Raw genomic sequence first — 228737 nt, 5'->3', positions numbered from 1 at the left:
CTGTCGGCGGGCCTTATGCGGGACTGGCCCGAGGCCCGGGGTCTTTTTCTCTCCCACGACGACGCCTTCAGCGTCTGGGTCAACGAAGAGGACCAGCTCAGGATCATCTCACTTCAAAAGGGAGGTGACGTCACGGAGGTGTTCAAGCGCCTGGCCGACGGTGTGGCCGCCCTCTCCTCCCATCTGGACTTCTTAACCCACCCGCGCCTGGGCTCCCTCACCAGCTGCCCCACCAACCTGGGCACGGCCATGCGTGCCAGCGTGCACATGAAGCTCAAGGGGCTGGCTGAAGACGAAGAAGCCCTTCACAAGGAAGCCAACGCCTTAGGGCTCCAGGTCCGGGGAATCCACGGGGAGCACTCCGAGGGCCGCGGGGGGATCTACGACATCAGCAACCGCATGCGCCTGGGCGTTACCGAGGCCGCGGCCCTGGGCCATCTCATCGACGGCATTGCCCGGCTTGCCCTGCTGGACGACGAGGCCTCCGCGTCATGAACCCCAAGGATCGAAAAATCTTCATCACCCTCTTCATGTCCATCTTCTCGGCAGTGACCGGGGTGGGTATCGTCATCCCGCTGCTCCCGGTCTATGCCCACGAGCTGGGGGCCAGCGGCCTGTACATCAGCATGATCTTCGGGGCGTTTTCCATCTCCCGCACCCTGGTCCTCCCCTGGTTCGGCAAGACCTCGGACCGCATCGGGAGAAAGCCCTTTATCCTTCCGGGCCTCCTCTTTTACGCCCTGGTCTCTTTGGGTTTCATGATCTCAAGCTCCGTGGGCACCCTCATCGGGCTCAGGTTTCTCCAGGGCATTGCCTCGGGCATGATCATGCCCGTATCCCAGGCCTATGTGGGGGACATCACCCCCAAGGGGAAAGAGGGTTTTTACATGGGGCTCTTCAGCATGGCCATGTTCCTGAGCCTGAGCATGGGCCCCCGACGGGGGCTTTATCAACCGACGACGGCCTGGACGTGGCCTTGGCATGGGGATCCTGGCCGTGGCCGCCTTTGTCATGGCCCTGGTCTTCCTTCCCCCGGTGGCCGAAGAGCGATGCACCGCCACCCGCAACGAATCCATCGCCGTCATGGGCCTTTTGAAAGACCGCCTCATCCTGGCCCTGGTCTCCTTCCGGCTGGTCTACACCACCTGCGTGGGGATGATCTGGTGCTTTCTTCCCCTGTACGTGGACGTCACCTTTGGCCTGGGAAGCGCCGAAACCGGGATCCTCGTCATGATGATGGTCCTTGCAGGAGGCCTGCTCCACATCCCCATGGGCCTGGTGGCGGACCGCATGAACCGAAAACTCCTGGTGGGGGTCGGCGGCCTGTTCATCGTGGGCTCCATGGTGCTCTGCCACCAGGCCACGGGATTCTACAGCCTCCTAGGGGCCGTGATTGTCTTCGGTATCGGCGGGGGCACCTCCCTTCCTGCCCTCTCGGCCCTGGCCGTGGAACGGGGCCGGGAGGTCAAAGGTATCGGGTCGGTCATGAGCCTTCTCACCATGGCCCACAGCCTGGGCATGCTCCTGGGCTCCCTCATCGCCGGGGTCACCATGGACCTGCTGGAACTTCGCCTTGCCTTTCCCATGGGCGCCCTCATCATGGCCGCGGGCCTCATTCACTTCACCTGGCTGAGCCTTTCCCGTGAATAAACGGTTCCTTGCCCTCAGCTGCCTCCGGCGGGTCGCTTTTTGAAAAAAGCTCCGCAAAAACGTTCCGGTAAAACATAAAAATAAAGCCTGTTTGTCAAACTTTTCGGAAGTTGCTCGGCAGGGCCGCCGGAGGCAAAACTTAAATGCGTTTGATCTGGTTCCCTGCCACTGTGGAGTTGCGAAGCAGACCCGACTCAGGTATAAATAGAAGTATATCAATCCTTTTTCCCACATCCTTTTGAGACATCGCCACACCGTCTCCCGTTTACGAATCCATACAGATGAGGCCATGCCATGCCCATGTCGTCGCCGTATTGTCACTGGATCATCCCGCGAGGCGTTCGATTCGCCGTGCTCTTCGCGACCCTGCTTGCCCTCCTGACCGCGTGCAGTTCCGAACCCAAGGGTCCTGCCCTTACCCTGGCACCCCTGCCCTGGCCTTCAGACGCCCTGGAGCCGCTCATCTCCCAGCGCACCATGGAGCTGCATCACGGCAAACACCACGCCGCCTACGTGGACAAGGCCAACAAGCTCATCGCCAACAGCCGGTACGAAGGAAAACCCGTTGAGGAGATCCTTGCGGCGACCCGGGGGAAAAAGAGATACACGGCCCTGTTCAACAACACGGCCCAGGCCTGGAACCACGCCTTTTTCTGGACATGCCTCACCCCGGAAGAAAGCGCAAAGCCCGAAGGCGCCCTGGCCGAAGCCATCAACACGGAGTTCGGGGGATGGAATGCCTTTCGGAGTGCATTTATTGAGGCGTCCCTCTCCCATTTCGGCAGCGGCTGGGTATGGCTGGTCAGGGACAAGGGCGCCCTTCGCATCCTCACCACGGCCAATGCAGACACCCCCGTTGCCCAAGGTCTCACCCCTCTTTTTACCATTGATCTGTGGGAACACGCCTACTACCTCGATGTGCAGAACAAACGAAAGGCATACGTGGAAGGTGTTTTTGACGGTTTGGCAAACTGGAAGGAAGCAGAAAAGCGATACAACGCCGGAAATCCCTATCTGATATGCTCAAAGACCATAAAATATGCATGTACCCCTCACCCGGGAGGCACCCCATGACAGACCCGTTGGTATGGACCGAAGCGATCTCGGTAAACATCCCGGATATCGACAGCCAGCACAAGGCCCTGTTCGACATCATCAACGACCTCATCGCCATCCATGAAAGGGGCGGGGACCCCAATGAAATCCTCACACAGATCGGGCGCCTCATGGACTACTCAGACCGCCACTTCCTCACCGAAGAGAACCTCATGGTCAAGCACAACTTTCCCGGGTTTGCGGAACACAACAAGGCACACATGGCCTACATGGAGCAGGTGGACCTGTTCATCAACGAGTACAGGGCCGACACACAGGGCCTGCTTTACGACATGCTCAACTGACTCGACTGGTGGTGCCCATGTCTCGCACACGGACACCCAGTACGCCCACCACATCCACCCCAGCTGAAGGGTCCGCATGACAACACGTCAACACAGGAGAACATCATGGTATCCATGTTGAACTGGACCGACGACATGCTGGTCCACATTGACGAAATCGATGATCAGCACAGGAACCTGTTCCTGCTCATCAACCGCCTCATCATCCACAAGCGCAACCAGGGGCGCCGCGAGGAGCTCCTGGACCTCATCCGGGTCCTCGTGGCCTTTGCCCAGACCCATTTCCGCACCGAAGACCACCACATGGCCGAGACCAGTTACCCCCTGGCCGTGGCCCACAGCAAAGAGCACTCGAAGTTTACAGAGCGGATCAAAGAGTTTGCCTCGGATTATGAAAAGGGCGTCGAAGACCTCTCGGACAAGATGCTCTCCTTTCTGAGGTTCTGGTGGACCACCCACGTGGCCGACTCCGACAAAAAATTCGCCGCCTACCTCAGAAACGAGGGGTACATCCCCTGACGCTTCACTCCCCTTGAAAAAACCGCGCCCGGTCGGCCCCCACCGCCAGGTGGCCTTTTTTGCCTGAGGTCCACCGGGTGTCGGCCGGTTCAAACACAACCACCCTGTGGGCCCCTGCGTCTCCATGAACCAGGGACCATCCCCCGCAATACTCCACCCGCGTCACCGCAAAGGGAAGTCTCCCCGGAGCGGGCTCCCCGTGAAGCGTCACATGATGGGGCCGGAAAAACAGCACCCCGTCCCCATCCTCTCCCTCTGCAGGTACGACTCTCTCACCCTTTCTCGGTGACAAACCACCCTGCCTGAAGTCGCCCTTCAAGGGTGTTGGAAAGTCCCAGGAACGTCCCGGTAAAAAGGTTCTCCGGGCTCTCATACAGGGACCTGGGGCTGCCGGTCTGGAGAATCCGTCCCTGCTTCATAACGGCGATACGGTCCGAAAGGGTCAGGGCCTCCTCCTGGTCGTGGGTCACGTAGAGGGTGGTGAGGGAGAGGCGGTCGTGGACCTCCCTGATCTCCCGGCGCAAATCGATGCGAAGCCTTGCGTCCAGAGCCGAAAGGGGCTCGTCCAGGAGCAGCACCGACGGGCTCGGGGCAATGGCCCGGGCCAGGGCCACCCGCTGCTGCTCCCCGCCGGAGAGGGTGGCGGGAAAGTCATCTGCCTTGTCCGTAAGGCGGACCAGGTCCAGGAGTTCCCTCACCCTGGCTTCCCGGCCTGCCTTGTCCATGTGCCGCAGCTTCAGCCCGTAGGCCACGTTATCGGCCACCCGCATATGGGGAAACAGGGCATAATCCTGGAACACCATGCCGATGCCCCGTTTTTCTGGGGCCAGGCCGGAGATCTCATCCCCGTTTAAGGCAATGCTCCCGCCGTCGGCGGGTTCCAGCCCCGCCACCATGCGCAGGAGGGTCGATTTCCCGCACCCGGACGGGCCGATCACCGACAGAAACTCCCCCCGGGCCACGGTGAGGTCCACCCGCAACTCAAAATCGCCGTAGGTCCGAAACAGGTCAGTCACGTTCAGGGTCAAGGCTCTCTCCTCCCATCCATTCAAGCAATAAAAAACAGCCCGCACACAGCCCCATGAGAAGGGCTCCCAGGGCACAGGCGGCAAAATAGCGATACGCCCCGATGAGTCGGTACAGGGCAAGGGGAATGGTGACGGTATCGGCCCGTGCCAAAATCAGGGTGGCGTTGATCTCTCCCATGGAGAGGGCAAAGGCAAAACAGGCCCCGCCCATCAGGCCGGACCGGATCAGGGGCAGCTCCACGGTTAAAAAGGTGCGAAAGGGCCCGGCACCCAGGGTGCGGGCCGCCTGGGGCAGGGAGGGGCTGATGCGCTTGAGGGAGGCGGACACAGACCGAAGCACAAAGGGGTAGGTCACCACCACGTGGGCAGCCACCACCGCGACCCGGCTTCCGCTGTAATCGGGAAAAAAAAGGGCCAGGCACTTGAAATAGCCCAGCCCGAGGACCACGGAGGAGACCCCCATGGGAAGCATCATGGCCGTCTCCGTGAGCCGCCCCAACGGCCCCTTGCTCCGGGTGGTAACCCAGGCCGCGGCAAGGCCCAGGGGCAAGGCGGCACAGACGGTAAGACCTGCAAAGGTGAGGCTGTTTTTCACCGCCGCAAGGGAGAGGGACGGCCCGGTGTCCGCAAAGAGCATCCCGTACCACTTCAGGGTCCACACCAGGGGACCGGAACGGGAGGTCTGGGCCAGGAAGGACCGGCCCACAAGGGCCAGAAGGGGCGAGGCCACCACCAGGACCACCATGAGGATGTAAAGGCCCCACACCAGGCGCACCGGTCCCGTCAGGCGCATGGTCCCGCGCCGGGCGGCCTGGCCCCTTACCACGTGGCTTGCCCTGTGCTGCATCTTCACGGTGAGAAAAAGAAGGGTCAGGGTGAGCACGGCCCCCACCACGGCAAGGGCCGGTGGGGTGGGGAAGGCCGTGCGGGCAGCCCGGTAGATCTCCACCTCGATGGTGGTGTACCGGGGCCCGCCCCCGGCGCCAAACTTCATGAAACAAAAAAGGTAAATGAGCCCGGCAGCGGAAAAGATGGCGGGCAGGAGCCCGGGCAGGGTCACGGTGAAAAAGGTGCGATAAGGCCCGGCACCCAAGGTGCGTGCCGCCTGGGCCGGGCCGTCGTTGTGCCGTTCCCAGAACGAGCCGATGAGCCGCGCGGCCAGGGGAAAATTGACAGGATGATGGCGGAAAAGGAGTAGAGAATGGGAAAGGGGGGCCGCTTCAGGTCCAGCATCCCCATGGCGAACCGATTGAGCACCCCGCTGTTGCCGTAGAAAATCACAAAGGCCAGCACCACGAGAATGGAGGGAAGCACAAAGGGAATGGCGGTGAGGGCTTTAAGCAGCCGCTTGCCGCGAAAGGAGGCCCGGCCCAGCAACCAGGCCCCGGGCAGCCCCAGGATCAGGGAGACCACCGTACTCACCAGGGCCTGCCACAGGGTAAACCCGATAACCCGGAAGGTGTAGGGGCTTGAGAAGAGACGCACAAAGGGCGAGGGTCCCGCCCCCCCGTCAAGGGCCTCCATCAGGATCACCGACAGGGGGAAGTAAAAAAGAATCAGGGTGGGAACGAGGGGCACGAGCCAGAGAAGCCGCGCCCTCCACTCCCTGTGCGATGACAGGATCATTTCGAGACGGTATCCACCCAGGTAGAGATCCAGGATTCGTTCTTGGTCATGATCTCAACAGGCGAAAGCTGGAGGTTTTTCCCGGGCTTCACCGCGTGGGAGAAGCTCTCGGGAAGGGGGGTGGCGCTGTTGGCCGGGAACATGATGTTGGTTAAGGGAATCTCCTTCTGGAAGGTCTCGGAGAGCATGAAGTCGATGAAGGCCTCGGCGGCCTTGCGATGGGGTGCCCCCTTGAGGATCCCGGCCCCTTCGATCTGCATGTAGTGACCCTCTTCAAAGGCCGCGGCCTTGTAGCGGTCGCTCTTTTCAAAGGCCACATGGTAGACGGGGCTGCTGCTGTAACTCAACACCACCGGGGCTTCCCCGTTGGTAAAGAGACCGTAGCCGGAGCTCCAGCTGTCGGTGATGGTGAGGATGCTGGGGGTCAGGCGCTTCCAGTAATCGGCAAAATTGTCGCCGTAGGCCGACACGGTCCAGAGCAGAAAACCCAGGCCAGGGCCGGAGGTGCGGGGGTCCATGAGGATAACGGACTTTTTGAAACGCTCGGAGGTCAGGTCTTCCAGGCTTTTGGGAGGATTCTTGACCACCTCGCTGTCGTAGATCAGGGCAAAGTAGCCGTAATCAAAGGGCGTCACCTGGAACTCGGGGTCGAACCGAAGGGCCTCGGGCACCTGATCGATCCCCTTGGAGCGGTAGGGGGAAAGCACATCGGCTTTCCTGGCCTTGGCCAGCAGGTTGTTGTCGATGCCGATGACCACGTCGGCCCTGGGGTGATCCTTCTCCAGCATGGCGCGCTGGAGCACCTGGCCGGAGCTGCCCACGGAGATCAGCTCCACCTTGATCCCGGTCATCTTCTCAAAGGAGGGAATCACCTTGGGGGCCAGGCCCCACTCCGAGGCAAAGGAGTCGTAGGTGTAAATCACCAGTGTGTCGTCATTTTTTTCATCCGCGGCATAGGCGGGCAGTGCGGAAAGGCACAGGCACAGGCACAGCACGGCCAGCATCACTCGTTTCATCATGGGTACCCCTCGTTTTCTCTTTGAATTCAAAAAGGTTTGCAAAAACGTCTCTAAAACACCCTGCGGGCCATGGACGCCACGGCACGCTTCACGTTTATATTCGAGGCCTTTGTCCTGTCGGCCGGGATCTATCGGTGGCTGGCTCTTAAGTAGTCGTTGACAGCGGCCCCTGTCAACGGCTTTCTGGTGAAATCCATACAGGTCCCGGCGGGAAAGGGGGCTGCCCCGGATTTCATTTTTCAGAGTCCCCTCCGCCATGGAAGTATGGTATACATAAAGGATCTGATTCCCCCCGTGACATCGCGTTTCCCCGCTCCATGGCACCCTTTTGCCGCACCTCCCTCCCGTTGTCCTGAAATGCCCTCGCCCCTTTGAAAGTCGTAACATCAAGGGACACAACCGTTATGACCCCTGCCCCCAGACATCGCCGGGGCCGCCCATGGCCCGGGACACGGCCTGCCGTTATGTGGGGCATGGTGCTCCTCCTGACCTGGCTGCCGTCGCCGGTGTTCTCTGTCCCCGGACCGGAGCCGCCCCCCGCGCCTGTCAGGGTGCTTCTCCTCTTCTCCTACCACCAGAGCCTGGTGTGGGAAGAAGAGATCTACAACGCCGTCAAGGAGGGGCTGAGGAACGCCCCCTACCCCGTGGACCTTCACGTGGAGCACATGGACACCAAAAGGACGCCCTACGACCCGTCCTACGAAGCCCAGCTCTCGGACCTGTTCCGGCACAAGTTCTCCCACCGCCCTCCGGACCTTGTCATCGCCTGCGACAACAACGCCTTTGAGTTCATGCGCACCCGCCACAAGGCCCTTTTTCCCAAAACGCCGGTGGTCTTCTGCGGCGTCAACTTTTTCCACGACGAACAGATCGAGGCCCTGCCCCTCTTCACCGGGGTGGCCGAAGCCTTTGATGCCCCCCGAACCCTGGACATCGCCCTGGCCATTCACCCGGATGCCACCCACGTTTACGTCCTCAACGACCACCTGCCCACGGGGGTGGCCTGGGCCCAAACCATCCGAGAACAGTTGCGGCCCTATGAAGAGCGCCTCGCCATCACCTACCTTCCGGACCTGACCATGGAAAACCTGGAAAAGCGTCTGGCCGCCTTGCCCGACACGGCCATCCTCCTTATGGGGGTCTCTCTCGGACGCACAACGGCTCCACGAGCAGGAGCTGGAGCCCTGCGTCGGCTGCCCTCTACCTGCGCCTCCTGGACCTTCTTGCCCTGGGCGGCGGGGCCGCCTCGGGCGACCTGCACATCGACCAGCAGCAGGAGACCGGCAACATTGGCCAAAAAGGTGTTGTCAGGGACGCCCCCCTTTGCCATCCCCGTGGTCAAGAGCGGAGCCAACCGCAACCTGTTCGACCACCGTCAGCTGGAGCGATTCGGAATCTCCGAGCATCTCCTTCCCCGTGAAAGCACCCTGGTTCACCGCCCCTTCTCCTTTTACGCCACCTACAAGACCCTGGTGTGGCTGGTGGGCGCCTACACCCTGCTCATCTCCACGGGCATCTGCCTGCTCCTCGTCCACCTGTCGGGCCGCAGGAAGGTGGCCCGCGCCCTGGAGCAGTCCCGGACCCTTCTGGAGCAGAAGGTCCATGAACGAACCGCCCAGTTCAAACGGGCCAAGGAGGAGGCCGAGGCGGCCAACCGGGCCAAAAGCACCTTCCTTGCCCACATGAGCCACGAGCTGCGGACCCCCCTTAATGCCATCATCGGGTTTTCCGGCCTCATCAAGCAGGAGAAGAATCTCCCGGGCCGTCACGTGGAGAGCCTGGAGATCATCCTGAAAAACGGCGAACACCTCCTGGACCTGATCAACGATGTGCTGGAATTCACAAAGATCGAGTCAGGGGATATCTCCGTGGTCAATGCCCCCTTCCACCTGCAAAACGGCCTGGCCTCCATCCTCCAGGTCGTTTCCCACCGGGCCAAAGAGAAAGAGATCGAATTTCACTGCACCTGGCAGGAGGGGCTCCCCGAGGTTATCGTGGGGGACCGGCTCCGTCTTCGCCAGGTGCTGATGAACCTTCTGGGCAACGCCCTGAAATTCACCAAGACAGGCTATATCCACCTGTATGTCAGCCACCGCCCGTGCCCGGGGGACAAAGACCTGACGGACCTCTTCTTTTACGTTGAGGACACAGGCCAGGGCATCCCGTCAGAAGATCTCGCCGACATCTTCGCCCCCTTTGCCCAGGGCAGGCGCATGCCCCACAACAAGCCGGGCAGCGGCCTCGGCCTCACCATCTGCCGCCAGCTGGCCCGCCTCATGTCTGGCGACATCCCTGGCCGGGCCCCCGGCACCCTGCGCTTGCCCTCGCACGCGAAAGGTGGCCCCCCCTTGTGCCCCGTCCAGGCAGCGGTCCGCCGACGGTAAGGAGATGCCAACGGAGCCCCGGCGCATTCTGGTGGTGGACGACAACGCCGCCAACCGCCTCTTCCTGAAACGCCTTCTCGCCTCCGCAGGCTTTGAGGTCATCTGCGCCGTGGACGGCCAGGAGGCCGTTGACCGGTTCCAGGACATCCGGCCCCACCTGGTCTTCATGGACCTGCGGATGCCGGTGATGGACGGCATCGAAGCCACCAAACTTATCAAGGCCACCCCCGAAGGGGCCGTCACCCCGGTCATCGCCCTGACGGCCTGCACCTTCGGCATGGACCGGCAAAAAGCCCTGGAGGCCGGATGCGATGACTTCCTGGGCAAGCCCTTTAAAAAGGCCGCCCTCTTTGCCCTCATGGGAACCTACCTCTCCCCGCCCAAGACCGACTGCCCGGACGAGCACTAAAAAACGCCCTGCTCGGTCCGGGAACCGGGGGCGTTTTTTGGGATAAAACGGAGGTCAACTGAAGGACGGTGCGGTCCATCCAGTAGGGAAAGCCCCAGAATTTCTGGGTATAGCGGGGCTCCCGGTTATTGAAATAGTGATTCACGGCCCGGGCCTGCCTGCGCGCGGAGGCACAGGTGGCTATGCATCCGGGTCCCGGGCATCGATAATGGTTATGTCGTCATAAACCGGAACGATGACCTGGCCGGGCTTAACCACAAGAAATCGCTCCCGGTCCCAGGGACCGTTCAGGAGGTCCGACAAAAGTCCTTTGTCTCCCGGGATCTCCTCATACTCCCAGCCCTGCCACTGGGCCGCCTCCTGTGTCTTTTGCCGGGCCTGTCCCCCATGCCCAGGTCCACAAAGGCGGCCCGCCTGTAATGGGCCACGGATTGACGGTCCAGATCAGCAAGGATCCTGGCCTTTTTCTCCCCGTATTTTTCGGTGTAGTCCCGAATGAGCCGGGCATGGCGCTCCGGCCCGCGCACCTCGCCTCCCTCCACACTCCCCGGCATGTACCAGTAGGTATCGGGGTGCCGTGAAAAATGGCGGCGGTACCGCTCCGCCGAGCCCAGGAAGAGGGTCACGCAGTCGTGGGCCCTGGCGACCACCAGGGGAAGCTCCCCGGCCCGGATCCCCTCCAACCCCTTGCTGCAGAGGCCGTAGCCCAGAAGGATCACATCCTGGGACGCGTCCACGTTGTCCACGGCCTCCTGAATGGATTCATGGAGCCGTTTCGGTGTGTCGTGGAGCCCCATGTCGATGAAGGACAGGGTGGTGAGGTGCCGGCTCAAGGAGGCAAGGCGGGTTGCCTCCTCCTTCATCACGCTGCATCCGATAAACACCTGTCTGCGGGGTTCTGACGTCTCCATGCCCGGCCTCCTCGGGTTGACATGTTGGTTGGAATGCTGCCTTCAGTCTGCCACCCCGCCCCCCCACCGGCAACAAAAAAGGCGTGCCCTCTCAAGGAAGGCACGCCTTTAAAAAATCACAACACTGTCTGCGTGGGTTTACTCGTCGGCAAGGGACGGGTGGTCGTCCAGAAACCGGTAGAGGGTTGCCCGGCCGACCCCCAGGATACGGGCCGCCTTGGCCTTGTTGCCGCCGGTTTTCACCAGGGCTTCCCGCACAGAGGCGTCCTCCAGCTTCCGGGTGGGGCCCCGTTTCACCGACTCTTCCTGCACCACGCCAAGCTCCATGGGCAGGTCCGAGGGCATGACGGTTTTTCCCTTGCACCGGACAATGGAGAACTGGACGGCGTTCTCAAGCTCACGGACGTTGCCGGGCCAGGTATACGCCACCATGCGGCTCATGGCGTCCTTGGAAAAATCGGGGGACTTTCGCCCGTGGCGCATGGTGCACTTGTCGAGGAAATGGTCCACGAGAAGGGGGATGTCGTTTCGCCGTTCGCGCAAGGGAGGCAGGATAATGGGAATGACGTTGAGGCGATAAAAAAGGTCTTCGCGGAACCTGCCTGCCTTCACCTCTTTTTTGAGGTCCTTGTTGGTGGCGCTGATGATGCGGACGTCGGAGGTCAGGGTCTTTTCGCCCCCCACCTTTTCAAAGGTCCCCTCCTGGAGAAAGCGCAGGAGCTTCACCTGCATCTCCAGGGAGAGTTCGGCCACTTCGTCCAAAAACACCGTGCCGCCCTCGGCCAGCTCAAAGCGCCCCTTCTTGTCCCGCACCGCCCCGGAAAACGCCCCTTTCACATGACCGAAGAGCTCACTTTCGATGAGGTTCTCCGGAAGGGCACCGCAGTTGATGGGCACAAAGGGGCCGCCGCCCCGCTGGCTTTCGTTGTGGATGGCCGCGGCCACCAGCTCCTTGCCGGTGCCCGTCTCCCCGAAGAGATGAACGGGGAAATCGTACTCGGCCACGTCCCGCACCTGCTGGAACACATCAAGCATCTTGACGTCGCGCCCGATGATGTTGGAGAAGCTCACCATCTCGCCTGCCTTTCGGCGCAGTTCGAGAAGGTCGGTGAGATCCCGGAAGACGGCCAGCACACCGAAGGGCTGCTCTTCGTCGTCCTTCATCATGGAGACGGTCATCTCCACGGTGCGGGTCTCCCCGCTTCGGGTGACGATGTTGGTCTGGTAGGAGGTGGTTTCGGCCAGGTCCACGGACTCGCCGCAAAAGGAGCACCGGGCACCGCACAGGGGCCCACCCAGGGCATCGTGGCAATCCCTGCCGATGACGTTTTCCCGGGAGAATCCGGTGATGCGCTCGGCTTCACTGTTGAAGTAAAAGATCCTGCGCTGGAAATCATGGGCAACGATGCCGTCCTTGAGGTTATCGAGGATGCGCTCAAGGTTCTTGACGTTGCCGACTATGTTGTTCAATGACAATCCACTCATAATGAGCTTAGTTAGAATATTATGATAGGAAAGTCAATTACCATCGCAAAGAGATCACGCCGTCACACGCAACGTATCCCGGCCACCCCGGGCCCCGGTTAGTCTCACGCCATGGTGACGGAATAACCCGCCGCGGTGATGGCCCGCCGGACCCTCTCCACGACCCCTTCGTCGTCCACCTCAAAGGTGACGCAGGCCCCTTCGAGGCTTACCATGACGTTGTCGGTCCCGGACACCGCCTCCACGGCCCGGGTCACCGCGCCGGCGCAATGCATGCAGTTCATGCCGGCCACTTTCAACTCACGCCTCTCAGCCATCTTCTCCTCCTCACCCGGCAGCCCGTGAGCTTCCGACGGCGGTCAGGGACCTGTCGCGGAAACGCAGCACCACCTCATGAAAGTCAGCCTCGGTAAAAAGGCGGGAAAACCGCTCTCCGCCGGTGCTTCGGGCCTTGTAAAAGGCCACGCAGTGCCGGACGATGTCAAAGGCGGCTTCTTCATCAAAGATCCCGGGCACCTCCATGGCAAGGCGCGGGTGGCGCCCCAGCCGCCCCCCCAGAAGGACGCGATACCCCCTGCGAAGCCCTACCAGGGTCCCGGGTTTGCAGACCGCAACGCACCTACCGCAGACCAGGCAGCGCTCCATGTCCAGCACAGGGCCCGTATCCGACAGAGTGACGGCCTCTTCGGCGCAGGCGGTGACGCAGGCACCGCACTGGGTGCACGGGGTCTCCGAGGTTTCCGGTACCATGGCCCCGATGATGCAGATGTCCCGGATCTGGGGCTGCGAGCAGGCGTTGGGGCAGTCGGCAAAGGCCACGCGCAGCTCATGGTGAAACTTGAGCTTGCCCTTGACCCGCTCCCGGAGAAACCCGAGGATGTCCTCGGCCTCTAAGTGCGCCTTCACCTTCTCCTGGAGCCCCCTGCTCCCGCAGGCCTGCAACCTCCCCGTCGCCGAAACAGGCTTCCACCTGAAAGCCTGCCACTTCGTCCTCCATTTTGTTTAAAAACCGCGCCCGGGTCCGGTTGACCTCCTTCAGGGTCACCACGTCCACCCCGGCCTCTGCGGCCTCTTCTTCCACACGGGTTTTCACCCGTTTGCGGACAAAAAACGGAACCTTTTTGATCGCCGCCTCTGCTTCTGGAGTCCACTTCATGCTCAATCCATTTCCTTGGAACGGCCGCATCACAACGTGCCGATGGTTTTTGGTTTTTTCACCACAGTCAGCAGCATCTTAAACGGGGTCAGGGCCTCAAGGGCGTGGGGCACGTCTTTGGGCATGACCACCGATTCTCCGGTCCCAGCCTCCAGGACAGCACCGTCGATGTTGATCTTGACGCGCCCGTCCAGCACCTGAACCAGGGCATCTCCGGGGGCGGTATGGGCGCTGATCTCCTCGCCCTCGTCAAAGGCAAACAGGGTGATGACCACCCCGGGGGTGGTGGCCAGGGTCCGGCTCACCACCTGATTTGGCGCATCAAGAGTGACTTCATTACCACGGCACAGGACATCTGAATGTTCTTACCGTCGGCTCCGTGGCTCCATGGGTTTCACTCCTTCGTATGTATAGATCAGGCAAACAGCCCGTTTGTCGTCCCCTTATGGGCCCCGATCAACTGGGCTTCGTCCTCATGGACGGGTCGCCAGTGGACCGTATAGAGTCTCTCCTTGCCCACCATGGCCCCTTCGTTGAGGGTGGCCACATCCATGGCGGTCCCTTCCGGGTAATACTCCACCCAGAGCACCTTGTTCAACGTAAGCCCGAACTCCTGACAGATGGACTGGGCAAAATACTGAAAATGATTCCGCACGTTGAACCCTTTGCCCGTATCGGCAAAAAGGCAGATTACGGGCTTGATATGAAACACCCCGTCCGGCGTGGTGTCGGACAGGTCGACAATTTTCACCCGGTAGGACCCGGGCCACCAGCTGACCGGCCGCTTTCCCGAGCTTGTCTTTCCCGACCAGGAGTAGATGCCGTCATATAAAATCATGGTTTTTTCCTGCATGGGTTGTGCCGCTGGGCCCTGTTGAGACCCAATCGGCGAATTCTAAACCTTGCGGCGGGATGCCCGATCGGGCATCCCGCTTTGAACAACACTGTCTTCCGGGCACAAGGCGCCCTCCAGCGCCCCTGTGCCCGAGTTTTATCAGGCCAGCTCCCGGCGTGAAGCCATGTCCGTCAAGACGCGTTCCCGTGCCTTGTCAATGCCGAGTTCTTTACGTTTTTTGTCGATATGGGCCACCATCATGGCGGCCATCTCATAGGGATCTTTGGTGACGCCCCACTTGCCCAGCCCCTGATTCTCCAAACCGCCAAAGAGGAGGTCGTGGAATTTGGTCTCCTTTACCGTGGGAAAGCCCACCCCGAAGACCGTGAACACGCCCGAGGCCACAAAGTACTGGCCGATGGCAACGGCCTTTTCGCTCATCCACTCGGGCGCGGCTCCGGCCACGGGCAGATCCGCGATGGAGTCCCCCAGGCCGCCCTGGTTCACCATGGCCGTGGCGGCGATGAGAATCCGGGTGTTGTCCACGCAGGAGCCCAGGCCCAATACCGGCGGCATGCCCACGGCCTCGCACACCTCACGGAGGCCCGGCCCGGCAAGGACCGCTGCCTCGGGCACGGTGAGCCCGGCCTTGGCCAGGGCGATCTGCGAGCACCCGGTCTGGATCACCAGGACGTCGTTTTTGATAAGTTCCTTGACCAGCTCCACGTGGACCCAGTCCTGTTTCACCCGCGGGTTCACGCAGCCCACGACCCCTGCCACCCCTCGGATGCGGCCGTTGATGATGTTGTCGTTCAAGGGGGCGTAGCTGCTGCGGAAGCTGCCGCCCAGCATGTAGTTGATGTACTCGTGGGAGAAGCCGTTGAACTGCTCGTTGACGATCTTGGGAATCTCCACGTCCACGCCCCGGTCTCCGAAACGGGCAATGGCCAGGGTGACGATCTCGTCGGTACACTCCCTGGGAACATGCTCGTCGAACTCGATGTGACGGGCCCCTTCGATGTGGCAGCGGGGGTTGGTGGTGATGAGGTGGGTCTTGTAGCACTCGGCGGTTTTCACCAGGCCCTGCTGGATGCACTGGATATCCACGGCCATGGCGTCCACGGCACCGGTCACCAGAACGGGCTCGGTGCTCATGAAGTTTCCGGCATGGGGCACGCCGTGGCGGGACATCATCTCCGCACCGGAGCAGCACATGCCAACCAGGTTGATGCCCTTGGCCCCCTTTTCCCGGGCGATCTTCACCAGGGAGGGATCACTTACGGACACCAGCATGGACTCAAAAAGGTTGGGTTCGTGGCCATGGACAATGACGTTGACGTGGTCCTCCTTAAGGACCCCGAAGTTCACGTCGGCCTGGACCGGAGAGGGGGTTCCGAACATGATGTCCCCAAGCTCCGTGGCCACCATGGAGCCGCCCCACCCGTCGGCCAGGGCCGCCTTGCTGATGGCCTTGGTGATGTTCTCGTAGTGCTGGTCGCACCCCATGTGGGTCCGGCTCATGATGCCCAGCACCTCGATCATGGCACCCCGGGGGACAATATCGAGCTTGCGCCAGGTCTCCAGGGTCTTTTCAGGAACGCGCTTGGCAAAGGGGATCTCCCCTTCGGTCTGGGTATAGGTCTTCTCCAGCTCGTCGGCCAGGGCCAGGGCCTTCTCCTGAACGGTCATGCCGTCCACGTCCAGGCCCAGCTCCGCGCACAGGGCATCGAGTTTGTAGGGGTCTTTGATGGTGTAATCGGTGATGGTGCCGTTGGCCACGCCCTTGAAGAGTTCCAGGACCGCCATGCCGTGGTCGTTATGGGCCGCAGAACCCGAGGCCACCATGCGGGCCAGGTTCCGGGACTGAATGGTATCGATGGTGGCGCCGCACACCCCCACCTTGCCGTAGGGGTCCCTGGCATTCAGGCGGCAGGGCCCCATATAGCACATCTTGCAACAGGCCGACTCCGCCCCGATGGGGCAGGGTTTCATCTCAGCGGCCCGGTCAAAAGCCACCACCACGCCGTCTCTTCTCGCCTTCTCAAGCATGCGGCCGGTGGCCTCGCACTGGGTCACCTCGTTGATGGGAACGGCCTTCTTGACCTTCTTGTCCAATTTTTCCATAACTCACTCCCCTGGGCAGCCGGCCGATATCGAAGACGGGGATGGAACCTGGACCGGAGTGGCGCGGCCACCGGATCTTGGTGTTGAGCCTGCTTCTGCAGACCGATTGATTGGGAGGGACATGGAAATCAACAAGGGGAGGACAGAAAGGCTGTTTCGGTCTCACGCAGCCAGGATCACCGACCGTCGGCGTCATCGCCAAACCGGCCGCAACCTCCGTATGTCCTCGTTCATCGTTTCCGAGTCCCTGACATCATGTCTCATTCGAAATACAAACCAGATCGAGCGGGAGAACAGGTGAGGCTCAAGGCCTCACCTGTGTCACCGATACGGAGATCTTACCGAAACAATTGCATGATTCGTGCCGATGGGGGTATATTTCACAATACCCCACCGGGATCATTTTCTCAACATGCGTTGCGGTATGGCAGCCCCTGCCTTTGGGACAAAAGGCTAAAAAAGGCCTATGCTTTGATGCGTCCGTCAAGGGCGACGACCACCACTTCCACGGGAACATCCACGCCTGCGAGCTCCATCCCCTTCTTGACGATGGTGGGGAGCCCCGAACAGCAGGGAACTTCCATGATAAGCACGGTGACGCTCTTGATGCCGGCAACGGAAAAAATGTCCCGGAACTTTTCGATGTAGCTCTGGGCGTCGTCGAACTTGGGGCAGCCCAGCATCACCTTGCGACCCTTGAGATAGGTGGTGTGAAGGTCAGGGTACGAGACGGGCACGCAGTCGGCGGTCACCAGGATGTCCGCCCCTTTGAGGAAGGGCGCCGTGGGGGGAATGAGACGAATCTGTACCGGCCAGTGAGACAATGCCGAGACACCGGACACCTGATCCTTGGGCACATTGGCCTTCTGGCAGGCCGAGGGGCCCGAAAAGTCCATGAGGGCCGCAGACGGGCAGCCGCCGGGTCGGGGCGCGGGCTGGGCAGCCCCTTTGTCCGCGGTCTCTTTTGCGGCCAGGTGGGCATGCACCGCCTCCTCGTCAAAGGCATCGGCCTCGCGGGTGACAATGTGCAGGGCGTCTTCGGGGCACTCCCCGATGCAGGCCCCCAGGCCGTCGCAGAGCAGGTCCTTGATCACCTTGGCCTTGCCGTCGATGATCTCAATGGCCCCTTCGGCACAGGCGGGAACACAGAGCCCGCATCCGGTGCATTTTTCTTCGTCGATTTCGATGATGTTTCGCATGATTTTCATGGTCATTCCCCTTTGTATCGTTACGCCGCTGCCGGCGATGTTATCTTAAGCGTGGTGGTTCTTACGGTCGCACAAGGACCCTGCGGGCCTCGTCCACGGCCCCGGCCGTCTTCAGACGGCGGGCCAGTCCCTCTTCAAAGGCAGCCTCGTCCAGGGGGGATCCCCCGCACCGGTCCTCTTCATCGGCGATGCGGCGGGCATCCTCAAGGATCATCCGGTTCGCATCCGCCTTGTGGTCAGGGGCATCCCCTTCCAAAAGGGCTGTCACCTCGGTGATAAGCCCCTCCGGTGCGGTGATGGCCCCGAGCACCTCCCGGGCCTCTTCCCGGGAGAGTGCTACCAGGTAAGCCCCGCAGAGCAAGACCGCAAGATCGGCCCCGGCCTCGCGGGTCGCGATCTGCTCGGCATGGGCGGCGAGTCGCGCGGCCCTGCCGATCCTGGCAAAATCCTTTCCACACCGTTTTTTCACTTCAACGGCCACCCGGTCTTTGATCAGGTTCCGTTTTTCCGCCAGCAGCTCCGGGGGTAACGAGCCCAGGCAGGCATCGGCGAACTGGCAATAGGAGGCGCAGCCAAAGTCGAGCTTCGGGTTGGCCAGCCGCTTGCCGCACCCCTTGCAGGTGCGCATGGTGTCGTCCTTGAAGAACTCCACCGTGGTCCCGCACTCGGGGCAGTCGGCCTCAAAGATGGCACCGTATCCCCAGTACTGGGTATCCTGACCCGGACATTTCATGGCACACCCCCTTTGATTCGGGCGGTTTCCCGCCCGGCGGTCATCTCAAACAAGGCGCCCCGCCCCCTCATCCGGTGCGGGGCGCCTTGGGTCCTGAAGGTGATCGCGTGGTGCGATCACCTGGTTTTGCCTATCCCAAAGCAGCCTTCAGGTCATCCTCAACGGTGCCCGTGGGGGCGATGTTGAAGTTCTCCACCAGTACGTTGAGCACATTGGGGGAGATAAAGGCCGGCAGGGAGGGCCCCAGTTTGATGTCCTTGATCCCCAGGTGAAGCAGGGAGAGCAGGATGACGCAGGCCTTCTGCTCGTACCAGGAGAGGATAAAGGAGAGGGGCAGATCGTTGACCCCGCAGTCAAAGGCCTCGGCCAGGGCCATGGCGATGCGCACGGCTGAGTAGGCGTCGTTGCACTGGCCCACGTCCAGGAGCCTGGGGATGCCGCCGATGTCACCGAGTTTCTTGTCAAAGAAGCGGAACTTGCCGCAGGCCAGGGTCAGCACCACACAGTCCTGGGGGATCTGCTCCACCATCTCGGTGTAGTAGTTTCGGCCCGGTTTGGCGCCGTCACAGCCGCCCACCAGGAAGAAGTGACGGATAGCCCCGCCCTTCACCGCGTCGATGATCTTGTCGGCCACGCCGAGGACGGCGTTTCTGGCAAACCCGACCATGACGGTGTCCTTGTCGGTGTCCGCCGGGAACCCTTCGCTGGCCAGGGCCTTTTCAATCACCGGGGTAAAGTCCTTGCTGTCGCCGATGTGGGACACGCCGGGCCATCCCACCAGTCCGGTGGTGAAGATGCGATCGTTGTAAGTCTCCTTGGGCTTCTGGATGCAGTTGGTGGTCATGAGGATGGCGCCGGGGAAGGCGTCGAACTCCTTGGCCTGGTTCTGCCATGCCGTGCCGTAGTGACCGTAGAAGTGATCGTATTTCTTGAGCTCCGGGTACCCGTGGCAGGGAAGCATCTCGCCGTGGGTGTAGATGTTGATGCCCTTGCCTTCGGTCTGCTTGAGCAGGATCTCCAGGTCCTTGAGGTCGTGGCCGGAGACGAGGATCGCCTTGCCCGCCTTGGCGCCCAGGGGCACCTCCGTGGGGACGGGATGGCCGTAGGTACCGGTGTTGCCCGCGTCCAGCAGCTCCATGGCGCGGATGTTCACCTCACCGCACTTGAGGCAGAGCCCCACCAGATCGTTGACCCCCAGGGTGCTGTCCAGGGTGGCTGCCAGGGCTTCGTAGACAAAGGCGAAGACCGCGGGATCCTTCTGGCCGAGGATGGCCGCGTGGTCTGCGTAAGCGGCAAGGCCCTTGATGCCGTACACGAGGAGCTCCCTCAAAGAGCGGATGTCTTCATCCAGGGTCGGGTCCGCATTGATCCCTACGCCTTCGCCCAGGGCCACCAGCTCGGCCTGGCTCTTGCCGGCACAGGTGCAGGAAGCGCCTTCGAGGCTGAGGCCGGTCTTCTCCTTCAGTACCTTGGTGTATGCCTCGCACTCGGCGATGAGCTCCACAAAGCGGGCCGGGTCAAAGTCCACGTTGGTGAGGGTGGAAAAGACGGCCTCACAGGTGAAAAGGTCCATCTTCTCATCCCGGTGGCCCATCTCGGCGGCCTTCACCGCGTATAGGGAGAGGCCTTTAAGGGCATGGATCAAAAGGTCTTGCAGGGCTGCAACCTCAGGCTGTTTTCCGCAGACGCCAATCTTGGTACACCCGGTTCCCTTAGCCGTTTGCTCACACTGAAAACAAAACATGGTGGTCTCCTCGCTCATTTTTTTATGGTTGTTGTCTCTATCGGACCCGAGTCATGCCCGCCGGCATTTTTTCCTTCACCAGGCGTCTGGGTCATTGTTGGTTCGTGTATGCCGAGAAAGCCGCTTTGTCGGCAAAGGGGCTTTCTCCGTCGTGATCCCAACCTACCCCACTGCCCGTCCCCGTACCTTGACTTAGGTCAAGGAGCGTGCAAAAACAGAAAAAATCGTGGTCACTGTTTAAATCAGGTCCGACAACACGTGGGCCCTTCACCGCACAAGAGATGTATGCCCATGTCCCGATCCATCCCAGCCATCCTCGCCTCGGTTCCCCTGTTCAGCGGACTGGAGCCCCACGACCTGGACCTCCTGGCCGGCCTGGCCATTCAGAAGCAGTACCGGAAAGGCGAACTCATCTTCTCCGACGGAGACCCCGGAGACGGGTTCTACATCGTGGCCGACGGCCAGGTGAAGGTGTTCAAGGCCTCGGCCGAGGGCAAGGAGCAGATCCTCCACGTCTTCGGTCCGGGGGAGCCCATCGGGGAAGTGGCCGTCTTTGCAGGCATCCCGTTTCCGGCCTCTGCGGCCACCCTGGCCAAGACCACCCTGCTCTTCTTCCCCAGGGAGGCCTTCATCCGCCTCATCGCCAAGGAACCGGCCCTGGCCATGAAGCTCCTGGCTGTCTTGTCCATGCGCCTCAAGCAGTTCACCGTCCAGGTGGAAAACCTCTCCCTCAAGGAGGTGCCGGGACGCATCGCCTCCCACCTGCTCTTCCTTGCCGGAGAACAGAACAACCGGGAGAAAGTGACCCTCACCATCTCCAAAGGCCAGCTGGCAAGCCTTCTGGGCACCATCCCCGAGACCCTCTCCCGAATCCAGGCCAAGATGGCCTCCGAGGGACTCATCCGGGTTTCCGGACGCGAGATCACTATCCTGGACGTGGAGCGCCTGGAGGACCTGGCGGAAAACGGCAAGCTGTAGCCAGGGGCCGCGGTCTCTTTCTTTCCAGGGCGATGCCCGGGCCGAACGTCTCCTCCCTTGACGTTTCTTACGCACGATCCGTGCCACACAGAAAGGGCGGCCCCGCATGCGGAACCGCCCTTATGTCTCCGACGTTCCCCACTATCAGAGGGGCCCGGTGCTCATCACAGGGCTCAACGGTTCGATCTTGTTGGCCTTCATACGAAAATCATACAGGTCCTCCATGTCCTTGTAGACCTGGAAGATCTGGAAAAACCCGTGCCAGTGAGCATAGTCCGGCCCGCCCATGGCCGCGCCGTGGCGCGCCCTTCTGCCTGTGTGGTGCCAGAGGTAGTACATCAGCTCCTGGAACCCGTCTTTCCAGGGATCGTCCTTCAGGAGTCCCTTGGCCTGGAGCCCCTCTTTCATGGCCACGGCCTTGTCCCAGTAGAAGTTGTACAGCTCCACCGTGCTGTCCAGGGTGTCCCGCTGGGCCTTGATATGGCTGGTCCCGTGGCAGTTGGCGCACACCTTCTTCATCATCTCCTCGCCTTTTTTGCCGTCCCCCCGGACCCCGCTCCTGAGCTCGCTGCGCGCATGAACCAGGTCCCACTTGAGCCGCTCGTTCACGTTGTGGGAGGTGGCCAACTCGCCGATACCGCTCATGTGGCAGGTGGCGCAGGTGGGGGCGGTATAGTCCCCGGGCTCCCAGGTATCCGGGGCGCTGTCCCACTCCCATTCATCCCCGTGGGCCAGGAACATCTGCCCGTGCTTGCTCTCGATATAGATCTCGATGTTGGGGTGGTCCGGGCCCAGGTGGCAACTGGCACACGCCTCGGGTTTCCGCGCCTCGGAAATGGAGAAACGGTGGCGGGTGTGGCAGACCGTGCAGTTGCCGATGCTGCCGTCCGGGTACCGGGTACCGACACCTCCGGGCCAGGTCTCCTTGATGGGCTTGTTGTCGGGTCCCACCTCCACCTGGGTGCCGTGGCACATCTGGCAGCCGCTGGACCGTGCGGCCCGGTTGGAAAAAGAGCCCAGGGGGTTGCCGATGAACTCGGCCCCTTCGTAATGGTACATGAGCTTCAGGAACTTCTCGTTTTCCACCACCGGTGCCGAGGCAAGCTCCGCGTGGCCGCTCTTAAGAAACTGCTCCACCTCCACGGGGTGGCAGCGGCTGCAGGTCCCGGAGGAGACCATGGGGGAAATAAAGGTGTCCGTCCCTTTGAGCCCCTCGCACTGGGAGGCCATGGGCGAGCGCTTGGTCACGGTGTGGCAGTCGTAACACGAGACCCCGGCATGGGCCATCTTGCTGAGCTTCCAGCCCTCCACCACCCCGGGGGTCTTGGCCGCATGGCATTCGATGCATGCCAGGGCCTCCTGGCTGTAGCCCCGGACAATCTTGAATTCCTTGGTCGCCAGGTCCGGATACCCGGTCTCCGCAGCCCCGTGGGCAACCATCCCCGTTAGAAAAGCAAAACCCCACAACAAAACCCGTCTGCCTGAATTCAACATGAACACCTCCTCACATTACTTTGGGTTTGCATCAACACGCGTGTCGTATGAACATTGCGGAGCCGTCCCCAGGGACAATGGCCTTGTGGAGACTGCCCTCTGATTGGCACAGAAAGCCCCCAACGGAGCCGAAAAGCCCATAAGGGAACCATAAAAAAAGGCAACCGTTTCCGGTTGCCTTACATGGCCTTGCCTTTGGAGAAATATCGTTCCACCATATCCAGCATGTCCCGATGGCCAACATGGGGGTGGCACTTGGAGCATGTCATATCCGTCTCGCCGCGCAGCTTGGCCCGATGGGCGATAAAGCCACCCCGCCTCATCCCCGGAGGTGTCAGGTCCATGTGGCAGGCCCTGCAGGCGCTGTCAAACGTAAATTCCTGGCGGTTGGCCTCAGCTTTTCCTGCCCAGTCGTAGGTGTAGGGATCAATGGACAGGTGGTTATAGATATGACCTGCACCGGTTTTGGCCTTGATCACAAGGTACTGGATGTAGTTGTCGTGGGGCAGGTGACAGTCCACGCACTGGGCCACCACACCCCGCGGGTTGCTACCGCCGTGGACAGAGGCACGCCAGGAATCCCGGAAGGGATGCATGTAATGACACCGGACACAGAAGGTGTCGGTGTTGGTGGACTCGATCATAAATCCTGAGGCAAGCACCAGAAGCACCGTCGCCATAATGCCGAAGCCTGCTCCCCACCCCAGGATTTTTAAAGGGGTCTTTCCCGTGAGCCACGCGGGTCGGGTCATACCGTGCCTCCTTCATGCATGTCACCGGAAACGCCGTCGCCCGTGATTCAGGCGACACGGCCGGTCTCGTCGTGGATTCAAAAAAACGGCGGACGCATCAAGAACACCGGGAGGCAACGCCGCATAAAATAACGTCACCACCGGCACAAGCAGAAAAACCGGCACCGATTGCAGGGAGTAACACGCCGGAGGGGAGTGGCAGACTATCTCAGGAGGAGGAAGAAGGGGCGTTGGCAGCCGGTTGAGGCATGATTGATAATCATTCTGGAAATTTATCCTTTTTACAGCTTTTTTTCAAGGAGAAGTTATCCTGTCACGATCCGGATTGCTGTCACCCCGGGCTGCCCTGCCGGGGGACAAAGCCCTTGAAACGTCCGACAAACAAATGTGGTGGCGGCGCAGCCCGAATCGATGGCCTTGCGCTCTTACCCGACGTGAACCATAGGAGGCACTCCTGAATCATTGCTTTATGGGTCTTCAACCGTGACAAACCGAAAAAAAAACACCTGCCCCCTTTCACGTGCAATGGAAAGGAAGCAGGTGCCTTGAAATCCGGATATCCGGGGAGTCACCCTCAACGGGCCGACAGCCCCCCGGGAGCCGTCACTTACTTGCCGTTGGCAAGAAGACGGCCGGAAAGAAGCTTGATGTGCTTCATCTCTTCTTTGATGATGTCGTCGATGCGGGCTTTGCCGCGGTTTCCGGCGACCATGTCCTTCATGCCGAGGTAAAAGACGATGGAGTCTTTTTCCGCGGTGATGGCGCCTTTGAGGATGCCCTCCATGGAGGAGAGGTCCATGGCCTTGTCATAGAACACGCGGGTGTCGGCAAGGGCCTTGAGGTACTGGGCCGCTTCCCCTTCGGGATCAAAGGTTACCTCGGCCTTGTCGTCGGCGCTCAGCTCTTTTCGCAGGCCGGCAAAGGTCACTTCGTGGTCGTCTTCCATGGCGGCCAGCTCAACGAGGAAATCCTTATCATCTGCGTTGGTTACCGCCTCGGCTGCATCGCGGTAGTATTTGGCTCCGTTGCGTTCAATCTGCTCTGCCATCTCGAAAATTTCGTCTGCATTAAAACCCAGGCCCATCTCTCTTCTCCTTAAAGAATGGTAAATGATCACGTGTCGAAAGCGAAGAAACGATTCGCTTCCAAACCGATTAGACGTCTGCTGCATCTCCGGCTTTGTCTGATGACATCGAGTTCCCCGCGACGCTGACAATCTCAGGCCGCCAGGCCCCGGAGCCGGATTTTCTTGTGCTTCACTTCAAGGGACAATTGTTTCAAGATTCGTGCCACCCAATGGGTACGGCGCAGCGGCACGAACCGTCCCGGAAAAAAACGGGGCATCCAAAGCCCCTAATATTCCGTCAGTTAGCCGCCTCTGTTTCAGACACATATATAATTCCTAACCCGAACAAGTCAAGTCAGTGCGCTATTTTTCGCTTTCCGGCGTTACCAAGCAGGGCACCAAAAGCGACGACCTGCCCTGTCCATGAACCATCGCCCCTGTTCCATCCATTAGAAAAATGAGACATTCCAACCGGCCGCCGGTCCCGAGAAGGACGCCTTCCCCCCTGCCCCGCCAAGGGCTCCCCGACAGCGTTCTTCTTTAACCCATCCGAAATGTTTAGAAAAAGGACGTATCGCATATGCGACCCGGCCTGTCTCAAAAACGATTCGAGACAGTAGCGTCTCCGGCCCAGCCGGGGTCGCATCACCCCATCCCTTCGAGATTGCAGCAAAAAAAAGCATTTTCCCTTTGCACCCCATGGTATTAAGCCGTATGATTCCCCTGTTGGACAGACGGACCGACCGCTATTCGTTTTTTATCCCAATCCGCGCACCCAACGGTGTGGTTGCTTTTGACCGACCCCAGTTACCGGCGACCGAGCCCCTGCCTGCGCTCATTTTTGGCACATGTTTTGCTTTTCTTTCTGGCACTCGGTTCGCCGACCCGTTTCGTCCCTGTTTGAATGCAGAGGCCCGCGCCTTTGACACCGCCGGGCCCACCCACAATGAACGATGGTTTAAGAGCCACTTTCACTTAAGGAGGCACCCATGAACACCACCCAACATTGTCCCGGGCACGAGCCCTTTAAAAGCATTCAACCCATTGAAGTAACCTGCAAAAAATGCGGGACCGTCAATGAGGTCTTCTCGGACGAGGTGGAGAAGACCCACACGTGCCGTTCCTGCAAAGAGGTCCTGGATGTGAAAAACACCACAGGTTAACGCGCACGAGGACTAACCGACCCGCGACGGCTTCGCATGGCCCCCTTTGGCAAGGCACGCGAAGCCGTCTGTGCGGAGGCGACGTATACACCACTAACTTTAATTATAAAGATTTACCTTGACCTGGACCCGGCTGTAAGGAGGAATTCATGGATGTCGTAATGCTCTCCCGTCTGCAGTTTGCCGCTGCGACCATGTTCCATTTTCTTTTTGTCCCATTGACCCTGGGGCTCTCCGTTCTGGTGGCCATCATGGAGACCCGCTACGCGAAAACAGGGGATGAGACCTGGCTTCGCATGACCAAATTTTTTGGAAAACTCTTTCTCATCAACGTGGCACTGGGGGTGGTCACCGGCATAACTCTGGAGTTCCAGTTCGGCACCAACTGGTCCCGCTACTCCGAATACGTAGGGGACGTCTTCGGCTCCCTCCTCGCCATTGAGGCCACCGCCGCCTTTTTCCTGGAGTCCACCTTCATCGGCATCTGGATCTTCGGCTGGAAAAAGCTTTCGGCCAAAGCCCACGCCACGGTGATGTGGCTGGTGGCCCTGGCCGGCTCCCTCTCCTCGGTGTGGATCCTCATCGCCAACGCCTGGATGCAGAACCCCGTGGGCTACACCATCCGCAACGGCCGCGCTGAACTCACCGACTTCATGGCGGTCATCACCCAGAAGTATGCCTTGCTGGAAATCTCTCACACCCTGTCGGCCGCTTACATGTACAGCGCCTTCGTTGTCATGGGCATCAGCGCCTGGCACCTTCTTAAAAAGCAGAACGTGGAGCTCTTCACACGAGCTTTCCGCCTCGGCCTGATCTTCGGGGTTGTCTCCGCTATCGTGGTGGCCGTCTCCGGCGACATGCACGGGGTCAACGTCACCAACACCCAGCCCGCCAAACTGGCTGCCATGGAATCCCACTGGGAAACCACCACCCGGGCTCCCTCCTTTATCCTGGCCATTCCCGATGAAAAGAACGAACGGAACCTCATTGAGTTCGGGCGCATCCCCGGCCTCCTGAGCTTCCTGGGCAAGCATGACTTCAACGCCGAAATCATCGGCCTCAAGGACATCCCCAAAGACGAACGGCCCCCGGTGCTCATCACCTCCCTGGCCTTCCGCACCATGGTGGGCAGCGCCACCCTGCTGATTTTTCTCACGGTGTGGGCCTTTGTCAAACGCAACAAACTCCTTGAGAGTCGCAGGCTCCTCACAGCCATGGTCCTTGCCATTCCCCTGCCGCTGCTCACCATCGAAGCCGGATGGGTCCTTACCGAGGTGGGGCGGCAGCCCTGGATCGTTTACGGCCTCATGAAGACCTCCCAGGCAGCATCGCCGGTGGCCTCGTCCCAGGTCCTGGCGAGCCTCATCGGGTTTATCGTGGTGTACGGCCTCCTGGGCTTCGTGGGCTTCTGGCTCATGATCAAGCACGCCAAAACCGGCCCGGCACCCGCACAGGAAACCGCCGCTTAAGCTGAAAACGCAGCACACATCTTCAGAATTGAATTAGGGAGGATATATTCATGGTTTTGCAGTCAACGTGGTTTTTTCTCTGGGGGCTCCTCTGGGCCATCTTTTTTATCACCGACGGGTTTGACTTCGGGGTTGGCACTCTCTACCCCTTCCTCGGCAAAAGCGAAACGGACAAGCGCACCATGGTGGCCGCCATCGGGCCCCTGTGGGACGGCAACGAGGTGTGGCTCCTCACCGCAGGGGGCGTTACCTTCGCCGCCTTCCCCACGGTGTACGCTGTTATGTTCTCGGCCCTGTACACGCCCCTGATGCTCATCCTGTTTGCCCTGATCATCCGCGGCGTCTCCTTTGAGTTCCGGGACCAGATCGTCAGCCCGGTCTGGACAAGGGTCTGGGACACCACCATCTTCATCGGCAGCTTTGTACCCGCCCTCCTCTTCGGAGTGGCCTTTGCCAACATTTTCCAAGGGATCCCCTTCAACGGAGAGGGTGTCTACGAAGGCAACCTCTTAACCCTGTTGAACCCCTACGGCCTGGCCGGTGGCGTTCTCTTCGTGCTCCTCTTCACCCTCCACGGGGCCCTGTGGCTCTGCATCCGCACCGAAGGGGACCTCCAGGCACGCACCATCCGCACGGCACGGATCCTCTGGCCCATCCTCCTGGTGGCCGCCGTCACCTTCCTGGGCGCCAGCTGGTTTGCAACGGACCTCTACGGCAACTACCTTGCCCAGCCCGCGCTCTTTGTCATCATCGCCATCACCGTGGCGGCCCTTGCGGCCATCCGGTTCTTCATCGCCAAAGAGGCCTGGTTCAAGGCGTGGTTTGCCTCCTGCACCACCATTTTCGGCGCCACCTTCTACGGCATCGTCGGCCTCTTTCCCAGCCTCTTTCCCTCCAGCCTGGACGAGGCCTTCAGCCTGACGGCCTTCAACGCCTCATCCAGCCCCCTGACCCTGAAGATCATGCTCACCGTGGTGCTCATCTTTATCCCCCTGGTCATTGCCTACCAGGTTTGGGCCTACAGCGTCTTCAGCCACAAGGTCACCGAGGAGGATTTTTACGCCCACTAAGGCCGAAACACATTCCGCTGACCCAAAGGCCATAATAAAAAAGCCCTGCACGCGTGCAGGGCTTTTTTTGCAGGGCTGCGCATTTAGATATTTGCCTCCGGCGGCCCTGCCGGGGGCCAAACGTTTAAAAAGTTGGACAAACAGGTCTTAAGTCATCAGGTCGAGTCTTCGCCGGAGTTATTCCGGTTGAAGTCAAGCGAATCCCAAAAGGTCTGCATTGTGTTTTTAGAAGAATGAAATGGGCCTCTTCTGCAAAGGCGGTTGCCAGATGTCACACATCACGCGAATGCCCCGGTAACGCAGGTAGAATGGCTGCCTTCATGCATTCGCCATAGGGTTTCAAGGTGCCCCCACCTTGCCGCCGGAGGCACGCTTTTTTTGGTTGCAGTTGCCCTTCTCTGTGCTATGAGCCGTAGGTGCCGTCAACTGCCCCGGCACCACAGGTGCTGCCAACCCCGAGCCAGCTGAACCAGGAGAGACCATGGACGCCTTGCAGAACCGATTCACCGCCATCCGCAACGCCCTTGAGGCCACCATCTGCACGGTACAGGGGGTGGAGGTCATCGAAAAAGCCCTCATGACCCTGGCCGGCAACCCCGAGGTCCTGCGCCTCGCCCCGGAAGCCGAAACCTGGCGCAACCACCTTGCCGAAGCCCGGGTCGACGGAGACACCGAAGAGCAGGAGTATGCCCTGCTGGAGCTCTACCGCACCCTCCACACCGCAGGAGCCGGATACACCGAAGAGGAAAAAAAGCAGCTGGATGAGCAAAAGGGCCTCCATGGCCTCTCCGGGGGTCTCCTGCCCCTGCTCATGACAAAGGAGCTTGTCTCCCCGGACACATGCATGGCCGACCTCGGCGCCGGAAACGGCCTCCAGGGTCTCCTCCTCCAGTGCCTTTGTCCACACCGCCACACCCTGCAGGTGGAACTCTCCAAAGGGCACCTGAGCGCCGGGCGCCTCTTCCAACGGATCCTGGGCATTGCCGACCACCGCGTCTCCTGGCGCCACGGGGACCTCTTTGCCACCGATCTTTCCGGCGTCACCCTCCTTTACCTCTACCGCCCGGTAAGGCCTTCGGAGACGACCCTTCCCCTCTACCGAAAACTGGCAGCCACAATAGGTGCCATGGACCGCCCCATCCACCTTGTGAGCGTGGCCGATTGCCTCACCCCTCACCTGGATCCCCCGGTGTCTCCCCTTTACGACGACGGCTTTGTTACCATCACGGCCGTTGAGCCGCGGGCATCCCTAACGAAATGAATCAATTGTTGATTTTTTCATTTGAACGGCGTTTAATAGACCAAATGCAATTCATCCCATTCCTCAGCCGCCAGGGCCACACACCGCCACCGGAGCCTCCCCCCCGCCCATGACATGCCGTGCACACGCGACATGAGAGAAACCGGCTCCCTGTGTCATCCCCGTGCAACAACCGGCGTCGGCCCTTTCAGGGCGATCTTCGGACCCTTCCCGCGTGGGCACCCCACCAACCCAAAATCAGGAGAATGTAGCCATGCGCAGATGGTCCGTTATCCCTTTTTTGGTCATCGTGCTTTTGCTCCCCTTCCTTTTCGGGGGCTGCGACGAGGACATCAAGTACTACCAGTGGAACCTTGTGCAGCTTGAACCCGAGGGAGACGTGGAGTATGTGTGCGGAAACGGGTCCCCTTACAAATTCTTCGTCAACCCGTCTTTGACCAGTGACAATGTGCTTATCTATTTTGAGGCCGGCGGGGCCTGCTGGGACTATCCCAGCTGCTCGGGACAAAGCGGGATCCGGGGTGCGGCCAACCCCAACGGCATCCCCGACGACTACATGGACGGGTTCTCCATCCCCGCCATCATGTCGCCCTTTATCTTTCGCGCCCACCCCTGGGAGCGTGTGGACACCCAGGGCTGGACCATCATCTTTGTTCCCTACTGCACCGGGGACATCTTCATCGGCAACAACACCGCCACCTACGAATCCGAGGATTCCGATGAGAGCCTGGAGTGGCACCACAACGGCTACACCAACACCCAGGGAATTATCAACTGGATGACCAATGGGCCCTTCAAGGACCACTTCGACTCCATTCCCAAGCTCATGGTCAGCGGATGCAGCGCCGGAGGCGCCGGCTCCATCCTCAACTACCACTTCATCCGCAAGGGCCTGGGCGATCGTGTGGGCGAGGCCATCCTCCTCAACGACTCCGGTCCCATCTACTCCACGGCCGAAGACTCTCCCCAGTTCTCGTTGCCCCTGCACACCAAGATCCGCAGTGCCTGGAACGTGGACAGCGTCATCGACATCCTGGGCCAGGACATCCCCGGTGATTTCAACGCCGATGACTACGGCAGCTTAAGCGTTGCCCTGTCTCGTCAGTATCCCGCCGACAAGCTGGCGCATACCCAGTTCACCATGGACGGCAACTACTCGGGCTACTCGTACGAGCGGTTCTACGACTACCCGCCCAAAGAAGAGATCCACGCCATGTGGGCCGCGGACCAGGGCTATCTCATGGCCATGTACGACGACCTCTTTGCTGAAAACGGCAACATCGGCTATTTCGTCCCCTACTACCGCCCCTTCAACGACAGCCACTGCTCCTGCATCCTCTCCTTTGACGACACCGACATCACCGGCACGGGCATGAACGTGGGAGACTACGCCGACCGCCTCATCAACGACGGGGCCGGCATGGCCGCCATGCAGTACTACGAAGAGCCCACCGAAGAAGAGCTCAACAGGCCCTACCCCCTCTGGAACCTCCTTGACCTGCTCATGGGCGCTCTGTAAGGCACGGAAGAGACAGACAACGTAACGATTCACCTCAGGCCCCCGGCAGCCCTGCCGGGGGCCTGCTTTTTCCCTGGGCCCTCTTGTCCCTGTGGTTCCTTCGGCCCTTACCCGTTGGCCTGCTTGGTTTCGATCCGATCCAGGGCCCGCGCTTCCCGCTCCGGAATGGCCTCCAGCCGTTTCTTGAACTGCTCCAGCAAAAATTGATGCTGGGCCAGGTCCCGCTGGCTCATCTCGCCCTTATGTTCCCTTAAAATCCACTCCAGCATGGCGATGCTGTCCCGTGTCAGAAGGGCCTGCTCGTCGTAGTAGCTGTGGACCTCGTCCTCGGAGGCGATGTTGGCGCTGATACGTCCGAAAAGCTCGTTGCGGGACTTTTTCTCCTCCTCCCGCTGCCACCGCTCCTCCTCGGTCTGGGGCGGAATGGCCAGGTTGTCGGGAAGGCTTGCCCGCATGCGGTCCATGTCCGGCATAAAGGGCTCCTGCTTTTCAGACTCCCGGACCACCGGTTTCACTCCGGTTTCACCGCTTTGGGCCTCGGCCGCACTGCCGTGCTGACCGGCCACCGTCTCTTCAAGGGCCGCTGTATCCGTCCCATGCTCCGGGACATCCCCTTTGCCCACGACCATCCGGGCCCCCAAGGTCAAAAGAACACCTGCCACCAAACCCACTGCCACCCAGCCGATACGCGCCATGTTGCCTCCTGTCGTTGTGGTCCGGTCCGTGCCCCTTTGTTTCATGGTCCGCGTACACGCCAAAACCAAAAGGTTGGCAGCCACGGCAGCGCCGATGCCCAGGGCCAGAGTCCAGAAGAAAAACAGCCTGGGCATCAGGTAATAGGAGACATCCAAAGGGGTGTTGAGCCAGAGTTGATTGGAAAAAAGAAGCGGGTGAAACAGGTCCCGCCAGAAGGTGGTAAAAAACGGAAAGATTCCCGAAAGCAATGGGAACAGAACAAGGTTGACCAGGGCACTGCCCCTGAGCAAAGACGGGGTCGCGGCAAAGGCAAGACTGAGAAGGGCTGCCGCCGCGACCACCGCAGCAAGATCCAGCCGGTCCCGGGCTTCTGCCAGGTGACGGCGCTCTTTGGCCGTCCATGCCCCATGGGCAAGGGCCCCGCCATGGGAGAGAAAAGAGGTCAGCTCCCGGACCAGAACCCTGGGCGGCCCGGCTTTCAGGCGCACGCAGCGGCCGTGGATCCCGCAGGCGGCATCGTACCAGAACGGCGTGTAAACAACCGCCGCCAGGGGGACCCAGAAGGTAAGGTAAAACAGAGAGACACCGGTAAGCAAAGCCCGAGCACGCGCCATACCCCTCCTTTCATCCGCTTAACGCACCGGTATCATAGCCCCTTACAACCTGTTTGTCGAGGCCGTATCACGGAGCCTTCTTCCAGAAACGCTTCACGAGAAAAGGAATCGTGCCCACGGCACACAAAAGGAGAAATCCCCCCACAAAGGGCGCGGTAATCCGCCCCTGGAGAAGGTCCAGCAGGGAGCTGGAAAAGAGAATAAAGGCAAGGGTGGCGGGAAACATGCAGACAACGGTGGCCCCCACGTAGTGGGAGAGTCGCACCCGGGTCAGCCCGAATGCGTAGTTAAGGAGAACAAAAGGAAACACAGGCACCAGGCGGGTAAAGGCCACCACCTTCCACCCCTCCTCGGCCACCTTGCGGTCCAGGCGCTCCAGGCCGGTGCCCGCCACCTTCCCGCGCACCCAGTCCCCTGCCAGGTAGCGGGAGACGAGAAAGGCCAGGGTGGCACCGCCCGTGGCCCCCACCATGGTGCAGGCCAGCCCCATGACCGGACCGAACAGAAGACCTGCGGCAAGGGTGAGGGGACTTGCCGGAAGAAGCAGGCAGGGCCCGATGCAGTAGAGGGCCACAAAAATAAGGGGCGCGGCAAGGCCGTAGCCTTCCACCCATTGCCTCACCGCCTCCGGGGCCAAAGAATCCGTGAAGCCTGAGATTTTCAAAGCGGCTGCCATGCCGATGAGGGCCATGAGGATCAACCCCTTGACCCACCATGCACCCTTTGGGCCACCGCCCATGGAGACGTGCCGCTCACGGGTCACTGCAGGCTCCGAGATCTTTTTCACCCGCCTTTTGAGCCCCAGGCGGTGAAGATAGGTCAGAGGGCTCCCGGTGGCTTTGGGAATCGTGTTGCCGTCATTAAAAAACAAATCCAGGAGATGCCGGGCGCCTCCCCGGCCGCCGAGACGCGAGGCGCACCCCGAGCAGTAGGTGAGGACCGCCTCTCCGGCCCGATCCCCTTGAATCCTCTGGCGCCAGGCCTCGGCATGGCCGGGACAGACCGCCCCCACTGCGCCCCCTTCCCCGCAGCAGAGGGTCCGCCTGCCGCTGCGGGCGGACTCCACCAGGGACACCCCGCTTCGCAGGACCAGCTCCCGGGTCGCCCCGTGGATCCCTTCTTCAAACCGCACCGCACAGGGATCGTGCATCCTCAACGCCCCGCTTACAGATGTTGGGACAAGGTCCGCGTCCCCTGCCATGAGCTCATAGACGCTCTGGGTCTCAAGGCCCGTGCCGTACTGATGAAACACCTTGAAGCAGTTGGGGCAAGCCACCACCACGCGGCGCACGCCCCCAATCCGGACGATGCGGCCTCCCCGAAGGCGTTCTCAAAGGCCCCCTGCCGCCCCAGGTCATGGGAGGGCTTGGTGCAGCAATCCAGAACCAGGCCCGCCTGGGGGACCTGTTCCCTGATGTACTGCCAGACGCGAAAGGTCTTGTGGGCCCGTGTTCCCGACAGGCCGCACCCCGGAAAAAAGATCGTATCGCACCCCTCGGGCAGATGGGCCCAGGTAAACCGTTTGGACACCCCCCGGGCCTCGTAGGCAAGGAGGCGGGAATAAGAGGAGAAATCCACCGTGCCGCTCTCCGCAGCTTCCCGCCGCAAGGCAAGAAAAAAGGCCGCGGGATCCGCCCCTTCGGGACAGACCGCCGTGCAGAGCCCGCACAGAGAGCAGAGGAATGCCAGGCGAAGGGCCTCCTCCGGCCGGGTCTCCAAAAGCTCCCGAATCTCCAGGGGGCTTCCGTGCTCTTTCAAAAAAGCGCACCCCACCCGGCACTTGCCGCAGCCGGTGCACCGAGGAAGAATGGATTGGGAAGGGTCGGAAAAGGATCGCAGGCTTCCTGTTTTCACGAGAATGGTCTCTCCTGTCATGGTAAGGGGAATTCAGGGGTAAACGGTAGAATGGTGTGGGCGCCCCCCGGATGTCAAAATGATAATATCAATGACATCAGCGCCAGCCATTGAGAAAAGCAGACGTCTATGGCAAAGCCAGCATTAAAAGCATGCCTCCGGCGGCGAGGTGAGCCACCTCGAAAGCATATTGCCCTTGCGCTTTGTCCCTCGTTCCTCGGGCCAAAGCGCAAGGGCCTTCGACTCGGGCTTCGCCCGGCATAAACCTTGATGATTTCTGCGGGCTGGATCACAAGCTTCGACGCAACAGGAACCGTTGTTGTTACTTGTCCATGTTTCTGCTTTTCCCCGTTGCTCCGGCGTGCTATCAAAATCAGTATGATGCGACTCTTTCTTCAGCAAGCCTATACCGACGCCGGGTGCGGTGGAAACGGTGCAGGGGTGGCGATTTTCGCCGACGACATGGACGAGGCCGCCATGCAGGCCCTGGCCCGCAACGTGGGGCTCTCGGAAACCGCCTTTGTTTCGGATCTCTTGAGCAGTTGCCCTGTAATCCGCTATTTTACCCCGGTGGCTGAGGTGGATCTCTGCGGCCACGCCACTGTGGCGGCCTGGACTGTCATGGCCCACCTGGGCCTTGTGCGGCCGGGACGACATCGTCAAGGGCTCAGGGAAGGAGAGATCAGCGTTACCCTGGATAACTCCGGGGCGGTGTGGATGGATCAAAAACCCCCTGTCTTCAATCCGATACTTGATCCGGCCCGGATGGCCCCCATCCTGGGGCTTGCGCCCGAGGACCTCACCGCAACGGGCCTGCCCATCCAGCCCGTGTCCACAGGCCTCACGGACATCCTTGTCCCCCTGCCCTCACGGGGACTCCTTGAAGCGGTCGCACCGGACCTCGGGGCCATGGCAGCCTTTAACACCGAAACCGACACCGTGGGGTTCCACCTCTTTTGCATGGAGCCCCGGAACCCCGCCCATACCGCATGCTGCCGGAACTTTGCCCCGGCATACGGCATTGATGAGGAGTCGGCCACCGGAAGCGCCAGCGGAGCCCTGGCCGCCTACCTGTGGATGAACGGTCACCAGCAGGAGCGCTACATCTTCGAGCAGGGACACGCCATGGGCAGCCCGTCCCGCATGGATGTCCTCCTTGCCTGTGATGAGAAAAGACCCACCGGGGTCACCGTGGGAGGATACGGCGGCACCCCTGTGGAAAAGACGGTTCCCCCGCCGACATCGGGTTGACCTTCCGTGGCCGGACAAGGGACGCCACATTTTTATTGGCGTGATCACATCCATTTGATATAGCTTCATCAGGACAATTGATATCTGATACACCAGACAGGAGATCGCAATGCACCCCCTTTTCGACCCCATGACCATCAACGGCATGACCCTTGCCAACCGCTTTGTCCGGTCCGCCACCTGGGAAGGGATGGCCGGGCCCGACGGCTGCGTTACCCAACGGCTCATCGACTGCATGGCCACCCTGGCCGACGGCGGTGTGGGCCTCATCATCACGGGCCACGCCTTTGTGGAACTCGAAGGCAAGGCAGGCCCGAAACAATTGGGTATCCACGACGACGCGTTTCTCCCCGGGCTCACCAAGATGGTGGAGGCGGTCCACGCCCGCAACGGGAAAATCGTGGCCCAGCTGGCCCATGCCGGAAGGCGCGCCAACACCGACGAGTCGGGCCGTCCCCCCCGCATCATCTCCGTCACCGGCGCCGAAGAGCCCCCGGTAAAAGAGATGGGCCCCTGCGATTTCAAGCTGGTGGTCACCGCCTTTGCCGAGGCAGCCGTCAGGGCCAAAAAAGCCGGTTTCGACGGGGTGCAGATCCACAGCGCCCACGGCTACCTTCTCAGCCAGTCCCTCTCGCCCCTGGAAAACCGTCGTAGCGACTGGTACGGCGGCCCCGTGGAGCACCGCATGCGCTTACTCCTGGAGGTCACCACCGCCATCCGTGACGCCGTGGGCCCCGACTACCCGGTGCTCATCAAGCTCAACAGCGCCGATCACGTCAAGGGCGGCTTTACCCTGGACGAGGCCTGCGCCGTGGCCGTCCGTCTGGCCCACGAGGGGATCGACGCCATCGAGGTAAGCGGCGGCACTCCGGAAAGCGGGGAACTTGCCCCCATCCGGCCCCGCATCGACGCCCCGGAAAAGGAAGCCTACTTCCGCGATGCAGGCAAAGCCGTCAAGGAGTCGGTGCAGGTCCCCGTGATGCTCGTGGGCGGCATCCGCTCCCTTGAGACCGCCCTTGCCATGCACGACGAAGGCCGGGCCGACCTCATCAGTCTCTCCCGCCCCCTCATCCGGGAGCCCAACCTCATCGCCCGATGGAAACAGGGAGACACCGCCCCCGCCCTGTGCAACTCCTGTTGTCGATGCTTTGTCCCGGCCCGAAGGGGGGACGGCATCCGCTGCATGGCACGGAAAAAAGGATAAAAAGACGCCCCCGGCGGCCCTGCCGGGGGCTAAACGTTTAAAAAGTTTAACAAACAGATCTTAACATTTCGTCTTGAATGGCTTCCGTTATAAACGTTGAATGTGACTTTTCCCGACGGACAAAGCGCATTTGCAACCTGCGTTCAGGGCATTTCATTTAAGTGGTTGCTCCACCCTTGTCACCGGCAATTATTCCGGTAAAACTCAAACGAGTCTGAGAACGCCCGCGTCATGTTTTTAGAAGAATGACATGGGCCTCCCCTGCCTTGACGGTTGCCGGACTTCACCCTTCACGCGAATGCCCTGACAGCGTTCGCATGGCAACGGCCTCCATGCCTTCGCCATAGGGTTTCAAGGTGCCCCCACCTTGCCGCCGGAGGCTGGTTTTGCCATGCACTTTCACAATAAAAGACATCGCTTTTGGCTTTTACTTTGTGCCCGCTGGGCATCGGATTTAACCGGATTTTGACGGTGTCCACGCCTCATCACCCGCGTCCAGCTCCTGCCGCACGGCTGTGAGCAGGGTGTGCATCTCCACGGGTTTCATCAAAAATGTCCGAACGCCGATGGTCTCGGCTGCCTGCCGGGCCCTGCGGTCGTTGTAGCCCGTGCAGAGGATCACCGGTATCCCAGGCGTCATAGCCTTGATCTCCCGTGTCAGGGCCATACCGGTCATGCCCGGCATGGTCATGTCGCTCACCACGATATCGTAGTTGCCCCGACTCGCCCGGTAATGGTCCAGCGCCTTTTTGCTCTCCGTAAACACCGACACCCGGTACCCGGCCCGCCTCAGCATCCGCTTGAGCAAAAAGGCGAGTTCTTCGTCGTCGTCCACCACCAGGACCGTCTCGCGGCCCCTGGGAGGGGCCTCGGCGGAAACGGGTTCCGGAAGCAAGGCCTCCCCTTCCACTTCGAGAAAGCAGAGGGTAAATGTGCTGCCCTTGCCCGGCTCGCTGTCCACGGTGATGGTGCCGCCGCACTCCCGGACGATGCCGTGGACAACGGAGAGCCCCAGGCCCGTGCCCTTGCCCTCCTCCTTGGTGGTAAAATACGGGTCGAAGATCCTGTCTCGGCTGGCCGCGTCCATGCCCACCCCCGAGTCCTTCACCACAAGCCTCAGGCAGGAGCCGGAGGGGTTTCCCGGAAACGGCGATTCATTCTCGTTCATAAATACAGTCTCCAGGGCCACCTCCAGGGTCCCGCCCCCCATGCCTTCCATGGCGTGGTAAGCGTTGGTCCCCAGGTTCATGATGACCTGGTGCACATGGGTGGGGTCCCCGAATATCAGGCGGCCTTCGGCGTGGAGCCTCTCCCGGATGGCGATGGTGCTGGGCAGGGTGGAGCGCAGGAGGGTCAGGGCCTCCTGGACCACGGCCTGGACATGGACCGGTTTGAGTTCGGACTGATGGCGCCTGGAGAGGGTCAGGATCCTTCGCACCAGGTCCCGCGCCCGCTGGGAGGCCTTGAGGATGCCCGTCATGTTCTCCGCCTCCCGACTGTCCGGGGGCAGCGAAAGCTGGGTCATCTCCGCGTACCCGATAATGGGGGAGAGAATATTGTTGAAGTCGTGGGCAATGCCCCCGGCCAGGGTGCCCAGGGCCTCCATCTTCTGGGAGTTCCGGAGTTGGGCACGCAGCAGCTCCTTTTCCTCTTCGGCCTGGAAAAGACGGGAGATATCGATAAAACTGTCCACAATGCCCAGAAGGCGACCGTCCCGGTCCGTGAGCGGGTTGGCGGCCACCATGCAGGGGATGCCCTCCCGACTCGCCGTGGAAAAAAGGCTCTCCCCCCGCACGGGGGTGACTCCTGAAAGCGCCTGGACCAGGGGGCAGGCGTCGGTGCGGCACATGTCGCTGCGAATCACCTCGTAGCAGTGCTTGCCCACGGCAAGGGAGGCATCCTCACCAAAAAGCTCGCTGAAGGTGCTGTTCATGCGAAGCAGGCGAAACCTTCGGTCAATGATCAGCATGGGGATGGAGGCGTTGAAAACCTGGGTCAGCTCCAGGTTGGCCCGGGCCACCCGCTGCCTGGCCCCCTCCAGCTCCGAGGCCTGGGCCCGAAGGGACTCTTCCGCCCTTCGGCTCAGCCGGGTGGCACGGTCCACGGCGTGACGCAGGCTCCGGTTCCAGACAAAAAACCCACCGAGGACCGCAACAACCAGGCACACCACCAGGCCGATGGCATAGGTACGAAAGGAAGGGTCCCTGTAGACGGGGTGGGTTTTCAGGTAGAGCCACTTTTTGAAAATATCCCGTTTCTCTTCCGGCGAAATCAAGGAGAGGCCCCGGTTCATGATATCCACCAGCATGGGCTGCTGACGGGAGATGCCCATGCAGATCTCGTAGCTGTAGTGGGTGTATCCCAGGGTCTGAAGCCGCACCAGGCCGTGCTTCTCTATCAGGTAAGAAGTGGAGGCCACATCGGACACCAGGCCCTCGGCCTCCCGGCGATCCACCTTGAGAAGCCCCTCAAGGGTATAATCCACGGGGTCCACCAGAATCCCCGGATACTTTCTGGACAGGATCTCATGGTCCACGCTCCCTTTCAGCACGCAGACCCGCTTGCCCACCAAGCCCTCCAGGTTGATGCCCCCCGTTGTTTCCGGCCCCGTTACAATGGTGGTGGGCATCTGGAAATAGGTCCGCGTGAACGCCAGGTGCGGCTCCCGGGAAGAAAGCCGGGCTATGGAGGGGATCACGTCCACCTCGCCCCGGTACCCGGCCCGGAGAATCTCGGCCCAGGTGGCGTAGCGCACCCGGGTAAACTCAAAGCCCAGTTTTTCTTCGATAAGGGAGATGTACTCAGGGGCGATGCCCTGCACCTGCCCCTCATCGCCAATAAAGGAGGCCGGGGGCCAGTTGGGTTCAAAGGCCAGGGTGAGTTGGCCCTTGCGGGCTTCGAGCCACTGGCGCTGCTCCGGGGTCAGGGGATCCGGAACCGGAGGAGCGGCTAAGGAGACCGAAAGATAAACCACCAGGCAAAACAGCACCGCCACAGGGCACAGGCAACAAAAGGCGCATGGGCGTAAACGTCCGGTTCGCCCCCCCGTCTGTCTGCGCATCGTTGATGATGAGAAATTGATCATTCACATGTCCCCTGCGTGTTTCGTAAAAGCACCGCACACCCCACACGGAATGAACGGGGCTCACGCACCGAGCTGCGGCGCAATCCCAAGCCCAAAACAGCCGGTCAATCTCAATGTATTTCAGGCTGATACAAAACACCGAGAGGCGGCCCACATGACGCAGCCGTGTGAATTGTTTCCCCCGAACCCTGACGTCCCCATCAAGCCTTTCCTTAATGTACTTTTCGTCACAGTTGACAAAACCTTTATTCCCAGTTGACGAAAAGACGCACTCCTTGTCCGTGCCCACCCGCGGCATCGGCACCGACCAGCCCCCTGTAATGCACCGAATGGCGGGGCATCACGCCCATCAATCCCACACCGTGAAGGCGACGTGTCTCTCATTTCGCCTCGTCGCCCTGCCGTCACGGCGATTCGCCGGGCGTGTCCTGAAGGAGGGTGCAACGGGCCCCCTCCACCAGTCCATGGGAGAACCGCTCCAAAAGCGCCGACTTCACATTCCAGACATGCCAGTACAGCGGAACCTTTATCTCCCTGCCCGGGGCCACATCCGTGAGCGCACCGGCGGCAAGCAGGGGCGAGGCCTGCTGCATGGGCACCATGCCGTACCCCATGCCCTGGACAATGGTGGTCACCACACTTGCAGACGAGGGGACGTAATGACGGGGAAAGGACGTGGGAGGATCTGACAACCAGGCCTTGAGAAACCGTCCATGGAGTTCATCCTTGCGATTAAAGAGCACCGCCGGGGCCCGAGCCGCAGCCCCCGAACCGAACCCGTCGCCAAACCAGCGCCCGGCAAAGGAAGGGGACGCCACCATGCGGTAAACCATGGCCCCCAGGTAGGCCATGCGGCACCCCTGGACCGGCTCCGCACTGGAGGTGATGCAGCCCACGGTCTCCCCGCTCTTTAGAAACCGCAGGGTCTCGTCCTGATCATCCACGCAGAAATCAAGGAGGACTCGCTCTTTCTCCAGAAACGCGGCAAGCCCGGGCAGGAGCCAGGTTTCCAGGCTGTCTGCGTTGACCCCCACGGTGAGGGTGTGAAAGCCTTCATCTGCCCCCGGGGCCAGGGTCTCGCCCAGGTCTGCCTCCAGATGGGACACCTTAAAGTAATGTGCCAGGAAGAGCTCACCGGCCCGGGTGGGAGACGGTGGGGCTGTCCGGCTCAACAACACCTGACCGGCCTGCTCTTCCAGGAGCTTGACCCGTTGTGAGACAGCAGACTGCGAGATGTTGAGAACCCTGGACGCCCTTTCAAAGCCCCCCTCCAGGACCACACGTGCCATGGCCTCTATCAGCTTGTAATCGTACATGGCGTGCTCCGAAAAGTTCTTAAAAAGCCGCTCTCAATAGGGCAGGCGAGGCCCCGTCACATTATTCATTTTTCTTATGATGTATATATATAATTAATTTTACTTTTACAATCGGATCCCCCTACAAAGGGGGCGTCATCATCGCAGGGGCAGGCTGACGCCCCCCGGCTTTCCACAGGAACGACCCCGGCAGCCTCAGGCGGCACCGGCATTGACATCACAAGGGACACACGACATCATGATTTCGCCATTTCTCAAAGGGTTCGGCACCAGCGCGGGCCTGATCATCGCCATCGGCGCCCAGAACGCCTTTGTCCTCAGCCAGGGGGTGAAGCGCAACCATCACCTGGTGATCCCCCTTATATGCAGCTTTTTCGACGCCCTGTTGATCACTGTGGGCATCCTCGGGGTGGGCACGGCCGTGGCCGCCCATCCCCTGCTCACCCGGACGGCAGCCTGGGGAGGTGCCGCCTTTCTCTTCTGGTACGGAGCCTGCGCCTTCCGGTCGGCACACCGGGGAGGCAGCCTGGAGGCGGAAGAGGCAGGACGCACCCCCCTTAAAACCGCGGTGCTGGCCACCCTGGCCGTCACCCTGCTGAACCCCCACGTTTACCTGGACACCCTGATCCTCATGGGGGGCATCAGCGGCCAGTTTCCTTTGGAGCAGCGCCCCTGGTTCGGGTTCGGTGCGGCCACGGCCTCCTTTGCCTGGTTCTTTCTCCTCAGCCTGGGGGGCAACCTGCTGGCCCCGGTCTTTCGAAGGCAAAGGGCCTGGCGCATTCTCGACACCCTGGTGGGCCTCGTCATGTGGGGCATCGCGTTTTCCCTTCTTATAAACATGGCCTAACACACCGGCAAGATTGACATCCACGAAGAGATCGTTCAAGGTACACCTATCAGGCACCGTTCACCCTCAAGGCATTGTCGCCCTCACCGGGGATGACAAGACCGGTCGACTGCCCTCGGCCGGCGCCCTGAGGCTGTGCCCCAGGCAACACCGTATCAACCCCAGTCATACGTGGAGTCTGTTCAATGGGTCAACACAGGAAGTCACGGTCCGAGTCGCTGTTCGATGTCACCCGCATCAACTTCTTGAGCGTGCTGGACCAGCTTGACGAAGGCATTATCATCACCGATCACCAGGGGATCATCGTCTACTACAACGACACCCAGGCCCAGATCGACGGGGCCGATCCCGAGGAGATCATCGGCAAGCATGTCACCGAGGTCTACGAGCTCTCCGACGAGACCAGCATGATTGCCAAATGCATGGACAAAAAACGCGCCATCCGAAACCGCACTTTTTTTTACCGCACCCGGAAAGGCAAGGTGGCCCACACCATCCATTCCATTTTTCCCCTCCTTGATGGCTCCCGCGTCACCGGTGCCATCTGCTTTGTCAAAGACTACAACATCCTCCAGAAGAGCACCCCCATGATCGCCGTCCCCAGTTTCAACAAAAACAAGGGAAACGGCACCCGCTACACCTTCGGGGACATCATCGGAGACAGCTACGACCTTCAGCGGGCCATGGTCACGGCCCGGGAGGCGGCCTCCTCGTCGTCGCCCATCATGCTCATCGGCGAGACCGGCACGGGCAAAGAGCTCTTTGCCCAGTCCATCCACAATCACAGCGCCCGGAAAAACAAGGCCTACACCGCCCTTAACTGCGCGGCCATCCCGGAAAACCTCCTGGAAGGAGTGCTCTTCGGCACCGTCAAAGGAGCCTTCACCGGTGCCCTGGACAAACCGGGCCTCCTGGAGATGGGCAACGGGGGCACCCTTTTCCTGGACGAGCTCCTAGCCATGCCCACCACCCTCCAGGCCAAGCTCTTACGGGTCCTGCAGGAGAAAAAATTCCGGCGCATCGGCTCCCACAAAGAGGTGGAGGTGGAGCTCAAGGTGATCAGCGCCATGAACGGCTCCCCACGGGAGGCCGTGAAAAACGGCCAGCTGAGAACCGACCTCTTCTATCGCCTGGTGTGGTCATCGTCCAGATCCCCCCCCTTCGAAACCGGCTCGATGATCTGGAGAACCTCATCAGCCATTTCATCCTCACCCTCAACCACACCTTCGGGACCCACGTAAAAGGGGTCTCTCCCAGGGTCCTCGACCTGTTTAAAGGGTACCGCTGGCCCGGCAACGTCCGGGAGCTGGAGCACCTCATCGAGGGGGCCATGAACAGCGCGGGCCAGAACAAGATCATCGGCCTCCGGCATTTTACCTCCGCCTTTGAGACCCTCAACGTCATGGGCGACAACCTTGAAGACACGGCCTGGGAATCCTCGGATACGGGTCCTTTTCACCAGCTCATGCCGGCCGCAGCCCCCCTATCCTCCACAAACAACCTGTCGGAATCCCAGAAGGCCACCGAGCGGCAGACCATCGCCCATGCCCTGACCCACTCCTTCGGCAACGTCTCCAGGGCCTCGAAGATCCTGGGCATCTCCCGGCAGCTCCTCCATTACAAAATGAAGAAACACAAGCTCAACCGAAAGACCTTCGCCGATCCGCCCGCCGGGTAAGGGGCGAGGTGCATCCGCAGCAAATCAAGTCAACACACAGAACTCAAAGGCAAAACAGCCATCCAACAAGTAATAATCATGTCGCCTTTCCCCCCGGACCTGTCCGTCCGGGGCAGGGTGAAAAATATTTTGCTAAATTAGAAAAGGTTTTTGACAAAACCGAAAAACCGAAAAAATCCTTTCACCCTGCCCGCCCCCCTTGACACAAAACAGCGTTCAGCACCATCCACCGCAATCACGCACGTTCTCACGTTTTAACCCACCGATGTTACCGCAAAGACAACCCCTTGGCATACCCCTTGCTCTTTATTGCGGTCATGAGGTTTCCAGTCCGTACCGGGCCGTCCGGCCTCCGCGTACGCATGCAACATCATGGCTAATAAAGGGGTTACACATGTCTCAGACCGATCATCAAAACGCAAGGCCCTTCGATCCGATCATCTTCTGGGTTTCGGCATCCGTCACCGTGCTGTTTATCCTGTGGTCGATCCTCTTTCCGGAGAACATGAACACAACCATCAACGCCGTCTTCGGATGGACCACCCAGAAGTGGGGGTGGCTCTATCTCCTGACGGCGTTTCTGCTGGTGGCCGGCTGCCTCGTCCTCATGGGGGGGACTTACGGCCGCCTGAAACTCGGACTCCCCGGGGACAAGCCCGAGTTCTCCAACTTCTCCTGGTTCGCCATGCTCTTCGGCTCGGCCATTGCCGCAGGCATCGTCTTCTGGGGACCGGCGGAACCGGCCTACCACTTCATGAGCCCGCCCCCTTACTTCGGCGGTGAAGCCCTCACCCCGGAGACCGGCGCCAACGCCATGACCTACTCCTTTTTCCACTGGGGCCTCTCAGCCTGGGCCATCTACGCCATCCTCACCATCGCCCTGGCCCACGCCTGCTACACCAAGAACCTCCCTCTGAATTTTTCCAGCGCCTTCTACTACGCCATCGGCGACCGTATTTACGGCATCTGGGGAAAAATCATCGACATCTTTGCCGTCTTCGCCACCTTAGGGGGCCTGGCCACCACCACGGGCCTGGTGGCCCTTCAGCTCTCCAGCGGCCTGAAGTACCAGTACGGCCTGGAGCTGGGCACAAACGCCATCTACATCATCATCGCCGTGCTCACCGTCATCTTCACCGTGGCCGTCTACACCGGGGTGGAGAAAGGGATCAAGATCGTCGGCGACGTCAACATGTGGGTCTTCATCGGGGTCTGGTTCTTTATCCTCGTCTTCGGGCCCACCATCTTTCTCATCAACCTCACCACCAACGCCCTGGGCCAGTACCTCGTTCACTTCCTGCCCATGAGCCTCTACACGGCACCGGGCATCGAAGGCAACTGGATCGGCGGCTGGACCGTCTTCTACTGGGCGTGGTGGATGAGCTGGGCGCCCTTTGTCTCGGTTTTCATCGCCCGCATCTCCAAGGGCCGCTCCATCCGGGAGACCATCGCCGCCGTCCTGATCCTCCCCACCCTGGGGAACTTCCTCTGGTACGGCGTGGTGGGCGGCTCGGGCATCAGCTTTGACGTGACCCCCATCCTCAAGGAGCACGGGGTGGAGAGCGCCATCTTCGCCATTGCCCAGCACCTGCCCTTAACCGGCATCCTGGCCATCTTCCTCATCTTTCTCATCACCACCTTTTTTGTCACCAGCGCCAACTCCGCGGCCCTCTCCCTGGCCTGCTTTGTCTCCGGCAAAGAGAACCCGGGACGCAACCTGCGGGCCTTCTGGGGCATCGCCCTGGGCGCCGTGGCCGCGGTCCTTGCCGGTACCGGCAAGCTCAAGGCCATCCAGACCGCCTCCATCGCCACGGCCTTTCCCATGATCTTTCTTCTGCTTATCTGCCTCTGGGGCACCTTCCGGGGGCTGAACAAACACATCAAGGAGACACCCGACGAATAGACCGCACGCGGGGCATGGACGCCGCCCCGCAAAATCGGGGCACCGGCTCCGCCGGTGCCTGTTTTTCACCATGTCCCGGACATGTTCCAACGAAGGAGACCATCGATGTACGACAGAATGCAGGAACTAACCCAAGAGGAGTTTACCCGGATCCATGACAGCGCCATGGATCTTCTCAAGAACACGGGGATTGTCTTCAACGATGAGGAAGCCATCGAAATCTTCCGGAAAAACGGCGTAAAAACCGAGGGCAAGACGGTGTTCCTCACCGAGTCGCAGGTGCGAAGCGCCGTGGAAAAAGCCCCGGCAAGCTTCACCGTCGCCGGACGGAACCCTGCGAAAAACGTGGCCATCGGAAAGGACGACTTCGTCTTTGTCCCCGGCTACGGCGCCCCGTACATCATCGATGCCGACGGGGTGCAGCGGGAAGCGGTCATGGAAGACTACGACACCTTCTGCAAGCTCATCCACACCTCCAAGTACATCGACATGAACGGGTGGATGATGGTGGAGCCCTCGAACATGCCGCCGGAGACCGTCCACATGGACATGATGCTCTCCAACTTCCTCCTCTGCGACAAGCCCTGCATGGGCTCCCCGGTCTCGCGCCAGGGCGCCATGGACGGCATCGAGATGGCCTCCATCGTCTTCGGCGGCAAGGACAAGATCATGGACACCCCGGTGTCGGTCTCCCTCATCAACTCCCTGTCCCCCCTGCAGTTCTCCGATGAGATGGTGGGCTCCCTCATCGAGCTGGCCCGCCACGGCCAGGCCTGCGTGGTGGCCTCCCTCATCATGGCCGGAGCCTCGGGCCCCGTGACCTTAGGGGGCGTCGCTGCCCTCCAGAACGCCGAAATCCTGGCCGGCATCACCCTGGCCCAAATGGTGCGGGAAGGGGCCCCGGTGATCTACGGGTCCACCTCCTCTGCCATGGACATGAAGACAGGGGCCCTGTCCATCGGCGCCCCGGCCCTGTCCAAGAACATCAACGTCACCGCCCAGATGGCCCGGTTCTACGACCTGCCCAGCCGAAGCGGCGGGGGCCTCACCGATGCCCTCTACCCCGACGGACAGGCTGGCCTGGAATCGGCCCTGGCCCTGTCCACCGCAGCCCGCTCCGGCATCAACTTCATCCTCCACTCCGCAGGCATCCTGGGCTCCTACATCGCCATGAGCTTTGAAAAATTCCTCATGGACGAAGAGCTTGCCGGTATGATCCGCCAGATGCTCAAGCCCATCGGCTTTGACGAAGAAAGCATCGACGTGGAGATGATCAAGCAGACCGGTATCGGCGGGCAGTACCTCACCAACCCCAAGACCTTTAAACTCTGCCGCACCGAGTTCTTCCTGCCCGATCTCATGACCCGCACCAACTACGACGCCTGGAGCGCCGGAGGCAAAAAGCGCATCCACGAGGTGGCCGGCGACAAGATGAGCCAGCGCCTGGCCAAGTACGAGAAACCCGACATCGACCCGACCGTGGAAAAGGAGCTCACCGAGTACGTGAACCGTCGCAAGAACGCTTAACCAAAGAGTTGAAAGGACACACCATGGAATCCGGAGGAATCACCCGCCGCATCGGACGTCACCTAGACACTGCAGTCTTTACAGGATCAGCCGTCCTGGTGGTTCCCTTTGTCCTGCTCGGGGCCGCAGCCCCCGCCCTGCTGAAAAGCATGAGCGGGGCGGCCCTGGGCTACCTCACACAAAGCTGGAGCTGGCTCTACCTCTCCAGCGTCAACCTCTTCGTCGTCGCGGCCCTGGCCCTGGCACTCTCTCCTTACGGCAGGATACGCCTGGGCCGCGACGACGAAAAACCGGAGTACAGTTGGATCAGCTGGTTTGCCATGCTCTTCTCCGCGGGCATGGGCATCGGCCTGGTCTTCTGGTCCATTGCCGAGCCCCTTTACCACTACGCCTCCCCCCCGAAAGGGACGGGGGCAACAGCGGAGTCGGCCCGCCTGGCCTTCCAGATCTTCTGCCACCACTGGGGCATCCATGCCTGGGGAACTTACGTGGCCGTGGGGCTGCCCCTGGCCTACTTCCAGTTCCGCAAGGGCCTGCCCGGAACCGTCTCCCACTGCCTCTTTCCCCGGGCAGCCGGGAACGGCGGGGCCTCGCGGGGCACGGGCAAACTGGTGGACATGCTGGCGGTCTGGGCCACGGTCATGGGGGTGGTGACCTCCCTGGGGCTCGGGGCCCTGCAGATCACCAGCGGGCTTCACCTCTCCTGGGGACTTCCCGGAGGCACGGGCACCACGGCGGCAGTCATCGGGGTCATCACGGCCCTGTACATCGCCTCGCGCCAGCGGGTCAAGCGCGGCATCAACGTCCTCCTGCTCAACGTGGCCTTCATGGTCCTGCTGCTGCTCTTTTTCATGGTCAAGGGACCCTTCGGGTTCATCATCAAAACCCTGGGGATCGCCCTGGCCGACTACACAACAGGTATCCTCCCGCTCTCCACGACCTTCAGCCTCTTCGGTAACCGTGCCTGGACCGAAAGCTGGACCGTCTTTTACTGGGCGTGGTGGATCGCCTGGGCCCCCTTTGTGGGGGCCTTCATCGCCACCATCTCCCGGGGCCGGACCATCCGTGAGTTCGTCCTGGGGGTCATGTTTCTGCCGGCTCTCTTCTCCATCCTCTTTTCCACGGCCCTGGGCGGCACCGCCGTCTGGCTGGAACTGGAGCAGGGAGCGGGCCTGATGAACGCGGTGAGCCAGAGCCTGGAGGCTGCGCTGTTTGAAACCCTGGCGCACATGCCCCTCTACGGGGTGCTGGCCCTTTTGGCCAACCTGCTCATCGCCTCGTTTTTTATCACCTCGGCCGATTCCGCCACCCTCGTGATCAGCCGGTTTTCCACCGGCGGCCATGCAGGGGGGCCGGAATCCCCCGAAGGACGGCTCCTCATCATCTTCTGGGGCCTGCTGCTGGGCGGCCTTGCCATGGTCCTTATCTGGTCCGGCGGGCTCAAGGCCCTGCAGACGGCTTCCATCATCGGAGCCTTTCCCTTTGTCTTCGTCATGCTCTGCCTTCTCGTCTCCCTCACCCGGGAACTGGTCCGGGAGGGGAAGCCCAAGGCCTGAGCAGATGGATAACAGGATCACCAACAACCCGACACATAACAATGGAGAGTCATCATGTCTGATTTAAAAACCATCACCGAAACCCTTATCTCCGGCGACGGCGACACCCTCATGGTTCAAGTCAAAGAAGCCCTCGACCAGGGCATCCCCGCTGGTGAAATCCTGTCCGAAGGCCTCATCGCAGGCATGGACATCGTGGGCGAGCGCATGGAGACCGGGGAGATGTTCATCCCCGAAGTCCTCATGTCCGCCCAGGCCATGGGTGAGGCCGTGGAGATCTTAAAACCCCTGCTCGCCGAAGGAGAGACCAGCACCGCAGGCCGCGTGGTCATCGGCACGGTGAAGGGAGACCTCCACGACATCGGGAAAAACCTGGTGGTGATGATGATGGAGAGCGCAGGCTTTGAAGTGACCGACCTGGGTGTGGACGTGGACGCCGACGCCTTCATGAAGGCCATCGAAGAGCTCAACCCCCATATCGTCGGGCTCTCCGCCCTTCTCGACGAGCGCAAGGTCGCCATGCGCGACACCGTGAGCAAAATCGCCGAGGCAGGCAAGAAAGACGCCGTCAAGATCATGGTGGGCGGCGCGCCGGTGAACCAGGCCTTTGCCGATGAGATCGGCGCCGACGCCTACGCCTCCGATGCCGGGTCCGCCTGCAAACTGGCCAAGGCCATGCTCAAATAAACCTGCCGGTTCGGGTGTAAGACTTCTCACGGCAATTCATCAATGAAGGAGGCCGTGTTTACCGTCATCGGAGAACGCATCAACACCACCCTGAAAAAGGTCAAGGCGGCCGTCACCGAGAGGATTCCTGGGCTGATCGCAGAGGACGTCAAACGGCAGGAAGCCTGCGGGGCCACCTACATCGACGTCAACGCCGGGGCCCGCATCGGCCATGAAGAAGAGGACATGAAGTAGACTTATCATTCCCGTCATCCAGGGGGCACCAAGCTCCCCCTGTGCCTGGACAGCCCGGACCCGGCCATCCTGGAGATGGCCTACGGCCTGGTGGAGCAGACGCCCCTCATCAACTCCATCAGCCTGGAAAAGGACCGGTTCGATCCCATGATGCAGTACTTGAAAGGAAAAGAGTGCCGCATCATCGCCCTGTGCATGGACGACTCGGGCATGCCCAAAAGCGTGGACGACATCTTCGACCGGGCCAAAACCCTGGTGGCCGAACTCGAAGGCATCGGCTTTGCACGTGACGACATCTTCATCGACCCCCTGATTCAGCCCATGAGCGTGGCCGCGGAAAACGGGAACATGGCCATGGACGCCGTGGAAAAAATCATGACCGAACTCGAAGGGGTCCACACCACCGGCGGACTCTCCAACATCTCCTACGGCCTGCCCCAGCGCAAAATGGTCAACCGCATCTTCCTGGCCATGATGATGGCAAAGGGCTACGACTCGGCCATCATGGACCCCCTGGACAAGGAGATCATGGCCGTGCTGAAAACCGCCGACATGCTCAAAGGCGCAGACAACTTCTGCATGAACTACCTGAAAGCCGTGCGTGCCGGCGACATCGTCGCCTGATCCGCCCCTGCCCGGCAGGGGCGTTCCCCCGACCCTGCCGGAACCGGATCCCGCGCGCGACCCGAAGGGCCCATGCCTGGCATGCGGCCCTTCCCCATTTGCCAGAGGCAAACGCAGGCCGTCACGGGTTAAAATGCATGGAAAAGCCTGCCTCCGGCGGCGAGGTGAGCCACCTCGAAAGCTGATTGCCGTTGCGTTTTGTCCCTCGTTCCTCGGGCCAAATCGCAACGGCCTTCGGCTCGGGCTTCGCCCGAAACATATGCTGGTGTTGCCCACGCCCCCCCTGGTACCGGAGCTATTCCGAAAAGAAAGCAAGTTAACCAGAAAAACCACGACCCTGGCTTTCGACATAATGACATGGGTATCTCCAGCAAAACGGTTGCCGAATTTCATCCGTCACGCGAATGCCTTGAGAACACACGCATAACGTCCTCCCCCCATGCATTCGCCATAGGGTTTCCAGGTGCCCCCACCTGGCCGCCGGAGGCATGTTTTTTAAATGAAGGGCTTTTTAAAATGAAACAACACACCCTCACCCTCCTGCCGGGACGACGGGTCATCGTCTGCCGGGACGGGGAATTCATCGCACCGGCCCTGGCATCGGCCGGTATCTTCCTGCGTACGGACTGCGGGGGCAAGGGGGTCTGCGGCAAGTGCCGGGTAACCCTTGAGTCCGAATCCGTGGCCCGGGTCTCAGGCGACGAAGAGACCGGCCTCAGCCGCCTGGCCTGCCGGACGAAAATCCACGGCGACATCGAGCTCACCATTCCGGCAGCCACCCTCATGACAGCCACCGCCGTCACCAAGGCCCCGGCCCTTCTCCCTTCCGGCTACACCCCGACAGGTGAGGACTTCCGCGAAGACGACCTGGGCGTGGCCGTGGACCTGGGCACCACCACCATCGCCCTCTACCTCGTGAGCCTCTCCAGCAAAAAGCTCATGGGATCCCTGTCGGTGAAAAACCCCCAGACCGTCTTCGGGGCCGATGTCATGGCCCGCATCGACGCGGTGCGCAAAAACGACGAGGCCCTTTCCACCCAGCGGACCCTTGTGGTGCGAGCCATCGAGTGGGGATGCCGGGAGCTGCTCACCCAGGCAGGCACCCAGGCTGAACAGCTCAAAAGCATCGTGGCCGTGGGCAACACCACCATGATCCACATCCTGGCCGGGGTCAGCCCGGCCCCGTTGGGCGTGGCCCCCTACGCCCCGGTCTTCACAGATATCAGGCGCCTGGCCTTTGACGACCGGGTCTTCACCCTGGCCCCGTCCACACGGTGGACCACCCTGCCCCTGCTCTCGGGGTTCCTGGGATGCGACATCATCAGCGCGGCTTTGGCCGTGAACCTGGTGAACGCGCCCGCCGGGACCCTGCTGGTGGACATCGGCACCAACGGGGAGATCATGCTGAAAAACCACGACGGGATCTACGCCGCCTCCTGCGCCACGGGTCCTGCCTTTGAGGGCGGTGCCCTTTCCTGCGGTATGCCCGCGGTGGAAGGGGCCGTGAGCAGCTCAGGCTGACCATCGACCCGGACACCAGCCGGGCGGGCCCGGCCCGGATCGGAAAGCCCGGCACCGGGGCCACCGGCATCTGCGGCTCCGGCATCATAGGTGCCATGGCCGAGCTCCTGCGCACCGGCCTGGTGCTCCCGGACGGCCGCTTCGACACCCGGCGCATCCCGGGTGCCGTGGGCACGGATTCCCAAGGGCTCCCCGCCTACACCATTGCCCCGGAAAACAATGCATCGGGTTTTCCGCCGGTCCTCATCACCCAGAAGGACATCCGGGCCCTGCAGCTTGCCAAGGGCGCCCTCATGGCAGGCATCGAGCTGCTCCTCAAGCGAGCGGGCATGGACGCCCCCACCGAGGTGCTCTTGGCCGGGGCCTTCGGCAGCGTCCTGCGGGAAGACGATGCCCTGGCCGTGGGCATGCTGCCCCAAGGCAGCCGGGGAAAGATCCGCTTTGTGGGCAATGCCGCCGGTACCGGGGCGGTGCTGGCCCTGTGTGACCGAAAAAAGTTCTCCGCCATGGAGGCCCTTGCCGCCACCACCCGGGTCTTCAACCTGGCTGATGACCCGGCGTTCAACGAACTCTTCATCAACGCCCTCAGCTTTCCGTAAAGCACCGCGAAAAACCAGCCTCCGGGGGCCAGGGAATACATCCCCTGGCCCCCCCGGGTTGCGAATGCGTTATCCCCGGCTAAAACCACTTTCCCCTTGAAACCACAACGCCACCTCCTTTAAAGTTCTTTTCATCCACCATGCCCCACCACCGCTTAAAAAAGGGACGCTGCCATGACGGATCCGGAGACTCTCTACAAACGCATCGGCCTCAGCCTGGAGGACCTGACGGGCATCCTGTCCGAAACCGACGACGGGGTCCTCATCACCGACGCCAACGGAATGATCCTCTTTTACAATGAGGCCCTGTCCCGCATCGACAGCACGGAGCGCAGCCTTGCCCTGGGGCGCCAGCTTACAGAGGTCTACACCGTCACCGAAGAGGACAGCCCCACCCTTGCCTGCCTGGCCACGGGCCGAACCATCATCCACCACACCCAGTTTTACCGAACCCGGCACGGGCGGGCGGTCTTTGCCATGCAAAACGTGTTTCCCCTCTTTGACGGGCCACGCCTCAAAGGAGCCATCTGTTTTGTCAGGGAGTACAGCGCCATTGAACGGGAGGTGGACGAAACCTCGCGGTTCCGCCTCGGAAACAGCACCGACAGAGGCAGGGAAAAGCGGTTTACCTTCGGGGACATCGTCGGCCGTTCCCCGGAGCTGCAACAATGCCTTCACACCGCCAGGATGGCGGCAGACTCCCCGTCTCCTATCATGATCTACGGGGAGAGCGGGACCGGCAAGGAGCTCTTTGCCCAGTCCGTTCACAACGACGCCCCCTGGCGGGACAGCCCCTTTGTGGCCGTCAACTGCTCGGCCATCCCGGAAACCCTGCTGGAAGGCATCCTCTTCGGAACCTCCAAAGGGGCCTTTACCGATGCCCGGGACAAGGCCGGGCTCTTTGAAAAGGCCAACGGAGGGACCCTGTTCCTGGATGAGGTCAACTCCATGCCCTTGGGGCTCCAGGCCAAGCTGCTTCGGGCCATCCAGGAGAAAAAAATCAGGCGGGTGGGCTCGGCCACGGAGATCAGCATCGAAGTCAAGGTGATCAGCTCCGTCAACGAGGAACCCCGGAAAGCCATTGAAACCGCCACCCTTCGTCGGGACCTCTACTATCGCCTCGCCGTGGTCCACATCGCCATCCCCCCGCTTCGAGAGCGCATGGAGGACATCCCCCTTCTGGTGGATCATTTCATCGCCAAGTGCAACACCAAGCTCAACCGGGCCATCCGCAGCGTCTCCGACGAAGTCATGGGCCTTTTTCATGCTTACGCCTGGCCCGGCAACATCCGGGAGCTGGAACATGTCATCGAAGGAGCCATGAACCTGGTGGGCGACCTGCACCAGATTGAGCGCATCCACATGCCCAGCCACTTCATGGCGTCAGTGACCCAATCCGACACCCCACCGGTTGAGAGCACTGCGCCCCGGGCCCCGGAGACTCTCCCCCTGCCGCCCATGAAAACTGGTGCTTCGCTGCCCGAACTGCTCAACACCTATGAAAAGACCATCCTGAACCGTCAGCTCGCCGCCCATAACGGAAACGCGGCCAAAGCGGCGCGTTCACTGGGGATTTCCCGCCAGCTCATGTACCACAAGATGCGAAAACTCGGCATCCCGGGAGACCGGCACCGTTAGCCCAGTGCTCACTGCGTCCACCAGCCCACAGCACCGGTGAAGCAAACCGACAAATATTTTTTCCTTTTTCCGACAAATTTATTTGTCAGCCTCCACCAAGCACGACAAAAATATTTGTCATTTGGTGTTCCCTGTCCGTAAACCGCCCATCATGTTACAATGCGACACTCCGCCACAACCCACTGAAACACAAGCCTATTTTTTTAACCAACCGCATCTCATCTCTTTTTTTCCTGCCAAAAAGGCAAGCATGGCCCTCCTCTTGCAATAAAAAACAGTGCCATTTACGGAAGGTTACCTCCGTGAGGCGTTTGTTTTCCCATGCACCATGGCAATGCCCAACATCACACAGGAGACAAGACAAATGAAAATAACTCGTGTCCAGGCCACGGCAGTCAGCATCCCCTTTGACGCTCCTTATATCTGGTCCGTAGGGGAATACACGGGCATCACGCGCGTCATCGTGGAAGTGGAGACCGATGACGGGATCGTGGGCATTGGAGAGGCGCCGTCCTGGGAGTGCGAAGCAGACATCAACGATCACATGGCGCCCAGGCTTATGGGGGCGGACCCCTTTGACCTGGAAGCCTGCGAACTCCTCTGTGTCCCGGAGACAAAGGTTCTGGCCAACACGGACGGCAACACCCCCCTGAAATCCTTCGGGGGCATTGAGATGGCCCTCTGGGACATCCGTGGCAAGGCCTGGGACATGCCCCTGTACAAGCTGCTCGGGGGAGCGGTCCGCAAGGAAATCCCCTTTACCGAGTACTACGCTTTCCGCCCCCAAAACGGAAACGCCGGGGGCCTGAAAACAGCCGTGGAGATCGCAGATTACTGCGCCCGCATGCGCGCAGAGCACGGCTCCACCTTCTTTGAAGGCAAATGCTCCACGGGCAACCCCGCCCTGGACATTGAGGTGACCCGGGCAGTGCGGGAAGCCGTGGGCGAGGACGCCATGATCCGCCTGGACGGCAACATGGCCTGGACCCTTCCCTCGGCACAGCAGCTCCTGGCCGGCATCGAGCCCCTCAACATCCGGAACTTCGAGGACCCGGTGCCCACCTTCTGGGAGATGGAAAAACTGCGCAAGCACTCGGCCATCCCCTTTTCCACCCACACCCCGGACCTTGCCCTTGCCACGCGCATCGGGGTGCCGGACACCTTCGTATTGAACCTCACGGCCCTGGGGGGGATCTCCCGGACCCTGCGGTTCATCGCGGCCTGTGAGCACATGGGCATCGGGTTCTGGTTCTACAGCGGGGACACGGGCCTTGCCACCACGGCCTACATGCACGTCACCGCCGCCGTGCGACACATCTGCGAGCCCCACCAGTCCCTCTTCCGCTTCATGACCGAAGACGTCATTGAGGAAGGGCCGTACAACGTCGTCAACAACACCGTGCCCGTCCCCGAAGGGCCGGGCCTCGGGGTGACCCTCTCCCGGGAAGCCATGGAGCGGTGCCACCGGCGGTTTGTAGAGCAAGGCCCCATGGACCAGTACCGAAACCCTGGAAACAACAATACGTACCTGCGTGTGCCCCTGGGATAAAAGAATAACGGCCCAGCGCCAAGTCAAGCCACCACTTCAAGTCAAGGATAAGGACACCGTGAACCAAAAGCTTCAAAAAATCCACGAGGCATCCATGACCATTCTCCGGGACGTGGGCGTTCGCCTCCACCACCGGCAGACCCTGGAAACCTTGGACAAAAACGGAATCCGCGTGGAGGGAGACACCGCCTTCTTCACCGAGGAACAGATCATGGAACGGGTTCGCCAGGCCCCGTCCCACTTCACCCTCCATGCCCGAAACCCGGAACATGACGTCACCGTCGGGGCCGGCACCACAGCCTACATCGGCGGTTACGGCAGCCCATCCATCATCGAAGCCGACGGGTCAAGGCGCAACGCCACCTTCGCAGACTACCTCCGGTTCCTCAAACTGGTGCACCAGACCCCTGAGTTTCGCATCAACGGGGGGATTCTTGCCCAGCCCTCGGACATCGCCTCGGCCCAGTTCCAGCTCCTCATGACCTACGCGGCCATGCGCTTTTCCGACAAGTGCATTATGTCCCAGCCCGGCTCCGCCCAAGAGGTGGAGGCCGTCATGGAGATGGCCGCCATCCTCTTCGGGGGCCGGGACGCCCTGCGGGAAAAACCGCGCCTCATCGCCCTGATCAACACCCTGAGCCCCCTTCAGATGGACACCCACACCCTGGAGACCCTGTGGGCTTATGCCACCCACCGCCAGCCCGTCATCATCGGGGCCGGGGTCATGTGCGGCACCACCGCCCCGGTGACCCTTGCAGGGAGCCTGGCCCAGGGCAACGCAGAGACCCTGGCCGGTGTGGCCATCGTCCAGATCATCCAGCCCGGCACCCCGGTGGTCATGGCCATCAACACCACCCCGGTGGACATGCGCACCGCAGGGGTCAACATCGGCTCACCGGATCACGCCCTGGCCGTCACCTACTGCGCTGGTTTGTCCCGCATGTACGGCATCCCCTGCCGCTGCGGCGGCACCAACACCGATGCCAACGGCCCCACGGCCCAAAGCGGGGCCGAAGCCATGATGTCCATGTTCGTCTCGTTGCAGGAAAAGGTCAGCCTGGTCATCCACAGCGCCGGTATCCTTGACGGGTGGGCGGCCATGTCCTTTGAGAAATTCATCGCCGATGTGGACATCATCCGCCGGGTCGAGCGGTTCTTTGCCGACACGCCGGTGGATGACGACGCCCTGGCCGTAGACGCCGTGCGGGCGGCAGGTCCGGGGGGGCAATACCTCACCTCGCCCCACACCATGAAGAACTGCCGCAAGGCGTCCTGGATCTCCGACATCGCCCTGAGCGGTCCGCTGCCCGAAGGCACCACGGCCTTTGAGGCATCCATTGGAAAAGTCCACCAGACCATGGAGTCCCTGGTGGGGACCTACAAAGAACCGGCCCTGCCCCCCGAAACACAGGGGGACCTTGAAAATTACCTGAAGGAAAAAGGAGTGGACCTGACCGTTTTGACCCACCTGACCTGACCGGAAACCATCGACCCTTTTTGATGATGTATGCGTCTGTTTCCCGGCCGGTCCGCAGCCCATGCAGCCCCAGGACCTGCCGGGAATGACTGCCACCGTCTGTGCCCCTGGCCTCAAACGGTCACGGCCCACACGGCGGCAACTGAGAGTAAGGAGGAGTGAGATGAGCAGCATGAGTCAACATGAAAGCACCACCACCCCGCCCACCCCAACCCCAGCCGAGCGTCCCGCGGCCTGGTTCCTTCGCATGGACCGGTTCGTTGTGGGCATGTCCATGGCCGCCATCGTGGGTTTCATGGCCTGGACCCTCATGGCACCGGAAGCCATGAGCAAAGCCATGAAGGCCTTTTTCAACTTTGCGACCCACCAGTTCGGCTGGCTTTACCTGATCACCGGCATCTTTTTCTGCGCCTTCGCCCTCTGGCTTGCCTTTGGTCCCTTCGGCCACGTCAAGCTGGGCAAAGACAATGAAAAACCCCGGTTCTCCTTCTTCTCCTGGTTCAGCATGATCTTCGCCTGCGGCTACGGCATCGGTGTGGTCTACTGGGTGGCGGCCGAGCCCCTGAGTTTCTACTCCTCGCCCCCCTTCGGCATCGACCCCTTGAGCCAGCAGGCCGGAGAGATCGCCCTGGCCTACACCTATTTCCACTGGGGCTGGACGCCCTGGGCCATATACCTCGCCATTTCGGCGCCCATCGGCTACCTGATGTTTCGACGGGAGGAAGCGCCCCGGTTTTCCACCATGCTGCGCCCCCTCATCGGCACCCTTGCCGACGGCCGCTTTGGCAAGACCCTGGATGCCTTCCTGGTGCTGGGGACCATCTTCGGCATCGCAACTTCGGCCGGCTTCGGCATCATGCAGCTTGCCTCGGGCCTCAACCACTTCTTCGGGCTGACGGTCAACGCCGGGCTCTACCTGCTCATCGCCGGTATCTGGCTCGTCCTCTACACGGCAAGCTCCATCTCGGGCATCGACAAGGGGATCAAAATCCTCAGCAACATCAACATCCCCCTGGCCATTGCCCTCATGGCCATGGTTCTCATCCTCGGCCCCACGCTTTTCATCTGCGACCTGGGCTTCAACTCCCTGGGCCTTTACATCAATAACTTCTTCAAGTTCAGCTTCCACACCGACCCCATCGCCGCAGGCGGGTTTCCCCAGGGATGGACCATTTTCTACTGGGCCTGGTGGATCGCCTGTGCCCCGGCCACCGGCATGTTCATCGCCTCCATCTCCAGGGGCCGCACCATCAAAGAGGTGGTCCTTGTTCACATGGCCGTGGCCCCTTTTGCCACCTGGATGTGGTTCGCCACCTTCGGCTCCACCGCCCTGCACCAGCAGATCAGGCAAGGCGTCGACCTGGTGGGCCAGATGAAATCAGGCTCCGGCGACATCATCTTTGCGGTCCTGAACAACCTGCCCTTCGGCAACCTCATGGGCGTCATGTTCCTCTTTCTTGTCCTCTTCTTCCTGGCCACCACCGTGGACTCCTTTGCCTATGTCTGCGCACAGATCTCCACGCGGAAAAGCCAGGGTCCGGAAGTGCCACCCAAACCCATCCGTGCCCTGTGGGCCATCTCCATCGGTGTCATCAGCGTCACCCTGGTGCTCTTCGGGGAGGGGATCTCCGGGTTGCAGCTCTCCTCCATCGCCGCCTCCCTGCTGATTATCTTTGTGATGATCGCCATCTGCTTTGCCATGGTCAAGCTGCTCAAAAAACATGAAGTGCCCCGCTAACCGAACCTTTCCGGGCGGCCCTGCCGCCCGGTTTATCATGGAGACCACACCGTGAAAGAGATCATCACAACACCCCGCGCCCCCGAAGCCGTGGGCCCGTATGCCCAGGCCGTTCGCCACGGCAACACCCTCTACCTCTCCGGCCAGCTCGCCATGAACCCCGAGACAGGCCTCTTTGAACGGGAAAGCGTGGCCCGGCAGACCCTTCGCTGCATGGAGAACATCAAAGCCGTCCTGGAGGCGGCCGGGAGTTCCATGGCAAACCTCCTCTCCTGCACCGTCTTTCTCTCCTCCATGGACCACTTCGATGCCTTCAACGACGTCTATGCCTCCTACTTCCCGGACCATCCTCCGGCCCGGATCACCGTGGCCTCTGCCGGAATTTTCGACGGCCTGGATGTTGAAATCGCTGCCGTGGCAGCCCTGGATTAATCACCCAATCAACGGAGACCTTAATGTGATGTGTGACATGACAGCCCTGACCCAAACCCTCATCGCCGGAGACGGCGACGCCCTCATTGCCCAGGTCAACCAGGCCCTGGACCAGGGCACTGCCCCCAACGACATCCTCTCTTCCGGCCTCATCGCAGGCATGGACATCGTGGGCGAACGCATGGAGACCGGGGAGATGTTCATCCCCGAAGTCCTCATGTCCGCACAGGCCATGGGAGAAGCCGTGGAGATCTTAAAACCCCTGCTCTCCGAAGAGGATGCCACCTCGGCGGGGCGTGTGCTCATCGGCACGGTGAAGGGAGACCTCCACGACATCGGGAAAAACCTCGTGGTGATGATGATGGAGAGCGCAGGCTTTGAAGTCACCGACCTGGGTGTGGACGTGGAGGCCGACGCCTTTATCGCGGCCATCGACGACCTCAAGCCCCATATCGTGGGGCTCTCCGCCCTTTTGACCACCACCATGCCGGCCATGCGGGACACCGTGAACAAAATCGCCGAGGCCGGCAAAAACGAGGGCCTGAAGATCATGGTGGGCGGGGCACCGGTGAACCAGGCCTTTGCCGATGAAATCGGCGCCCACGCCTACGCCGCCGATGCCGGATCCGCCTGCAAGCTGGCCAAGGCCATGCTCAGGTAAACCTGCCGGTTCGCGAATTCATTTTTTACGGGAAGTCATCAGTGTAAGGAGGACCATGTTTACCGTCATCGGAGAACGCATCAACACCACCCTGAAAAAGGTCAAGGCGGCCGTCACCGAGAGGGACGCCCACTACATCATAGAGGACGTCAAACAGCAGGAGGCCTGCGGGGCCACCTACATCGACGTCAACGCCGGGGCCCGCATCGGCCATGAAGAAGAGGACATGAAGTGGCTCCTCTCCGTCATCCAGGGGGCCACCAAGCTCCCCCTGTGCCTGGACAGCCCGGACCCGGCCATCCTGGAGATGGCCTACGGCCTGGTGGAGCAGACGCCCCTCATCAACTCCATCAGCCTGGAAAAGGACCGGTTCGACCCCATGATGCAGTACTTGAAAGGAAAAGAGTGCCGCATCATCGCCCTGTGCATGGACGACTCGGGCATGCCCAAAACCGTGGATGACATCTTCCACCGGGCCAAAGCCCTGGTGGCCGAACTCGAAGGCATCGGCTTTGCACGGGACGACATCTTCATCGATCCCCTCATCCAGCCCATGAGCGTGGCCCCAGGAAACGGGACCATGGCCATGGACGCCGTGGAAAAAATCATGACCCAGCTCCAAGGGGTCCACACCACCGGCGGCCTCTCCAACATCTCCTACGGCCTGCCCCAGCGCAAGATGGTCAATCGCATCTTCCTGGCCATGATGATGGCCAAAGGCTTTGATTCAGCCATCATGGACCCCCTGGACAAGGAGATCATGGCCGTGCTGAAAACCGCCGACATGCTCAAAGGCGCAGACAACTTCTGCATGAACTACCTGAAAGCCGTGCGCGCCGGCGACATCGTCGCCTGATCCGCCCCTGCCCGGCAGGGGTATTCCCCCGACCCTGCCGGTGCCGGATCCCGCGCGCGACCCGAAGGGCCCATGTCACGGCATGCGGCCCTTCCACAAGGGTTAACGCATTTGGACTTTTGCCACCGGCGGCCCTGCCGGGGGCCAAACGTTTGCCAATTTAGATGCCTTGGGTTTGACAAACAGGTTTTGTTTTTTGAGGATGCGTCCCTACAGGGCATTGCCCCTCTTCTTTTTTCATTACCGGAACGTTTTTGCGGAGCTTTTTTCAAAAAGCGACCCGCCGGAGGCAACTGGGTTTTTACATGCGTTGGCTCTGGCCTTTCCACGTTTCGGCCTTGCCCTCGGCGCCTTGAGTGTGCTATTTTTTTTAAAAAAAATGACCACGGGTGCTTACAATGGCGTAAGCCCCCATAATCGGCAATGTAGCCCGCTTGAACGTCCTTATGGATGGACCGTTCGCGCGGGCTTTTTTTGTGCATAAAAAACCCGATGTCCCTAACGGGTCATCAGGTTGTGGAGTCTTGTAACATCATGGGAAACACGGGACGCATCCTTACCATCGATGCACGCATCACGCCGGAAGAGGTCCTTGCCCTGGCCGCTTCGGCATGGTCCGACCAACCGGACGCCCCGGCCGTCGCCGAAAAAATCGTGGGGGAGATGAACCGCATCATCCGCCCCGAGGCCCTGTTCCAATGGTTTGATTTAGAAAAGGTCCTGGACGGGGAGATCATGATCACGGAACCGGTCTCCGGCACCTCGGCCCGTCTCACCACCGGCGGATTTTCCCCGTACTTTCACCGGGCCACCCGTTTCCTGGCCGCCCTGTACACCCTGGGCCCCAAGGTGGACACCCTGCTTCACCGCCTTACGACAAAAGACAGGGAAATGGAGGCCCACTTCGTGAACATGGGCTCCCTGGCCGCCCTCACCCGCACCGCCTCGGTCCTCACCCGGCTGGCCGAAAACCGCGCAAAACAGGAAGGGGTCGGTGTCAGCCCCCCTTTGAGCCCCGGCTCCATCGAAGGGTGGGAGCTCCACAGCCAACGCGAGCTGTGCGCCCTCTTTCCCATGGACGCCATCGGTATCACCCAGGGAGACGACGCCATCCTCTCCCCCATGAACACCCTGTCGGTGGTCATCGCCATCGGCCCGGGATTCACGGACGCAAAGGCCGGCTCCCCCTGCCGCCTCTGCCGCATGGGGGGAAGCTGCACCCTCACCTGCAGCAACCACAAAGCCACCCTCACCCAGAGGGCGGCCGGATAAGACGCATCAGGGGGTCTGCCCCACCAGAACCAGGCCGGCCAGGGCCCCCATCTGCCCGTCGGAGGCACAGCTCTCAGAGGTCACCTTGTTCACCGGCCAGCCCGCCAGCTCGCACAGGGCGGTAAAATCCAAGCCGAGCCCCGACATGGAGGGTTTGGAGAGCCCCTCGTGACGGCAGAGCCCTCCTTTGAGCCTCAGGCACTCGTCAAACCCGCTGCAAAAAAGCGTTTTGCACCCGCCCGTGGCCACACCCATGGTCACCACACACCCCGCCCGTCCGGCAAACCGCTCCAGAATCGCTGCGGTCTCGTGGATCTTCCGGGAGACGGGCAACCGCTCATCGGTCATCAACACCGAGACCGGCAGATCGTACTTGAACACCACTGCCTTTTCATACCAGGCAAGGGAAAGCTGGAACTCCCGTGCCGAGGGCCCGTTGGGCGGACAGTGCCCGGAGGTGCCGTAGCTGGGGCACTGGGGCTCACGGCAGTACCGTACAAGCTCCGGGTTCACCGTCAGTGCCGAAGCGTCCACCACCTCAGCCTCCGAGGCGCCGAACTCCAAGGCAATGGCCACCATCTGCTCTGTTATTTCCTGAAGACTCATGGGTCGGGTGTTGGTCATCTCTGCATCCTGATTCGGGTTGGGTTGATTCCCTTTTGTATACCACAGGTGAAAACCAGGGTGCAGTCAAAATACGACCGGTCACGGGGTAAAGGGCTTTCCCCAGGGCCAACGCATGTAACGATTCCGTTGCATCCGGCGGGTCGCTTTTTGAAAAAAGCTCCGCAAAAACGTTCCGGTAATCAAGACACGCCTCTCCAGTCCCGCAGGATCTGAAGAGGCGTGTCTTGATAAACAAAAAAATGAAACCTGTGTGTCAAACTTTTCAAAAGTTTTGCCCCCGGCAGGGCCGCCGGAGGCAAAATCTAAATGCGTCTGCCCTGGGCTTTCCCCTCTTTGGCTACCCATTGTCCAGGACACGACGGGCCCTTCGATACTCCTCGGCTGTCAGCTCCCCGCGGGCAAAGCGGTTGTCGAGAATAGCCGACGCCTCGCCCCCCGGGGCCGGGGAGGGGACGCCACCTGAGCCGGCCACGCGCCTGGCCGCCCAGACCACAAACCCGATGAGGGCTGCCCAGAAAAGAAGGTGAACGATCCACCCCCAAGCATGGGGGATCCCCATGCCTGCAAAGCCGAACAAGGTGTTACACTGCCACATAACGCTCTCCTTAACCCGGATATTTCATGAGAAAACAACCCACCAAGAGAAAATGCTATTATTTCGGATTGATAAAACAAAAACGCCAACTATTTTGAACATGCAAAATGTAAATCGACGTTTGCTGTTTGATTTTCTCCCCCTTCGGGCGAGCCGAGTGCACCCATCTTCTGCGTTATCAGAGCTTTGAGGTAAACAACTACATCTGCAGCTCTGATGCCTTGAATATGGGTGCACTCGACTCGTGAAATATCCGGGATAGATTCCGGTGACACCGAACATCCCGGATCGCGCCCGCAGGCGCCGATCCGGTGTTCGGTTCACGGGTTGTCAAACAGCCTACCAGTTCTTGTGATGACGTCCCTGGTTGGGTCCGTCACCCATGCCATGGCCCTGACCGTGCCCCATGCCCAGGCCTTTGAGGTATGGTGGCTGCACGGCTTTTTCACGGAGCTGGTCTTTCAGGGCAACGATCTCTCCGGAGAGCTTGCCGGCCGTCTTGGGGTCGGGGTTCTCACCGGCCATGAGGGCGCGGTACTCGCCTTTCTTTGCCGCAAGGTTCTGGCGAAGCTCGGCGGTGTCCTTCATAAAGGCCTGCCGCGCCTGGATCTGCTCGTCGGTCAGGTTCTGCTGGATGCATCCTCCGTCCCTGTATCCGTGATGTGCCCGTCCTGCAAAGACCTGCGTGGCTGTAAATCCGGTGATGGCTACGGCGATAAGGATAAGTGCGATTTTTTTCATGGTCTGACTCCTTTACTGTTTTATTCCAAAATAAATGATTGTGTTGTTTGGTTTGAAACCTGATGCCGGTTGGAGATGCCGGCGTTTGACAAGAAGATATTCCAAGAGCCGTGCCAAACCCGTCAATTATATTTTAACATATTGAAAATATTATATATTTTATGGAAATTTGCAACATAGAACCATGGCATGGCATTCGCGGGGTGTGGTATAATGCCCCACCGAGAATGGGACGAGGTGGGGGGTGTCCAAAAATGCCCCACATCATGCCGGGCACACGAAAGGCCGAACCTGAAAAAACAGGATTGGCCCCTTGATCTTCCCGGATTGCCCACGCCTGCAACATTGAAAGAATATCTTTTATTCCCGAAATGTTGATCATCACCCATGGTTTCCTTCTTGCTGAAAAAGCCCTGTGCACTGGCCTCAATGGCCACCTGTACATAAAGGTGGCGTCAATTTTGCATCTTGTTCTAAGCTTGATCTGAACTTGGCTTGGACCTGGCTCCGGGCCTGCAACCGAAGTTGGGATACGGACCGTTCAGTCGGCCTCTATCCCCCACGAATCGACTCGCCGAAAGGCGCTTTTGACCATCACTGCAACAAAGGTGTGTAGGCGGCAATGAAACTGACACTGGAACGATCATCCAACACAAACCGATCCGGAATCTGGGTAGCGGCAGGGGCCGTCATAATCCTCATCCTGGTGGTGCTCCTTCTGGCCGTGCGCAACCATCGCCGTGAGGTGGACAACGCCCAGGCCCTTCTCCTGGCAAAGGGGGACGCCCTCATCCGGACCATCGAAGCGGGCACCCGGGCCGGGATGATGCGGATGCGGTGGGGACGCGGCCAGCTCCAACACCTCCTGGAAGAGACCGGGCATCAGCCCGGCGTCCTCTTTCTTGCCATCACCACCCCGTCCGGCCGTATCCTGGCCCACAGCGACCGGGACTTTCTGGGTCGAAACCTCACACTCCCGGAAGGGACCAAAGAGGCCAAAGGCCTCCGCATCCTCCAGCGGGAAGAGACCGATGGAAACCTCACCTTCCTTGTCTGGCGGGAATTCCGGCCCCTGAAAATCGACAAACGGCCCGGACACATGGGGGACCACATGGACGGAATGCACGGGCGGGACCACATGGGAACGTGGAAAGCCAGAAAAGACCATCGCCTCTTCCCTGAAGAGAGGGACAAGCCCCTCATTGTCCTGGCCCAGGACCGAACCCCCTATGAGGTGGTCCAGCAGGACCCTAGCTTACCCGTGATCTCGGGGCTCTTGCTCCTTCTGGGTGTCGGGGGCATTGCCTCCCTGTTCTGGTTCCAGAACTACCGACTGACACGTGAGAGCTTAAGGGACACCAGCGCCATGGCAAGGGAGGTGGTCACCTCCCTTCCCGTGGGGCTCATGGTGGTGGACCGGAGCGGCGCCGTGGCCTTTATGAACCAGGCCGCCGAAAAACTCTCCGGCCTCACGGACGACGAGGTGAGAGGCAAGCCCGCCGCCGTTGTGCTGCCCGGCCTCATGGAGACCGTCAACACCGCCCTTGTCACAGGAAACCCCCTCCACGAGGAAGAGCACCTCTGCCGGTTTGCCGCCCACCGGGTCATCCCGGTGAGCATCAGCGCCTCGGACATCGTCCACGAGGACGGCGGCAACGTGGGACGCGTGGTGATCTTAAGGGATTTGCGGGAGGTCAAGCGCCTGGAAAAAGAGCTTCGCCACAAGGAGAAACTGGCCGCCATCGGAGACATGGCCGCAGGCGTGGCCCACGAAATCCGCAACCCCTTGAGCTCCATCAAGGGCATCGCCACCTATTTCAAGGGGCTCTTTGACGAATCCCATGACGCCAGGGAGACCGCAGGGGTCATGATCGACGAGGTGGACCGCCTCAACCGGGCCGTCACCGAACTCCTCACCATCGCCGGGCCCACCCGCCTGGTGACGGCACGCCACGACGTGGGGGAGATTATCCAGCGCGCCGTCCGCCTCGTGGAGGCCGAGGCCGACACCCTGGGTGTGAGCCTCACGGTGAAGGCCCCCGAGGCCCCGATTATGGCCCTTCTGGACGCAGACCGCCTCACCCAGTCCCTGCTGAACCTGTTCCTCAACGCCCTTCAGGCCATGAAGGGCCAGGGCGGAGAGCTTGGTGTCACCCTGGAAGAGACGCCCGAAGCGGTCCACCTCTCGGTTGCCGACACGGGCTGCGGCATGGACGAGGCAACCCTTGCGAGCCTCTTTGACCCCTATTTCACCACCAAGGCCGACGGAACTGGCCTGGCTGGATTCGCGCACAGAACATCATCGAAGCCCACGGCGGCACCATTGAGGTGACCAGCCACCCGGGGCAGGGTGCGCGCTTTGACATCGAGCTTCCCCAAGGAGAGTAAATGAGCCGAAAAATAAGGGTCCTCATCGTCGACGACGACCGGGGCCACCGCATCACACTGAACACCCTGCTTACCAGCTGGGGCCACGAAACCGGCATGGCCGAGGACGGCCTCCAGGCTGTGGCCCGCATCAAAGAGGCCTCCTGGGACGCCGTGCTCATGGACGTACGCATGGCCGAAATGGACGGCATCTCCGCCATGAAGGAGATCAAGGCTTACAACCCGGCCATCCCCATTTTGATCATGACCGCCTACTCCTCGGTGGAGACCGCAGTGAGCGCCCTCAAGTCCGGGGCCTATGACTACCTGATGAAACCTTTGGATTTTGACCTGTTGAAGCTGACCCTGGACCGGGCCGTGGAACACGCGGGGTTGAAAGAGGAAAACCGGAAGCTCAAAGCCACCATGGGGGACTCGCCCTTGGATGAGATCATCGGCTCCAGCCCGGCCATGAAGGAGCTCGGGGAGATGCTGATGATGATCGCCCCCTCCGAGGCCACGGTCCTCATCACCGGGGAGAGCGGCACCGGCAAGGAGATGGTGGCCCGGCTCATCCACAGGAAGAGCTCTCGGAACCACAACCCCATGGTGGTGGTGAACTGCGCCGCCCTCACCGACACCCTCCTGGAGTCCGAACTCTTCGGCCACGAGCGGGGCGCCTTTACCGGGGCGGACCGGCGACGCGAGGGTCTTTTCATGCAGGCCGACGGCGGCACCCTCTTCCTGGACGAGATCGGGGAGACCTCAGCCGCCATGCAGGCCAAGCTCCTCAGGGTGATTCAGGAGCGGGAGTTCCAGGTGGTAGAGCTCTGCCACTCCGCGGTGGACGTGCGCATCATCGCCGCCACCCACCGGGACCTGGCCGAGGAGGTCAAGGAAGGGCGCTTCCGGGAAGACCTCTTCTACCGGCTCAACGTGGTCTCCCTTGCCATCCCCCCTCTGCGAAAACGCCACGGGGACATCCCCCTGCTCGTCCAGCACTTTGCCGACACCTACGCTGAAAAAAACCGGAAAATAGTCAAAGGCATCACCCCCGAAGCCATGGACCGCCTTGTCCGCCACCCCTGGCCCGGCAACGTCCGCGAGCTGGAAAACACCATGGAACGGGCCGTGATCCTCATGTGCGGCGAATTTATCTCCGAACGGGAACTCCCCATGACCCTCACCGCAGGGAACGCCCCCGCCCCCCACCACGATATCCCCCCCTCCATGGCAGGACGCCCCCTGGCCGAACTGGAAAAGGAGGCCATCGTCGCCACCCTCCGAGAGACCGGAGGCAACAAAAGCGAAACCGCAAGGCGCCTGGGCATCAACCGCAAAACCCTTCACCTCAAAATCAAAGCCTACGGCCTGGAGGGAGGGGGGTGCAGTCCAGAAAGCTGGAGATAAAAGGGAGAAAGGGAGAAAAAAGGCCTCCGGCGGCAAGGTGGGGGCACCTTGAAACCCTATGGAAAGGCAGTAGAAGCTGTTAATGACACTATCGCGATCGCGCGCGCATACCAACCGCCTCTGCAGGAGGGACCTGTTTCATTCTTCTTCAGTAGTGTCCGGTTAGCTTTTTGCATTAAATGAATCGTAACTATTCAGCCCATCATCGTTCTTGAAGGCCGCTTGTCATGTCTTACGTTCCGGGAACCGAGGACCGTAGGGTGTGCTTGCGCACCATTTGTCTGAAAGACCGCCACCCATCGTCATATCCAAGCAATACGAGGCCTCTGTCACCTCGGCTTCGGTGGGCGATACTGTGCTTCGATGGTGCGCAAGCGCACCCTACGTTTCAACTGAGGAGATCGTCCGTTGAAATTGACCTTATGAAAGATATAGTGGTCAATAAAAAACGATCAAAAAAGCGTAAAAAGCCACGTGCAAAGACCTAACCGGACATCACTGATTCTTCTTGGGGCTTTATGGTGAATGCGTGGAGATCGTTGTGATCCACAGCCCCTGTTACGGGCGTAGCCCGTCAGCGAATGTGATCGGCCTGAGGAACGAAGGCCGGGAGCATTCGCGACCCTGGGGTCAAGGGGCTCAGCCCCTTGCCGCCGGAGGCCTGCTTTCTCCACTCACGTTACCATAAAAGGAATGTACGCCCATGACTACCGTCCGAACACGTATCGTCCCGGGGCGGGGCAGCCTTCTCCTGTGCCTGTAAACCGGCCCATGGGCGGGGGAGTCCCCTTTTTCCCGGACCCTGCCAGGAGCCATCGCTGCCAGTCGATCCACCAGGAGCCTTCCTTCACCGGGGTGTCGTGGTACCAGTGGCCCGGGGGCATGTAGCGCTGTCCTTCCCTGATGGTGGCGATGCGGTATCTGCGGCCGGGGTGTCCGGGTTCGCTGACGATGCCTGCGTTGTGGCCGCCCCGGGTGAGGACAAAGGTGACGGAGCGGGCGTCTGAAGAGAGGTGGAACTTGTAGACCGAGGTCCAGGGGGCCACGTGGTCCTGTTCCGTGGCCACGAGGAAGACCGGTTCGTGGATGTCGCTGATCACCACCGGGCGTCCTTTGACTTGAAAGCGCCCCTCGGAAAAGTCGTTATTCAGGAACAGGTCCCGAAGGTAGCGGCAGTGCATGCGGCTCGGCATGCGTGTGGCGTCGGCGTTCCAGGTCATCAAATCATTTAAGGGCTCGCGCCTGCCCATGAGGTAGCGGGTCACCCAGGTACCCCAGATGAGGTCGTAAGCCCTGAGCATCTGAAAGGCGGCGGCCATCTGCCCGGTATCCAGGTAGCCCTGAAAGTGAATGATGTCCTCCAGGAAACTCAACTGGGCATGGCCGATGAAGAGCATCAGCTCCCCGGCCTCGCTGAAGTCGGTCTGGGCGGCAAGGAGGGTGAGGCTTTTTAGGCGGTCGTCCCCATCCCGTGCCATGGCCGAGGCAGCCATGGCAAGGACGGTGCCCCCCAGACAGTAACCCACGGCATGGGCCTTTTTGCCGGGGATCACCTCCTCTATCTTGTCCACGGCCTCCATAACCCCCAGCTCGATATAGTCCTCCAGGTCGGTCTCCCGGTCCTCGTACCCCGGGTTCTTCCAGGAAACCATGAACACGGTGTGTCCCTGGTCCACCAGGTATTTCACCATGGAGTTTTCCGGGGAGAGATCGAGGATGTAGTACTTCATGATCCAGGCCGGGATGATGAGCACGGGGTTGTCCACCACCTCCCCGGTGGCGGGGCGGTACTGGATGAGCTCCATGAGGCGGTTGCGGTAGATGACCTCTCCGGGGGTGACGGCCAGGTCCTTTCCCACGGAAAGCGCGGGTTCGTCCCGGGGCACGGGCCAGCCCCAGAGGCGCAGCATGTCCTCCGCCCAGAAAAGCCCCCCACGGGCAAGGTTGGCTCCCCCCTCTTCCGCGGTGAGGCGCATGAGCTCCGGGTTGGTCCACAGGTGATTGCAGGGAGAAAAAAAGGCCAGCATCTCCCGGCCGAGAAAGGAGATAAACGCCTTGTGCCTGGGCTTCATGCCCGGCACATCCGTGGCATAGGACTCCCACCAGCGGCAGCCCTTCTCGTAGATCACGCGCATGGAGAGGTAGGGTTCCGACTCCCAGACAGGATCGTCGCACCGGCAGCGCGATCGGTCCCGATCCGAAAGCTCCGTGGCATCGGCCGGGGGACGTGACCTTTCATCTAAGGCCTCGGCGGCCAGCTCCCAGAACCGGAGCCACAACGTGGCCTGGGTCCCGGGTGAGTTGGCCAGGTGAAGGAGCCAGTCGCTGAAGGCCAGCCCTGTGGCCACCGGTGAAAAGTTCATGGTCCAGCGCCCCTGTATGGCATGCCAGAGGCTGTCCAGCTCATGGAAGGGTCGGGATTCGACTCTCTCTTGCGTCATCGGGTTACCCCCTGATGTCGGTTGCGGCAGGCACCTTGTGGTCAGCGGCGAGGCCGGGGCCACAAGTACCGGGATGGTCATGGATCTTGTCTATACGAAGGGGAGGTTGTATTGAATCAATCGATTTGAGGAAGAGGGGCGCTTGTGGTAGCTGAATCTCTCACCCTTTATAGTACTATGACGCATACGGAAAAACCATCACTGAAACGCCAAAGGAGGCGACCCGTGAAACGTGGCATCTTTATCCTTGCGGCCCTTCTGGCCTGGACCCTTTCTCCGCTGACAACCGACGTCCAGGCAGACAACTGGAATGCTTTTGCCCCCTTGAAAGGAGAACTTGCCATCTCCGGCGGCACAGCCCACATCCCCGTCATGAAAACCCTCTCCACCGAGATCATGAAGGCCGCTCCGGCCGTGCGGATCTCCATTGCAGGCGGCGGTTCCGGCCTCGGCATCAAGCAGGTGGGCGAAGGCATCGTAACCATCGGCAACTCGGGCAGGTCCCCGAAACCCAACGAGATCAAAAAATACGGCCTGGTCCTCCACCGGTGGGCCGTGGACGGCGTGGCCGTGGCCGTGCACCCGGACAACCCGGTCCGCGCCCTCACCAGCGATCAGCTGCGGGCCATCTACGCCGGTACCCTTGCCAACTGGAAGGAGCTGGGCGGCCCGGACCGTGCCATCAACCTCTACACCCGAGACGCCTCCAGCGGCACCCGGTCGGTCTTCTGGAAAAAGGCCCTGGGCAAGGGTGAGATCCACCCCAGAGCCAACTTCGTCAAGTCCAACGGCGCCATGAAAAGCGCCCTTTCAGGAGACCCCTACGGCATCGGCTACCTCTCCGTGGGCCACTTGGACGCCTCAGTGGCAGGCCTTGCCATTGACGGCACCGCCCCCACCCTGGCCAACGTGAAATCCGGCGCCTACCCCATTGCCCGGGGTCTTTACAGCAACACCAAAGGGGAGGCCACCGGCCTTGCCAAGGCGTTCATCGATGCCCTCTACTCCCCCCGAGGACAGGAGATCATTGCCGCCAAAGGCTTTATTCCGGTGAAGGGGTAATGACGCCACGCCGGAGAGCCCACGAGCTCATTGGTGAAAAGGCGGCCTCCGGGGCCGCCTTCGTCACCATGGGCCTGACCCTTGCCATCTTCGGGTTCATGGGCTGGCTGGCGCTGCCCCTTCTGAAAACCGAGGCCCTGTCCACCCTGCTGGCCCCGATCTGGCAGCCGGACCAGGGCCGCTTCGGCATCCTTCCCATGGTGGGAGGCACCCTGGCCGTTGCCCTTCCCGCAACGCTCCTGGCCTTTCCCATGAGCCTTGGTTTTGCCTGTTTTGCCACCCACCTGGCCCCGGTTCGCCTTCGCAAGGTCCTCAAGGCCCTGGCCGGTTTCATGACCGGCATCCCCACGGTGGTCTACGGTTTTTCCGCCGTCTTTCTCCTGGTGCCCCTCATCCGGCAGCTGGGGGAGCGGGGCTCCGGCTTCTCGGTGGTGGCCGCCGTCCTCGTGCTGGCCCTGCTCATCAGCCCCACCATGATCCTCATCCTCATCACCGCCTTTGATGCCGTGCCCCGGGCGTGGCTGCGCAGCTTTGCGGCCATGGGCGCCACCCCGGAAGAGACCGTGTGGACCCTTCTTCTGCCCCAGGCCTCCCGGGCCATGGCAGGGGCCCTGCTTCTGGGCCTGGGCCGGGCCGCCGGGGACACCCTCATCGCCCTGATGCTGGCGGGCAACGCCGTGCTGGCCCCCACCGACCCCCTGGGACCGGCCCGTACCCTCACCAGCCACATCGCCCTGGTCATGGCCGCGGACTTCGACAGCCCGGAGTTCCGCTCGGTCTTTGCCTGCGGCCTGTTGCTCTACCTGTTGGTCTTTGTCCTCACCCTGCTGGTGAGGCGGCTCTCCCGGGGGCCGGAAGCATGAGCCGTCTCAAACGAGCCCTTTTATACGGATTCGCCCTCGTGGCCACCCTGGCCCTTGTGGGCGGAGCAGGCTGCTTTCTGGGGTACATCGTCCTCAAGGGGTTGCCTGCCCTGAAGGTGTCCCTCATCTTCGGAGACGTGCCCCCCTGGGAGGCCCTCACCCTTGCCACCCGGGTCTTTGACGGGCTCTTCCCGGCCATCTGCGGCACCCTCTGCCTGGTGCTCCTGGCCGTGGCCCTGGCCCTTCCGGCAGGGGTCCTCACCGGCATCTGGCTCTGCCACTTCGGCAGCCCTAAGGCCAAAGCGGCCCTTTCCCTGTGTATCGACACCCTGGCCGGGGTTCCGTCCATCGTGGTGGGGCTCTTCGGGTTCTCCTTTGCCGTCCTTCTCCACAAAATCAGCAACGGCCGCCTCGGACCCGGGCTGTGCGTGGCCGCCATCAGCCTTGCGGTGCTGGTCCTTCCGGGCATCGTGCGAAACACCCAGCTGGCCCTGGCAGCCATCGGCCCGGACACCCGACGGGCCGTCGAGGCCATGGGGGCCACCCAAGTCCAGGCCATCTACAGGGTCTACCTGCCCATGGCCGCTCCGGGAATTTTCCGGGGGGCCATCCTGGCCCTGGGGCGATGTGCCGAAGACACCGCCGCCATCATGCTCACCGGAGTGGTGGCCTCGGCCGGGGTGCCCTACGCCCTCTTCGGGCGATTCGAGGCCCTCTCCTTTAGCGTCTTTACCATCGCCTCGGAGTATTCAGGCCCTGAGGAGCTTGCCAGGGGCTACGGCGCCGCCCTGATCCTCCTGCTGCTCTGTGCCGGGCTTTTCGGCCTCTCCGCATGGATCGCCAAGCGCCTTGGCACCGAACCCTCCAACACATAAGAAAGCCGCAGACGCCCCATGAAACTAACCATCCGCGACCTCTCCTTTTACTATGGTCCCCATACCATCCTGGATAACGTCTCCATGGAGGTCCCCGAGGGATCCCTTACGGCCGTCACCGGCCCCTCCGGGGAAGGAAAATCTACCCTGCTTTCCGTCATCAACCGCCTCTGGTCCGCCGAAGAGGGGGCCCGGGCCAAGGGCTCGGCCAGGGCCAGTTTTACCGACGGGGAGGTGGACCTGCTGGGCCCCGGCCTCGACCTGCCCGCCCTGAGGCGCAAAGCGGCCATGGTCTTCCAGGCTCCGACGCCCCTTCCCTTTACCATCTTTAAGAATGCCGCCCTGCCCCTCTCCTTTGCAGGAATCGAAACGAAGAGGTCCGCGAGTGAAGGGGCCCTGACCCGGGCAGGGCTCTGGGAAGAGGTCAAGGAGCGTCTGCACACCCCGGCGACACACCTCTCCGGAGGCCAGCAGCAACGCCCTGGCCCGTGCCCTGGTCACCGAGCCGGAGATCCTTCTTCTGGATGAACCCACCTCCGCCCTGGACTCACAAAGCCGGGACCACATCGAGGCCCAGCTCCTGGCCCTCAAAGGAGACTGCACCATCCTGCTGGTGTCCCACTCCGATGCCCAGGTCGCCCGCCTGGCTGATCGGGTCTACCGGCTCACCGGGGGGCAGCTGGCCTTGTGCACGGAATCCAAGGGAATCCGGTGAGCCCGCCGTACCGGGACGGGTCGGCCATTTTTACAGAACCGCCTTGAAAATGCCTCACCGACTGCTATAATAACACAAACGCTTTATCGCACTGATTCCACGGCAAATAAACGCCAGCGCCCGTCGTATCCCGCCCCTTACGCCAAGGGCATGTCCGCCCTCGCCGGGATCCGGGCTTCTCTTTCATCACCAAAAGAAGGAATCGCCAGATGTTAGCAGTGGGCCTGCAGGGAAGCCCTAGAAAAGGGGGCAACAACAACCACACCCTGGGTCTCTTCCTCAACCGTCTGAAACATCGTGGCTTTCAGACCGAGACCCTTCCCATTCCTCAAATGAAATTCGCGTTCTGCATCGGCTGCGGATCGTGTGAAAAAAGCGGCTGGTGTATCTTTGAAGATGACTACGCCCTGAAAATCGCCCCCCTGATCCGCCGGGCCGAGGTGATCGTCATGGCCTCACCGGTTTACTTTTACGGGCCGTCCGGCCAGTTGAAATCCGCCATGGACCGGGGCCAGATGTTCTGGTCGCGCAAGTACCGGCTCAAGCTGAGCGACCCCGGCAAGAAAAGACGCCGGGGCTATATCCTCTCTTCGGCCGCCACCCACGGGGACGACCTCTTCACCGCCTTTGTCCTCAACTCCCGCTACTTTTTCGATGCCATCGACGCCACCTACGCAGGGGCCCTCACCTTTCGCGGGGCCGAAGGCAAGGGTGCCCTTGCCGAGCGCTCCGATACCGAAAAAAGGGTCCACGCAGCCGCCGACCTCGCCGCAGGCCCCCTGTTCCCCCCAAAGCACCACCTTCTTTTTGTATGCAAGGACGGTGCAGTTAAAAGCCGCATTGCCTGGGCCGTTGCCATGTCCCTTTCGCCATCCACCACCTGGGTGAGCCACGCAGGGACCGAGCCCGCGCCCCAGCTCAAGGCCCGATGCGATGCCTGGATGGAACGAAGGAAAACGGACATCCGGTACATCCCTGTTTTCGCCCTCCAGGAGACTCTGGAGACCTTTTCCCCCACCCTCACGGTGGACATGGACGGCTCCCTTAACGACAACCCGGCGGTAACCGCCGATATTACCTGGGACCTGCCTTCTGCACCTCCGGAAAACGACGACGAAGCCCTGGCCCTCATCCGCCAGGTGGAAACCAGGGTCCGCAAACTCCTGCCGACCCTTTAAACCCGCAACCACGGGTGTCTCACACGGAGAATGAGACAATTCGATCCATTCGGGAGGCCCTGATACAGAAGGATCCATCCCGGCAACAGACCGACAAGGCATGAACCGGCCCGGAACCAACGTAAAATCGGCAGTTTTTGATTTTACCAAAAATTTTGGCACGCAAGATGCTTTAGTGAAATCCCCATGAGCCGCCCCGCTTCACCATCCAGGGGCCCCCGGTGCGTAACGCGCCCAACTGAGACAACGGACACATCATGCAACGATACCTGATCATCGGAAGCGGCATCGCCGGAATGACCGCAGCGGAAACGATTCGGGACAACGATCCCACCGGCAGCATCACCATGGTGACCGACGAAGAGGCTCCTTTTTACAACCGTATTCGCCTCTGCGACTACATCTCGGGGGACCTCCCCGAGACAGAGCTCCCCGGGGTGGACCCGGAGTGGTACGCCGCCCACAGGATCGACCTGACCACGGGCACACGCATCACGCACCTCGACCCCGACAGCCGCACGGCCCTTACGGCAGAGGGCACGACCATCGGCTGGGATAAGGTATCCAGGCTGGGCCCGGAGGGCGCCCCCACATCCCGGACATCGATGGAGTTCGGAAAAAAGGAGTCGTTACCCTTCGCAGCATTGACGATGCACGGCGAATCCTTGCCCGCGCCCCGGAGGTCAACAATGTGGTGATCATCGGCGGCGGGCTCCTGGGCCTTGAAGCAGGGCACGCCCTGATCAAACGGGGGAAGAAGGTGACGGTTCTGGAGTATGCCCACCGGATCCTCCCGAGGCAGCTCGACGCAAAGGGCGCCGAACTGCTCATGGAAAAAATGGTGGCACAGGGATTTCAGTTTCACACGGGCACGGCGGCCAGAGAGATCACCGGCCAGCAGCAGGTCACGGGGGTCATCACCTCCTCGGGCACCCTGGTCCCGGCGGACATGGTCCTGATCTCCGCCGGTATCCGGCCGGTCTCAGACATTGCCGAGGCATCGGGGCTCCCCTCACAGCAGGGGATTCCTGTTAACGAGGCCATGGAGACCCCCCTTGAAGGCGTCTACGCTGCCGGAGACTGCGCTCTTTTCAACGGCACCGTCCACGGCATCTGGTCCACGGGCCTTGCCCAGGGACGCATCGCAGGCCTTAACATGAGCGGACACGAAGCCAGCTACCGCGAGCCTGCCTTTGCCACCATGCTCAAGGTCACGGGAATCTACCTTGCATCGGTGGGAAGCGTGGACGCTGAAGGCACCGAAGAGTCCATCATCCGAAGCGATGAATGCACGTATAAAAAAATTGTTTTCCAGCAGGGATGCCTGACGGGATGCCAGATGGTGGGAAACATCGACCATTTTAACGAGATACAAACACTCCTTGCCGGGGCTCACCCCTTGAGCCCATCTGAGCGAAGCGACGTGGAGCGAAAACTGAACGGAAACAAAGGAGCAAAAGCAGAAATGAAAACGTTTGTCTGTGCGGTATGCGGTTATGTCCACGAAGGAAACACTCCCCCTGAAGCCTGCCCCCAGTGCGGCGTTCCTTCCGACAAATTCAAGGAAGTTGCCGAAGAAAAGGCGACCGCCAAGTGGGGATGCACCGTCTGCGGTTACATCCACGAAGGGGATGTGCCCCCGGACCACTGTCCCCAGTGCAAGGCCCCCAAGGAGAAATTCAAGGAGCAGGGCGCCGGCGGCACCCTGGCCTGGGCCGATGAACACGTCATCGGCGTGGCCAAAGGGGTGGACCCCGAAATCATCGAAGGGCTCCGCGCCAACTTCACCGGAGAGTGCACCGAAGTGGGCATGTACCTCGCCATGAGCCGTCAGGCCGATCGGGAGGGCTACCCGGAAGTGGCCGAAGCCTACAAACGCATCGCCTTTGAAGAGGCGGAGCACGCGGCCAAATTCGCAGAGCTCCTGGGCGAGGTGGTGGCGGCGGACACCCGCACCAACCTTCAGGTTCGCGTGGATGCCGAGCACGGAGCCTGCCAGGGCAAAAAAGACCTTGCCACCCGGGCCAAACAGCTCAACCTGGATGCCATCCACGACACCGTTCACGAGATGTGCAAGGATGAAGCAAGACACGGCCAGGCCTTTGCCGGGCTTTTGAAACGCTATTTTGACAAATAACAGACGGTTTTTTTTAAACCGAACCACACCCAACCAACAACCCAAGTGAGGTGATCCGATGAAAAAGTACGAGTGCACGGTATGCGGTTATATCTACGACCCGGAAGAGGGAGACGCCGAAAACGGAATTGAGGCTGGAACCGCCTTTGAAGATCTTCCCGAAGACTGGCTCTGCCCCGTCTGCGGTGTGGGAAAATCTGAGTTTGAAGAAGTGTAACAGGTAACACCCCGGGAGTGATCCCCGGGTATCCTCAACCCGGATTCCCTCGGCCATGTTCGCACGGGGATCCGGGTTTTCCATCCGGAAACAAAAAGGACGACAGCAAGCCATGAGACCACTTAAAATCGCCGAAGGCATCTACGATGTGGGTGTCAAGGATTGGAACATCAGAGACTTTCACGGGTACTCCACCTACATGGGGACCACCTACAACGCCTTTCTTATCGTCGATGACGACAAGGTGGTGCTCATCGACACGGTCAAGGAACCCTTCACCCATCAGTTCATGGAGAACATCCGCAAGGTCATCGATCCCAAGCGAATCGATATGATCATCAGCAACCATGCGGAGATGGATCACTCCGGCGCCCTGCCCCGGGTCCTTCACCTCATCGGAGAAGAGACCCCCGTCTACTGCTCCAAAATGGGAGAAAAAGCCCTTGCCGCCCACTTCAACGGTAAAAAGATCAACCTGAACGTGGTCAAACCGGGCACGGAGATCAAACTGGGCAAGCGCACCTTGAGCTTCATCGAAACCCGCATGCTCCACTGGCCGGACAGCATGTTCACCTACCTTAAAGAGGACGGCATCCTTTTTTCCAGCGACGCCTTCGGCCAGCACTACGCGTCCCACGAAAACTTTGATGACGAAATGGGCGAAGGGCTCTTCGAGCATGCCAAAAAGTATTTTGCCAACATCCTCCTGCCCTTTGCCCCCAGGGTGGAAAAGCTCCTGGAATCCATTGAGTCCATGGACCTGCCCCTCAACATGATCTGCCCGGACCATGGAATCCTCTGGCGGAAAAACCCGGAGATGATTCTGGACCGTTACGCCTCCTGGGCCCGTCAGGAGAACAGAGAGAAGGTGATCGTCATGTACGACACCATGTGGAACTCCACGGAAAAAATGGCCCGCAAAATCGTGGACGGCACCCGCTCCACCGGTGTCGAGGTCATCCCCATGAGCGTCCGCAACTGGCACCGAAGCGATATCATGACCGAACTCATGGACGCCAGGGCCCTGGTGGTGGGATCTCCCACCCTCAACAACGGGATCTTCCCCACCCTCTGCGATGTTCTGTCTTACATGAAAGGCCTCAAGCCCAAGGGCAAACTCGGGGCTGCCTTTGGTTCCTACGGCTGGAGCGGCGAAGCGGTGAAGCTCCTCAACAACGAGCTGGACACCATGGGATTCGAGCGCATCGACGACGGCCTGCGCACCCTCTACGTTCCCGACCCCGAGGCCTTGAAGGCGTGCTTTGACTACGGTGTCCTCATCGGTGAGACCGTCAAGGCCAAAAGCGCCGAATCATGATCCGCTCGCCTTCGGCGGCCTCGCCGGAGGGGAAGCCTTTTCGAGGAGGTCCCATGACCGACAACGACACCCCCGGTGGACGGGAGATCAAACGCACCCTTCGCACCCTCCTTCTGGAAGGCACGCACGATAACGTCAAGGCGGAACTCCTCAGCCACCCATTAAGGCGACTGGTGAGCCCCCTCATCGGCTTATTCTGTGATCGACAGGAGGAGATCAGATGGCGGGCCGTAACCTCCCTGGGGATGGTTACCGATGCCCTGGCAGGGGAAAATCTGGAAGAGGCGCGTGTGGTGATGCGACGCCTGATGTGGACCTTAAACGACGAGTCCGGGGGGATCGGATGGGGAGCGCCCGAGGCCATGGGAGAGATCACGGCCGTCAACCGGCTGCTCGCCGATGAGTACCACCGTATCCTCTGCTCTTATGTCAGTGAAGAGGGGAACTTCCTGGAACACGAAATCCTTCAACGCGGGGCACTCTGGGGGCTCTGCAGGCTCGCCGAAGCAGACCCTGAAAAGGTGAGGCCTGCCCTGGCCGATGTCAGGGGCCACCTCCGCTCCACGGACCCCGTCAAACAAGGCCTTGCCCTGCTCTTTGCCGCCCGCACGGGAGATGAGGAGGCGCGGCCCCAAGCCCAAGGGCTGGTGGGATCTTCCCACCCCTTTACCCTCTACACCGGCTGGCACCTGACAACCACCACGGTGGGCGATGAAGCACGGAAACTCCTAAGCGCCACCTGACGCCCCCTTTGAACGATCAATACAAAAAAGCCCCAGGCAAAAGCCGGGGCTTTTTTTCGTTACGCAAAAGAGCGCTTGAACAACTCGTCGATGGCGGCCTTGCCTTCATCGGAAAGGTTCCGGGTCCCGGTGCCGCAGAAGGTGTCCTGGGTGATGACGGGGGTGTCCAGGGCCCAGCGGTTCTCTTTCCAGGTATACCACTGGTTCTTGTCCTGATCGAAAACGCTGACGGGGCGGTTGAAGAATTTGCCGAGCTCCACGGCCCAGCCGGTGCCGCCTTTGACGGTGTTGTCGTCCTGGATCCAGCCAATGGCCAGCACCTGGCAGCCTTTGTTCACCATGTGAAAGATCACCTGGAAGACCTTGCGGATCTTGTCGGCCTGGGCGTAGCGTCGTCCCATGCGGGCAGAGACGATCTCCATGCTGACATCGCCCTTTTTGAGGGTCTCTTCGGAGAGGATCTCCACGTTCACCTCACGGGTAAGGGTCTGCCCTTCAAAGGCGTAGGTGGTCTCGGTGATTCCGTATTTTTCTGCCTGCTCGCCGAATGCCGCTTCAGCCCCTTTCAGGCCGCCGCTGAAAAAATGTTTCTTTACCTGAGTCATAATTTGGGTTTCCTTATGTGTATAGACGGTTACGGTTTGGGCTCATGCAGTCATTCACAAAACAGATCTCAGGATCTGCCCAAAGGGGTGATCCCCCATGACGCCGTGCCCTGTTGCCCCTGCCACACCATCTCTTCCGGCATGCAAAACGCACCCCGCGGCTTTCCCGCAAAGGGCCCCCCGACGAATCAGATGCTGTGTCTTCCGGTGCCGCACAATCCATGCAGAAACCCGTCACACGCAGCATACACAATCCGCCCTTCAGCTTCTTCCAAGGCCGTCATACAGAACTCACTTTACGTCTCTGGGCAAAGGTATCGATCCGGATTGGATGAAAGAAAATCACATGAAGAGATTCAGAAGGAACAAACGAGCGGGATAATTATATCAATAATGCATAAAAAGCAACACCTTTCCACAGAGAAAAAGAAGCAAATGCGCAACGGCAACTCATTAGGCAAAGAAAGGAGTTCCCGGTAAACACCCACGCGCCTGTGGAGACACACCGCCTGCCGTACCCCGGCTCCCAAAACGAAAAATCCGGCTGAGCCCACGGAGCTCAACCGGCCGGAGACCTTGTGGTCCCTTTTTCAGGGAACACCACCTGGACAGGACATCAAAAAAGCCCGGTCCCGTTCCCACGCCACCGGCCCCACAACAAAGACCCGACGGGTCAGCACACATTTTACGGGAAATAATTCGGGTCCTGCCCAAAATAGGAAAACCCGGTGACATTGGGGTCATTCTGGTAAACCTTCTGAAGGGAGGCCGGGTACTGGGACGTTGCGGCCGACGGCTCGATGCCGTTCCACCAGTTGTGCAGGGAGGTGTTGATGGACTCGCCCTTGTACTGGAACGAGCAGGCAATTCGCTCGCTGTAGCCCCCCACAAGCTGGTACCCGAAATGGGGGCTGTTCCGGTCCAGGCCGATACGGATAAAAAAGCCCGAATGCTGGGCATTGCTCAAGGGGTTGTCCGGCACGGCGTCCACCCACGATTTTCCATTGGGATTCTTGTAGTTTCGAGACAGGCTGAACTGATCCACAAGGGACATCATGGTGTCCCGTTGATAGATGGCGGGAATGGGGGTCGAGTTAAACTCCTCCCCGAGGTCCGAACCGGCCAGGCTGTTGCCGTCCCCTCCGGTCTGCAGGGCGATCTGCCGAGCCTGGTGAGGCAGCTTGGGGCTATAGATCCCCGTGGCCCGCTTGTAATCAAAGGAGAGGTCGCCTTGCAGGTCGTTGGTTCCCACGATGATGTCCGTCAGCTTTCGGTCGGCGGAGGCAATGTTGTCGTACTTGAGACGAATCACCAGCCCGTTGATGCGGACCGGCTCGTCCGGGCTGATCCCCATCCTCAGGTTGTCCACGGAAAAATCCCAGTCCAGGTAGTTCCGGTTGCGATAGGGACGGGTGGAAAAGAGCCCGTTGGCGTTGTTGTCCCCTTGCGCCCCGTCCACCCAGCTGTGGGATGGGGCGATGTCCAGAACTTTTTTGTACTTGTACTTGTACAGGTAGTTGTCGTCGTCCACGTAGGGCACATAGACAGTCTCCAAAGAGAGGTCCTTGTCCTCGCCCTTGTGCAGGGTGTACTCCGTGGCCACCTCCCAGGGGGAGTAGATCTTTTGCGAGTCCTCGGTGACCCACGGGTTCATGACCACTCTGAACCGCTTGCTCTCCCAGGGGGTGCTGTCGTGTGCCGGCACATCGCCGGGATGCCACTCAATCCGGGGGTCACCGTTTTCAAACAGGTGGTGATAGGAAACGGGGACCGACCAGGGAATGTATTTTCTCACATAATCCCCCGGGTTCAGGCCTTTTCGGGTAGTGAGCTCGGCCGGAGACTTGTAGTAGTACCCCAGGCGCACCCTGTCCGTTTCCTGATAGACCTCCAGGTACGTGTCCATAAAAATCCGCACCGTGTCCCGCTCGATATCAACTGAGATGGGGCTGGTCTGGGCCGTGATGTCGGACAGGGCACCGTCGCTCATGGGGCGTACCGCGCCATGGGCTAGGCGCACCGTTCCTGCCCATGCACAGAACCACGCCAGGGCAAGCACACATGCCAGGGTACGCCGGAAGCTCTCACGCCTGTGGTTTTCACACCCCATGGACCTTCTCCTTTTACGCTCAAGGGCCTCAATCGCGGTCAATGATCCGGTACCCATCTCGCACCGGAACCGGGATACTCCGGTTCGTAGATATGCCAGAAGTCGTAGGTTACCCCGTCCGGCATGATCTTCTTGATATCGTAGAGGTCCCACCGCCCCCCCGTGGGATTCGACGGGTTGCCCAGCTTGCTTAAAAAGTCGAGTTGACCCCGCCCGATGGGGTCCCAGTCCGCCTGGTTGGAGGGAAGGCCGTTGGGATTCATCTCATCGGGCAGCTTGCCCGCCTCGTAAAGATAGTAGTGGCGAACCCAGTTGTTGGAATCCGACCTGTCGATGTTCTGTTCCGTAATGGCGTACATCTCATTTCGACCGGGAATCTCCAGGTAGGTCTTCTTGGCACGCATGCCGTCCAGGATCACGCCCCCCATGCTGGGGCCGAACTGGTTATCGCCCTTGCCAGCGGATGTCCGACGAACCCCTGGAGGTCCTCCACCCGCACCGAGCCGTGGCGCGGCCAGTTGATGGCGATAAAACTCCGCTCGTCGTAAACAGACTCGGCCAGACCCGTGCGGGTAGAAGCTTCTTTGTAATTCCGCCCTGTCTTCACCTGGATGGTCATGGGACGTTCCAGGATCTCGATGTCATTGGCCATGTCCTGGTTATGGATCTGGTAATCGTTATCCAGCTTGCCGGGGTCGTCGAAATTCTTGCCCGTGATTACGTCGGCCTCGGTCATCTGACCGTGGTCCAGAACCAGCTTTCGTCCGGAGATGCGGTCGGCAAAATCGATCTGGTTGATGTTCCCGTTGAGCATGAACCCGTCGTACATGTTGTGATACCCCGGCCCCCCCGTATACGGGGACCTCACCAGGTTACGCGAAAGCATGACGTGGTCCGGGTTGTAATCGCTGCCGAAAAAACCATCCGGGTCGTAGGTGCTGTCCAGGTACTCTGACGGGGCGTCGCTGGCGAAGTAGTCTTTGTCCATGTCCCCCCACCTGTTGTACTGGACATGGAGCTCCTGGCTGAAGCTCTCGCGCATGTGAATCCCCGAGGCCCTCAGGTTGACGAAGGTCTCCCCGCCGATCTCCCGGGAGATGGTGACCTCGTCGATGGTGGTCTTGCTCCGAAGCTCCAGGGCAATGCCCTCCCCTTCGACGTAGCCGTCTATGGTTCCGATGGGGTAAAGGGTCACCCGCTGGCCCAGGTTCTTTACACCGGTCATGGACAGAAGCCCGGTGTCCGCCCCCAGCAGCCCGGACACAATGCGATCACCGACGTCCTCTCCCATGTCCGTGTATGACCCGATGGCGGAAAAATTGAGATTGCTGCTGCTGGACCCCACCGTGAAGGGCTCCTCGCCGTTGTCCATGGAGATCACCACCGCCGTCACCCCCCGGGCCTCGGCCGGAGGGGTAAAGTCACTCCCCTTGTTGATCTCGTATGGGTCTGTGCGTTTGTGCTTGTAGTACCAGTCGATACCGAGGCCGATCATGCCCGCTTCCCCTTTCCGGACCTTGGCCGTGTCCTTGATGAACCACTGCCGCTGTGGGGCAACATATTTGCACAGCAATGGAGATATCTCCATCTGTGCGGTATACTCCCATGGAGGTGAACTCAAGGTAGTGATCCGGCTTGTTCTGGTCATCGGGCACAAACCTTGAGCTGCCGCCGGTGCTCTCCACCACAAGGTTGTCGAACCCCAGGTTCACCCCGGTCCTGGCTTCAACCCCGCCCAGCTCCCACTCCTTCATAGGCTTTGGGGCCGCCACAGCCCCTGCCGCACAAAAGGCACATAAAATAAAGGCACAGACGATATAATGACGGAAATCCCGGGCGGAAAAAGCCATGCCGTCCTCCCTGGCTGGGACTGGTCCCTGGGGTTATCATGTGACCACGCCGGCAACACGCCGAGCGAATGGCCACAGATTCGTTATTCGCACCGTGTTATTTATAGCGAACATTGTTACCACTTTGACAAAGCAAAATCAATCCTTTTCCGGTAACTGGCAAATTCACTTAAAGGGGAACGGCCAACAAAACACAGCCTAAGCAGCCCCATGGCCCGGCAGCCCAGGCCCCTGGGACGTATCCGGGCTAACGGTCCAATGCGGCCAGTGCGTCGGAAAAATCTTCCAGGTCTTTTTCGGTGTGGTTGGCTGTCAGGCTCAGGCGAATAATGGCCTGGCCCATGGGAACGGTGGGAAAACGGGCGGTAAAGGCAAAATACCCCTGGTGAAAAAGCTTTGTCACCAGCTCCTGGGCACGCTCTTCGCTGCCGATCTGAACAGCAAGGATGTGGGCCTCGCCGCAGACGGTAAACCCTCGGTCGGTGAGGAGCCGGGTCAGCTTCCGGCTGAGATAAGAAAGGCGCTCCCTCCGGTCATCGCCCCGCTCCACCTCCGACAGCACGGCCAGAGCGGTGACAGCGTGGGCTTCGGGCAGGGCCGTGGTGTAGATAAGGGGGGAGGCAAAATTGAAGAGATACTCCCGATACAGGGAGGGCAGCAGCACAAAAGCCCCGAAAAGCCCCATGGCCTTGCCGAAGGTACCTAAAGCCACGTCAGCCACACCCCGGGCGATGCCCCGTCCTCCGATGCCCATGGCGCCGTAGGCGTGGGCCTCGTCCACCACCGTAAGAAACCCGAGCTCCTCTTTCAGATCGGAAAGCTCGGCCAAAGGCGGGGTGTCCCCGTCCATGCTGAAGATAGGGTTCGCGCCCCGGGCTGGCCCGAGGCGCTCTTCAGCCTTTTTTCCAGATGCCCCATGCTGTTGTGGCGAAAACCTTTAAACGGGGCGGACCCCAGCTGCATACCCTTGACGGTGCTGGCGTGGACATGCTTGTCAAACAAAAGGGTCTCCTCCGGCCCGAAAAGGGTGGAGAGGATGGCCAGGTTGGCCTGGTACCCGGAAGGGAAAAAAACAGCGTCCTCGTAGCCGAAATAGTCGGCATAGGCTTTTTCCGCCTCACGGATGGCCGAACCGTTGCCCGACACAAGCCGTGAGGACGACGAGGAGGTGCCATAGCGCGAAAACGCCTCTGCGGCCTTGGTGCGAAGGGCCTCACAGCGCCCCAGGCCGAGGTAGTCGTTGGAGGCAAAGTTAACAAGGGTACGCCCGTCCACCGTCACCGTGCGCCCGTCCCCGCCCTCCACCACAGGCGGATTGCGGTAAAGCCCCTTCTCTTTCTGAAGGGCCAGTTTCTGTCTCAAGCGCGTGTCAAACATTGAAAAATCTCCTGATAGTGAGGGCTGAGGCGGGCGGCCTCGAAACGGTCGTCATAGGGCGTGGTGCCGATGAGAAGGGAGGCCGTGACGGTCTCGCCCCCAATCTCCGCCGACACCTGATAGGCCCGGGCATCGGTGGCCGATCCCGTAAGGACAGCGGTGAGGGTCACCACCCCTGTCACCGCCGGGGCAACGAAAAAGGTATTCGAGTCACCTTCATGAGAAAAGCCTGGCGGGAAAAATCAGTAAGATGCCGCACATGATAGGCGGCGCACTGGGCCATGGCCTCCAGAAGACCATGGGGCTCGCCGCCCAGTTCTGCGGAGGCAGCCGTCATGGATTTCTCCTCCACGGACGAAATCCGGGAGAGCATCAGAAAAGGGGTCTCAAGAACCTGGGTCATGGTTGCCACCTGCGCACCACCAAGGCGCTGTTCTGGCCGCCGAACCCGAAGTTTTCAAACAAAAGGGTCGAGACCCCGTCGGCACTTCGAGGGCCCGTTACAACATCCAGGGACGGGTCCAGGGGCTCGGTGAGGTTGGGGTTGGAGGGCAGCACACCGCTCTTCAGGGCGGCCAGCATCACGGCCAGTTCCACGGCCCCGCAGGCCGAGGCCAGATGGCCCAGCCACGCCTTGGGGGCCAGGATGGCCGGTTTCCGGGACGTAAAAACCCGCTTGAAAAGATCGGCTTCCATGCGATCGTTGAGGTCGGTGGCCGTGCCGTGGGCCGACACCGCGTCCACCTCTTCGGGCAGCAGAAACGCCTCGTCCAGGGCCAGGCGAACCGCCTTCTCCGCCCAGGTACCCGAAGGATCCGGGGCCGTCATGTTGTAGCCGTCCAGGGAGGAGCCGAACCCCAGGACCTCGGCGTGAATCTCGGCCCCCCGCCGCCTGGCGTACTCCAGCTCTTCAAAAAGGAAAAACGCCCCGCCTTCTCCGGGCAAAAAGCCCTTTCGGCGGGCATCAAAGGGAGCGTACTCCGTGGACGGGTCGCTGTCGCTTCGATGCAGGGCCGGGCCATGCCGTAGGCCAGGAGCCCGCCCCGATTGATCCGGGAATCGCCGCCCCCTGCAAGGGCCGTGTCCAGATACCCGTCCCGGATCTTTCGGTACGCCTCCCCAAGGGCCGTCAATGACGCGGCGCAGGCGCTGCCGCAGGTGTGATTTTCCCCGTGAATGCCGGTGAGGCGGGAGATGGCCGATGCCGCCGTGTTGGGGAGAAAACGGAGCATCCACAAGGCGGAGAGCCTCTCCTCGGAGATCTCGCCATGGTCGATCCTGGCAAACTCCTCCCCCACATCAAAATTGGGCCCGCTCCCGCAGAACAGACCGGTGTCGGCCCGCTGCTTCTCGGAAAGCCCGGACATCTCCATGGCCGCTGCAGCCGATGCCACGGCAAACTGCGCCCCACGGTTGAGGTACCGGCCGGCCTTGAAACGCCCGGTGTACGCCTTGAGGTCAAAGCCTTCCACCGGGGCAGCCCAAAGCCCATCCTCCCCGGTAAACACAAACCGGGGCGCCCCGACGGAAAGCCTCTCTCCAATCTCTTCCGGTGTCGCCCCCAAGGATGAAACCACCCCCATGGACGTCACCACCACACGCCTGCGCATGAAGACTCCTTAATTATGCAGCATCACTGCGCCAGGAGACGTAGTCAGCGATGTCTTTTACCTTGAGGACGGGGCCGCCGTCCTGATCTGCCAGGATCTCGTCCACGCGGGACGCGGTGAGGTAGGGGTATTTTTCCATGAGGTAGGCCCGGGTGTCGGTGACGTGGTCCCCAGGCTCGCTCAGGTAGACCCGCAGGGTTTTGAGGAAGACCTCGTCGTCGTTGACATCGATGTTGAACTCGGAACTCAGGCTCACGGCCAGCTCCAGCAAATCAATGGACTCCACGTCCAGGTCCCGGAACAGGTAGGTCTCGGATCCGATGCGCTCTTCGTCCACGTCCAGGATATCGGCCAGGGTGGCCTGGATTTTTTCAAAAACAGTCATGGGCTCAGTATCACTCCACATATAAGAGAATAACGATTCAGCTTGCCTCCGGCGGCCCTGCCGGGGGCTAAACTTTTGAAAAGTTTAACAAACAGGTTTAAAAAAAACACATGTGGGCCAATTTTATTCAAAAGTGAGTATGATTGGCCCCCGCAGCTTGCTTTCGAAGTGTTTACACCATAGGCAGTGCGGTTAAATCGACAATGGGCAAGGAACGACAACGTATCCGGTAACTTCGATGCTTGTGAGCCAACCCGCACAAACCATCAGCGTTCATGTCGGGCGAAGCCCGAGCCGAAGGCCATTGCGCTTTGCCCTGAGGCACGAAGGGCAAAGCGCAATGGCAATCAGCTTTCGAGGTGTTTTCGATATTGTGGCTTCGCCACCCTCGCCGCCGGAGGCTTGTTTTTTGCTCCCGACTTTAACCATAGAGGGCATGCTTTCAGGCCCTACTTGCACGCGGTAAGGCCGCCGTCCATGGTGACCACGGTGGCGTTGATGGGGCGTGCGGCGTCGGAAAGCAAAAAGAGAAGTGTCTCGGCCACCTCGGCGGGGGTGGCGGCGCGTCCCAGGGGGACCCGTTGCCGGATCCGGTCTCCGTGTGCCTCCAGGTAATCGGTGCCGCGGCCTGCCGACACGTAGCCGGGCCGCAGGATGGCGCTGGTGATGCCCTTTTTGGCCAGCTCGATGCCCGCGCCCCGGTAGAGGGATTCCGAGGCCTGCTTGGAGGCGGCGTAAAACCCCTGGCCGCCGTTCTGGAGGGCTGCGGCCGTGGAGGAGACGTAAAGCATCCGGCCGAAACGGCCTGCCATCATGCGACGGGAGGCCCACTTCACAAGGGCTGCGCGGCAGGTGATGTTCTCCTGCATGTAGCGCCCCGTTGCCGCCACATCGGCCGTGGCCACAAGGCTTTCGAAGTTTCCGTGGGCAAAGTCCACCAGGTAGTCGGGGCCGCCGTCTTGGAACAGGGCATCCAGCGTTGAAAACCCGTCGGGCTCCAGGGCGTCTTGAAGGGCGAACGCGCAGGGCGTGCCGCCTGCATTACGAATTTTTTGTTCCCCTTCCGTTGCCCTGAAGGTGGACACAGGCCGAAGGCCGGCCCCTGCAAGGAAGGGAATCAGAGAGAGAGCCATGTCGCAGCTCCCCCCCACGATCAATACGGTTTGTCCGGAAAACGTCATGGCAGCACCATCTCTCCGGTCACGGCCGGAGCCTCATCGGTGAACAGGGTGCAGGTTGCCCGCCCCTTTTCGCAGCGGACCGTATACCGATACTCCCCGGGCGGGACAAACACCCTGAACCTGAAATTTTTTGCTGCAACAGGTGCGTGGCCTTCATCCCTGAGGCGATGATAAAAAGCCTCCACCACAAGACTCCCGGGGACCACGGGGTTGCCGGGAAAGTGGCCCTTGTACAGAGGGTCTGAGCCGTCGAACCGGAAGAGTCCGGACAGGACGGCTTCCATTACACCTCTCCCACGATGAGCCCGGCGTCGGCCACCATCTTGAGATCGTCGTCAAGGGAGCGCCCGGCCGTGGTGAGGTAGTTGCCCACCATGAGGCCGTCGGCACCGGCGGGAAAGAGCCAGGACTGAAAATCCCGGAGGGTCACCTCGCGCCCGCCGCAGACGGTGATGCGCTTTTCAGGGGCGATGAGCCGGAACAGGGCCACGGACTTCAAGGCGTCCAGTCCCGCATCAGGTCCATATGCGGGTCCCGGGCACCGGGGTCAGGAAATTCATGGGGATGGTATCGGCGTTGAGTGTCCTCAGGGTCAGGGCCAGCTCCACGCGCTGGGCCCAGCTCTCGCCCATGCCCAGGATTCCGCCGGAGCAGACGCCGAAGCCCATCTCAGCGGCCAGCTGGACCGTCTCGATGTCCTCGTCGTAGGTGTGGGTGGTGCAGATGGCGTCGAAGTGGCTGCGGGAGGTCTCCAGGTTGTGATGATACCGCCCCATGCCGCTTGACCGCAGGCGCTCGCCCCGCTTGGCGTCCAGCATGCCCAAAGAGCCGCAGATGGCAAGGTCTGTCTCTTTTCTCAGGCGCTCGGTTACCCGGCAGACCCGATCGATCTCGGCGTCGTTCAGGCTGTGCCCGCTGGTGACGATGCCGAAGCGGGTGGCCCCGGCACGGGCCATGGCATGGCCCCGCTCCACCAGGGTCTCCTCGTCCATGAGGGGGTAGATGTCCACCCCGGTGTCGTGGCTGGAGGACTGGGCGCAGAAGGCGCAGTCCTGAGAGCATTTGCCCGATTTGGCGTTGACGATGGAGCAGAGGAACACCGTGTCTCCCCGATTCTGGGAGCACCTCACCCGGGCGGCTTCAAACAGGAGAAAGAGGGATTCGTGCCCGGCTTCGGACAGAAGCAGGGCCTCTTCCTCCCCTACCTGGTAGGAGGGGTCTGCAATGAGTTGGCGTATCAGTTCATGGGTATGCATGGTGGCGTGTCGCTTTCCTTGAATAAAAAGCCCCGCAAAAAACCGTCTCGGTTGCGCATGCTGCCCGGCTGGCGTTTGCCCCGGGCCACAGGGCCTTGGTTGTATTTAAAGGCCCGTTATACAGCCATATCCCCCGAGCTGTCAACTGCGTCTCCGCGCAGGGTTAACAGATAGGCATTCCCCATGGGCGCTGGTTGTTGCCTCGGTGCACACAGTCAATCAAGGGATCTTGGCGAGATAAAACGGCGTGGTGTCTGGGTGACGGGATCGATGAAACGCACCTCTTTGGCCAGGAGCTTTAAGGGGCGCTCAAAATCGGGCGGGGCCTCGTCCAGGAGGTCCGGGTAGAGGCGATCGTTTTCAATGGGGGCGCCGATGGCGCACATATGGAGGCGTACCTGGTGTTTCTTGCCGGTGACAGGGGAGATACGGAACAGTCCACCCGCACCCTTTGGTTCCATAAGCTCAATGGTGGACTCGGCGTTGCAGGGCCCATCCCCTACGGCCATGCGGAACCAGGGATCTCCCTTGACGAGCCGGTTCGTCACATGAAAGGGGCCGACCCCGTCCGGGCGGCTCAGGGAGAGGGCCTCGTAGACCTTGCTCACCTTTTTTTCCATGAACAGCCCCTGGTAGAGCCCGCGGGTCTCTTTTTGCCTGGAGAAAAGCACCAGGCCTGCGGTCTCGCGATCAATGCGGTTTACGGGGATCAGCTCCGGGTTGTCGAAGCGGTTTCGCAACCGGGTAAGAAGGGTCTCGTTGACGAATTTTCCGGCAGGGATCACGGGCAGAAAGTGGGGCTTGCAGGCAACGATGAGGTGATCATCCACATGGACCACCTCTTCGGCAAAGGGGATGGGATCTTCATGGGCCACCTCCCGATAGTAGCGCAGCACCATCAGGGGGGAGACCACGGCATCCCGGGTAAGGGCAGCGCCCTTTTCATCGGTGACGAGCCCGGAGTCTAAGCGCGCTTCCCAGACGTCCGAAGACACGGCAGGAAAGCGCGCTTCCAGAAACGCCAGGATGGGGGTCCCCGAAGGCACCGCCTCTCCCACCGTCACCGTGGACGCATAAGGGCTCCGGCTCATTCCGCTTCCAGCCCCAGGGCCCGCACCAGGGGAAGCAGGCGCTCGGCCATGGCGTCGGCCTCGGTCTCGATGCAGCACATGCGCCCGATGGACGCCACGGGACGAATACCCGTAATGCGGGCCACGGCCTCCATGTGCTCTGCGATCATCACCGGCTCTGTGGAGCCGTCCCGGTCGATGAAGACCACGAAGGGGTGGGTGATGCCACGGCTGGCCATGGCCTCCAGGGTAAGCAGGGTATGGTTGATGGTCCCAAGGCCTGCACGGGCGGCAACAACATGGATAAATTTTTCTTCGGCCAGGAGGTCGATGACGTTCAAACGCTCGGTCACCGGCACCAGGGCTCCGCCAGCCCCTTCCACCACCAGGGGGCGGCCCAGGGCCCTCTTCTCCTGGATAAAGGTCTTGAACGCCTCCGGGTCTATTTTTTTCCCCTCTTCCCGGGCCGCGAAATAGGGGGCCTTGGCTTCCCGAAAGCAGTAAGAACAGGGGTACTTCCTGGCCTGCGTCACACGCCCGCCCATGAGGGTGAGCACAAAGGAGGGGTCGCTGTACGGGTGCATGGGGCTGTGGCAACCGGTCTGAAAGGGTTTCAGGTAAAGGGGATCCAGGCCCTGGGCGCGAAGGATTTTCATCACCAGAAGGGAGAGGACGCTCTTTCCGACATCGGTGTCGGTGCCGGTAATGCAGATGTCTCGGATGGGGGACATGACGGTCTCCAAATCACGGGTTGGGGGCCACGGAAAAACGGCATGGTAACAGCCCGCGCATCGAACGTGCGGCCCGAAAATCCTGGGGGGGCCGCCGTTTCTATAATCCATGCGGGGGATCCAAAGCCCCTTGATGGCTGACGGAGGGTGTCCCGCCGGGGTTACCCGAAGGTCAGCTTCCGTGGACAGCCTGAAAGACGAATGGGTATAGTGGTACTATGAACAAAAACATATTTCAATCACCTGCGAACCCCATCAGATGTTCCCTGCCCCGGCCGGGAACACAAAAAAAGATCGCACACAAACCTTTTCGTGGATATCCTCCTTGCGAAGGGGAACCTGCGGTGATATGAAGTGTACATTGTTCAAAGAACAATGCAAAAGCCCTGCCATTGGGACTTTTCCTCAGATTCTCACTCGGAGCACACCCACGTATGGCTGGAAAGATAGCACGAACGATCCTATATGCCGTCCCCAACACCCTGAGCCTCTTCCGGCTCGCCTGTTCACCGGTAATCCTCTGGTTTGCCTGGAACGGAGAAGAACGCCCTTTCCTGGCCTTCCTCACCTCTGCCCTGATCTCAGACCTTTTTGACGGTGCCATCGCGCGCATGCTCAAGCACACCACGGAACTGGGCGCCAAGCTCGACAGCATGGCCGACTTCCTCCTGGCCCTGGCGGTCCTGCCCTGCATCTGGTGGCTCTGGCCCCATCTCCTGGAGGCCGAACTGCGCTACTTCATGATCGTTCTGGTGGGGAGCTTTGCCCAGCTCACCTGCGGCTACGTCAAGTTCGGCAGAACCCCGAGCTATCACACCTGGACCTCCAAGAGCGCCACCCTGCTCCTCTCCATCTCCCTACTCGTCCTTCTTTACACCCAGGACATGAGCGGCCCCTTCCGATTCTCCGCCATCCTCCACCTGGCCTCCACCGTGGAATCCATTCTCATCACCCTCATCCTTCCCAGGTGGAACTACAACGTCCACTCCATCTGGCATGCCCTGGAACACTCAAAAGATAAATAAAAAACGCCTCCGGCGGCCCTGCCGGGGGCTAAACGTTTAAAAAGTTTAACAAACAGGTTTAAAACAAGACTTTCAAGGCTTCGCAGGGATACATTCGACTTTTTCGCTTTATTTGCGGAGCTTTGTTTCAAAAAAGCGACTCGTCATAGTTTTTCTAATTAAAATCAAGCAAATACCCAACACCCCTCATCGTATTTCCAGAAAAATGAAATGGGCCTATCATGAAAAAGCGGTTGCCAGACATCACACATCACGCGAATGCCCCGAAATCGTTTGAAAGATGTCTGCATCCATGCATTCGCCATAGGGTTTCAAGGTGCCCCCACCTTGCCGCCGGAGGCACGCTTTTCAAGGCAAACTGAATCGTTAGAGTCTGGCCTTCAACCGGATCAGGAAGGCGCGGGCGCCGAAGGCGACCACCTTGGGGCTCAGCCGAAGAAAAAGGCGGGTAAAGCTCTCCGAAGGGGGGATGTACAGGGGGTTGGGTTCCAGGGAGATGGCCCCTTCCGGGCAGGCGGAGAGGCAGGCAGCGCAGCCGATGCACCGGGTGGGGTCGTAGCGGTGCTCTTTGTTTTCGATGGTGTGAGCGCGGGTGTTGCAGGGGCGCAGGCAGCGACCGCAGTTCGTGCAGGCTTTGGCATCCACCACGGCCTTAAACCGGGGCTCGGCCATGAGGGCCATGCCGCCGAAGTGGTTGATGGTCTCCAGGCCGTGGCAGCAGCACTCGCAGCAGGTGCAGATGGCGTTGGGGCTTTCGTGGGAGACGTTGGCGGTGAGCAGCACGAGGTTTCTCTCCCAGCGTTCCCGGATCACGGCCCGCATCTCCTCGCGGGTGACGTGGTACCCGGTGCCCTGGGGCACCACGCCTTCGGCAAAGGAGCCGAAGAGCAGGCAGCCGTCCTCCACCCGGGCCCGTTTACAGCGGCCACCGGCAAAGGCCACGGACTGTCGGCACTGGCAGACGTTCAGGATGGCAAAGGTGTCGTGGGCGGCCAGGAGTTTTTCCACCAGGTCGGCGTCGGCCACGGTCTGCTGGTGGGACACATGCTCCTCGATGGGGATATTGCGGATGGCAGGGGCCCGGACCCAGCCTAAGAAATCCTTCACATACCCCGTGCCGAAGAGCCGGGTGATGCGATCTCCAAAGCCCCGGTGCATGGGGGTCTCTTTGCCGTTCATGAGAAAGTACTCGAAGATGCCCGGGATCAGGGGCATAAGAGAATACCCGGACGACCCGCCATAGATCACCCGCCGCGCGGCAAGGCGTTCCAGAACGGGAAGGGCCTCTGCCTCGGCCATCTGTGCACGCCGGGCAACGGCCTTGAGTCTTTTGGGTACATAAGAGGGAAGCCCCAGGGCCACCCGGGCCTCTTCCGGGTCAAAAAGATGGCAGACCAAGGCTTGCAGTTCGTCTCCCATGGGTGGACCGATGAGCCACACCGAGCTGAAGCGCCGGGCCAGTTTTTTCTGGTGGATGTCGGGGGATATGTCTTCGCGGGGCATCATCATAGGGGTCTCCCAATGCATGTCATGAAGGATGGAACGAGGGTGGCATTTAATTGTCCAGCCAAAATTTGCCTTTACTCTGGCATGGGTTCAAGGGCACACTCAGATGGTTTGTGTACCATCCATATCAACCGAAATCAACGCAAGGTCATCCATGTGCCTTTCATGCACAGCCTCGCCACCTGAGGAGAGCCCATGATCCGGCTTACCGACACCCAACGCATCTTCTTCGCCCTGGTCAGTGAAGCCATCTACGCCAACCCCTTTGCCGAGGAGCGGGAGGCCATCGACACCCGCATTGCAGGGCTCTTTCCCGGTGCCCGTGTGGAGAGCCTCATTGATGAGACCATCCGAGAGGTAAGCGCCCGGCTGGAGGCCCTTGAGCCGTCGGGTCGCCCCCGCATCGACCGGGTAGAAAAAAAAGACAAAACCCTTGTGGAGAACGCCCTGGTCTTTGAATTTTTCTATCTTTTCCGGGAGCGGTTCGACGCCCTGATTCACCGCCAGGTGGAGGCCGGGGACACCTCCCTGCCCGTCCCCTTTGCCGACGAGGCCCGGGCTTTTTTCCAGGACCGGGGGTTCACCACAGACCAGTTCTGCCACTACATGGCCCTGTGTTACCAGTCCGGGTGCCTCTTCCTCTCTTTTGATCGGGACTCCCTGGTGGGGGAGAGCCGGGCCATGCCAACCTCCGGCGCACCCTCGGAGACGCCTCTACCGACGATATCGGCCTTTACGCCCGCTACCTCATCAACCGCAGGCCGGATTCCACCCTGCTCCTGGGAGACCGGCACAGGCAAGGGCACGGCTGCCATCGCCATCGGCCGAAGCGGCTACATCCCCTTTGACCCGGAACGCAAAACCTTCACCGAGAGCTTTACCCGCACCTTTGTCTCCCTGAACCTCTCCCAGTACCCGGAGACCCTGTTGGAGTCGGAACTTTTCGGCCACAAGAAAGGGGCCTTCACAGGGGCCGTGGAAGACCACAAAGGGGTTTTGGAACGGTGCAGCCCCAACGGGGCCATCTTTCTGGACGAGCTGGGGGAGTTGCCACACCCAGATCAAGCTCCTCCAGGTGCTCCAGGAGCGCGAGTTCACCCCGGTGGGAAGCCACCTCAAGACCCGGTTCAACGGCCGGGTCATCGCCGCCACCAACCGCCCCTTTGAAGAGATCACGGGCAGCGGGGGGTTCCGGGACGATTTTTTCTACCGGCTCTGCTCGGACATCATCACCGTGCCCCCCTTGCGGGTCCGCATCGAAGAGGACCCCGAGGAGCTCACCACCCTCCTGAACCACACGGTGACCCGCATGGTGGGCAAAGCATCCCCCGAGTACACGGACATGGTCCTGGAGGTCATCCACCGCCAGCTCGGCCCCCATTACCCCTGGCCCGGCAACGTCCGGGAGCTGGAGCAGTGCACCCGAAGGGTTCTCATCAAGAGGAGCTACCTCCTCTCCCGGGATACGGACGACACCTCCCTCACCGAGGCCCTTGCCCGGGGAATCCGCAACGGGGAGATGGACCTGAAGGCCCTGACCTGCACCTATTGCGCCATGCTCTACAGGCGGTACGGCACCTACGGCGACGTGGCCCGCATCACGGGCCTGGACCGGCGCACCGCAAAAAAATACATCGAAACATTTGACGCGGACTGACTCAGGAGCCCGCCGTCTCCTGGCGGGCCAGCATGCGCTGCTTCTCTTCTAAACGATGGGCCCTTCGGTAACGGGCCTCTTCGTTTCGACGGCTGTCCTCCGGGGTCTCCGGGAGCACGGGGAGCAGTTTTTTCACCTTGGAGTCCTCGGCGTAGAGGGCCACAAAGGTGAGGTACGCACTGGCCACGTGCTTTTTCTCACCGGTCAAAAGGTTCTCTCCTTCCACGCGCACCCCGATCTCCATGGAGGTACTCCCCACCATGTTGAGGCTCGCCTTCAAGGTAAGCAGCTCCCCGATGAACATGGGCTTGAAAAAATCCAGGCGGTCGATGGAGGCGGTGACGCAGTTGGTGCGGGAGTGACGCGTGGCCACCACCCCTGCAGCGTTGTCGATGTACTTCATGATCACGCCGCCGTGGACGTTTCCCGCCGGGTTGGCGTCCTGGGGCAGCATGAGATGGGAGAGGATCACACGGCTTTCTGAGACGGGGTGTCCCTGCATAACGACTCCTTGTCAGGTTGGTGAAAATATGATGTTTATGGTGGGCTGACCCATGGATGGGTCGTCGGTCGGCTCCTTTCGGAGTGAAACGGCATAGCCGCCACCACCGGAAAACGTCCGGCAAGGGCATGGCAAGCTGCCCGCCGTCATGGCACAGGAAACATAATAACCCGGCAAGATCATTGTCAACATATTAAAGGAATTTCCGTGATTCAACACAGTTTCATCCACATGCAGGGGGTGGGCAAAGCCACCGAAGAGAAGCTCTGGCACCGGGGAATCACCACCTGGTCTCTCTACGAGGAGGCCCACGAACGGGGTGAAAAACTTCCCATGCCCGGCACCGTGCTTCCGGGCATCCGCACCTCCCGCCGCCGCTATGAAGAGGGCGATCTCCTCCACTTCGAGGGGCTCATGCCCGCCGGGGAGGCCTGGCGACTCTTTCCGGGCTTTCAAGAGACCACCTGTTACCTTGACATCGAAACCACGGGGGACGGCCCCTGGTGTGATATCACCACCATCGCCCTTTACGACGGCAACACCGTACGGACCTACGTCAACGGAGAGAACCTTGCCGACTTCGGGGAGGCTGTGTCCCCCTTCACCACCGTGGTGACCTACAACGGAAAATGCTTTGACATCCCCGTCATCCGACGCGTTTTAGGGATTCCCATGGAGATGGCCCACATCGACCTGCGCTACGTCCTGGGGAGCCTGGGCATCAAAGGCGGCCTCAAGCGCTGCGAAGAGACCCTCGGCATGGGTCGCACGGACCTGGCCGGTGTGGACGGCTCTTCTGCCGTGGTGATGTGGGACCGTTACAAACGAACCGGGGAGCGGCGCTACCTGGAGACCCTTCTGGCCTACAACGTAGCAGACACCGTCAACATGGAGCCCCTCCTGATAGAAGCCTGCCGCATGCGCAGGGACGCACTCCCCGAGGGAGCCAGGTTTTCCCTTCCCACCCCGGGAAGCCCCCACCTCCCTTACGCTCCCGACCATGGAGTCATTGAGGAGATGCGTCGGATTTACCGATCCTCCCACGGGAACCCGTGGTAACCATGATAGATCCTCGTGGCCCATTGTCAGGTGAAGTCAGCGGGAATTGGTAAGCATGCTGACGTGCCCTTCAGTAAAAAAAACGTGCTTCCCCACCGTAACACTCTTGATTTTCATTAAAATTACCCATATAAAGAATAACTGTTTTGCACGCAACCCTTGGAACATCAAGTTTTGGAAATATCTTGCGGGAGCACCGACAATGGCACTTACGAAGACGAACATTGTGGATCAAGTTCAGGAAAGCATAGGGTATTCGAGGAAACGCAGCAGTGATCTTGTGGAGACCCTGATTGAAATCATCAAAGACACCATCGGGTCAGGAGAAGACGTCCTGGTCAGCGGGTTCGGAAAGTTCTGCGTCAAAGAAAAAGGCGCACGAAAAGGGCGCAACCCGGCCACGGGAGACGACATGATGCTGGAAAAGAGAAAGGTCGTCACCTTCAAATGCTCATCGGTTCTTCGGGACAGGATCAACGATCACCGCTGAACACCCCGTGTCTTCAGATTTCAAAAAAAAGCCCCCTTCGAGTCAGATCGAAGGGGGCTTTTTTTTGTATCCCGCTCAAACAAACAGAGGCCTTCCATGGTTAAAGCGGATGAAAAAACCAGCCTCCGGCGGCCAGGTGGGGGCACCTGGAAACCCTGTGGCGAATGCATGGGAGCAGACATCCTGCAAACGATTTCGAGGCATTCGCTTGACTTTAACCGGAAGGATTCCGGGGACTTTCGAAAAGTTTGACAAACAGGTCTTGTTTTTTGAGGGTGCGTCCCTACAGGGCATAGCCCCCTCTTCTTTAATTTTATTACCGGAAAGTTTTTGCGGAGCTTTTTTCAAAAAGCGACCCGCCGGAGGCAACTGAATGTTTAAATGCGTTGCCCCTGCGGCAGGGCCGCCGGGGCTTGCCTTTTGGGCCAGCACTGGCCATAGAAGCCTTGGCGTTACGACTCGGGATGTTCCGCATGGGCGGCGGGCGCTTCCGGATCTTTCTTTTTTTCGGGCCTGCTCATCCAAAACCCGCCTTCCCCCAGGGAGCCTGCGGCCCACCGGCCCCATCCCACCACCTTCAGGGCCAGCCAGAGAGACCATGCAAGCATCACCAGTCGAAAGCTCCACACCGGCAGGGTCCAGACGGCCGGTTCGTGAACCTGCACGGCCACCCAGTACCACTCACGGTCCAGCGCAGCAAGATGGCGGTGGAGCCGTTGCCGGACACCTGCATGTCCGGGATCCCCAGGAGTCCTGCTCTCACCGCCTCAAAGAGGACCAGCACCACCAGCACGCCCCAGGCCACAAGGCCAAGCTGCATGCCGTTAAACACCAGGCGCTTTGAAGGCCGTTTGCGCCGCCTGACCTCCAGGGCGAAAAACCACCCGGCGGCCATCACCACGGCGGGCAGGCTGCGGGTCACAAGCCCCAGCCCCAGAAGGGCCCACTCGGTACCGGACAGGGGCGAAAAGGGGAGCCGGCCCAGCAGGGCCCCAGCCAGGATCACCAAGGCCACGATGCTCCACATCAGCACGGCAGGGCCCAGCACGGGCCCTTGGGTCCAGAGGATCCATCGATCCCTTGACAGGTGCATGATCAGGTCGATGTTTGAGGTGCTGCGGCCCAGGGAGAGATCGGGCATGGCAGTTTTGCGGGGTACCAGCAGACTGAACAGGGAAAAGCCTTTTGTATCGGAGGCTCGCCAGGAGACCCGGACCTCGGATTCTCCCGGGTCCACGGGCACGGTAAGGGCCCCGCCCTCCTCAGGAACGGGCACCGGCTCTCCTGAGACGGTCACCTCCTTGACGTTGGGGTTGAAACGGCTCGTCACCGCCACCTCCGCCCCCTTGGAGGCGCGAATGCCCGCTTCGAGTTCCATGCGGGTCTCCCCCCTGCCGGGACGAAGGGTAACACGGGCCCGATCCACGGTGAGGGTGCGTCCCACGGCACCGGCAAAGCGCGACACGGAAAGGTTCACGGTCTCTCCCCGCCTGGGCAGCCACACCATGCCTTTTCGGTCCGTGCCCCCTGTGGGGGCGATGCCCTTCCAGGCCAGGTGCCAGATGGGATCCAGGTGAAGGGTCCAGGCCTCCACCACGCGCCCGCTGTCCGGGGCCTTGAGGGCAAGGGGCGTGCCCGGGGGAAGCACGCTCTCCCATCGCCTCCTCGTCACCCCGGAGGGAAAGGTCACGGACACGGAGTCTCCGGTGCGCTTGACGCCTTTGAGGTCGGTTCGGATCTCCTCCCCTGCCAAAAGGTCCAGGGACATCACCACCGGCGGGCCGGAGAGATCCCCTCCGTTGCGGGTAACGGTGGTCACCACCCGCCACTCCAGACCGAACTCCATGCGGCGCTGCACGCGGAACCAGCTGAACAGTCGCCCTTTGCCGGTAAGAGGCTTGCCCGTGTCCCCATCTGCGGCCATGCGGGTGGCCCGGATCACCCCGTCCACCTGGAGGGTGTCGGTGAGCCCGGAGACCTGCCAGCCCTTTGTCCCCTCCACCCGCACCGTCCCCGGCGCAAGGGGGAACCGGAAGGTCCACTCGCCTCCGCCGCCCTCGGCGCTCAGGACCACGGTATGGATCCCGGGGGTCACACGCACCCAGGTCTCCCCGTCCACCTTCAGAAGCTCAAATTTTCTTCCTCGCTTATCGGCCACCGAGGCGATGCGCCAGCTGCCGTCCCCGGACGGAAGGGGAACAGCCACGTGGGCCTGGGCATCCACCTGAAGCACCAGGCGCGCCGGGTCCGACTCTTTCTGCGGCAGGGTCAGCTCGGCCCGGGACAGGGCAGCACAAAAGGGAGCGCAGGGAGGTGGTTCCGTGAGCCGGGAGCGAAGTTCATCAAGGAGAGGTGCAGGGGGAAAGGCGTCGGCAGAAGCTCCCCGGGGAAGCAGGCAGAGACAGACACCCAGCAGCAACAGGGCCTGGGCCCCCTGCCGCCGGAAAAAACCGCCGGGGGGCACCGGGGCCACCCGCAACAAAAGGAGAAGCAGCACAGCCACCCGAACCACATGGAGACCGCGCCGAAGGCTCGGTGGCACAAGGTGCAGGGTCACGCTGTGGGATTCGGCGGCCGGGCCCGTCACTGCGGCCACACGCATCCAGCGCCAGGATGGCAAAGCGGGCCCGGTCTGGGTCTCTCCCTCATCCGGGGGAAGGACCATCCGCGGGCGAGCCCTTTTCTCTGTTTTGGCAAGGCTGGAACGGGAGACAACCTCATCCATCTGCATCATGGACTCCATGGGGGATTCCATGGGCCGGGCAGCCCCGTCCGTTTCCATTCCAGCCCCACGGTACGCCCCCCCATGCCGCAGCTCCAGCTGGGGGTACAGGGCCTGGCGAAGCTGCTGGGATGCAAACACAAGGGAGACGGCAACAAGAGAGACGAGGACGGCTCCGTGAAGCCCCCTTACCCCCCGGCCCCACAGGCCGGCAAGCCGTCCGTCGCCCTGGACGGCCAGACGCATGAGGGCGGTGGTGACAAGGACCGCCGGCCAGAGAAGGCCCGGTGAAAAGGGCTCCTGCCACACAAGGGCCAGGCCGGGAACAAAGAGGCATCCCCAAATCGGTCCCCAGATCTTAAAGGCAGCCACCCCCACCACGAGAATCAGAAAAAAATCAAGGAGGGACCAGGCATCCAGAAACACACGCCCCGACTCCACGGCGGCCCCGGCAACGGCCAGAATCCCCCAGCCCACAGGCAGATGAACCACCATGGAGGTCCGGTCAAAGGCAAGGTTCCACCCCACGGGCAGGGCCATGGGGGAGGTGTCCCTGCCCATGCGGGAGACGGCATCAAGGGCAACGGCACCTTTCTGCACCTCCACCCCGAACCGGTCCCGACCGGAGTCGGCCACCATGCGGTCCCGCCCGTCCAGGCGGATGCGGCCGGGCTGAAAGGGCCCGTCCGGAAGAGAGACAAATCGCCGGGCATTGAGCTCACCGGAAATCCGATCCCTCACCGTGGCCCCGCCCCCGTCAAAATCGAGCCACACCTCCCGGTCCAGGGTGAGGCGGGATGCGCCCTTCCCCTGGCCCCGCCTCACCTCGGTGACGCCAAGGACATCGTCCTTTTTCGCCAGGTACGCGGGAAAGCGTTTCCAGGCCTCGGGCAGGCGGGTCATGTGGGGATCCACCTGTTTCAAGCCCTCCAGGGAGACCAGCCGCATGGAGGACGAGCGCCTGAACACCCAGACCTCCGGGCCAAAAGGGGCTGCAAAGGGGGCAAGGGTGGAAAGGATATCGTCGTAGACCGCGGTGACGGTCACCGTCCATTTTCCCGGTTTCACGTCCACTTCAAGGCTTCCGTCCTCCCCCATGCGGGCAGGCAGGTCACTGGACAGGGAGACCGGAGAGGTGTCGGCCAGGAGAATCCCCTCCAGGGTTTCCCGGCGCTTGCCCCCTGAAACCGAAAGGGTAAGGCGTGTGGTGACGGTGGCGGGCAGGACGTCGGCAAAGAGCCGCGCCGCCTCCACGGAGAGCTGGTCGTTCTCCCTGGGCGTCTGCCGTGGGCGGTTCATCCAGAGGCGATGGTCGCCGTCAAGGTAGGGGGCTTCCACCACACCACCGTCCACGGTCAGGGCAACGGAGGCAGTGGCGGGGGGCACGGAGATGGCGTGGGGACGGCGGGTCCAGCTGAACCGGCCGGAAAGGCTGTGGGGCCCGGCCCCAAGGTAGACCCGGGGCCTGCCGTCAGCCAGGGTCACGGGGATGGGGGCGCCGTCGGCCGTCACCGTATGGGGCCTCAGGGTGGTGTCCCCGGGAAGGCCCACGAAGCCGTCGGCAAAAAGGGTCACCTCCTGACGGAAGCGTCCCTGCGCCTGATCCGCCACCAGGTGAAGGGTTCCCGGCCAGAGGCATAAAACGCGGTCGCTCTCCCCGTTGAGTCCGGGGCAGGCCACCTGCGCCTCCCCGTCCATGACCCACCCCTGCCAGGGTGCCAGGGGTTCCGGTACCGTCACCTCATCCGAGGCCCACCCTGCCGCGCTTGCCAGCAACACGAAAAAAACCGTCAACAACCGTTTCATCCCCATCTCCTTAGAACGCTGAGTGCACATGCCCGTTTTCCCCGACTCACAGCCACCCTGGAGCCAGGGCCGAAAAATCCATGCGGATAACGCCTTTTGTCAACCAGGCAACAGGCTGGTCCCTTCAGGGCCGCAGGGGTCGAAGCGACGACCCGTCGCCATCAACCATCCTATTTTTTAAACATTTTATCAACCTCATCCGTCAGGGTTCCGTCGTATTGATGGACCGTCAGGGGAGGCAGGGTGTGGAAGGATCCGGGAAGCCTGCCAAGGGAGAGAAGCAGGCGTTTGGGGGGCGCACCGGCATGGGAACTGACCATGCGGAGCCGCAGGGGATAGAGCGTTTTCTGGTGTGCAACAGCCAGCACCTCCTCGCACCGCTCCGCCGGATAGACCAGGTGCAGTAATCTGCAGGGTGCCGAGGTTGGCAAGGGTGGATCCCAGAAGCTGGGAAGGGGAGAGGCTTACTTCATGACGGGCGATGGCTTTCTGGTCCCGGGGGTTCAGACGGCCACAGCCCAAGGGGGTGTAGGGCGGATTGCTGATCACCAGGTCAAAGGGGCCGCCGGGGTAAGGCCCCTGGCACCGGCGCATGTCGGCATGGTGGATAAAGGCCCGGTGGGACAAGTTGTTTTCCAGAACGTTTCGCCGGGCAAGGCGGGCAAGGGAGGCCTGGAGCTCCACCCCCACCACCTGTTTCAGGCCGGGGTACCGACACGCCAGGACCAGGGGCATCACCCCGCAGCCGCACCCCAGGTCCAGGAGGGATTCCGCGTCTCCGGCCTCGGCAAAATGGGCCAGCAGCACCGAGTCCATGGAAAACCGGTACCCCCTCTTCTCCTGATAGAGGACCAGCTCGCCGTCAAACAGGGTGTCTGCGGTGAGCTCGGTGTCACCCACGCTCATCCTCCGCCACGTGGCCGATGGAAAAACGGATCTCCCGAAGGGTCTCCTCCCCGAGCTGTGCGTTGATCCTGGCCACGATCTCGTCTTTCATCATGGAAATACTCCTGGCCACAGAGCTGTCCACGGTGACAAGCAAAAGGGTCCCTTTGAACGCCTTGGGGCGTGTGTGGCGCGCCACCTCTTCACCCACGGCCTCGGTCCAGGTCTTCCAGAGGGAGAGCAGTTCAAGGTCCGCACGCTGGGTCAAAGAGCCCAACTGTTGTGACAGGAGATCCCCCACATGGGTGGCCCCGTCTTTTTTTCCATGTCGTTTCATGGCTCGAAGATTCAACATACCTGCCCCTGCCTGTCAACCTCCGGTGTGGTCCCTCTCGCAACTTTATGCGAGTTTCCACTTTGATCCTTGAAAGTTTTCACGCATTTTATTAGATTTTTAACAGTGTGCCTTCGGCATGAGACCCTTCACGAATCTGCAATCACAAACCACAGGAACCACTATGAATTGGGACTGGGACAAACTCAGAGAACAACAGAGTCAGAAAAAACCCTTCGGTGGCGGCGGAGGATCGGGCGGTGACGGCCCCAACCCCCCGCAGTTGGATGACCTGATGAATCAGTTTAGAAACTTCAGGCTCCCCGGCGGACTGATCCTCATCGTTCTTTTTCTTCTATTTTTCGGCAAATCCATGATCTACACCATCGGTGTCGGTGAAGTGGGCGTTATTCAGCGGTTCGGGCAGTACTCCCGCCAGACCCTGCCCGGCCTTCACCTGAAGCTGCCCATCGGCATCGAAAAACTCACCAAGGTCAACGTCGACATCATCCGGAAAGAGGAGTTCGGTTTCACCGAAAACCAGTATTCCGGTCGGCCCGGCGTGACGCCCAGGGACGATGTGTCCCTCATGCTCACCGGCGATCTCAACGTGGGCCTCGTGCCCTGGCTGGTGCAGTACCGCATTGAAGATCCGGTGAAATACCTCTTTGAGGTGGATCAGCCCGAGAACCTGCTGCGGGACATGGCCGAAGCGTCCATGCGCCTGGTGGTGGGGGACCGCACCATCAACGAGGTGATCATCAAGCGTGACGAAATCGCCATGGCGGCCAAGGAGAGACTCCAGAGGGAACTCAACGAGGCCAAGACCGGCATCACCATCTCCACCATCGAGATGAAAAAGACCAACGTGCCGGGACCGGTCCAGCCCTCCTTCAACGAGGTCAACAAGGCCCAGCAGGAGAAGGAGACCATGATCTACAAGGCGCGGGAAGCTTACAACACAGCCATCCCCGCAGCCCGAGGGGAGGCCGAACGCACCATCCGGGCGGCCGAAGGCTATGCCCTGGACCGCATCAACCGTGCCAAGGGTGACGCCTCCCGCTTCCTCTCCCTGTATGAAGAGTACGCCAAGGCCAAAGATGTCACCACCCGGCGCATCTACCTGGAAAAAATGGGCGAGATCCTGCCCAAACTCGGCCGGAAGTACATTGTGGATGAAAAACAGCAGAACCTGCTTCCCCTGCTGAACATGGGACCGGGCAAGGAGGCGATGGCCAAATGAAAAACAGATCGGCAGCCCGACCCTGATCCTTGTCTTTGCCGCCGTGGCCGTGCTGGTCATGTCCGCCTACACCGTGGACGAGACCGAGCAGGTGGTCATCACCCGCTTCGGTAAAGTCATCGGCGAACCCACCACCGATGCGGGGCTTCACTTTAAGCTCCCCTTTGTGGACCAGGTCAACCCCTTCCCCAAAAACCTGCAGCAGTGGGACGGGGAGAGCGGTGAGATCCCCACACTCAACAAGACCTATATCCTGGTCAACACCTTTGCCCGCTGGCAGGTGGTGGACCCGGTCCTCTTCTTCCAGACCTGTCGGGACGTCCGCGGCGGCCTCATCCGCATCGGGGACATCATCGACCCGGCGGTGAAAAACGCCATCGCCTCCTACGACCTCATCGAGACGGTGCGGAACTCAAACCGCCTGGAGAACGTGGACGACTTGGTCCTGGGAGAGATTGGAGAGGAGTACGAAGCCAACCAGACCATCAAGGCGGGCCGTAGCGTCATCACCCACCAGATCATGGAAAACGCCGGGGAGAAGCTCAAGGGCTTCGGCATCAGCCTGGTGGACGTCAAGATCAAGCGACTCAACTACCGTGACGACGTGCGAAATTCGGTCTACGACCGCATGATCGCCGAGCGAACCCAGATTGTGGAGAAGTTTCGGTCGGAAGGCCGGGGCGAGGCCCAGAAGATCCGGGGCGAGATGGAAAAGGAACTCAAGAAGATCGAGTCCGAGGCCTATCGAACAGCCCAGGAGCTTAAGGGTAAGGCAGATGCGGAAGTCACCAGTATCTATGCCGATGCCTACGGTGAAAATATCTGGAGCTCTACTCCTTCACCAAATCCCTGGAGGTCTACGGGACCGCCCTCAACAAAGAGAGCACCCTGGTCCTGTCCACGGACTCCGAGTTTCTCAAGTACCTGAAAGAGAGACGTTAGGGGATCATCTCCAGAGCAGGCTCAGTGCACGGCCCTTTCGGGGCCGTGCACTTACATCGCGCTTACCAGGCCGGCGCCTGCCCGGCCCTCGGACACAAAAAAAGCACCTGAGCGCAAGCGCCGGTGCTTTTTCTGTTTAAACAAAATCGGGATAGAAACCCTATTTGCCCTTGCGTCGCTGATGACGAGTACGGGCCAACAGTTTTCTATGCTTGTGCTTGCGCATCTTCTTGCGCCTTTTTTTAATCACGCTACCCAACAGACCACCTCCGTTCATAGAGATATTTTATGCAATCATAATCACATTGAATGTGTGTTTTGGTAACCGCCGAAGAATCAAACCGAGCGAAACATAAACGCTGCACGGTCAGGTACACGAAAAGAGCGTCTCTTCCATCATGCACTCACCCTGGGTAAACCCGGGAAAGCATGTAACTTCCTTACCTTTTCATCACTCTACGGCGTTACACAAAACAAGAAATTATCACCTTTACCCTCACTTTGTCCACATGTTTTTCCAGGAGACCATGGACCGACACCTTTTCAACAGCGACGAACTCACCCTGGTCAATCGGGCTGTCTCCGTTTCCGAGGAGCTGGTGAGCGACCATTACAAAATCTCGGAAAGCCAATGGCTTAGAAACCGATTTGACGTCAAGACCGGCAAAGACTTAACGGACCAGGAACGCGTGAACCAGGATGTCTTCGCCCAGGTCATCCGCTACCGGGGCGTGCCTTCCCCCAACGCGGGCGCCCCCCGGGAGTTCGATCTGTACATGATCTGCCTCCAGGATCACGCCATCCTGAAAGAGGTGGAGACCAACACCGACGTCTCCATCTTCCCCTTCCTCTGCTATATCTTCGTGCATGAGCTGGTCCACATCATCCGCTTCGGGCGTTTTCTCCAGAGTTTCACCACGCCCACGGCCCAGCGGGAGCCCGAAGAGAAACTGGTCCATGACCGGACCCGGGAGATCCTTTCAAGGACGAGCCTTCCCGGCATTGAAAAAATTATGTCCCAACACTGGGCGATCCGGCATTGCAGCAAATAAATCTGGGCCCATACCCCGGGGGATTTTTTTTAAAAGGGATTCTTGACAAGCGTTTTATCCTGATTATATTTCAGACGTTCAAACGCACAGGTCCCAGGCGTCAAGGCCTTTGAGATCTGATTCTTAGAAGCGACGAGGAGGTAACCACCATGCCGATTTATGAGTATGAATGCACCGAATGCGGTGAAGTGGAAGAGGCGGTCCAGAAAATGACCGATCCGCCCCTTACCCGGTGCAAAAAATGCTCCGGACCACTCCGCAAACTGATCTCCCACAGTTCCTTCCACTTAAAGGGTGGGGGATGGTACGCTGACTCCTACAGCAGTACGGGAGGCGGTTCCAGCACATCCGGCGGCTCTTAGGCCGGCCGGGCTTCAAGCAAGGCGCCACGCCTGGGCCCCCAGGCTCTGACGCAACCATGATGCACCTGCAGGACGTCACACAGTAAAAACGCAACGCACCCGCCCCCATGGGGGCGCGGCCTTCAACAAGCCGGGCGGCAGCTGTTTTTTGTGGATCTACTAAGGTGTCGTGGCATATATCGTGTTTATTTAACCAGACATTTCTTCTTCAGATAAACATCTTACACCATTTACGTGGATACAGCGCAAAGGAGAACAGGAATCATGAAAATCAGACCGTTACAGGACCGAGTATTGGTAGAACGTCTGGAAGAGCAAACCACCACCAAAGGCGGCATCATCATCCCCGACACCGCCAAAGAGAAGCCCGCAGAAGGGCGTATCGTGGCCGCAGGCCAGGGTAAAACCAAAGAAGACGGCAGCCTCATCCCCATGGAACTGAAAGTCGGCGACCGTGTTCTCTTCAGCAAGTACGCCGGAAGCGAAGTAAAATTCGACGGAAACGACTTCCTCATCATGGGCCAGGACGACATCCTCTGCGTCGTCGACGAAGCTTAGGCCCCGGTTGCAATCCACGACCTGACTGTAATAGATATTCTAACGACCTGAACTCAACATTTTCAACATACACGGAGGTTCGGTGAACCATGGCTAAACAGATTATTTACGATGCAAAAGCACGCGAAAAAATGCTGACCGGGGTCAAGACCCTTGCTGACGCTGTCGTCGTTACCTTAGGTCCCAAAGGCCGCAACGTTGTCATCGACAAATCCTGGGGTTCCCCCACGGTTACCAAAGACGGCGTCACCGTCGCCAAAGAGATCGAGCTGGAAGACAAATTCGAAAACATGGGCGCCCAGATGGTCAAGGAAGTTTCCTCCAAGACCAGCGACACCGCAGGCGACGGCACCACCACCGCCACCGTTCTCGCCCGAGCCATCTATGAAGAAGGCCAGCGCCTCGTGGTTGCCGGTAACAACCCCATGAGCATCAAGCGCGGCATCGACAAAGCCATCGAAACAGCCGTTAAAGAGCTCGTCAAGATCTCCAAGCCCACCAAAGATCAGAATGAGATCGCCCAGGTCGGCACCATCTCCGCCAACAGCGACGCCACCATCGGCAACATCATCGCCGAGGCCATGAGCAAGGTCGGCAAAGAAGGCGTCATCACCGTTGAGGAAGCCAAGTCCATGGACACCACCCTGGACGTTGTGGAAGGCATGCAGTTCGACCGCGGCTACCTCTCTCCCTACTTCGTCACCGAAACCGAGAAGATGGTCTGCTCCCTCAACGACCCCTTCATCCTCCTCTGCGAGAAGAAGGTCTCCAGCATGAAAGACCTCCTGCCCATCCTTGAGCAGGTTGCCAAGACCGGCAAGCCCCTTCTCATCATCGCAGAAGACGTTGACGGCGAAGCCCTGGCCACCCTCGTGGTCAACAAGCTCCGCGGTACCCTCAACGTCTCCGCCGTCAAGGCCCCCGGCTTCGGCGACCGTCGCAAGGCCATGCTCGAAGACATCGCTGTTCTCACCGGCGGCCAGGTCATCTCCGAAGACCTCGGTGTCAAGCTTGAGAGCATCACCCTGGAAGACCTCGGCAAGGCCAAGAGCGTTGTCATCGACAAAGACAACTCCACCATCGTAGACGGCGCCGGTTCCCGTACCGCCCTGGAAGCCCGCGTGAAGATGATCCGCGCCCAGGCCGAAGAGTCCACCAGCGACTACGACCGTGAGAAGCTCCAGGAGCGTCTGGCCAAGCTCATCGGCGGTGTTGCCGTCATCAGCGTCGGCGCAGCCACCGAGACCGAGATGAAAGAGAAGAAGGCCCGCGTGGAAGATGCACTCAACGCCACCCGTGCTGCTGTTGAAGAGGGTATCGTCCCCGGCGGCGGCGTGGCCCTGGTTCGTTGCATCGACGCCCTCACCAAGATGAAGGTCAAAGCCGAAGAGAAGATCGGCGTCAAGGTCGTAATGCGCGCCATCGAAGAGCCCCTCCGCATGATCGCCAACAACGCCGGTGTCGAAGGCTCCGTCGTTATGGAAAAGGTCAAGAACAGCGAAGGTTCCTTCGGTTACAACGCAGCCACCGACGTTTACGAAGACCTCCTCGAAGCCGGCGTTATCGACCCCACCAAGGTGGTTCGTCTCGCCCTTCAGAACGCTGCTTCCGTAGCCTCCGTCATGCTCACCACCGAAGCGATGATCGCTGATCTTCCTTCCAAGGAAGAGCCTGCAATGCCCGCCGGCGCTCCCGGCATGGGCGGCATGGGTGGCATGGGCGGCATGGGCGGCATGATGTAAGACCGCTTCAGCGAAGGCGCCGCCCGGCGCCTTCCTGAGCCCCTGATATCCTCCCCCTTTTGCCCCACGGGCAAAAGGGGGTTTCTATATGCTTTCAACGGGTTGCCCTACTTATCTGCCCCACGGCCCTCCACCTCCAGCCTTGACACCCTGCCCCGGCTTGTAGTAATATGTAGGCTAAACAGCGGCCGGGCGGTCGTTTCGCACGTTCTTGACACCTCCTTTTTTTTGCCCAACATGGAGACGGCACACATGGCCAACGAGTCTTTAGGTATTTTTCAGATGATCAGCGGGGCCGGCCCCATGGTCAAACTGGTCCTCTTAACACTTCTCTTCTTTTCCGTGACCTCCTGGACCATCATCATCCTTAAATTCCGAACCATCCGGCGCGCCCACAAGGAGTCCCTTGTCTTTGTGGAGACTTTCTGGAAGAGCAAAAACCTCTCCGACGCCTACTCCCTGGCCAAAGAGCTCAGCTACAGCTCCATCGGCAAGGTGTTCCGCACCGCCTACAGCGAGCTGAAAAAGCTCTCCAGCGCGGGCATCGGCGCCTCAAGTGAGGTGGGCATCGTCATGGGCGGCAACGGCCTGGACAACGTCCGACGTACCCTACGCAGGGCCACCTCCCAGGAGGTCACCCGCCTCATGCAGCTCACCCCCTTCCTGGCCACCGCCGGAAGTACGGCCCCCTTCATCGGCCTCTTCGGAACGGTCTGGGGCATCATGAACTCCTTCCAGGGCATCGCCTACAAGGGCTCGGCCAACCTGGCCGTGGTGGCCCCGGGCATCGCCGAAGCCCTCATTGCAACGGCCGTGGGCCTCATGGTGGCCATTCCCTCGGTCATCGCCTACAACTATTTTGCCCAGCGCATCCGGATCATCGAGGTGGAGCTCAACAACTTCTCCTCGGACTTCTTGAACATCGTGGAGCGGGATATCCTGCGCAAAGGAAACGGAAAATGATCTCCGGCGGAAACGACAACGAGCTGATGAGCGAGATCAACGTCACCCCCTTTGTGGACGTGATGCTGGTGCTCCTCATCATCTTCATGGTGGCGGCCCCCATGATGACCCAGGGGGTGGACGTCGCCCTGCCCGAGGCAGCGGCGGGTTCCCTTGCCCGGGACGACGACGAACCCTTTTACGTCACCATCAAAGGTGGCGGAGAGATCTTCATCAACGATTTTCCCGTGGACTCGGACAGGCTCCGGCCCAAACTCACCGCCCTTCTCAAGGAGCGGCCCGGGACCCGCGTCTTTCTGCGGGCCGACAAGTCCATCAGTTACGGCACGGTGGTTCGGACCATGGCCGAAATCAATGTGGCGCGGAAAATTAGGCATGGTAACGGAGCCCCTTGAAACCAAGTAATGATCCTCAGCACAGGTCCGGAACGAAGACGCCCCACATGACTTCTGCGCCCAGACAGCACCCCACCGGCGGTGATGACAACCGCCTCCTCACCCTTGCCGTGATCCTATCGCTCACCGGACACGTCCTGCTGTTCACCCTCTCCCATGTCTTTACCACCAGCGGGTACAAGCCCCACAAGACCCCGCGCTCCATAGACGTGGACCTGATGCAGACAGAACAGCCCGTAAAAAAACCGGCCAAGGTATCCAAAGCCAACAAACAGACAGCAGCCCCTGCGGCCAAGGCCAAGCGGCCCACCACGCCGTCCAAGAAGGCCACCCGTAAAAAAAGTGAGAAAAAGGTCCAGACCCCGGTGACCAAAACCATCTCCGGGAACAAGTCGGTTAAGCGCAAGCGCAAGGTGATCACCCCGGACGAGCTGGTGCAAAACGCCCTGGAAAAGATGGCCCGGGAGACATCCAAACCCGAGCCACTGTCCGAGCGCATGAACCGCCTGAAACAGGAGGTTGCCGACACCAAGGCCCCTCCGGCCCAGCCCTCATCGGGAACCAGCGACGGCCAGCCCACCGCCGCCCAGATCTCCGTGAAAGAGCGCTACTATCGCACCATTGAGGTCATCATCCGGAAAAACTGGGCCTACCCCGTCCAGATGGTGGGTACAGACTCCCAGCTCAAGACCCAGATCATCTTCACGGTCATGCCCGACGGGTCCGTGCGGGACGTCTGGGTTTCCCAGCGGTCCGGCAACGCCAATTTAGACCGATCGGCCTTAAGCGCCGTGCACAAGTCCACTCCCCTGCCCCCCTATCCGGCAGGGATCACCGATCGAAAGATGCCTTTTGTCATTGACTTTGACATCAGCGAACTGTTGTAGGTAGCCATGCAAACATTAGTCAGAAACCTTGGACGTTCCCTTCTCCTTATGATGTTCCTTTTTGTTGCAGCCGCCCCGGCCCAGGCCGAAGAGCGGGTGCGCCTGAGGGTCACCAACCCCTTTGAGAACAAAACCCCGGTTGCCGTCCCCGCCTTCCGGGTCACGGGCAACACGGACCGGGAGGTTGCCCTGGCCGAGGAGGCCGTGGCCCTTCTCCAAGACACCCTTGCCTTTACAGGGTATTTCCGCATGGTGAGCCGTGACGCCTTCCTTGAAGAGCCCGCCCGCACCGGCATCACCGAACAGGACATCCACTTCGACCGGTGGCGCTCCTCCGGTGCGGAGCTCCTTGTGACGGGCAGCCTCACCGTCAGCGCCCAGACCGTCATCGGCGACTTTTACCTTTTCGACATCTACCGCCAGAAGAGCCTCTTCGGGGTCCGCTTCCGCGGTGCCGGCGCAGCGGAGGAGACCCTGCGCCCCCTGATCCTGAAGCTCGCCGACAAGATCATGATGACCTACTCGGGGAAACACGGGTTCTTCGGCAGCCGCATCGCCTTTGTTTCCACGGGAACCAGCGGCATCAAGGAGATCTGGACCTGCGCCTTCGACGGCCACGCCCCGGTACAGGTTTCCAGAAACAACGCCATTACCCTGACCCCCTCCTGGTCCCCGGACGGATCAACCCTGGCATACACCTCCTATGTCAATAAAAAACCCGATATTTTCATCCAGGGAGCCTGGCCCGGATCCCGACGCGATCTTGTGACGGCAGAGGGCACAACAAACATCACACCGACGTGGCTCCCCGGGGGAAAAACCATGGCGGCATCGTTGACAATTGACGGGGATCAAGCGATTTATCTGTTGACCCAAAAGGGTAAAATACGTAAAAGGTTAACAAGAAAGTGGAGCAAGTGGGGAATAGACGTATCTCCGGTATTTTCCCCTTCTGGCGACAGGATGGCCTTTGTATCCAAGCGATCTGGCACCCCCCAGATTTATGTCAAACACCTGGCCTCCGGCCGCATTGAACGCCTCACCTTCGACGGAAAGTACAACACGAGCCCAGCCTGGTCCCCTACAGGTGACCAGATTGCATACGCCGGGTCCAAAAACGGCCATTTTGACATTCATGTCATCAATGCCCGCGGAGGACGCCCCATGCAGCTCACCTACGACTCCGGGGACAACGAGACCCCGTCCTGGTCGCCTGATGGCAGCCTGATTGTTTTCTCCTCGAACAGGAGAGGCAGATCATCCATTTATGTCATGAACGCATACGGCACAGATCAACGGCAACTCGTATCACTGCCCGGTGAACAGACCGCCCCGGTGTGGTCTCCCAATTTAACCCAATGAAATTTGTTGACGAGGAGGAATGATGGGAAAAAACTGGAGAGGAAGCTTAGCGCTCATTACCGTGCTGCTCACCATGCTGGTGGCGGTATCGTGCTCCCAAAAACCCGTGGAAACCGACCCCACAACAGAGGCCGCTTCCCAGGAGACCATGAACCAGGAAGCCGCCGATGCCGCGGCCGCAGCTGATGACGCTGCCATGATCGCCGAAGAAGAACTGATGAAAAAAGAGGCTGCTGCCAGGGCCGAAGCCCGTGCCGCCTTTGAAAACACCCCTGTTTACTTCAACTACGACAGCTCTGCGGTTCAGGACTCTGAGATCGCCGTCCTGGAAGCCAAGGCCGAGTGGCTCAAAGAGAACACCGGCGTCCGCATCACCATCGAAGGACACTGCGACGACCGTGGCACCACCGACTACAACCTCGCCCTGGGCGACCGTCGTGCCGCACGCGTCAAGGCCTTCCTTGAAAGCCTCGGCGTAGACGCAGACCGCATGGTCACCGTCAGCTACGGCGAAGAGCGTCCCATGGACCCTGCCGCCAACGAAAGCGCTTGGGCCAAGAACCGGCGCGCCGAGTTCGTCATCCGATAGGTTCGCTCTCCGGCACCTTGTGCCCGCAGCAACCTTAGTCTATCCAAGTTACCGAAGGGCGTCCACGGACGCCCTTCGGTCGTTTTCGTTTTCATGCCCAACCACGACTGCATCAGGAGTACCCTGCTATGAAGCCCAAGGTCGTCGCCTGCCTGCTGGCGGGCCTGTGTCTCTCCGGCTGCGCCCTTCAAAAGGATTACGTTGCCATGAACGGACGTATCACCCTCCTTGAAGAGGAGATGCGCCAAAGCCAGTCCGCCTCCAAAGGGGTGGAAGAGTCTGTGACCAGCAAAAACGTACGACTGGCCAACAAACTTGAGCAACTGGAAGAGGAGCTCCGGGCCATTCGCGGGGATATGGAGGCAGCCCTCCACCACAGCAGCCAGGCCACCTCCCAGGGAGCCGATACGGAAAAGAGCCTCACCGCCATGCAGGCCGGCATTGACGCCCTGGCCGCCAAACTGGCACGTCTCGAAGCCTTCACGGGCTATGAGCCCACGGAGGGCAAGTCCCCAGCGCCGGAGACCGAGGCCACCGCCGAAAACACCTACCTCAAGGCCAAGCAGGCCTTTGATGCCGGGGACATGGACACCGCCAAAAAAGGATTCTCCGACGTGGTGGAGACCTACAGCTCTTCGGACAGCGCGGACAACGCCCAGTTCTGGATCGGCGAGATCTACTACAGGGAAAAATGGTTCCAGAAGGCCATCCTCGAGTACCAGAAGGTCATTGAAAACTACCCGGACGGCAACAAGGTCCCGGCGGCTTACCTGAAACAGGGCCTGGCCTTCGAAGCCCTGGGCGAAACCGAAAACGCCCACCTGATCCTGGGTGAACTCCTGCGAAAACACCCCGACACCGCCGAAGCCTCCATCGCACGAAAAAAGCTGGAGAAGTAGATTCGGCAGCATCCGTTCTTTTTTCCCGCCCCGCAAAACCAAAGCGGGGCATCGTCAACAAGGCGCCTAAAGCATGGTCACAGTCATGGGGATCGACCCCGGCCTGGCCGAAACGGGCATCGGCGTGGTCAGCGGCGCAGCCCTCACCGTCTCCGACTACTCCTTCGGTCACATCCGCACCACAAAGGACATGAGCACCGCAGCCCGGCTTCACCTTATCCACAGCCGGATCAGCGAAGCCATCGCCATCAAACACCCGGACCTCATGGTGGTGGAAGACGTCTTCTCCCTGGAACGCTACCCCAAATCCGGCATCCTGCTGGGCAAGGTGGTGGGAGTCGTCCTCTTGGCCGCCTGCACCGCGGGTATTCCGGTGAACGAGGTCCCGGTGCGTGAGGCAAAAAAAATTCTTTCGGGCAACGGCAACGCCAGCAAGGCCCAGCTGGAGCGATCTGTCCGGGACTTCCTGAAGCACCCGGAGCCCATCAAGCCCGATCACGCCTCCGATGCCCTGGCACTGGCCATGATCGGCCTCTTCCGGCACAACCGTCTTCGCCGCTGATAAAAATCAGCATAAGACGCATCCCCTAACTTTTTGCGAGGCTACAACACCCCTATGATCGGTTACCTGCAAGGACGACTCCTCAAGAAAGAAGAAGAGAAAATTCTCCTTCTCGTGGGGGGCGTCGGCTACAACATCCTGCTTCCCGCCTCGGTGATGGCCTCCATCGCCACACGCGAGCCCGGAGACGAGCTCTCCTTTTCCATCTACACCCACCAGACCGAGCGCCAGCCCAAGGCCACCCTCATCGGGTTCCACACCGAAGAGGAGAAAGAGTTCTTCCAGCTCTTCATCTCCGTGGAGGACATCGGCCCCATGAAGGCGGTGAAGGCCATGGGCCTTCCCATTGAGGAAATAGCCGCTGCCATCGAGGGCGCTGACCTAAAAAGCCTCATGAAGCTTCCCGGCATCGGCAAGCGCACGGCCCAGAAGATCATCGCCACCCTGGAAGGGAAAACCGCCCGGTTCGCCCTGGAGGCAGTCTCTTCAACCGGTGCCCAGGGCAGACCTCGTGGACCAGGTCATCGACGTCCTCACCCACCAGCTCGGCCACAAGAGCAGCGACGCCAAGGCCCTGGTGGCAGACGCCATGACGCGCAACCCGGAGATCAACAGCCCCGAGTCACTCCTGGACGAAGTCTACCGCGCCCCCAAGGGGTAACGCATCTTGATTTTTGACCCCGGCAGCCCTGCCGGGGCCAAATGTGTTCACCCCGGAGGCGGCACGCTTCCCGGTTGATTCCACCTTTGGAAAAAGGTATCATCCCCATGTGTGTCGGCCTTAATTCATGCAAGCATCCCTTTACCCGAAGGTGCGCTGCCATGGTGTGTTTGCGCCATGCCGCGGCCATCTCAACCCAGGAGTGTCCCCCACGCGATGAGCGATGATCTTTTCTCTTTTTCATCTTCCGGTTCGTCCCCACGGACCACCCCCCTTGTCTCCGGGAATCCCATCAACCCAGAGGAGGAAGAGAGCGTCTTCTCCCTGAGGCCGGACTCCTTTGCCGACTACGTCGGGCAGCGGGAGACCGTGGAGACCCTTGAGATCGCCATCGAAGCGGCCAAAAAACGCGAGGAACCCATCGAGCACGTGCTCTTCCACGGCCCTCCGGGCCTCGGCAAGACCACGCTGGCCCACATCATTGCCAACGAAATGGGGGGAGACCTCACCATCACCTCGGGACCGGCCCTTGAAAAGGGAGGAGACCTCGTGGGGCTTCTCACGAACCTCAAGCAGGGGGACATCCTCTTCATCGATGAGATCCACCGGATCCCCAAGGCCGTGGAGGAATTCCTCTATCCGGCCATGGAGGATTTTTCCATCGACATCGTCTTTGACAAAGGGGTCCACGCCCGGAGCCATCGATTTCGGCTCAACCGCTTTATCCTCATCGGCGCCACCACCCGTATCGATTCAGCACCTGCGTGACCGCTTCGGCATGTTCACCCTGGACTTCTACGAGACACCGAGGACCTCATCCGTATCGCCAGGCGATCCGCCGCCCTGCTCAACACCCCCCTGACCCCCGAAGGGGCCCGGGCCCTGGCCCTGCGTTCCCGGGGAACCCCCCGAATCCTGAACCGTCTGCTAAAGCGTGTGCGGGATTATGCCGATGTAAGGGCAGACGGCGTTCTTACCGACGAGGTGGTGGAGAAAGCCCTGGCCCTGGAAGGGGTAGACGGTCTGGGTCTCACCAACCTCGACCGGGCCTTTTTGAAAACCATCATCGACTACTACCGCGGCGGCCCCGTGGGCATCGAGGCCATTGCCGCCACCCTTCAGGAGGAGACCGACACCCTTGTGGATGTGGTGGAGCCCTACCTCCTGAAAATCGGATTTCTCGCCCGAACCTCCTCCGGGCGAAAGGTCTCCCAGGATGCCTGCAGGCACCTGGGATACGCGGTTCAAGGACGCCTGTTTTAACCGGAGATATTCGCAGCCTGTCCACCGGCCGCACGACCCTGTAACGCCCCGGGAGGGTGACGCCCCCTGCCCGGCCTGGTTTTCAAGGAGGATCTTTTGCCCTCGGACGACTACACCAAAGACCTGCAAGGTGAGCTGGCCCGCTACGCCCTTCCCAACCCCTACCGCCATACCCGCCAGTGGCGCCTCCTTTTTGTCAGCACCGACGGACGCATGGTCCACTCCGGCAACTACCGCCGGGTGGTCACCGCCACCCTGATATGCATGGGGCTGCTCCTCATTGCCCTTGCCGTTATCACTGGCCTCTGGCTCCACACCCGAAACACGCTGACCGAAAGCATCCTGCGGGAACGCAACCTCAGCACGACCCTGGCCCGGCAGACCGCCGACCAGGAGCTGCTCATGGCCCGACTGGCCCTGGCCGAAAAAAACGTCAAGGCCAAGGCCCCCGAGGCCACACCCGCCAAGGCCCCGTCCAAGACCAAAAAGCCTGTGGCGCCCCCTGAGCCCCCCTTTATCCGGGTGGACGCCATGGACGCCCAGAGGACCGAGGACGGCTCCTTTCTCAATATCACCTTCAAGATCGCCAACGACACCCCGGAAAAAAAGCGCATCAAAGGCACCCTCTTTCTGGTGGTCCCGCCAGGAAAAGGGGAGACGCCAGCATCCTCCCCCCGCCCCCAGCTGAAAAAGGGGGTCCCGTCAGATCCCGCCCGCGGGGAAGGGTTCAAGATGCGCAACTTCACCAACCACACCTTCACCATTGGAACAGATCCGGGAACGTTGTCCTTTAAAGAGGTCACTCTCTACGGTTTCGACCAGGGCGGTGCCCTGCGTTATAAGAAAAAATTCACCTTCTAACCGCCCGGCCCGCCTGGGTACGATATGGAAACAGTCACACAATGAACCCATCGAAACATCTCTCCGTTATCGACAAAAGCCTCACCTTTACCGGAAACATCTCCGGCAAGGGCCAGCTCGTGATCAAAGGGGTGGTCAACGGCACCATCCAGGCGGACAGCCTCATCATCGCCGAAGAGGGAAAAGCCTTATGCGACGTCACTGTCAGCTCCATCACCGTGGGCGGCACCTATGAGGGGACCCTCAAGGCGGAAAAAGAGCTCATTGTCCTTAAAGGGGGCTGCTGCTCCGGAACCGTGACCTGCGGGGACCTCATCGTGGAGGCCGGCGGGGTGATCAACGCTGCGGTGACCTGTACCAAGCCCGCCACCGGCAAGGGGCAAAGCCACGCCCGGGGCAACGAGACCCACGAGGCCGCGGTCAAGCCCTTCGCTGCCAAGGCCAAGGCCGAGGCTTAGCCCCGTCTCCGGCTTCAGCCAGCGGCTTCGAAGCGCTTCAGGACCTTACCAAAGTCGTGGGTGAGGCCTGAAAAGTTGTCGAAGGTCAGGTTGGAAAAGGGGAGATCGAACTCGGTTTTCAGGGCCTCGAAAAGGGAGAGGTAGTTGGTGGCGATGCGGCCTTTGCGGGCCAGGCCCAACAGGGCCGCCACCTCCTCGATGCGCGCCTTCTCTCCTTCGATCTCCATGAACTCGCCGTAAGGGAGGGTGTCCAGGCAGATCTCGCAGCCTTTGAAGTGAAGGGTCTCCCGCCACTTCTCATAGGTCTGAACCGCCTCAAATCCCAGGGCGTTCAAGATTTTGTCCATGGTGTCGAAGTCACTCACCTCCACCTCCAGCTCCCGGAAGATTTTAAAGCCGTCCGTCCCGGTGTCGGCGTGGGGCGTTTTGTGGGTGAGGCGCGTTTTTCCATCTTTTCTCAGGCGAAGCAGACATCCGGCTTGCCTGATTCCGCCATCTGCAGTATCATAGCGAGAGTTGGCTTCAAAAACCCTTCCCGTCCCCTTTGCCCCGGCATCCACCAGGCGTTGTCTCAGGGCATCGGCATCGGCCAGACGGTATTTCACCTCCACTTCCACATTTTTCATTTTTTTTGAAATCTCCTCTTTCTTTTACGATCTGATTTGTGGTATCACGTCTCCGGCAAGCCTTTACCACGTGTGCCCAAATATTAAGAATCCACTTGACAAATCAGGTGAATTCAATTATTTAATTTCAGTTATTTGTACGAAAACCGACCGGGAGTATACAACATTGAAAAAATATACCTATAGCGCAAAGAAATCGGACAATCCACAGAAATGGTTCGTCGTCGATGCCAAGGATCAGGTGCTTGGCCGACTCGCTTCCGTTGTCGCAGCACACATTCGTGGTAAGCACAACCCCATGTACACACCGCATGTTGACACCGGAGATTGGATCATTGTCATCAACGCCGACAAGATCAAGCTCACCGGCAACAAGCTCAAGAACAAGACGTACTACCGTCACAGCGGCTACGTTGGAGGCATCACCGCCATCACCGCCGACAAACTTCTTGAGAAGCGTCCCGAGGATCTGCTCCGTTTCGCCGTTAAGGGCATGCTGCCCAAAAACCGACTGGGTCGTGAGCTGAACAAAAAGCTTTTCGTGTACGCAGGGGAAGAACATCCTCATGCGGCCCAGAAGCCTGAGACCCTCGCAGTCTAAGCAACCATCACAGCGAATCAAGAGATACTGAGGATATTCATGGAAAAAGAAAACGTATTCTACGCCACCGGCAAACGGAAAAACGGCATTGCCCGCACCTGGATCACCCCCGGTAGCGGTAAAATCACCGTCAACAATAAACCTGTTGAAGAGGCGTTCCCCAACCCCATGGCTCGCCTTGTTCTCGCCTCCCCCCTGGCCCTCGTTGAGGCCCAGGACGCCTACGACATCAACGTCAAGGTCAAAGGCGGCGGTATCATGGGACAGGCCGGTGCCATCCGTCACGGCATCACCAAGGCCCTTCTCCTTGCCGACCCCGAGCTTCGCGATGTGCTGAAGCGCGCCGGGTTCATTACCCGTGACTCCAGGGTCAAAGAGCGTAAGAAGTACGGCCAGAAAGGCGCCCGAGCACGCTTCCAGTTCTCCAAGCGCTAATCGCCGTTCGATTTTTTCAAAGGAAGGAGGCAGGAGACTGCCTCCTTTTTTTGTATGCGTTTCTATTCAGGTTGCCCCGGCACCCTGCCCTATCCCATGCAAGGCCCTCCCCCCCGGGCGCGGTGATTTTCTCACGGACTTAACGACCTTGAGTGAGGTGCCCTTGGACTCTCCACACAGCCGACTCTCCCACGAAGGGGTCATCCGTCGTTGCCTGGCCCGTCGCTTTGGGGTCTTCGCCTTTCCCGAACCCCTGGAGTCCCGATTTCGGGACCAGAAAACCGACAAGCGGAACCGCCACTTCCCCCTGGCCGGCTTCCTGGCCATCGTCATCTACAACCTCTTTTTCATCAGCGACCGCATCATGGTGCCCGACATCTCCGCCACAGCATGGCGGCTCAGGCTTTTTGTGGTCTCCCCGGCCATCCTGCTGGTCATGGGCCTTGTGACCATCAAACGTTTCCGGCGCCACAGCGAGTTCTTTATCATGGTGCTGATGATGCTGACCTCCTCGGGGATCATACCTGTAGCCCAGAGCCACCATCCCAACGTGGCCCACTACTACACCGGCATCATCCTCATTGCCATCTTCGGGAACATCGTGGCAGGCATCCGGTTCAAGACCGGGCTCATCACCTCCTCGGTTATTCTCTTTGCCTATGTCGTCAGCCTGGACAGCATGCCCGCCATCGGCGGGGGGGCAGTCGACCAGCGCCCTGGTCCTTTGCGCCGCCCTCATCATCAGCCTCTTCGGGTGCTTTCAGCTCGAAAGCGAGGCACGGCGGGAGTTCCTCCAGGCCATGCTCCAGCGCATCAACGCCCGTAAACTGGCCGAGACCAACCGGAAGCTCGCCCGGATCTCCATCACCGACGGTCTTACCAACCTTTACAACCGCCGCCACTTCGATACCGTCTATGACGCCCAGTGGCGCAGCGCCGCACGCGTCAGCTCCCCCATCTCCCTGATCTTCATCGACATCGACCACTTCAAGAGATTCAACGACCACTACGGCCACCAGGCCGGGGATCGATGCCTGGAACGGGTGGCCGGGGCCATCAGCGCCTGCGTCAAACGAGCCCACGACCTGGCGGCCAGGTACGGTGGCGAGGAGTTCGTGGTCCTTCTCCCCCACACGCCCCTGGACAAGGCCCTTATCGTGGCCGACCTCATTGTCCGGAGCACGGAAAAGCTGGGCATTGCCCACGAGGCATCCTCCACCCACCCCTTTGTGACCCTGAGCATCGGCGTCTCCTGCATGACCCCCGGGGACTCCGGGTGCCCCGAGCAACTTCTTAAATTTGCGGACACCGCCGTCTACCGGGCCAAGGAGTCAGGGCGGAACCGCATTGTCTCCCTGGACCCGGCCAAAGAGGGCGACGTGCTCCTTCACACCGCCCTGTAGACGTCACCTGCTTTTGTGCGAACACGCCTTTTCTCCGAGCTGCCCGCAGGCCGCCAGGAGATTTTCCCCCTGGGACCAGCGCCGTCGCACATGGAGCCCCTCAGCCACCAGCCGGTCATGGAAGGCGTTGACCTCTGCATCGGAAGGGGGCTCAAAGGGGGTCTCTTCACCGGAGGGATTAAAGGGGATCAGGTTCACGGTGGCAGACACCCCCCTTGCAAAATCCGCCAGCCTGGAGATATCCTCGCCCCGGTCGTTGAGCCCCCGGATCAAGACGTACTCCAGGAGCACCCCGTCCCGTATCCGGCGGTTTACCGCCAGGCCACGCAGGCTTTTTTGAGGGTGGCCAGGGGGTAGCGCCTGTTCACCGGCATCAGGTCGGCACGCACGGCGTCGTCCGACGCATTCAGGGAGAGGGCCAGGCGAACCCCTGTCCCTGCGTCGGCAAGGCGTGGGATCTCATCGGCCAGCCCCACGGTGGAGACGGTGATGCGCCTGGGGCCGATGGAAAAGCCCCGGCCGTCCGTCATCACCCGAATGGCCCGGACCACGTTCTCAAGGTTGTCCAGGGGCTCCCCCATGCCCATGAACACAACGTTTCGGATGGGGGCCTTCAAGACAAACCGGGCGTTCCAGAGCTGCCCGGTGATTTCGGCTGCGGTGAGGTTCCGGTGCAGGCCCATGCGCCCGGTACGGCAGAACCGGCATCCCATGCGACACCCCACCTGGGTGGAGACACACAAGGTGGCATACCCCTTCATGGGGATCACCACCGACTCCACGGCCAGGCCGTCGGAAAGGCGGTGGAGGACCTTCACCACCCCCTCCCGCCGAACCGTCTCCTCTATCACGGGCGGGGCAAAGCGCACCTCTTTTGCCAGGGAAGAGGCCAGGGCCGGTGCCTCGGAAAACGCCTTAGCCTCCCAAAAGCGGGGGTTGCCGTGAACCATCACCTCCCGTACCAGTGCCGAGGCATGAAAGGCCCCCTTGCCGTACCGGGCCTTCACATAGCCGACCACCTCCTCGTAGGGGGTCTCCAATATCTCCATTCTGCACTCTCCGTCCCGTGAACTTATTACGTCATCCGGCCATCTTATCTCACGCTGGGGGCAATGCCCCGCCCGGTGGCACGAATACCTCCCATCAAAGATGTTACCTATAGAGTAACACAAAATTGAAAAGACTTATCCATGTTGCATTTGACAGGGTATATTGATACACTTTTTACTTCCTTGTCACCCGGTATGAATATCACTAAGGAAATGACTCGCTCAGTCATTCATACCGACAGGGAAGAGAACACCGCAGGATATTCCGGTACGTGAGGGGCTCGGCACACAACCCACACCATCCCACGTTTCGGCCGCCTTGGCGATGATATTCGGCACCGCTCAACGCCCTTTGTGTATGCAAAACCGGAGCCGACGTCAAATAGAGTCATGCCCGCGTCCATGCCCCTTACATACCGGCCAAGTCTTAACCGGGCAGCAAGGAGATACGATGAGCCCCACGCCCTACCGAATGAACGTTCTGATTGTGGACGACATGCCCACCAACATCAAAATTCTCGGTGAAACCTTAAGAAAAGAGTACGACATCAGCTTTGCCCGGAGCGGCTCCAAAGCCCTTGAGATGGTTGACGACCATTGCCCGGACCTCATCCTCCTGGACATCATGATGCCCGGCATCGACGGCTACGAGGTCCTCCGACGCATCAAGAACAACCCCGACCACGCCCACATCCCCGTAATCTTCATCTCAGCCAGGGACGACGAAAAAGACGAGACCTTCGGCCTGGAGCTGGGGGCCGTGGATTACATCACCAAGCCATTCCGCCCTGCGGTGGTCAAGGCCCGGGTGCGCACCCACATGGAACTCAAGATGCACCGGGACCGCCTCAACAGCCTGGTCCACGACCGAACCCGCCAGCTCATCCACTCGGATCGCCTCGCCACCCTGGGGACCCTGTCCGCGGCCATTGCCCATGAGGTGAAAAATCCCCTGCACTACGTGGTGGGCAACGCGGAGATGATCATGGACGACATCCTCGGGGGGAACATGGTCTCCATCCAGCAGCGGGCCGTCAATATCGTCAAGGGGGCCCAGCGCATCAACGCCCTCACCGACCGGCTCAAGGGCTACTCGAAAAAGCGGGGGCGTTCCAATGTCCTCACCCCCCTGTGCGACATCATCGACGACGCCCTGGAGATGCTCCGGTACCGCCTCCTGAAATGCGGCGTGGAAATCAACACTTCCGGCGTCTCCAAAGAGTTGAGCGTCTGCTGCGACCCCCACCAGATCTCCCAGGTCTTTGTAAACCTCATCAACAACTCCACCGAGGTCCTCACCACCGGCTCCGGTTCCATCGTCATCCGGGCCGGAAAAACAGACGACTCGGCCTGGGTCACCCTCTCGGACAACGGCCCCGGCATCCCGCCGGACAAAATCGACACCATCTTCGAGCCCTTTTTTACTGAAAAAGCTGACGACAAAGGCACGGGGCTGGGCCTCTTCATCACCCCACCCGGCACATCCTTTCGCGGCACGGGCGGGAAATCCACCTGACGCGCACCGACGCCTCGGGTTCCGAGTTCACCTTTACCCTGCCCCTGAACTGACCGCTCCATGAAGAGACGCTGGACCATCTCGGAATCCTACTTCTCCCTCATGATGATCCTGATGACCTGCGCCCTGTCGGGGCTGGGGGCCCTCTGGGTTGCCGTTGAGAACAACCGCCTCCGGGACCAGTCCGACCAGGTCCGCACCCACTTCATGGAGACCCGGAAACAGAGCCTCGTTGAAATGACAAATCGCCTGGAGGCAACCCTGGACCGGGCCATCACCATTGCCGAAGAGCAGCGCCGCCAGCAACTCAAAGAGCGGGTCCTGGAGACCTCCTCCATCCTTCTGGCCATCCATTCGGAAAACCAGGCCGGGCTGCCCCTCCAGATTCGCCACGCCCTCATGCGCAACGCCCTTCGAAAGGCACGGTCCCAGAAAAACCAGCGTTTCTTCTTTGCCTTGAATGAAGACGGCACCCTCATGTTCAACGCCATTCGCCCGAAGCTTGACGGCACCCCCTTTGCCCGCCTGTCGGGCCAGGAGGAGTTTCCCATCGCCAGGCGGGCCGTGGACCTCGCCCTCACCGCCGGAGACGGGTACCTCACCTACCGATACCCCAAACCGGAAGCCCCCGAAGGGCCCCTTTTCCTGAAAACCACCTACGTCCGGTTGATCAAGCCCCTGGGTTGGATCGTGGGCACGGGCTATTATCATGACGAGTTCTACCGCACCCTTAAAAAACGGATCATCAAGGAGCTTTACCGCCCCACAAGCCCCACGGCCGACCGGGTCTTCATCCTCTCGGACACCGGCGCCCCCCTCACCGGCCACGACTTTGCCGCAGAAAGTACCGCCGCCCTTGCCACCCAGGGCTTAGAGGAGGAGGGACGGTTCATCCAGTACGATGCTCCGGACGGAAGCACCGCCTACCTGGGCTATCTCCGTCCCTTTTCCAGGTTGGGCTGGGTCATCGGGGCGTCGGCGGACACCCACGCCATGGGCCTTGCCCTCGGCCAGAAACAGGATGCCCTGAAGCAACGAATCCGCGAGCAGCTCCTCTATGTCCTCGTCATCCTCTGCGCGGCTGTTGCCGTCAGTGCCACGGTCTCCGGGTTCTTTGCCAGGCACCTGGCCCGCTCCTTCGCCTCCTTCGGCACCTTTTTCAAAAAAGCCTCCAGGGACTTCACCACCATCGATCCGGACAAGCTCTTCTTCTCCGAGTTCAAGCACCTTGCCGATGCCGCCAACCGCATGATCCTCAAGCGGAAAATTGCCGAAAAGGCCCTGAAGGAAAACGAAGAGAAATACCGGACCCTGGTGGACAACACCCTCCAGGGCGTCATGATTCTCCAGGATCAGCGCATCGTCTTCACCAACGCCGCCTGCAGCATCCTCTCCGGCCGCACCACCGGAGAACTCCTCGAAGCCACCGCCGACATCCTCTGGGGGTGGACCCACCCCGATGACATCGACCCCGTCTGGACCTACTTCGACTCGGCCCTCAGAAACCCGGACAGCCCTCCCCGCACCTGGGCGTACCGCATCCGTCACGGCAACGGCAGCACCGTGTGGATCGAGATCACCGTGAGCCACCTGAGGTACCTGGGGCGGCCTGCGGCTCTCTGCACCTTTTCAGACATCACCCGTCGAAAAGCCACGGAGATCGAGCTTACCGATTACCGGGAGCGCCTGGAAGACAAGGTGGCGGAAAAGACCCGGGAACTCACCAAAGCCAAGAACCTGGCCGAAAGTGCCCTCAAGGCAAAAAGCCGCTTTCTGGCCAACATCAGCCACGAAATAAAAACCCCCATGAATGCCATCATGGGGGTTGCCGAGCTTCTGGAGGCCGAGGGGCTCACCGAAAAGCAGCGAAACTACATCGAGATCATGATGCGCTCGTCCCACGCCCTCATGACCCTCATCGACGATATCCTCGACTTTTCACGGGCCGATGCGGGAAAACTCACGGCCGAAGTCATTGATTTCAGCTACCTGGAGCTCCTGGAAGAGGTCACAGACACCTTCACCCCCCAGGCTGAAAAAAAAGGGCTGGCCCTGGTCCTGGAGGTGGACCCGGATCTGCCCGCCATGGTCACCGGGGACCCTTTGCGCATCCGCCAGGTGCTTGTGAACCTCATGGCCAACGCCGTGAAATTCACCCCCTCGGGGAGCGTCACCCTCTGCTGCCGGGTGGTCGGGCGCGAATCAGACCTCATCACCCTGGAGACCGGTGTCCGGGACACGGGCATCGGCATCGACTTCTCCAGGCTGCCCCACGGAGACGCCCGCATTCTCTTCGAGCCCTTCAGCCAGGCGGACTGCTCCACCACCCGGGAGTACGGCGGCACCGGCCTGGGCCTGGCCATCTGCAAAAAAATCGTGGCCCTTCTGGGGGGAGAGATCACTGTCCGCAGCAAGCCTGGCCTCGGAAGCGTCTTTGCGTTTCAGCTCACCGTTCCCTGGAGAACCCCACCGCACCTGCCGCGCCTCACCACCTCCCAACCCGTGGTGCTCGTGGGCCCTCCCTGCCCTGATGAGACGGGCCTTTGCCGGTGCCTGGAGTGGTGGGGCTATCAGGTGGACCGCATCCACCCGGCCCATGCGGTGCCCTGCCCCAGCCCTCCCTGGGAGCTTGCCTTCTGGCTCCTCTCCGATGCCGAGCTGTCGCCCCCCGGTGCGCCCGTTGTCCCGGACTGGCCCCAGGGAATTGCCCACACCTTTGCCGTCTGCTCCGGAGGCCTCTTCGACGCCGCTGCCTCCCTGTTCAAGGAGGTTGAGGCCCTTTCCATCCTGAAAAAGCCCCTGAAACCCACCCACCTTTCACGGCGACTGGTGGAGATCCGTGGTTCCCTCTGCCCCCTTCCCATGCCGTCCACGGAAGCCCCCGAAAAATGGGATCCCACCCCGTCGGCTCCACCTGCCCAACTCACCCACACCCTGGTACGGCTGCGGGACAAACTCTCCCACAACAAATTTGAAACGACCCAGGAAACCGACCTTCTCAAGGTCCTGATCCCCCCTGAGGCCGGGCACCTCATCGAAGAACTCACCTACAGCATTGAAAACTTTAATTACTACTCGGCCCTGGCCACCCTGGAAAAAATCATGGCGTCCTGCCGCTGAGCCAAAGCGCGTCAACGGCACAAAACAGACCCACCGTCATCCGATATTCCCACCGTTCAAGCAAACCGGGTGCACCCCATGGCCCTCACCCCGCCGGAAAACGCGCGTGCTTTATTCCCGGACCAGGCCGCTGGCCAGGATCAGCAGCACCCCCAGGCCGAAGCAATAGATGTACAGAGGGGCCGCTTCCATCCAATGGGCTGCGGATTGCAGCCCGGAGCTGGAGATGCCGTCGATCCACGTCAGCCGCTCAGGAGGCATCAGGCTCTTGAGGCTGAAGTCGAACCGCAGGGGATCCCCCGGAGTCAAATTGGCCAAAGCTTTCATCACCAGCAGAAACAGGCCGGCAACCATTGAGACACTTCCCATCAGAAACCAGCGATTCATCGTCCTCTCCTTTTGTCTTTCCCTGGCGAGCCCCCTGGCTACCACGGGAGCTGCACCGGGTAGAGTTCGTGGATCAACTCCCGGTACGACTCGGAACTCTGGTAATAGAATCGGGCCAGGGACATCAACCGCATCCCGGCATCCACAACGGCGTGGATGTTTTCATGGGATGAGGCCCCGTTCTTTTCCAGGACCTGGCGCTCCAGGGCCAACCGTTTTTTCAGGGCGATCTTCAGCACGGACTCGGGAAGGCGCGACCACACCGAGTAGTCCCGGTTGAAATCTTCCATGTCCTCCTTGAGGAGAAACTCCCCCAGAGCTTCCACCCGGGCGATCTCCTGGGAGTTAAACGGCAGCAATTGTCTCATCTCTCCTCCGCGGGGGAGCCGTCAACCACCCTCCCCCGTTGGAAAAGGTTGACCTTGCCCGGCCTGCGACCCTGTGACATACTTTGCACTTTACCCATAGACAGCAACTGATATAAGGCCATGATGAAACTCTCTCTCCAACCGTGGAATCGGCCCATGTACCGATTCCTTCTGCTTTTGACGCTCGGTGCCACCTTCGGGCTGCAATCCTGGCGTATCCTTTTTGACAACTTCTCCGTACAGGTCATCGGCCTTGACGGCAGCCATGTGGGCGCCATTCAATCCATCCGTGAAATCCCGGGCTTTCTGGCCCTGCTTGTGGTGTACGTCACCCTCTTCCTGAAAGAGCACCGCATCGCCTCGTTTTCCGTGATCATTCTCGGCATCGGCGTCTGCGTCACGGGATGGTTTCCCAGCTTCTGGGGCCTTGCCCTGACCACCCTGGCCATGAGCTTCGGGTTCCACTACTTTGAAACCGTCAACCAGTCCCTTACCCTTCAATACTTTGACCGTGACACAGCTCCCCTTGTGCTGGGCAAGCTGCGGAGCTTCGGTGCCGCCACCGCCATCTTCGCCAGTGTCCTGTTTTTCTGCGCCGCCCCCTTCCTGAGCTTTGAGGGCATGTACATCTTCAGCGGCACGGCCATCGTTGCCCTGGGCCTCTACAGCCTTGTGGGTGACCCCACCCACAGCGCCGCCGTTCCCCAGCGCAAAAAGGCGATCTTTCGAAAGCGCTACTGGCTCTTCTATTTCCTCACCTTCATGGCCGGGGCACGGCGACAGATCTTTGTTGCGTTTTCCGTCTTCCTCATGGTTCAGCGCTTTGGCTTCTCCGTCCAGGAGATCGCCGTGCTGTTCCTCTTCAACAACCTGGTAAACTATTTCCTGAGCCCCTTTATCGGAAAAGCCATCGTCCGCTTCGGGGAGCGGCGCATCCTCTCCCTGGAGTACCTGAGCCTTATCTTCATCTTCATCGCCTACGCCTTTGCGGAGTCCAGGGTGCTGGTGGCCGTCCTCTACATCCTCGACCACATCTTTTTCAACTTCGCCATCGCCATCCGGACCTTCTTCCAGAAAGTGGCCGATCCCCGGGACATCGCTCCAAGCATGGCAGCGGGCTTTACCATCAACCATATTGCAGCGGTGGTGCTGCCCTTCATCGGGGGCCTGCTCTGGGTGGTGGACTACCGCATTCCTTTTATAGGGGGAGCCCTCATGGCCTGTGTCTCCCTGGCGGCGGTGCAGCGGATCCCCGAAGAGTTAAAAAGGCACCAGGCCAACATGGCCGCAAGATCCCTTCGATGACATCACAGGCGGGAGTGGATCCCCGCCCTTTAGCCTTCCCTGGCCGCCATGTACCCGTTCCGGGTGGAGGCATTCTGCAGGGTCCCGATGTTTTCCATGTACCGGGCGGCATCCTCGAAGGTCACCTCCCCCCTGGAGTAAAGATCCGCCAGGGAAAAATCCAGGGGAACAAACTCCTCGCCGGCCGTCTGCATCTGGGTGCGGATCATGTGGGTCTTCTCTTCGCGAATCAGGTTCTTCATGCGGTAGCTGTTGATGAACTTTTCCACAGCCAGAACAAGCCCCTTGCCGTCCCGTCTGGGAATCAGCCGCTGGGAAATCGTGCAGAGAAGGGAGGCGGAAAGAAGGCTCCTGATGAGGTTCTGCTGATGGGAAGGGAACATGTTGATCACCTGTTCGATGATCCCTGTGGCATTGTCGGCATGGACCGTGCTGATCACCAGGTGCCCGGTATTGGCCGCCCGAAGGGCGATCTCGAAACTCTCCTTGTCCCGCATCTCTCCCACCACGATCACGTCCGGTGACTGCCGGAAAATGCTTCGCAGCCCGTCATGGAAGGTCTCGCAGTCCCGACCCACCTCCCGCTGGTTCACGTTGCACTTCTTGTGCTTATGAAGGTACTCCACCGGGTCTTCCAGGCTGATGATGTTGCACCGGCGGTTGTCATTGATGATGTCCACGATCTTGGCCAGGGTGGTGGACTTTCCGTGGCCGGCCGGTCCGCACACCATGATCAGCCCCTGGGGCTTCAGGGCAAAGTCGTGGACCCAGTCCGGCAGGCCGAGGGCTTCCATGCTGGGCAGCACCTCGGGCAGGGCCCTGAAGGCGATGGAAACCGTGTTGCGCTGTTTGTACAGGGCAATGCGGAACCGCCCCACCTCCTTGACGTTCAGCGCCATCTCCACATCGTTTTCCACCTGGAACCTGCGCCACTGATCATCGGTGAGCAGCTCGCGGGCATACTTTTCACAATCTGCAGGGGAGAGTACCCCCATGGGCATGCGCTTGAGCTGGTTGCTGATCTTCAGGGACGGAGGCGCCCCCGCCGAGATGAACATATCGCTGGCCCCCTGCTTGACCATCTCCTCCATCAGGCTTTTCAGCTTCGGCGCCTTTTCGATGCGAAGACTCAAAGCCTCGGCCGTGCGCCGAATCACCTCCCCGGAGATGCCGTCGCCGTATCCCCCGGCAAGGGACTGGAGGGCCGCCTCCATCATGAAGCTCGGGGTCACCACAGGCCGTATCTTCATGCCCAGGGAAAACCCCAGGTCGTTGATGGTCATGAAATCCTGGGGTGCCACCATGGCAAGGACAAGTTCATGCCCCTCCAGGCGTACAGGAAGGACGCGCAGGGTCCGCATCTTCTCCTGGGGAATCATGTCCAGGACATGCTGGGGGATGTTGATGCTGAAGAGGTTGACGGGCTTCACCTCAAAATGCTTGCTCAGAAACTTCAACAGGTCGTCCACCCCGATGAAGCCCATGTCAATGAGGATGGAGCCCAACTGCCCGCCGTCGTGCATCTGCCGTTTCAGGGCCGTCTCCAGCTGCTCTTCGCTGATGTAACCGTACTCCATCATCAGTTCGCCCAGGCGATGCTTCCGCCCCGGAATGCGCTTGGCGCCACTGCTCTCCTTTGCCATGGTGATGCCTCCTTTCTGCGCGGGCAGCGCCCTCCTCCGGGCCCGGATGTACCACAGACCAAAGCGAGACCAACCCCGCATGAGTTCTCACATTGCCTCAAGGATTCAAGACTGATTTTCGCAACGATTTTAGGAATCATGCCGGGTGACAAGGCATGATATACAAAGACAGATTCCCCGTTTCACGGACCATCGCACAGCGCCCGGCCCGTGGCGTCAGGGAACGGGATTGCCGTCGGCCAGGCTGTGGATGATTTCGACTTCCACCATCACCTCGACGCTGCCCGCCCCTTCAGGGTCCCGGACCCGCATGGAGACGCACATCTCCCCGCCGCTGAGCCCCTGCACCGTGGCATAGTACTCCCCCCATTCCGGGCGGCTCTCTTTCATGGCGTCGTGCCCGGAAAACCACAGGGATATGGCTTTGAGCATGCCCCTGGGAACCTGCTTCCGGTTTGTAAAATAGGTCATGGCCGGGATGCCGCCGTCGGGATTCCCCGGGTAGTGTTTTTTCCGGTCCATGGAGACAAAGAGGCCGGACATCTCTGGGGGCAGGGTCCTTATTGCCTGGGTGATACGTGCCTGCTGAACCGGTGCGCCATCCATAGCTCAACCTCCGTGTGGCCCTGCAAGGGGCTGGTGGAGAAAGACTCTGGGGAAACCATAGGGAAACATGACAAATTGAGGTAATTTTCGATGGGTGCAATTATACCCCATCGCCCCTCTCCTTTCAAGGCACAGCCTCCCCGGCACAGCGGATCATCCGGGCTGTCCGGGGCGCACCCCACCGGAACAGAGCCCCTCTATCACAGGGATTTCGCCCCTGCAACGCGCTGTTATTCCCTGATTTACCCCCGTCAGATCACCGCTGCCCCCCGGCATCCCCCTCATTTTTCCCTTGCTTTCCTACCTCATTCCTGCTTTTTCTCAATGACGGCAATCTCATGAAAAGTACTGACAACCGTTCATAAAAGTCAGCATGCCGCGCGATGAAATACCCCTGACGGCATCACAGGTGTGGCACGCCCCACTGCACGGCAGCCACACAGCCTTGCCATACGACTCGACCCGGTGGGATCTGGCCACCGGGTAACCCTGCAACACATGCGTTACAGTTTAAGGAGGATACCCATGGTTCGTTCACGCAAAATGGCCTTGTTTACGGCCGTTTCGTTTTTATTGACCCTTGCAGTCCCCGCGATACTCCTGGCCGCCGATCCGGCGATGGCCAAGGCCAACGCGGATCATTTCAAGATGCTCACCCTGATCCCGCCGGTGGTGGCCATCGTGCTCGCCTTTGTCACCCGCAACGTGGTGCTCTCCCTGTTTGCAGGCATCTTCTCCGGCACCTTCATGCTCTCCCTTGAAGGCGGTGTTGTCTCCGCTTTCAAAGACGGCTTCATCAAATTGAACCACGAAGTCTTGAGCTCCCTGGCCGATCCCTGGAACGCGGGCATCGTCCTGCAGTGCCTCGCCATCGGCGGCCTCATCGCCCTGGTCTCCAAAATGGGCGGCGCCAAGGCCATCGCCGAGGCCCTGGCCAAAAAAGCCACCGGCGCCACCAGCGCCCAGCTCTACGCCTGGTTCATGGGCCTGTTGATCTTCTTCGACGACTACGCCAACTCCCTCACCGTGGGCCCCATCATGCGACCGGTCACCGACCGCATGAAGATCTCCAGGGAAAAGCTGGCCTTCATCATCGACGGCACCGCCGCCCCCATTGCGGGCATTGCCCTCATCTCCACCTGGGTGGCCTACGAAATCGGCCTCATCAAAGACGGCTACGCCGGTCTCGGCATCGAGGCCAACGCCTACGGCCTCTTTGTGGGCACCATCCCCTTCCGGTTCTACAACATCCTGATCCTCATCTTCATCGTGGCCACGGCCGTCATGCTCCGGGAATTCGGTCCCATGCTTACCGCCGAGAAGCGGGCCCGCAAAACCGGCAAGGTCCTGGCCGACGGCGCCAAGCCCATGGTGGCCGCCGAGTCCACCGGCCTTGAGCCCGACGAGTCCGTCAAGCTCAACATCTGGAACGCCATCATCCCCATCATGACCCTGATCCTGGGGGCCTTCGTCGGCTTCTACTTCAACGGACGGGGCGCCATCATGGGCGGGGACGACGCCGCCCTCATCCAGCTCCTCAAGGAGAGCCCCGCGTCCTTCACCGCCATCCGGGAAGCCTTCGGTGCGTCGGACGCCTCCATCGTGCTTTTTGAGGCGGCCCTCTTCGCAGGCATCGTGGCCATGATCCTGGGGGTTACCCAGAAGATCTACACCATCGAGGCGGCCGTGGACACCTGGGTCCAGGGTGTGAAATCCCTTGTCATCACAGGGGTCATCCTCCTTCTGGCCTGGTCCTTAAGCTCCGTCATCAAGCAGCTCGGCACCGCCATGTACCTTGTGTCGGTTCTCTCCGACGCCATCCCGCCCTTTACGCTGCCGGCCATCATCTTTATCCTGGGCTCCTTTATCTCCTTTGCCACGGGTACCTCCTACGGCACCATGGGGATCCTGATGCCCCTGGCCATTCCCCTGGCCCACGCCATCAACCCGGAGAGCGGGTACATGCTCATGAACATCGGTGCAGTCCTCACCGGCGCCATCTTCGGGGACCACTGCTCCCCCATCTCCGACACCACCATCCTCTCGTCCATGGGTGCGGCCTGTGACCACATCGACCACACCCGGACCCAGCTGGTCTACGCCGTGACCGTGGCCCTTGTCACCGTGTTCCTCGGCTACATCCCCGCAGGCCTCGGTGTACCCGTGTACATCATCCTGCCCGTGGCCGTGGTTGCCCTCATCGGCATCCTCTTCTTCTTCGGCAAGCCCGTGGAAGAGGCCTGATCCGTCCCTTCGGGATGAGCTTTGAGTCAGCCCCCGCCCCTGCGGCGGGGGCTGTCTCCCCTGTATTGGTAAGACATCTCTGTTTCATTCCCCCTTTGTGAGACACAGCCCGCCCCCCGGGGCTTCCCCGTATCTCCCACCGACCTGTGCAATCGCCCCGCAGCCCGATCTATCTGATGCCACGGCACATTCGGTCCGTCACCCAGGGCCCGCCCCCGGTTTTTACCACCTTCTCCCCCGTTCTCCCGCGCTTCTGGCATGTATCTTGAAAGATTGAATCACAGGGAAACGCCCGTTGCGGAGCGCCCTGTTGAACGGAACCCAAGCAGGAGACAAAACGTGAGAGCATGTGACCACAACATAAAGACAACCCTTGAACTGGTTGAGGCCATGATCCAGCTGGCGGAAAGAGGGGACAGCGACCGTGAAGACAGCGGATGCGGTATCCTGTACGGCATCCTCCGGGACGCCGCTTACAAGATCAAGCAGGTGGCGGAGATGGAGCGGGAAGCCCATATCCGGAAAGGCTGGTGGGAAGAGCATCCTTGAAAGAGATCGACCCCGAGACCTCCCCACCTTCCGGTAATGGCCGGTGACACCACGCGTTTTCATTCCACCCAGCACCCGAACACGGGACACAAAAAGAGCCCTTTGTACCGCATCGCCCCACGGCAAAGCCTGCCGTTGCACCCATCGCTTTTCTCTGAGCAAGGGGCGCGCCCAGCCTGAAAGCACCTCCACCCCACGTCCCCGCACCGCTGAACAAAAACGGGCCCACACACCCCGGACCACCGGGGCGTTCCCTTGTGCCTTCCATGGCAAGGACGGGTTCGCCTTAGTGCCCCCAAGTGAACCGACAGACCAGCCCGCACATCAGAGAAAGGGTACAAAACGCATGTCACCCTCCCATCCACCGTCCACCCGACGGATGCACTTCCCCCTCCCCAGGCGCCCTGCCTGCGCTTCATGACTCCTATACCCCACTGAATCAACAAGACAAACCCTCGTCCGCACCGTAGAATACGGAGAAATTCTCTGCGTCCTCTATTCCCATAATATGAAACTAATATTTTATTTTATCATATTGTGTTGACACCATCCAAAAAGGTGTGCCACCTTATCAACCATCGGGGTGAGCAGAGAGGTCCATGCCCCCTCTCTTCGGCACACACCGCCCCGACGCAACCCAAGGGCACGGACATCCCTGATTGTCACGTTGAAACCTTTGCACTGTGCCCCCATGCCCTATGCCCTGTGGTGGTGAGCCAAAGGAAGGGCCGGGATCTCAACCACGCCGGCCATGGAGTTACAGCAAACGTACACAGGGACATCCCCAGAAAGAGACCACGCGGCGCCTCCCAAGGCCCGCCTCCAGATACATACCGCTGGGTGCCCGGATCGCTCTGCCCGACGACCCTCCAGGTGCCCTGTTTCGAACCGCAACGCAGCGGCTCGAACCATGCGAACGCGTACACCGTCCGTTGCCTTCATGGGAACGGACAAGGCATATATCCCTGTATGGTTACCCGGGGTCCCAATCCGCCCCAAACCGTATATGCCCCAATCAACAATGCGTATAGGAGGAGGTAGTATGTTACGTAAGTCTTTTGCCGTTGCCCTTTCATTCCTTACCCTGGCCGTGTTCGGCCTCTCAGGCGCTCAGGCCGCACAGACCATCAAGCTGGGCTACGGTGATCCCCCAGAGTCTGACCAGGGCGTTTACGCCCGGCGCTTCAAAGCTGTTGTGGAAGGTCTTTCCGACGGCGAAATCAAAGTGGAGCTCTTCTCCGGCGGCGCCCTGGGCACCGAAACCGAGATGCTCCAGACCACGCGAAAAGGGACCCTCCATGTTCCTCCGTCTTGGGCGGCGCCCGTCGTCCCGAGGCTGGGGCACCCTCACCATGCCCTACCTCATCAAAAACGAGTACGACGCGGTGAAAGCCACCACCGGTGAGCTCGGCGCTTTCTGGAACGAGACCTGCGTTAAAAAAGGGGGATTCCGCATCCTCGGCTGGGTCTACTCCAACTTCCGTCACCTCACCAACAACAAGCGACCCGTTACCTCCCTCAAGGACGTCAAGGGCCTGAAGATCCGTATCCCCCAGAACAAAATCCACATGGCCACCTACCGCGCCTGGGGCGCCAACCCTGTGCCCATCTCCTGGCCCGAGACCTTCACCGCCCTTCAGCAGGGCGTGGTGGACGGACAGGACAACCCCTACATCGTCATGCACACCTCCAAGTTCCAGGAAGTGCAGAAGTACTGCACCGAAGTGCACCACATGTATGCCCTGCAGTTCCTCTCCGTGGGTGAGCGCAGCTGGAAAAAATACGACCAGAAAACCCGGGACATCCTGACCCGCGCCGGTATCGAGGCCCAGCAGTACAACCTGCTCTTCCAGGTGAGCGAAGCCTCCAAGGCCAAAGAGGCCATGGCCGCCGCAGGGGTCCAGATGGACAACCTCACCGATGAAGAGGAGTGGATCCGCCTGGCCAAGGAGAAGGTCTGGCCCGAGTTCTACGACTTCATCGGAGGCAAGGACCTCATCGACAGAGTCGAAGCCACCCTCGAAGCAAAATAACCCCAGTGCTTCCCTCCACAGCCTCCGGTTAGCCACCCTGACCGGAGGTGTCCCCCGATGCCTGCATGTGATTCGGCCAGGACGACCCGGGCCGACCACGCGTCCGCCCCGGCCGTGTTCAGCCGAACCGCAGCTTTAAAAAACAAGGGGTTTTCCGGCACCTGCACCAGGCCCCGGAGCCCCAGTGCCCAAACGACGTGAACCCACAGACACGAGATCCCTTTCCGGGATGAAGGAGTGATCCATGAACCATAAAGAACGCGCACTCACCGCCCTGAACCACGAAGAGCCGGACCGGGTTCCCATCGACCTGGGAGGTCGCAACACCACCCTCATGCTCAACGGATACGAGGCCTTCAAGAAAAAACACGGAAAAGAGGACCTCACCACCGAGGTCATGTCCAAGGTGTGGCAGACGGCCTTCATCGATGAGCACTTCCTGAAAATGTACAACGCCGACTTCCGCCATGTGCGGCCCAAAAACATGGTGGTCCTGGGCGAAGACGTGAAGCAGGAGTTCACCGAAGACGGTTGCGAAATTTTCACGGATCAGTGGGGAGTCAAAAGGAAAGTGGACGGCGAATACGCCACCATCCACGAGTACAACATGAAAGAGCCCACCCTGGAGGCCATTGAAAACCACCCGTGGCCCCATGCGGCCACGGACTTTGACTTCAGTCATGTGCGGGAAGAGGCAAAAAAGCTCCACGATGAAGGGGAGTACGCGGTGGTGGGATGCATGGGAAGCCCCGGCAACCTCTTTGAGCAGTGCTGGTGCATGCGGGGCATGCCCGAGTTTTTCATGGACATGATGGCCAGAAAGGATTTCGCCCACGCCCTGCTCCGCAAGGTCTGCGACCATCGAAAAGAGAACGCCCGCCTCTTCCTCGAAGAGGCCGGTGAGTACATCGACGTCATCCAGTGCGCCGACGACCTGGCCATGCAGAACGCCCCCTTCATGTCCATGCCCATGTACCGGGAGTTCATCAAGCCCTACCAGGCCGAACTCTTCAGCTACATCAAGAGCATGACCAAGGCTAAGCTCTACTACCACAGCTGCGGGGCCGTCACAGGCCTTCTGGACGATCTCGTGGAGATCGGCGTGGATATCTTAAACCCTGTCCAGGTCTCGGCCACGGGCATGGAGACCGACCAGCTCAAAAAACGCTTCGGGGACAAGCTCTCCTTCTGGGGCGCCATCGACACCTTCCATGTCCTGCCCAACGGCAGCGTCGACGACGTCCGCAAGGAAGTGGCCACCCGCATCCGGGACCTCGCCCCGGGCGGCGGCTACATCCTGGGATCGGTCCACAACATGCAGTCCGACATCTCCCCTGAAAATGTCGTGGCCATGCTGGAGGCCGCCGTGGAGTTCGGCCAGTACCCCATCGCCTGCTGATTTCCTCCTGGGTCCCCCACGTGGTGGACTCGAAAGGCCAGCCAGCCCCCCTTCATCCGTGAAGGGGGGCTTTTTTTATGGTGGCAAACCCGGCGCAAAAAAAAAGGCGGCGCTTTTAAAAAAAGCGATCCGCCAGCCATACAACGCCATGTCCGGGCAACGCCTGTCAGCCGATGTTCTGCTTCAGGTAGCCCACCAGCTCGTCGCGTTTGGACTCCCATTCACGGCCCACAAGGGCATCCACAGCCATGGCCCCTACGATTTTGCCTTCGAATTTCAAGGGATAGGAGACCCCAAGCCCCCCCTGAACAAGAAAGGACTCTGCGTACCCGTAGCCCAGCTTCCTGGAGAGCGCCACAAATTCCATAAAGGTCTCGCGGTCCACCAGCAGCACATCGCGAAGCCGCTCTGTGTTTCGGTCCAGAATGGCCGTGATCCTCTCATCGTCGAGGAAGGCCAGCATGCCCATGGACGGAGACCCGAACCCCAGGGGTGCCCGCTCTCCGGGGCGACAGGCCGCCAGCTGGATCACGTTGGTGCCCTGGTAAATCCCCACGCATTTGCAGTCGTCCCCCTCCCGGATAAACAGGGAGGTGGTGTACCCGAACATCCGGGCCACGTTGCCTGCCAGCGCCCCGTAGCTCGTCCGCACATAGTGCTCCATGGAGAGACCGGAGTAGATCACGCTGTCCGAGCCGATGATGTAGGTCTTGTTTTTCTGGTCAAAGGAGAGGAACCCGCAGTCCGTCAGCACCGAAAGGAGCCTGTGGGCCGTGGAGGTGGTGATCTCCATGGTTTCGCTCACCTCTTTGAGGGTGGTGGGGGACTCCCCCCGTTGAATGATCATCTTCAATATATTGAGGGTACGATACACACTTTGTGCGCCTTGAATCATGGAATCCAACCTGTGGTGTCTTGGGATCCGTCACTCTCTTCCGGCCGGACCGGCCTGCAGAATACCTCGAATCCATCATTAATTCACAACGATGACATACCCACGCCCCGGGAAAATTGCAAGTAAAATCCCAGGTTCCCAGGCGACTCCGCACCCCATTAATTTCATATTGTGGGATAATGATTATAAATTCCCAGATCAGATCGCACACGATATCCCCTGTGTCATGATGCCCGTGAAGATGCCGGGAAGCCACTGTCACACGGTCCATCCCCCGTCTTCCCCATGCACCGCGCAAGCGGAAATCCCTGATGCCCAGGCACCGTTCTAGGGAACCCGCTGCAGGGACGGCACCCCGTCAAGGTCCCGTCCAGTCAACCGATCTGTTTTTTCGACGGACGGGTACGCACCCGACCACAGGCGCCGGCAGTGATGTGCGCCGCCCCGTCCTTTCCGGCCCAACCAACCGCCAGGTCCCGGAAAGAACGATGCCATCTGTCCGTCTTCATCAAAGGAGTAAGCAATATGTCTGTTGAAAGTGTCTTCGATGCCGTCATCGGCCTTGATCCGGCCAAAGTGGTTGCAGATGTCAACGCTGAAATTGAAGCAGGAACCCCCGTCGATGAAATCCTCAACCAGGGGCTCATCCGTGCCATGGATGTTGTGGGAGAGCGATTCGCCGGGCAAGAGAGACCTTCGTCCCCGAAATGCTCATGTCCGCCCACACCATGAAGGCCGGTGTGGAGGTCCTGAAGCCCCTGCTCACCGGGGAGAGCGTGCAAAAGGTGGGAACCATCGTCATCGGCACCGTGCACGGGGACCTGCACGACATCGGAAAAAACCTGGTCTGCATCATGCTGGAAGGAGCGGGATTCAACGTGGTGGATCTGGGCGTGGACGTGCTGAAAGAAAAATTCATTGAGGCGGCCATCGAACACAAGGCGGACATTATCGGGCTCTCCACCCTTCTGACCACCACCATGTGCGTGGTGGAAGAGACCGTTGAGGCCATCAACGAAGCGGGCCTGCGCGACTCCGTGAAGATCATGGTGGGCGGCGCCCCCCTGAACCAGGACTTTGCAGACCGCATCGGGGCCGACGGCTTTGCCCCGGACGCCGGTGCCGCAGGCAAAATGGCCCGGGAGCTTGTCCTTCACTAACCGCAATCAGCCTCCGGCGGCAAGGTGAGCCACCTCGAAAGCAAGTTGCCAATGCGCTTTTCCCCTCGTTCCTCGGGGAAAAGCGCATTGGCCGTTGATGTTGATCGGCCTGAATCTGCTTTATAAAGGCCTGTTTGCTAAACCCGTCAACATGTGCAGGGGCTTTGGACTCGGAGCGTTTACGAATCCGGAGGCCTGTCTTTGCCTCGTCCCTCACCCGCCCCGCAACCATCGCCTTCTTTTTCTCAACCCCCTTGCAATTTGCAGGCATCGCGGTATGCTCATCCACGTTTTCACATGAACCCTTCAAGAAGACGGGATACTGCCATGGCACCTGCCCCCACCACCCTTTTTCTGCGCCATGCGCACGCCCCCAACCTTGAATGCCGCCTTCAGGGCCACGCTAACTCACCCCTTACGGAGACCGGCCGCAACCAGGCCCGGGCCGCCGGAGATACTCCCTTGCAGACACCCCCTCCATCGCCCGCAGCCTTTTCCAGCCCCTCGGGCCGCGCCGTGGGCAGCGAACCCAATGATCGGATACTGGGACATCCCCCTGACGCACCACGACGGGCTCCGGGAGATCGGCCTGGGCCCCCTGGAGGGCATGCCCCTAACCGAGGCGGAGAAAATTCACCCCAAAGCGTGCCGGGACTTCTGGGAAGCGCCCCAGGACTTTGACCTGCCCGGGGCCGAGCGGTACAGCCAGGTGCAAAACCGGGTCCTTGCCGCCATCGACGAACTCTTCCAGGCCCACAAGGGCCAGGCCATTCTCCTGGTCTCCCACGCCATCGCCATCAAAACAGCCCTGGCCCACTTCCTGGGCAAGGCCATCTGGGAGCTGGGCGACATCCGGCTGCCTGAAAACGGCCGCATCCTCACCCTGCAGGCAACAGACGGACACCTGGCCCTGAAGGACCCGGAGGCCTGCCTCTTCCAGGCAGAAGCCAGTCACTAAAAAGAGCTGTGCTTTCTATGGTTAAAGTGGGTGGAAAAATCAGGTCTCCGGCGGCCAGGTGGGGCACCTTGAATAGTTAGAAATCATGTAACTATTCAGCTCAAAATTGCCTCGGGCGGCCCTGCCGGGGGCCAAACTTTTGCCCGATTTTATGAGTCGGGTTTGACAAACAGGTCTTAAGTAAGCCTTCCAGGCTACGCCGAAATAATTTCGACATTTTCACACCCGCCTTAGAAGAGTTTTTTGCGGAGCTTTTTTTTAAAAAAGCGACCCGCCGGAGGCTGGCTTTAAGGGCGGGCGACGGGTAATAGATCACCCTTTGGATTCTGTGGCCTCGCCAGCTGCCTTCTGGTCGCCGTCTGCGATCCTGGCGATGGAATCCAGAAGCTGTGGCCGGTACCGGGCCATGATGCGGGAAAATTCGTCTTTGCGGGTTTTGTCGATGGACGAGGCACGGGGGGTGTCGATCTTGGTGGGGTCCACGGGCTTGCCGTGGATCTTCATGCGAAAGCAGAGATGGGGCCCGGTGGCAAGGCCGGTGGAGCCCACGTAGCCGATGAGGTCCCCCTGCTTCACCTTTTTGCCGGTGCGCATGCCCTTGGCAAAGCGGGACATGTGCAGGTACCCGCTCTCGTAGCCGTTGCCGTGGGTGATGAGGATGTGGTTGCCCGAGCTGTTGTTGGAGGCCACCCGCTTGAGGGTGCCGCTGCCAATGGCGTAGATGGGGGTTCCGGTGGGTGCGGCGTAGTCAACGCCGTAGTGGGGTTTGTAGCGTTTCTGAATGGGATGGTAGCGCCTCAGGGAAAACCCCGAGGAGATGCGGGTAAAGGCCACGGGGGTTTTGAGAAAGACGTGGCGCAGGTTCCTGCCGTCCGGGGCGTAGTACTCACCGCTGCCGTCGGGCTCTTCCATCCTGAAGGCCTCGTGAAGCTCCCCCTGGTTGGTGAAGGCCACGGCCAGGATCTTGCCGTACCCTTTGAACCGGTTTCCCGCATACCGTTTTTCCACGAGCACTGAAAAGGTATCCCCCACCCTCAGGTCATGGACAAAATCGATCTCCCAGCCCATGAGGTTGCCGATGCGGACCGCCAGTTCGGGCCTTTCCCCCACGTGGGACATGGCACCGTACAGGGAGGTCCGGATGGAGCCCGTCACCGTCTCGGTGCGTACATCGTAGGCGATGGGCTTTACCACGGCCGTGTAGTCATCCCCTTCCCGAGACACCTCAAGATAGCTATCCGAATCAATGGCGTACTCAAACCGGGCAAACTCTTCGTCCAGGGTGGCCACCTGCCAGGTGTTGCCCACCTGGATCCGGGTAAGGTCGTACACCGGGGTGCATGCCCCTGCGAAGCGGCGGCCAAAGGCGAGAGCCACTTCTTTAATATGGAGGCGGCGGTGTTTCCTGAGGAGACCTTTCCCTTGACCAGGGTCTCCCGGGGCTCCGGGGGAAGGACAGGGGCCTGTGCTTCCGACACTGCTGCCGGGGCATCGGCGGCATCGACGGCAGCAGACAAAGAGGTCTCATCGTGTTCGTCACAGGCGGTAAACAAAAGGGCAGCCAAAAGGACAGCAAGAAGGGAACGATATGTATAATTCATGAAGCGAATTCACTTACGTTTGGGGTCATTGTATCGGGCAACGGACGCGGCGATGCCCGGCGAGAAAAGGCCGGGCCAGCAAGAATGGGATGAAGAGAAGCCGCCGTCCTGCTGAAGAATTATTGTCAACAGGACGTACCACGATCAATGATTCGCTGTCAAACGGCCCCGGTGCCGCCTTGCCCCAAGGATCGGGAAATCGGCACGAAAACCGCATATTGGGAACACAAAGGCCGGGCAAAGGGAACGGGTGGTACCGAAGCGCAAAAAAGAAGCCCGTGAATCCTGGAATTCACGGGCTGTGGCTGTCCTGAATAAATGAGGAGGGGAAGGAGGCTTACAGGGTAAAGCGCCCTGTCATCCCTTTGAGCTCGCCGGCCAGGGTGTTCATGTCTCCGGCGCACCGGGTGAGGATGTCCGTGCTGTCGGTGATCTCCCGGGCCGACACGTTGACATCGGCGATGTCCCGGGCAATGGAGGCCACGGTGGCCGAGTTTTTCCCCACCTGGCGGTTCACATCCTCCACCTTGGCCGAGGCCGCCTCGATGTTTCCGGCGATTTCGTTGGTGGCAATGGCCTGCTCTTCCATGGCCGAGGCGATGATGGAGACAATCTCCTCCATCTTTCCCACCACGGAGGAGACATTGGAGATCTCAGAGACCGTGGACTCTATCTGGGCCTGGACCTCGGCCACCTGCTCATGGATTTTTTCCGTGGCCCCGGAGGTCTCACCGGCCAGGTCCTTGATCTCCCCGGCCACCACGGCAAAGCCCCGTCCGGCTTCCCCGGCACGGGCCGCCTCGATGGTGGCGTTCAGGGCCAACAGGTTAATCTGCTGGGAGATGCCCGAGATGGTCTCGGAGATGGTGCCGATCTCATGGGCGGACTCACCCAGGGCCCCCACCTTTTCCGTGGCGTTCTTCGTCCCGGAGACCGCCGAATCCGTGATCTCTTTGGCTGTGTTGGCGTTCTTGCCGATCTCTTCGATGGTGGAGGCCATCTGCCCGGCGGCGGACGCCACCGAGGAGATGTTATCGGCCGCCTCCTCCACGGAGGAGGCCACAAAGGCAATGCCGGTGTTCATCTCTTCGGCGGCCGCGGCCACGGTGTCCGAACGCTCCGAAGTCCCTGCGGCACCGGATTTCACCTGGGAGGTGACGGCGGAGAGTTCACTGGACGAGCGGGCCAGGTGATCGACCCCTTCGTTGATGCTCCCCATCATGGTATGCAAACTCTTCACCACGCTGTTCAGCGACGACGACAGGGCTCCGATCTCATCGCCCCGTTTCACCGACAAGGTCCGGGTGAGGTCCCCTTCGGCCATGCTCCGGGAAAGATCGACCCCCTCCTGGAGGGGGGAGGTAATGGCCACGCTGATGGCCACCCCGAAAAAGAGAGAGAGGGCCACGGCAATCGCCATGATGATAAAGTTGGCGGCCTGGATCTTGGAATACAGGGCCTGCCCGTCTTCGGTGAGGTGCCGGGCGTCCCGGCTCAGGGCGGCCACGGCCTCGTCCAGAAGGGCCAGGGTCTGGGTCTGCTTTGCCAGGCAGGGGCCGTTGGCCATGGCGTTGAGTTCGATGTTCACGGCCACCGCCTTGTCCACCTCTTCGCCGATCCTGGAAAAGGCCTCGGAGACACTGGACTGCACGGGAAGCAGGTCCTGCTGGTAAATCCCCGCGGCCCGGGACCTGAAGCCCTGATCCACAAAGGAATCGATCTGGCTGAAATGCCGCTGCAGGGACATGGCCTCCAGCTCGATGTTCATCAGCTCCCCTTCAATCGCCTCTCTGAGCGAGGGGATTGTGCGCGCCACGGTTGTTCAAGGGACTCGGCAATGACGTTCCAGTCCGTGCCGTCCTTGTCTTCCAGGGTGTAGATCCGCCGGGCCATGCGGTTGACCGCGGCGTCAAAGGCCCCTTTGGCCTTCAGGGTCTCAGCGTGGAGCGGAAGGGGGTTGAGGATGCCTGTGGCCTCCAGCTCTTTGAGCTTGGCAAAGAAGGCGTCGTTGACGCCCGTCCACTCCTCAAAGGACTGGGTGTAGGCCTTCCACGCCGCGTCCACCTCCGGTGACCGGGGAAAGGCCTCAAAGGCCGCCATGCTTTCGGCGTATTTCGTTCGAACAATATCCAGCTCTTCGTATTCGGCCTGGAGGGCCTCCGGGTCCAGGTAGGCACTCAGGAGCCCCTGCTGAGCCTGCACAAACCGATTTGCCAGCTCACGCATCTCCGCGATGTGCTCCATGGCCGGCAGGCTCTCTTCGGTGGCCGTCTGGAGGTAACGCCCGATGGTGGTGGCCGCGTATCGGCCGAAAAGCCCGATCACCACCGTTGCCACCGAGAGCAGCAAAAAACTTCCCACCAGTTTTTTCTTCAAGGGAATATCACTGAGTTTCAACATACAGAGCAGCCTCCTTTCCTTCCGTTCGATGGTCCGTGTCTGCCGACCATAACGGACAGGCATCGGTCCCCCTCACAAACCAAACCTTATATCACGACAAATGCTACCCCTAAGGGAACACACCGTCATATTTCCAACCTCTCAAATTTATTCGGCATACCCAAGCACTGCCTTTACTGATTTATTCCTTACGATGCGGGGATCTCGGGCAGCGGCGGAGGTAAAGGCCGCAAATCAGACGACAAAGAACAGGAAGAAAAAAGCACAGCCCCCGGCCACGCCATGGCTGTCTACCGGTTCAGCCTCAGGATGCCCACGCCCAGAAGGGTCATGAGGGTGGAGAGCACCTTCATCAGGTCCAGCCGCTCCTTGAGCACCATGACTCCCAGGAGCAGGGCAAAAATGATGCTGGTCTCCCGCACCGCCGCCACCATGGCAATGGGGGCCAGGGTAAAGGACCAGGTCACCATGGCGTAGGCGGAAAAAGAAGCGCCCCCGCCCTTGAGGGCAAAGGCCCACTCGTGGCAGACCACCCGGGTCAGGATCCCGGGCCTGAGGATCCGCATCACCGCGGCAAACCCGATGGCGTTGAGCACCGACAGGCAGCCGTAAAAGCCAAGGGCCGTGCCCGCCACCCGGGCCCCCATGCCGTCCACCAGGGAGTAGGAGGCGATGAAGCACCCCGTCACAATGGAGAGAAATGCGGCCTGGCCGTTGCGGAGCCCGTCGCTTTTGCGCACCAGGGTCAGGCTCATGATCCCGGTGCCGATGATCCCGATGGCGGCCATCTCGCTGAAGGAGAGCTCCACCCCCAGAAGCCCCACGGACACCACGGCCACGATCATGGGGGCCACCCCGCGGGCCAGGGGATAGACCTGGCTTAAATCCCCGATGCGGTAGGAGGCCAGCAAAAAGAGCTGGTACCCCACATGGAGCAGGGCCCCTACCACCAGGTAGGGCCAGGCGTCAAGGGACGGCAGGGGCGCCACCAGAAGGGCGCCCAGGGCAAAGGGGGTGTGCCCCAGCACCACGGCGGTCATGCTCACGTGCTTGTCCGGGGTGTTTTTGACCAGGAAGTTCCAGGTTGCGTGCAAGAGGGCCGCAAGCAACACAACGATCATAACGGTAAGAGACATCAAAAAACTCCTGTACGGCAGGGATTAAGGAGAAACAGACCTCGATAGCAACAACATAGCACATTAATGATGCCCCGGCAGGAACGGGGCCCCGGGTCCTGAAACAGGAGCCCAGGGCCCGTCAAAAACCCTGGTCCTCAGATCTTGAACTGACCCACCACCTCATTGAGGCCTGCGGCCAGCCCCGCAAGCTCTTCGGAGCGACCGTGGACCGCGTTGCTGCTTTCGGTGAAGCGACCGGCGGACCGATTCACCCCGGCCATCTCCTCGGCGATCTCCCCTGAGACGCCTGCGCACTGGGCCACCTGGCCGGAGACCTCCTCCAGACCCCGGGAGGCCTGGGCAAGGTTCTCCGCGATTTCGCCGGTGGAGCCGGATTGCTGCTCCACGGCGGCGGCGATGGCCCCCACCAGCTCGCTGACGTCGTCAATGACCGCAGAGATTCGGCCGATCCCCTCCACGGACCGGGTGGAAGAGTCCCGGACCCCGTCGATGCGCTGCCGGATCTCGCCGGTGGCCTCGGCGGTCTGACCGGCAAGGGCCTTGATCTCTCCGGCAACCACGGCAAACCCCTTGCCCGCCTCACCTGCCCTGGCCGCCTCGATGGTGGCGTTCAGGGCCAGCAGGTTGGTCTGTTCCGAAATCTCGGAGATGGCCTCGGTGACCTTGCCGATGTCCCCGGCGGCAGCCCCCAGGGCATCCATGATAACGCGCACCTCTTTGGCCTGGTGCACCATCTCCGTGGTGACGCCCCGGGCCCTCTCGGAATTCCCGGCGATCTCTTGGATGGTGGCGCGCATCTCCTCGGTGGCTGCTGCCACCATGTTCACGTTGGCGGTGGCCTGCTCGGTGGATGCGGCAACATCGGCCATCACGCGGTTGGTCTCCTCGGCAGAAGCCGCCACTGTTCCGGCGCGGTCGTTCATCTCGGTGGCGCCGTCGGACATGGTCACCGAGAGACGGGAGAGCTCGCCCCCGGAATCCTTCACGGCCTCGGCATTCTCCGCAAGGGTACGGATCACCCCGTGGATTTTGTCGATAAAGGCGTTGAACCAGGTGGCAAGGGCCCCCACCTCATCGGCTGTGCCTGCCTCAAGCCGACGCGTAAGGTCGCCCTCCCCTTCGGCGATGTCCCGCAGCATCTCAGCGGTGTTGACAATGGGGTGTGTCACCACCCGGGCCAGGCCGAGGGCCGCCCCTGCGGCCAGAAGAAAAAGCACACCGCCGATCCCCAGAATCATCAGGGTCAGGCGCCGGGTCGGCCCCATCACTTCCCGGGTCTCAATGACGCCGATGAGCTTCCACCCCAGGGTGGGAGAGGTGTAGACATCTGCCAGGCAGTCCACCCCGCCCATCTCCACGGCCACATGGCCCGAAGCGATTCCGTTGAGGGTGGCGTAGGCCGGTGAGTCCAGCTCCGTCATTTTTTTGAAGTTGGTGGCAGGGTCATGGGGGTTGGCCAGGATGGTTCCGTCTCCCTGGACCAGGATGGCAAACCCGCTTTCGCCGATGCGGATGCCGTGGATCATGTCGGTTAAGCGCGACAGGGAGACATCAATGCCCACCACCCCGGTGCGCCTGCCGTCGGGCCCGGTCACCGGGGCCACCAGCCCCACAACCGTCAGCCCGTTACCGCCGGAGAGATACGCCGGGGTCATCACCAGCTTGCCTGCCTCGGCGGGCTTCCGGTACCAGCTCCTCTTGCGGGGGTCGTACCCCGGTTTTTTCACCGCAGGAAGGGAGGTGAGCAACCCGCCGGCCTCGGTCCCCATGTAGATCTCGCAATAGGAGGGGCTGGATTCGTGAACCCTCTTGAAAAGACGGTAAAGATCTGCGTTGACGCCTCCGTCCTCAAGGGGAGTGACCCGGGTCTTTTCCGTTGTGTGCACATAGGAGGTGACCTTGTCCCCCACCCCTTTGAGCAAAGGGTCGGAGGCCAGCTGGGTCACGTGGCTGGCAATCCCGTCCATGAAAAGGTTCATGGCGTTGTCCACCTGGACGAGCTCCCGGGTCGTGGCCCCTACAAATCCGTCCATGGACAGCTGCTTTAATTGAAGGGCAACCGCCCCCATGATAATGGCGATGGGGACAACGGCAACGCATGTAAAAGCGATCACCAGTTTCTGCTTGATTGAAAATGTCATGTTCTATGGCCTTTCGACTGGGGCGGCACCCGGGATGTACCTGCCGGTACGGGTTGCCCTGCCTGTGTGTGGGGATGGCAGCGGACTCACTCTCCAGAACAGAGAAGGAAGCCTTTCGTATACATCCCTTGTTTTCGCGTAGAATGACATTTTCTTTACTTTCTTTTTTCCCCGGAATAGAAAATTTCCGTAAGTTCCCCCGGACGACACACCCTTCAGGCCCCCCAAGGCAAAAATAAGTTGCTGTAAAAATCAGCCATACGATACAATGGATGCCGATGTGGCAAGGCCCCTCACACAATCCTTACAAAACAGCGGTATGGTGAACGGTCCATTGAAAGGGAACAGCCCGAGTTCCCTCAACACGCACCCAACCGAATCAAAAAAAACAGAACACACATTTCACGATTAAGGAGACACACCCATGCCCCAGAAGCTCACCCTTCTCTTTCTCTGCACAGGCAACTCCTGCCGAAGCCAGATGGCCGAAGGCTGGACCCGCCACCTGAAGGGCGATGTCATCGACGCCTGCTCCGCGGGCATCGAGACCCACGGCTTGAACCCCGACGCCGTTGCCGTCATGGCCGAAGCCGGGGTGGACATTTCCGGCCAGAGGTCCCAGAACATTGCCGACTTCATGGAGACAAAAATCGATGTGGTGGTCACGGTCTGCGATCATGCCCACGAGACCTGCCCCCTGTTCCCGGGCGGCGCCAGGGTGGTACACGTGGGATTTGACGATCCCCCCCGCCTGGCCAGGGATGCAACGAGCCGCGAAGGCGAGCTGGACTGCTACCGAAAAGTGCGCGATGAGATCAAAGCCTTTGTGGAGACCCTGCCCGGCGCCATCACCGGATAACCCCATCGCAACATAAGGAGACGCCATGACCACCCCACGCCCCGACGGCGACCATCGCGAAATGAAAAACCCCTTTGAGCGATACCTGACGGTCTGGGTAGGCCTCTGCATTGCGGGGGGCATCCTCCTCGGCAAAATCGCCCCGGAGCTGGCCAGGACCCTGGACGGCATCAGCATCCGGGTCAATGGCGCCCCGGTGGTCTCCATCCCCATCGCGGTCTGTCTCTTTTTCATGATGTACCCCATCATGGTCAAGATCGACTTTGCCGAGGTGGTCAAGGCAGGGAAAAGCGGAAAACCGGTGACCCTGACCCTGGTGCTCAACTGGATGATCAAGCCCTTTACCATGTACGGCATCGGGATTCTCTTCCTGGGGGTCCTCTTCCGGGGCTTCGTCGGCCCCGAGGCCACGGACCTCGTCAAGATGCCCTTTGGCCTGGACCTCCCCGAAGGGGCCGCCCACGGGGCAGGCACCGTGGTGGTCTCCGGCGGCATCAGGATGCTCGAAGTCCCCCTGTGGCGGAGCTACCTGGCTGGCTGCATCCTCCTGGGCATCGCCCCGTGCACGGCCATGGTGCTGATCTGGGGCTACCTGGCCCGGGGCAACGACGGCCTCACCCTGGTCATGGTGGCCATCAACTCCCTGACCATGCTGCTTCTCTACGGGGTGCTGGGCGGATTCCTGCTGGGGGTGGGCCGCCTCCCCGTGCCCTGGGAGGCCCTGTTTCTCTCCATTGCCGTCTACGTGGCCCTGCCACTGGTGGCGGGCTACCTCTCCCGACGGTGGCTGATCAAGGCCAGGGGGCGCGCCTGGTTTGAGGAGACCTTTCTCCACCTGCTCACCCCGGTGACCATCACCGCCCTTCTCACCACCCTGGTGCTTCTCTTCAGCTTCAAGGGCGAGGTGATCCTTGCCAACCCCCTGACCATCCTCTGGATTGCCGTTCCCCTGTTCCTGCAGACCATCCTCATCTTCACCTTAGGCTACGGTGCGGCCCGGGTCCTGAGGCTCTCCTACGAAGACGCGGCGCCCGCGGCCATGATCGGGGCCTCCAACCACTTTGAAGTGGCCATCGCCACGGCCACCATGCTCTTCGGGCTCTCGTCAGGCGCTGCCCTGGCCACGGTGGTGGGGGTCCTCATCGAAGTGCCGGTGATGCTCATGCTGGTAAAAATCTGCACCCGGACCCGCCACTGGTTTACCCCATAAAAAAAAGCCCCATGCAGCGGGTCGCTGCATGGGGCTTTTCCTTACTTTTTACGTCAAACGAGGCAGGCACCGCTTAGTAGCGGTCGTACCCTCCGCCGTCTCCGCCGTTGTTGTAACCGCCTCGACGGCCACCGCCGTAATCCGAGCGGGGTTTTCTCGGCCGTGCTTCGTTAACGGTCAGGGTGCGGCCCATGATCTCGGAGCCGTTGAGCGCTTCCAGGGCCGCGGCCGCCTGGTCTGAATCAGGCATCTCCACAAACCCGAACCCTTTGGAACGGCCGGTGTCACGATCGGTGATGATGCGTGCTGAGTCCACCTCACCAAAATTTTCAAAGACTGTCCTGAGCTCATCATCGGACATACTGTAGGCAATATTGCCGACATATATGTTCATCTGCGCTTTTCCTCATCGCCATTGGTTCCATGTCATCATCGAAATTTACCCCATGGCGAACGCAGACAAACTTCGATACCCGGGATACGTCATCCGGGCTTTTTCCATTTTGCCGGTACCATCAGACCTGGATATCCTGTGTCACGGCCTCCCCACGTTCGGCGCCATTTCGATACAGTACACTTAGTCATTGGAATACCTAAAAGATTACAGATCAACACCAAGGCTGTCAACACGAATAGTGACCGGCGGTTATTTTTTCAAACCCCAGGCCCTGCGGATCTTTTCACGTGTTTCCCACACGCAGGAGCCCCCGTGGACCTTGCATCCCCTTCAGCCCCGTATCCGGACCCTGAGATTTCTCCCTTGACACGGCAACCAAAACCATGCAATTAATTAGTAATTATAACCAATTATAAGTAATGCTCGCCTTTCATATCCATGGCGCCCAGCCCCCATGGTTCCACGCACGAAGGCCCCTTCGCCGGAGTCTCACCCCATCGCCGCCAACCCGACGCACCAGATAACGGTCCCACGGACCATGGCACCTGCCGCCACGGCAAGACAATGCCCCTCCCAACCCACGTGATGCCTCCCCGGGAAACACGGCAGACGCCACACAACCTCGACCCGTAAGCCCCTCGACCCTTCTCATCAAAGGTGTCGACGTCAACACGGCCCTGCTCGCACCCCGCTGCGATGCGACTCACAGAAGGCCCCACCCCATCCCGGAGGACTGAATGAAAGCCAAAGCCAAGTCTGCCAAGCCGTCAGCACCCCATCGCCAGTCTATTTCCCGACACCTGAGGTACTCTTTGGGCACCCCGGAGAAACAGGCAACGCTCCCAAGCCTCTACGAAGCCACAGCCCTTGCCGTGCGCGACCACCTCATCGACAAGATGATGGAGACCGAAGCCCGGTATGAGAAAAAAAAGGCAAAGCGTGTTTACTACCTCTCCCTTGAATTCCTCATGGGGCGATCCCTTGGGAACAACCTGTACAACCTGGGGCTCTTCAAAGACTTTGCCCAAAGCCTGACAGACATGGGGGCCGACATCGACGAAATCCGCGCCCAGGAGCACGATGCCGCCCTGGGCAACGGTGGCCTGGGCAGGCTCGCCGCCTGCTTTCTGGACTCCATGGCCACCCTGGGCCTGGCCGGATACGGCTACGGCATCAATTATGAGTTCGGTCTGTTCAAGCAGGAGATCGACAACGGTTACCAGAAAGAGAAGCCCGACAACTGGCTGGGGGACGGCACCCCCTGGCAGATCACACGCCCCCAGGAGCAGTGCATCATCCCGGTGTACGGGCGCATCGTCCACGCCAAAGACCGCGACGGCAACTACAACCCCATGTGGATGGACTGGAAGACCCTCATCGGGGTCCCCCACGACATGCCCGTGGCCGGGTACGGGGGCAAGACCGTGAACACCCTCAGGCTCTACGCGGCCAAATCCTCCGACGATTTCGACATGGACATCTTCAACACCGGCGACTACTTAAGGGCCGTGGAGCAGAAGATGACCTCCGAGACCGTCTCCAAGGTGCTCTACCCCTCCGACGCCATGGAGTCCGGCAGGGAACTGCGACTGGTCCAGGAGTACTTTTTCGTGGCCTGTGCCATCCGGGACATCGTGAACCGCCACCTTAAAAACTACAAAACCTTCAACACCTTTGCCGATCGGGTGGCCATCCAGCTCAACGACACCCACCCGGCCCTGGCCGTTGCCGAACTCATGCGCCTGCTGGTGGACGAGCATGCCCTCTCCTGGGACCGGGCCTGGACCATCACCCGCGCCACCTTTGCCTACACCAACCACACCCTGCTCCCCGAAGCCCTGGAAAAATGGCCCGTGGGCCTCATGGAGTATGTGCTGCCCCGGCACATGCAGATCATCTTTGAGATCAACCACCGGTTCCTGGACGAGGTGAAAGCCAAGTGGCCTGGAGACACGGGCCGACTGGCCTCCATGAGCATCATCGAAGAGTCCCACCCCCGCCAGGTACGCATGGCCCACCTGGCCATCATCGGAAGCCATTCGGTCAACGGGGTGGCCGCCCTGCACTCCGAGCTGGTCAAAACCGAGCTCCTGCCCGACTTCTATGCCCTCTACCCCAAACGGTTCAACAACAAAACCAACGGGGTGACACCCCGGCGCTGGCTCTACAAGGCCAACCCGGGCCTGACCTCCCTGATCACCCGACACATCGGTGATTCATGGGTCACCCAGATGGAGCGAATCGAAGACCTGGCCCCCTTGAGCCGCGATGCGGCGTTCCAGGACGAATTTGCCGCGGTGAAGCGGGCCAACAAGGAGATCCTGGCCCAGACCATCTGGGACACCTGCCGCCTCACCGTCTCCCCGGACTCCCTGTTTACCATCCACGCCAAGCGCATCCACGAGTACAAGCGGCAGCTCCTCTGCCTGCTTCACATCATCCACCAGTACCTGGAGATCGCAGAGGGGGGCAAAATCCCCGAGGTACCCCGCACCTACATCTTCGCAGGCAAAGCCGCCCCGGGCTACGAGGCGGCCAAGCGCATCATCAAACTCATCAACAGCGTGGCCGAGACCGTCAACAGCGATGAGCGCGTGGGCGATGCCCTCAAGGTGGCCTTTATCCCGGACTACCGGGTCTCTCTTGCCGAAAAGATCATCCCGGCAGCCGACCTGAGCGTGCAGATCTCCACGGCAGGCAAAGAGGCCTCGGGCACGGGCAACATGAAGTTTGCCATGAACGGGGCCCTGACCATCGGCACCCTGGACGGGGCCAACATCGAGATCATGGAAGAGGTGGGGGAAGAGAACATCTTCATCTTCGGCCTCACCGCAGGGGAGGTGCAGGCCATCCGGGCTTCCCACAACTACCGCCCCTGGGAGATCGCCGAGACCAACCCGGCCATCAAGCGGATCCTGGATGCCCTGGGCACAGGCCGGTTCAGCCCGGACGCCCCGGGACGGTTCATCCCGGTCTGCGAGAGCCTGCTCAGCAAATACGACCCCTACCTGCACCTTGCCGATCTGGCGACCTACATCACGGCCCAGGAGCAGGTGGAAGCCTGTTACGCCACGCCCAGTACCTGGATGGAAAAGGCGATCCTCAACGTGGCCCGCATGGGCAAGTTTTCCAGCGATCGCACCATCATGGAATACGCAAAGGACATTTGGAATGCAACGCCCCAGGTCTGACCCGGTGGGCATAATCGCCATACTTTAAGGAGGCAGCACATGCGTTTAGAGACACGCAAAGAGGGAGAGGTCTTCATCGTCCGTTCCCTTGAGAACAGAATGGACGCCAAGGTGGCCGTGGACTTTCGCACGGACATGGCCCGCTACATCGACGACGGCAACACGCGCATCGTCCTCAATGTGGGAGGCCTCAACTTCATCGACAGCAGCGGATTGGGAGCCATCGTCTCCTGCCTCAAGCAGGTGGGCCGGGACGGCGCCTTCGTCATTGCCGAAGCCGACGAAACCGTTCTGAGCATGTTCAAGCTCACGCGCATGGACCGGGTCTTCCGGATGTTCGATACGGAGACCGAAGCGGTCCAGGCCCTTTCCAGCTGACCCCTCAGGAGGAGCCCATCATGGATTCAAAAAAAATCACCTTTGCCATCGACAGCAACCTGAGGGACGTCTCCCTCATCGGCCTGTCCATCAACAAAATCTGTTCCCAGATCCCTTTGTCGGACGTGGAGGTCTACCAGATCGAGGCCTGCGTGGTGGAGGCCATCAACAACACCATTGAACACGCGTATCAGAACACCACGGGCCACCGCGTGGAGGTGGACGTGGACCTCTACCTCGACCGCATCGCCTTCAAGGTCAGCGACACCGGGTTGAGCATGGACCCGGCCGTCAGCCCCTCCCTGGACTTTGACCCCGAGGATCTGGACAAGCTGCCCGAAGGCGGCATGGGCCTGTTCATCATCCACCAGGTCATGGACCAGGTGGCCTATTGCACGGCCAACGGCAAAAACACCCTTGAGATGACCAAAAACTTCGGGCCCCACCCCCTCCTCGACGGTCACACAGATCCCCACCAGGCGCCCTCTGCCTCCCCACACCCCGGGTAAGGGACAAGGAGACCCATGAAGACACCTTCCTTTACACAGGCAGACCGTGAGGCCTTAGCCGCCCGGGGCATCTCCGAGGAGCAGGCGACAGAGCAGCTCAGGACCCTTGAGCAGGGGGTCCCCTACCTTCCCCTGGACAGGCCCTGCACCATAGACGACGGCATCATCCGGCTCTCCCCGGACACCATCCGGGAGTGCATCGCCCGTTACGAGCGGGAAGCCCCGAGGCGGGAGATCACCAAATTTACCCCGGCCTCGGGGGCGGCCACCCGCATGTTTCAGGACCTGATCCGCATGGAAAAAGACGACGCCTTTGTGGAGCCGGACTGGGTCCAGAAAAAAGCAGACAAAGGAGACGCCGCCAGCAAGACCCTGGTCACCTTCATGGCGAACCTGGACAAGTTTGCCTTTTATGAGGCCCTTTCCGTGCTGTCTGCCCACGAAGGGATTCCCCTGGCCCGGCTCCGGGACCGCAGCCACCACCTCCGGATCCTGCGCTACCTCCTTCACCCCGTGGGCCTGAATTACTCCCGGCGCCCCAAGGGCCTCATCCTCTTTCACCATGCCCCGGAAGGTCCCCGCACCGCCTTTGAAGAGCACCTGGTGGAGGCGGCCCACTACGCCAGGGGAAGAGGGGATATCTGCCGGCTCCACTTCACGGTTTCCATGGATCACCAGCCCCGGTTCGAAGCCCTGTTCAACCATGTGCGCCAGGGTTACGAGTCCCGCTTAGGTGTCCGTTTCGACCTGCACTTCTCCACCCAGAAGAGCAGCACCGACACCCTGGCCCTGGACCTCTCCGGTAACCCCTTCCGCCAGGACGACGGCTCCCTTCTCTTCCGACCCGGCGGCCACGGGGCCCTTCTGGACAACCTGAACCGCCTGAAAGGGGACATCGTCTTTATCAAAAACATCGACAACGTGGTCCCCGACCCTTTAAAGCCCCCCACCACACGATTCAAAAAGGCGCTGGCCGGGCTGCTGCTCACCCTCCAGGCAGACACGTTCAGGTGGCTCAAGCTCTTGAGCGTGCCCGGGCCGCCCACCATGGCCGACGAAGCCATGGAATTCGCCCAAAGCTGCCTCAACATCAACATTCCGGAGTCCATCCGGCGGGCCTCGCCCCCCCACCGTCGCACCTGGATCATCGACAGGCTGCATCGCCCCTTGCGCGTCTGCGGCGTGGTGGAAAACCACGGAGAGGCCGGGGGAGGCCCCTTCTGGGTAGGCCAGGACAATGGCCCTTCCCTGCAGATCGTGGAGGCGTCGTCCGTGGACCCGTCCTCTCCCCGCCAGCAGGAGCACCTGAAGTCCGCCACCCACTTCAACCCCGTGGACCTGGTCCTGGGGCTCCGGGACTTTCAGGGACGGACCTTTGACCTTACCCAATTCACGGACCCGGAGGCGGTTTTTATCTCCAGAAAGACCAAGGCCGGGCGAGACCTCAAGGCCCTGGAGCACCCCGGACTCTGGAACGGCGGCATGGCACGATGGAACACCGTGTTCGTGGAGGTGCCCCCCGAGACCTTCGCCCCGGTTAAAACCGTTTTGGACCTCCTGCGGGACAAGCATCGGTCCGCCCCCGCGTACCAGGACCCCTCACGTCCCTGGGCCCTGTGCAGGGGCGCCGAATTCGGGCAACCTTCTTCGGGCACAGCGCCCCCCGACGGAGAGGTCCCCCCATGAAACCTGAGCGCCCCATACCGTCCATGGGCCCGGTACGCACAGGAGCCTGGGTCGCCGTCTTCCTGGCGGTGGTGATGGGGTGTGTCGCCTGCATGACGCCCCAGGCGCCTCCCGACGCATCGCCTGAAAACCATGCCGTGCAGGCGCTCTCCCTGGACGGCCCCTGGCACTACAAAACAGGGGGCCTGGGCCCTGAGAACCTCTTTGACCCGGCCCTCTCCCACGGGGACTGGACCCTCATGGAGCTCCCGTCCAACTGGTACCTCCGAGGCCTGGACCACGCCGGGGTGGTCTGGTTTCGAAAAACCGTGACCCTTGACCTGCCGAAAGACGCCCTGGCCCGGCTCCACTTTGAGGGCGTGGACTATGCCTGCGACGTCTGGGTCAACGGCCACTGGGTGGGCCACCACCAGGGCTATTTCGCCCCCTTTGCCTTTGATGTCACGGACCGGCTCACGCAAGGAGAAAACCTCATCGCCGTGCGGGTCAACAGCCCCAATGAGGAGTACGGCAAAGAGTGGAGCCTGAACAAGCGCCTCATCAAAGGGGTGCTGAACCACCACGACACCCGCCCCGGCGGTGCCTGGTCCCACCGGGGGCAGGAAAAAAACTGCGGTGGAATCTGGGCGCCGGTAACCCTTCGGATCACCCGAAAAGCTGCCATCACGCGCCTTGCCGTCACCCCGAAGCTTACGGGCACCGGCGCCGAGGCCCGGGTTGCCATTGACCTGGCCACACCGAACATGGAAGGGGAGACCGTGGAGGTCCTCCTCGGGATCACGCCCCACACGGCAGAGGGCCAGCCAACGCAAACCGTCACCACCCGGGCGGAGTTCCCCTGTCCGGGCACTGCCCTTACGGGCCACATGGTCCTTTCCGTGCCCGAGGCCAGGCTATGGTGGCCTTGGGACCACGGAGAGGCCGCCCTCTATCGCCTCACGGCCACGGTTCGCCAGGGCAAAACAATCCTGGATACACGCTCGGAGACCATGGGGTTCCGAGAGGTCCGAAGGGATCCCGACTCCGGCACCTGGTTCATCAACGGCAGACGAATCTTCCTGCGGGGCACCAACTACATCGCTTCCCAGTGGCTCTCGGAGATGACCGAAGAGCGCCTGGCAGTAGACCTTCGGATGATGAAAGAGGCCCACATCAATGCCATCCGCGTCCATGCCCACGTGGAACCCAAGGCTTTTTACCGCCTCTGCGATGAAATGGGCCTTCTGGTCTGGCAGGATATGCCCCTGCAGTGGGGCTACTCAGACGACAGGGAGGTTGCCGCCGAGGCCGCCCGGCAGGCCGGGGAGATGGTGGTCTCCCTCTACAACCACCCCGGCATCTTCACCTGGTGCGGCCACAACGAGCCCCCCTGGGATGCCACGTGGATGAAGTGGAAATACCCCAATTACACCCCGGGCCAGAACCGCCTGCTGGGCGAAACCGTGGGGCGGGCCCTGGCCAAAGCCGATGCCACCCGGCCCGTACAGAATATCTCCCCCACCGCCGACCACCCCTGGCTGGGGTGGTACTCAGGGCACTGGCGGGATTATGCCCGGCCCACGGACAGGGCCCTTATCTCGGAGTACGGGGCCCAGGCCCTGCCCGCACGCAAGACCCTGGAGAGCTTTCTGCCCCCGGACGCCCTCTGGCCCCGGACCCGTGAGGCATGGGACCTCTGGGCCTACCACAACTTCCAGGAGAGGGAGAGTTTTGAAATCGCAAAAATCCCCCGGGGAGAGTCCGTCGACGAGCTGATCCACGCCACCCAGTCCTACCAGGCCAAGCTTACCCAGCTTGCGGCGGAATCGTACAGGCGCCAGCGCTTTGCCCCGGTGGGGGGCATCTTTCAGTTCATGTTCGTGGAGGGCTGGCCCTCCATGAACTGGGCCATTGTGGATTACCTCAGGCACCCGAAACCGGGCTACGAAGCCCTGAAACTGGCCTATCAGCCCCTGCTGCCCAGCATCGAGATGGACAAGGAGACCTGGGCAGAAAATGAAACCGTCACCGCCCGGTTCTGGGTCATCAACGACCGGCCGGAGGGAATCCCCGAGGCCACCTTGACCCTGGCCCTCATGCAAGGCGGCAAAACCCTCACCAAAACACGGACGCCCGTTACCGTTGAGGCAGACAGCGCCCGAGAAATCACCCACCTCTCCCGGGCCGGGCTGAGCCCAGGGGACTACCGCATGGAGGCGGCCCTCCAGGGGCCAGACGGCGGGGTCCTGGCCACAAACGCCCTGGATTTCAGGGTGGAAAAAGGAGACAAACCGTGACCCGTGTCCTGGCCCTTGCCCTCATGGTTGCCGCCCTGCCCGTGGCAAGCCTCGGCAACGCATTGCACCCGAGGTCCGAGCCCACGCGCATCCTGGTCAATCAGGTGGGGTACCTCCCCCACCTGCCCAAGCTGGCCCTGCTCACCGGAGAGCCGAAGGGCGCGCGGGATGCCCGGGCCACCCTGGTGGACGAGAACACCGGCTCCCCCATCCTTGAGATCGCCCCGGGGACCCCGTACCGGGAAGAGCCCCACGGCACCGCCCTGAGGGTTCTGGATTTCTCAAGGCTCACACAGCCGGGCCGCTACCGCATCACCTGGCAGGGGGTACGCTCCGCCCCCTTTGAGGTCAGCCCCAAGGCCTTCCATGACGGCCTGACTCTGTTGCTGCGCTCCTACACCCTGCAACGCTGTGGCACGGCCCTGAACGACCCTGTCACCGGACTGGTCCACGAGCCCTGCCACACCCGGGACGGGGTGGTGGCCCATGAAGATGCCTTTGCCGCCACGGGCTCTACCGTGGACGCCCGGGGCGGATGGCACGATGCCGGAGACTTCGGAAAATACGTGGCCACCACCGCCGTCACGGTGGGCAGGCTCCTCGCGGCCTGGGAAGAGGCACCGGCGTTCTTTGAAAGCCTCGACCTCTCCCTGCCCCACAAAGAGAAAAGCCCTTTGTGCGATACCCTTGCGGAGATCCGGGTGGGCCTTGACTGGATGCTGCGCATGCAGCGAAGCGACGGCGCCTTTTACCGAAAGCTCTCCGGGGCATCCTGGCCCGCGGCCATCCCGCCGGACGCGGATTTGCAGATCCGCTACCTCTACGGTATCTCCTCCCCGGAAACCGCCAAGGCTTCAGCGGCCCTTGCCATGGCAGCCCGGGTTTACAGAACCAAAGATCCCGCCTTTGCCGGGACCTGCCTTAAGGCAGCCCGGCGCGGCTGGAATTTTCTTGAAGCCACCCCGGAGATGGTGGTGGATGTCCATAAGGGGGACGACACGGGCTCCGGTCCTTACCTTGCCGGTCCCATCGACCGGGAGGCCACCCTCACCACGGATATAGACGACCGGTTCTGGGCTGCGGCCGAGCTCTACATCACCACGGGAGAGGCCCCCTTTCTTTCAGAGGTGCAGCGCATCCTGCCCCTGCTCCCCTGGGGACTCTTTGAGTGGAAAGACCCCTCGGCCCTGGGCATGGCCAACCTCCTGCGCCACAAAAACACACCGGGCAAGGTCTCCGCAGCCCTTGAGGCCAAGCTCCTCCGCAGGGCGGACAGCCTCCTTGCCAATGTACGCAAAAGCCCCTGGATGACGGCCAACCCCCGCATCATCTGGGGATCCAATAAAATGATCGCCGAAGAGGGCATCACCCTGGCCCTGGCTGCCGAGAAGACCAAAAACCCCGCCCATGTGTCGGCGGCCGCCAGCCAGCTCAACTACCTTCTGGGGATCAACCCCTTTGGCATAAGCTACGTCACAGGCCTGGGGGAAACCTCGGTGAGCCACGTCAACCACCTCTACGGCAGGGCCGTAGGCATCAACATCCCGGGGCTCCTGGTGGGCGGGCCCAACGTCAACGCCGAAGACGGCGTGGCCCCCAAAGACAAGGGGCTCAGGAGCTACATCGACAAGGAGACCTCCTACGCCACCAACGAGTACGCCATCGACTACAACGCAGCCCTCATCGGCCTGATGGTCCGCTTAAGGGCCCTGGAGACCACCTTATGACCGCCTATTTCGAAAAATACGAATCGGTCCTGCCCCCGGAGCCCATCCCCCATTCCATCCCCCGGGAGCTTCTCTGGCAGTTCCTGGCCACCATGAGCCTGGGGGTGGGGTTCTGGTACATTGCCTGGCGATGGACCGACTCCCTGAACCCCGAGGCTCTCTGGTTTGCCGTACCCCTGGCCACGGCCGAGACCTTTGCCTATGTGGGGCTCATCCTCTTTGTCATCAACCTCTGGGCCGTGCGGGACATCCCCATGAAAGAGCCCCCCTCCTCCATCCGCCAGTGCGTCTCCGAACCGGACGCCTTTGAGGACCGGCCCCTGCAGGTGGACATCTTCTTTCCCACCTACGACGAAGACCCGGAGCTGGTAAGGCTCAGCATCCTGGACGCCAAGGCCATGGACTACCCCCACCCCATGGATCTCACCATCCATGTGCTGGATGACGGCAAGCGCCCGGCCATGGAAGAGGTGGCCCGGCAGGAGGGGGTCAACTACATCACCCGGGACTCCAACATCGGATTCAAGGCGGGCAACCTGCGAAACGCCATGGAGCAGACCTTCGGGGACTTCATCGTCATCTGCGATGCCGACACCCGCCCCTTTCCCACCATGCTCCGGCGCACCCTGGGCTACTTCCGGGACCCGGACGTGGCCTGGGTCCAGACCCCCCAGTGGTTCTTCGAGCTTCCCCCGGGCACCCCCCTTGCCCAGGTGATGAAAAAGCGGCTGGGCACCCCGGGCCACCTCCTCGGCCGGGGCATCGAAAAGATCGTGGGTCCGGTCATGGTGGGGGAAGATCCGTTCTGCAACAGCCCCCAGATGTTCTACGACGTGATCCAGCGGCGCAGGAACTGGGCCAACGCCTCCTTCTGCTGCGGGGCGGGCTCCATCCACCGGCGTGAGGCGGTGATGGAGGCGGCCCTGAAGTCCTACTCCACGGCCATGGACCGGTTTATCGGAAACATCACCCGGGACATCAAGGACCTCTCCCTGAAGTCCGACCTCACCGAAGCCATGCAGCGGGAGCTGGCCCTGGAGACCGAGCTGACGCCCTACAAATTCCACGTCTCCGAGGACATGTACACCTCCATCGTCCTCCACTCCGACCCGGACCGGCAGTGGAAGTCGGTGTTCCACCCCCCCATAGAGTCCAAGATGCTCTCCACCCAGGACCTGGTAAGCTGGGCGGTCCAGCGGTTCAAGTACGCCGGGGGCACCATCGACGTGGCCTTGAACGACAACCCCCTGTTCAGGCGGGGCATGACCATTCCCCAGAAGCTCATGTACGCCTCCACCTTCTGGTCCTATTTAGGATGCATCTGGAACGTCATCTTCCTTGCGGCCCCCATCATCTACCTGTTTACGGGCATCGCCCCGGTGGCCGCCTACTCCATGGACTTTTACAAGCACGTGCTCCCCTTCCTCTTTTTGAACACCCTGGCCACCATGGTGGGCACCTGGGGGGTGGCGGCCTGGTCCGGCCAGTCCTTTTACCTCTCGTTTTTCCCCATCAACTTCCGGGCCCTGACCACCGTGCTCAGGGGAAAAAAGATCTCCTTTCCCGTGACCCCCAAGACCCGGCAGGAGGGAAACTTCGCCCACCTGGTGGTCCCCCAGATCCTGGTGATGGTCCTCACCTCCGCAGGCCTTGTCTATGCGGGCCTCATGGCCTGGGCAGGCCGGTTCGACAATGTCAACGGCCTGCTCACCAACGCCTTCTGGGGCGCAAACAACATCCTGGCCATGTGGGGCATTGTGGCCGCCGCCTTCTGGAAACCCGACCCGAACGATGAAGGAGAGACACCATGACCTTTACCCAAGGCCTGCTCAGGGCACGCAGTCACATCGTCTTCCTCCTGGGACTCGTTGCCGCCTTCGGCACGGTCATCGCCCTGGAACGGGCCGAGTTCCAGCAGGCCGCGGCCCCGGCCCTTGTCATCGAAGAGACCGCCGACCTTGCCATGGGGGCTCCGGCGTCCCTGTCCCAGACAGAGATGGCCTGGGCCCGCATCGCCTGGACCTACTTTGAGAACAACCTCCAGGAAAACGGCCTCGTCAACTCCGTGGACGGCTACACCGCCACCACCCTCTGGGACACCGCCTCCTACATGATGGGACTCATCTCGGCCCGGCGCCTGGGGCTCATCGACGACGGGACCTTCCACGGCCGCATGGGCACGCTCCTTGAAACCCTGGAAACCCTGCCCCTGTTTGACGGCAAGCTCCCCAACAAATCCTACAACACCGTCACCGGCGCCATGGTGGATTACAACAACCGGCCCACGGAGCGGGGCATCGGATGGTCGGCCATCGACATCGGGCGGATCCTCACCCCCATGAACATCCTGGTCTGGAACCACCCCCGCCACACCCAGCGCGTGGCCGCCATCCTCTCGGCCTGGGACTTTGAGGCCCTTATTCAGGAAGGAAGCCTCTACGGGGCGGCCCTGGACGACGACGAAGAGATCCTCCTGCTCCAGGAGGGACGCGTGGGCTACGAGCAATACGCGGCCAAGTCCCTTGCCCTCATGGGCCTGGACGTGACCCGGGCCCTCTCTTACACGGCCTTCCTCGATTTCGTGGATGTCTACGGGGTCATGGTGCCCCACGACAGCCGGGACCCGGAGATCTACCACGCCCACAACTACGTGGTCAGCGAGCCCTTTATCCTGGATGCCCTGGAATACGGCTGGGACGAAACCTCCCGGGAGTTCGCTTACCGGGTCTTTACGGCCCAGCAGCGAAGGTTTGAGGCCACAGGCATCTTGACGGCGGTGAGTGAGGACAACATCGACACCGCCCCCTGGTTCGTCTACAACACGGTCTTCACCGACGGAAAGATCTGGAACTGCATCACCGAAGCCGGAGAGGACGCCTCAGCCTTCAAGAGCCTCAGCACCAAGGCGGCCTTCGGCTGGCACTGCATCTTCGACACCGACTACACCCGCCGCCTCATGACCGCCGTGGCCGGGCTCAACGACCCGGCCAAGGGCTGGTACTCCGGCCTCTACGAAAAGAGCGGGGCTCCCAACAAAGCCATCACCTGCAACACCAACGCCATTGTCCTGGAGAGCCTCTGCAGGAAGCAGACAGGAAAACTCGTCGCCATCCACGGCACCAGCGACGCCAAAGAGTCCGAGCCGCAGACCGCAGTGCGGCTCCACCCCGAAGGAGAGACCCCATGACCACTCCGACCCCAGCCCGACGCACGGTGTTGTTCGGTGCCGCTGCCGGGATGCTCCTGCTCATCCTCGGCGCCTGCTCCCCGGACGGCTACCGGTTCATCCCCTCCTACGACGACGGAGAGGAGGACCGCATCGAGGCCATTGCCATCGACAAAAAGCCCGAGCCGCCCCGGGACGGTCCGCGCCATGTGGGGCGCAACGGCGCCCTTACCGAAGAGGAGATGGCCCTGGCCAGGGTGGCCTGGGTTTACTTCGAGAACAACTACAACCCGGAAACGGGCCTGGTGAACGCGGTCAACGCCTACCCCTCCACCACCATGTGGGACACCGGCTCCTACCTTGGGGGCCTCGTGTCCGCCTATGAGCTGGGCATCGTCGACAAGAACGAACTCAACATGCGCCTCACGGCCATCTTAAAGACCTTTAACGAGCTGGACTTTTTCAGGGGAGAGCTGCCCAACAAGGCGTACAACACCAAGACCGCCCAGAAGGTGAACTACGCCAACCAGCCCGGGGAAATCGGCTACTCGGCCCTGGACCTGGGCCGCCTGCTTATCTGGCTGCGCATCATCAAGGAGCGCTACCCCGAGCACAGCAACGCCATCGACAGCTTTATCCTGCGCTGGGATTTCTGCCAGGTGCTGGACCGGTGCGGCACCATGTACGGGGCAATCCTCAAGGACGGCCAGCCCCAGTACCTCCAGGAGGGGCGCCTGGGCTACGAAGAGTACGCGGCCAAAGGGTTCCAGCTCTGGGGCTTTGACACCACCCGGGCCTCCAAGGCCGAGCCCTTTGCCTACATCCTCATGTTTGACGTGGACGTCCCCTACGACACCCGGGACCCCCGGGAGCTGGTGGCCCACAACTACGTGGTGTGCGAAAGCTACGTGCTGGACGGCATCGAACTTAACTGGGACCTCACCACGGACAGGGACGACAACGACCGCTCCCACTCCGACACGGTCTCCGAGGACTTTGCCCAGCGGATCTACGCGGTGCAGGAGGCAAGGTACCGCATGAAAGGGATCCTCACGGCCCGCACCGAGCACCAGCTTGACGGCCCTCCGTACTTTGTCTACGACACCATCTACACCGACGGCTACACCTGGAACACCATCACCGAGGACGGCACCTACGTGCCCCAGTTTTCGGCCATTGCCCTGAAAGGGGCCTTCGGCCTCTGGACCCTCTGGGAGACCCCGTACACGGACCTGCTCTACGACGCGGTCTCCGGCCTCTACGACCCGGAAAAAGGCTTTTACGAAGGACGCTACGAGGTCAACGGCGGCCTCATCAACACCTTTACCGCCAACAACAACGGCATCATCCTGGAGACCCTGCTCCACAAGGTCCAGGGCAAGCTCCTGAAGTTCGGGGACCACCCGAGCAAGTGGGATAAGGTCATCGCCGACGAATTTTCAGGATCCGACAAGTGTTACCCCGGCCACCGCGAGAGCTGCGGCCCCTTTGTAAAAGAGAAGGTGCCCTGACCCATGACGGGAGAGCCCATGGCCCGCGTTCCCCTTTTTGGCCCCATGCTGCTCGGCCTGCTGCTGCTCATGCTTGGAGCCATGACGGGCTGCGGGGTCATCGTCCGCGGGGTGGACCGGGGGGTCTCGGCCACGGCCAACTCCAACCTGTTTCACCAGGGGCGCCACGGGGAGCTCACAGAACAGGAAGAGACCTGGGCCAAAATCGCCTGGCGATACTTTGAGAACAACCACAACCCCAAGACGGGGCTTGTCAACTCCGTGGACCGCTATCCCGCCACCACCATGTGGCACACGGCGGACTACCTGGGGGCCATGGTCTCGGCCCGGGAGCTCGACATCATCACCCCGTGCGAGTTTGACGAGCGGCTCAGCCGCCTGATGCACTTTTTCAACACCATGCCCCTGTGCTTTAACGAGCTCCCCAACAAGGTCTACAACACCCAGACCGGGGCCATGGTGGACTACACCAACCAGCCGGGCGAAATCGGCTGGTCGGCCATGGATTTAGGAAGGCTTCTGTCCTGGCTCTACATCGTCAAGTGCCGCTACCCCATCTACTCGGAGTACATCGACAAAGCCGTGCTCCGCTGGACCTTCTGCCGGGTGGTGGACAACTGCGGGACCCTCTACGGCGGCCTCAAGGTACACAACGCCGTGGACACCTTCCAGGAGGGGCGCCTGGGTTACGAGGAGTACTGTGCCAGGGGCTATCAGCTCTGGGGGTTTGACACGACCCAGGCCTCCCGCATCGAGCCCTTTGAAAAGGCCACCCTGTACGGGATCGAGTTTCCCTACGACAGCCGGGATGTCCGGGAGACAGGCACTTACGCCCCGGTGCTGAGCATGGGCTACCTTCTGGACGGCCTGGAGTTCAACTGGGACCGCACCGACCAGAGGCAGGGGTGGGACAGCATCCACAGCGACACGGACATGGCAACCATCGCCGACGCCATCTACCGGGTCCAGGAGGCGCGGTTTGAAAACGACCACGTCTTCACCGCCCGCACCGATCACCAGGTGGCCGGGCCGCCCTACTTTGTCTACGACTCCATCTTTGCCGCCGGGTACCCGTGGAACGTCATCTCGGACAGCGGCACCTACCACAAGGAGCAGGCCCTGGTCTCCACCCGGGCCGCCTTTGCCATGTGGGGCCTCTGGGAGACGCCGTACACCGACCGGCTCATGGAGCTGCTCCACTGCCTCAACGACCCGGAAAAAGGGTGGTACGAAGGCCGCATGGAGAACACCGGGAACCACATGAAGCTCATCACCGCAGGCACCAACGCCGCGGTGCTGGAAACCCTGTTTTACAAGGCCGACGGCAAGCTTTCGGCCTGCGTCGACCCCAATGAAGCGTTTCCCAGGCCCTATTACGACCTCAACGTGGAAAACCCCTTTACCGAGGAGGGCAAATGCCTGCCCCTGGAGCGAACAGGATGCGTCCCGTAACCCAAGCAAGCCCCCATGGCGGCCAAAGACGCCCTGGCCCGTGGCTCCTTGGGCTGTGCCTGCTCCTGTGGGCCTGGACCGCTGCGGCCGGTCCCCTGTCCGATCCGTCTCCCTTTGAAGACGGATTCCGCCATGCAGAAGAAGAGGCCTGGGAACGCGCGGCCCAGACCTGGGTGGCCGACGGCGAGACCCACCTCAAGCGGTCCCGGGACCAGGAAACTCTTCGCCTGACCGCCTGTTTCAACGTATTTGCCTCCATCGCCTTTGAAAAGGCGAACAACGCCAGGGCCTACGTCACCTGGTCGGCTGCCGTGCGCTACTTCCTGGAGAGCAACACCTCCTGGGAGGCCCAGCAGGAGGCCCTTCGCCTGGAGGCCCACGCCATCGACACCCGGCTGAAGGCGGGCCTTTCGGGCAGCCTGCCCCTGTCTGGAAACGATCCCCAGCGGCGGCTCATGGACATGGTGGAGGGCCTGGGTCTCCTGACCTACAGCGGCCCGAAAGCAGGACTCCAGGTACGGGACGTGGCCGACGACGAACCCGAGATCCGGGTCACTCGGAATTACTTTCCCCGGCCCCAGGCCCTTGCCGTCCGCGAGACACAGGCTCCCGTGGACCAAAAAGGGACCCGCCACGGCTCCCTGGCAGCAGAGGCGGCGTCACAGCCCAAGACAGAGGGACTTCCGGGCAAGGGGATGATCCCGCCCCCCGCCACCGAGACGGTACCCACGGACGTGCCTCCGTTACCACCGCCGCCCGTCAGGGAGGAGCCCCTTGCCGCGTCCCCGGTCCAAGACGTGCCGGAGGCGGACGCCACGGTGGTCGAGACAGCCCCCAAGGCGGCCCCCATGCCCTTCACCACCCGGGGCAACATCCGGAAAGCCGAGGGGTTCACCGCCGAGGACCTGGAGATCTCCCGCACGGCCTGGCGCTATGTCATCGAAAACTACCAGACCAACACCGGCCTGGTGAACTCCGTGCACAACTACCCCTACGCCACCCTTTGGGACCTGGGGAGCACCCTGGCCGCCTTTGCCTGTGCCATGCAGCTCGGCATCATCGGGCCCACGGAAGGGAAACAGAAGATCACCCGGTTTTTAGAGACCCTCCAGGTTGTGGAACTCTACAACAACGAGCTTCCCAACCGGGAATACATGACAAAGACCGGAGAAATGACGGATCTTGGCAGCAGGCCCAGCAGCGTGGGCAGCGGGTGGTCGGCCCTGGACATCGGCAGGCTCCTCATCTGGCTCAAGATCACCGCGGCCTGGTACCCGGACTTTGCACCCATGGTGGACAAGGTGGTGGACCGGTGGACCTTTGACCGCCTGGTTCAATACCGGGAACTCAACGGCATGCTGTTTAACGGAGAGAAAGAGTGGCTTCGGCAGGAAGGACGCCTGGGCTACGAGCAATACGCAGCCACGGGGGTGGCCCTCTTCGATCTGGATGTGCGAAAGGCCCTGGATTACAAGGAGACGGACACGGTCACCATTTTGGAAAAGAAGATTCTCCACGACACCCGGAACAAGGCATTTTTCACCAGCGACCCCTTTGTCATGGCCGCCATGGAGCTGGGTCTCATCGACGATACCTTTTCGGACCTCACCCGTAAGGTCTACGACATCCAGCGAAGGCGCTGGCTCAAGAGCGAAGAGGTGACGGCGGTGAACGAAGACGCCGTGAGCAAAGCGCCCTGGTTTGTCTACACCAATGTCTATTACGAGGGCACCCCCTGGGCCTGCGTCACCCACGACGGCGCCCCGGCCGACGACTTTTTCTCCCTCTCCACCAAGGCGGCCCTGGGCTGGAGCGTCCTTTTTGACGACGCCTACGCCACCGCCCTTCGCCAGGCCGTCGTCGGCCTGAAGCACCCCCGCTACGGCTTCTACGCGGGGAAATACCCGGACGGCACCATCAACACCTCCCGGAACATCAACACCAACGCCGTCATTCTTGAGGCGATGCTTTACATGAAACGAGGGTCCACCCCATTTTTAACACAAGGAGTCTTTCCATGATCAACACCATCAACCTCAACCTCAACTACGACGACCCCATCAAAATCGCCGAAAGCATCTACTGGGTAGGCTTTTACGACGAGGAAACCGGGCTGCACTGCAACCCCTACCTCATCGTGGACGGCGACGAAGCCGTGGTCATCGACGGAGGCAGCCGTCCCGATTTTCCCACGGTCATGACAAAGATCCTCAAAACCGGAACCAACCCCTCGGCCATTCGGTGCTCTATGACCACCACGACGACCCGGACCTCTGCGGCAGCGTCTCCGATTACGAAGACATCATCGAGCGGAAGGACCTGCGCATCATGTCGGCCCTGGAGAACAACTTCTTCATCCGGCACTACGGCCCGTCGGCAACCCTCATAGACATCGCAGACTACAACGACCGGTTCACCTTTTCGTCGGGACGCGTGCTGGAGTTCATCCGAACCCCGTATGCCCACAGCGCAGGCAGCTTCATCACCTACGACGAGTTGAGCGGCGTGGCCTTTACCAGCGATCTGTTCGGCAGCTACGGCAGTCAATGGGAGCTCTTCATCGGCTTGGACGACGAATGCAGGACCTGCAAGCACCTGGACGACTGCCCCAAGGGCAGGGACTACTGCCCCATCACCGACATTCTCACCTTCCACCAGATGATCATGCCCTCGGGCAAGGCTTTGAGGCACGCCATCCGGCAGATTTTGAAGACCCCCGCAGGCATGGTGGCTCCCCAGCACGGCAGCGTGATCCCCATGGAGCAGGACTTCCGGGCCATCGGAGAGAGGCTCATCAACCTTGACGGGGTGGGCATCGACAGGATCATTACAGACGAAGGAGACACCTGATGAACATAGAAGAGCTGGGCTTCCCGGAACTCAGCGGGTTCAAGCTCAAACGGGACATGGCCTACAACGTCTACAAGGCCGCCGTACGCTACCGTACGGAGAAGAAAGACCACGACCTCAACAACCGGGTGCTGAAAACCATCATCCTGCACTTCTCCCAGTCCCAGCGACAGCTCGCCGCCCTCAACCGCAAGCTTCTGGCTTCCCAGCAGGAGCTGGAGATCGACCTGAAGGCGGCCGCCGGGATCCAGGAGAGCCTGCTTCCCCAGTCCGCACCCAACGTCGAGGGGTTGCGCCTTCGCCGTGGGTTTATCCCCTGCCAGAGCATCGGCGGGGACATCTTCAACGTCTTTCGCCTGGACGAGGACCACATGGGGCTCTACATCCTGGATGTCAGCGGCCACGGGGTGCCCTCTGCCCTGGTGACGGTATCCGTGTCCCAGCGTCTCAACGCCCAGAGCGGCATGCTTGTGAAAAAAAAGCAGGACGACCCGCCCCGCTACAGCCTCACCTCTCCGTCGGAGGTGCTTCAGGCCCTGGACGAAGAGTACCCCATGGAGCGATTCGACAAGTACTTTACAGCAGTCTACCTCATCATCAACTTCAAGACCGGCCACCTGACCTACAGCAACGCCGCCCATCCCGCCCCCATCCTCCTCCACCCGGACGGCCCTCCAACCCTTCTCACCGAAGGAGGCACCATCGTGGGCATGGGGGGCATCATCCCCTTTGAAGAGGAGACCATCCGCCTCCGCCCGGGCAACAAACTCATCCTCTACACCGACGGCATGACCGAATCCCGTAACCTTCTGGGGGAGTTTTACGGAGACCAGCGCCTCCAGGAGACCCTGGACGCCCACAAGCACCTGCCCATAGACGAACTGCTCACCCGCACCCACGAGGACATGATGAACTTCGGAGAGAACGAACCCCTGGGGGACGACGTCACCATGCTGGGAGTTGAGTTTGTGTAGTCCCCGTCTCCCATGGGCAGCAAGCTTCGCCGCCCTGGTTCTGGTCCTGCTGTTCCACGTGCCCTGCCGGGGCGAAACAGCCCAGGAGATTTACCACGCGGCCTTGAGCTCCTTTTCCATGCCCTTAAACGATCTTATGGAGAAAGAGCACGACTCGGAGTGGCGCAACCTCTTTTCCGGCTTCAGCGGCAACGTCGCCTTCAACTACCCCCTTGCCGACACCGTGGAAGAGTCCCGGGGGCCGGACGGCACCCAGACAGAATCAGGCTTTCGAAAGGCCACGGTATCGGCCACCTTCAAGTACAACCCCCTCAGCTACTGGTTTGCTTCGGTGACCTTTTACGGGTACCTGAATTTCGATGAGAGCAACCCCTGGTGCCCGGACTGTAGAGCTCCCTGGGACCCTGATTTTTCCTACGTCTTCGGCTACGACGACTGGCACCCCTACACCTTCAGCCTCACCTACGCCAATTACGGAGGCAACCGACTCAACCCGGACAAAGAAAAAGGGGAGAAGGTCACCGACTTTTCAAGCGGCACCTACTCCCTTGGCTGGAAATTCCTCATCCCCCGCAGCATTGAAGAGCTCTTCATCGTCCACCCCACCGGCGGCCTGGGCGGCGGCATCAACTACAACCTCACCCCCACCTACTCCGACCTCGCGTCCGGCGAGGAGAAAAGCTGGAAACAGAGCCTCTCTTTAACCCTCAAGTACACCATCTACAAATGGTGGTACGCCACCATCACCTGCTATTACTACCCCCGGCCGGACCAGCAGCAGCCCTGGGATCCCGACTACACCTACGGGTTCGGCTACTTCGACTGGCACCCCGGCACCGTCTCCGTTCAGTACAACAACTACTCGGGCAACCGGTACCCCTGGAACGACTCCCCGGAGGATACCGGCAGCTTCAAGTACGGAAGCATCTCCGTTCTCTGGTCCTGGGTGTGGTGACCCGTGGAGCCCCAATGCAAGGCACCCCACGGGCCGCGCCCTCACTCCGCGCTCTCTTTGCCGCCGTTGCCTGAACGTGCCCCCTTGCCCGCCATCACCGTACGCTCACGAAGCACGATAAAGTAAGCCAGAAGCGCCACCTTCTTCTCCCAGTCCATCTCCTGGTCCAGCACCGAAAGCACAAGGTCCGCCATCTCTGCGGCGTTCTTGGAGACCCCGGAGGCGATGCGAATGCGGGAGACCCCTTCGGAGAGCTCCTTAAGCAGCGCCTGGTACATCTCGTTGGTGAGCTGGGTCTTGAACTCCGGCACCACGGCGTAGGGGACCACGTTGGAGGAGAGGATCCCGGCCAGGCAGAACACCTGCTCGTCCTTCTCTTCCCGGCCTTCCAGAAGCTTTTGCACCTCTGCGGCGGCCGAGTCCGGCTCCATGCGGTTGGAAAGGATGCTGCCCAAGGTGGCGTCCACCATGCTCCCCACCTTTCCGGTGAGCTCTTTCATCCGCTCCTGGGACAAGCCGCCCCCGTAGATGGGGTCTTCGGTCCGAAAGGCGGGGAGCCGGTAACGGGTCATAAGATCCTTCAGCGCCACCTGGCGATCATCGGGCTCAAGGACGGACCAGAAGTCCAGAAAGGCGTCGGCATGATGGACGAGGCTCTCTGCCTTGCCGCCGATGAGTTTGGTCAGGGTCTCCTGCATGTCGTGGTTCATGGTTTGCCTCCAATTCATCCCGTTTTCTTGGGGATCGTAGGTATATTCCGGTAAGGGTCCGGGGCCGTGACACGGGCAGAACCAAAGAGGTCGGTCTCCCCTTGTGAATGTCGGCCCCGAAGGTGTCGGCGGACCGCGGCGCGTCGGTCCGGCCGGTTGCCAATCGCACCAGGTTCAAGGCGGGCACAGGGCCCGGGCAGGAATGGGAAAGGGAAAGAATCGCTTGTGCAGGTCGCTGGAACAGAGCCCGAAAGGGCTGGGAGCAGGCGCAAACAGGGTCGTGGAGAGCAAGGCGGCGCACCGCCCCGGCAAGAGAAAAAAGAAACCTGTTTTCAATGGGATATATGCAACAATTATATATTTTTTCAATACGTTTGGCAACCGGAGCGTCAGAATACCCATTGACAAAGGGGGCAATCAGGCGTTTAATGGGTGCCACTTATTCTCAGGGCGGGGTGAAATTCCCCACCGGCGGTAAGCCTCAATGGCAAGCCCGCGAGCGCTCTTTCCGGTTCATCACCGGCGAGGGGACAGCAGATCCGGTGAAATTCCGGAGCCGACGGTTACAGTCCGGATGGAAGAGGATAGGATGTCCCCATACGGGGCCTGAACGAAATTGATTTTTCGTTGTGCCCTGTTTCGTGATGCCTTTCGACGCGTGCGGCAAAGGATGGTCCTTTTGCCCACACCCCTTCCGTTAGCCCTGATTCTGGAAATCCTCGACCCTGGTGCATGATTTTTTCGTCTGGTCCCATGCGTGCCTTTAGGAGTCGGGTTAAACATTATCTGGAGGTTTTTCCATGAATCAGAATCTTCTCGAACAGTTTGGCAACCCCATTGAACGGGTTGAAAAGGCCCTTGAAGCCCTTCGAAACGGCAACGGTATCCTTGTTGCCGACGACGAAGACCGTGAAAACGAAGGCGACCTGATCTTTTCCGCCGAAAAGATCACCGATGCCCAGATGGCCCTGATGATCCGGGAGTGCTCCGGCATTGTCTGCCTCTGCCTCACCCCGGAGATGACCTACCAGCTGGACCTGCCCCAGATGGTTCCGGCCAACAGCTCCCAGTACGGCACCGCCTTCACCCTCACCATCGAGGCCGCCGAGGGCGTCACCACCGGTGTTTCGGCCAAGGACCGCGTCACCACCATCAAGGCGGCCATCGCGGACAACGCCCACCCCGACGACCTCAACCGGCCCGGCCACGTCTTTCCCTTGAAAGCCAAAAAAGGGGGCGTACTGGAGCGCGGCGGCCACACCAGGGAGGAGGCGCGGATCTGGACCTCTGCCGCCTGGCAGGGCTCAAGCCCACCGGGGTCCTGTGCGAGCTCACCAAAGAAGACGGCACCATGGCCCGCCTTCCCGACCTGGTAGACTTCGGAAAGAAACACGGGTTCCCGGTCCTTACGGTGGAGGACATTGTCCACTACCGCCGGACTGTGGAGTCCAGGCAGGTGGCCTGATCCAAGCCCTTCGTCCGGGGCCGGCTCAACGCCGCACCTTGTCGCGATGACATCACCTGACCTATGACAACCCGAATAAAAGGGGGCGCTGTCCCTCCTCCCGACAGCGCCCCTTTTTTGTTTTGTCCCTCCAACGCGCCGAACCGCACCCTTCTCCCGCAGCCCCCCAAAACAGCAGCATCTTTCCCATACGGTGTTTACCCTGCACAAATACCTGTGCTATGACCAATAACACCAACCATCCAAGAACAGTACGTATCGCCAACCGGACCACGACATCAGACCGAGCAAGGGCCCATGACCACTTACTGTCTCCACCACCCCCACGACCCTGCCCACTGGAGCTGCCCCCTCTGCGGCGGCACCTTCTGCAATGCCTGCGTAAAAACCAGCACCCATCGCACCCTCACCGTCGACCGTCAGATCACCCTCTGCCCGAAGTGCAACCGGGAGATGGACTGGATAGGTGCCCAGAACGCCATCGTCCCTTACTGGGAAAGGCTGCCCCACTTTTTCCTCTACCCCCTGACCACAAAGATCCTCCTCTTTCTGGGGGTGCTGGGCCTGCTTCACTACATCTTTGACCCGGAGAGCCTCCCGGGAGTGCTCGTAAGCATCTCCAGTTCGGCCCTGGTCCTCCGGTACGCATACTTGGCCCTGACCACCACAAGCAGCGGAGACCTGACCCCGCCGCCCATGGACGGTATTCCTTTGGGCAGCAGCATCGTCATTGTGCTGAAACAGGGGCTGGTGGCCTTTCTCCTCATCGTGCCATACGCCTTTGTCGTTACCATCGCAGGCCAGACCGCCGCCTACCTTCTGCTGGTCGTTATCATCCTCTGCGTCCCGGCCATCATCATCCTGCTGGCCACCTCCAACCGGGTACTCCACGCGGTGAACCCCAACGCCTTTATCCGCCTGGCCACCCGCATCGGCAAGGGGTACCTGGGCATGTTCGGTCTCCTCACCATCCTCTGGGGCGCCCCTGCCCTGGTGGTCGGCCGCCTGGCCCCCCATGTTTCCCCCAACTTTCTGAGTGCCCTCACCTGCGTCGTCAGCGGGTACTACAGCCTGGTCTCCTACCACCTCATGGGCTACGTCACCCTCCAGTACCATGAATCCATCGGGTACGACGTGGCCCAGGAAAACTTCAAGGCCGCCGCCACACCCATGAAGGCCGCAGAAGAAAAAACCGTGGAAGACCCGCAGCTCAAGCAGGTCACCTTCCTGCTGCGGGAAGGCCGACTGGAGGACGCCCTGGCATATATCGGGGAGATCAAGGCACAGAAAGGAGAGTTGCCCACACCGGAGCTCTCGGAAAAATACTTCAGCCTGCTGAACATGCTTGGACACACTGAAAAGCTGACGGCCCACGGCCACACCCACCTTGACGAGCTCATCACCGCAGGAAAAAAAGAGGAGGCCTTAGCCGCCTATGCCGCCTGCATGGAAGCGGACCCGGACTTTGTCCCCTCGGCAGGCATCCTCTACCACATCGGCACCTGGACCAGCGACCGGGTCTCCCCGGAACAGGCCATCGCCATCCTCCAGCGAGCCATCCGAAACCACCCGGACGACCCCATGCTGCCCGCCATCTGGTTCCGGGCCGCCCGCATCTTAAACGACCGGCTACACCAGCACGACAAAGCGCTCAAGCTGCTGAACGGCATCCTCAAAAAATTCCCGGAGCACGACATCGCCCCCCAGGTGAGAAACTACCTTTCGGTTATGTGATGTAAAGTTAAAGCCTGCCTCCGGCGGCGGGGTGAGCCACCTCGAAAGCAGATTGCCCTGGTGGTTTGTGCAAGCTCGCCCACAGGCTTCGAGCTATCCTTACGTCACCAGCTCCCCCATGGTTCTCTGAACCAGGGCGGCTTCGGCGGAGTCGGGAAACTGCTCCCGGAGCACAGCAAGGAAACGTCTGCAATGTGCGTCGTCCCCCTTTTGCTTGAAGTGGGTGGCGTGCCGCAGGAGGGCATCGGGAAGACCCGCAAGGTTCGGGGCTTTGCGGGTGAGCATCATGAGAAACCGATCGCATGGCTTCCACCGTGACCGGGGAAAAACCCGGCAAGGGCGGGGTAGAAGGGAGGGAGGAAGACCACGGACAAAGCGTTCCACGTAATCGTCATAGGTACTGAGCACGGCTTCGGGCAGGGCGTTGTGGCGGAGCATGGCCGTGAGCACCGCCACGGCCGTCTGATGGTAAGCGGGGTCGTTGGGGGTATTCCGGGCAAGGGTGTAGAGCTGCTCCAGGGCCTTGGGATGCCCGGATTCCAGGGCGAGCACCGATTCCAGGGCCGTTTTCGCACCGGCCACATCAAGCTGTGCCATGCAGGCCAGGGCCTCGTCCATCAACACGGTGACCCGGTCCTCCTCCGGTTCCGTGTCAAACACCTCCTTGACCTGCCCCTTGAGCACATGGGTAAAGAAAAGGGCGCACAGTCCCCCGGAAATCAGCCCGCCGATGTGAGCCATATACGCCACATGAGACACACCTCCGAAGACCAGTTGCCCCACCTCGCAGGCCACCCACACGGGAAACAGAAGCCAGGCATGGGCCCACACCGTGTTGAAATAAAATCCCAGAGAATAGAACACCCGGATTTTGCGCCTGCCGAACAGAAGGGAGAACGCCCCCATGAGCCCGGCGATGGCCCCGGAGGCCCCCACCAGGGGTGTGGTGCTCGTGCTGTACACCAGCCCGAAAAGAACGGCTGAACAGACACCCGTCACCACGTACCCGATGCCGTAGGCCAGGCTGCCGATGCCCAGCTCCAGGGCGCACCCCACCAGCCACAGAAAAATCATGTTGCCCACAAGATGGACCAGGCCTCCGTGGAGAAACATACAGGTTACCCAGGTCAGGGCCCTGGGCTTGTCCGGAATCAGGCCCCACCGTCGGGAGGTCATCTTGTTCAGGGAGTCCTCAAAAATGTCCCTGTTCAGGCGCCAGCGCCTGTAGCCGTCCATACCCGGGGAGATCACCCGGTTAGCTGTAAGCTCCCGCTGAAACGCCTCATCCTTCACCATCTGGCTGTAGCATTCCGGAAACGCCTGGGACTCCGGGTCCACGGCATGTCGGCATGGCCCACTCTCCCCTTCGTCGCCCCCCAGGTATTCGCGGTAGGCTGTCACCTCGGTCTGATAAAGCCCCGACGCCTCGTAGTGCGCCATGGCGGCGTTATACGCGTCCTGGTCGGCCTGGTTGGTAAAAAAAAAGACCGCGCAATTCAGCACGATCAGTGAGATGGTGACCACCGGCAGGTTCTTGAGGGTCAGCTTTCCGGTCAGTGGAACGACGAGCATGGGTGCCTCCGGGCGACAGCGCAGATGAGGGTAAATACCGGATCAACGGGCAAACGGGTCTGGGCACTACGGGCCGGAGGGACAAGGACGGCAGGACAAAGGGACGTCCGGGGCGATTTCTTTTCCCAAACCGGCGGAAAAAGCTTACAATGTGATATCGTTCAAAACAAGGGCTGTCAACCAGCGGGGCGGGCGTTTTCCACCACAAAAAAAGCCCGATGATCCTCTGTCGGGATCTTCGGGCTTGGGATGTTTCGTGGTGTGGAGCCAATGCGCGGATTCGAACCGCGGGCCTGCTCATTACGAGTGAGCTGCTCTGCCAACTGAGCTACATTGGCTCGACGGGCCCAAAATAGGCGAAAACCAGTGAAGCCGTCAAGAGGAATTCCGCATCTGCTAAAAACCAGCCCTGAGGGAAGGCCAAAACACAGCCCTGAGGGAACTGTTCTTCGAAATCCGCGATTCGCCTCAAAAACACGCACCATATTTCTGGACTTCTGGGTTCAAGGGGGATAAAAGGAAAAGGCGCTCTTCTCGGAGCAATCTTCTTCCTCGGCAGAGATCCCTGCCAGACGCGGCCGTACCGGCCATTGAATTCTAAAAAAACCCACCGTCGCCTGTTTCGTTGCGACGAAAGGATTATCACGTGGCATCAATGAAATTTTATGCCGTCGCAGTAGGCCGTGTGCCCGGCATTTACACCAATTGGCCAGACGCTCAATCCCAGGTTTCGGGGTTTGAAGGGGCCATGTATAAAAGCTTCACAACCCGGGAAGAGGCCGAAAGCTGGTGCAAGAAACCCTCCTACAACACCGTGGTGCGCAAGCGCTGCAAGCCCAAGGAGGCCCCCGTTAAAAAAACGGTGGCACCGCGGCCCAAAGGCGACGGAAAAACCCTGCACATCTACAGTGACGGCGGCGCCATCGGCAACCCCGGCCCCGGGGGCTACGGCGTGGTGATCGTGGACGGCAAAAAGCGCACGGAACTCCAGGGCGGCTACGGTTACACCACCAACAACCGCATGGAGCTCATGGGCTGCATCAAGGCCCTGGAACACATCGGTTCCACCAAGCGTCCCCTGGTCATCACCACCGACTCCTCCTATGTGGTCAACGGCATCTCCAAGGGCTGGGCCGAAGGCTGGCGCAAAAGGGGCTGGAAAAAGTCCGACGGCAAGCCCGCCGTCAACACCGACCTCTGGGCCAAGCTCCTCGACCTCTGCGCTCCCCTTGCCGTCCGTTTCCAGTGGGTCAAGGGCCATGCCGGCCACCCGGAAAACGAACGCTGCGACACCCTTGCCAACACCACCGCCAGAAACGGCAAAAACCTCGAACTGGATGTGGGCTACGCGTTCAAGGTGAGCCTGTAGACGCCATTGGGGCATTACCCTGTTCCCCTTTTGTTTCATCATCAAAAAAAGGCCCTCCGGATTCGCATCCAGAGGGCCTTTTTCGATTCCCTCGGCTGCAAGGGAAATCAGATTCGCGCTGCATTTTTATCAACAGAAAATCAACACACCGAACAAACCGATCGCGGCCACCTTATGGGTTTTCCCCGACCGTTTTTTCATGACATATCCGGGTTAGCCAAGGCGCGCCCAGATCCACTCGGTAATGTCCGCCACCACCTCGTCTCGTCCGGTCTCGTTTAAAATCTCATGGAAAAAACCGGGGTACATCTTGAGGGTCTTGTCCTGTGAAGCGATGTGGTCCGCCATGTAGCGGGAGGCATCCGGTGTGACAATCTGGTCATCGTCGCCGTGGAGAATCATGCAGGGGTACGCGTACTCCGGCAGTTTCCCCGTCAACCACCCGGCGCCGTTGATGAACACCTCTCCCAGGAGTTTCTGGCAGGTCTCCTTGAGTACCAGGGGATCTTCGTCGTAGGCCGTCACCACGGCCTTGTCCCGGCAGATGAGTTCGGACAGGGCGTTGGGAACCTTCACGCGGGGCTCCTTCTCAAAATCGACATCCTTGAAGGCCTCGAACAATGGCAGCTGGATCACCGCCGCCCCGGAGAGCACCTGGCCCTTGAGCTTGCCCGGGTATTTCACCCCATAGGCCGCCGTGATGAACCCGCCCATGCTGTGCCCCAGCATAAACACGGGAAGCCCCGGGTTTTCCTCTCTGGCTTTTTCAACAAGCAGGTCCGCATCGTCGATGAACGACTGAAAATTGTCCAGGTAGCCCCGCTCGCCCCCGGAGCGCCCGTGGCCCTGGTTGTCGAACCGGTACACCGAACATCCCGCCTCGTTAAGCTCGCTGGTCACCAGGTCGTACCGGCCCAGGTGCTCTGCCAGGCCATGGACGATGACCACCACGGCCCTGGCGGCTTCGATCCGATTAACGGCCACAAACAGATCCACACCCGGGGTGCTGGACGGTATCGTTGTTTCGACGGTATCACTTGGCATATGGCGAGCTCCTTCGGTTTGAGATGGTAATCACGGCCCCGTCACCCGGGCCCCTTATGTTCCTACTCCTTTTTTGAGAAAAGTCAAACACCCCCGCCCGGACGTTACTGGGAACCTTCCGCACAGGTCTCCTATTTTTCACGGCATTGCCTGGCTTTACCGCACACATTTTTTCCTCCCCGGGACGGCTTGCCTTTTTTCAGAAAAAAAACCCCTGGTGTGGGGTATGTCACACGCCGAAGGGCTTGACAGTACTTCTTTTCCGGTAAGGCAACATCTGCCTTGACACAGGTTCCCTTTCACGGGTATCTGTTCCCTTCCAGGGGCCTTCCGCCCCCTGGACATGCTGTTGATTCCCCCGCGTAACGGGGCTTATTCATAACCAACGTAAGGAAAAACATGTTTATCCTCAAAACTCTGCTTAAAGTGATTGTCGTCCTGCCCCTTGTTGCCGTGGCAAGCTTCAAGGCCACAGCCATCATCCTCGCCCAGGTATCCTACTCTGCAAGCCAGAACCTGTGGATTCCCATCCTTGTCTCGATCATCGCCTCCCTTGCCTACCTGATCTGGGACGGCAAACGGGAAAAAGACCGTTTCACAAATCACGTCAACTCAATGAACATCACCCCCGAATACGTGGCAAGCTACGGCGAAAACGGCATTGCCATCGACAGAACCAGCGGTAAAATCTTCGCCGGAAGAATCGGCAAAGGCAAGGTCCTTGAGTTCAGCGACGTCTCAAGCATCGAATGGGAAGATTATGCCATGGGAAACCACATGAAGTACCTCATCCACCTCAACACCAAAGACTTCGACACCCCCAGGGTCACCGTCGGGTTTTCAAGCAACAGGACGAGACGGGAAGAGGCTTACGCCAAAGTGCGGGCGGCGTTGAATATAAGTTAAGGATGAAAGGCTAAGGGCTGAGGGCTGAGGGCTGAGGGCTGAGGCGGGCGTACACCGGCAAGGCCAGCTTGCATACCCTGTTTTTTATCAGCGGAGTCAAAGGCTGCCGGTTGGCCTCCTTGCCCGCGCCCGCAGCCCGCCACAAAGAGCACCCATGGAGCGCCGCACTCCCGTGCGGCATTCATGCTCCGGAACGGCCCCAAAATAGCAAAGGCGGCTCTCCATTCCCATCCCCCACATTCTTATCTGAAATAATCTGTTTCCCACCCACCATTCCCTGTTCACGACTCTACCTCATAAACACGCTACTCCGGTGCTTTGCCAGATTCTCTTCCCCAGGTGAATACATGGGATTCTTCGGTTCAACGATGGGTTGATGTTCTAAATCAAGCAAGTTGGCCGCAGAGTTTCCCGCCGCCCTCATGTGGCTGGAGACGCTTCGAATTTGGTCTGATTCCTGTCAATCCCAAGCATTCCCTCGTCAAAGGGCCAGTGGCAGAGTTTGCACAGGGAAAGGCCGTTGGTAAGTTTGTTGTTGCGGGTCTCGGCAAAGGGAACGATATGGGCGGCATCCACCACATGGTGCTCCTCCGGGGTTCTCACCCTTATTTTGCACATGGCGCACCGGTGATCGTATTCTGGAAGAAGGGCTCCCCGAAACCCTCGGTCCCTGACAATTCGCGTCACCTTCACTTCCTTGATTTCATCAGGGGTAAGGGTCCCTTCGTCCAACAGGTAATGTGTGTATTTTGCAGAAAGCCTGTTGATTCTGGACTCACCCTGAACCAGGGCACGAATGTCCGGAGCAAAGTAATGGTTCACAACGCTATGTCTCAACGCTTCCCGAGTCTGAGCCCCCTGCAGCAGAACATAGAGATTATCATCAAGGCAGGCATGGCTGTAGCAACGCTGAATATCTTCGTTTTTCCCATCTGCACCCTCTCCCTATTAGCATTATTGGGATACAGATTCCACTTAAGCCTGTTGTCCTAAAATCGAGAGTAAACGCACTCTCTTTGCCTGGACCTGTTTCCCTGAGCAAAATTTCGAAGGCTAAAGAGAGCAGTTAGGGTGAATTTGTTTTAGCCATGATGGTTACCTTCAAAATTTGGACATATCACAACTGGTGGCAAGCAGACTGTTACCGTAGCGAGGAATTAGAATATCATCCCAGAGGCAATAGTGACAATAAATCGAGATTACAGAGGCTTAAGCTTTTTCGGCTCTCCGTCATGGTTGCTGAGCGTGTGAATCCGCGTGGACAGAATTCTCTCGTAAAATACGGCTTTTGTCGACTGTGATGGCCGTAAGCATTGCATACTTGACGAAACCTTCAATTTTATAGATCAATTCTTGATGATACAGAAAGTACACAGAAATTCTATTCTTACCTTTGCTGAGAATCGGGATTGCGCCGCAAAGACAACCAAGAACCAAAAAAAAATGACATTATGATAATTACAATAGCCACGAAGAGGGAACATGAAAGTCCATAAAACGTGATTGGTAAAATGGGAATAATAAGCTATATTTATGATAGATTTAAATCTTAAGACTAAAATTAAAACACAGCCCCGTCTATCATCATTATAATTACTTTCGTTTTTTATTGACCATTACAAGGAGAGGTGATTATATTGCCCCAAATCTAAGGAAGAATACAAACTAATGAAATCAGACTTAGTAAAAAATCATAATAGAATTACCGAAGATGATATTCCATCTGGGAAAGATACCCACGATAATTTTATTCGATTTGTTAAGAGTGAAAAACTTTCTGTCCGGGCGACCAATATTCTTTTGCAAAACTGCTTTTCGTTTAAGGACTTCTCCTCTCTTTCAGAAGAAAAGCTACTGAATTTTCCGAATTGCGGAAGAAAGACAGTTCAGGAAATATTGACCTTTCTTACTGCACACTATTCTGGAGGTATGCCCAAGTCCTCACCATCGCCAGAAGAACTGTTATCTACTACACCCAAGCATGACACTATTGAGTTGCTGCCCCTCTTTTCTAATAGGAGGTTGAACAACTTTTCTGTTGACCAGCTCCACTCAGATTTCCAGGGTAATTTAAAAAATAAAGACATAGCCCTCTCTGCTTGCACAACAAACATCCTTAAAGACTTACAATTAGAGACAATTGGTGAAATAATGCTTACTCCACAGACAGATCTCTTGGAGCAGCCAAACTTTGAACCAAAATCCCTTCAGGAATTGCAGGATGTAGTTTACGAGTTATGTACTTTTGGGAATCAGCAAAAACAACTATCATTTCCGCCTACTGAATATTCTATTTCTATTCTACCACTGTTCTCTTCTCAAAGATTTAGATGCATAGCTATCGAGGATTTTCACCCGGAATTCCGTACCTCTACAAAACTATCTGATTTAATAGTTTCTCAGCGTACATTAAACGCTTTGAATGATTTAGGCTTACTGACAATCGGAGAGGTTATGCTTACTCCGGGTGGCGACCTATTGCAAATCAAAAACTTTGGCCGCAAAAGCCTAAATGAATTGAGAGAAATTGTCCGATTAGTCTGCCTCAGTGATAGCCAAGAGAGAGATCATGAAATTATTGATTACTCAAGCTATGATTCAATGGTTGAGTCTTTCATAAACCAATGCGAAAAAAATGAACGAAATCAAGAGCTCTTCAAGCAAAGATTTTGCTTTACTGAAGGTAAAGTCCCAACATTAGAAGAGCTCGGTCAACAATTCGGAATCACAAGGGAGCGGGCTAGGCAGATTCTAAAAAAAGGATTTCATAAATTACGCATAAAGGCAAACCTGGATAGGCTACATTCTTTTTGGCAACAGAAAGATAATCTTGTAGTGCACGGTGGTGGCCTGATAAAGTTAAAAACATTATCTTCACTTTTGCAGACTCATTATGATTGGCCAACAGCACCTTTTCCCCCAGCCTTAAGCCAATTTCTTCTTCTCGAGAATCCAGATGCGGTCGTAAAGATCATGACCTGTCAAATCCTGTCTCCTTGTCAGAGTTGTAGCTTGCCAAGGGAGCAGTTACAGAAGCTTGACTTTGAAACAACTGAATCTTTCCATATCCAAGTTTTAGCATCCAAATTGAGTGATTATTGTCAACACAAATGCCCTGTAGGCAAGCCTGTTACTACTTTTTTCCCTGCCTTTATTGAGCATTTAGTGGAAAACAGCGATAGACCCTTAATGATTCATGATGAAGTGGTGCTTCCCTTAGAGCTGTGGAAGAAAAAGTATAGTGATAACCTTGAAGAGGTGGCCTGCCAGGTTTTGGAAAGCAATGGAACGCCCATGCACTTTCGAGCGATTGCTAACAGTATCCGGCAATCGAATGAAAACTTCAAGAATCTTTCCGATCACAATGCTCACGCAGCCATTCTCCGCTACGACTCAATTGAAATCATTAATCGTGGCACTTATGGCCTGAAGCTATGGGGGTTAGGCGGCTACCGCTCTGTTTCCACAGCCATTGAGCTGTTGATTGACGAAACAGGGCTACCTCAAAAAAAAGACCGTATCATTAGTGCCTTGCGTGGAGAATTTTCAGAACAAAACATCACTGCTGCCCTGGGTTTTAAGACAAGATTTAAGGGTATTGGCGGAGGTTTTTATGACCGACCACAAAATTGGCAGAAGCAGACTTGCCAAAGTCTTATCAAATTACTGCCAGAACCGGTGGATGATTTAGCCAATTACATTGTAAGCCGTAATAATACCTCTTACAAGTTGGTTATGGCCTTTATTTTCATCCGCAGCATGGATGATGATGGTTCCATCTACCTATCCAAGCTCAAGGATATGTTTTACAATTTTTACCGTACCCGCCACAAGAAAGGTCTGGTGGTTGAACTTAATTCTTCTGTGGTGAGCCATATCCTAGAGTTACCCCCTGCTGATATCAAAAATAGAGCAACAAGAAAGCCGTTGGATAGTTTTTTACATACCAATTTTTTTCAAGCCTACTCTCAAAATGGAGCAAAACTAAAATTGGCTGACAACCTGCTTGCGCTCTTACGAAACGGTCCAACGCGAGACAACTTGCTCGTCACAATTCTTAAGGCCATTGACGATTATTTTTTAAAGATTACTCCAGCCATAGATTCTCACTTGGCATCGCCATCCCCCCCAACTGGAAAGCCGCTTCGAGAATTAGAACAGGACGAGCCAGGAGTGGAACCAAAGCAGCGCCCTCGCTCTATTGCAATCAAAAAAAGGAAACGGGGAATGATCAAATTATGAGTAAACCAACAGGAAAAAGGGCCTATTGGTGCGACTCCTGCCATGTTCCCCTGCTTAAACCAAAATGTTTAGCCTGTGGTGCTCAAGGCCGGGATCTCTGCGCTGCTACTTTGGTACCGGTGTTTCGACCGGAGATTCAGTTTCTCAAAAAGCTGGTGGCCAAAAAGATACATCCACTGCTCAAAGAAGGTGAGGTGTGGGTAGTTCATGCTAAGCATGCCTATTATATTCAAGGTATTTTAATCTTTAAGTTAGCAGTCAATACTGAGAAGGTTACCATGACCCCTGAGGCTCTTAGCTTAAAACCGCTGGCGAGGACCAAAAAGCAGTGGATGGACACTTTCCAGAAAGCAAACAAAAAATATATCGAAAATTTGCAATATGAGGCTGAAAATTTTATCCGCCAAACAGTGAACAATTATGGCAACAAAACAACGCTTATCTCTTTTTCCGGAGGCAAGGATTCGACGGTTGCCTCTCATTTGGTGATGAACGGATTAGGTCGTAGTGATGTACTTCATATTTTTGCCGACACTACCATCGAATTTCCTGACACCTACCAATATATCAAAGATTTTCAGCAACACCATCCCCTTACGCCTCTCATTAAAAGCACGTCAAAGCTTGATTTCTTTCAGACAGCAGAAACTATTGGCCCTCCCAGCCGCATCCTTCGTTGGTGCTGTACCACCCATAAGACCAACCCCTTGGCAAAACTTATTGACTCTATGAGTCCAGAGCAAGGTGTGTTGACCTTCGATGGAGTGAGACGCGCTGAATCAACCAGACGATCAAAATACACGCGTATATCCAGTCAAAATAAAATTGCAAGAGAAGTACTTGTTAGCCCTATTCTTCATTGGACTGATATAGAAGTATGGGCCTACCTCCTCTTTCACGAGTTGCCCTTTAACAGTGCCTATAAAAAAGGATTTCGGCGGGTGGGGTGCCTTTATTGTCCCTACAATAGTAGTTGGTCGCAAAAAATGATGAGTTTTCGTTACCCGCTAAAAGACAAAAAATGGCGGACCTTTCTCCAAAATCAGGCCGAACGCATGCAACATCCTAACCCTGAAATATTCACTGATCAAGGCTGGAGGGCGCGAGCAGGAGGCCGGGGTCTGGATCATTATAAATCTACCCTGGAATCTCAACCCTGTAAGCTCTCAAATGATGCCGTAATGTACCAGCTTTTGAGCGGTGATATCCACCTCGTGCGTAATTTTCTGCGCCCGTTTGGTCCTCAGTCCAGAGTGAGTAGTGACGACTATGGCGAGACATTTTTCATCCATGATAAAAAAACGCATGAGATTCTGGCCAGTGTAGAAGTCGGCTATGTGGACCAGGCCATCCGAGTCAACTATCTGATCAAAAAATATCGGCGGCTTTTCCAGCAACGAGTTGAAAAGCAGCTTAAAAAATTACAGACCTGCATTTTTTGTGGAGCCTGCGGAGCCAAATGTAAGGTTAAGGCCCTTAAGTCAGAGGGTGGTTTTGAAGTAGACGATACAAAATGCAATAGCTGCTTATCCTGTGTTAAACATTTATGTCCAATCCTCGATTCTTTAACAAAAAGAGGAAAATAATTAGTATGGCAAAATTCGAATTTGGTTTTGAAGAGGCATGGTTACGACTTATTCTAAAAAATTTACCTGATAATCCTGACCTTTTTCTTCCTAAGGCCGTCGAGAAGGCACAGTCCATTTTAAGGGTAGGTAAGCTTAAGGTTGGTGCTGCCCGTACCTGGGCCGAATCTGCCGGAATTGTCTGCAAAAAGAAAGGGGGCTTTCAGCTCACTCCTTTAGGCCAAATCATTGCCAAGCACGATCCTAACCTTGAAGAGGATGGCATCTGGTGGCTCTTGCACTATAACCTATCCAAAACCAGTAGTCCGGCCTGGTTTTATTCTTTTTATTGCAACGAATTCACTAAAAACTGCTTCAGCCGGAATGATTTCGAGAAAGCACTGCGTGCACATTGGGACGCGAACCATGAAAAGCCCATGACCGATAGTGTGTTTCACAAGCTGATCTTCTCGCCATTTAAACAAGTGTTCGAAGGAACACGACTTGGAGCTGATTTTGGCTTTTGGCTAGTCGATGACAACGGTAATTATCAGCGCAAAACAGAAAATGCACCACCTCTCCCCAAGGCCATTCTCGCCTACGCCCTTTTAGACTGGGCCATAGAGAATAAACGCCAATCGGTTCATTTGGAAAAACTGCTTGAAGCCGGTAATGTGGGACGCATTTTCATGCTTGTAAGGGAGGATATTGACAGCCTGTTAGTTGATATTGGGGAATACTACCAGAAACAGGTAGTATGGATCAGCCATACCGCAGGCCTAAATTCAATCTCTATTATGGACTGTACGCCTCTGCCCATGGTGAGTGCTTATTATCATGAGTTGGACGGTGAGGAACCCATGGATGCACTTGCCATGGGGAAAAAAGAAGTCGAGAAGATTCTCGGCCAATAAACCCAGCTTTTTTCTTAGGTGATCATTATGGCTATTTATGATGAACTGTTAGAACGATACTATCGTTACCGGGAACATCGGTACAAGGTGCTGATTATCATCAAAGGCCCGCAGGACACCTTATTTCCCAGTTCTTTGGTGGAAGAATTTGCAGGGAGTACCGACGCGCAGGTGATCAATTTCGAAAAAAAGTATAAGGGCAGGCTGAATGAGTTCTTTATCTGGCAGGATATTCGCGACCAGCTTTATAAAATGGCAAATACACAGGTAACCATTGCTACCGATTTAGAGCCAATATATGCCAAGTGGCCCGACAACGAGAGGATCGCTTTTCTGAAAAATATCCTATTGAGTGAGCCTAAACACCCATTTGTTTTGCTACTGAATTGTCAAGAGGATTTGAGCGTCCTGAAAGAGATCGATAAAAGCAACAGAGGCCTTATTTGGGCACCATCAAAGTAGGAAAATTTGAGATATCCGTCTAATTCATGAGTGGAGAGCAGGCATGACAATCCAAAATTTAAGTGACTTTATCCATATATCGCCTGGTTTTAAGGCGGCTGTAAACTTGCAAAATGACCGTGACAACCTTGAAAAAGTTGGTGGCTTTATTCCAACTGAGGTTGCTAAGGAAATTATTTTGGATTTAGCAAAGAAGCTTCATCCTACCAGTGACCTACGCTCACGGATCATCATGGGTACCTATGGTACAGGAAAAAGTCATTTGGCACTTGTTCTGCTCAATTTGTATGTCCGCGACTTAGAGACTAAACAGCTTCAGAAAGTCATAGAGAAACTGGATACAGATACAAAGGATGTCTTAACCGAGTTTCGCCAGTTGGTCCCGGAAAAGTTTCTTGTCGTAAATCTTTATGGAGATGCCGGAAACATTGCAGATGGCCTGATGATGGGTTTGCGACAGGCACTTGAATCAGAAGGCTTAGACTATCTCTTACCAACCTCTGCCTTTGATGCAGCTTTGGCAAGAATTCAAATGGTAGAAGCGAACTTTCCCGCAAGTTTCACCAAACTTAAAGATGAGCTTGCGAACAACCCTATTGAGCAGAACCATTATAGATGGAAGAGTTGAAAAACAAGTTGTCCCAAAACTTTATATCTCAAAAAGAGGGCATTGATGTGTTCAGATCCATTCATCCTGTGTTTTCTGCTGGCAGCCAGTTTGAGTTCACCACCATGCTGTCACCAAACGAGTTTTATACCTCAGTGGTCAAGGAACTGAAAGCGAAACATGGGTTTGCCGGTATTGTCGTTTTTTGGGATGAGTTTGGGCATAAAATGGGTGAGGTTGTTAAGGACCCAACTGGCAAGGAGGGCTTGGTTTTACAAGAATTTGCAGAATGTTGTAATAATAGTGGAGACAATCAGATCCATTTTTACCTATTCTGTCATAGATCACTAAAGGAATATCATGATATCTCCATGAATACCATGGGAGAGAACAATCATCAACTTGAAGATGATTTGCGTAAAATAGAAGGCCGTTTTAAGCAATACATAATGAAGAGCACTGATGTTGAAACGTTCCAGCTTATTGACGGAGTTATTGTAGCCGATGAGTCTGCCATTGGCTGGGATCGATTGAAAACCGAACATGATGCCTACTTTGACTCACTAGTCCAGGAAACTTCTCGCTTAAAATATTTCACTGGCTTTACTCGAGACGAACTCAAAGCCACAGTGGTTTTGGGAACTTACCCTTTGCATCCGATGTCAGTGTATAGCTTACCTGCAATCTCTGAAAAGGTCGCACAGAATAATAGAACCTTATTTACTTGCCTTTGTGAAGATGAGCCCGGAAGTTTTAAACGCTACTTAGCCAAGGCGGTATATGATTCTGAAGCAACTTGTCCGCCCATGTTTACTGTGGATGGTTTATGGGATTACTTTGCTAATGATGTCAGACAACAAGAACGGACATGTTCAATTTATCGAGATTTTGAATATCTTAAAGCGCGGATAGATAGCAATGACGAGTTGGGTTTAAGAATTTTAAAAGCTGTGTCTGTTTTTCGTGTTACAAATCCGACCAGAATTAGAGTGACAGACGAAATCCTTGCTTATTCTCTGGATATTCCGCAGGAGAAAAAGCAGGCTTTTGTAAATGAGCTGGCCCGCCACTCTGATTTGCAAAATGAGAATCATATTTTGTTGAAGCTGTCTTCGGATGGTTCCTATCGGCCAGCGGTGAGCAGTTCCACTGAATCTCTCATGAAGAAAGTTGGCAAACTGTTGAATGACACCCCAGAAAAATTAAGGCCAAGCCCAGTTCAGTACCTTAAATCCTTATGGGTAAGGTTACCAGTTGGTGAGAGCTATGAAGCAACAAGCTACGGTGACGAGTACGGAGTAGTACGACAGTTGATGATTGAGCCAATCAGCATGAGCCAGCTCAAGGAAAATCTTCATATTTTAACCAAAAACCTCGGGACAGGGACATTTCAGGATGGAATCCTTTTGGTGGTTCTTTGTGCAAATAGAAGTGAAATAGAAGAAGCTAAAAGTATTGCCGCTACAGAGCTTGCTGTCCAGAAATATAATCAGGTGGTGCTGGCTGTCCCCAAAGAACCGGTGCAGATCTTTAACCTACTGAGAGAGCATCAGGCCCTTTCGTATTTGAAGACTAACGAGGCAAGTCTTTATGCTGAAGGTGGAGAGCTTCACGAGGAGTGGCGTGTTTGGGATGAAGATAAATCTACCCAACTTACTGATACGGTGGGAGATTTATTTTCTCCAGAAATGCAAATGCTTGATTATTTTTGGAAAGGCCAGTTGCAAAAAGTATTAAACACAAGACAGATCAAAAAATTAACCACTAATGTAATGTATGAGGTGTTTCCAGATTGCCCTAATATTCACGAGCCCAAGTTGACCTTAGATGATTTTGTTGGAAATTGGGGTTACAGGAAAGACTGCCGTGATATCATAATTAAACTGGCAGCCAAAGGGGCGGCAGAAAATCTTTGGAATGAGACAGCCACCGCCCCCAAGCATATCATCACCCAACTTTTTAAAAGCAATGGTCTGCTACGGAAAAACCAGGCTGGGGAATATATTATTGAAAAGCCAGACGACATGGCATTTAGGGGGGCGAGCAAGACTTGGGAGTGTATTGAAAAATATATCGAAAAAGCTCGTAGTCACCCGGTAAAGATGGATAATGTTGTTCGGGCATTACGAAAACCGCCATTCGGAGTGAAATGCCGAGCCATGCCTCTGTTCTTTGCAGCCGTAGCTCATAATGAGTTGGCTTTTGGCAATATATCATTTGAGTTCCTTCGTAATGCTAACCATATAGAAAAGATAACCGTTATTGAAAACGATACATTGGAAAAGGTTTTCACTTCGCCGGAAAAATACAAGTTGGTATATGTGAATGTTAGTTCCAATCAAAAAGCCCTGACTAACGGCATGGCCAAGCTATTTAATGTTGAACTTAGCCCAGCTGATCCACCCCTTGAGAGAGTAAAGAAAGTCGGAAATATGGTTGGGGCCTGGTATCGTGCCTTGCCTAAACATGCTCAATTAACAGAAGAAATTTCTGATGAAGCGGCCATTTTACGCGAATATATGTTTCGGCCTCTTGCAGAGCTTGAACCAGATATTCAGCAAATTTTATTGAAAGATGCCTTTGAGTATGTTTTTGATACGGATAAAAAAGTTCAACAAAAACGGGTTGAAGATGTAGTCGGCCCAATAATAAAAGAATTTGAAAATTTATTTGATACGTTAAAAACACGAGTTATTTCTGTGTATAGCGATGTCTTTGGTTGTGACTCTAAACCAGGCATAGGTTTAGCGACCTGGTTCAGAGGGCTTTCTGAGGAAAAGAGAATTTATGTCTATGGCGGTGATATGGCTCGTTTAGTTAATACTTGCCGTGAGAGTGATGACATCAACGACGTCGTCTTGCTGGACATTGCAGAGAAGTTGACAGGACTCGCCTTCTCCTCCTGGGGGGATGATATGGTGGTAAAATTTGCTGCAAAACTCGAATCTGCAAAGAGTTTCATTGATTCCTTTGAACCACAACCACGTGTCGATCCAGTCAAAGGAGACGAGTCTGATCCTGTCCCAACTCCGCTACCAGGTCAAGGATCCCTCAGTATGTTTTTGAACGGCAAAAATATGGTGAGGACCTTTACAATCATGGACTCTCTCTCGACAAATGGTGGTGTCCTTGAAAACATGCTGAATTCTACCCTGGAGCAGTTAGGAAAAGGTATGGATGAGCAGGAAAAAGTAGCAATTATCTATCGTGTTGTCGGCAAGCATATTTTCGGAGCATAAGGCCTATGATTGAAATTATCTGCGACCAATATGAACTTTGCCAAGTAACTGAAAAGGATCGTCTTGTAACTGAAGCTGATCAATTTGAGGATGAGCTTTCCACGATTAAGGTACATTCTGAGTCTGGAGATGACTTACGGGTTATCGTCCGTAATCAAGTTCTTTTCAAGTATTTCGATTCCGCTCTTAAATACGGAGCAATAAAGCAAGTTCTTGATCCAGTTGCAATGCTCGCTGGGATACTGCAGCAAGCCGTGATACCTAAGTATATAACGGCTCATCCTCAATGGGTTGTGGAGATGGATTTGCTTGGCAAAGCAAAAGAACAACCCAGCAACGGAGAAACAATTGAAAATTGGTTAAAGAGGGTTCTTCTGGGAGAAACTTGGGTTAGCCACGTCCCTGATACTCAAGATGGACTTTCGGCTTTATTTGAATACTTCACAGGCCGTGATGAAAAAGAGCTACACCCCCTTGAAAAGCTCCTTGTACACGAGCACTTGAAAACTTGGCATCACCAGCGCTCTTGTCAAATAGAGCTTTTAACATGGTTGTTGGAGAACCCATTTCAAAGAGCTAAGTTCGTCATTTGGGAACAGCAATTATCTTTGTATCCTGACAACAAGATTTCGGACTGGTTACAGCAGGATGAAATTTGGTTTGAATTATCCAAATTTCCTAATCGTACTCAGCTCCCACACCTCGTTTCCTCTCTTCAAATTCCGGAAAAAATTGCTGTCTTTGCCAGAAATTTTCTATTGGAAAAATGGGAAATTTCACCCGAAGAAGCTATCCTGTTTATTTCAGGAAAACTGGATTTCGAGGCAAATTTTCTTCAGGAGCAGCTCCGCCAACAGCTGCAGGCCGGGATAACGATAAGCACTTCGGTTTACGATCGTATAGTGTCTTTAAATATCCCTGAAGTCATCTCTTTGGCCAAGCAACTCATCCTCGCTGATGCTCCTTCTTTTATATCGGATAAAAGCAGTGTGTCAGAAGTTCAAAGTTGGATGGAAAATGAATATCTTCCATATTACGACTCTTGTTCGCTGCTTGGAAAATTAGATGCAACAGAACCATATTTAAATAATTTTGAAGACTGGCTCCAGCAGCATTACAAAAAAGAGATGCTGTTTAATGGAGAGGGAATGGCATACCGACAAATTTCCCAACTAAAAGGATGCAGTATTGATGAACCGATTCTCATGGTCGTTTTTGACGGTCTTGACTACCTCTGCGCCTGTGAAGTGGTATTGCCAATAATGCAAAAAAACAACCTTTATCCATTAACAGAGCCAGTTCCCTTTTTTTCTTTTTTGCCTTCACAGACTGAAGTTGCTAAGCCAGTCCTGGTGGCAGGGAAAATGAAGTCGCAAATTCCAGATGAAAAACCGAATGCTGTCTTTTACAAAGATTTATTGCAAGGCTTTCTGGGATTAGCGGGAAATGATCGTGCAAGCTAAAACAGATAATGATGGTTCTCTTCTTGAGCTCATTCAGGAGCCTGCCAAGATCTATTTATATTTGGACAATCAGCTCGACCGAGAATATTTACACTCCAACCTTCGGCAATTCTCAAGAAAATACAAATATCACGAGTATGTCAATCGTCAAGCAAATCAGATTGTTCAATGTCTAAAGGATTTCAAAGACCTTTACGGAAAGTCTCTCAAGGTTTTGATTTGCAGTGACCATGGCTATACAATTCTTCCTAAGGATGCTGAGGTTATTAAAATCGGTACTGGAAAGCATGGCAAAACTCGATCGCTCTCGGGATTAGAGCAGGAGCTTGTTGAGTCTCTGCCTGTAAAACATGTTTGGAAGTTGAATCCCGGCTTATGCGGTTTAAAAAAAGAAGTGATTTTACCCCGGGGATACTGCTGTTTTAACTGTCGCCCCCATGGCGCTACCCACGGCGGTTGTTCTCCCCAAGAGATGGCTGTCCCCTGGTTTTTATTCAGCAACAAGAAGCCTACAGCTCTTGAACCGCTTATTTTTTCACTTGAGGGGGATATCTTTCGCAAACGTACCGAGAATGATGTTGTACTGAATATATCTAACCCCAACAACTATGCCGTGAAAGTGGTTGAAATAGAACTAACTGGAATAGAGGCCATATCGAGCCTGCCAATCAAAATTGGTAAAAGTAAAATTCATAAATTATATTTTCATTTCAATGCCTCTACCATAGGCGATAGTAACATCGATTTATCTATTCGCTATCGTGTTAAGAGCATGGCCGAAGAGCTTGATAAGACATTAACAATAAAAGTGCCGACCAAAGGCGCTATGTCAACGGATTTTGACGATGACTTCGATATCTGAGAATGAAATAAATCAGGAATATCTTGACCGGAAGATAGCCAGTTCGTTTCCGGACGTATGTGTACACAAAGGGATAGCATCCAAAGTCGGGCTCTCTGGGCGCACAATTCCAGCATTTGTCTCTGACTGGTTAGTCAGTCGTTATAGCGATGGTTCTGGGAGTATCAACAGTGAAGGTATGCAAAAATTTGTCGCAAAATACCTGCCAGACAAAAAGCAGAAAGAAACTTTGATGTATGATCTGCGTAACGGCACACCGTTGAAAATTCTGGATTCATTCAGCGTAAAGGTTCACCCAACCAAAGGAACCTTACAATTACGAATTCCTTGCCTTGACCTCAATGGGATTGTACTTGATTCCATAGTTGATGCTAATCCTTTGTTGCTAATGGGCAATGTTTGGGGAAGTGGTACTTTAACCTGGATGCCATCTCAGGAGAAGGAAGATAAGTATGATATCGTTATGACGAATTTTAACCCCATGCAGGCCGCAAGCATTGACCTTGAATATTTTCTTGCTCAACGAAAAGAATTTGACCTATCAGAGTGGCTGGCATTGCTGGCCCGGACAATGGGCTATGACGAGCGTGAATACTCAACAAGACAGAAACTATTAATTTTATCCCGGCTGCTACCTCTCATAGAACCCCGTGTAAATATCATGGAGCTTGCACCCAAGGGGACGGGAAAGTCATACATTTATAGTCAGTTGTCGAGGCACGCATGGCTTGTGAGTGGTGGTGTCGTTACTCGAGCCCAGCTTTTTTACGATATGAGTCGTCAGCAATCTGGTATCATTTCAAATTATAATGCAGTGATATTAGATGAGATTCAAACTATCAAGCTGAGCAATGAAGGAGAAATTGTCGGGGCTCTTAAAGGGTATTTAGAGTCTGGTGAGTATCGTGTCATGGGGTTTCATGGTTCTTCTGACGCGGGTTTTGTTATCTTGGGTAATGTTCCCATTGTTGATGGGCGACCACGAGATGAAAATTGTTTTACCGAATTGCCGAGATGGTTGAGGGGTCATGAAGCCACAGCTCTTCTTGACCGTTTCCACGCATTGGTTCCTGGCTGGGAGCTTCCCAGAATACAATCAACCTCATTGTGTCAGTCCTTTGCCCTGCGAGCTGATTACTTCGAGGAGTGCTTGTACTTCTCTTAGAGTAAACCAGGAACATATGACTTTCGTTAAGGACCACACTCAATCATACGGTGACTTGCGTGATACTCAGTCCGTTCAGCGTCTGACCTGCGGCTATCTGAAACTATTATTTCCAAACTTGGAAACTGTTACCCTATCGGAATTTGAGGAATTCTGCCTACAACCCTCCATAGATTTACGATCAAATATCCGTCGACAAATGGCTCTATTAGATCCAGAATTCTCTCCAAAAATTGCCGATATTCAGGTTTGTTGAACGTGGGATCCTGAGTCGCGTCTTGATATTGGACAAAAAACTTTATTGTCAAAAAGTAACTGCAAAATGTTTTGCGAGAGCATTCTATGTCTCTACGTTATTTTAGTTTTGATAATATTATTAAATTGGGATGCGTGGCGCAGATTGGTGACACCAAGAAACCGCTAATCCGATGGTAGAGCCTTTAGAAGTTACCATTTAATTTGGGTGCTTGTTTTTTCGCTGATCACTACACTTTTGCAAACCTCATAGGCCCTTCAGTCTTTCATATAACTTCTGCCTCCACTGTTTTTCATACGCCAGAAGTTGCTCTTGCGTCTCCTTCGTCAGCTTTCCGAACACTTCCTCGGACAGCAGGCCGTTTTTCCGCCACATGGTCACCTTGGCGGTGCTCTGCTTGAAGCTATCAAACATGAGGGAGATCTGCTTGTCTTCATCTTGCATAAGTGTCCACAGCTTCTGATAGTATGTGTGATTTTCAGCACTCCGCGAGTGCCACAAGGTCCGTAACCCTTTGCAGCACCTTGTCGCAGGCTGTATTCAAGGTGAGATCTTGCAAATCACGGAGCAGTTTCCAGTCTTTTTCAGCTATATCACTGCTCAAGGGGCATACTCCTTCGTATGTGTTTCGGTTTCTTGGTCGGCAGCTGTTTGACGCCTGATCAGCGGTCAAAGATATCCTTATGTATTGATGATTGACAATCCTGACGTCAAAGCATCGAGGCTTCAGGCAGCACTGCGTATACCAACCCCATGCAGGCCTAAGCACCGCATTATTCCACATCCCTCAAAATGAATAACAGTCGAATTTTTCAGACAAAAATCTTGACAGGCAAAAAAGATGAAATTATGGTGGGAGACGATAACTAGTTATTATCGATACATGATGCGACCCGACAGGATGCGGCTAACATCCTGCCAGGCCTGACCAAAACAACCTTCTAGGGAGGTCATCATGGCTAAACGGTTTTTTACACCACCCCCCTCTCCTTTTCAAGGCGATTTTTCCTTAATCCCCAGTATACGAATCCCCTTTTACAAACGCTATTGCTGTGCCAAATGGCCCATGCACGCGTGCTTCCCTGATTAACGGCCGGGAAGGCGCTTCACCGGGTCTCTGCGCGTGCTCTATCAGCCCTGGTATTCTTAGCGATGCGCCCATTCTTCGCGACCTGCGTTTGACGGAGTCGCGCCTTCCCTTTTCCCTTTCAGGGAACGGCCAGTTTTCTTTTTTGAGGCATGGCTGGCCCTGAAAAATTTTCCTCTTTCAGTAAGCTGTGAATAATAACCGTGCTTGGTGTTGCTGTTGGTGCGCTTGGGTGTTGGCCAACAATGAAGCCATGGGAATGATGGCGGGGCGTCGAGGAGCGCCATGATTCGGTTTCGGTATGTGGGACGAGAGATAGGTTATAGGTCATAGGGGATAGGGGATAGGGGATAGGGGATAGGAAATCGTGTCCCAAAGGGTTTCGTTTTTGGGGTGGTGTCGGGGAACGCCACGCATCTGTTCTGGGGCGTGGGACGCGATATAGGTGATAGGTCATGGGGGATAGATAATCGCGTTCCAAAGGCTTCCGCTTTTGGGGTGTTGCCGGGAAACGCCACGCATCGGTTTCGGTGCGTGGGACGCACCCTACGGGCCACGGAGCTTCGGGCGTTGGAGGTAGCTTGGGTGCTTTGGCATAGGGGGGGGAATAGGCGGGTCCCAAAGGGTTTCGTTTTTGGGGTGTTGTCGGGGAATGCCGCGCATCGGTTCTGGGGAGTGGGACGCGATAAAGGTCATAGGTCATGGGGGATAGATAATCGCGTTCCAAAGGCTTCCGCTTTTGAGGTGTTGCCGGGGAACGCTTCGCTTCGGTTTCGGTGCGTGGGACGCACCCTACGGGCCACGGAGCTTTGAGCGTTGGAGGTAGCTTGGGTGCTTTGGCATAGGGGGGGGGAATAAGCGTGTCCCAAAGGCTTCCGCTTTTGGGGTGTTGCCGGGGAACGCCACGCATCGGTTTCGGTGCGTGGGACGCACCCTACGGGCCACGGAGCTTTGAGCGTTGGAGGTAGCTTGGGTGCTTTGGCATAGGGGGGGGGAATAAGCGTGTCCCAAAGGCTTCCGCTTTTGGGGTGTTGCCGGGGAACGCCACGCATCGGTTTCGGTGCGTGGGACGCACCCTACGGGCCACGGAGCTTCGGGCGTTGCAGGTACCCCGGACGGCACGGCATAGCGGGAATGATCTTTTTCTATTCCCTATTCCCTATTCACTATTCACTATTCACCTTTTACCCTTTGCCTTTTGCCTTTTGCCTTTTGCCTTTTGCCTTTTGCCATTCACAATTTGCCATTTGCAATTCACAAAAAAAAGGAGTCCATCATGACACGATCAGAAACGTGTAGCGAGCCCGGGATCTTTGCGGGGTCGGAGATCACGGAGTTGTGTGAGGCCATTAAGGACATTCACCGGTTGCTGGCGTCGGTGGGGGATTTTCTTGTGGAGTTGGACGGGGCTGAGGCCCCGGGGGGCAATGGGCTTCAGGTGGATTTCAAGCGGTGGGGCGTGCGGACCATCGCCGAGGATTTGCTGGCCCGGCAGTATGAAAAGCTGGATCGGATTGTGGCGATTTACAAGCAGGAACAGGAGAAGATGTCGGAAGGCCGGGGGCCGCGGCCAATGGAGGAGCATCCGGTGCTGCGGCAATGAACCGGCACCGAGGCGTGTGTTCCCTGGTGCCGGGGCACGGCCTGTGGCAGGCCCCGGCACTGGACGAGGGGGGTTAAAACACCCGGCGCATGGCGGCGCTGCTGCGCATCAGGGCCGAGGTGCCCCAGGAGAGCGTCACGGCCAGGGTGAGGGTCAGCGCGAATTTGAGAAAGATGGGAAGCTGCACCTTGGTGAGGCCGTAGGAGACCCCGAACACGAAGAACTGATGCACATAGTAGCTGCCGTAGGAGTTGTCGGAGAAGTGCCTGAGCACGGTGCCGGTGCGGTTGAAGCAGGTCTTGCACAGGGCCAGGAGCCAGATGATGCATGTGTAGCAAAACATATTGAAGAGCGCGGCGTTGGCCCCTTTGAGAAGCAGGGTCGTGAGCTTTGGTTCGGGGAAGACAAGCTTCATGTAAAGGTACAGGGCCCCGGAGATCAATGCGAGAACACCCCAGGGAAGGGCTTTGGGTTCATAGCCGCCCTGGGTGAACCAGCCGTTTTGCTCGCAGTAAATGCCCAGGAGAAAAAAGAGGAACAGGCCGCAGATGCGCACGGGCTGGAACACGAACACGTAGCCGGGGTGAATCCAGCTGTCCAGGGGGAAAGACAGGGAAGCGACAAGGAAAATCAGGGTGGTAAGGGCCACAAAGCCCACATGAAACAAAGGCCCGGGAGTTTTCTGCTGATCGGGCTTTTTCACAAGGGAGGGAAAGGCCGACGCCAGGGCTGTTGTCACCAGAACAAACCCCATAAGCACCCCGATGAACCAGTAGTGGGCCTGCTGGTAGGCTTTACCCCAGAAATCATGGGTGAAAAAATCGATGTAGGAGACGGGGATCTGGCGCGAAAAGCAGATCATGTAGGCAAGGGGCGGGGCCAGGACAAACACCCCCACCACCCAGGGCAGGGCGATGCGCATGAATTTGCCCTTAAGAAAGCGCCCGGTGCCGTGTTTTCTTAAAGAGGCAAAGAGAAAATACCCCGAGATATAGAACATGACGGGCATGATAAAGACATCCAGCACGATGACCACGGCGGTGAAAAAGAGGCTGCGCTGGGGGTCCAGCACATACCACCACTCCGGGGCAAAGGCCATGTAGCAAAGGGATGTATGAAGGGCCACCACCAGGATGATGGTAAGGCTCCGTAAATTATCCATGAAATAAAGTCGGTTTGAGTTGTCCATGATCACTCCACACGGGGTCTGGGGGGTTAACACACAAAGGCACGGGGCGGAGGCCCGTTGGGCCGGGGAATTGCGGAGGAAACGCGATCTTCCTCAGGGCTCGGGCTTCGCCCCTTTTGCGTTGCCTACGCCAATCCCGGGGCGTTTTCAATTCAAATTCCATGGATAGTCGAAATAAAACAGAAGGATCCACCATCGAGGAACACCCGTGTGAATCAGGGGGGAAATGCCACCGACAAAACAGTGGGCAGCCAGTCCAATGAGTTATTGCTGAAACAAAACGCATCACGTATCGTGGGCCTTCAACTCAAACGTACCCACTCATTCCGGCAACAGGAGGCCTTCACCGTGAACGACACCCAACAGACCAACACCTTCATCCTGAGACTGTATCTGGCCACGGTGGACGAACCCGTCTTCGTCAGCCTTCGAAAAGAAGAAAAGGATCGCTTCACCTCCACCCTCCTTCAGTTCGGCGAAGGTGTTGAGGCAGAGGGCTTTTTCGTCAGCGACACCGTTAACGGCAAAACCATCGCCATCAACCTCTCCAACATCCAGGCCGTAAACATCCTGTGGGAACCCGCCACCTCCGAAAAAGATCAGCCACTAAACGACGGCCCCATCACGATCTTTCTGAAAAACCGAAAAGAGCCCATGGAGAGCTACACAGACTCCCCGGATGAGCTCCACGAATTCTTCTCGTCCCTTGACCTCGGCCCGGAGGTCTCCGGTTTTTTTGCGGGTTTTCTGGATAGTGAAGGGGAAGAGCTGCTCTTCAACACAAAGGAGCTGCTCTACATGGAAGCCCCCACCTGTGTGGTGGATGAGGGGTGGGAGATGATCAAGGCCGAGTCCGGCATGGACGATTAGCCCGGATATCTTAAGAACAAGGCCCGCGTAGCGGGCCTCTATCCCTGTTTCTTCCCTGCCTTGAGTTTGCGGGACACGGTGGTGCGGTTCACCTGGAACATCTCCGCCACCTGTTCCATGGAACAGCAGCTCTCCATGGCTTTGCTGAGGATGTCGTACTCGATCTCGGCCATGATCTCCTTCAGGGGCCTGCCCCCCTGGCCCTGGCCCGGCACGTAGGATCGGGAGCCCCGGGCGGCCTCTTTGGGCATGAGCCGTGGAAAATCTTCGGGCTCGATGACGCGCTTGTCCAGGGTGATGACAATGCCCTGGATCATGTTCTGGAGCTCCCGGACGTTGCCTGCCCAGCCGTGACGCAACAGCATGGGCATCACGTCGTCTGAGAAGTAAAACTGCTTGCGGTACTTCAGGTTGTAGCGTTCAAGGAAATACTGGGCCAGGGGCTGGATGTCTTCGAGCCTCTCTTTGAGGGGCGGGATGTCCAGGACGCTCACCTGGAGGCGGTAGTAGAGGTCCTGGCGGAAGGTGCCCTTGGCCACGGCCTCTTCCAGGTTCACGTTGGTGGCCGCGATGATCCGGGTGTCAATCTTTTTGGGCTTCAGGCTCCCCACCTGCATGATCTCCTGATCCTGAAGGACCCGGAGCAGCTTTGCCTGCACGTTCAGGGAGAGCTCGCCGATCTCATCCAAAAAGATGGTGCCGCCTGCCGCAACATCGAAGTAGCCGGGCTTTCCCTCCCGCCTTGCCCCGGAAAACGCGCCCCGGGCATACCCGAACAATTCGGACTCAATGAGGTTCTCCGGAATGCTGGTGCAGTCCGCACAGAAAAAGGTGCTGCCGGAACGATCGCTCCGGGAATGGATGTATCGCGCCACCTCGCCTTTTCCCACGCCGGTGTCCCCCAAGATGAGCACCGTGGCATCGGTGGCGGCCACCTTGCGGGCCTGGGCCATCACCTGCTTCATGGCCGGGCTCTCCACCACAACGGCGTCCGGGGCGGATACCTCACGGGCCCCATGCTGGATGTTGCTCCAGAAGGTCTGGAAAATGTGCTTGTGGTACTCGATCTGCTCCTTGAACAGGGTCAGGTGGCTGATGTCCCGGATGAAGGTCACCACCAGCTCCACCTCCCCGTCGGCGTTTAAAACGGGGTAGCCGTGCAAAAGGTTTTTTCGCCCCCCGCTGGTCTGCTGCACCGAGCTTGCCGGGCGCTTTGATTTCAGGATCACCGGGCTCACGGCCCCCATGAAGAGGAGGATCCCTTTGCTCTCCACCCGGACTCACGTGATGGGCACCGTCAAACACCCCCTCCTTACTGTTCAGAAAACGCACCTCTTTCCCGAGAAGAGCTTCCGGGGGCAACCCGCACAGCCGCTCGTACATGGGGTTCATCTTGAGGATCACCCCCTCGGCGTTGCTGATGCAGATCCCTTCGTGGAGCACGTTGAATATCGCATCCATCTCGCTGAAGAGGTGGCCGTATTTTTCCTGAAAATAGGGGACTTCGTATGCTGTTTCGCTCATTGCCATCCATGCGCCGTTTGGGATTTCAAGGCAGTCAGGGACGCCGGTGCCCGGAACAGTTCCAAAGAGGCCCGGCGATCATCTGAATTTATGAGGAGTTACCACGCTGTCTCCAAAATGTCGAGGCCTGCGCCGGGGAGACGGGGCCCGCCGAACGTTAAAAAAAACCTTCTTCCGCGCCCTGTGCAGTTCTGCACGCCGTGCAATTCTGCACATACCCCCAACCCTTTTAAATTATATTGATTTGTGAAATCATGCGTGCATTCCTGCACAAATCAGCGCCAAAGACGAGGGCACGCAGAATCCATGACAAGGATTCATAAACAACCTAAATCAAACTGATTAAAAGGGACCTGGTCATTTTTCAGGGGGTTGGCATCCTTGTTGCTATTCTTCCGGGGCGTTGGTTTGCAGAATGTTACCCTGAACGGGCAGCGCAGCACGGTGGGGTAACACCGGGGAATTAACCGTTACTTTTATGGATCAGGGAACCGCATCCCCCTGGGCCGAGAGGAGGTCTTTTTGTCAGCGACATTCTACCCATATGTGGGCGCCTTTATCTGGATCAGTATTCTGCTTGTTGGTGGTGCTTTTTTACGTAACAAGATTCCGTTTTTGCAAAACCGGTTGATCCCGTCGTCCCTCATCGGCGGCGTCATCGGATTTGTCCTTTTGAACACCGGGCTCATCGGAATGCCCACGCCCGAGGGCTGGGTGACCATTCCGTCCAAGGTCTTCGGGGTGATGGTCTTTCACCTGTTTGCCTTTGGTTTTGTGGGCATCGGCCTGCTGCAGCAGGACAAAAAGGTGGACAGCGGCAAGTCCACATGGCTTCAGAACGGCGCCCTTTGGATGGCCTTTATGTACTGCCTGGTCTACGCGGTTCAGGGCGTCACCGGTAAATCCATCTTTGAGTTCGCCAAAATGATCACCGGCGGAGAGTTCTTCACCGGCTTCGGCTATCTGGTGGGCTCCGGCTTCTCCCAGTCTCCGGGCGCGGCCCAGGCCTTCGGCACCATCTGGGAGAGCACCTACGGGGTCCACGGCGCCAGCAGCGTCGGCCTTGCCTTCGGCGCCATGGGATTCCTCTGCGCCATCTGCCTCGGCATCCCCCTGGCCAACCGGGGCATCAAAAACGGATGGGTTGCGGACAAGAGCTCCAAAGCCCTTCCCACCAGCCTTCTCACCGGCATGATGGGCAAAGGCGAGGCCACCGAGTGCACCCGAACCACCACCCACCCGGCCAACATCGACAACCTGGCCTTTCACCTGGCCATCATGGGAGCACTCTACGGGGTGGGATACGTCTTTGCCCTGGCCTGGTCCGTGAACATGCCCAAGGGTGTCAACGGCCTGGGCTTCGGTCTCCTCTACACCTGGGGAATGATCGCGGGCCTTGTGACCCGCAAGGTGCTGGACAAGATCAACCGCCTCCATGTGCTGGACAACGCCACGGTCCGCGGCGTCACCAGCAGCACCATCGACTACATGATCTGTGCCGTGTTCATGGGCATCTCCATGAGCGACATCCAGGCCATCATCGTCCCCTTCCTCTGCACCGTTGCCGTGGCCGCCATTGTGACCTACCTCCTCATCCTCTGGTTTGCACGCCGCATGCCCGAGTACGGGTTTGAGCGGGGCCTGGCCATCCTGGGATGCTACACCGGCACCGTGGCCTCGGGCATCCTGCTGCTCCGCATCGTGGACCCGGATTTCAAATCGCCTGCAGCCGTGGAACTCGCCGTGATGAACGTGTTCATCACCGTCTCTATCCAGCTGGTGTACCTGAACCTGCCCTTTATCCCCACGGAAGGGTCCATCATGTTGCCCATTTTCATCGCCTACATCGTGGTGATGCCCATTGCCCTCTTCTTCTTTAAATTTGTTCAAAAACGCGCGTGGTAGCCTCTTGGTACCACACGTTCCGGGCGGCCCACGCCGCCCCGTGTAGCGGATGACCACGGGCCGACACCTGGTCGGCCTGCGTCATCCCCGTAGATATAAATAGACAGACGTCATGGCAGCCCCTTTTTATGCAGGGGCCCATGACTGCAAAGGACATGTTGTATGGTTACGCCTTTTACAATTGATATTTCAGAAGAAACCCTTGAACAGATTCGCCGACGGGTCGCCGACTTTCCATGGCAGGACATGACCCAGGACGAAGGGTGGGACCATGGAACCAACCTGGACTACATGAAAGAGCTTTGCGCCTACTGGCTTGAGGGCTACGACTGGCGCGCCCAAGAAAAGAAAATGAACGCCTTCGACCACTTCAAGGCCGAGGTCGACGGCATCGAGATGCACTACATCTTTGAGAAGGGAAGCGGGGACAACCCCATGCCCCTGCTCATCAGCCACGGCTGGCCGGGATCCTTTGTGGAGAGCCTGGACATCATCGAAAAGCTGGCCCACCCCGAGCGGTTCGGCGGACGCGTGGAAGACGCCTTTGATGTTATCGTGCCCTCCCTGCCCGGGTTCGGGTTTTCCGGCCGCCCTCCCCGCCCCTTTGGTCCCCGCGCCATGGCCGGGGTCCTCAACAGCCTGGTCACCGATGTGCTGGGCTACGACTCCTACTACGCCCACGGCGCGGACTGGGGCAGCGCCATCTCCAGCTGGCTGGGCTACGATCACGCGGATCACTGCCGGGCCATCCACATCAACTTCCCCACCATGAGACACGTTGACGGCCCCCAGACCCCGGAAGAGGAAGCCTGGGCCAAATCCTGCGAGACCCTGCCCAGGGTGGTCCTGCAAAACGGCTACCGGACCCAGCAGGCCACCAAGCCCCAGACCCTGAGCTATGCCATGATGGACAGCCCCGTGGGCGTGGCCGCCTGGATCGTGGAAAAGTTCCACGCCTGGTCGGACATCGACGGCGACAACGTGGAGAGCGCCCACACCAAGGACGGCATGCTCACCAACATCATGGTCTACCTTGTGACCAAGACCTTCAACACCTCCACCTGGATCTACTACGGACGCCGGGAAGAGGGAGGACGCATCCTGGGTACCAAAGAGCGCCCCAGGGTGGAGGTTCCCACGGCCGCGGCCATGTTCCCTGCCGAGAGCTTTCCCTGGCCCCCCCGCTCCTATGCCGAGCGCCTCTACAACATTCAGCGCTGGACCGCCTTTTCCCACGGCGGCCATTTCGCCTCCCTGGAGGAGCCCGACGTGCTGATCAACGACATCGTGGCCTTTGCCCGATCTTTTCGGTGAGGTTGAATGGAGAGCTTAAGCGCACTGTACCGCATCGGCCTCGGCCCGTCGTCGAGCCACACCATGGGTCCCAGGTTTGCCGCTGAGCAGTTTGCCTCCCGGTATCCTGCGGCCAGCCGATTCCGGGTCACCCTGTACGGGAGCCTGGCCGCCACCGGCAAAGGGCACCTCACCGATCAGGCACTCTACGAGGTGTTTGGCCGGAACCGCCTGGACGTCTCCTGGAAGCCGGACCACAGCCTGCCCCAGCACCCCAACGGGATGAAGTTTGAAGCCTTGTCCCATGAAGAGGAGCTGCTTGGAGAGCAAATTTTCTTCAGCGTGGGCGGGGGCAGCATCCGAACCCCCGGCGAGATGACCCTGAAAGAGGAACCCGTGTATCCCCACCAAACCCTCGGGGAGATCATGGACCATTGCCATGGGCGGGGCATTACCTATTGGGAGTACGTGCAAGACCACGAAAACGCCGCCGCCTTTGATCACCTGGCCGCGGTATGGCAGGCCATGAAAGCCGCCGTGGAAAAAGGGCTCACCGCCCGAGGCGTACTGCCCGGCTCCATCGGCCTGGGCCGCAAATCCTGGACCGTGTACCAGCGCACCCGCTCTGCCGGGGACGCCATGCAGGAGACCGGCCTCATCACCGCCTACGCCCTGGCCGTGTCAGAGGAAAACGCAGGGGGCGGCACTGTTGTCACGGCCCCCACCGGCTCCTGCGGGTGATGCCCGGGTTCTCTATTACCTGCAAAAAACCCAGGGCCTCTGATCTGGACCTCCAGGCCCTGGCCACGGCCGGGGTGTTCGGAAACGTCATCAAGCGCAACGCCTCCATCTCCGGCGCGGAGGTGGGCTGCCAGGGCGAAGTGGGCTCGGCCTGTGCCATGGCGGCTGCGGCGGCCTGCCAGCTTTTGGGAGGCTCCCTGCGCCAGATCGAGTACGCCGCCGAGATGGGCCTTGAGCATCACCTGGGGCTCACCTGCGACCCCGTGGACGGCCTGGTGCAGATCCCCTGCATCGAGCGCAACGCCTGCGCGGCCACGCGGGCCCTGTCCGTTGCCCACATGTCCATTCTGTCCGACGGCTCTCACCTCATCTCCTTTGACGAGGTGGTCTCCGTCATGAAACTCACGGGCCACGATCTGCCCGCCCTCTACCGGGAGACCTCGGTGGGCGGCCTGGCCATGGTCTATCGCGGAAAGCAGTCGTGCGCAGGGGGCGTCACGCCCCCGTGCCAGTCGTAATATTTACTTAAATAATTAAGGCATGTTCTGCCTCCGGCGGCCCTGCCGGGGGCCAAACTTTTGAAAAGTTTGACAAACAGGTTTTCCGCACCGCCGGAGGCACCTGAATCATGCCTTTTGACACACAGGCAGTTTAACGGAGAAAAAAATATGACCTACGCCAAACCGTTATCCAAAGAGGATATCTTTGCACAGGCAAAAAACGGCACCCTTGAAGCCAGGGCCATCATCCCCAACAGGAAAAGCGCCCAGGGAACCATGACGCCCACCTTGAACCCCTTTGACAACAGCGTCATCGGCCATGTGGAATTCTGCGACGCAGAAGTGGTCAACGAAGCCGTGGCCGTGGCCCGGGGCACCTTTGAAAAGGGCACCTGGTCCCGCATGTCCCCCTACGACCGCAAGTTGGTGCTCCAGAAGTGGGCACGACTCATCGATGAGCACGCCGAAGAGCTGGCCGCCCTGGAGTGCAAGGACGTGGGCAAGCCCCTCAAGGAATGCATCGGCTTTGACCTGCCCGATACCAGCTACACCATCGCCTGGTTTGCCGAAGCCGCCGATAAAGTCTTCGGCAAGGTCTCCCCCTCCCCCGGCAACAACCTCGGCATGGTTGTCAAGGAGCCCATAGGCGTGGTGGGCGCGGTGCTGCCCTGGAACTTTCCTGCCACCATCTTTGCCTGGAAAGTGGCCCCGGCCCTTGCCGCAGGCAACTCCATCATCGTCAAGCCCGCTGAGCAGACGTCCCTGAGCACCTACCGCATGGTGCAGCTGGCCCACCAGGCCGGGATCCCCGAAGGCGCCCTGCTGCTGGTCACCGGCCTCGGCGAAGCCACGGGCAAGCCCCTGGGCCTCCACAACGAGGTGGACGTGGTCTCCTTCACCGGCTCCACCGAGGTGGGACGCTACTTCCTCCACTACTCGGCGGACAGCAACCTCAAGGAGATCGTCCTGGAGTGCGGCGGCAAAAGCCCCCAGGTGATCTTCGAAGACACCTACCCCATGGATGAAGTAGTGGATCAGATTCTGGACGCCGCCTTCTACAACATGGGCGAAAACTGCAGCTGCGGATCCCGCCTGCTGGTGCAGGAGAGCATCAAGGACGAGGTGATCAAAGCCATCGTCGCCAAGCTCCCCGAATGGAAAATCGGCGACCCAGCGGACATGTCCGTCTTCATGGGCCCCATGATCGAAGAAGGCCACTTCCGTAAGGTGCTGGCCCACATCGACGCATCCAAGAAAGAGGGCGCCACCCTCATCTACGGCGGCAAGGCCGTGGATGCCGGGGCGGGCAAGTGCATCGAGCCCACCATCTTCGACAACGTCACCCCGGAGATGTCCCTTTTTAACGATGAGGTGTTCGGCCCGGTCCTTGCCGTCACCACCTTTAAAACCGAAGAGGAAGCCATAGCGCTTGCCAACGCCACAAAATACGGCCTGGCCTCCTCCATCTACACCTCGGACATTCGCCGCGCCCACCGCGTGTCCCAGCGCATCAAGGCTGGCACCGTCTCCGTGAACTGCTTCTCCGAAGGAGACATCGGAACCCCCTTCGGCGGCTACAAGATGTCCGGCTTCGGCGGCCGCGACAAAGGCTTTGAAGCCCTTGAGCAGTACATGGCCACCAAGACCATCTGGTACGAGAACTAACGCCTTACCTTACCTCACCCGAGCCGGGCTTCGGGGCAACTGCCCCGGGGCCTGGCTTTTTTATAATGATCACTCGAACCGTTTTTTCTGTAGCTATTCAGCTCTAAACTGGCTCTGGTGCGTGAGGAACGTTCTTTGGGGCGCTTTTTTCAAATAAAAAGCGCCCCGCCGAAGGAAAATTAGAGCTTAACAAAATCCTTTTTAATTGTTCTGTCCCTTCACCCCTTCCCTTATTCTCTGCCTTGACACAAATCCATCATCGTATTACACCACCCCTTTATTTTAGGAAGACCAAATATTTTTAGCAGAATCAAAACAGAACACAAAAACACGGCCGGAAACCTTTCGGCCGATTCGTTCCCGGGAGAGCGCCATGGGCTCGGAATCCATTCAGGCAAACCGGTTGTTCGGCCGCTTCTTCGAAGCCGATGCCCCCTTGGAGGGCAGCTCCGAACATGTTGAAAGACGCTGGGAATGGCCCAAAGAGATGGGCTGCGGTTCCATGTCCATGATTCAGCTTCGCCCGGGCCTCAGCCTTGGGATCGGATGTTACCGGCTTCTGTCCAACCTCTCTTTCTCCTTTGAAATCGAAACGTCGCCTTTTACCATCGCCTTCAGCCGCGCAGGCAACATCCGCCAGAGGATCACCTATGAACACGGCGAACTGGACGTCTGGCATCTCCAGGCGGGCCACGGGATCATGAGTTACCTTCCCCTCTGGCAGGGGGTGACCTACCCGCCATCGGGGGTCTCCCTGGAAGGCGTAATGCTCTATGTGGACCCGTCCCTTCTCATGTCCCTCACCGGCCCGGAGGCGGAATCCCTTCCCCGGGAATGCCACGACATCATCAGGGGCGACGACCACACACACTTTTACCGGCGGTTTCCCCTCTCCCCCCACACAGCCGCCACCGTCAACCGGATCCTCGACCTGGGCCCCGAAGAGCCCTTCCGCCTTGTAACCCTTCAGGCCTACGCTTTGGAGCTGATCCGGGACAGCCTCCAGGCGCTCCTGCCGGACGCATGCCCCTTAAGCCCGCCGTGTCCCCTCACCGACCGGGAACTCAAGCGGGTCCGCATGGCCCACACCCTCCTGACCCGGAATTTGGAGTCCCCGCCCTCCCTGCCCGAGCTTGCCCGCTCCGTGGGCACCAACAAAAACAAGCTCAACCACGGGTTCCGGGAACTCTACGGAAAAAGCGTCTACGACTGCCTGAGGATCCACCGCCTGGAAAAGGCAAGGCAGCTGCTGGAGACCGGCCAGATGAGCATCACCCAGGTGGCCCTTGAGGTGGGGTATGCCCAGCACAGCAACTTCACCAAAGCCTTTAAGAAGCACTTCGGCATCTCCCCCTCCGGCCTCTTTCGTTAATCCGTATTTTTTCCTTCCGCCCAAGAAATTGTGTCGCCTGGCAACACCATCGGTCCGTTCGGCAAAGCCCAGGCCCTTTGCCTGCCGTATGTAAGGTATCGGCTTCGGGCCAACGGTTTGCAGGAAACGCGGCCCGGGCCGTTACACAGGGACTGAATGAACGAAGGAAGGAAAAAACGGAATATGATCACCCACCGCAAGACTCCCCCCGCTCGCCGTGCCCTGAAGCACGCCGCCCTGATAAGCGCCATGCTCCTCTTCTCCGCGCCGGTCTGCCCGGCCGACACCACGGCCAAGGAACAGCGAGGTGCCACCGAGCTGGAGAGCCTCACCGTCACCTCACAGAAGCGTGAAGAGAGCATCCGGGATGTACCCGGAAACGTCACGGCCGTGGACGGCTTTCTCATGGACGATCTGGGCAAGAACACCATCGATACGCTCACCGAACTCGCCCCCAACATCAACGTGAACCGAATTGATTCCCACACGACCCAGGTGGTCTTCCGGGGCATCGGCGGCCTCACCAACATGAACAAGGTGTGGAACACCAACGTGGACGGCGTTACCATCCCCTATGTGGGCATGGACATGTTCCTGGACCCCGAACGGGTGGAGCTTATCCGGGGAAGCCAGGGGGCCCTTTACGGGCGCAACTCACACGCAGGCATGGTCAACGTTATCAGCCGAAAACCCACCGAAGTCTTTACCATGGACAGCTCCCTTGAGGTGGAACGCTTCAGCACCACCCGGTTCAAGGCGGCATTCGGCGGGCCCTTGGGGCCCAAACAGGGGTATCGACTTGCCCTGGGCTACACCAAAGGGGACGGCTACTACAAAAACAGCTACCGTGACAAAGAAGACGGGGGCGAGCACGAGCAGTTCTCCGGCCGGGCCACCTGGGAGTATAAACCAGCAGTGGACAACACCCTTCGCCTCAGCATCACCGGGGACAGCTACGACGGGGCCTTTGACGTCTTCACCCCGCTGGCAACAGGGGTCTCCCGCACCACAACCAACAACGAAAAAGGGAGCAACGAAGGCTCCCTCTTCTCGCCCACCCTCACCTGGGAAAAGGCGTTTCCGGGTTTTGAGCTCACCACCATCACCAACGTGAGCAGCTCAGATTACAGCTTCTCCTACGACATGGATTTTTCTCCGGCAGACCTCATGAGCCTGGCCTTTGACGAGCAGTTCAAGACCGTCACCCAGGAGGTACGCCTCTCCGGAGAAAAAGGGCGACTCCAGTGGCTCGGCGGCCTCTTTTTCCTGGCCGAGACCAACGACATCTTAACCGACTTCAGCTTCGGCCAGGATGCACCGGGCCCTCCGGTAACCGGCCCCGGCGGCATGCACCAGATCGCCGATGCCACCATCGACAGCCAGGGGGGCGCCCTCTTCGGACAGACCACCCTCACCTTCCTGGACCGCTGGAAACTCCGCACCGGCCTTCGGGTGGACTATGAACGGCGGGACTTCACCTGGCAGGGGCGCACGGAACTGGGCGGCACAGCCCTGGGACCCGCGGACCACTTTTCCCGGGATGACGACTGGGTGGGCCTCATGCCCTCGGCCAGCCTGAGCTACGCCCTCACCCCCAAACAGCACGCCTACGGCTCCGTTTCCAGGGGTTACAAGGTGGGGGACTACGCTGCCAACCAGTTTCAACTCGACGCCATCAAAGAGCCTGTGGACCCCGAGTACACCGTCACCTGGGAGCTGGGCTACAAAGGACTCCTGGCCGACAACCGCCTGGAGCTCAACACCGCCCTCTTCTACATCGACTACACGGACATGCAGGTAAGCATCATGAAGGACAACGTGGCCGTGATGCAGAACGCCGCCGAAGCCCATAGCTACGGAGCCGAGGTGGAGGCCATCGTCAAGGTGGCCGACCGGTTCGACCTGCTCATGGGCCTGGGCTGGCTGGAAGGGGAGTTCGACTCCTTTGACAACCACCCCAGCGGCAAGGACCTTGCGGGCAACGACCTGCCCAACGCCAACAAGTACAGCGCCACCCTGGGCGGACGGTACCGCCACGAGAGCGGCTTTTTCACCTCCTTTACCACCGCCTTTATGGGCCCGAAATACATGGATGAGGAGAACACCACCCGCCAGGAGAGCTACACCCTTGTCAGCGCCAAGGTCGGCTACGAAAGCGACACCTGGGGCGCCTACCTCTACGGACGCAACCTCCTAGACGAGACCTACCTCCAGCACACCTTCGCCAACGCCGGTCGCGTGGGCGAGCCCGCCGTGGTGGGCGGTCGGGTAAATGTATTTTTCTGATGAAAGGAGACCAAGGCGTATGTCTACCCTTGAGCAATTGAACAAAGGCCGCAGCGCGGTCATCGAGGCCCTTTCCGGGACGCCGGGTTTTGTGAACCGGGCAGCGGCCATGGGGTTTACCCCCGGAGCGCGGGTCACGGCCGTGCAGAACACCCGCACACTTCCCCTTCTGGTCCACCTGAGGGACACCCTGGTGGCCATTGACAGGCACGACGCCGAAAGGATCGCCATCCATGAACCCAGCAAATAGCTGCCAGGGGCGGTGTGCAGCCGGGTGTTGCCACGCAGAACCCGCCGCCTGCACTCCGGCCTGTGACCGGGACCTCACCGTGGCCCTGGTGGGCCAGCCCAACACCGGAAAATCCACCCTCTTTAACCGCCTCACCGGGGCAAACCAGCACGTAGGCAACTGGCCCGGTAAAACCGTGGAGAAAAAAGAGGGACAAGTGAAGGCAGGGGGACGAACCGTCCACATCTTCGACCTGCCCGGTACTTACAGCCTCACCGCGGGATCCATGGAGGAGCGCATCTCCCGGGACTTTCTCACCGAAGAGCGCCCCGATGCCGTGGTGGCGGTGGTGGACGCGGCCCAACTGGAGAGATCCCTCTACATGGTGGCGGAGCTGGCCCTGCTCAACGTTCCCACGGTGATCGCCCTGAACAAAATGGACCTGGCAGCCCAAAAAAACATCATGGTGGACGCGGAAAAACTCGCCTTCCTCACCGGAATGCGCGTGGTGCCCTTGTCGGCCATCGACCGCAAAAAGGAGACGGGGATCGAGGCCCTGCTGGGTTCCGTAGGTACACCGGCTGTCCCTTGTGCCCCGGTGCTGGCCGAAGAGATGGAGGCGGCTTTCGGAGAGGTGCTTCCCGCTGTTTCCGAGGCCCTTGCGCCGCACACCCGCCCGGGCATGCCGCCCTTGTGGCTGGCGGTGAAATGCCTGGAAAAAGACCCGGAGATCCTGGAAAGAGTCCAAGAGACCATGGGGCGTGACACAGCCCGGGAGGTGGCCCGCCTTACCGAGTCATGCCCGGACGGCCTCGTGGCGGGCACCACAGCCCGATACGCATGGATCAGCCATATCCTCTCGGAGGTGCGATCCCAGGCAGACCGAACGCCCAAGAGCTTCCAGGGACGCTTTGACAGGCTGGCCACCCACCCCGTCTGGGGCAAAGGGGTGGCCGCCTGTGTTCTCCTGCTGGGCATTGTGGCGGCCTACGCCGTCGGCCATTCCCCTCATGGTTCCGGCCTTTGCCCTTTTCTTCTCCACCCACGCCATCCATGACGCGATCGCCCGGGTGGCCCCGGCCTGGCTGGCGGCCATGGTGTGCAACGGCGTTCTCTGCGGTGTGAGCCTCGGACTGATGATCATGGGCTTTATCGGGGCGGTCTTTTTTGTCATGGGGATCCTGGAAAACTCCGGCTACATGGCCCGGCTCGCCTACATCTTCGATCCGTTCATGCGACGGCTCGGCCTCCACGGCAAATCCGTGATGCCCATGCTCATGGGGCTCATCTGCGACGTCATCGGCACCGGGGGTAGCCAAACCGCACCATCGACTCCTGGCGACAACGCATGCTCACCCTGGCCCTGATTCCCATTGTGCCGTGCAAATCCCTTCTCATTGTCACGGCCTTTCTCAGCGGCATCTTTTTCGGCTCCAAGGCCCTCTGGGTGATGCTCGCCCTTTTTGCCGTCACCGGCCTTCACATGGTGGTCACCTCCCGCCTGCTGCAGCGGTTTGTGGTGCCCGGTGAGCCCACGGGCCTCATCATGGAACTGCCCCCCTACCAGAAGCCGGACATGAAACACGTCTGCCTCTACAGCCTCACCCGCATGAAGGCCTTTTACCACCAGGGGTTCTGGTTCCTGGCAGGGGTTTCCTTTCTCACTTGGGCCGGGATCTACTTTCCCGGGCCAACCATCCACCAAAGCTACATCGCCTGCCTGGGACGCTCTTTAGAGCCCCTGGGCCAGCTCATGGGCTTTGACTGGCGGCTCTGCATCGCCTTTATCGTGGCCTTTGCCTCCAAAGAGGCCACTCTGGGCACCATGGCCGTCATCTTCGGAGCGGCCACCACCACCGGTGCCGACCTCTTCAACATCATCATGGACAAGGAGCTCCTCTCGGTTGTCCACAACGGGCTCAGCTCGTTTCTGGCGTCCTCAGGGGTCTCCCAGGCCAGCGCCCTGGCCTTTGTCTTTGCGATCTTCTTCTCCCTGCCCTGCTTTGCCACCCTAGGGACCATCTATGCAGAGACGCGCTCTGTACGATGGACCACAGGCACCCTGCTTTACTATTTCGCCGTCTCCATCACCATGGGGGCCGTGGCGTTTCAGGTGGGCCGGGTTCTCTTTCCGGGGGGATAGCCATCAGAAAAATGAACACCCAAACCGCATGCGCACCCGGCCGGGGCAGCCCCGGCATCTGGGTGCGCATGCGTATAATACTGGCGTGTTGTCCGGAAAATTGCGATAGTACTTCTTCTGATCATACCTGGCTAATGGGCAAAGGAGGTGCAATGACCCGCAGCGATATAGACAAAGTCGAAACAGACGCCAAGCACATTCTCAACCAGCTGGGCTCCCTGAGTTCCTTTCTCACCGGCATGGACCCCCACACCGAAGGGGACGCCTGCTTCACCATGCCCCTTTCGATCATGACAGAGGCTATGTCCTTTGACGTGAGTGTCCTTTATGAAGTCTGCAACGTGGTGGACAACTGGCTGATCCTGGAAGTGGCCCGCGTGTTTGATCCCAAGGGCTACCGTGAAGACCTGAAGGAAGGAAAAAAGCTCATCCTGGACCTTACCCGTGCCGAAGGGATCTACCTCAACGAGGTCAAGGCATTCACCTCCCGAAAGGTCTCCTGCATCAACGTGCCCAACGAGGGGTGCGACATGATGGGGTTTGTCTACCTCCCGGAGAGCCTGGGTGGCGGCTACCTCTTCGGCGGGGACTACTGCGGAGAAGAATCAAGGGTGCGGGACTACGAGGCCAGCGTCTGCGAGATCATGTGCAACTTCCTCAGCACCATCCTCATCAAGGCCCAGCTTGAAAAACTCGCGGTCTACGACAGCCTCACCGGCCTTGCCAACAGCCGTCGCATCAAAGAAGAAGCCTCCCGCATCCGAAACCGCTTTGCCCGAAAGCCCAAGGCCGTTGCCTCCGTGGCGATCTGCGATATCGACCACTTCAAGGCCGTCAACGACACCCACGGCCACATCCAGGGGGACATGGTCATCAAGGAGGTGGGCGAGCTGCTCTCCACCTCCATGCGCAAACACTTTGACGTGGCAGGGCGCTACGGCGGCGAAGAGTTCCTTCTGGTCCTGGATGAGACCACGGGCCCCGAAGCCATCGCCATGATCGAGCGCATACGCAAAAAAATCGAAACCCACGCCTTCCCCAAAGTGGACCAGGCCGGGAAACCCATCCCCGGAGACTCCCTTCGCATCACCCTCTCCTTCGGCGTGGCCGAAAACCGGGCGGACGCCTCCCCCTGCGATGCCCTGGAGTGGATCAGCCGGGCCGACCGGGCCCTCTACCGCTCCAAACACGATGGCAGGAACCGGGCCACCCTTTGGAGCCATGCCCTGGACGAAGCGTGCGTGGAAACGGCATAAGACTGCCTCCGGCGGCGAGGTGGGCCACCTCGAAATGTGACATTCCGTAGGGTGTGCTTGCGCACCATTTGTTCGGATAACCAACGCCTTTTGCCATTTCTATGCGTTGTGAAGGTCACCTGCAGATGGGTTTTCATGGCCAGTACGATTCTTCGGCGGTGCGCAAGCGCACGTACCTAAGTCCCTACACCGTCGGCAACGCGTCACCTACATAAGGATGCCTTTGTAGATAAAATACCCGTAGCTTGCGGCAAGCAGGGCCCCTGCGCCCCGGGGAAGGCGCTTCATGGCCCCGACAAAGAAGAAGTGGACGGCACACGCCGCCATGATTGTGAAGGCCCCGGTTTCAAAGGAATCGGGGATTCGGATGGGAGAGAAGAACGCGAAAATACCGATGCACATGGGAATGCAGATATGGCCGTCTCCGATCTGGGAAGAGTAGGCGATGTCGGAGCGGTCCACGGCTGCATAGTAAAAGGCAAGAAGCCCGTTGGGGACCACCATGAGAAGGCCGCTTAAGATGCCGATCTGGCTTGTGGAGATGATCCCCCCGCCCCCGGCCGACACCCAGGCCACAAGCCCTTCGATGCTGACATAAGTACCCCAGGCAGCACCACCCACCAGCAGGATATCCACAACCACCCAGAGACTTACGGCTCTGTGTTTCTGGACGTTGGTCTTCATCACATCAAAGACCTGAAACACCTGCCAGAAAAGAAACAGCCCCATGAGCACCAGGCCGTCCCCCTGGTTCAGGACCCCGTCCCGACCCAGGGCCCAGGTCACGGCCGTAAAAAACACCATGGCAATGAGGGTAAGAAGCAGGGAGAGGTAATCGAGCTTCTCTTCTGAACGGTCTTCCTTTGTCCCCTTGAGGGTCAGGCCCCACAGCAGGGCGGGTATACCCAACAGGATGGTCAGGTTGGTGACGTTGTTCACGATGCAGTTTTCAAGGACCATGGCCGCGTCCCCGCCCGTGGTTCCCATCACATAGGCAAAGGCAAGATTGGAAAACCCCGAGCAGTACGGCATCACCATGGTGCCGATGGCAGTACCCTCAAAGCCCCGCTTCTCAAAGGCATTGAGCCTCCAGACCATGACCATGGAGGACACCAGAAACAGCCCCAGAAGCTGCCACGGCCCTGCGTGGGACCCGGCGGCCAGGACGCTCTTAAAAATAGCGGTATAATTGGGGGCGGCAAGCAGTGCCATCAGGCCGCTCAGCAGCCGGGCACAATAATCCAGTATGTTATCCACAACGCATCCATCAATCCGGTTTAAGGCGCAACATCGCAACAAAACGCTCGACAGCAGTGTCCAGGGGGCGACAATCCTCAAGGCCTGTGGGTCACTCAGCGGCAAGGGCTCCCTGAAGGATGTCATCGACCAAAAGAGGCGTTGCCTTTATTCTTATGTGGAATGCGCCCGGATGATAAAGAGAATTCACCGTCAAGGCGTGCCCCGACATCGAATTTATTTTGCCTTTCGTCATTTTTCGTATGCAGCGTATGACAAATTAAAATGATTGACTTTGCATCCAATTGGGCTGATTATTAACGATATCCTGTCATTTTTAAGGGCTATACGCCTTTCACCTGCTTCGACAATTCAATACAGATCATCGCGACCTGAACGTATGCAGCCATGCCAATACAATGCGGCATGATGGTTTCTCAATCCCGGCAAGGCTTTCCCGTATAATGAAAAGAAAACCCTCCCGGACAAATGAGAAACCTGAGGCCTGCCTTCTTGCTGAAAAGCGCTCTCGTAATTCTCCAAAAATGAGTAAAAAATCGTCCCGCCAACATTTGGGACGACTGTATGCCGTATGGCCGAAACTCAACTCCATAGTCCGTTACACATTTGAAGTAATTTCGAATCTAAAAAAGGAGAGCTAACATGAAGATCAACGTTTCTGCTTTAATCCTGACCCTGATTATGATGGTTTCCCTGGCGGCCTGCGGCACCTACTACCAAGTGACCGACCCTTCAAGCGACAAAGTCTACTACACTGAAAAAATAAACAAGAAAAGCAACGGCGCCATTGAGTTCAAAGACTCGGCCACAGGTAAAGAGATCATCATCCAGAACTCTGAGGTGATCGAAGTTGACAAAGATGCCTACGAAGCAGGCATGGCAGAACCAGCCCCCGCACCGGCACCTGAAGCGGAGCCAGCTGCTGAGACAATGCCTGAAGCCGAAGCAGAGCCCACAGCTGAGGCAGAGCCTGCAGCGGAAACGGAACCTACCGCTGAATCAGAGCCCGCCGCCGAGTAAAACCCAGCGCTAAAATGGAATAAATAAGATGGAATATTAAGGCTTTGCCCCTCTGTTTTGAACGTTCTCGAAACGGAGGGGCAAGGCAGGTGATCACGATTTTGGCGGTGATGGGTGCAGGTTTTTATGATATAGCTGGCACGCAGTAAAGCGATGGATACTCACCCATCATGAATCCCCATGATTGATTCCATTAACCAACCAAAGGAAATCCTTTCCTGTTCCAGCCTGACATGCTCACCACAATGCCCTCCTCGCAACGCAGCGTAAAGGCCTGCATCTTCTCTTGAAAGCCGATTCAAATCACGATTTCCCTGCCATGACTCTTTTGACCTATGCTGGAAATAGGTGACAAGGCAACAGTTATTTCAGTTCAAAAATGCTTGGCAGCGAAGGCTCTGCCGGAGTGGGATTTGAGGTAGGTCTCGAAGGCGGTGGCTTTGGGTTTGGAGGGGAAGGCGATGGCGATTTCAATTTTCCAGGGTTTGTACTTTGACGTGTGGGGGACGCTTCCGGAATTATCGGCCTATAGGCGAGTTCCAAGGTCAGAGGTCATACCGGTATAAAACCGTTCCGGAAACGACTCACTTCGGAGCATGTATACATAGTGAAAGCCCAAAGGAGCCTCCTCATCATCATCATATAACAACTGGAAGAATTTATTTTGTGAAACGTGATTCGGGAATCTTTATTTTTAAGGATTGCAGGCTTCTTGCTCGCTGGCGCTCAGGCGAAGCCTGGTGGAGGCGGCGGGAATCGAACCCAGGTCCTATTCTGACGTAATCCATTTATAATATCAACCCCATACTTAATACATCGTCTTTCATCTGTATCACCTTGAAACCCCGTAAAGCCCCGAAAATACGTGCCCCATTTTGAAGAACTTCCACAAAAACTTCCACAATTTTTGTGCCTTCGACCATGCGGCTCACGCCATTACAAGAATTAAGCTCACGGACATGACTTTGGAATTAAATTAAGGCAGATTCCAAAAACGGCGCATTTTGAAAAACCGCTTTTTTTAGGTGACAGGCACTATTTCACCTCTACTTAGGTTCGGGGGGCCAGGGGATTGAATCGGTAACGAAAATTAATGTTGCCGGAAGATCTCTCAATAGCATCCTGTAAGCCTCCCACTCTGCCCGTTTGCTTTGGTCAACCGGATAGTCCGGCATCATTGTATAGTCGCATGCTGAGAGCTTCGCGTCACGTTGCGGCCTTACCACATTATCCAGCCAAAGGCTCAAATCAATTTCCCAATCGGTGCCATTCCATCTCGAATACGGTAACGGCTCCTTATCGGTCCAACCTGAATCAAGGACAGTCCCTATCTCAGATATTCTGTATCGTTCCTGTGAGGCGGTATCAAAATACACCGCTCCACGGTAATCAGATTTTACGATCCACAAACCCTGCTCCAAGACCGCGACCTCATATTCGTTTGTTTCAGGAGGTGGCTGCAGGGATGAGGATTTAGGGTTGTATAGCCAGCGATCACTTGGGCTACCAGTTTCTTCGTCCCACATTGGATTTTGCCGTGGCTTGGAGTCTCGTCCCTTCAAGTATTCACCCGTTTCGGGGTGTGCATTATACAATGTTGTCATTAGTAAAATATCCCCCCCCATTTAGTTACGTTTTTTGGCCTGGCCTCAGCCCCACCAGATGATAACGTACTAATACTTGAGCTATTTGTTGTTGATCCATACGCTGCGCCTGATCCGGGTGAATTTGTTGCGAACGTATATAGTCCGTGTGTATGCTCCTTGTTTTTAGACGCCTGCCCCGTACCACAGATGGTCACCCGTTGTTCCATCGCCTCTATCTGAACGAGATGAGGCATCAGGATCAATCCCCGCCCCATGGTCCCAATATCTGGGAAAAAGGCCTCGGTCATCAGGCAGGCTAAAATGCATTTCGTCGAGGGCTCCATACATGGTTCCAATTTTCGCAAAGAGGTTCGGATAATCAGAGCGTAAGAGACTCGATCCGTCCCGTTCAAGCATACGACGCCTTCTCATCTCTTCATCTGAAGGCATATATGACAGGTTAATGTCATCTCCCGGCTCGTAAAACGAGACTCTCTTTCCTTTGACACTCAAGTCTCCCGAAATCGACACATTACCCTGCCCATCCTTCCTCACCATCTCCAGATACGCCTTCAACTCATCCGCAACATGCTGCCTGGTCGCCAGTACCACCGCCGGGTCTACCTTCAGCTCCACAGCAGCCGTGTCCGAAACCTCCAGGATCATCTTCACGTAAAGATCCTTGGATGCCCCCTGGGTAATCTTGGGTTTGTAGGTGTGGGGATACTTGCCGATGGCAATCAGGTTGCCGTCCGGGTCGAAGATACCCACCTCCCGGATGTCGAAGTCCCCCACGTCCGATGGGATAAAGGCCTCCACCACCAGCCAGTTGCTGTTGGCTTCATGGATGGAAATGTGGTTGATGCTGCCTCGCCACACCTCATTAATCAAAGATGTCCGCTGAAGCATGCCTGCCAGGTCCAGGCTCGCGTAGGATCCGTTGCCGTCGCCCACGGCCAGGGTTGAAAACGAGACCGATTTACCTAAGACCGGCGAGTTGGCGAACATCGCCTTGCCGGTGTTGGTTAAGGTTGTGAAATAGGATTCTGCCATTGGTGTTTCCTTTATTTTAGGGATAGATGCAGGTGGTTTCGATCATCTGGGTTCCCAGGCCAAAGTAGACGGGCCCGGACTCTTCCAGATTTTCGAGTTGCCAGGGGAAAACGGAGACGGTTTCGGCGTATTGTCCGGCCATGGCCATGTGGATTGTGCCCTGCCCTGTCAGGTATGTGATCACGGCATCGAGCTTGGAGCGGACGTTCTTGTAGGCTTCGATGAGCTGATCCGCCCAGGCGTAGGCCTGATCGGTGACGCCCTGGTCGGTGACTTCCACGCGTACCCGGAAGTGGTAGGGCTGGCCGTCGTAGGTCCACCACTCTTCCACGGTGCCGCCGCCGAGCACGTCGGCGATGGCGCCCTCGATGGCGGACGGGGTTCCTTTTTGTCGATGACGGGCCACGGAGTTCCGGACAAGGGCCCTCTTCTTTTCAAGGGTCAGGCTGTCGTCCCAGAAGTCCACCTTGAACTGCCAGGCCAGGTGGGTGAGGAGGGGCTCCTCCAGCTCGTCCACCGGCTGTACATATATAAGGTGTCGATGGCCCGGTTGATCTGCTTCAAGTCGTCATCAATGGCGCGGGCGGCTGCCCGGATGCTTTCGTCTCCGGAGATAGACGCGGGGAGGATGTCTGCAAAGGAGATGTCGGGCAAGGCTTTACTCATCTTCCCCCCCCGCATAGTTCAGGGTTTGGGTGCCAGCCTGGGCCACCTGGGTGGTGGCCAGCTTTTGAAAAGAGGGAGACCGCAGCACCACGCGTTTTGCGCCGGCACTCTTTAAGCGAAAAACCAGTTCATCGGGGTTGATGTCACGCCCCAGCTTTTCGCATTGCCAGGCTGTGTAGTCGGCAATGGCCTTACTCACCCGGCTTTGAATTTCAGAAATGGCCTCCTGGTTCTCTCCGGAAATAAAATAGTCGGCATCGATGTCGAAGCCCACCGGCACCGGGGCAATGACGGACACCCTATCCGTCAAGGGCCTTCGGTTCTTCGGGGTCACGGCATCGGCCACGGTTTGCAAAATGGTTTCATCCGGAAGCCTGCCTCCGGAAAGAAGGACCACCACCTGGACGGTGGCGTCTGCAGGAGAGACCACGGCCACGTCGGCGATCTCTTGATGGGCCGACTTGGCCCAGTAGATGTAGGCCCCTTCCGGACCGGCAACCGAGTACTTGTCCGGGGCGTTGTGGATCCGTTCCCTGTAAGGCTCGTTGCCTTCTTTGTCGGCTCCGCCCGTGGTTGTGATGGTGTTGGAAACGCTCACCACATAGGGGACGGGATCCACCATCTGGTTGATCTGCCCGGCCACGTACCCGTTGCCCACGGTGCCCGTGGCCATGCAGGTCACGGGCACGTCAACGAAGGTGTCCCCGGCGGCCACCTCGGCATAGCTTTCCGTCTTGAAAAAGAGCGTGCCGTCCGGAGAGACGCGGGTCCCTTTGTTGATGGCCACCACAAACTCCAGGGCCTCGGCAATGGAAAACCGGCACAGGGTTCCGGCTGCAGAAGATCCAGCCGCTCCGTCTCCGTAAAGGCCCCCAGGTGATCCAGGTGGTCGCCTTCGCTGTAGGCCAGAAGATTCATTTTCCCCGCGTGGTTGATCAACTCACGCTGCTGCACGATGATAGAGGCCAGGCCCATGAGGAAGAGGCGCTCCGGATCCGCAGGGGCCAGGGATTTGCCCGTGATGCCCTCGTGCACGGTCAAAATATTGCTGATGGTTTTCTCGGCATCGGCTTCCACAAATTGGATGTCCGGAAGATTCTTAAGGCTCATTGATTTTAATCCTCACCACAGGGATCAGTGTCCCGGCCCGGGCCTTTTCGGTGTCGGCCACCCAGGACACGGAGAGAACATCCACCCCGGGGACATAGGTCTCAATTCCCTGGATCACGGCTGCCGATGCTTTGGCCTTGGCCACCGGAAGCGGCGTGTCCAGATAATCCGCCTGGGCACCGAAGGCCCTGTCCAGGGGAAGAGTCCCCACCCGGGTGGCGCAAACAATCTGCACCTGCTGCACAATGGCATCGATGCCCGTTGCCCCGATCACCACACGGTCCAGCTGCCCCGTCACATTCAATTCCATTTACGCAAACTCCTTTAACTTGATGGAGACCGCCGCAACCAGGAGCCGCCCTTTGCCGTCGAATTTCTGCCAGTCCTCTTCCATGGAAAGGAGGGCAAACCGTCCGAAATTGTACCCGCCCACAACCAGGTTCTTTGCCTCTCCGGAGGCAAGCACCTTGCGCACGGCATCGATCTCACCTGAAGGTGAAACGCCCAGACTTTCGGCGAACATCATTTGAAGCGACACCTCGTCCAGGCCCGGGCCAAGAAACTCCAGGACAGGCTTTTTCCCGGTGACGGCATGCTCGGCAAACCGCACCTTGGATGAACGCTTGAACTCATCGAAGGTGCGGATCCGCGTGCGGCTGGTTTCAAAAACAATCTCTCCGAAAGCCCCCACCTCCATTTATCTGTGTCCTTTGGATGCTGGGCTTCCGGAGGCATCGTCCAGAAGGGTCATGTGTTTGTAGACGGCCCGGCCCAGGGCCGCTGCCATTTTTTCTGTCTGGGCAAACTCGTTGCCCGTTGCGAACCCTTCCACTTTGAGTTCCTTGATAATGTCTGCCACGAGGGCTGCTGCGCTTGTTGCCATGATTATTTGCTCGCAATAACTGTTGTTGATGCGTCCACATGGGGTTTGCCGTCGAACTTACAAATGGACTTGTCCGTGATCACCCCGCCCAGCTCCCCTCCGCAATCCAGGGTCACTTTATCGGCTTTTACCGTTACCTCCCCGCCCTTCACCGTGATGTCCAGGCTGTGCGTTTTCCTGTCGTAGGCCATGACGGAGCCATCCCCAAAGGTCACATGGGTCAGGTGGGATCCGTCTGCAGGTGGCGCGTCCACGTCGGAGTAGATCGCCCCCAGGACAAAGCCCTGTTCCAGGCCAATAGGCAGAAAGATACAAGCCACCTCTTCTCCAACGTCGGGCATGGCAAAGAACTTGTCCGTCTGGGTCCGGGGGAAGAGAACCGGCAGCTTGTGGGTGGGATGGCCATGGACCTCCACCTTCACGGATCCGCCCACCACTTCGGTCACCGTGCCCACCTGGACCATGCTGTTCACCTTCTCCTCCAAGGCCTTCATGCGTTTTTCGATCTCGATCATCAGTACCCCAGCACCTTTCTCAGGGTTGCGTTTGTCTTGTAGCCGGAGCCCAGGGAGTGCTTGGCCTCGTCGATGAAATAGATGCCGTCAAAGATACCGAATCCCTCTACCTTCACATTTAGCCCGGCCAGGGCCCGGGGATTGCCCACCAGGGAGAAGCTTGCCTTCACCTCCTCCTTGTTCGCGCTCCGGAGTTCAGCCACGGCCTGGGTCTGGGCTTCGGCGATGGACTCCACCATACCACAAGGACCTGACCGGTCTTCGGACTGTTCTCCGGGGTAAAGGTGTGCTCCACCAACCTCTTTTTTGTCGGGTCAAAAAACTGCACCGTGCATGCCCGATAGATGTTGTGGGACTTGGTATTGAACGACCAGGTCAGAATCTCGGAGGCCCCCTTTCTCAAGGTGAACACCGGGGCCTTGGCTTCAAAGATTTTCCCCTGGTAGAGAACCAGCTTCTCTTCGGCCATCTTCAGGTTGAGGCCCCGCGCCCGGCAGAGCCTTGCCAGAAGAGCAAGATCACTCTCCTTGCTCTGGGTCACCCGCTCGTACGGTGCGTCCTGGTCGGCGCTGAAAAAAAGGGAGAGCCCGTGCTCTGCCGCGATGCCCCCGGCCAGCTGCTCCAGGGTGATGGCTTCCCAGACCCGTTCCTTCAGCTCGTTCTTGATGGCCGTGGAGGTCATGGAGCTGATGGCCTTCATGGTGACGATTGCAGGAGGCCCGCTTGATGTGATGTCATCCACCTGAAAGGATCCGCAGGAGAGTGAAAGATCCCCCAGGTCACCCCATGCCGAGCACTCAATCTCCGCCTTTACCCGGGAGCCCTTCTCCGGAAACCAGTCTCCGGCCCAAAGCCCGGCGGTGTCCTCCAGGGTGATCTGAAGATCATCGGCCTTGCCCGATGCAAAATCGGAATAGGTCATGCTCTTTAAATAAGGTGAGATCTCTTTCGAGATGTCTTTGCCTTCAAAATTCAGGTTCAATCGTGCTTTTCTCATCATGATTTCCAGGGGGGTAAAACGGTTTCGGTTCTCTTCCCGTGTCCGATCAGCTCAATCCGGCGCTGAAACCACGTACTCCGATGCTCCGGGTTGGCCGCAATCAGTCGGGCCATATGCATCTCGCTTCCCATGCGGGTCAGGGCGATGGCATCCCACATGTCGCCCTGCCGTGTGGTGTATGAATCAGGCAAAAGCGCGCCTCCTGTCGTCGTGGTGAATATCCGTCATAACCTTCCGGACACGCTCTTCGCTCTCCATCATGCTCTGATCCGCCGCCGCCTTGAATTCGGCAACGTTGGAGCCGGTGGCCGTGATATGAATTTGGGGTTTGTACTCAATAGCGGTGCTGGAACTGTTCATGGCCGCCGGGGAAACCTCTGGGAACTTCACAGGCGTCACGCCCTGGCTCTGTCTTTCAGGGAAAGGCACCACATTGTCCGGAGGCGTGGGAATGTTCCCGGCGACATTGCCCACCTTGGCGGCCTTTTCTGCCGTTTCAGTCTCTTCGTCACTCCCGAAGCCAAAGAAACGACCTCCAATTTTCATGAATTTCTTGATCTTTCCCCATATGGAGTCCACCAGCTTCTGGAAGGGTTCGAACTTCTTGTAAAGAACAGCACCAAGCCCCACCAGAACGGCCACACCGCCGACAATCAACCCGATGGGGTTGGCATTCAGGGCCACGTTCAAGGCCCATTGTGCTGCTGTCATGGCATAGGTGCCGATGGCCGCTGCCTTTTGAACTCCCGCCAGGGCTATGGTTTTCATTTTTGATAGTGTGAGATGTTTGTTGATGAGCTGATAGGCCGTCTTTGCCCTTAACAGCCCTCCAGACACAAAAGTCCAAGCATACCCTGCGGCAACTGTTGCAGCAGTCAAGGCAATGGTACCGCCTGTCAGCATCCCCGCTACTTTCGTGACTGTTGGGTACTTTTCTGATGCGGCAGTAAGCTTGCGTGCAATAAAGGCAAGGGATTGAGCCGCACCTGAGATGGCAGGTGTCAGGGTGTTTCCAAAAGTTATGGCGAGGCTTTCTGATGCAGAACCAAAGTTTTTAAGAGCTCCGACGGTTGTGTTGTCCATGATATCGGCAATGGACTGGGCGGTAACTTCTCCGTCTTTCACTTTTTTTGTGTATTCGGTGATGCCCTTTTTCCCTGCCTGAGAGAGCAGTTCCGTTAAACCAGACGCCGGTTCCTTGCCAAATATGGTACTGATTACATCCAACTTCTCGGCATTACCCATACCGTTTAGTGATTCGGATAGATCAGCTAAAATTTGTGCAGGCTTCCGAAGATTACCTTCCATGTTTGTGGCCTGGACACCCAACTCCTGGAGTGTACTTAGTGCTGCGGTTGACGGCGCGGAAAGCCCCAAAACCATACTTTTTAAGGTGGTGCCCCCCATGCTTCCTTTGATCCCAACGTTGGCAAGGAGTCCGGCCATAGCGGAGGTCTCTTCCAGGGACATCCCAGCTTTCGCCGCAACAGGCCTACATTGCTGAGTAGTCTCGCCCAGCATCTCCAGGGAGGTGTTGGAACTGGTGAAGGTCCGGGTGAGGACGTTGGAAACACGGTCCATCTCAGAGGCCTCTAAGCCAAAACCGGACATGATATCTGACGCAATATCTGATGCGACGCCAAGCTCTACGGCACCGGCCTTGGCCATGTTAAGCACGCCCGGCATAGCAGAGATGATTTGCTGACTATCAAAACCAGCCATGCCCAGATATGACATGCCCTGAGCTGCTTCACTGGCTGAGAAGGAGGTCGTTGATCCAAGTTCCCTCGCTTTTGCCGTCAAGGCCTGGAAGTCTTTGCCGGTGGCTCCGGTAAGGGATTTCACCTTAGCCATGCTTTGTTCAAAATTGGCCGCAATCATGACAGGAGCCGCCACCGTTGCTCCCAGGGCCACAGCGTCAAACAGCTGGCCCTGCATGTTGGCGCGTTTGTCCTTCACGGCCTTCTGTTTCATCATGAGCTTCTGAAGCTTGTCCTGCTTGCGCCGGGCAAGGTCGATGGACTGGGCCAGCTTCTGGTTGTGCATCACCAGCTGCCCCGTCTTGATTCCGGTAGAGGCCATCTCCCGCCGAAGCTCGGAAAGGGAGGTCCTCTGCTCCCCCAGTGACGTTTTCAGTTTTTTTGCTTTTCGGTTCGCCGCATCAAACTGGCTCTGAAGCTTCTTGGTGGGCTTTGCCGTGGCGGCCAGCTGAGCGGCAAGGGCCTTGCTCTCGTTCTGGGCTTCGAAGAACCTCCGCTCCGTCTCCTGGATCTCCTTTTTCAACGTGCCAAACCGATCCACCTTGGCCTTGGATTTTTCAAGCTGGCTGATCTTCTGCCCCAGTGCGCCCACCGTCTGGGACGCACTGAGCATCGAGCCCTTGAACGTTGGAGCCACCGAACCGTTCAGCTTGAACGCTATGTCATATACCCGTGATCCCATCGCCTACGCCTTCTCATTGAAATCCGTGATCCATTCAAAAAGCTCCGGGAAGGGCATCTGGTAAAAGAATGCCACTCCCGTCCGGGTTACCTTGCCCATGTCCAGGCACGCTAAGCGGATCTGCCGGGCACTTGGTCTTCCATACCGTGCAAAAAAAGCTGCACCTCCATGGCAATATTCGTGCTGTCCCTGGCGGACATGGACCGGATGGTTTCAACGGAAAGATCCGCCGCACGGGCCGCAAGGCAATGGCAGTAGGCATGGCTCAAGGTAAGGCTCGTCATCTGGCCCCCCATGGCAAGGTACTCCCGCTCCGCCTGCGCCATGTCCTCCCCCGTGAGCCCCTCCAGGTCCAGGTTGATTGTGTTGATCTCTTTGCCTTCAAAGGTGATGGCTTTTTTCAGCTTGATTTCCATCTTGGTTTTTCCTTTTTGAAAAATGTCTACGCGTAGACATCGGTTTGATCGTTACAGCCCCAGGGCCTTGTTCACGTCGGACAGGCAGTCCACACCGTTCACCGTGTAAAGGTTGTTGAGCTTGTCGATGAGGATGCTTTCCATCCCGTCGATCATGAGGTTAAAGCGGGTGAGTTCCAGCTCCACGCTGGAGTCGTTACCCTCCCCCACGGCAAACTTGCCGAAGCTGGTCTTTTTGGTGGATCCCTGGCCGGAGATCCGTACGGGCATCACCTTCCGCACGCCGCTTGCCGTGTCCTGGACCTGCATGGCCCCGCGCAGGTCCACCACGTGGGGAACGGGCATGTTGAAGAGGTTCACGTCCTGGCTGATGGTCCGAAAGTTGATGGTCATGGCCATGGCCCCAATGTGCCCGAGGATGGGAACCGAGATCTCACCCAGGATGCCTGCCCCTTTGAGGGAGGCGTTCAGGGGCTCGATGTCCGGCACGGTGACGTCCACCACGCCCATCATGTCCTTGGCGCCGCCGTAATAGAGGCGAAAGTTGGTCAATACTTCAGGGGTATTCATGCGCGCACTCCTGTATGGTTTTAAGGATGTCTACGCGTAGACATCCGAAAACCTGTTAAGCGAAAATTAAGCGAAAAGGGTTGAAAAGTAGGCCGGGTCGTACTCCTGGATGAAGTCGATCTCCCGGGCGGGTGAAGGCGGCGTCATGTAGACATGGAAACGGGAGATCCCATCCATCATGTCCGTCACCGCGTTTTCATCGGCCTGAAACTCCACCCGCGCGCCCAGGAGTAACTGCCGGGACACCAGCCCGTCCAGCCACATCTGGGCAGAATCCCGGATGGTCTCGATGAGCCGCCGTTTTGCAGGGGCGTCCACCCTGGACCAGTGGCTCAGGATCAGGGTGTTGCCCACCCAGGTGAACATCCGGCTCACCGAGATCCAGGAATCCTTGGGGTCGGTGTTGGCCGGGTAGCAGGCCGTCCGGTTGCCCCAGCACTTCCACCCGCCAATAAAGTTCAGGGCCGTCACGATGCCGTTACCGTTCAAATAATTCGCCTGCTCCGGCTGAAGCCACACCTCCTTCCCGTTTGCCACCATGGCGTCCATCTGAAAGTTGTGGTTCGAAGGCGAAGCGTAGGGGATATCCTCGTTGTCCGCGTCCACCTTGGCCATGAGCCCGGCAAGCTGGGTAGACATGTGAAAGGTCTTCCCTCCCAGCTTCACCCTGGGCCAGCAGACCACCTGGGCCGGGTCGGTGAGGTTGTTCTGGTTCTTGTATTCCGGGGCGTCGCTGTACCGGGTCACGGTGGCGTCATCGATGTCGATAATCGCCTTGCAGGAGAACAGCCCGTTGATGGTTTTGGCCTTGGCCGTCATCACCGCCGACACCGTGGAGGCCGAAGACCAGCCCGGGGCCACGATGAGCCCGGGCACCAGGCGATACTTGGGGAACACCTCGTTCACCAGCTCCAGGCCGGTGAGGGCACCGGTCTCTGCGTCCACCCCGCCCACGATATCCGCCGCCGTCACCTTGGACGGATCCGCATAGGTGTAAGTTCGATTGACGGTGGCCCCTGCCTTGATTGAGCCGGTAGGGATGCGCTTGATGGTCCCGGCAACCCGGTCCACCTCATAGTCGGTGTTCTCCACGTAGGTGGTGGACTTGTCCGAAGAGGTCACCACCACCGGTCCCAGGAGGTCCCCGTGGTCCAGCTTGATCTCGTCATCGGCAAAGGTGGCCGCGCCTTCGGCCACATCGGCCTTGTGAACCGCCGGGTCAAAGACGTTGATGAAGACAATGGGGGCCAGGGCGAACAGGACAAAGTGGGAATAGATGAACTCACAAAGCGTGTACTTCTCCCAGGCATCGGAATAGCCCAGCAGCTCCACGGCCTCTGCGTAGGTATAGACCATGGTCACCTTGTTCACCGGCCCTGCCCCGCCCTTGGCCAGGTGCACAGGGGCCGTGCCCACCACCACCGGCAACGACGCTGAAACCCTCCGGGGCGGCGTGATGGACGTGGGCATCTGCGATGCGTAAACACCGTGTCTGTATGTCATGATTACTTGGCTCCTTTCGCTTCGGCGTATTTCCGGGCCAGAAGGGATTCAGGGTTGTTGAGGTCGGCCATGGCCGGGGCAAGGGCCTCCACCGGAACCAGGAAGCGCTTCAGCTCAGTCCGCTCCTTGAAAAAGGCCGCCACCTCTTTGGGCAGGCCGTTTCGAAAGACCTGATACCGGCTGATGTGCACCGGATGCCGAACCTCCGGCCCCCATAGGCCACCTGTTCCGTTTTTTTGCCCTTTGCCGCCGTTGATGTTGTTTTCTTTGCTGCCATTAGAGACATGCCTCCACGTCTTCCGTTAATGTTTGCCGGATCCCCGAGGTCTCCCAGTGGGTGGTGATCTCCCCCTCCGCATGGGGCTGGGGTTGAAAATACTTTGCGTCCGGGTCTCCGCACTCCCAGGTCACCGGAAGTTTCAAGGTGTACAGTCCGTCTTCGGTGCGCCGCTTTGAGAGCACGATCTTCCGGCACCGGGTGAGAAGGTTCAGGATGTCGTTCACCCCGGCCTCTACCCCTTCCGCCGAGTAGATCCCGCAGAGGATCTTCACCGCCACCTCCGAGCTTTCGTCCTGGTCGGTTCCGGAGACGGCCTGAAGGATCACGTAAGGGAAATCAATCTGCCCCTGTTTTTTGGGGGGAAGCTCACCAAGAAAGATCTAGCGAGCCGAGCGTAGGACGCCCGGC

220 protein-coding genes, 1 tRNA gene, 7 pseudogenes and 1 riboswitch (1 of these 229 running past the window's edge) are annotated in these 228737 nt (G+C 59.1%); of the genes and pseudogenes, 130 read left to right on the top strand and 98 right to left on the bottom strand.

Annotation, left to right across the window (positions count from 1 at the left end; all coding sequences use genetic code 11):
- The 6 genes and pseudogenes from ACOYW2_RS01140 to ACOYW2_RS01115 form a co-directional block, all read left to right on the top strand.
- A protein-coding gene (locus tag ACOYW2_RS01140) for a phosphagen kinase (RefSeq protein WP_482769088.1) crosses the window boundary here: on the top strand, positions 1–495 show its 3' end. The gene continues 546 nt to the left of window position 1, outside the view; 495 of the gene's 1041 nt are visible here — the last part of the coding sequence; its start codon lies beyond the left edge, outside the window; the stop codon is at positions 493–495.
- A pseudogene (locus tag ACOYW2_RS01135) lies at positions 492–884 on the top strand (MFS transporter); the annotation flags it as partial. The gene ACOYW2_RS01140 and the pseudogene ACOYW2_RS01135, both read left to right, overlap by 4 nt.
- Positions 885–981: 97 nt before the next feature.
- Entirely contained in the window at positions 982–1650 is a 669-nt protein-coding gene (locus ACOYW2_RS01130; protein ID WP_482421354.1) for an MFS transporter, read from the top strand.
- Positions 1651–2001: 351 nt separating this feature from the next.
- Positions 2002–2724 (top strand): superoxide dismutase, encoded by a 723-nt coding sequence (locus tag ACOYW2_RS01125; protein WP_482769087.1) that lies wholly within the window; start codon positions 2002–2004, stop codon positions 2722–2724.
- Positions 2721–3050: a bacteriohemerythrin gene (locus tag ACOYW2_RS01120; protein WP_482421352.1), complete on the top strand. Its 330-nt coding sequence runs from the start codon at positions 2721–2723 to the stop codon at positions 3048–3050. The genes ACOYW2_RS01125 and ACOYW2_RS01120 overlap by 4 nt, the downstream gene beginning before the upstream one ends.
- A 105-nt stretch (positions 3051–3155) precedes the next feature.
- The gene (locus ACOYW2_RS01115; RefSeq protein ID WP_180137027.1) at positions 3156–3569 is read left to right on the top strand and encodes a bacteriohemerythrin; all 414 of its coding nucleotides are present in this window, start codon (positions 3156–3158) and stop codon (positions 3567–3569) included.
- Positions 3570–3573: 4 nt separating this feature from the next.
- Here the strand turns inward: ACOYW2_RS01115 and ACOYW2_RS01110 are convergent, their stop codons facing one another.
- From ACOYW2_RS01110 to ACOYW2_RS01090, 5 genes are read right to left on the bottom strand one after another with little or no spacing between them, the layout of a single operon-like run.
- Complete coding sequence (locus ACOYW2_RS01110) at positions 3574–3804, bottom strand: TOBE domain-containing protein (protein WP_482769086.1); 231 nt, start codon at positions 3802–3804, stop codon at positions 3574–3576.
- Between the two features lie 37 nt (positions 3805–3841).
- Positions 3842–4597 (bottom strand): ABC transporter ATP-binding protein, encoded by a 756-nt coding sequence (locus ACOYW2_RS01105; RefSeq protein WP_482769085.1) that lies wholly within the window; start codon positions 4595–4597, stop codon positions 3842–3844.
- Entirely contained in the window at positions 4578–5690 is a 1113-nt protein-coding gene (locus ACOYW2_RS01100) for an ABC transporter permease (RefSeq protein ID WP_482769084.1), read from the bottom strand. Before ACOYW2_RS01100 ends, ACOYW2_RS01105 begins: the two co-directional genes overlap by 20 nt.
- Positions 5654–6223, bottom strand: a complete 570-nt coding sequence (locus tag ACOYW2_RS01095) for an ABC transporter permease (RefSeq protein WP_482769083.1) — start codon at positions 6221–6223, stop codon at positions 5654–5656. Before ACOYW2_RS01095 ends, ACOYW2_RS01100 begins: the two co-directional genes overlap by 37 nt.
- The gene (locus ACOYW2_RS01090) at positions 6220–7242 is read right to left on the bottom strand and encodes a thiamine ABC transporter substrate-binding protein (protein ID WP_482769082.1); all 1023 of its coding nucleotides are present in this window, start codon (positions 7240–7242) and stop codon (positions 6220–6222) included. The genes ACOYW2_RS01095 and ACOYW2_RS01090 overlap by 4 nt, the downstream gene beginning before the upstream one ends.
- Positions 7243–7646: 404 nt before the next feature.
- Between ACOYW2_RS01090 and ACOYW2_RS01085 the strand changes: the two genes are divergently transcribed.
- Positions 7647–9626 carry a sensor histidine kinase gene (locus tag ACOYW2_RS01085; RefSeq protein WP_482769081.1) on the top strand — a complete coding sequence of 660 codons (1980 nt, stop codon included), beginning with the start codon at positions 7647–7649 and terminating at the stop codon, positions 9624–9626.
- Positions 9627–9630: 4 nt separating this feature from the next.
- Entirely contained in the window at positions 9631–10035 is a 405-nt protein-coding gene (locus tag ACOYW2_RS01080) for a response regulator (protein ID WP_482769080.1), read from the top strand.
- A 180-nt stretch (positions 10036–10215) separates the two neighbouring features.
- Here ACOYW2_RS01080 and ACOYW2_RS01075 read toward each other — a convergent pair whose 3' ends face one another.
- From ACOYW2_RS01075 to hcp, 12 genes are all read right to left on the bottom strand, one after another.
- On the bottom strand, positions 10216–10338 hold the full coding sequence (locus tag ACOYW2_RS01075; RefSeq protein WP_482769079.1) for a hypothetical protein: 123 nt from the start codon (positions 10336–10338) through the stop codon (positions 10216–10218).
- The gene (locus tag ACOYW2_RS01070) at positions 10323–10946 is read right to left on the bottom strand and encodes a DUF1638 domain-containing protein (protein WP_482769078.1); all 624 of its coding nucleotides are present in this window, start codon (positions 10944–10946) and stop codon (positions 10323–10325) included. The genes ACOYW2_RS01075 and ACOYW2_RS01070 overlap by 16 nt, the downstream gene beginning before the upstream one ends.
- A gap of 138 nt (positions 10947–11084) precedes the next feature.
- On the bottom strand, positions 11085–12416 hold the full coding sequence (locus ACOYW2_RS01065) for a sigma-54 interaction domain-containing protein (protein ID WP_482414854.1): 1332 nt from the start codon (positions 12414–12416) through the stop codon (positions 11085–11087).
- 119 nt (positions 12417–12535) lie between these two features.
- Positions 12536–12748, bottom strand: a complete 213-nt coding sequence (locus ACOYW2_RS01060) for a heavy-metal-associated domain-containing protein (protein WP_482414853.1) — start codon at positions 12746–12748, stop codon at positions 12536–12538.
- Positions 12749–12758: 10 nt separating this feature from the next.
- Positions 12759–13337 carry a 4Fe-4S dicluster domain-containing protein gene (locus ACOYW2_RS01055; RefSeq protein ID WP_482769077.1) on the bottom strand — a complete coding sequence of 193 codons (579 nt, stop codon included), beginning with the start codon at positions 13335–13337 and terminating at the stop codon, positions 12759–12761.
- Positions 13258–13587, bottom strand: coding sequence for a PCP reductase family protein (locus tag ACOYW2_RS01050; protein ID WP_482769076.1), 330 nt, complete (start codon positions 13585–13587; stop codon positions 13258–13260). Before ACOYW2_RS01050 ends, ACOYW2_RS01055 begins: the two co-directional genes overlap by 80 nt.
- A 29-nt stretch (positions 13588–13616) precedes the next feature.
- Positions 13617–13895: a cupin domain-containing protein gene (locus tag ACOYW2_RS01045; RefSeq protein ID WP_482769075.1), complete on the bottom strand. Its 279-nt coding sequence runs from the start codon at positions 13893–13895 to the stop codon at positions 13617–13619.
- Between the two features lie 107 nt (positions 13896–14002).
- On the bottom strand, positions 14003–14425 hold the full coding sequence (locus ACOYW2_RS01040) for a hypothetical protein (RefSeq protein ID WP_180137036.1): 423 nt from the start codon (positions 14423–14425) through the stop codon (positions 14003–14005).
- A 156-nt stretch (positions 14426–14581) separates the two neighbouring features.
- The gene (gene cooS, locus ACOYW2_RS01035) at positions 14582–16546 is read right to left on the bottom strand and encodes an anaerobic carbon-monoxide dehydrogenase catalytic subunit (protein ID WP_482421341.1); all 1965 of its coding nucleotides are present in this window, start codon (positions 16544–16546) and stop codon (positions 14582–14584) included.
- A gap of 464 nt (positions 16547–17010) precedes the next feature.
- Positions 17011–17754, bottom strand: coding sequence for an ATP-binding protein (locus tag ACOYW2_RS01030; RefSeq protein WP_180137038.1), 744 nt, complete (start codon positions 17752–17754; stop codon positions 17011–17013).
- Between the two features lie 61 nt (positions 17755–17815).
- Positions 17816–18487, bottom strand: a complete 672-nt coding sequence (locus ACOYW2_RS01025) for an HD domain-containing protein (RefSeq protein ID WP_482769074.1) — start codon at positions 18485–18487, stop codon at positions 17816–17818.
- 130 nt (positions 18488–18617) lie between these two features.
- Positions 18618–20231, bottom strand: a complete 1614-nt coding sequence (gene hcp / locus ACOYW2_RS01020) for a hydroxylamine reductase (protein WP_482421338.1) — start codon at positions 20229–20231, stop codon at positions 18618–18620.
- Between the two features lie 291 nt (positions 20232–20522).
- On the opposite strand from hcp, the gene ACOYW2_RS01015 reads away from it, so the two are divergent.
- On the top strand, positions 20523–21209 hold the full coding sequence (locus tag ACOYW2_RS01015) for a Crp/Fnr family transcriptional regulator (RefSeq protein ID WP_482414846.1): 687 nt from the start codon (positions 20523–20525) through the stop codon (positions 21207–21209).
- Positions 21210–21353: 144 nt separating this feature from the next.
- On the opposite strand, the gene ACOYW2_RS01010 is transcribed toward ACOYW2_RS01015, so the two are convergent.
- The 3 genes from ACOYW2_RS01010 to ACOYW2_RS01000 form a co-directional block, all read right to left on the bottom strand.
- Positions 21354–22703 carry a multiheme c-type cytochrome gene (locus ACOYW2_RS01010; RefSeq protein ID WP_482414845.1) on the bottom strand — a complete coding sequence of 450 codons (1350 nt, stop codon included), beginning with the start codon at positions 22701–22703 and terminating at the stop codon, positions 21354–21356.
- A 179-nt stretch (positions 22704–22882) separates the two neighbouring features.
- Positions 22883–23455 carry a cytochrome c3 family protein gene (locus ACOYW2_RS01005; protein ID WP_482414844.1) on the bottom strand — a complete coding sequence of 191 codons (573 nt, stop codon included), beginning with the start codon at positions 23453–23455 and terminating at the stop codon, positions 22883–22885.
- A 607-nt stretch (positions 23456–24062) separates the two neighbouring features.
- Positions 24063–24539 (bottom strand): ferritin-like domain-containing protein, encoded by a 477-nt coding sequence (locus ACOYW2_RS01000; protein ID WP_482769073.1) that lies wholly within the window; start codon positions 24537–24539, stop codon positions 24063–24065.
- Between the two features lie 971 nt (positions 24540–25510).
- On the opposite strand from ACOYW2_RS01000, the gene ACOYW2_RS00995 reads away from it, so the two are divergent.
- The 5 genes from ACOYW2_RS00995 (at position 25511) to ACOYW2_RS00975 (ending at position 31003) form a co-directional block, all read left to right on the top strand.
- On the top strand, positions 25511–25684 hold the full coding sequence (locus ACOYW2_RS00995; protein ID WP_482769072.1) for a hypothetical protein: 174 nt from the start codon (positions 25511–25513) through the stop codon (positions 25682–25684).
- Positions 25685–25833: 149 nt separating this feature from the next.
- Positions 25834–27153 carry a cytochrome ubiquinol oxidase subunit I gene (locus ACOYW2_RS00990; protein WP_482769071.1) on the top strand — a complete coding sequence of 440 codons (1320 nt, stop codon included), beginning with the start codon at positions 25834–25836 and terminating at the stop codon, positions 27151–27153.
- 50 nt (positions 27154–27203) lie between these two features.
- Positions 27204–28223: a cytochrome d ubiquinol oxidase subunit II gene (gene cydB, locus ACOYW2_RS00985; protein ID WP_482414840.1), complete on the top strand. Its 1020-nt coding sequence runs from the start codon at positions 27204–27206 to the stop codon at positions 28221–28223.
- Between the two features lie 481 nt (positions 28224–28704).
- Complete coding sequence (locus ACOYW2_RS00980) at positions 28705–29484, top strand: hypothetical protein (RefSeq protein WP_482769070.1); 780 nt, start codon at positions 28705–28707, stop codon at positions 29482–29484.
- Positions 29485–29737: 253 nt separating this feature from the next.
- Positions 29738–31003 (top strand): pectin acetylesterase-family hydrolase, encoded by a 1266-nt coding sequence (locus ACOYW2_RS00975; RefSeq protein ID WP_482769069.1) that lies wholly within the window; start codon positions 29738–29740, stop codon positions 31001–31003.
- A 107-nt stretch (positions 31004–31110) separates the two neighbouring features.
- On the opposite strand, the gene ACOYW2_RS00970 is transcribed toward ACOYW2_RS00975, so the two are convergent.
- The 3 genes from ACOYW2_RS00970 to ACOYW2_RS00960 all read right to left on the bottom strand — a co-directional run bounded on the left by ACOYW2_RS00970 (position 31111) and on the right by ACOYW2_RS00960 (position 34167).
- Complete coding sequence (locus ACOYW2_RS00970) at positions 31111–32313, bottom strand: hypothetical protein (protein ID WP_482769068.1); 1203 nt, start codon at positions 32311–32313, stop codon at positions 31111–31113.
- 67 nt (positions 32314–32380) lie between these two features.
- A complete protein-coding gene (locus tag ACOYW2_RS00965; protein ID WP_482770964.1) occupies positions 32381–33595 on the bottom strand; it encodes a TVP38/TMEM64 family protein in 1215 nt (404 codons plus the stop codon).
- Positions 33478–34167, bottom strand: coding sequence for a 4Fe-4S dicluster domain-containing protein (locus tag ACOYW2_RS00960; protein WP_482769067.1), 690 nt, complete (start codon positions 34165–34167; stop codon positions 33478–33480). The genes ACOYW2_RS00965 and ACOYW2_RS00960 overlap by 118 nt, the downstream gene beginning before the upstream one ends.
- 378 nt (positions 34168–34545) lie before the next feature.
- Here ACOYW2_RS00960 and ACOYW2_RS00955 point away from each other — a divergent pair, with 378 nt between their 5' ends.
- Positions 34546–35418, top strand: a complete 873-nt coding sequence (locus ACOYW2_RS00955) for a PhzF family phenazine biosynthesis protein (protein ID WP_482769066.1) — start codon at positions 34546–34548, stop codon at positions 35416–35418.
- A gap of 109 nt (positions 35419–35527) precedes the next feature.
- A complete protein-coding gene (locus ACOYW2_RS00950) occupies positions 35528–36622 on the top strand; it encodes an NADH:flavin oxidoreductase (RefSeq protein ID WP_482769065.1) in 1095 nt (364 codons plus the stop codon).
- Between the two features lie 454 nt (positions 36623–37076).
- Here the strand turns inward: ACOYW2_RS00950 and ACOYW2_RS00945 are convergent, their stop codons facing one another.
- Positions 37077–39617, bottom strand: a complete 2541-nt coding sequence (locus ACOYW2_RS00945; protein WP_482769064.1) for a response regulator — start codon at positions 39615–39617, stop codon at positions 37077–37079.
- Between the two features lie 494 nt (positions 39618–40111).
- On the bottom strand, positions 40112–41023 hold the full coding sequence (locus ACOYW2_RS00940; protein ID WP_482769063.1) for a LysR family transcriptional regulator ArgP: 912 nt from the start codon (positions 41021–41023) through the stop codon (positions 40112–40114).
- Positions 41024–41261: 238 nt separating this feature from the next.
- On the opposite strand from ACOYW2_RS00940, the gene ACOYW2_RS00935 reads away from it, so the two are divergent.
- The 19 genes from ACOYW2_RS00935 to ACOYW2_RS00845 all read left to right on the top strand — a co-directional run bounded on the left by ACOYW2_RS00935 (position 41262) and on the right by ACOYW2_RS00845 (position 61822).
- The gene (locus ACOYW2_RS00935) at positions 41262–41870 is read left to right on the top strand and encodes a LysE/ArgO family amino acid transporter (RefSeq protein WP_482769062.1); all 609 of its coding nucleotides are present in this window, start codon (positions 41262–41264) and stop codon (positions 41868–41870) included.
- 185 nt (positions 41871–42055) lie between these two features.
- A complete protein-coding gene (locus ACOYW2_RS00930; protein WP_482769061.1) occupies positions 42056–43111 on the top strand; it encodes a sigma 54-interacting transcriptional regulator in 1056 nt (351 codons plus the stop codon).
- The gene (locus tag ACOYW2_RS00925; RefSeq protein WP_482769060.1) at positions 43006–43548 is read left to right on the top strand and encodes an AAA-type ATPase lid domain-containing protein; all 543 of its coding nucleotides are present in this window, start codon (positions 43006–43008) and stop codon (positions 43546–43548) included. The genes ACOYW2_RS00930 and ACOYW2_RS00925 overlap by 106 nt, the downstream gene beginning before the upstream one ends.
- A 394-nt stretch (positions 43549–43942) precedes the next feature.
- The gene (locus ACOYW2_RS00920) at positions 43943–45451 is read left to right on the top strand and encodes a BCCT family transporter (RefSeq protein ID WP_482414829.1); all 1509 of its coding nucleotides are present in this window, start codon (positions 43943–43945) and stop codon (positions 45449–45451) included.
- Positions 45452–45556: 105 nt separating this feature from the next.
- On the top strand, positions 45557–46978 hold the full coding sequence (locus tag ACOYW2_RS00915; RefSeq protein ID WP_482769059.1) for a trimethylamine methyltransferase family protein: 1422 nt from the start codon (positions 45557–45559) through the stop codon (positions 46976–46978).
- Positions 46979–47001: 23 nt separating this feature from the next.
- Positions 47002–48534, top strand: a complete 1533-nt coding sequence (locus ACOYW2_RS00910; RefSeq protein ID WP_482769058.1) for a BCCT family transporter — start codon at positions 47002–47004, stop codon at positions 48532–48534.
- Positions 48535–48588: 54 nt separating this feature from the next.
- The gene (locus tag ACOYW2_RS00905) at positions 48589–49221 is read left to right on the top strand and encodes a cobalamin B12-binding domain-containing protein (RefSeq protein ID WP_482421323.1); all 633 of its coding nucleotides are present in this window, start codon (positions 48589–48591) and stop codon (positions 49219–49221) included.
- Positions 49222–49275: 54 nt separating this feature from the next.
- Positions 49276–49455 carry a hypothetical protein gene (locus tag ACOYW2_RS00900; RefSeq protein ID WP_482421322.1) on the top strand — a complete coding sequence of 60 codons (180 nt, stop codon included), beginning with the start codon at positions 49276–49278 and terminating at the stop codon, positions 49453–49455.
- Between the two features lie 39 nt (positions 49456–49494).
- The gene (locus ACOYW2_RS00895; RefSeq protein WP_482770963.1) at positions 49495–50079 is read left to right on the top strand and encodes a dihydropteroate synthase; all 585 of its coding nucleotides are present in this window, start codon (positions 49495–49497) and stop codon (positions 50077–50079) included.
- 516 nt (positions 50080–50595) lie between these two features.
- The gene (locus tag ACOYW2_RS00890) at positions 50596–51600 is read left to right on the top strand and encodes an ASKHA domain-containing protein (protein WP_482769057.1); all 1005 of its coding nucleotides are present in this window, start codon (positions 50596–50598) and stop codon (positions 51598–51600) included.
- Positions 51555–52199: an ASKHA domain-containing protein gene (locus ACOYW2_RS00885; RefSeq protein ID WP_482770962.1), complete on the top strand. Its 645-nt coding sequence runs from the start codon at positions 51555–51557 to the stop codon at positions 52197–52199. The genes ACOYW2_RS00890 and ACOYW2_RS00885 overlap by 46 nt, the downstream gene beginning before the upstream one ends.
- Positions 52200–52373: 174 nt before the next feature.
- Positions 52374–53837, top strand: a complete 1464-nt coding sequence (locus tag ACOYW2_RS00880; RefSeq protein ID WP_482769056.1) for a sigma-54 interaction domain-containing protein — start codon at positions 52374–52376, stop codon at positions 53835–53837.
- 364 nt (positions 53838–54201) lie between these two features.
- Positions 54202–55386 carry a mandelate racemase/muconate lactonizing enzyme family protein gene (locus ACOYW2_RS00875; RefSeq protein ID WP_482769055.1) on the top strand — a complete coding sequence of 395 codons (1185 nt, stop codon included), beginning with the start codon at positions 54202–54204 and terminating at the stop codon, positions 55384–55386.
- A gap of 58 nt (positions 55387–55444) precedes the next feature.
- On the top strand, positions 55445–56863 hold the full coding sequence (locus tag ACOYW2_RS00870; protein WP_482769054.1) for a trimethylamine methyltransferase family protein: 1419 nt from the start codon (positions 55445–55447) through the stop codon (positions 56861–56863).
- 163 nt (positions 56864–57026) lie between these two features.
- Positions 57027–58601 carry a BCCT family transporter gene (locus ACOYW2_RS00865; protein ID WP_482769053.1) on the top strand — a complete coding sequence of 525 codons (1575 nt, stop codon included), beginning with the start codon at positions 57027–57029 and terminating at the stop codon, positions 58599–58601.
- 51 nt (positions 58602–58652) lie between these two features.
- On the top strand, positions 58653–59033 hold the full coding sequence (locus tag ACOYW2_RS00860; RefSeq protein ID WP_482414819.1) for a RidA family protein: 381 nt from the start codon (positions 58653–58655) through the stop codon (positions 59031–59033).
- 28 nt (positions 59034–59061) lie between these two features.
- Complete coding sequence (locus ACOYW2_RS00855) at positions 59062–59694, top strand: cobalamin B12-binding domain-containing protein (RefSeq protein WP_482769052.1); 633 nt, start codon at positions 59062–59064, stop codon at positions 59692–59694.
- A gap of 55 nt (positions 59695–59749) precedes the next feature.
- Positions 59750–60550 carry a dihydropteroate synthase gene (locus ACOYW2_RS00850; protein WP_482769051.1) on the top strand — a complete coding sequence of 267 codons (801 nt, stop codon included), beginning with the start codon at positions 59750–59752 and terminating at the stop codon, positions 60548–60550.
- A 534-nt stretch (positions 60551–61084) separates the two neighbouring features.
- Entirely contained in the window at positions 61085–61822 is a 738-nt protein-coding gene (locus tag ACOYW2_RS00845; RefSeq protein ID WP_482421312.1) for a hypothetical protein, read from the top strand.
- A gap of 6 nt (positions 61823–61828) precedes the next feature.
- Here the strand turns inward: ACOYW2_RS00845 and ACOYW2_RS00840 are convergent, their stop codons facing one another.
- The 4 genes from ACOYW2_RS00840 to ACOYW2_RS00825 all read right to left on the bottom strand — a co-directional run bounded on the left by ACOYW2_RS00840 (position 61829) and on the right by ACOYW2_RS00825 (position 64170).
- A complete protein-coding gene (locus tag ACOYW2_RS00840; protein WP_482414815.1) occupies positions 61829–62446 on the bottom strand; it encodes a DUF2284 domain-containing protein in 618 nt (205 codons plus the stop codon).
- Between the two features lie 340 nt (positions 62447–62786).
- Positions 62787–63044 carry an SHOCT domain-containing protein gene (locus ACOYW2_RS00835; protein ID WP_482769050.1) on the bottom strand — a complete coding sequence of 86 codons (258 nt, stop codon included), beginning with the start codon at positions 63042–63044 and terminating at the stop codon, positions 62787–62789.
- 339 nt (positions 63045–63383) lie between these two features.
- Positions 63384–63785, bottom strand: a complete 402-nt coding sequence (locus tag ACOYW2_RS00830; protein ID WP_482769049.1) for a Spy/CpxP family protein refolding chaperone — start codon at positions 63783–63785, stop codon at positions 63384–63386.
- 133 nt (positions 63786–63918) lie between these two features.
- Positions 63919–64170 carry a hypothetical protein gene (locus tag ACOYW2_RS00825; protein ID WP_482769048.1) on the bottom strand — a complete coding sequence of 84 codons (252 nt, stop codon included), beginning with the start codon at positions 64168–64170 and terminating at the stop codon, positions 63919–63921.
- Between the two features lie 237 nt (positions 64171–64407).
- Here ACOYW2_RS00825 and ACOYW2_RS00820 point away from each other — a divergent pair, with 237 nt between their 5' ends.
- Both ACOYW2_RS00820 and ACOYW2_RS00815 read left to right on the top strand, forming a co-directional pair.
- A complete protein-coding gene (locus ACOYW2_RS00820) occupies positions 64408–66117 on the top strand; it encodes an ATP-binding protein (RefSeq protein WP_482769047.1) in 1710 nt (569 codons plus the stop codon).
- Between the two features lie 56 nt (positions 66118–66173).
- Positions 66174–67562: a sigma 54-interacting transcriptional regulator gene (locus ACOYW2_RS00815; RefSeq protein ID WP_482769046.1), complete on the top strand. Its 1389-nt coding sequence runs from the start codon at positions 66174–66176 to the stop codon at positions 67560–67562.
- Between the two features lie 707 nt (positions 67563–68269).
- On the opposite strand, the gene ACOYW2_RS00810 is transcribed toward ACOYW2_RS00815, so the two are convergent.
- Positions 68270–70003 carry a PHA/PHB synthase family protein gene (locus ACOYW2_RS00810; protein WP_482769045.1) on the bottom strand — a complete coding sequence of 578 codons (1734 nt, stop codon included), beginning with the start codon at positions 70001–70003 and terminating at the stop codon, positions 68270–68272.
- 225 nt (positions 70004–70228) lie between these two features.
- Here ACOYW2_RS00810 and ACOYW2_RS00805 point away from each other — a divergent pair, with 225 nt between their 5' ends.
- The 10 genes from ACOYW2_RS00805 (at position 70229) to ACOYW2_RS00760 (ending at position 79111) form a co-directional block, all read left to right on the top strand.
- Positions 70229–71065 carry a phosphate ABC transporter substrate-binding protein gene (locus ACOYW2_RS00805; RefSeq protein ID WP_482421304.1) on the top strand — a complete coding sequence of 279 codons (837 nt, stop codon included), beginning with the start codon at positions 70229–70231 and terminating at the stop codon, positions 71063–71065.
- On the top strand, positions 71065–71928 hold the full coding sequence (locus ACOYW2_RS00800; protein ID WP_482769044.1) for a PstC family ABC transporter permease: 864 nt from the start codon (positions 71065–71067) through the stop codon (positions 71926–71928). Before ACOYW2_RS00805 ends, ACOYW2_RS00800 begins: the two co-directional genes overlap by 1 nt.
- A complete protein-coding gene (locus ACOYW2_RS00795) occupies positions 71925–72803 on the top strand; it encodes a PstA family ABC transporter permease (RefSeq protein WP_482769043.1) in 879 nt (292 codons plus the stop codon). The genes ACOYW2_RS00800 and ACOYW2_RS00795 overlap by 4 nt, the downstream gene beginning before the upstream one ends.
- Before the next feature lie 18 nt (positions 72804–72821).
- Positions 72822–73331: an ATP-binding cassette domain-containing protein gene (locus tag ACOYW2_RS00790; protein WP_482769042.1), complete on the top strand. Its 510-nt coding sequence runs from the start codon at positions 72822–72824 to the stop codon at positions 73329–73331.
- Positions 73332–73727: 396 nt separating this feature from the next.
- Complete coding sequence (locus ACOYW2_RS00785; protein WP_482414805.1) at positions 73728–74696, top strand: flavodoxin family protein; 969 nt, start codon at positions 73728–73730, stop codon at positions 74694–74696.
- A gap of 257 nt (positions 74697–74953) precedes the next feature.
- Positions 74954–75394, top strand: a complete 441-nt coding sequence (locus tag ACOYW2_RS00780) for an FAD-dependent oxidoreductase (protein WP_482769041.1) — start codon at positions 74954–74956, stop codon at positions 75392–75394.
- Positions 75289–76833 carry an FAD-dependent oxidoreductase gene (locus tag ACOYW2_RS00775; RefSeq protein ID WP_482770961.1) on the top strand — a complete coding sequence of 515 codons (1545 nt, stop codon included), beginning with the start codon at positions 75289–75291 and terminating at the stop codon, positions 76831–76833. Before ACOYW2_RS00780 ends, ACOYW2_RS00775 begins: the two co-directional genes overlap by 106 nt.
- 58 nt (positions 76834–76891) lie before the next feature.
- Entirely contained in the window at positions 76892–77050 is a 159-nt protein-coding gene (gene rd, locus ACOYW2_RS00770; protein ID WP_482414803.1) for a rubredoxin, read from the top strand.
- A gap of 112 nt (positions 77051–77162) precedes the next feature.
- On the top strand, positions 77163–78368 hold the full coding sequence (locus ACOYW2_RS00765) for an FprA family A-type flavoprotein (protein WP_482769040.1): 1206 nt from the start codon (positions 77163–77165) through the stop codon (positions 78366–78368).
- Between the two features lie 53 nt (positions 78369–78421).
- Positions 78422–79111 (top strand): DVU0298 family protein, encoded by a 690-nt coding sequence (locus ACOYW2_RS00760; RefSeq protein WP_482769039.1) that lies wholly within the window; start codon positions 78422–78424, stop codon positions 79109–79111.
- A 59-nt stretch (positions 79112–79170) separates the two neighbouring features.
- Here the strand turns inward: ACOYW2_RS00760 and ACOYW2_RS00755 are convergent, their stop codons facing one another.
- From ACOYW2_RS00755 to bioD, 17 genes are all read right to left on the bottom strand, one after another.
- The gene (locus ACOYW2_RS00755; RefSeq protein ID WP_482414800.1) at positions 79171–79716 is read right to left on the bottom strand and encodes a hypothetical protein; all 546 of its coding nucleotides are present in this window, start codon (positions 79714–79716) and stop codon (positions 79171–79173) included.
- A 685-nt stretch (positions 79717–80401) separates the two neighbouring features.
- Positions 80402–81826: a hypothetical protein gene (locus tag ACOYW2_RS00750; RefSeq protein ID WP_482769038.1), complete on the bottom strand. Its 1425-nt coding sequence runs from the start codon at positions 81824–81826 to the stop codon at positions 80402–80404.
- A gap of 38 nt (positions 81827–81864) precedes the next feature.
- The gene (locus ACOYW2_RS00745; RefSeq protein WP_482769037.1) at positions 81865–82254 is read right to left on the bottom strand and encodes a hypothetical protein; all 390 of its coding nucleotides are present in this window, start codon (positions 82252–82254) and stop codon (positions 81865–81867) included.
- Positions 82242–83399: a hypothetical protein gene (locus ACOYW2_RS00740; RefSeq protein WP_482769036.1), complete on the bottom strand. Its 1158-nt coding sequence runs from the start codon at positions 83397–83399 to the stop codon at positions 82242–82244. The genes ACOYW2_RS00745 and ACOYW2_RS00740 overlap by 13 nt, the downstream gene beginning before the upstream one ends.
- A 524-nt stretch (positions 83400–83923) precedes the next feature.
- Entirely contained in the window at positions 83924–84505 is a 582-nt protein-coding gene (locus ACOYW2_RS00735; protein ID WP_482769035.1) for an aminotransferase class I/II-fold pyridoxal phosphate-dependent enzyme, read from the bottom strand.
- Positions 84484–85053 (bottom strand): aminotransferase class I/II-fold pyridoxal phosphate-dependent enzyme, encoded by a 570-nt coding sequence (locus tag ACOYW2_RS00730; protein ID WP_482769034.1) that lies wholly within the window; start codon positions 85051–85053, stop codon positions 84484–84486. Before ACOYW2_RS00730 ends, ACOYW2_RS00735 begins: the two co-directional genes overlap by 22 nt.
- Complete coding sequence (locus tag ACOYW2_RS00725) at positions 85035–85226, bottom strand: hypothetical protein (protein ID WP_482769033.1); 192 nt, start codon at positions 85224–85226, stop codon at positions 85035–85037. Before ACOYW2_RS00725 ends, ACOYW2_RS00730 begins: the two co-directional genes overlap by 19 nt.
- Positions 85227–85231: 5 nt before the next feature.
- Complete coding sequence (locus ACOYW2_RS00720; RefSeq protein ID WP_482769032.1) at positions 85232–85456, bottom strand: hypothetical protein; 225 nt, start codon at positions 85454–85456, stop codon at positions 85232–85234.
- Complete coding sequence (locus tag ACOYW2_RS00715; protein ID WP_482769031.1) at positions 85453–85881, bottom strand: hypothetical protein; 429 nt, start codon at positions 85879–85881, stop codon at positions 85453–85455. The genes ACOYW2_RS00720 and ACOYW2_RS00715 overlap by 4 nt, the downstream gene beginning before the upstream one ends.
- On the bottom strand, positions 85878–86663 hold the full coding sequence (locus ACOYW2_RS00710) for a beta-ketoacyl synthase N-terminal-like domain-containing protein (protein WP_482769030.1): 786 nt from the start codon (positions 86661–86663) through the stop codon (positions 85878–85880). The genes ACOYW2_RS00715 and ACOYW2_RS00710 overlap by 4 nt, the downstream gene beginning before the upstream one ends.
- A gap of 13 nt (positions 86664–86676) precedes the next feature.
- Positions 86677–87048, bottom strand: coding sequence for an acyl carrier protein (locus ACOYW2_RS00705; RefSeq protein ID WP_180137094.1), 372 nt, complete (start codon positions 87046–87048; stop codon positions 86677–86679).
- A 449-nt stretch (positions 87049–87497) separates the two neighbouring features.
- A complete protein-coding gene (locus ACOYW2_RS00700) occupies positions 87498–88229 on the bottom strand; it encodes an SDR family NAD(P)-dependent oxidoreductase (protein WP_482769029.1) in 732 nt (243 codons plus the stop codon).
- Positions 88226–88513 (bottom strand): ApeI family dehydratase, encoded by a 288-nt coding sequence (locus ACOYW2_RS00695; protein WP_180137096.1) that lies wholly within the window; start codon positions 88511–88513, stop codon positions 88226–88228. Before ACOYW2_RS00695 ends, ACOYW2_RS00700 begins: the two co-directional genes overlap by 4 nt.
- A complete protein-coding gene (locus ACOYW2_RS00690; RefSeq protein ID WP_482421289.1) occupies positions 88513–88728 on the bottom strand; it encodes a hypothetical protein in 216 nt (71 codons plus the stop codon). Before ACOYW2_RS00690 ends, ACOYW2_RS00695 begins: the two co-directional genes overlap by 1 nt.
- 16 nt (positions 88729–88744) lie before the next feature.
- Positions 88745–89485 (bottom strand): biotin synthase BioB, encoded by a 741-nt coding sequence (gene bioB / locus ACOYW2_RS00685; protein ID WP_482421288.1) that lies wholly within the window; start codon positions 89483–89485, stop codon positions 88745–88747.
- 215 nt (positions 89486–89700) lie between these two features.
- The gene (locus ACOYW2_RS00680; protein WP_482769028.1) at positions 89701–90576 is read right to left on the bottom strand and encodes a pseudouridine synthase; all 876 of its coding nucleotides are present in this window, start codon (positions 90574–90576) and stop codon (positions 89701–89703) included.
- Complete coding sequence (bioD, locus tag ACOYW2_RS00675) at positions 90573–91286, bottom strand: dethiobiotin synthase (RefSeq protein ID WP_482769027.1); 714 nt, start codon at positions 91284–91286, stop codon at positions 90573–90575. The genes ACOYW2_RS00680 and bioD overlap by 4 nt, the downstream gene beginning before the upstream one ends.
- A 434-nt stretch (positions 91287–91720) precedes the next feature.
- On the opposite strand from bioD, the gene ACOYW2_RS00670 reads away from it, so the two are divergent.
- A complete protein-coding gene (locus tag ACOYW2_RS00670; RefSeq protein ID WP_482414789.1) occupies positions 91721–92311 on the top strand; it encodes a CDP-alcohol phosphatidyltransferase family protein in 591 nt (196 codons plus the stop codon).
- 366 nt (positions 92312–92677) lie between these two features.
- On the opposite strand, the gene ACOYW2_RS00665 is transcribed toward ACOYW2_RS00670, so the two are convergent.
- On the bottom strand, positions 92678–93820 hold the full coding sequence (locus tag ACOYW2_RS00665; RefSeq protein WP_482769026.1) for an ATP-binding protein: 1143 nt from the start codon (positions 93818–93820) through the stop codon (positions 92678–92680).
- A 192-nt stretch (positions 93821–94012) separates the two neighbouring features.
- Here ACOYW2_RS00665 and ACOYW2_RS00660 point away from each other — a divergent pair.
- Positions 94013–95474: pseudogene (locus ACOYW2_RS00660) on the top strand (sigma-54-dependent transcriptional regulator).
- Position 95475: 1 nt separating this feature from the next.
- Here ACOYW2_RS00660 and ACOYW2_RS00655 read toward each other — a convergent pair.
- The gene (locus tag ACOYW2_RS00655; RefSeq protein WP_482769025.1) at positions 95476–95976 is read right to left on the bottom strand and encodes an acyl-CoA thioesterase; all 501 of its coding nucleotides are present in this window, start codon (positions 95974–95976) and stop codon (positions 95476–95478) included.
- 207 nt (positions 95977–96183) lie between these two features.
- Here ACOYW2_RS00655 and ACOYW2_RS00650 point away from each other — a divergent pair, with 207 nt between their 5' ends.
- Positions 96184–97035 carry a ribonuclease H-like domain-containing protein gene (locus ACOYW2_RS00650; RefSeq protein ID WP_482769024.1) on the top strand — a complete coding sequence of 284 codons (852 nt, stop codon included), beginning with the start codon at positions 96184–96186 and terminating at the stop codon, positions 97033–97035.
- A gap of 202 nt (positions 97036–97237) precedes the next feature.
- Positions 97238–97525 (top strand): integration host factor subunit alpha, encoded by a 288-nt coding sequence (locus ACOYW2_RS00645; protein WP_180137105.1) that lies wholly within the window; start codon positions 97238–97240, stop codon positions 97523–97525.
- 452 nt (positions 97526–97977) lie between these two features.
- Here the strand turns inward: ACOYW2_RS00645 and ACOYW2_RS00640 are convergent, their stop codons facing one another.
- The 4 genes from ACOYW2_RS00640 to ACOYW2_RS00625 form a co-directional block, all read right to left on the bottom strand.
- A complete protein-coding gene (locus ACOYW2_RS00640; protein WP_482769023.1) occupies positions 97978–98133 on the bottom strand; it encodes a hypothetical protein in 156 nt (51 codons plus the stop codon).
- On the bottom strand, positions 98133–102053 hold the full coding sequence (locus ACOYW2_RS00635; protein ID WP_482769022.1) for a hypothetical protein: 3921 nt from the start codon (positions 102051–102053) through the stop codon (positions 98133–98135). Before ACOYW2_RS00635 ends, ACOYW2_RS00640 begins: the two co-directional genes overlap by 1 nt.
- Positions 102054–102248: 195 nt before the next feature.
- Complete coding sequence (locus ACOYW2_RS00630) at positions 102249–102953, bottom strand: tRNA1(Val) (adenine(37)-N6)-methyltransferase (protein WP_482769021.1); 705 nt, start codon at positions 102951–102953, stop codon at positions 102249–102251.
- Positions 102946–103293: a DciA family protein gene (locus ACOYW2_RS00625; RefSeq protein WP_482769020.1), complete on the bottom strand. Its 348-nt coding sequence runs from the start codon at positions 103291–103293 to the stop codon at positions 102946–102948. The genes ACOYW2_RS00630 and ACOYW2_RS00625 overlap by 8 nt, the downstream gene beginning before the upstream one ends.
- 274 nt (positions 103294–103567) lie before the next feature.
- Between ACOYW2_RS00625 and hflK the strand changes: the two genes are divergently transcribed.
- Both hflK and hflC read left to right on the top strand, forming a co-directional pair.
- Positions 103568–104515, top strand: a complete 948-nt coding sequence (gene hflK / locus ACOYW2_RS00620; RefSeq protein ID WP_482414781.1) for an FtsH protease activity modulator HflK — start codon at positions 103568–103570, stop codon at positions 104513–104515.
- Between the two features lie 58 nt (positions 104516–104573).
- The gene (hflC, locus tag ACOYW2_RS00615) at positions 104574–105443 is read left to right on the top strand and encodes a protease modulator HflC (protein ID WP_482769018.1); all 870 of its coding nucleotides are present in this window, start codon (positions 104574–104576) and stop codon (positions 105441–105443) included.
- Between the two features lie 174 nt (positions 105444–105617).
- Here hflC and ACOYW2_RS00610 read toward each other — a convergent pair whose 3' ends face one another.
- Entirely contained in the window at positions 105618–105716 is a 99-nt protein-coding gene (locus ACOYW2_RS00610) for a 30S ribosomal protein bS22 (RefSeq protein ID WP_073474648.1), read from the bottom strand.
- Between the two features lie 268 nt (positions 105717–105984).
- Between ACOYW2_RS00610 and ACOYW2_RS00605 the strand changes: the two genes are divergently transcribed.
- The 15 genes and pseudogenes from ACOYW2_RS00605 to ACOYW2_RS00535 all read left to right on the top strand — a co-directional run bounded on the left by ACOYW2_RS00605 (position 105985) and on the right by ACOYW2_RS00535 (position 118071).
- Positions 105985–106509 carry a hypothetical protein gene (locus ACOYW2_RS00605; RefSeq protein ID WP_482414779.1) on the top strand — a complete coding sequence of 175 codons (525 nt, stop codon included), beginning with the start codon at positions 105985–105987 and terminating at the stop codon, positions 106507–106509.
- 149 nt (positions 106510–106658) lie between these two features.
- Complete coding sequence (locus ACOYW2_RS00600) at positions 106659–106871, top strand: FmdB family zinc ribbon protein (protein ID WP_180137112.1); 213 nt, start codon at positions 106659–106661, stop codon at positions 106869–106871.
- 264 nt (positions 106872–107135) lie between these two features.
- Positions 107136–107429 (top strand): co-chaperone GroES, encoded by a 294-nt coding sequence (gene groES, locus ACOYW2_RS00595; protein ID WP_092207912.1) that lies wholly within the window; start codon positions 107136–107138, stop codon positions 107427–107429.
- A gap of 89 nt (positions 107430–107518) precedes the next feature.
- On the top strand, positions 107519–109171 hold the full coding sequence (gene groL / locus ACOYW2_RS00590) for a chaperonin GroEL (protein ID WP_482414778.1): 1653 nt from the start codon (positions 107519–107521) through the stop codon (positions 109169–109171).
- 252 nt (positions 109172–109423) lie between these two features.
- Positions 109424–110134 carry a protein TolQ gene (gene tolQ, locus ACOYW2_RS00585; RefSeq protein WP_180137114.1) on the top strand — a complete coding sequence of 237 codons (711 nt, stop codon included), beginning with the start codon at positions 109424–109426 and terminating at the stop codon, positions 110132–110134.
- Positions 110131–110529, top strand: coding sequence for an ExbD/TolR family protein (locus ACOYW2_RS00580; protein ID WP_482769017.1), 399 nt, complete (start codon positions 110131–110133; stop codon positions 110527–110529). Before tolQ ends, ACOYW2_RS00580 begins: the two co-directional genes overlap by 4 nt.
- A 47-nt stretch (positions 110530–110576) precedes the next feature.
- Entirely contained in the window at positions 110577–111416 is an 840-nt protein-coding gene (locus tag ACOYW2_RS00575; protein WP_482769016.1) for an energy transducer TonB, read from the top strand.
- A 6-nt stretch (positions 111417–111422) separates the two neighbouring features.
- Positions 111423–112778, top strand: a complete 1356-nt coding sequence (gene tolB, locus ACOYW2_RS00570; RefSeq protein ID WP_482769015.1) for a Tol-Pal system beta propeller repeat protein TolB — start codon at positions 111423–111425, stop codon at positions 112776–112778.
- A 19-nt stretch (positions 112779–112797) separates the two neighbouring features.
- Positions 112798–113367, top strand: coding sequence for a peptidoglycan-associated lipoprotein Pal (gene pal / locus ACOYW2_RS00565; RefSeq protein WP_246317695.1), 570 nt, complete (start codon positions 112798–112800; stop codon positions 113365–113367).
- Positions 113368–113495: 128 nt separating this feature from the next.
- A complete protein-coding gene (gene ybgF, locus ACOYW2_RS00560) occupies positions 113496–114266 on the top strand; it encodes a tol-pal system protein YbgF (protein WP_482769014.1) in 771 nt (256 codons plus the stop codon).
- A 73-nt stretch (positions 114267–114339) separates the two neighbouring features.
- Positions 114340–114828 (top strand): crossover junction endodeoxyribonuclease RuvC, encoded by a 489-nt coding sequence (locus ACOYW2_RS00555; RefSeq protein ID WP_482414773.1) that lies wholly within the window; start codon positions 114340–114342, stop codon positions 114826–114828.
- A gap of 54 nt (positions 114829–114882) precedes the next feature.
- Positions 114883–115506, top strand: a complete 624-nt coding sequence (ruvA, locus tag ACOYW2_RS00550) for a Holliday junction branch migration protein RuvA (RefSeq protein ID WP_482769013.1) — start codon at positions 114883–114885, stop codon at positions 115504–115506.
- A 199-nt stretch (positions 115507–115705) separates the two neighbouring features.
- Positions 115706–116752: pseudogene (gene ruvB / locus ACOYW2_RS00545) on the top strand (Holliday junction branch migration DNA helicase RuvB).
- 96 nt (positions 116753–116848) lie between these two features.
- Entirely contained in the window at positions 116849–117613 is a 765-nt protein-coding gene (locus ACOYW2_RS00540; protein ID WP_482769012.1) for a hypothetical protein, read from the top strand.
- Between the two features lie 41 nt (positions 117614–117654).
- A complete protein-coding gene (locus ACOYW2_RS00535; RefSeq protein ID WP_482414769.1) occupies positions 117655–118071 on the top strand; it encodes a bactofilin family protein in 417 nt (138 codons plus the stop codon).
- A 14-nt stretch (positions 118072–118085) separates the two neighbouring features.
- Here the strand turns inward: ACOYW2_RS00535 and ACOYW2_RS00530 are convergent, their stop codons facing one another.
- Entirely contained in the window at positions 118086–118697 is a 612-nt protein-coding gene (locus ACOYW2_RS00530; RefSeq protein ID WP_482414768.1) for a class IV adenylate cyclase, read from the bottom strand.
- Between the two features lie 166 nt (positions 118698–118863).
- Between ACOYW2_RS00530 and rplM the strand changes: the two genes are divergently transcribed.
- The 4 genes from rplM (at position 118864) to ACOYW2_RS00510 (ending at position 121136) form a co-directional block, all read left to right on the top strand.
- Positions 118864–119298, top strand: a complete 435-nt coding sequence (gene rplM, locus ACOYW2_RS00525; RefSeq protein ID WP_180137125.1) for a 50S ribosomal protein L13 — start codon at positions 118864–118866, stop codon at positions 119296–119298.
- Positions 119299–119337: 39 nt separating this feature from the next.
- Positions 119338–119733: a 30S ribosomal protein S9 gene (gene rpsI, locus ACOYW2_RS00520; protein ID WP_180137126.1), complete on the top strand. Its 396-nt coding sequence runs from the start codon at positions 119338–119340 to the stop codon at positions 119731–119733.
- Between the two features lie 163 nt (positions 119734–119896).
- Positions 119897–120559, top strand: coding sequence for a hypothetical protein (locus tag ACOYW2_RS00515; protein WP_482769011.1), 663 nt, complete (start codon positions 119897–119899; stop codon positions 120557–120559).
- Entirely contained in the window at positions 120534–121136 is a 603-nt protein-coding gene (locus ACOYW2_RS00510) for a diguanylate cyclase (RefSeq protein ID WP_482769010.1), read from the top strand. The genes ACOYW2_RS00515 and ACOYW2_RS00510 overlap by 26 nt, the downstream gene beginning before the upstream one ends.
- A 3-nt stretch (positions 121137–121139) precedes the next feature.
- Here the strand turns inward: ACOYW2_RS00510 and ACOYW2_RS00505 are convergent, their stop codons facing one another.
- Positions 121140–121427 (bottom strand): hypothetical protein, encoded by a 288-nt coding sequence (locus ACOYW2_RS00505; protein ID WP_482769009.1) that lies wholly within the window; start codon positions 121425–121427, stop codon positions 121140–121142.
- A 20-nt stretch (positions 121428–121447) separates the two neighbouring features.
- Positions 121448–122185, bottom strand: coding sequence for a radical SAM protein (locus ACOYW2_RS00500; protein ID WP_482769008.1), 738 nt, complete (start codon positions 122183–122185; stop codon positions 121448–121450).
- A gap of 451 nt (positions 122186–122636) precedes the next feature.
- Between ACOYW2_RS00500 and ACOYW2_RS00495 the strand changes: the two genes are divergently transcribed.
- Positions 122637–123701, top strand: coding sequence for a sensor histidine kinase (locus ACOYW2_RS00495; protein WP_482769007.1), 1065 nt, complete (start codon positions 122637–122639; stop codon positions 123699–123701).
- A gap of 60 nt (positions 123702–123761) precedes the next feature.
- On the top strand, positions 123762–126821 hold the full coding sequence (locus ACOYW2_RS00490) for a cache domain-containing protein (protein ID WP_482769006.1): 3060 nt from the start codon (positions 123762–123764) through the stop codon (positions 126819–126821).
- Between the two features lie 111 nt (positions 126822–126932).
- Here the strand turns inward: ACOYW2_RS00490 and ACOYW2_RS00485 are convergent, their stop codons facing one another.
- Both ACOYW2_RS00485 and ACOYW2_RS00480 read right to left on the bottom strand, forming a co-directional pair.
- On the bottom strand, positions 126933–127208 hold the full coding sequence (locus tag ACOYW2_RS00485) for a hypothetical protein (RefSeq protein ID WP_482414763.1): 276 nt from the start codon (positions 127206–127208) through the stop codon (positions 126933–126935).
- 38 nt (positions 127209–127246) lie between these two features.
- Positions 127247–127576: a hypothetical protein gene (locus tag ACOYW2_RS00480; RefSeq protein ID WP_482769005.1), complete on the bottom strand. Its 330-nt coding sequence runs from the start codon at positions 127574–127576 to the stop codon at positions 127247–127249.
- A 156-nt stretch (positions 127577–127732) separates the two neighbouring features.
- Between ACOYW2_RS00480 and ACOYW2_RS00475 the strand changes: the two genes are divergently transcribed.
- Positions 127733–128881, top strand: coding sequence for an MFS transporter (locus ACOYW2_RS00475; RefSeq protein WP_482769004.1), 1149 nt, complete (start codon positions 127733–127735; stop codon positions 128879–128881).
- 29 nt (positions 128882–128910) lie between these two features.
- Here ACOYW2_RS00475 and ACOYW2_RS00470 read toward each other — a convergent pair whose 3' ends face one another.
- Together ACOYW2_RS00470 and ACOYW2_RS00465 are read right to left on the bottom strand one after the other, a co-directional pair.
- Positions 128911–130524 carry a PilT/PilU family type 4a pilus ATPase gene (locus ACOYW2_RS00470; RefSeq protein WP_482421262.1) on the bottom strand — a complete coding sequence of 538 codons (1614 nt, stop codon included), beginning with the start codon at positions 130522–130524 and terminating at the stop codon, positions 128911–128913.
- 216 nt (positions 130525–130740) lie between these two features.
- Positions 130741–131130 carry a hypothetical protein gene (locus ACOYW2_RS00465; protein ID WP_482414759.1) on the bottom strand — a complete coding sequence of 130 codons (390 nt, stop codon included), beginning with the start codon at positions 131128–131130 and terminating at the stop codon, positions 130741–130743.
- Positions 131131–131655: 525 nt separating this feature from the next.
- Here ACOYW2_RS00465 and ACOYW2_RS00460 point away from each other — a divergent pair.
- The 5 genes from ACOYW2_RS00460 (at position 131656) to ACOYW2_RS00440 (ending at position 137355) form a co-directional block, all read left to right on the top strand.
- A complete protein-coding gene (locus ACOYW2_RS00460; protein ID WP_482769003.1) occupies positions 131656–133374 on the top strand; it encodes a Na+/H+ antiporter NhaC family protein in 1719 nt (572 codons plus the stop codon).
- A 339-nt stretch (positions 133375–133713) separates the two neighbouring features.
- On the top strand, positions 133714–133923 hold the full coding sequence (locus ACOYW2_RS00455) for a hypothetical protein (RefSeq protein WP_180136638.1): 210 nt from the start codon (positions 133714–133716) through the stop codon (positions 133921–133923).
- A gap of 1042 nt (positions 133924–134965) precedes the next feature.
- Positions 134966–135328: a hypothetical protein gene (locus ACOYW2_RS00450; RefSeq protein WP_482769002.1), complete on the top strand. Its 363-nt coding sequence runs from the start codon at positions 134966–134968 to the stop codon at positions 135326–135328.
- Positions 135276–135956, top strand: a complete 681-nt coding sequence (locus ACOYW2_RS00445) for a TRAP transporter substrate-binding protein (protein ID WP_482423628.1) — start codon at positions 135276–135278, stop codon at positions 135954–135956. The genes ACOYW2_RS00450 and ACOYW2_RS00445 overlap by 53 nt, the downstream gene beginning before the upstream one ends.
- Positions 135957–136200: 244 nt before the next feature.
- A complete protein-coding gene (locus ACOYW2_RS00440) occupies positions 136201–137355 on the top strand; it encodes a uroporphyrinogen decarboxylase family protein (RefSeq protein ID WP_482414756.1) in 1155 nt (384 codons plus the stop codon).
- Positions 137356–137521: 166 nt separating this feature from the next.
- On the opposite strand, the gene ACOYW2_RS00435 is transcribed toward ACOYW2_RS00440, so the two are convergent.
- Entirely contained in the window at positions 137522–138229 is a 708-nt protein-coding gene (locus tag ACOYW2_RS00435; protein WP_482421259.1) for an IclR family transcriptional regulator, read from the bottom strand.
- Between the two features lie 546 nt (positions 138230–138775).
- Between ACOYW2_RS00435 and ACOYW2_RS00430 the strand changes: the two genes are divergently transcribed.
- From ACOYW2_RS00430 to ACOYW2_RS00415, 4 genes and pseudogenes are all read left to right on the top strand, one after another.
- Positions 138776–138982, top strand: coding sequence for a B12-binding domain-containing protein (locus tag ACOYW2_RS00430; protein WP_482769001.1), 207 nt, complete (start codon positions 138776–138778; stop codon positions 138980–138982).
- Positions 138964–139410: a cobalamin-dependent protein gene (locus ACOYW2_RS00425; RefSeq protein ID WP_482769000.1), complete on the top strand. Its 447-nt coding sequence runs from the start codon at positions 138964–138966 to the stop codon at positions 139408–139410. The genes ACOYW2_RS00430 and ACOYW2_RS00425 overlap by 19 nt, the downstream gene beginning before the upstream one ends.
- A gap of 297 nt (positions 139411–139707) precedes the next feature.
- Positions 139708–139917, top strand: a pseudogene (locus ACOYW2_RS00420) (phosphoglycerate mutase family protein); the annotation flags it as partial.
- A gap of 25 nt (positions 139918–139942) precedes the next feature.
- The gene (locus ACOYW2_RS00415) at positions 139943–140368 is read left to right on the top strand and encodes a histidine phosphatase family protein (protein WP_482768999.1); all 426 of its coding nucleotides are present in this window, start codon (positions 139943–139945) and stop codon (positions 140366–140368) included.
- Between the two features lie 312 nt (positions 140369–140680).
- Here the strand turns inward: ACOYW2_RS00415 and ACOYW2_RS00410 are convergent, their stop codons facing one another.
- The 5 genes from ACOYW2_RS00410 to ACOYW2_RS00390 form a co-directional block, all read right to left on the bottom strand.
- Entirely contained in the window at positions 140681–141700 is a 1020-nt protein-coding gene (locus ACOYW2_RS00410; RefSeq protein ID WP_482768998.1) for a peptidoglycan DD-metalloendopeptidase family protein, read from the bottom strand.
- Positions 141701–142306: 606 nt separating this feature from the next.
- Positions 142307–143737, bottom strand: a complete 1431-nt coding sequence (locus tag ACOYW2_RS00405) for a methyl-accepting chemotaxis protein (protein ID WP_482768997.1) — start codon at positions 143735–143737, stop codon at positions 142307–142309.
- Positions 143737–144369: an MCP four helix bundle domain-containing protein gene (locus ACOYW2_RS00400; RefSeq protein ID WP_482421254.1), complete on the bottom strand. Its 633-nt coding sequence runs from the start codon at positions 144367–144369 to the stop codon at positions 143737–143739. Before ACOYW2_RS00400 ends, ACOYW2_RS00405 begins: the two co-directional genes overlap by 1 nt.
- A gap of 290 nt (positions 144370–144659) precedes the next feature.
- Positions 144660–145505 (bottom strand): EamA family transporter, encoded by an 846-nt coding sequence (locus ACOYW2_RS00395; RefSeq protein WP_482768996.1) that lies wholly within the window; start codon positions 145503–145505, stop codon positions 144660–144662.
- A 137-nt stretch (positions 145506–145642) separates the two neighbouring features.
- Positions 145643–147649: a methyl-accepting chemotaxis protein gene (locus ACOYW2_RS00390; protein ID WP_482768995.1), complete on the bottom strand. Its 2007-nt coding sequence runs from the start codon at positions 147647–147649 to the stop codon at positions 145643–145645.
- 424 nt (positions 147650–148073) lie between these two features.
- On the opposite strand from ACOYW2_RS00390, the gene ACOYW2_RS00385 reads away from it, so the two are divergent.
- Together ACOYW2_RS00385 and arsB are read left to right on the top strand one after the other, a co-directional pair.
- A complete protein-coding gene (locus ACOYW2_RS00385; RefSeq protein ID WP_482421251.1) occupies positions 148074–148508 on the top strand; it encodes an arsenate reductase ArsC in 435 nt (144 codons plus the stop codon).
- A gap of 25 nt (positions 148509–148533) precedes the next feature.
- Complete coding sequence (gene arsB, locus ACOYW2_RS00380; RefSeq protein ID WP_482768994.1) at positions 148534–149718, top strand: ACR3 family arsenite efflux transporter; 1185 nt, start codon at positions 148534–148536, stop codon at positions 149716–149718.
- A gap of 73 nt (positions 149719–149791) precedes the next feature.
- Here the strand turns inward: arsB and ACOYW2_RS00375 are convergent, their stop codons facing one another.
- Positions 149792–150112, bottom strand: coding sequence for an RNA recognition motif domain-containing protein (locus tag ACOYW2_RS00375; RefSeq protein ID WP_180137148.1), 321 nt, complete (start codon positions 150110–150112; stop codon positions 149792–149794).
- A gap of 740 nt (positions 150113–150852) precedes the next feature.
- On the opposite strand from ACOYW2_RS00375, the gene ACOYW2_RS00370 reads away from it, so the two are divergent.
- The 14 genes and pseudogenes from ACOYW2_RS00370 to ACOYW2_RS00305 all read left to right on the top strand — a co-directional run bounded on the left by ACOYW2_RS00370 (position 150853) and on the right by ACOYW2_RS00305 (position 170790).
- Entirely contained in the window at positions 150853–153306 is a 2454-nt protein-coding gene (locus tag ACOYW2_RS00370; RefSeq protein WP_482768993.1) for a glycogen/starch/alpha-glucan phosphorylase, read from the top strand.
- A gap of 39 nt (positions 153307–153345) precedes the next feature.
- Positions 153346–153684: an STAS domain-containing protein gene (locus ACOYW2_RS00365; protein WP_180137150.1), complete on the top strand. Its 339-nt coding sequence runs from the start codon at positions 153346–153348 to the stop codon at positions 153682–153684.
- A 20-nt stretch (positions 153685–153704) separates the two neighbouring features.
- Positions 153705–154193, top strand: a complete 489-nt coding sequence (locus ACOYW2_RS00360; protein ID WP_482768992.1) for an ATP-binding protein — start codon at positions 153705–153707, stop codon at positions 154191–154193.
- Positions 154194–154208: 15 nt separating this feature from the next.
- Positions 154209–155879: a DUF4301 family protein gene (locus ACOYW2_RS00355; RefSeq protein ID WP_482768991.1), complete on the top strand. Its 1671-nt coding sequence runs from the start codon at positions 154209–154211 to the stop codon at positions 155877–155879.
- Positions 155876–158155 carry a glycoside hydrolase family 2 protein gene (locus ACOYW2_RS00350; RefSeq protein WP_482768990.1) on the top strand — a complete coding sequence of 760 codons (2280 nt, stop codon included), beginning with the start codon at positions 155876–155878 and terminating at the stop codon, positions 158153–158155. The genes ACOYW2_RS00355 and ACOYW2_RS00350 overlap by 4 nt, the downstream gene beginning before the upstream one ends.
- The gene (locus ACOYW2_RS00345; protein ID WP_482768989.1) at positions 158152–159882 is read left to right on the top strand and encodes a glycoside hydrolase family 9 protein; all 1731 of its coding nucleotides are present in this window, start codon (positions 158152–158154) and stop codon (positions 159880–159882) included. Before ACOYW2_RS00350 ends, ACOYW2_RS00345 begins: the two co-directional genes overlap by 4 nt.
- Entirely contained in the window at positions 159879–161693 is a 1815-nt protein-coding gene (locus ACOYW2_RS00340; protein WP_482768988.1) for a glycosyltransferase family 2 protein, read from the top strand. Before ACOYW2_RS00345 ends, ACOYW2_RS00340 begins: the two co-directional genes overlap by 4 nt.
- Positions 161690–163069 carry a DUF3131 domain-containing protein gene (locus ACOYW2_RS00335; protein WP_482414741.1) on the top strand — a complete coding sequence of 460 codons (1380 nt, stop codon included), beginning with the start codon at positions 161690–161692 and terminating at the stop codon, positions 163067–163069. The genes ACOYW2_RS00340 and ACOYW2_RS00335 overlap by 4 nt, the downstream gene beginning before the upstream one ends.
- On the top strand, positions 163066–164559 hold the full coding sequence (locus tag ACOYW2_RS00330; protein ID WP_482421242.1) for a DUF3131 domain-containing protein: 1494 nt from the start codon (positions 163066–163068) through the stop codon (positions 164557–164559). Before ACOYW2_RS00335 ends, ACOYW2_RS00330 begins: the two co-directional genes overlap by 4 nt.
- Before the next feature lie 18 nt (positions 164560–164577).
- Positions 164578–166011 carry a DUF3131 domain-containing protein gene (locus ACOYW2_RS00325; RefSeq protein WP_482768987.1) on the top strand — a complete coding sequence of 478 codons (1434 nt, stop codon included), beginning with the start codon at positions 164578–164580 and terminating at the stop codon, positions 166009–166011.
- The gene (locus tag ACOYW2_RS00320; protein ID WP_482768986.1) at positions 165999–168032 is read left to right on the top strand and encodes a DUF3131 domain-containing protein; all 2034 of its coding nucleotides are present in this window, start codon (positions 165999–166001) and stop codon (positions 168030–168032) included. Before ACOYW2_RS00325 ends, ACOYW2_RS00320 begins: the two co-directional genes overlap by 13 nt.
- Positions 168029–168861: pseudogene (locus tag ACOYW2_RS00315) on the top strand (oxygen-binding di-iron domain-containing protein). The gene ACOYW2_RS00320 and the pseudogene ACOYW2_RS00315 overlap by 4 nt, the downstream one beginning before the upstream one ends.
- Positions 168861–169835 carry a PP2C family protein-serine/threonine phosphatase gene (locus tag ACOYW2_RS00310; protein WP_482768985.1) on the top strand — a complete coding sequence of 325 codons (975 nt, stop codon included), beginning with the start codon at positions 168861–168863 and terminating at the stop codon, positions 169833–169835. Before ACOYW2_RS00315 ends, ACOYW2_RS00310 begins: the two are co-directional and overlap by 1 nt.
- Positions 169828–170790, top strand: coding sequence for a hypothetical protein (locus ACOYW2_RS00305; protein ID WP_482768984.1), 963 nt, complete (start codon positions 169828–169830; stop codon positions 170788–170790). The genes ACOYW2_RS00310 and ACOYW2_RS00305 overlap by 8 nt, the downstream gene beginning before the upstream one ends.
- Before the next feature lie 41 nt (positions 170791–170831).
- On the opposite strand, the gene ACOYW2_RS00300 is transcribed toward ACOYW2_RS00305, so the two are convergent.
- Complete coding sequence (locus ACOYW2_RS00300; protein ID WP_482414734.1) at positions 170832–171500, bottom strand: hypothetical protein; 669 nt, start codon at positions 171498–171500, stop codon at positions 170832–170834.
- 437 nt (positions 171501–171937) lie between these two features.
- Positions 171938–172090: riboswitch (FMN riboswitch) on the top strand.
- A 210-nt stretch (positions 172091–172300) separates the two neighbouring features.
- On the opposite strand from ACOYW2_RS00300, the gene ribB reads away from it, so the two are divergent.
- From ribB to ACOYW2_RS00285, 3 genes are all read left to right on the top strand, one after another.
- Complete coding sequence (ribB, locus tag ACOYW2_RS00295; RefSeq protein ID WP_482768983.1) at positions 172301–172876, top strand: 3,4-dihydroxy-2-butanone-4-phosphate synthase; 576 nt, start codon at positions 172301–172303, stop codon at positions 172874–172876.
- A complete protein-coding gene (locus tag ACOYW2_RS00290; protein ID WP_482771107.1) occupies positions 172795–172965 on the top strand; it encodes a 3,4-dihydroxy-2-butanone-4-phosphate synthase in 171 nt (56 codons plus the stop codon). The genes ribB and ACOYW2_RS00290 overlap by 82 nt, the downstream gene beginning before the upstream one ends.
- A gap of 297 nt (positions 172966–173262) precedes the next feature.
- The gene (locus tag ACOYW2_RS00285; RefSeq protein ID WP_482768982.1) at positions 173263–174699 is read left to right on the top strand and encodes a hypothetical protein; all 1437 of its coding nucleotides are present in this window, start codon (positions 173263–173265) and stop codon (positions 174697–174699) included.
- Between the two features lie 99 nt (positions 174700–174798).
- Here ACOYW2_RS00285 and ACOYW2_RS00280 read toward each other — a convergent pair whose 3' ends face one another.
- Both ACOYW2_RS00280 and ACOYW2_RS00275 read right to left on the bottom strand, forming a co-directional pair.
- Entirely contained in the window at positions 174799–176271 is a 1473-nt protein-coding gene (locus tag ACOYW2_RS00280) for a rhomboid family intramembrane serine protease (RefSeq protein WP_482768981.1), read from the bottom strand.
- Positions 176272–176533: 262 nt separating this feature from the next.
- Positions 176534–176609 (bottom strand) — tRNA-Thr (locus ACOYW2_RS00275).
- Positions 176610–176926: 317 nt separating this feature from the next.
- Between ACOYW2_RS00275 and rnhA the strand changes: the two genes are divergently transcribed.
- Complete coding sequence (gene rnhA / locus ACOYW2_RS00270; RefSeq protein WP_482771106.1) at positions 176927–177640, top strand: ribonuclease HI; 714 nt, start codon at positions 176927–176929, stop codon at positions 177638–177640.
- Between the two features lie 213 nt (positions 177641–177853).
- Here rnhA and ACOYW2_RS00265 read toward each other — a convergent pair whose 3' ends face one another.
- Positions 177854–178684, bottom strand: a complete 831-nt coding sequence (locus ACOYW2_RS00265; RefSeq protein ID WP_482768980.1) for a lysophospholipase — start codon at positions 178682–178684, stop codon at positions 177854–177856.
- A gap of 399 nt (positions 178685–179083) precedes the next feature.
- On the opposite strand from ACOYW2_RS00265, the gene ACOYW2_RS00260 reads away from it, so the two are divergent.
- Positions 179084–179590, top strand: a complete 507-nt coding sequence (locus ACOYW2_RS00260; RefSeq protein ID WP_482768979.1) for a hypothetical protein — start codon at positions 179084–179086, stop codon at positions 179588–179590.
- A gap of 420 nt (positions 179591–180010) precedes the next feature.
- On the opposite strand, the gene ACOYW2_RS00255 is transcribed toward ACOYW2_RS00260, so the two are convergent.
- Positions 180011–180412, bottom strand: a complete 402-nt coding sequence (locus ACOYW2_RS00255; RefSeq protein WP_482768978.1) for an HNH endonuclease — start codon at positions 180410–180412, stop codon at positions 180011–180013.
- Between the two features lie 846 nt (positions 180413–181258).
- Between ACOYW2_RS00255 and ACOYW2_RS00250 the strand changes: the two genes are divergently transcribed.
- Genes ACOYW2_RS00250 through ACOYW2_RS00205 form a run of 10 tightly spaced genes read left to right on the top strand, consistent with a single transcriptional unit; the run spans position 181259 to position 194365 of the window.
- Positions 181259–183832 (top strand): DNA-directed RNA polymerase subunit alpha C-terminal domain-containing protein, encoded by a 2574-nt coding sequence (locus ACOYW2_RS00250; protein ID WP_482768977.1) that lies wholly within the window; start codon positions 181259–181261, stop codon positions 183830–183832.
- Positions 183829–185418 (top strand): phosphoadenosine phosphosulfate reductase domain-containing protein, encoded by a 1590-nt coding sequence (locus ACOYW2_RS00245; protein WP_482768976.1) that lies wholly within the window; start codon positions 183829–183831, stop codon positions 185416–185418. Before ACOYW2_RS00250 ends, ACOYW2_RS00245 begins: the two co-directional genes overlap by 4 nt.
- Positions 185419–185423: 5 nt before the next feature.
- Positions 185424–186311, top strand: coding sequence for a DUF4007 family protein (locus tag ACOYW2_RS00240; RefSeq protein ID WP_482768975.1), 888 nt, complete (start codon positions 185424–185426; stop codon positions 186309–186311).
- 27 nt (positions 186312–186338) lie between these two features.
- Positions 186339–186773, top strand: coding sequence for a hypothetical protein (locus ACOYW2_RS00235; RefSeq protein ID WP_482421226.1), 435 nt, complete (start codon positions 186339–186341; stop codon positions 186771–186773).
- 43 nt (positions 186774–186816) lie between these two features.
- The gene (locus ACOYW2_RS00230) at positions 186817–187401 is read left to right on the top strand and encodes a hypothetical protein (RefSeq protein ID WP_482768974.1); all 585 of its coding nucleotides are present in this window, start codon (positions 186817–186819) and stop codon (positions 187399–187401) included.
- Entirely contained in the window at positions 187389–190619 is a 3231-nt protein-coding gene (locus ACOYW2_RS00225; protein WP_482768973.1) for a hypothetical protein, read from the top strand. Before ACOYW2_RS00230 ends, ACOYW2_RS00225 begins: the two co-directional genes overlap by 13 nt.
- 5 nt (positions 190620–190624) lie before the next feature.
- A complete protein-coding gene (locus ACOYW2_RS00220; RefSeq protein ID WP_482768972.1) occupies positions 190625–192082 on the top strand; it encodes a hypothetical protein in 1458 nt (485 codons plus the stop codon).
- A complete protein-coding gene (locus ACOYW2_RS00215) occupies positions 192072–192944 on the top strand; it encodes a hypothetical protein (protein ID WP_482768971.1) in 873 nt (290 codons plus the stop codon). Before ACOYW2_RS00220 ends, ACOYW2_RS00215 begins: the two co-directional genes overlap by 11 nt.
- Positions 192928–194109, top strand: coding sequence for a BREX system Lon protease-like protein BrxL (gene brxL / locus ACOYW2_RS00210; protein ID WP_482768970.1), 1182 nt, complete (start codon positions 192928–192930; stop codon positions 194107–194109). Before ACOYW2_RS00215 ends, brxL begins: the two co-directional genes overlap by 17 nt.
- Positions 194110–194125: 16 nt before the next feature.
- On the top strand, positions 194126–194365 hold the full coding sequence (locus tag ACOYW2_RS00205; RefSeq protein ID WP_482768969.1) for a BREX system Lon protease-like protein BrxL: 240 nt from the start codon (positions 194126–194128) through the stop codon (positions 194363–194365).
- A 246-nt stretch (positions 194366–194611) separates the two neighbouring features.
- Here ACOYW2_RS00205 and ACOYW2_RS00200 read toward each other — a convergent pair whose 3' ends face one another.
- Entirely contained in the window at positions 194612–194809 is a 198-nt protein-coding gene (locus ACOYW2_RS00200; protein WP_482768968.1) for a hypothetical protein, read from the bottom strand.
- 1919 nt (positions 194810–196728) lie between these two features.
- On the opposite strand from ACOYW2_RS00200, the gene ACOYW2_RS00195 reads away from it, so the two are divergent.
- Positions 196729–197055 (top strand): hypothetical protein, encoded by a 327-nt coding sequence (locus ACOYW2_RS00195; RefSeq protein ID WP_482414720.1) that lies wholly within the window; start codon positions 196729–196731, stop codon positions 197053–197055.
- Between the two features lie 73 nt (positions 197056–197128).
- Here ACOYW2_RS00195 and ACOYW2_RS00190 read toward each other — a convergent pair whose 3' ends face one another.
- Entirely contained in the window at positions 197129–198244 is a 1116-nt protein-coding gene (locus ACOYW2_RS00190) for an acyltransferase family protein (RefSeq protein WP_482768967.1), read from the bottom strand.
- A 348-nt stretch (positions 198245–198592) separates the two neighbouring features.
- On the opposite strand from ACOYW2_RS00190, the gene ACOYW2_RS00185 reads away from it, so the two are divergent.
- On the top strand, positions 198593–199114 hold the full coding sequence (locus ACOYW2_RS00185) for a hypothetical protein (RefSeq protein WP_482768966.1): 522 nt from the start codon (positions 198593–198595) through the stop codon (positions 199112–199114).
- 38 nt (positions 199115–199152) lie between these two features.
- Here the strand turns inward: ACOYW2_RS00185 and ACOYW2_RS00180 are convergent, their stop codons facing one another.
- On the bottom strand, positions 199153–200388 hold the full coding sequence (locus ACOYW2_RS00180; RefSeq protein ID WP_482768965.1) for a sigma-54 interaction domain-containing protein: 1236 nt from the start codon (positions 200386–200388) through the stop codon (positions 199153–199155).
- A gap of 67 nt (positions 200389–200455) precedes the next feature.
- Positions 200456–200575 (bottom strand): annotated as a pseudogene (locus ACOYW2_RS00175) (PAS domain-containing protein); the annotation flags it as partial.
- 585 nt (positions 200576–201160) lie between these two features.
- Between ACOYW2_RS00175 and ACOYW2_RS00170 the strand changes: the two are divergent.
- The 12 genes from ACOYW2_RS00170 (at position 201161) to ACOYW2_RS00115 (ending at position 214028) form a co-directional block, all read left to right on the top strand.
- Positions 201161–202543 carry a sodium/glutamate symporter gene (locus ACOYW2_RS00170; protein WP_482768964.1) on the top strand — a complete coding sequence of 461 codons (1383 nt, stop codon included), beginning with the start codon at positions 201161–201163 and terminating at the stop codon, positions 202541–202543.
- 162 nt (positions 202544–202705) lie between these two features.
- On the top strand, positions 202706–203857 hold the full coding sequence (locus tag ACOYW2_RS00165; protein ID WP_482768963.1) for an epoxide hydrolase family protein: 1152 nt from the start codon (positions 202706–202708) through the stop codon (positions 203855–203857).
- A gap of 6 nt (positions 203858–203863) precedes the next feature.
- The gene (locus tag ACOYW2_RS00160) at positions 203864–204577 is read left to right on the top strand and encodes a serine dehydratase beta chain (RefSeq protein WP_482768962.1); all 714 of its coding nucleotides are present in this window, start codon (positions 203864–203866) and stop codon (positions 204575–204577) included.
- Positions 204577–205095, top strand: coding sequence for an L-serine ammonia-lyase, iron-sulfur-dependent, subunit alpha (locus ACOYW2_RS00155; RefSeq protein WP_482768961.1), 519 nt, complete (start codon positions 204577–204579; stop codon positions 205093–205095). Before ACOYW2_RS00160 ends, ACOYW2_RS00155 begins: the two co-directional genes overlap by 1 nt.
- Positions 205096–205245: 150 nt before the next feature.
- Complete coding sequence (locus ACOYW2_RS00150; RefSeq protein WP_482768960.1) at positions 205246–206742, top strand: aldehyde dehydrogenase; 1497 nt, start codon at positions 205246–205248, stop codon at positions 206740–206742.
- Between the two features lie 373 nt (positions 206743–207115).
- Positions 207116–208114 (top strand): helix-turn-helix domain-containing protein, encoded by a 999-nt coding sequence (locus tag ACOYW2_RS00145; protein ID WP_482768959.1) that lies wholly within the window; start codon positions 207116–207118, stop codon positions 208112–208114.
- A 183-nt stretch (positions 208115–208297) separates the two neighbouring features.
- Entirely contained in the window at positions 208298–210400 is a 2103-nt protein-coding gene (locus tag ACOYW2_RS00140; protein WP_482768958.1) for a TonB-dependent receptor, read from the top strand.
- 19 nt (positions 210401–210419) lie between these two features.
- The gene (locus tag ACOYW2_RS00135; protein WP_482421196.1) at positions 210420–210650 is read left to right on the top strand and encodes a FeoA family protein; all 231 of its coding nucleotides are present in this window, start codon (positions 210420–210422) and stop codon (positions 210648–210650) included.
- Positions 210634–211686 (top strand): FeoB small GTPase domain-containing protein, encoded by a 1053-nt coding sequence (locus ACOYW2_RS00130; protein WP_482768957.1) that lies wholly within the window; start codon positions 210634–210636, stop codon positions 211684–211686. The genes ACOYW2_RS00135 and ACOYW2_RS00130 overlap by 17 nt, the downstream gene beginning before the upstream one ends.
- Positions 211640–211996 carry a nucleoside recognition domain-containing protein gene (locus ACOYW2_RS00125; protein WP_482768956.1) on the top strand — a complete coding sequence of 119 codons (357 nt, stop codon included), beginning with the start codon at positions 211640–211642 and terminating at the stop codon, positions 211994–211996. The genes ACOYW2_RS00130 and ACOYW2_RS00125 overlap by 47 nt, the downstream gene beginning before the upstream one ends.
- The gene (locus ACOYW2_RS00120) at positions 211978–212772 is read left to right on the top strand and encodes a nucleoside recognition domain-containing protein (protein WP_482768955.1); all 795 of its coding nucleotides are present in this window, start codon (positions 211978–211980) and stop codon (positions 212770–212772) included. Before ACOYW2_RS00125 ends, ACOYW2_RS00120 begins: the two co-directional genes overlap by 19 nt.
- A gap of 152 nt (positions 212773–212924) precedes the next feature.
- Complete coding sequence (locus ACOYW2_RS00115; protein ID WP_482414712.1) at positions 212925–214028, top strand: GGDEF domain-containing protein; 1104 nt, start codon at positions 212925–212927, stop codon at positions 214026–214028.
- Positions 214029–214235: 207 nt separating this feature from the next.
- On the opposite strand, the gene ACOYW2_RS00110 is transcribed toward ACOYW2_RS00115, so the two are convergent.
- On the bottom strand, positions 214236–215285 hold the full coding sequence (locus ACOYW2_RS00110) for a hypothetical protein (protein WP_482768954.1): 1050 nt from the start codon (positions 215283–215285) through the stop codon (positions 214236–214238).
- 642 nt (positions 215286–215927) lie between these two features.
- On the opposite strand from ACOYW2_RS00110, the gene ACOYW2_RS00105 reads away from it, so the two are divergent.
- Positions 215928–216305: a hypothetical protein gene (locus ACOYW2_RS00105; protein ID WP_482768953.1), complete on the top strand. Its 378-nt coding sequence runs from the start codon at positions 215928–215930 to the stop codon at positions 216303–216305.
- Between the two features lie 161 nt (positions 216306–216466).
- Here ACOYW2_RS00105 and ACOYW2_RS00100 read toward each other — a convergent pair.
- The 20 genes and pseudogenes from ACOYW2_RS00100 to ACOYW2_RS00005 form a co-directional block, all read right to left on the bottom strand.
- Positions 216467–216616: pseudogene (locus tag ACOYW2_RS00100) on the bottom strand (Wadjet anti-phage system protein JetD domain-containing protein); the annotation flags it as partial.
- A gap of 735 nt (positions 216617–217351) precedes the next feature.
- Positions 217352–217909: a tail fiber assembly protein gene (locus ACOYW2_RS00095; protein ID WP_482768952.1), complete on the bottom strand. Its 558-nt coding sequence runs from the start codon at positions 217907–217909 to the stop codon at positions 217352–217354.
- A 165-nt stretch (positions 217910–218074) separates the two neighbouring features.
- Complete coding sequence (locus ACOYW2_RS00090) at positions 218075–218944, bottom strand: phage tail-collar fiber domain-containing protein (protein WP_482768951.1); 870 nt, start codon at positions 218942–218944, stop codon at positions 218075–218077.
- 16 nt (positions 218945–218960) lie between these two features.
- Positions 218961–219461 carry a phage tail protein I gene (locus tag ACOYW2_RS00085; RefSeq protein ID WP_482768950.1) on the bottom strand — a complete coding sequence of 167 codons (501 nt, stop codon included), beginning with the start codon at positions 219459–219461 and terminating at the stop codon, positions 218961–218963.
- Positions 219386–219610, bottom strand: coding sequence for a hypothetical protein (locus ACOYW2_RS00080; protein ID WP_482768949.1), 225 nt, complete (start codon positions 219608–219610; stop codon positions 219386–219388). Before ACOYW2_RS00080 ends, ACOYW2_RS00085 begins: the two co-directional genes overlap by 76 nt.
- Entirely contained in the window at positions 219603–220397 is a 795-nt protein-coding gene (locus ACOYW2_RS00075; protein WP_482768948.1) for a baseplate J/gp47 family protein, read from the bottom strand. Before ACOYW2_RS00075 ends, ACOYW2_RS00080 begins: the two co-directional genes overlap by 8 nt.
- The gene (locus tag ACOYW2_RS00070; protein WP_482768947.1) at positions 220289–220720 is read right to left on the bottom strand and encodes a hypothetical protein; all 432 of its coding nucleotides are present in this window, start codon (positions 220718–220720) and stop codon (positions 220289–220291) included. Before ACOYW2_RS00070 ends, ACOYW2_RS00075 begins: the two co-directional genes overlap by 109 nt.
- Positions 220710–221030, bottom strand: coding sequence for a hypothetical protein (locus ACOYW2_RS00065; protein ID WP_482767078.1), 321 nt, complete (start codon positions 221028–221030; stop codon positions 220710–220712). Before ACOYW2_RS00065 ends, ACOYW2_RS00070 begins: the two co-directional genes overlap by 11 nt.
- Entirely contained in the window at positions 221031–221417 is a 387-nt protein-coding gene (locus ACOYW2_RS00060) for a phage tail protein (RefSeq protein ID WP_482767079.1), read from the bottom strand.
- A complete protein-coding gene (locus ACOYW2_RS00055; protein WP_482767080.1) occupies positions 221418–221603 on the bottom strand; it encodes a hypothetical protein in 186 nt (61 codons plus the stop codon).
- Between the two features lie 2 nt (positions 221604–221605).
- The gene (locus ACOYW2_RS00050; protein ID WP_482767081.1) at positions 221606–222118 is read right to left on the bottom strand and encodes a phage baseplate assembly protein V; all 513 of its coding nucleotides are present in this window, start codon (positions 222116–222118) and stop codon (positions 221606–221608) included.
- Entirely contained in the window at positions 222118–222288 is a 171-nt protein-coding gene (locus ACOYW2_RS00045) for a hypothetical protein (protein ID WP_482768946.1), read from the bottom strand. Before ACOYW2_RS00045 ends, ACOYW2_RS00050 begins: the two co-directional genes overlap by 1 nt.
- Entirely contained in the window at positions 222285–223118 is an 834-nt protein-coding gene (locus ACOYW2_RS00040; RefSeq protein ID WP_482768945.1) for a phage late control D family protein, read from the bottom strand. Before ACOYW2_RS00040 ends, ACOYW2_RS00045 begins: the two co-directional genes overlap by 4 nt.
- Entirely contained in the window at positions 223115–223309 is a 195-nt protein-coding gene (locus tag ACOYW2_RS00035) for a tail protein X (protein ID WP_482767083.1), read from the bottom strand. The genes ACOYW2_RS00040 and ACOYW2_RS00035 overlap by 4 nt, the downstream gene beginning before the upstream one ends.
- Positions 223302–225560, bottom strand: a complete 2259-nt coding sequence (locus tag ACOYW2_RS00030) for a phage tail tape measure protein (protein ID WP_482768944.1) — start codon at positions 225558–225560, stop codon at positions 223302–223304. Before ACOYW2_RS00030 ends, ACOYW2_RS00035 begins: the two co-directional genes overlap by 8 nt.
- Positions 225561–225670: 110 nt before the next feature.
- Positions 225671–225976 carry a phage tail assembly protein gene (locus ACOYW2_RS00025; protein WP_482768943.1) on the bottom strand — a complete coding sequence of 102 codons (306 nt, stop codon included), beginning with the start codon at positions 225974–225976 and terminating at the stop codon, positions 225671–225673.
- 51 nt (positions 225977–226027) lie between these two features.
- Positions 226028–226546 carry a phage major tail tube protein gene (locus ACOYW2_RS00020; RefSeq protein WP_092208087.1) on the bottom strand — a complete coding sequence of 173 codons (519 nt, stop codon included), beginning with the start codon at positions 226544–226546 and terminating at the stop codon, positions 226028–226030.
- A gap of 66 nt (positions 226547–226612) precedes the next feature.
- The gene (locus ACOYW2_RS00015) at positions 226613–228049 is read right to left on the bottom strand and encodes a phage tail sheath family protein (protein ID WP_482768942.1); all 1437 of its coding nucleotides are present in this window, start codon (positions 228047–228049) and stop codon (positions 226613–226615) included.
- A gap of 2 nt (positions 228050–228051) precedes the next feature.
- On the bottom strand, positions 228052–228240 hold the full coding sequence (locus ACOYW2_RS00010) for a hypothetical protein (protein ID WP_482768941.1): 189 nt from the start codon (positions 228238–228240) through the stop codon (positions 228052–228054).
- An 85-nt stretch (positions 228241–228325) separates the two neighbouring features.
- Entirely contained in the window at positions 228326–228655 is a 330-nt protein-coding gene (locus ACOYW2_RS00005; protein ID WP_482421173.1) for a hypothetical protein, read from the bottom strand.
- Positions 228656–228737: the final 82 nt, after the last annotated feature.

Source organism: Desulfoluna sp. CLI2B (assembly GCF_056847375.1).
Note: the sequence above shows the minus strand (reverse complement) of the source record. Positions and strands in the feature narration are given on the sequence as shown.

Excerpts from the sequence above, each read along its gene's own strand:
- ACOYW2_RS01130 (WP_482421354.1), top strand. The coding sequence starts at position 982 with ATGGGGATCCTGGCCGTGGCCGCCTTTGTCATGGCCCTGGTCTTCCTT.
- ACOYW2_RS01120 (WP_482421352.1), top strand. The coding sequence starts at position 2,721 with ATGACAGACCCGTTGGTATGGACCGAAGCGATCTCGGTAAACATCCCG.
- ACOYW2_RS01115 (WP_180137027.1), top strand. The coding sequence starts at position 3,156 with ATGGTATCCATGTTGAACTGGACCGACGACATGCTGGTCCACATTGAC.
- ACOYW2_RS01095 (WP_482769083.1), bottom strand. The coding sequence starts at position 6,223 with ATGATCCTGTCATCGCACAGGGAGTGGAGGGCGCGGCTTCTCTGGCTC.
- ACOYW2_RS01090 (WP_482769082.1), bottom strand. The coding sequence starts at position 7,242 with ATGATGAAACGAGTGATGCTGGCCGTGCTGTGCCTGTGCCTGTGCCTT.
- ACOYW2_RS01085 (WP_482769081.1), top strand. The coding sequence starts at position 7,647 with ATGACCCCTGCCCCCAGACATCGCCGGGGCCGCCCATGGCCCGGGACA.
- ACOYW2_RS01080 (WP_482769080.1), top strand. The coding sequence starts at position 9,631 with ATGCCAACGGAGCCCCGGCGCATTCTGGTGGTGGACGACAACGCCGCC.
- ACOYW2_RS01070 (WP_482769078.1), bottom strand. The coding sequence starts at position 10,946 with ATGGAGACGTCAGAACCCCGCAGACAGGTGTTTATCGGATGCAGCGTG.
- ACOYW2_RS01060 (WP_482414853.1), bottom strand. The coding sequence starts at position 12,748 with ATGGCTGAGAGGCGTGAGTTGAAAGTGGCCGGCATGAACTGCATGCAT.
- ACOYW2_RS01050 (WP_482769076.1), bottom strand. The coding sequence starts at position 13,587 with ATGAAGTGGACTCCAGAAGCAGAGGCGGCGATCAAAAAGGTTCCGTTT.
- ACOYW2_RS01040 (WP_180137036.1), bottom strand. The coding sequence starts at position 14,425 with ATGATTTTATATGACGGCATCTACTCCTGGTCGGGAAAGACAAGCTCG.
- cooS (WP_482421341.1), bottom strand. The coding sequence starts at position 16,546 with ATGGAAAAATTGGACAAGAAGGTCAAGAAGGCCGTTCCCATCAACGAG.
- ACOYW2_RS01030 (WP_180137038.1), bottom strand. The coding sequence starts at position 17,754 with ATGAAAATCATGCGAAACATCATCGAAATCGACGAAGAAAAATGCACC.
- ACOYW2_RS01025 (WP_482769074.1), bottom strand. The coding sequence starts at position 18,487 with ATGAAATGTCCGGGTCAGGATACCCAGTACTGGGGATACGGTGCCATC.
- hcp (WP_482421338.1), bottom strand. The coding sequence starts at position 20,231 with ATGTTTTGTTTTCAGTGTGAGCAAACGGCTAAGGGAACCGGGTGTACC.
- ACOYW2_RS01015 (WP_482414846.1), top strand. The coding sequence starts at position 20,523 with ATGTCCCGATCCATCCCAGCCATCCTCGCCTCGGTTCCCCTGTTCAGC.
- ACOYW2_RS01010 (WP_482414845.1), bottom strand. The coding sequence starts at position 22,703 with ATGTTGAATTCAGGCAGACGGGTTTTGTTGTGGGGTTTTGCTTTTCTA.
- ACOYW2_RS01005 (WP_482414844.1), bottom strand. The coding sequence starts at position 23,455 with ATGACCCGACCCGCGTGGCTCACGGGAAAGACCCCTTTAAAAATCCTG.
- ACOYW2_RS01000 (WP_482769073.1), bottom strand. The coding sequence starts at position 24,539 with ATGGGCCTGGGTTTTAATGCAGACGAAATTTTCGAGATGGCAGAGCAG.
- ACOYW2_RS00995 (WP_482769072.1), top strand. The coding sequence starts at position 25,511 with ATGAACACCACCCAACATTGTCCCGGGCACGAGCCCTTTAAAAGCATT.
- ACOYW2_RS00990 (WP_482769071.1), top strand. The coding sequence starts at position 25,834 with ATGGATGTCGTAATGCTCTCCCGTCTGCAGTTTGCCGCTGCGACCATG.
- cydB (WP_482414840.1), top strand. The coding sequence starts at position 27,204 with ATGGTTTTGCAGTCAACGTGGTTTTTTCTCTGGGGGCTCCTCTGGGCC.
- ACOYW2_RS00980 (WP_482769070.1), top strand. The coding sequence starts at position 28,705 with ATGGACGCCTTGCAGAACCGATTCACCGCCATCCGCAACGCCCTTGAG.
- ACOYW2_RS00975 (WP_482769069.1), top strand. The coding sequence starts at position 29,738 with ATGCGCAGATGGTCCGTTATCCCTTTTTTGGTCATCGTGCTTTTGCTC.
- ACOYW2_RS00970 (WP_482769068.1), bottom strand. The coding sequence starts at position 32,313 with ATGGCGCGTGCTCGGGCTTTGCTTACCGGTGTCTCTCTGTTTTACCTT.
- ACOYW2_RS00955 (WP_482769066.1), top strand. The coding sequence starts at position 34,546 with ATGATGCGACTCTTTCTTCAGCAAGCCTATACCGACGCCGGGTGCGGT.
- ACOYW2_RS00950 (WP_482769065.1), top strand. The coding sequence starts at position 35,528 with ATGCACCCCCTTTTCGACCCCATGACCATCAACGGCATGACCCTTGCC.
- ACOYW2_RS00940 (WP_482769063.1), bottom strand. The coding sequence starts at position 41,023 with ATGTACGATTACAAGCTGATAGAGGCCATGGCACGTGTGGTCCTGGAG.
- ACOYW2_RS00935 (WP_482769062.1), top strand. The coding sequence starts at position 41,262 with ATGATTTCGCCATTTCTCAAAGGGTTCGGCACCAGCGCGGGCCTGATC.
- ACOYW2_RS00930 (WP_482769061.1), top strand. The coding sequence starts at position 42,056 with ATGGGTCAACACAGGAAGTCACGGTCCGAGTCGCTGTTCGATGTCACC.
- ACOYW2_RS00920 (WP_482414829.1), top strand. The coding sequence starts at position 43,943 with ATGTCTCAGACCGATCATCAAAACGCAAGGCCCTTCGATCCGATCATC.
- ACOYW2_RS00915 (WP_482769059.1), top strand. The coding sequence starts at position 45,557 with ATGTACGACAGAATGCAGGAACTAACCCAAGAGGAGTTTACCCGGATC.
- ACOYW2_RS00910 (WP_482769058.1), top strand. The coding sequence starts at position 47,002 with ATGGAATCCGGAGGAATCACCCGCCGCATCGGACGTCACCTAGACACT.
- ACOYW2_RS00905 (WP_482421323.1), top strand. The coding sequence starts at position 48,589 with ATGTCTGATTTAAAAACCATCACCGAAACCCTTATCTCCGGCGACGGC.
- ACOYW2_RS00890 (WP_482769057.1), top strand. The coding sequence starts at position 50,596 with ATGAAACAACACACCCTCACCCTCCTGCCGGGACGACGGGTCATCGTC.
- ACOYW2_RS00880 (WP_482769056.1), top strand. The coding sequence starts at position 52,374 with ATGACGGATCCGGAGACTCTCTACAAACGCATCGGCCTCAGCCTGGAG.
- ACOYW2_RS00875 (WP_482769055.1), top strand. The coding sequence starts at position 54,202 with ATGAAAATAACTCGTGTCCAGGCCACGGCAGTCAGCATCCCCTTTGAC.
- ACOYW2_RS00865 (WP_482769053.1), top strand. The coding sequence starts at position 57,027 with ATGAGCAGCATGAGTCAACATGAAAGCACCACCACCCCGCCCACCCCA.
- ACOYW2_RS00855 (WP_482769052.1), top strand. The coding sequence starts at position 59,062 with ATGTGTGACATGACAGCCCTGACCCAAACCCTCATCGCCGGAGACGGC.
- ACOYW2_RS00850 (WP_482769051.1), top strand. The coding sequence starts at position 59,750 with ATGTTTACCGTCATCGGAGAACGCATCAACACCACCCTGAAAAAGGTC.
- ACOYW2_RS00845 (WP_482421312.1), top strand. The coding sequence starts at position 61,085 with ATGGGAAACACGGGACGCATCCTTACCATCGATGCACGCATCACGCCG.
- ACOYW2_RS00840 (WP_482414815.1), bottom strand. The coding sequence starts at position 62,446 with ATGACCAACACCCGACCCATGAGTCTTCAGGAAATAACAGAGCAGATG.
- ACOYW2_RS00835 (WP_482769050.1), bottom strand. The coding sequence starts at position 63,044 with ATGTGGCAGTGTAACACCTTGTTCGGCTTTGCAGGCATGGGGATCCCC.
- ACOYW2_RS00830 (WP_482769049.1), bottom strand. The coding sequence starts at position 63,785 with ATGAAAAAAATCGCACTTATCCTTATCGCCGTAGCCATCACCGGATTT.
- ACOYW2_RS00820 (WP_482769047.1), top strand. The coding sequence starts at position 64,408 with ATGAAACTGACACTGGAACGATCATCCAACACAAACCGATCCGGAATC.
- ACOYW2_RS00815 (WP_482769046.1), top strand. The coding sequence starts at position 66,174 with ATGAGCCGAAAAATAAGGGTCCTCATCGTCGACGACGACCGGGGCCAC.
- ACOYW2_RS00810 (WP_482769045.1), bottom strand. The coding sequence starts at position 70,003 with ATGACGCAAGAGAGAGTCGAATCCCGACCCTTCCATGAGCTGGACAGC.
- ACOYW2_RS00800 (WP_482769044.1), top strand. The coding sequence starts at position 71,065 with ATGACGCCACGCCGGAGAGCCCACGAGCTCATTGGTGAAAAGGCGGCC.
- ACOYW2_RS00795 (WP_482769043.1), top strand. The coding sequence starts at position 71,925 with ATGAGCCGTCTCAAACGAGCCCTTTTATACGGATTCGCCCTCGTGGCC.
- ACOYW2_RS00790 (WP_482769042.1), top strand. The coding sequence starts at position 72,822 with ATGAAACTAACCATCCGCGACCTCTCCTTTTACTATGGTCCCCATACC.
- ACOYW2_RS00785 (WP_482414805.1), top strand. The coding sequence starts at position 73,728 with ATGTTAGCAGTGGGCCTGCAGGGAAGCCCTAGAAAAGGGGGCAACAAC.
- ACOYW2_RS00780 (WP_482769041.1), top strand. The coding sequence starts at position 74,954 with ATGCAACGATACCTGATCATCGGAAGCGGCATCGCCGGAATGACCGCA.
- rd (WP_482414803.1), top strand. The coding sequence starts at position 76,892 with ATGAAAAAGTACGAGTGCACGGTATGCGGTTATATCTACGACCCGGAA.
- ACOYW2_RS00765 (WP_482769040.1), top strand. The coding sequence starts at position 77,163 with ATGAGACCACTTAAAATCGCCGAAGGCATCTACGATGTGGGTGTCAAG.
- ACOYW2_RS00760 (WP_482769039.1), top strand. The coding sequence starts at position 78,422 with ATGACCGACAACGACACCCCCGGTGGACGGGAGATCAAACGCACCCTT.
- ACOYW2_RS00755 (WP_482414800.1), bottom strand. The coding sequence starts at position 79,716 with ATGACTCAGGTAAAGAAACATTTTTTCAGCGGCGGCCTGAAAGGGGCT.
- ACOYW2_RS00750 (WP_482769038.1), bottom strand. The coding sequence starts at position 81,826 with ATGGGGTGTGAAAACCACAGGCGTGAGAGCTTCCGGCGTACCCTGGCA.
- ACOYW2_RS00745 (WP_482769037.1), bottom strand. The coding sequence starts at position 82,254 with ATGGGGGGCGTGATCCTGGACGGCATGCGTGCCAAGAAGACCTACCTG.
- ACOYW2_RS00730 (WP_482769034.1), bottom strand. The coding sequence starts at position 85,053 with ATGTTTGACACGCGCTTGAGACAGAAACTGGCCCTTCAGAAAGAGAAG.
- ACOYW2_RS00720 (WP_482769032.1), bottom strand. The coding sequence starts at position 85,456 with ATGACCCAGGTTCTTGAGACCCCTTTTCTGATGCTCTCCCGGATTTCG.
- ACOYW2_RS00715 (WP_482769031.1), bottom strand. The coding sequence starts at position 85,881 with ATGACGGCCCCGGATCCTTCGGGTACCTGGGCGGAGAAGGCGGTTCGC.
- ACOYW2_RS00710 (WP_482769030.1), bottom strand. The coding sequence starts at position 86,663 with ATGCGCAGGCGTGTGGTGGTGACGTCCATGGGGGTGGTTTCATCCTTG.
- ACOYW2_RS00705 (WP_180137094.1), bottom strand. The coding sequence starts at position 87,048 with ATGACTGTTTTTGAAAAAATCCAGGCCACCCTGGCCGATATCCTGGAC.
- ACOYW2_RS00700 (WP_482769029.1), bottom strand. The coding sequence starts at position 88,229 with ATGACGTTTTCCGGACAAACCGTATTGATCGTGGGGGGGAGCTGCGAC.
- ACOYW2_RS00695 (WP_180137096.1), bottom strand. The coding sequence starts at position 88,513 with ATGGAAGCCGTCCTGTCCGGACTCTTCCGGTTCGACGGCTCAGACCCT.
- bioB (WP_482421288.1), bottom strand. The coding sequence starts at position 89,485 with ATGCATACCCATGAACTGATACGCCAACTCATTGCAGACCCCTCCTAC.
- ACOYW2_RS00680 (WP_482769028.1), bottom strand. The coding sequence starts at position 90,576 with ATGAGCCGGAGCCCTTATGCGTCCACGGTGACGGTGGGAGAGGCGGTG.
- bioD (WP_482769027.1), bottom strand. The coding sequence starts at position 91,286 with ATGTCCCCCATCCGAGACATCTGCATTACCGGCACCGACACCGATGTC.
- ACOYW2_RS00670 (WP_482414789.1), top strand. The coding sequence starts at position 91,721 with ATGGCTGGAAAGATAGCACGAACGATCCTATATGCCGTCCCCAACACC.
- ACOYW2_RS00665 (WP_482769026.1), bottom strand. The coding sequence starts at position 93,820 with ATGATGATGCCCCGCGAAGACATATCCCCCGACATCCACCAGAAAAAA.
- ACOYW2_RS00655 (WP_482769025.1), bottom strand. The coding sequence starts at position 95,976 with ATGCAGGGACACCCCGTCTCAGAAAGCCGTGTGATCCTCTCCCATCTC.
- ACOYW2_RS00645 (WP_180137105.1), top strand. The coding sequence starts at position 97,238 with ATGGCACTTACGAAGACGAACATTGTGGATCAAGTTCAGGAAAGCATA.
- ACOYW2_RS00640 (WP_482769023.1), bottom strand. The coding sequence starts at position 98,133 with ATGCTTGCATGGTCTCTCTGGCTGGCCCTGAAGGTGGTGGGATGGGGC.
- ACOYW2_RS00635 (WP_482769022.1), bottom strand. The coding sequence starts at position 102,053 with ATGAAACGGTTGTTGACGGTTTTTTTCGTGTTGCTGGCAAGCGCGGCA.
- ACOYW2_RS00625 (WP_482769020.1), bottom strand. The coding sequence starts at position 103,293 with ATGTTGAATCTTCGAGCCATGAAACGACATGGAAAAAAAGACGGGGCC.
- hflK (WP_482414781.1), top strand. The coding sequence starts at position 103,568 with ATGAATCAGTTTAGAAACTTCAGGCTCCCCGGCGGACTGATCCTCATC.
- hflC (WP_482769018.1), top strand. The coding sequence starts at position 104,574 with ATGTCCGCCTACACCGTGGACGAGACCGAGCAGGTGGTCATCACCCGC.
- ACOYW2_RS00605 (WP_482414779.1), top strand. The coding sequence starts at position 105,985 with ATGGACCGACACCTTTTCAACAGCGACGAACTCACCCTGGTCAATCGG.
- ACOYW2_RS00600 (WP_180137112.1), top strand. The coding sequence starts at position 106,659 with ATGCCGATTTATGAGTATGAATGCACCGAATGCGGTGAAGTGGAAGAG.
- groES (WP_092207912.1), top strand. The coding sequence starts at position 107,136 with ATGAAAATCAGACCGTTACAGGACCGAGTATTGGTAGAACGTCTGGAA.
- groL (WP_482414778.1), top strand. The coding sequence starts at position 107,519 with ATGGCTAAACAGATTATTTACGATGCAAAAGCACGCGAAAAAATGCTG.
- tolQ (WP_180137114.1), top strand. The coding sequence starts at position 109,424 with ATGGCCAACGAGTCTTTAGGTATTTTTCAGATGATCAGCGGGGCCGGC.
- ACOYW2_RS00580 (WP_482769017.1), top strand. The coding sequence starts at position 110,131 with ATGATCTCCGGCGGAAACGACAACGAGCTGATGAGCGAGATCAACGTC.
- ACOYW2_RS00575 (WP_482769016.1), top strand. The coding sequence starts at position 110,577 with ATGACTTCTGCGCCCAGACAGCACCCCACCGGCGGTGATGACAACCGC.
- tolB (WP_482769015.1), top strand. The coding sequence starts at position 111,423 with ATGCAAACATTAGTCAGAAACCTTGGACGTTCCCTTCTCCTTATGATG.
- pal (WP_246317695.1), top strand. The coding sequence starts at position 112,798 with ATGATGGGAAAAAACTGGAGAGGAAGCTTAGCGCTCATTACCGTGCTG.
- ybgF (WP_482769014.1), top strand. The coding sequence starts at position 113,496 with ATGAAGCCCAAGGTCGTCGCCTGCCTGCTGGCGGGCCTGTGTCTCTCC.
- ACOYW2_RS00555 (WP_482414773.1), top strand. The coding sequence starts at position 114,340 with ATGGTCACAGTCATGGGGATCGACCCCGGCCTGGCCGAAACGGGCATC.
- ruvA (WP_482769013.1), top strand. The coding sequence starts at position 114,883 with ATGATCGGTTACCTGCAAGGACGACTCCTCAAGAAAGAAGAAGAGAAA.
- ACOYW2_RS00535 (WP_482414769.1), top strand. The coding sequence starts at position 117,655 with ATGAACCCATCGAAACATCTCTCCGTTATCGACAAAAGCCTCACCTTT.
- ACOYW2_RS00530 (WP_482414768.1), bottom strand. The coding sequence starts at position 118,697 with ATGAAAAATGTGGAAGTGGAGGTGAAATACCGTCTGGCCGATGCCGAT.
- rpsI (WP_180137126.1), top strand. The coding sequence starts at position 119,338 with ATGGAAAAAGAAAACGTATTCTACGCCACCGGCAAACGGAAAAACGGC.
- ACOYW2_RS00510 (WP_482769010.1), top strand. The coding sequence starts at position 120,534 with ATGCTCCAGCGCATCAACGCCCGTAAACTGGCCGAGACCAACCGGAAG.
- ACOYW2_RS00500 (WP_482769008.1), bottom strand. The coding sequence starts at position 122,185 with ATGGAGATATTGGAGACCCCCTACGAGGAGGTGGTCGGCTATGTGAAG.
- ACOYW2_RS00495 (WP_482769007.1), top strand. The coding sequence starts at position 122,637 with ATGAGCCCCACGCCCTACCGAATGAACGTTCTGATTGTGGACGACATG.
- ACOYW2_RS00490 (WP_482769006.1), top strand. The coding sequence starts at position 123,762 with ATGAAGAGACGCTGGACCATCTCGGAATCCTACTTCTCCCTCATGATG.
- ACOYW2_RS00485 (WP_482414763.1), bottom strand. The coding sequence starts at position 127,208 with ATGAATCGCTGGTTTCTGATGGGAAGTGTCTCAATGGTTGCCGGCCTG.
- ACOYW2_RS00480 (WP_482769005.1), bottom strand. The coding sequence starts at position 127,576 with ATGAGACAATTGCTGCCGTTTAACTCCCAGGAGATCGCCCGGGTGGAA.
- ACOYW2_RS00475 (WP_482769004.1), top strand. The coding sequence starts at position 127,733 with ATGTACCGATTCCTTCTGCTTTTGACGCTCGGTGCCACCTTCGGGCTG.
- ACOYW2_RS00470 (WP_482421262.1), bottom strand. The coding sequence starts at position 130,524 with ATGGCAAAGGAGAGCAGTGGCGCCAAGCGCATTCCGGGGCGGAAGCAT.
- ACOYW2_RS00465 (WP_482414759.1), bottom strand. The coding sequence starts at position 131,130 with ATGGATGGCGCACCGGTTCAGCAGGCACGTATCACCCAGGCAATAAGG.
- ACOYW2_RS00460 (WP_482769003.1), top strand. The coding sequence starts at position 131,656 with ATGGTTCGTTCACGCAAAATGGCCTTGTTTACGGCCGTTTCGTTTTTA.
- ACOYW2_RS00450 (WP_482769002.1), top strand. The coding sequence starts at position 134,966 with ATGTTACGTAAGTCTTTTGCCGTTGCCCTTTCATTCCTTACCCTGGCC.
- ACOYW2_RS00445 (WP_482423628.1), top strand. The coding sequence starts at position 135,276 with ATGCCCTACCTCATCAAAAACGAGTACGACGCGGTGAAAGCCACCACC.
- ACOYW2_RS00440 (WP_482414756.1), top strand. The coding sequence starts at position 136,201 with ATGAACCATAAAGAACGCGCACTCACCGCCCTGAACCACGAAGAGCCG.
- ACOYW2_RS00430 (WP_482769001.1), top strand. The coding sequence starts at position 138,776 with ATGTCTGTTGAAAGTGTCTTCGATGCCGTCATCGGCCTTGATCCGGCC.
- ACOYW2_RS00425 (WP_482769000.1), top strand. The coding sequence starts at position 138,964 with ATGTCCGCCCACACCATGAAGGCCGGTGTGGAGGTCCTGAAGCCCCTG.
- ACOYW2_RS00415 (WP_482768999.1), top strand. The coding sequence starts at position 139,943 with ATGATCGGATACTGGGACATCCCCCTGACGCACCACGACGGGCTCCGG.
- ACOYW2_RS00405 (WP_482768997.1), bottom strand. The coding sequence starts at position 143,737 with ATGAACATCGAGCTGGAGGCCATGTCCCTGCAGCGGCATTTCAGCCAG.
- ACOYW2_RS00400 (WP_482421254.1), bottom strand. The coding sequence starts at position 144,369 with ATGTTGAAACTCAGTGATATTCCCTTGAAGAAAAAACTGGTGGGAAGT.
- ACOYW2_RS00395 (WP_482768996.1), bottom strand. The coding sequence starts at position 145,505 with ATGTCTCTTACCGTTATGATCGTTGTGTTGCTTGCGGCCCTCTTGCAC.
- ACOYW2_RS00390 (WP_482768995.1), bottom strand. The coding sequence starts at position 147,649 with ATGACATTTTCAATCAAGCAGAAACTGGTGATCGCTTTTACATGCGTT.
- ACOYW2_RS00385 (WP_482421251.1), top strand. The coding sequence starts at position 148,074 with ATGCCCCAGAAGCTCACCCTTCTCTTTCTCTGCACAGGCAACTCCTGC.
- arsB (WP_482768994.1), top strand. The coding sequence starts at position 148,534 with ATGACCACCCCACGCCCCGACGGCGACCATCGCGAAATGAAAAACCCC.
- ACOYW2_RS00375 (WP_180137148.1), bottom strand. The coding sequence starts at position 150,112 with ATGAACATATATGTCGGCAATATTGCCTACAGTATGTCCGATGATGAG.
- ACOYW2_RS00370 (WP_482768993.1), top strand. The coding sequence starts at position 150,853 with ATGAAAGCCAAAGCCAAGTCTGCCAAGCCGTCAGCACCCCATCGCCAG.
- ACOYW2_RS00365 (WP_180137150.1), top strand. The coding sequence starts at position 153,346 with ATGCGTTTAGAGACACGCAAAGAGGGAGAGGTCTTCATCGTCCGTTCC.
- ACOYW2_RS00360 (WP_482768992.1), top strand. The coding sequence starts at position 153,705 with ATGGATTCAAAAAAAATCACCTTTGCCATCGACAGCAACCTGAGGGAC.
- ACOYW2_RS00355 (WP_482768991.1), top strand. The coding sequence starts at position 154,209 with ATGAAGACACCTTCCTTTACACAGGCAGACCGTGAGGCCTTAGCCGCC.
- ACOYW2_RS00350 (WP_482768990.1), top strand. The coding sequence starts at position 155,876 with ATGAAACCTGAGCGCCCCATACCGTCCATGGGCCCGGTACGCACAGGA.
- ACOYW2_RS00340 (WP_482768988.1), top strand. The coding sequence starts at position 159,879 with ATGACCGCCTATTTCGAAAAATACGAATCGGTCCTGCCCCCGGAGCCC.
- ACOYW2_RS00335 (WP_482414741.1), top strand. The coding sequence starts at position 161,690 with ATGACCTTTACCCAAGGCCTGCTCAGGGCACGCAGTCACATCGTCTTC.
- ACOYW2_RS00330 (WP_482421242.1), top strand. The coding sequence starts at position 163,066 with ATGACCACTCCGACCCCAGCCCGACGCACGGTGTTGTTCGGTGCCGCT.
- ACOYW2_RS00325 (WP_482768987.1), top strand. The coding sequence starts at position 164,578 with ATGGCCCGCGTTCCCCTTTTTGGCCCCATGCTGCTCGGCCTGCTGCTG.
- ACOYW2_RS00320 (WP_482768986.1), top strand. The coding sequence starts at position 165,999 with ATGCGTCCCGTAACCCAAGCAAGCCCCCATGGCGGCCAAAGACGCCCT.
- ACOYW2_RS00310 (WP_482768985.1), top strand. The coding sequence starts at position 168,861 with ATGAACATAGAAGAGCTGGGCTTCCCGGAACTCAGCGGGTTCAAGCTC.
- ACOYW2_RS00300 (WP_482414734.1), bottom strand. The coding sequence starts at position 171,500 with ATGAACCACGACATGCAGGAGACCCTGACCAAACTCATCGGCGGCAAG.
- ribB (WP_482768983.1), top strand. The coding sequence starts at position 172,301 with ATGAATCAGAATCTTCTCGAACAGTTTGGCAACCCCATTGAACGGGTT.
- ACOYW2_RS00285 (WP_482768982.1), top strand. The coding sequence starts at position 173,263 with ATGACCACTTACTGTCTCCACCACCCCCACGACCCTGCCCACTGGAGC.
- ACOYW2_RS00280 (WP_482768981.1), bottom strand. The coding sequence starts at position 176,271 with ATGCTCGTCGTTCCACTGACCGGAAAGCTGACCCTCAAGAACCTGCCG.
- rnhA (WP_482771106.1), top strand. The coding sequence starts at position 176,927 with ATGAAATTTTATGCCGTCGCAGTAGGCCGTGTGCCCGGCATTTACACC.
- ACOYW2_RS00265 (WP_482768980.1), bottom strand. The coding sequence starts at position 178,684 with ATGCCAAGTGATACCGTCGAAACAACGATACCGTCCAGCACCCCGGGT.
- ACOYW2_RS00260 (WP_482768979.1), top strand. The coding sequence starts at position 179,084 with ATGTTTATCCTCAAAACTCTGCTTAAAGTGATTGTCGTCCTGCCCCTT.
- ACOYW2_RS00250 (WP_482768977.1), top strand. The coding sequence starts at position 181,259 with ATGAAATCAGACTTAGTAAAAAATCATAATAGAATTACCGAAGATGAT.
- ACOYW2_RS00245 (WP_482768976.1), top strand. The coding sequence starts at position 183,829 with ATGAGTAAACCAACAGGAAAAAGGGCCTATTGGTGCGACTCCTGCCAT.
- ACOYW2_RS00240 (WP_482768975.1), top strand. The coding sequence starts at position 185,424 with ATGGCAAAATTCGAATTTGGTTTTGAAGAGGCATGGTTACGACTTATT.
- ACOYW2_RS00235 (WP_482421226.1), top strand. The coding sequence starts at position 186,339 with ATGGCTATTTATGATGAACTGTTAGAACGATACTATCGTTACCGGGAA.
- ACOYW2_RS00230 (WP_482768974.1), top strand. The coding sequence starts at position 186,817 with ATGACAATCCAAAATTTAAGTGACTTTATCCATATATCGCCTGGTTTT.
- ACOYW2_RS00225 (WP_482768973.1), top strand. The coding sequence starts at position 187,389 with ATGGAAGAGTTGAAAAACAAGTTGTCCCAAAACTTTATATCTCAAAAA.
- ACOYW2_RS00220 (WP_482768972.1), top strand. The coding sequence starts at position 190,625 with ATGATTGAAATTATCTGCGACCAATATGAACTTTGCCAAGTAACTGAA.
- brxL (WP_482768970.1), top strand. The coding sequence starts at position 192,928 with ATGACTTCGATATCTGAGAATGAAATAAATCAGGAATATCTTGACCGG.
- ACOYW2_RS00205 (WP_482768969.1), top strand. The coding sequence starts at position 194,126 with ATGACTTTCGTTAAGGACCACACTCAATCATACGGTGACTTGCGTGAT.
- ACOYW2_RS00200 (WP_482768968.1), bottom strand. The coding sequence starts at position 194,809 with ATGCAAGATGAAGACAAGCAGATCTCCCTCATGTTTGATAGCTTCAAG.
- ACOYW2_RS00195 (WP_482414720.1), top strand. The coding sequence starts at position 196,729 with ATGACACGATCAGAAACGTGTAGCGAGCCCGGGATCTTTGCGGGGTCG.
- ACOYW2_RS00190 (WP_482768967.1), bottom strand. The coding sequence starts at position 198,244 with ATGGACAACTCAAACCGACTTTATTTCATGGATAATTTACGGAGCCTT.
- ACOYW2_RS00165 (WP_482768963.1), top strand. The coding sequence starts at position 202,706 with ATGGTTACGCCTTTTACAATTGATATTTCAGAAGAAACCCTTGAACAG.
- ACOYW2_RS00160 (WP_482768962.1), top strand. The coding sequence starts at position 203,864 with ATGGAGAGCTTAAGCGCACTGTACCGCATCGGCCTCGGCCCGTCGTCG.
- ACOYW2_RS00155 (WP_482768961.1), top strand. The coding sequence starts at position 204,577 with ATGCCCGGGTTCTCTATTACCTGCAAAAAACCCAGGGCCTCTGATCTG.
- ACOYW2_RS00150 (WP_482768960.1), top strand. The coding sequence starts at position 205,246 with ATGACCTACGCCAAACCGTTATCCAAAGAGGATATCTTTGCACAGGCA.
- ACOYW2_RS00145 (WP_482768959.1), top strand. The coding sequence starts at position 207,116 with ATGGGCTCGGAATCCATTCAGGCAAACCGGTTGTTCGGCCGCTTCTTC.
- ACOYW2_RS00140 (WP_482768958.1), top strand. The coding sequence starts at position 208,298 with ATGATCACCCACCGCAAGACTCCCCCCGCTCGCCGTGCCCTGAAGCAC.
- ACOYW2_RS00135 (WP_482421196.1), top strand. The coding sequence starts at position 210,420 with ATGTCTACCCTTGAGCAATTGAACAAAGGCCGCAGCGCGGTCATCGAG.
- ACOYW2_RS00130 (WP_482768957.1), top strand. The coding sequence starts at position 210,634 with ATGAACCCAGCAAATAGCTGCCAGGGGCGGTGTGCAGCCGGGTGTTGC.
- ACOYW2_RS00125 (WP_482768956.1), top strand. The coding sequence starts at position 211,640 with ATGGTTCCGGCCTTTGCCCTTTTCTTCTCCACCCACGCCATCCATGAC.
- ACOYW2_RS00120 (WP_482768955.1), top strand. The coding sequence starts at position 211,978 with ATGCTCACCCTGGCCCTGATTCCCATTGTGCCGTGCAAATCCCTTCTC.
- ACOYW2_RS00115 (WP_482414712.1), top strand. The coding sequence starts at position 212,925 with ATGACCCGCAGCGATATAGACAAAGTCGAAACAGACGCCAAGCACATT.
- ACOYW2_RS00105 (WP_482768953.1), top strand. The coding sequence starts at position 215,928 with ATGAAGATCAACGTTTCTGCTTTAATCCTGACCCTGATTATGATGGTT.
- ACOYW2_RS00095 (WP_482768952.1), bottom strand. The coding sequence starts at position 217,909 with ATGACAACATTGTATAATGCACACCCCGAAACGGGTGAATACTTGAAG.
- ACOYW2_RS00090 (WP_482768951.1), bottom strand. The coding sequence starts at position 218,944 with ATGGCAGAATCCTATTTCACAACCTTAACCAACACCGGCAAGGCGATG.
- ACOYW2_RS00080 (WP_482768949.1), bottom strand. The coding sequence starts at position 219,610 with ATGAGTAAAGCCTTGCCCGACATCTCCTTTGCAGACATCCTCCCCGCG.
- ACOYW2_RS00070 (WP_482768947.1), bottom strand. The coding sequence starts at position 220,720 with ATGAGCCTTAAGAATCTTCCGGACATCCAATTTGTGGAAGCCGATGCC.
- ACOYW2_RS00065 (WP_482767078.1), bottom strand. The coding sequence starts at position 221,030 with ATGGAATTGAATGTGACGGGGCAGCTGGACCGTGTGGTGATCGGGGCA.
- ACOYW2_RS00060 (WP_482767079.1), bottom strand. The coding sequence starts at position 221,417 with ATGGAGGTGGGGGCTTTCGGAGAGATTGTTTTTGAAACCAGCCGCACG.
- ACOYW2_RS00055 (WP_482767080.1), bottom strand. The coding sequence starts at position 221,603 with ATGGCAACAAGCGCAGCAGCCCTCGTGGCAGACATTATCAAGGAACTC.
- ACOYW2_RS00050 (WP_482767081.1), bottom strand. The coding sequence starts at position 222,118 with ATGATCGAGATCGAAAAACGCATGAAGGCCTTGGAGGAGAAGGTGAAC.
- ACOYW2_RS00040 (WP_482768945.1), bottom strand. The coding sequence starts at position 223,118 with ATGATGAGAAAAGCACGATTGAACCTGAATTTTGAAGGCAAAGACATC.
- ACOYW2_RS00030 (WP_482768944.1), bottom strand. The coding sequence starts at position 225,560 with ATGGGATCACGGGTATATGACATAGCGTTCAAGCTGAACGGTTCGGTG.
- ACOYW2_RS00025 (WP_482768943.1), bottom strand. The coding sequence starts at position 225,976 with ATGGAAATCAAGCTGAAAAAAGCCATCACCTTTGAAGGCAAAGAGATC.
- ACOYW2_RS00020 (WP_092208087.1), bottom strand. The coding sequence starts at position 226,546 with ATGAATACCCCTGAAGTATTGACCAACTTTCGCCTCTATTACGGCGGC.
- ACOYW2_RS00015 (WP_482768942.1), bottom strand. The coding sequence starts at position 228,049 with ATGACATACAGACACGGTGTTTACGCATCGCAGATGCCCACGTCCATC.